Genomic DNA, 181,433 nt, shown 5'->3' on the forward strand with positions numbered 1-181,433 from the left:
GACAGCGTCTGCTTCACCAGGGCAATAATGTTCCGCGTCTCATTAGCCGCATTCCGGAAACGGTTCTCCACCGCCTGGTACTCCTCCGACACACCATCAGCCTGGAAATCCGACATCGCCGCGTTCACGGCCTTCTCACGCTCACCGATCAACGACTCCAACCGGGCAACAATCGACTGGATATCCCCCTGCACGGCAGAAGACGTATCAGTGTCATAGCTCAAACGATCCTGGGACATAACAAATCCTTTCAACACCGGCACCAGCCGGAAACAACAACGGAAAAAGAAAAGGAAGAAAAGAAGAAGCTCAACCCGCGCTAGCGCGAGGAACCGAACCGTGCGGCGTCGAACGCCGCCGAACCCTGCTGCTGGGCCGCGTTATCCGCAGCCTCCTGGTCACCGGTCTGGAAGGACCGGTCCATCTCCGACTGGCCCGTCAGAATCGCCGACAGGGAACTGTTCAACTCATTGGCCACCTCATCAGTGCGGGCCTTGAACTCATCAAACTTCACCCGGCCGGCACCGTTGAACTTGCCCTCCAACGGAGCAGCAGCCTCCATCAGATTCCGCACCAGCTGACCCAAATCCTCATTCGAAGACCCGGTCTGCTGCGTCAGCGTACCCAGCGTAGAAGAACCCATATCGAATTTCATGAAAAAACTCCCTATTGGCACCCCACGGCGCCCTCGTCCAAAACTGTTCCCCCGTCAGCCGGACGAATTCACCCCAACAGGTAAATCCCTTTCCGTTGCCGGTAACCCCTATCAAACCCACCAAAACAAAACCGGTCAAGGAAAACACATGGGCAGAACTACCCATCCCCCACCCATCCTCCATAGCGCAAACCATCCCGTTCAGGTTCAATTGACCGGGTTAGCTTCCTTATCCAGACAGGGGAAAAGGTGGACCCGGACTCGAACCAGGCCGAAGCAACCCGCGTAAGCGTCTGCATGGCGGCCTACAACGGCGCCGAACACATCCGCGAACAGATCGACTCGATCCTGCCCGAACTGGGTCCCGGCGATGAGCTGGTAGTAGTGGACGATGCGTCCACCGACAAAACCCGGGACGTGGTGTCCGGCGTCGGCGACTCCCGGATCCGGCTCATCCCCTCTCCCGTGAACCGGGGGTACGTGAGGACCTTCGCGGCGGCACTGGCCCACAGCCGGGGCGAGTATGTGTTCCTGTCGGACCAGGACGACGTCTGGATCCCTGGCCGGGTCCAGCGAATGGTTGATGCCCTGCAGGATGCGGAGGTGGTCGCGAGCAATTTCAGTTTCTTCGGCCAGCAGCCGCGAGCCATAGAATCCATCCGCCTGCGGTCCGCGGACAGCGGACGGCGGTGGGCAAACCTGTTCGCCCTGTGGGTGGGATACCGCCCCTATTACGGCTGTTCCATGGCCATGCGCCGAAGTGCCCTGTCCTTGGTACTGCCGTTTCCGGGGTTCCTCACCGAAACGCACGACCAGTGGATAGCGATGGTGGCCAACCTCGCCGGCACCATGCACCACGTCGAAGAGGACACGCTGCGGCGCCGTCTGCATGAGGCCAACACCTCACCCAAGCAGTGGCGGTCGCTGCGGCGGATCCTGGCAGCGCGACTGATGCTGCTGCGCGCGTTCCTGGTGGCGGTCCGAAGGATCCGGCGGGGCTCTCCCGCCGGCACTGATCGACCCGCTTAAGCACAAACAAGCGGCGCCGGCAGGTTGCCGGCGCCGCTTGCCAAAGCGTCCTAGCCGATATTGGCGACGGCGGACTTCGCCCGCGCACCCGCACCGGCAGCCGTCTCATCATTTTGTGACAGCGTCTGCTTCACCAGGGCAATAATGTTCCGCGTCTCATTAGCCGCATTCCGGAAACGGTTCTCCACCGCCTGGTACTCCTCCGACACACCATCAGCCTGGAAATCCGACATCGCCGCATTCACGGCCTTCTCACGCTCACCGATCAACGACTCCAACCGGGCAACAATCGACTGGATATCCCCCTGCACGGCAGAAGACGTATCAGTGTCATAGCTCAAACGATCCTGGGACATAACAAATCCTTTCAACACCGGCACCAGCCGGAAACAACAACGGAAAAAGAAAAGGAAGAAAAGAAGAAGCTCAACCCGCGCTAGCGCGAGGAACCGAACCGTGCGGCGTCGAACGCCGCCGAACCCTGCTGCTGCGCCGCGTTATCCGCAGCCTCCTGGTCACCGGTCTGGAACGACCGGTCCATCTCCGACTGGCCCGTCAGAATCGCCGACAGGGAACTGTTCAGCTCATTGGCCACCTCATCAGTGCGGGCCTTGAACTCATCAAACTTCACCCGGCCGGCACCGTTGAACTTGCCCTCCAACGGAGCAGCAGCCTCCATCAGATTCCGCACCAGCTGCCCCAAATCCTCATTCGAAGACCCGGTCTGCTGCGTCAGCGTACCCAGCGTAGAAGAACCCATATCGAATTTCATGAAAAAACTCCCTATTGGCACCCCGCGGCGCCCTCGTCCAAAACTGTTCCCCCGTCAGCCGGACGAATTCACCCCAACAGGTAAATCCCTTTCCGCTTGCCGGTAACCCCTATCAAACCCACCAAAACAAAACCGGTCAAGGAAAACACATGGGCAGAACTACCCATCCCCCACCCATCCCCCGGACGCACGGCGCCGTCGCCCCTGCCACCGGTCCGGCCCCGCCGTGCTTGCAGCGGCGGCCCGCGGCTGCTAGGCCTGTACGTAGGAGAACCCCGTGCCGGAACACTGCCGCCCGGGTGGACCTGCAACGGAGCGATGAAGGGAAGTGCGGCGTGGCCAGGAAAGAACCCCGGATAGAAGACGTCAACGAAAAGGACATCAAGGTCGAAAAGGGGCCCAAGGAATGGGCTGCGGGTATGCCTGCGGTCTACCACTCCATGAAACCCGCCATCGAGCACATGGGACTTGCCCGGGCGCTGGGCACCACGTTCCGGATGAACCAGAAGCACGGTTTCGACTGCCCCAGCTGCGCGTGGCCGGATCCCAAGGACCGCAGCCCCTTTGAGTACTGCGAAGAAGGCGTCAAGGCCGTCACCTGGGAAGCTACCCCTGTAGTGATCTCTTCCGAATTCTGGGCCGAGCACAGCCTCACTGAACTGCGCGGACGCACCGAATACTGGCTCGGCATGCAGGGCCGCCTGACCGAGCCGCTGTACAAGCCGGCAGGCGAGGACCACTACCGGCCGGTCAGCTGGGACGAGGCGCTGACCATTGTTGCGGACCGGCTTAAGGCGTTGGAATCCCCGCATGAGGCGGCGTTCTACACCAGCGGACGCACCTCGAATGAAGCCGCCTTCCTGTACCAGCTGTTCGTGCGCGCCTTCGGCACCAACAATCTGCCCGATTGCTCCAACATGTGCCACGAATCCTCCGGATGGGGCATGGGCCAGACCATCGGCATCGGCAAGGCCACAGTCACCTATGACGACTTCGGCCAAGCGGACCTGATCATCCTGATGGGCCAAAACCCGGGCACCAACCATCCCCGGATGCTCACTGCCCTGGAACTGTGCAAGCGCAACGGCGGCAGCATTGTCGCCGTGAACCCGCTGCCCGAGGCCGGACTGCGCCGCTACAAGAACCCGCAGAAACCGCGCGGCATCGCCGGCAAGGGCACTGAACTGGCGGACCAGTTCCTGCAGATCCAACTCGGCGGGGACATGGCCCTGCTCCAGGCCATTTCCAAGCGCGTCTTCGAGGCCGAGGAGAAAAACCCCGGCTCCGTCCTGGACCACGACTTCTTGGAGAAGCACTGCGAGGGACTCGAAGACCTCAAGGAACACCTGGCCATGCTCGACGACGAGGAAGTCCTCACCGCCACAGGGCTCCGCCCCGAGGAAATTGACGAGCTGGCCGAGCGCTACATCAAGGCCGACAAGGTGATCATCTGCTGGGCGATGGGCATCACCCAGCAGAAAAAGGGCGTCGCCACCATCAAGGAAATCATCAACCTGCTGCTGCTGCGCGGAAACATCGGCAAACCCGGGGCCGGCGCCGCACCCATCCGCGGCCACAGCAACGTCCAGGGTGACCGCACCATGGGCATCTGGGAACAGATGCCGCCGGCCTTCCTCGACTCGCTGGGCAAGGAGTTCAACTTCGACCCGCCTCGCGACCACGGAGCGGACGCCGTCGAGACCTTCCTGCAGATGCAGGACGGGAGGATCAAATTCTTCATGGCGCTGGGCGGTAACCTGGTTTCGGCGATCTCGGACACCCAGTTCGCCGAGGCCGCCATGGAGAAGACGGACATGACCGTCCAGATGTCCATCAAGCTCAACCGGTCGCATCTGGTCACCGGCAAAGAAGCGCTGATCCTTCCGGTGCTGGGGCGAACGGAAATAGACGTCCAGGAGACCGGCCGCCAGTTCGTCTCCGTAGAGGACACCGTCTGCGTGGTCCACGCTTCGCACGGCGGGGTGGAGCCCGTTTCCAAGAACCTACTCTCCGAACCCGCCGTCATCGCACGGCTCGGAGCCATGGTGATCGGCGACCGGATCGACGCCGACTGGGCAGGCTACGAAAAGGACTACGACCTGATCCGCGACCATATCTCCCGGGTGGTGGAAGGCTGCGAGGACTACAACGAGCGCATCCGGCACGAGGGCGGTTTTGTGCTCCCCAACGGTCCCCGGGACTCCCGGACCTTCAACACGCCCACCGGCAAGGCCATCCTGACGGTTAATGACCTGGAAGCGGTGAAGCGCCCGGCCGGGACCCTGCTGCTGCAGAGCATGCGGTCCCACGACCAGTGGAACACCACCATCTACGGCCACAATGACCGCTACCGCGGCATCAAAGGCGGCCGGCACGTGCTGTTCATGAACGCCGAGGACATCACGGAACTGGGCCTGGCGGACGGCCAGTACGTTGATATCCACGGCGTACACCACGACGGCGTCCAGCGGGTGCTGCGCAACTTCCGCGTGGTTTCCTATCCCACCCCCAAGGGCTGCGTGGCGGCGTACTATCCCGAAGCCAATGTGCTGGTGCCGCTGGACCATGTGGCCGAGGGCAGCAACACCCCGGTGTCCAAGACGGTGGTGGTCCGGGTGGAACCCGCGGCCCATGCTGCCGCCGGTCCCGAGGACAAGATGCGGCGCGCGGCAGCACCTGCCTAAGCGTTCCGGAGATACAACGGACGAGGGCTGAACCGCCGTGGCGGTTCAGCCCTCGTGTCTGTGATGCGGCCGCAGGAATTACTGGGCGGAGCCCTTCCACCCGGGGTTGTCCGGCCCTTCGAGGCCTGTCTCGGCCAACTGGAAGGCGGTGTCCGCCGCCTTCTGCACCGCTGCCTCCGCCGACTTCCGTCCACTGGTTTTGGTCAGTCCGGCGGCATAGCCCACCACAAAACCGCTGATGATGTCCGCGCCGCCTCCGACCGTCTCTTCGGATTTCCTCCCCAGCTCCAGCAGCATGGGGGTATCCACCTCCAGGTCCAGGATCTGCAGTGCCTGGGTCAGGCGCCTGCTCCAGTCGTCGAGCCGGCGTTCTTCAGTCTCCGGGTTGGTGCTCATGTTGTGCTCCTTCACTGGGGCGAATTGCGGGTGCTGGTCCCCTCAAGCATTAGCACCCGGGGCATGGCAGGCACAACGTACGGCAACCCCTGCGCTTGTCTTCGGCGACGGCGCCCCGGCGCGTGTGACGCAGACCGCTCCCGGATCGTGTAAGGATATGTCCGGTACTTGTCCATGTGGTGGGGGGACTTATTTTGGCGAGCGACTATGACAATCAGCTGATCGAATCCGTTGCCGTGCGCCGGAACCGGCTGCTGACTGCCCTGCTCTACGGCGAAAACGAGAACGAGCGGCGCTGGGTGGACAGTGTCCGCCTGTTCCTGTTCAGTGTGGCCGCTGCCGCGGTGATCGCGGCGGTCTGTGTGGGGTACTCCTTTGTGAGCAATCTGCTCGAGGAGAACCGGCAGAAACAGGAACAGCAGCGTCAGCAGCAAAGCTCGGCTGCCTTTCATCCCATGGACTACGACGCCGGCCCCGCCGCGGGCAGCTTCCGCCTCCCCTTCCCAGCGCAGACAGGATCCTAGCCGCCATGGCGCATGCTTTCACCCGAGTGACCCTGATCGGTTCCCGGCGACACCTGGACCTGCTGCTGCCCTCCGACCAGCCCGTCGGCGCACTGATGCCGCAGGTGCTGGAAATGCTCAACGATCCCCCGGCCGACGAAGTGGCGGCCAAGGTACTGGTGGGACCGGACGGCACCGAACTCTCCGCGGAAGCAACGCTGAGCAGCGCCGAGGTTGCCGACGGTTCCTCCCTGATGCTCACCAATGCGTCCGAAGCACCGCCGGCTCCGGTGGTGTACGACGTGACCGACTTGGTGGTTCACGAAACCGAAGCCGTCGCGGGCCGCTGGACCGACCGGTTCCGCGACCGGACCGCCGGGGTGTCCGCCGCCGTCGGGCTATGGGCCGGTGCCGAACTGCTGCTGGCTGCCCTGGCGCCCGGCGACGCCTGGTGGCTGCTGCTCTCAGCATCCCTGATCCTTTTGGTTGCCGGGACCGCTGCCGCGCGGCCGCCCCGGACCTCCGCCATCGGACCCACCATGCAGGGCGCCGGCTGGCTGCTCGGCTTCGGCGCCCTGCTGCGCGCAGATCTGCCGTTCAGCGGCACCGCCCTGCTGCTGGCAGCCCTGTCCGTCCTGACCCTGGTCGGCATGGGCCTGAGCGCGGCCAATCCGCGGGCCCTGTTTACCGGAGCCGGCACCCTCGCCCTGGCCGCCGGCGTCTGGGCGGTTGCCGGGCTTGTTTCCCAGGAACCGGCACGCGCGGCCGCGCTGGCCGCAGTGGCCAGCGTCCTGCTGCTGGGGCTGCTGCCGAAGCTGGCACTGGCCACCTCCGGCCTGGCCACCCTGGATGACCAGCGCGCAAAGGGCGGTACCATCGGCCGGACCGACGCCCTCGAAGCCGTAGCCGGCGCCCACCGCGGCCTCACCCTGGGCACCGTCCTCACCGCCTTGTCCATTGCCCTGGGCCTGTGGGTCCTGGGCACCGATACGGCGCACCAGAAATGGACGCTGCCGCTGCTGCTGGCCCTGACACTGGCCGTGTTCCTGCGGGCCCGCTCGTTCCCGCTGGCCGCGGAACGAATCTCCCTCTACGCGGCCTCCGGCGTTGGCGTAGTTGCACTTGCCGCCGCGTCACTGCACTTCTTCGCGGACCGGCCCTGGCTGACCGGCCTGGCCGTGCTGATCCTGGCCGCAGGGATCGCCGTGAGCCTCACCCTGAACCTGCCGGACCACACCGAGGCCAGGCTGCGGCTGCTGGCGAAGCGCCTGGAGACCCTGGCCATCCTGGCCTCGGTGCCCCTGGTCATCGGCCTGTTCGGCATCTTCAGCCAGCTGCTGGGCAGTTTCTGATGCTGCCCGCACCGCAGGCACCCATTACCTTCCGCACCGCTGATCCGGCAGCTGCTGCCGGTGGAGGACACCTGTCATGACCCAACCGCCAAACGCCGCTCCCGCCGCCTACGGAGCCCCGGGCATCGCCACCGCTGACGGCTTCGAGTCCACGCCGCAGCGCCTGCGCCGCACCTTGAAGACCCGGCCTGCCGAAGGGCCGGTCCGCCGCGCCCTGGGCACCGCCGGAAACCTCTTCCGCGGGGACGACTATCCCCGCCGGCTGGCGGAGGCAGCCGCCGGCGCCCAGGTGCCGGTGTCCACGGGCCGCCGGATAGCCGTCATCGGTTCGCGCGGCGGCGCCGGGAAAACCACGGTGGCCGCCCTACTGGGCGCCGTGTACGCCTCCATGCGCACCGACGCCGTCACCGTCCTGGACAACGCTCCAGCCGGCGGAACGCTGGCACTGCGCACCGGGGCGTCCGACGCCCCGTCACTGGATGCCGCAGCGGAGCAGCTGGCCCGCCGCCAGCCCTCCTCGCTGTCCGATCTGGCCGCCCTGCTGACCCAGGCCGGCCCCGGCAACCTCCTGGTGACCGGCCGGCGGGGCACCCTTCCCCGTCCTGCCGCCGACGGCGCCGCCAGCGCACTCCTGCTGGCCGTTTCCCGGTACTGCCCCATCACCGTGCTGGACTGCGGCACCGGGCCGGACCTGCCCGCCACACGCTGGGCCCTTAGCCAGTCCCACCTGGCCGTTTTCGCCACCCCCGCTTCGGTGGCCGGGCTCGAAGACGCTGCCGCCTATGCCGCCGCCTGGCGCCGCGACCCGGCACTGGCCGCCAAGCCGCTGCTGGTGGTGGTGGTCCAGACGCTGCCCGACGGGCCGTTCCGTGCCGACGTCGAAGCCCGCCGGCTCACCCGCGCCGGGATCGACGCGGTCGGCCTGGGCTATGACCGGCACCTGGCGGCAGGAGTGGAAATCAGCCTGGGGCTGCTGGCCCGCCGTACCCGGCTGGAGGCCGCCGGCCTCGCCGCCGGAGTCCTGGCCAGGGCGTCGTCATGAGCACCCGGGTCATCCACCGGCCGGCACGCACCACCGCGCCGGCACGCGGGCTGGAACCGTTCACCATGGACGCCCCGCCGCAGATGGAACAGGGCAAGGGCGGCATGAACATGATGTCGCTGGTGCCGCTGCTCGGCGCCGGCGTTTCTATGACCGTGATGATGCTCTTCCGCGGCTCGCCCTTGGCCGCCGTCGGCGCCCTGATGATGATCGTGACCATCCTGGCGTCCGTGATCATGATGGTCAGCCAGCGGGGCAAGCAGGGCCGCCAGCGCAAGGACCAGCGGGAAAACTACCTCGAATACCTGGAGCGCTGCCGCGCCACCCTGCGGACCGAGGAACACGCCGCCGCGAAGGTGGCCCGGGTGGCCAGCCCGCCTCCGGAAGCCCTGTTCGACATTGTCCGCAACACGAGGCGGCTGTGGGAACGGCGCCGCCACAACGAAGACTTCCTCGATGTACGCATCGGCACCGGACCCCGCCAGAACCGTGAAGTGCAGATCACGAACTCCGGTTCCGCGGTGGCCCAGGGTGACACCTTCATGACCACCGAGGTGGAAATCCTCAGGCGCCGGTATGAATCCAGCCCCGACCTTCCCCTGACCGTGCCGCTGGACTGCGCCGGGAACGTCAGCATTGTGGGCTCGCGGGAGTTCGTGCTGCGCGTAGCCCGGCTGCTGCTGGTGCAGGGTGCGGCGTTCCACTCCCCGGAAGACCTGCACGTGGCGCTGGCCGTGCCCGACGCCGAACGGGACAACTGGGAATGGGCCACCTGGCTGCCGCACCTGGCGGACCAAAAAGCCGCGCACCGCACGGGTCCGGTGCGCCGTCTCGCGCCGTCCATGGACACCCTCTCCGACCTGCTCGCAGCGGACCTGCACGGACGGTCCACGCTGGCCGCCGAATCGCGGAAGAACTTCCTGCGCGGCGGCGTCGGCACCGCCCTGCCCCGCCTGCTGGTGGTGGCCGACTCCTACGGCGAGCTGCCGGTGGAACTGGCCGTCCCGGACAAGCAGGCCGCTCCCGGCGCGCTGGGCATCACCACGCTGTTCCTGGTCCGGGAACGCCGGGAAGAGCCCGGCGAGGTAGCCATCCGCATCAGCGAAGAGGGCGAGGGGTTCCGGGTGGAAAACTTCCGTGCCGATCCCGTGGAGCCCGTGATCGAGGCCGGCACCCTGGACCTGCTTCCGGTCCCGCTGGCCGACGCGCTGGCCCGCACCCTCGCCCCGCTGCGGCTCTCGCCCGACTCCCTGGAACACGATTCCTCCGAAAGCTCCGAAGGCTTCCTGGAAATGCTCGGCCTGTCCCCGCGGCTGGACGAAGCCGACATCCGCCGGCTGTGGAAACCGCGCGGCGAGGTGGACTTCCTGCGGGTGCCGCTCGGTCCCGATGACCGCGGCCGCCCTGCCCTGCTGGACCTGAAGGAATCCGCACAGTTCGGCCACGGCCCGCACGGCCTGTGCGTGGGCGCCACCGGTTCCGGAAAATCGGAAATGCTGCGCAGCCTGGTGGTTGGCCTGCTGGCCACCCACTCCCCCGAAGTGCTGGCCATGGTGCTGGTGGACTACAAGGGCGGCGCCACCTTCGCCCCCTTCGCCAACGCCCCCCAGGTCACCGGTGTCATCACCAACCTCTCGGACGACGTCAGCCTGATCGAGCGGGTCTACGCCAGCCTGTCCGGTGAAATCCAGCGCCGCCAGGAAGTCCTCAAGGACGCCGGCAACCTGGCCAACATCACCGACTACCAGCTGCACCGGCAGGAACTGCTGGCCCAGGGCAAGGACCTCGCCCCGCTGCCCCACCTGGTGGTGATCATCGATGAGTTCGGTGAACTGCTCACCGCCCGCCCTGACTTCATCGAGCTGTTCCTGTCCATCGGCCGGATCGGCCGGTCCATCGGCGTCCACCTGCTGCTCTCCAGCCAGCGGATCGAAGGCGGCAAGCTGCGCGGCCTGGACACCTACCTGTCCTACCGCATCGGCCTGCGCACGCTGTCCGAAGCGGAATCCCGGACGGTCTTGGACACCCCCGACGCGTTCCACCTGCCGCCGGTGCCCGGTTTCGGCTACCTGAAGGTGGACACCACCACTTACACCCGGTTCAAGGCCGGTTACGTTTCCGGGCCCCTGGAAATGGAAGACGAAGAAGACGAGCCGCAGACCAACGACGCCGGGCAGCCAGCCGTTCTGCAGGTGCCGCGCTACGCGGCCACGCTCCAGGACGCGGCCGCCGCCCGGACCGACGCGGGCAAACCGGCGTCCACCTCCGGGTCCAAGCGGACCACCGGCCCCACCGTGCTCTCCACCCTGATGGACACGCTGGCCAAGTTCCCGCGCGCCGTCGCTCCCATCTGGCTTCCCCCGCTGCCCGGCGGCATTGCCCTGGATACAGCCGCCGGCGGCCTGGACGTCACGAGCCAGGGCATCCGGCTGGCCACCGGCGGCGGGCTGAAAATCCCCGTAGGCCTGCTGGATGACCCCGCCAAGCAGTGGCAGGGCATCTGGGAACTGGACCTCACGGCCAACGGCGGGAACGCCGCCATCGTCGGCGGGCCGCAGACCGGTAAAAGCACCGCGCTGCGCACCATCGTGGCGAGCCTGTCCCTGACCCACAGCCCCGCCGAGGTGGGCATCTACGCCGTGGACCTGCTCGGCAGCGGACTCGTTCCGCTGGAAGGCCTGCCCCACGTGGGCGGCGTGGCCGTGCGCACCAACCGGGAGGTGGTCCGCCGCACGGTCGATGAAATCCTGGCCATGCTCTCGCAGCGCGAACGGATTTTCGAGAAGTACCAAATCGATTCGCTGCCCACCCTGCGCCGGCTCTGCGCCCAGGGCAGCATCCCCGAACTGCCCAGCGCCGACATAGTGATGGTGCTGGACGGCTACGGGCAGCTCTCCGACGAGTTCGAGGAAATCGAGAAGTCCGTGCACGCCCTGATCGGCCGCGGCGGCGGATACGGCATCCACGTGGTGGTGACCTGCTCCCGGATGAATGAAATCCGGATTGCCCAGCAGAGCTTCTTCGGCAACCGGGTGGAACTTCGTCTGTCCGATCCCGGGGAATCCGCCCACGGCCGAAAGCTGGCGGAGTCGGTGAGCCCGGGCACCCCCGGGCGGTCCATGACCGACCGCAAGCTGCAGGGCCACTTCGCCCTGCCCCGTATCGATTCCAACCCTGACCAGGACACCGCCGTAGGCGGTATGCGCGATCTGGTGGAAGCGGTCTCCGCGTCCACCGACGAGCGCGCCATGCAGGTACGCGTGCTCCCAGCCGTGGTGGACGCCGACGTCGCGCCCACCCCCGCAGCGCCCGCCACGGTGCCGCTGGGGCAACGCGAAACCGACCTCGGCACCGAGCTGCTGGACCTGCACAGCAAGGAACGTCACCTCGTGGTGATGGGCGACGACGGCGCCGGCAAGACCAACGTGATGCGCTCGGTGATCCGGCGCATGGTGGCCCAGCACGACGCCGACGACATTGTCTTTGCCGTCTTCGACCCGCGCCGCACCCTGGCCGACGAGGTCCCCGACGCCTACCTGGGCGGTTACGCGACCAGCGCCGCCCTGGCCGAGCAGTTGGCCTCTGCCGTGGCCGGCGAACTGCAGAAACGCGTCAACGCCACCCCGGAGGAAGTGGCGGCCCTCCCCCGGGTGGTCCTGGTGATCGATGACTATGACGTGCTCACTGCCGGCGGGTCCTCCCCGCTTGCCAGGCTGACGCCCTTCCTCCCGCTGGCGCCGGAGATCGGCCTGCACGGCATCCTGTCCCGGCGCGTGCGCGGCGCCAGCCGGGGCATGTACGAGTCCTTCTTCACCGCACTGCGGGATTCCGGTGCCGCGGCCCTCATCCTGTCCGGTGACCGTGGTGAAGGGACGTTGATCAACGGTGTCCGTGCCCGGGCACTGCCGCCGGGACGGGCCCAGTTGGTCCAGCCCGGACGGCCGGTGCAAACCCTGCAGCTGTTTTGGAACGAAACCGCCGACGAGGCCCTGGCCGCGGGAGCACCGTCGGCAGGAGTGCCCCGGTGAGCCGGGACTGGACGGTTCTGGGGGTGGAGGAACCCACGCAGCAGCGGGTGGTGGATTCGCTCGTGGCGACCATGCCCCACCTCACCCTCCGGCAGGGGGCGGACAGCAATATGCTTGCGGTACTCGACGACGACGGAACGGTCCTGCTTGCCCTGGAGCTGCCCCGCCTGGTCCGGGTACCTGAGGAAGCCCTGCGGCTGCTGACCGGTGCACCCGTCAGCGCCCCGGCCGGAACGGCAGTGCCTGCCCTCTTCGCACCGGGGGGCAACGGGCACCCGGATGACCCCCTGTGGTGGCAGGAGATCCATGCCATGGGCGGGGAGCCCGCCACGGATGAACTCGCCGACCGGTTCAGCCATGTCCTGGCCGGCCTGTGCTGCGGCGTCGTCATAGCCCCCTTTACGGACGCCGACAATGTCTGAGGCCAGCTTCGACCTGGTGCTTGGTTCCAGCGCCGTCCTGTTCCAGGACAAGCCCGTGGCCGCCCTGACCCCCTGGGTGCTGCGCGCCCACACTGCCGCCGCTGCGGCAGGCCTGGACTTTGTGCTGCTTACCCCCGGCAGTACCCGGATCACCCTGCCGCTCGCCGAGCTGCTGGGCACCGGAGGCGGCCAGTGGCTGGTAACCGGCTCCGGGGGTTCCCTCTACAACGGGATGACCGGACGCGAATATGACTGGTCCGATGTTTCCCTCACTCCGGAGGATTCCCTGGCGGAGGAATTCCTGGCCGTGGAGCCGAACCAGACAGGTTACGTACACGTTCGTGCCGCCACCCTGCATCCGGCGTCCTACCGGACCCGGGCCGGCAGCTTCACCGAGCAGATTTTCGCCGCCGTAACCGGCCTGCCGCCGCGCGGCTGGGGCGTCTGCGAACCGGTCAGCGAGCCGTGGAACGTGGACGCGGCCTCGGCGTTCTGTTATGACCGCTCCCCCAACGCCACCCGGCTCGAGGTGGTGGGCTCCGCCGTGAGGCAGGAGGCCAACGGCCGTGCTTCGGCCGGCTCCATCGGCGTGATGACCGTGGAGCGGACTTCCCGGGGGGTCCTGGAAAGCATTGAGCTCCTGGCCGCCAGCCCGGATCCGCTCAGCCCGGAGCAGGTGCAACGTTTCGCGGACGGCGCCCACCGGGCCCGCGCCCGCACAGCGGTCCTGGGCCAGGGCATCGGCTATCACAACCTGAACCGGCCGGCGCGCTTCACCGGCCTGGTGGTGCCGCGCTGCGCACTTTTCGGCCCGGAGGCGCTGGCCGGCGTCGGGCCCGAGCGGGCACTGGCTGCTGCCGGAGAGGGGTCGCGGCTCACCGGCGGAGCGCCCCTGCAGTCCCTGGTGGTGGAATACCCCGCCGAACCGCTTGCCGGGCGTGTCCATCCCGTGGAGGCCTACGCCGTGCTCGCAGCTGCACTGGGCGCCGGTGAGCCCGGCGCTGTGCCGGGCCGGTAACACCCCACCGCTAAAGCCCGTGCCGGTAACTAGACCGGAGCGACCGTGAAGCTGCGGTCGCCGAAAAAGACCGTGCTGCCGGGCGGAGCCAGGACCGGACGGCCCGGTTCGAGTTCCTCGCGCAGCCCCTGGACGGTTACGACGGCGCTTCCGTTAGTTGAGTTGCGGTCAGTCACCCAGATGCCGTTCGGGTCGGCCTGCAGATGCAGATGCGTCTTGGATACCGAACGGCCCATATCGGCAAAGTCGAGCAGTTGATCAGCCGTCTCCTGCGGCTTGGGGCCCGGATTGCGGCCCAGCAGGGCGGTGCCCGTGATGACCGAGGAGTTGCCGTCATCAAAGCGGATCCTGATGCCGGCGGAACGGCGGCGACGGGCCACCCGGGTCATTTCCAGTTCCTCGTCCGGATGCACTCCCGGCGGGGCGGGTACCGGCGCGGCTACGGGCGCCGGCACGGGCACCGACTGGAACGGCATACTCCGTGCGGCCGGGGGTGCCGGGACGGCCTGGGCCGCGGGCGCCTGGAACTGTTGCGCCTGGTACTGCGGCGCCTGGGACTGCGGTGCCGCGACGGGGGCAGCCTGGAACTGGGGTGTGGCAGCCTGGTGCCGGCCTTGGGCCGGCTGTGCGGCGGCGGTGAAACCGGGAACGGACGTCATCGGGCCCGGCCCCGGGACAGCGGTGGATGCAAGGGGACCAGCCGACGCAAGGGAACCGGCCGGACTGGTCCGCCCCGCCCCGGCGGCTGTATGGAGCCCGCCGGTCAGCAGCGGATCCCGGCCTGCCCGGACGTCCACCACCAGGGTCCGGGCCACTTTGTCGTGCCATCCCTGCCGCTGGCTGTTCCGGTCCCAGAGGTTGGAGAGGAGCAGCACCACGGGGCCGGCCACGGTGATGCCTGACAGGGCCAGGAGCACGTTGCGCAAGAGGACAGGTATCAGGCCCGGCGCCCGTCCGTCTTCACTGGTGGTCCGGATGCCCAAGGCCAGGTTCCCGGGGGTTTTCCCGGTTCCGGCTTCCCAGATCCACAGCCATAGGGCAAAGCCGCCCGCGAGTGCTCCTCCGGCGGCGAAACCGACAGGTAGTGCGTCACGGCCGGGCATGGCCAGTGACAACAGCAGCGGAGCTGCCGCCAGCAAGGCGGCAACCGGCAGTGCGTCGAGGATTTTCGCTCCCAGCCGTTGTGCTGCTGTGGCGTTGACGAGATTCGGGCTTGGGGGCATCTAGCTGTTCCTTGTCATTCCGCGGGCCGCTGTTCGGCTCACCGGGGAAACCATCCCGGGGACTGGAGCTGCTGCGGCGCGCACCGGGGCCTGCCGCCCCGTGGCCGGTTCCGGCCGCTCGGCGAGCTGGTCCAGCAACGGCAGGTCCGCCGAGGTCACCAGCTGTGAGGTCACTGCGTGTTCCACGAGGCGGGCACGGCGGTTCGACGCCGGTTTGCCTTCCTCTCCGCGCAGTCCCGCCACGCCTACGCGGGCCAGTTTGTCGCACACATTGTCCAGTTTCCGGTTGAACCGGGTTTGCGACCAGCCAAGGCGGCGGGCCGCTTCGGCAGAGGTGGGCAGGGCACTGTAGCCGGTGCCGTCGCGCCGCAGCAACGGCTCGGCCAGGGCGACCATCACCGCTTTCTGGGTCTCAGTGAACAGCACCGGGCCAATGGTGGTTTCCCCGCCGTCGCCGACGCTGAGCGGATCCTGCCGGAACGTGGGTGTCTTGAGGTGCACATCGAACTCGTAGGTGGTGGACCCGGCACTGAAAATGACCCGTGTCTGTTCAAAGACCACCGGCATCCTGGCGCCGGGAGCTAGCCAGGCCTGCATGCCTCCGCCGGAATCGGCGATGGTGGCCGAGATCCGGCTTCCGATGTTGGTGAGCCACCAGATGCCGTTGTCCTTGGCAACGCTGAGGAACTTGCGGTGCAGGTAGGGGTTGTCGTCAATGGCGAGGTCACCCTCCCGGCCAATGCTGAACGTTCCGCCTTCTTCCGGCTCGTACCATTCGCCGCAGTACTCTATGCCAAGCTCCCCCATGCTTTTCCCCCTCATCCGGTTGCCCGGCTGTCCGGACGGTTCCCCCATGGTCCCGTTCCGCCCCTCATTGTCCATGCCTGCACACCCCATTCTCACTGCGGCGCGCAGAAGGCCACCGGAGCGGAAGACTTCCCGTTGTTCCGTGCCACCTGCACCTCGATGCAGGTTTGCGGCCCCGCCGCCGGCACCTCGGCCTGCGCCTCGGAGGTGCGCACCAGGTCTCCCTTAGCCGTGGCGCTGACCGTCCGCCAGAGGTAAATGTCGCCGTCCTGCGGTGCCGGGTTCTCCCATCCGAACACGACCGAGTCCCCGGTGGCCGACGCCGTCAGCGATTCCGGCGGCAATACCGTGCCCTCGCTTCCGGCAAGCGCGTCCCGGGCCGACTCCGACGGTGTAGGCAGCGCACTTTTCGGTTCCGCACCCGGCAGGAGCAGGGCAGCAGCCACAATGCCGACGGCTGCAGCCGCTGCTGCCACCGCTGTGATGCGCAGGGCCTTGCTCCTGCGCCGCGGAGGAGCCTCGGGCCATTGCAAAGGAACCGGGTGTGCTGCCTCCCCGTTGGCTCCAGCCAGGTCTGAACGCAGCACGGTTCCCTCAGTGACTGAAGGATGGTGGGCTGCCGGCTGCCGGGGTGCCGGCCCGCCCGAATTTGTCCCCTGGACCGGTACCGGAGGCTGCGGGGCCTGCCGCTCGCGCACGGACGGGCGCTGCAGCGGGGCACGCCGGGGCGGGGCGGTAGTGCCGGGGTCAATCGAGACCACACGGCGGATGCGTGTGCGGTCCTCTTCTTCCCCGCTCTCTTCTGCCTGATCGGGCTCGGCCAGCACTTCGAACGGCGTGTTGGCGAGGTTCAGTTCGCTTTGGATCCGCTGCAGCGCCAACCCGAAGGCATAGGCCGAGGAAAACCGGGACTCCGGAGCCTTGGCCATGGCCGTGGCCAGGGCAAGTTCCAGCGATTCCGGGACGTCGGCCCTGCCGGTGGGGCGCAGCGGCTGGCTGTTGATCCGGTCGATCAACTCCCGTTGGGTATTGCCAAGGCCGGGCACCACAAACGGGGATCGGGCCGCCAGCAGGGTGTAGAGGGTTGCACCCAGTGCCCACACGTCCACCCGGATGCCGTCCGCACGCCCGCCGGCCAGCGCTTCGGGCGGCGACCAGGGAATGGACAGGCCCAGGTCCTCGTCCTCTGCCCCTTCGGTGGTCCCGGAAATACCGAAGTCCGTCAGCGCGGGGCGGTTGTAGTCCGTGGTGAGGATATTGGCCGGTTTAATGTCGCGGTGGGCAATGCCGGCGCGGTGGGCGGTTTCCACGGCGGAAGCCACCTGGATCCCCAGCGTCAGTACCTCCGCCACCGGCAGTCCGCCCTGGCGGTAGCGGATATCCAGGCTCGGCCGGGAGCAGTACTCCATGGCCAGGTAGGAATGGCCGTCGTCGGTGATGTCCGCTTCGTAGATGGTGACGATGTAGGGGTGGGAAGACAGCTGTGCCATGAGGTTCGCTTCGGCTTCGAAGCTGCGTCTGGCACTGTCCGTTCGCAGGTCCGAAAGCAGTACCTTCACGGCAACCCGGCGCCGGGGATGGTCCTGCTCGTAAAGGTATACATCGGCAAAGCCGCCCGAACCGAGATGCCGGAGGTAGCGGTAGCCGGAAATTTCCGGAGGTGGTGCGGGAGCCCGTTTTTTGTTCACGCCAGGCCCTCGAACCGCACCCAGACGCCGTCGCCGAGCTCCGCCACGTCACCGTCGAGCACAATCACGGCCTCGCCCTGGCCTAGCCGGTGCGGCAGCTGGCCCTCACGGACCATGACGGTCCCGTTGGTGGAGTTCAGGTCACGCAGCATAACGTGCCAGCCCTCCAGGCGGATCTCGGCATGGGAGCGTGAAATGTCGCCGCCGCTGCTGGGCACCTGCACCATGCGCGGCATCACCGATCCCGGTGTCCGGGCCACTGAAGGCTGCCGGCCAATCACCATGTTCTTGTCCAGCGGTTCCACCTGCCCGGTGGAAAACACTGCCGTGCCCAGGGACGGACGGGACAGCGGCTGCGGGTCCTCGCCAAGCGGCTGGCCGCAAAGGACGCATACAGACCGGGTGGGAGGGTTGGCGTGCCCGGAGGGGCAGGTGCGGGCCAGCACCGTGGGAGCCGTGTTCGGGCGGCCGTCCGGCGCCGGCGGAGGCAAAACCTTGGCGAGGTCGCTGCTCATGATCGTGTCGCCGTCGTGGTCCAGGTCGGCGTCGTCCAGGTCCAGTACGTCCAGGCCGGTGGCAGCCGCGGGAACCGACGGGGCAGGGGCCGGCGGTGCAGAGACGGGGGCAGGGGCCGGCGGTGCAGGAGCGGGGGCCGGTTTGGGCGCTGCCGGCGCGGCTGCGGCAGCGCCGTTGCGGAGCCAGGGCACGGAATCGATGAGCTGCCCGGCCGGCGACGCCGAGGCGGCCGTCTGCAGGGAGGCGGTCGACTGCAGGGTGTCCCCGGGGTCCACCGTTTCCGCCGGCACCTCGGTCTCCTCGGGCGGGCGGACGGTCAGTCCGAGGTCAGGGTTTTCCGCCTCTGCAGCTTCCGGGGTCCGCGGAGCTTCCCGGTGACGGCCGGGCTCACGAACGTCGGATTCGGGGGCATGTCCGGCCGAAACCGCCGGGTCCGGCGGAACGGGCGCAGCCGCCACAGCTACAGGCTCAGTTGCAGCAGGCGGAGCCGCCACAACGACAGGCGCAGCCTCAACAGGCGCCGTTTCGCCGGGTTCCCCCGCTCCGGGCATACTCCTGCCGGGAGCTTCGGCCCGAGGGTCGGCATCCTGCGTTGAATCGAACTCCAGCACCGAAACCAGCGCTATCCCGCTTTCCAGCGGCAGCAGCATTCCTGCCCCCGGCGCTCCGGCGACGGCAGGAGCGGTGACGCGCATGGTGAATCGACCGGGTCCGGTCAGGACGCGTTCACTCCACGTGGTGACGAATTCACCGGACGCTGCCGGTTCGCTGTGACCGGCCTGCTGCAGTTCCAGCGGACCGCGCAGCAACACGTGCCGGCGCTCTCCCAGGGAAAGGACCCCGAAGGCGGGCATGTCCGCCAGGTTGGTGCCCAGTCCGCCCGAGACTGCGGAAAACACACGGTCCAAAGCGGGCTTCGTGCCGAGCAGGGACCAGATCTCCTGCACACGGTCCTCGCCGGTATCCGGGGGCAGCAGGCACAGGAGGGAGTCCTGCACCAGGCAGATCCAGGTGCCGGATCGGTAGCGGAGCCCCTCCATCAGGTTGCGGCCCTTCCCTGTTCGGCATTGCTTTCAGCTGCGCGGGCCGCGCCGTCGGGGCTGACGGCCGTTGCACCGTGCCGCGGCGACGTGACCTGTTCTTCCAGGGACACTCCCGGCAGCGTGATGGCGGCTGATTCGTGGCCGTCAGGACCGCCTTCGGTATCCACAACCAAAACGCTGATGTTGTCCCGTCCGCCTGAACGCAGGGCTGCCTGTACCAGTGCGGCGCAGGCGTCCTGCGGGTTGCTCACGGATGTCAGGATCTGCAGGATGTGCCCGTCGGCAACCTCGCCGGTCAGGCCATCGGAGCAGACCATGAGCCGGTCTCCCGGTTCCACCGGAATCAACCAGAAATCGGCCTCGGCGTCGTTGCCCGTGCCTAGGGCGCGGGTCACCACATGCCGGCGGGGATGGACCAGTGCCTCGTCGGCGGTGATCTGGCCCAGGTCCACCAGTTCCTGGACTTCGCTGTGGTCCACGGTGATCTGTTCCAGCACGCCGTGGCTGAGCCGGTACGTACGGGAATCCCCCACGTTGAATACCAGCCAGTACGGGTTGCCCGCCTCACGGACTAGGACGGCGCCGGTCAGCGTAGTGCCGGCCCGTCCGCCGGTGGCTTCGCGGATGCGGTGGTCCGCTTCCTGCAACAGTGCCTCGAGCTGCTCGGCGGAAACCTCCGGCAGGTGCCTGCCCACTATCTCGGAGTCCCCCAAGGTGCGGACACAGATGCTGCTCGCCACCTCCCCCGCCTCGTGGCCGCCCATGCCGTCGGCAATGGCGAAGATGGGATCTGCGGCAATCAGCGAGTCCTCATTGAGTTCCCGCCGGAGTCCGCGGTCGGAGGCGTAGCCGAACACAGCATGCAGATCGGTATCCGGGGATGTCGTTTCGTCGGAGTTCATTCACGCCCTATCCGGAAGTATCACTAAAGTGATCTGGCTTACTAGTTCTCCCCCATACCCTAACCGACGGCAGCGCCCATCGGCCCGGGCTCAAGCGGCGGGTCCGCATCCGGGCATCCAGCAGCAGGGACCGCAGGGAATACCTTGCCCGCTGCCGCCGCCAGAAGCCTACCGACCCGGTCATGGCACCCAGCTGTTCCTCCACCTGCTTCCAGTACTCCTCGACCTCTTCCTCGGAAGGCTCTCCGGGGCCGAAAATGCCGGCGTCGGCACGGCGTGCCAACAGGACGGTGGAGTCGGCTGCCGCCGGGAACGAGTCCTGCAGCAGGGCGGCGTGCTCACGCCGGGTGGCACGGCTGGGCGGCTTGGCGCCGAGGTCCGTTGCCATGCTCACCACCTCGTTCCAGCCGCCACCGACCCGCCGCGACGGCGGGCCGGTACGGCGCCGCTTCCGGCGCCGTCGAAGCTTGACCAGCAGGATCAGCAGCAGGGGACCGAAAAGGATGACGAGCGGCAGCGAAGCCAGCCCAACTAAACGCAGCCAGTAGCGGAAGGTGGCCCAGAAGTCTTCCTGCTGCTCCTCGGGTTCCTGCGCGTCCGCGTTGGTGTCCGGCGGCAGCTCGGCCGGTTCCTGCGGCGGAGGCGGCGGCTGCAGCACCTGGGGCTTGGGCGTGGACTTGGGCTGCTGCTGCGGTGGGACGGGCTCGTTGTCCTCGTCGGGGGTCGGGAAGAACGGCACCCAGCCCACGTGCTCAAACTCCACTTCCACCCATGCGTGCACGTCATCGCCGGTAATCTCCAAGGGTGCGGACGGATCGTCCACCTCCTCCCAGTCCGGATAAAAACCCATCACCACACGCGCCGGGATGCCCAGCTTGCGTGCCATCAGGGCCATGGCGACGGCGTACTGCTCGTCGTCACCCACCATCTGGTCCGCGTCCATCAGGGTCTGCAGACGGGCGGCTCCGTGTCCGGGCAGGGACGGTGTTTCCCCTTCCTTGCCGTTGCTGAAGTAACCTTCGGACGCCAGGATCTGCTGGAGCCGGCGCACCCGCTGGACCGGGCGGGCTTCGTCGCCCACATAGTCGGCGGCTTTGGACCCCAGTACGGGCGGGTCGTTGAAGACCCGTGGAAGCTGCGTGCCGGAGAAGCGGTACTGCGCCAGCTGCGCGTCGTCGGGCTCGTCCGGCAGCAGCACGTTGGCTTCGTAGGAATCCCCGGGCTGCAGCTGGGCCACCGTCAACGCCGTGCCGGAGGTTTCGCTGTAGTACAGGCCGGAAGCCAACTCCGCTGCCCGCTCCCCGTTCACCTGGAAACCGGTTGCCAGGCCTGCGGCCGGCACCCAGACCCCGCGGTACTCGCCCACCGTAATCTTGAGGTGCGCTTCCGTGCCTTCGCCGCCGGTCTGGACCAGGTCGGATCGGGCGTCACCGACCCGGGTGAAGTTTCCGTCCGTGCCCGGGTCAACGCTGTACACCACGCCGTCGTAAGCGTCTAGGGCGGCCAAGCGGATCCGCTGGCCTTCGGGAAGGCCTTCCACTGTAAAGAGGGTGGTATCCGGTTCATCCTTGACGTACCGCCGGAAGTCCGTGAGCGGGCTGGGATAGTCAAAGAGGTCAACGGGAGGCTCGACGACGTCGCGCAGCACCTTGCGCCCGTCGCCCTGGTCCAGCAGCGGGGCCACGCCTACGGAGGCGGCAAGGGCCACCGCAAGCACTGCCGCCCCGAAGCCCAGACGCCGGGCGCGGGCGGCCCGGGCCGCTCCCGACACCTGCTCCGGACCCTCGCGCAGGATGCGCCGGGAGGCGTCCGTCGGAGCTGCGGCACCGGTCCGCGCCGGGCTCTGCAGGGTAACGGTCTCCACGCTCCCGCGGCGAAGCTCGCGCCGGTAGGCCAGCCAGGGCATCAGCAGGCCGATCAGCAGAGCGCCGCGGATTCCCGGCAGCGGGGCCTGGTCCGTGCCCAGGGCAATGCCAGCAGTGAAGAGCAGCACCACCGGCAGCAGCACCCAGTACTGCCGCTTGGCACGCCAGGCCAGCACTCCGGAGACCAGGGCGCAGGCAAAGGCCAGCAGGAAGGGAACCACCAGCATCCCGGCGGCTGAACCGACCGGCGGAGCAATGGTCAGCAGGTCCTTCCAGGAGAACACCACGCCCAGCACGATCACCCGGACGGAGGCGAAGGAAGGGAGAATTCCGGCCAGCGCCTCCCGGGGAGCCGCAAAGGCACTCCCCAGCAGTACGTATGCTGCGGCTGCGGCGCCGGTGGTCGCCCAGAATCCCCAGCGGAGCCGGGCAGAAGTTTCCGCGAGTCCAAGCCCGAGCAGGATGCCGCCCAAACCGGCAACCAGGAACCGGGGATCCCATCCGAAGGTGGGGCCGAAGCCGAGCACCCCGAGGGACAGCATGGCGGTGAGCAGCGCCCAGTCCGCCAGCCGCGGCAGCAGGGCGTTCGGCCTGGGGCCGGTGAGTCCGGCACTCATGCCACGGCCTTCCTCAGCACGGCCGGAAGGCCGTCAAGGTTCCCTACGTCCAGTACGGCCAGGTCGCCGATGGCGGCCAGGGCCGGTTCCAGGCCGGCGCCGCACCGCAACGCAATGCAGCGGATGCCTGGGGGAACCTTGGTGGACGCGGACCGCAGCGCCGCACCGTTGGGTTCGGTACCGGTCACCAGGAACACCACGGAAGCGTTGGGAACTGCGTCCGCCGTCGTCCTGGCCAGGTCGACTATCCCGGAGGCCCGGGCCTGCCCCTGCACTTCGGTTAGCCCGTCCAGCATGGTGCCCGGTGCCGTGCACCGGATCGGCCCGTCCTGGGAAAGCACCGATAGCGCCAACTGTTCACGGAAGGCCTGCAGCCCCAGGGAACCAGCCACGGAGACGGCCAGTTCCAAGTCATCTTCGGAGGAGTATTCGGCCGTGTTCAGGGACAGTGCCACGGCGACGTGTGAGCGCCGGGTCTCCTCGAACTGCCGCACCATCAGGGTGCCTGTCCTGGCCGTTGTTTTCCAGTGGATATGCCGGCGGTCGTCTCCGGGGACGTAAGCCCGCAGGGCATGGAACGCGACGTCGGAACTGGACAGGTCCGTGGTCGGCTCCCCCTCCAGGTCGCGGATAAACCCCGTTGTTGATCCGCTGAGCGACACCGTGCGGGGATGCACGTATAGGTCCACGGGGTCCGCCCACGTGACGCGGCGGCCCATCAGCCGCAGCGGGTCCTGGCGGACGGATTCCACCGGGCCCACCACAATGACCGCGCGGCGGCGGGTGGGGATGCTGAACAGTTCTTCATGGGTCTGCCCCGGGCGCATGCGCGGCAGTTCGAAAGCAGCTGTGGCGTTGCCCACCGGCAGCTCGAAGGTCACCGGCAGCAGGGCCCGCGCCGCGGTGCTGGTGATGCTCAGGCTGCCGACCGCAGCGTCGCCCACGGCAACCCGGGTGCGGGCCAGATCCAGGTCCACGTCGTAGGACAGCCGTCCCACCACAAAGGCGGTTCCCAGTACCAGCAGGACAGCAGAGCCGACGGCGGCAACCAGGGCCTCCTGCCAGTTAAAGACCGCGCCCAGCAGCCAGAACATGGCGGTGAACCCCAAAGCCAGCCAGCCGAGCGGGCTGACGGCGGCTGCTCCTGCGCGCAGTCCTGTCGCAGCGGTTGATGCCAGGCCTCCGGTCCGGTCCAGGACCGGGCGGAGGCGGCGGGCTGCCGGGGCGAGCCTTGGTGCTGCGGCCCGCCAGTAAGCCGAGCGCTGCATGGTCCGGCGCAGGCGCAGGAAACGACGGCGCAACTGGACTGCGGCGCGCCGGCCCCGGCGGGAGCCGCGCTTGGTGATGTTGGGCATGGATCAGGCCTGCGCCTCTGCACGCTGCTGGGGTGCGGGCACATCAGCCAGCACGGACAGCAGGACTGCCTCGGGACTGGCCCCGGCAAATTCCGCTTCGGGATCCATGACCAGCCGGTGCGTCCAGACCGCCGGCGCCAGTACCTTCACGTCGTCGGGCAGGACATAGTTCCGCCCTTCGGATGCAGCCCGGATTTTTGCCACCCGGACCATGGCGAGGGCGCCGCGGACGCTGACGCCGAGCCGGGTTTCGGTAGCCGTACGGGTGGCCGAGACCAGGTGGGAAATGTATTCCAGCACTGCAGGTTCCACATGCACGGTGGTGCCCAGCTCCGCCATGTCGCGCACGGCCGTTGTGGTGATGACCGGGGTCAGGGCAAGTGACCGGTCCCGGGTGGAGGAGCCGGAAAGCAGTTCCAGCGTGGCCTCGTGGTCCGGGTAGCCAATGGAGGTCTTGATCAGGAAGCGGTCCAGCTGGGCTTCGGGCAGCCGGTACGTTCCGGCCTGTTCAATCGGGTTCTGGGTGGCGATCACCATGAACGGCCGATCCTGGGTGTAGGTTTCACCGTCCACCGTGACCCGCGATTCCTCCATGACTTCCAGCAGCGCGGACTGGGTCTTGGGCGAGGCGCGGTTGATCTCGTCGGCCAGCACGATGTTGGCGAAGATCGGCCCGCGGTGGAACTCGAACAGCTGGGTTTTCTGGTCGTAGATGGTGATGCCGGTGACATCCGAAGGCAGCAGGTCCGGAGTGAACTGGATGCGGGAGTTCGAGCCCTGCACGGTCGCCGCCAGGGACCGTGCCAGCATGGTTTTGCCGGTACCCGGGGCGTCCTCGAGCAGCACGTGCCCCTCGGCCAGCATGGCAGTGAGCACCAGCCGCACGACGTCGTTCTTGCCCAACACCGCCTGCCCTACGTTCGCAGTGAGGCGTTCAAAGGTCTCGGCAAACCATGCTGCCTGTTCTTGGGTCATTGCCATGGAATGTGTGTTCTCCAATTGTGCGTAGTGCGCGGAAATCAGTGTCTTGGGTGCTAACAGGACGGGAGGTTGTTCACCGTTGTGCCGGAGCCGTGCTGCACGTCCTTGGAATCGAGGTAGGGGGACCACATGTTGCCGACGGGCGTGGTGGGCTTCAGCAGGATCATGCCTTCCTCATCTCTCTTGCCCTTTTTCTCGATTTTGCAGACGGACTTGACTGCGGTCTCCGCCGGCACATTGCCGGCCGTTGGGGAGCAGTCCCCGCCGGAGTCCCGCCAACACGTCTGCGCGGTCGTCGTGCCGACAAAGGATGCACCGGTCTTCACGACTACGGTTACCGGCTGCCCCGGCGTACCCACGGAATTCACGGTTCTCACGTCAACGGTGTGTTCCTTGTCGATTTCATCGCCGAATGTCCATTCATCAGATGGGAACTGGGCCTTCGTCCACGGCCCTCCGTTGACCCGGACTTCCACCCTTACGGCGTCAGCGACGTCGGCACTGGGCAACGACCAGCCGACCACGCCTTCAATATGCTGCAGCGACCCGTCGCGCTTATACGTGTTTGGCAGGCCCGGGGACCCGTAGGGCGTGACCGGCGCGGACGGACCGCTGCCGGCACTCGCGTACTCTGCGCCGTTCACCGTTGTGGCGGCAGTGACCACGGCGGAGACGGGCACGCCGTTGGGGAATCCGGTCACCACCTGGCCGTCTGACACCTGGAGGGTCTTTCCGTTGTCGAAGTGAGCGGTGTAAATGATTTCAGAGGCCCGGGTGCCATTGCGTTGTTCCTTGGTCAGCGGGGCGAAGTTGATTTTGACCGATCCCCCGGCCTTGTCAGTGTTGGCCAGCGAAAGGGTGGGCGGTTGAGGCGGGTCCGGTGTGCCCGTGGCCCGGCGGGGAGCCGAAACCGGGCTTGGTTCACCCCAGCCGGAGCGGTTGTGTGCCCGCACGGCATAGGAGTAGTCCTCTTCGGAGTTGGCCACGGTTACGGTGGCCTGGGTGTCGCCGGTTCCGGCTGACGTGCTTACCTGTTTGCCGGCCTGATAAACCAGCACCTCGTACTGGTCCACCGTTGCACCGTTAGTGGGCGCAGCACTCCACTGAACCTTCAGCTGGGACTGGGTGCCCACAGGCTGGGCCGTGGTGGTGGTGGGCGTGCCGGGTGCCCCCGGAGGACCGCTGGGGGTTTCGGGCACGGAGTAGTCGCTCCAGTCCGAGGGCTGGGGCGCAGAGTTCCGGGCCTGGATCCGGACGCGGTAACTGGTACCGTTCTCCAGCCCGGCCCACACCACGGAACCGCCTGTGGCAGGAACGGCTCTCTGGCTTGTTCCGTTGGGCGGGGCAGGGGAAATCTGCAGGTCATAACCGGTGATCGGCGAACCGTCATTCCCCGGCGGTGTCCAGTTGACCTTCAGCTCCTTGTCGCCGTAGACAAGCACCGGCGGTGCGGGCCGGTCCGGCTGGGTATCCGGCCGGGCAACAGCTGAGGTGGGTGAAGGTGCCGAGGTGCCGTTGGCGTTGGTGGCTGTGACCCGGAAAACGTATTCAACGTTGTTGGTGAGCCCGGTCAGGGTGCATGTGGTGGCGGGGCAGGCCTGGGTGAAGCCGTTGTTGGCGGTCACGGTGTACCCGGTGATCGGAGATCCGTTGGCGGCGGGCGGATTCCAATTCAGCACAACGGTCCTGCTCCGGGTGGACTCGATAACCGGAGTAGCCGGTGCCGCCGGCTTTCCCTGCACCGTGAGGCGGATTTGGCCCACGGCATTACGGCCCGGTTCGCCGGTCCGGTCCCGCACGGTGTACCGCACGGTCATGTTCCCCACGAAGTCGGCTCCGGGTGTCACCACCACGGAGGACCCCTGGCGGACGGCAGTTCCGTTCCCGTCAGCTGCCACGTCCACCAGTTCCAGGGGTTTGCCGCCTTGGAAGGGGTTCACATCGTTGTCCAGTACCGGCACCGTAACTGCCCGGCCCTGCACCGCGTCCGGCACGACGTCGTCGTTGGCCACCGGCAGCGGCCGCGTCGACGCGATTACCGTCACGTCCACCCGGCCGCTGACGGGGTCTCCGCGGCCGTCGCTCACCGTGACTGCCAGCTCACCGGTGGTGCCGACGGCGGCGTCGTCCTTGGCGCTCATGTACAGGACACTGCCGTCGAGTTTTGCGTCGAAGCCCAGCGGAACCGAGCCGGCGAGACGGAACTTAAGCCTGCCGGTGTCCTCCGGATTGGGGTCCGAGGCCAACGCTGCCAGGTCCAGGGCTTTCGGTTCTTCACCCTTGGCTGTTTCCAGGGTCCCCGAACTCAACGCGGGCGGGTAGTTCTGCTCCGGCAGCGGAATCACGTTCACGAGTACCGTAAGGGTCGCTTTGAGTCCCTCCGGGTCATCCGGGCCCGCCCCGTCGGTGACTTCGAAGGTCACCGAACCCAGCCCGGAATAGTCCGGGTGGGGTGCGTAACGGAGGACAGTGGGGCTGATCAGGCGGACGCCGCCGTCTTTCGTGCCCGTGGCCTTGACCTGCTCGGCTGCCGTCACCCGGGGGCTCCTGCCGTCCCGGACCACTACCAGGTTCTTCAGGTTCAGGTCCAAGGTGCTTCCGGCCTGCACTTCCAGCGGCTCTGCCTTCCGCAGCATCGGATACTGGGTGCTCAGGCCGGGAACCCAGATGATGGCACTGGCCGAGGCGCCGTCTTCATCCTCCGCGGCATACGGAATGATCTGGGCTTCCTCGGTCAGGTCCACCCGGACCTGGTTTCCGGAGACCGAAGCGGTGGGATGGTCACCCAGAATGGTCAGGCTCATATCGTCGGCGAGCCCGTCCGGATCTTCGTCGTTTTCCAGGACCGGCACCTCGACAAAACTCTTGTCGCGGGTTTCCGCGGGATCAACAAGGTCGTCGCGGGCACGCGGGGGAAGCAGCGGCGCGTTCTCGTCCGAAACCACCGTGAGGTTACCGGTTGCCGTGCCGCCGCGGTTGTCCTTGATCCCGTAGCTGATGCTGTAGGTGCCCTGCTCCATCGGAGCGTGCAGCAGGACGCGCGACTGATCCGTCCGGGGCTCCAGCTCCGGGTCGCTGCCGCTCAGGGACGCGGTGTTGAGCGAGATGGGATCACCGTCGGGATCGGAATCATTACCGATCACATTCACTGCTGTTCCGCGGCCGGGCCGCAGGGCAACGGTGTCGTTGACAGCCACAGGCTTCTGGTTCGCCTCGGCCGCAGGGGCGATGCCCACCTGGACAGTGCCGGTGTTCTCCAGTCCCAGGCGGTCCCGGACGGTATAGGTGAACGAGTCGGTGCCGGAGGCCTGTGCCAGCGCCGTGTAGTCGATATAGTTCGGACCGGTCTGCGCCGCTCCCAAGGTGGGGGCGGTGCCCACGCCGTTCAGCACCACGGAATCCCCGTCGGAATCCAGTCCGTCCAGCGGGATCGGGATCCGGACCGTGGCTCCTGCCACCACCCGGCCTTCAACGTTCTGCGGGACGGGGGGCGTGTTTTTCTCGTCGTCCCGGGGACGTATGGTGATGCTGACTTGGGCGGAGTTTTTCTGCCCGCTGTCATCCGTCACCTCATAGATGGCGTAGACGGTTTTCGCGTTTGGACCGGCCACGAAACGGACCTTGTTTTCGGAGACGAATATCTGGCCGTCCGCCGGGTCCACCCCCTGGGGAAGCACCGGGCTGACGGCAAGTTCTCCGCCGCTGGGCGACGAGTCATTGTCCAGCACCGGAATGGTGACCACATCGCCCACGCGCACCACCGCGCTGTCAGGGCCGGCCGACGGCGGAAGAACCACTGCGGGTGCCTCCACCGGAATTACGTTGACCTCGCCCGTGGCAGTGGACATACCGTTGGAGACTGCATAACTGATGGTCATCTGCTGCTGCAGGCCGCGCTCGTCATGTATCTGCAGCAGGTGCCGGTCCAATACGGCTACGTTTACCGGTGCATCCACGGAAGCGGTCACGGACTGCACTACCAGCAGCCCGCCCGCAGGGTCGGTGTCGTTGCCCAGCACATCCACCAGCACGCTGCCGCCGCTGGGGACCAGGGCCACGTCACGCACCGCCACCGGCGCCCCCTGGCGGCCTTCAGGCTGTGCATCCACCCGGATCAGTCCGCTGGCGCTCTGCGGACCGTTGGTCACCAGGTATTCGATGTAATACGTCCCTGCTTCGGTGGGCAGGAAACCGATGGAACCGGTCTGGTAATCCGGTGTCAGGGCCAGTCCGTTCTCGCCCTCGGCCTTTGCGAGGGAGAGCTGCCCGCCAGCCGGATCCATGTCGTTTTTCAGCGGGAACAACTGGATGGGCTGGCCCACCGTCGCCGTGAAATGGTCAAAGTTCACCACCGGCGGCAGCACGCCGGAAGGGCGCACGTCAAAGGTGACGATTCCTTTGGCCTCGTCGTACCCGTCCGACACAGTGATGGGCACTTCCTTGATCCCGAGGGTCTTGCCCACGTCGCGGAAGTCGAGGAGGCCGTCGGAATTCGGCCGTACCTGGTCACCGTCTTCCGTGGGTTCGGCACTGGTCAGGACCAGGTCGTCGCCATCTGCGTCCTTCCAGTCGTTGAGGATGTTCTGGCTGACCTCTTTGCCCTGCTCCAACAGGATTTTCGTGGGCCGCCGCGGTTCCGGCGGGGTGTTGGCCTGCGCCGCAGGAACCTCGACCGTCACCGTTGCCGTGTCCCGGCCGCCGCGCCCGTCCGTAATCTCGTAGGCGAAAGTGCCCGTACCTGCCGGCGTGCCGGCAGGAATCACGATTTGCAGGGCAGCCCCGTTATAGATCGGCTGGACCGACCCCACCAGCGGCTGGTCCCCCACGACGGAGGCAGTCAGCAGGTCACCGTCGCTGTCGCTGTCATTCTCGAGCACCTGCAAGATGGTGGTGCGCCCGGCCCGGGCACCGAACCGGTCATCCGAAGCCGACGGCGGCTGGTTTTCCGTGGTCCGGTCCGGCAGGGCATTCACCGGGTTCTCGCTGGCCGCTTCCTCTTCGTCGTCGTCGGTGCTCTGCTCGGGCGGAATGACGTCGCCCCAGTTGTCCACCAACTGCATGTTTTCCAGGACCAGCCATACGCTGCCGCCGTTGACATCGTTGAGGACCACCACGTCGCGGTTCACGCGGAAGACCAGTTCGGAAGACGGGCTGAGGCCGGGGATGTCCTCGCGGGTGTCGTCGGCGTCGTTGCCGCAGTCCCGCACATGGGTTCCCGAGCCCGCCCAGGCCGCGTACACGCAGTCGCCCAACCGGACCGGGGCCGCAGCGCTGCCGCCCGAGTCCACCTTGGCAATGTCCGCATCCCCGCCGTCCAGGGGTTGGAGGACCAGTGCCTGGGATGTCGCTACGGCCACGACGTTGCTGGCGGGTCCGCTTTGCTGCAGCTTGGCGTTCTTCCCGTCCGGAAGGTCGAGGGTTTCGCCGTCAGGCAGCAGAAGGGTTCCGGTTTCCGGATTCAGGACCACGGGCTTGTTACCCACAGCGGCGATGGAGGCGTCCTCAAAGTCCTTCAACGCAGGGGCTTCGCGCCCCTCCGGCTCGCCGTATTTCCCGTCCTTATCCTTCTCAAACGTGTACAGCATGCCGTCCCGGGGCGCGGCAGCCACCACCTGGCCGTCCGAGGACACAGCCGCAATCATTCCCGGTTTGCCTTCGAGAACGGGCTCAGACCCGGACTCGCTGAAGAATCCCAGTTCTGACGCCGGGAGAATCCACAGCCGGCCCTGGGCCGGGTCGGTGATGGCCACGGTTTCGGCACCGAAGGAAAACTCGGCGGCGCCGGGAAGCTGCACTTCGGCGCCGCGGGCCACATTGGCCACGTCCACCGGGCTGGCCTTGGACTGGTCGGTGTTGAGGTTAAAAACCGTGCCGGCGTTCTGCAGCACATCGAAGTTGTCACTGTTGGCCGTGTAACCGCCGTCGAGCAGCCGGGAGGGGTAGCTCAGGTGGCCCACCATGCCCTGGGTGCGGTTGGTGACCCAAACCCCGCCGTCGTTCAGGTCCACATCGGCGCTGGCGAAGCCCGGATACAGCAGTGCCCCGGTCACCAGGCCTGCGGTGACCGCAACGACCGAGCCAACCGACAATGCCCTGCGCCGCTTGCGGCTGAGCAGACGTGCATTTCCCCCATGCGCTGCCACGATGTTTCCCCCTGGTTTTGACCTGCAGCGGAAAAGGGGTCCGGCAGCCCCCGAGAAAGGGAGCGGACACCACAGTTCCACCGCATAGTGTTACACAGATCTCATCCGGAGGTAGCATGCGTCACTGCCCGCCGGGCGGGCGGGCGGAGGGACCCGGAATCAGTCCAGGACCAGTCCCGATCCGGTGCCGCGGGCCAAAGTCACCGGGTGGATTTCACCAAACCCGCGCACGTTGCGCGGCTGATGCGGGATGAGGACAAACTTCGGGTTGTCCTTCAGCGCGGCCGCGGTGGAGGCATCGGTCAGCACAGTGCCGGGCTCGGCCAGGGACGTCAGCCGGGAGGCAAGGTTCACGGTGGGGCCGTAGATGTCTCCCAGCCGGGACAGGACGCGTCCCCAGACCAGGGATACGCGGGCCGAGGGCAGCAGCTCATCTTCGGTGAAGGCCTTCGCCAGTGCCAGTGAAATTTCGGCACCGGCCTCAGGTGTCTCGGCATTGAAGAGCACTTCGTCGCCGATGGTCTTGACCAGCCGCCCGCCGCCCACCGAAATGATCTCGGCACACTTGTGCTCAAAACGCTGCACCATCTGCGCCAGGGTCTTCTCGTTCATCTGCCGGGAAAGGCTGGTGTAGGAGACAAGATCAGCGAAACCCACCGCCCGTGCCAGCGGCAGCGGGGCATCATCCGAGGCGCTGCCGTCGTGGCTGGCCAGGCCCGCTTCGGCGCGCAGGGCCAGCCGCTGGATAGCCGCATTAAGCTGCCGCTTCCAGGCGTAGACCAGCGTCTTTTCCAACGGTTCAATCAAATCGGGCAGCGCCGCCACCAGGTTTTTGCGGGCCTCGGCGTCGGTGATTCCGCGCCTGGCCACCATTTCTTCGACCAGTGCTTCAACCTGCCACACCACCATGCGGTCCGTCATCTGGCCGATGGAACGCATGATGGAAATGGCCGCTTCCTCGGTGAGCTGCTCGTCGCGCACCAGTTCAATCACGGTGCTGAGCGCCTCCCGGTCCTGCTCGGTGAAAAAGACCGCGTCGTCGTCGAGGTTCGGGAAACCCATGGCGCGCCAGAGCTTGCGGGCGGAGAGGAGCGAGACGCCCGCTTCGGCGGCAGCTTCACGGCGCCTCAAGGTCCGCGGACCGCCGATCAGCTGCGCCTCGAGCCTGCGCACGTCCTCCCGGTCAATTTCCGTACCCGTGTCCGCCGCCGAATAGTCCGGGCGGGGCGCCGTTGCGGCCTGCAGCGGGTCCGCCGGCACGGAATCGGCAGGCACTGACAGGGGTTCGGGGTGGCTGGCGGCTCCGGCCTCGCCGTGGCCTGCGTCAGTCATTGTCCCTCCGTTCGTAGTCGTATCCCCCGTCTGAATCAATATCTACACCATCAAACATGGCGGTCAGCGGCAGCTGGCCTATGGCCGAGACCACTAGCGACCGGAAGCGGTGCACTTCGGGCACCGCCGGGTACTGCATCACCCGCCCGTGTCCGAGGTCCAGCACCAGCGTGCCGCTTCCCTGCATCCGGTCCGGCACGGACTGCCGTATTTCCAGCTGGTAGATGGCAGCCAGGGCAATCTCATGCTCACGCCGCAGCAGCACCCCCTGGCGCTGGATCAGCCGGCGGTCGGTGAGGATGATGCGGCCGGCCAACCAGCGCAGCACGGGCGGGACGCAGTAACGCAGCAGGAGCAGCACGGCCACGGCAGCGACGGCGGGCTGCAGATACGGACTCCACTCGCCCAGCTGCCCGGGCAGGCTGTCCCGGCCGAGCCAGCCGTATGCGTATCCGGCGGCGGCACCGGTGACTCCGGCCAGTACCAGCGGTTTCCACAGAGGACGGGCATGCGGGCGCCCGGCGGTAATGAGGTGTTCGCCGGGATACAGTCTCAGGCGCACCACCCACCGCCTGCCGAAAGGCACAGTCCGGTCCTCATATGCTCAGGCCTGCCCGGCGCGCAGGTGCACCACATCGGCGGCGCTGACCGTGTGCGGGTGCCCCTGCTCATCGACAATAACGAGGGCTCCCGTTGGCGCCAGCGCCGCAGCACGGCCCAGGAGGGCTCCGCCCCCGGGCAGCTCGGCACGCACGTCCCGGCCCAGGGTGGTCAACCGTGCGGTAACCCGGCCCCGCAGCGAGTCCTGCCCGCCTGCGGGCACGGCGTCGGCGTCTCCGTCTACGGAGCAGAACAAGCGGTAGCCGTCCGCCAGGGCCAGCAGGTAGTCCTGGAGCAGGATGTTGCGGTCCGTGGTGGAGGCATACTCCATCAGCAGGCTGGTGGCCGTGGGAACCGGCAGGTCCTCATCGGTGAGGCTCACGTTCAGGCCGGCACCCACCACTACGGCCGGCGGTGCGCCGTCGCTGGAGGGAACCAGCTGCGCCAGCACCCCGGCGAGCTTGCGTCCGTCCACCATCACGTCATTCGGCCATTTCAGCCGGGCTTCCACGCCGGTGCGGGCGGCTATGCTCTCTGCCATCGCCAGCGCGGCCAGCAGCGACAGCCAGCCGTAGGAGTCCGTGGGCAGCGGGCGCCCGTCCCGGTTCACCGGCCGCATCAGGACGCTGACAAACAGCGAGGACCGTTCCGGTGCCACCCAGCTGCGGTCCATCCGGCCCCGGCCGGCGTTCTGCAGTTCGGCGGTCAGCACCGTAAGGTCCGGAACCTCCCAGGGGCGCAGGCGGGCGGCGTCGGCCAGGTCCGTGTTGGTGGAACCTGTTTCCTGTACTACTTCCAGATCCGCATACGGGCCGGCGGGGGCCACCAGGGCCGCCCGCAGGCGGTCCGGATCCAGGGCCGGTCTTTCCATGCTGGAGTAGTGCAGTTGCATGCATCCGATCTTACGCGGGCGCCCTGACATTGATGGGCACCCGGTTCCGTGCAGGCCCGGCTAGAGGAAGAAGTCCGGCATCAGCGACTCTGCGGGCACGCCCGGCGCGTACCGGCTGAAATCGGTGATGCCTTCCTCCCGGAGGACGGCTTCATCGGTGTAGAAGTTGCCGGTCGACTGGCTGCTGGGCCGGGTCAGGATGGCATGTGCAGCATCGGCCATGATGTCGGCGCTGCGCGACGCCGCCGCCAGCTTGTCGCCGCCGGGCATGTTGCGGATTGCCGCGGTGTCGATGCCGGTGACCGGCCATAGCGAGTTCACCGCCACGCCGTCGTTCTTCAGTTCCTCCGCCAGGCCGAGCGTAGTGAGCGACATTCCGTATTTGGCCAGGGTGTAGGCGAGGTAGTTGCCGGCCCACTTGGGGTCCATGTTCAGGGGCGGGGAGAGCGTCAGGATGTGGGCGTTATCGGACCGGCGCAGGGCGTCCAGGGAGAACTTGGACAGCATAAAGGTGCCGCGGGTATTGATGTCCGCCATCAGGTCATAGCTCTTCATCGTCACGGCGTCGGTGCCGGACAGATCAATGGCCGAGGCGTTGTTCAGGACAATGTCGATCCCGCCGAACTGTTCCACGGTGGCTTGGACCGCGCGGGCAACGTCTTCGTCGCGGCGCACGTCGCCGATGATCGGGAGGGCCTTGCCGCCGGCAGCCTCCAACTGTTCGGCGGCGGTGTAGACCGTGCCTTCCAGCTTGGGGTGCGGCTGCGCCGTTTTGGCGAGCATTGCAATGTTGGCACCGTCCGCTGCGGCACGCAGGGCAATGGCAAGTCCGATGCCGCGGCTGCCGCCGGACATCAGGATGGTGCGTCCGGCCAGGGACCGCGACGCCGTTTCCGGGGTGCTGTTGGGTGTGCTCATGCCTCGACAGTAATACACACCACAGCTAAGTTACCCGTCAGTAACATCGTGTCCGCATGTCGGCCCCCATCTGCGCCGGACCAAGCACCGGGACGCGAAATTGTAGGATTTCTACACTCAGTCCCGGTGCAGGCGCTCACTAGACTGGGTAAACCACACCCCGTAAACCGCACGCATTTTGTGCGGAACCTACTTAACGCCCAGCACGGCCCTTCCCGCCGGAAGGTTCCCGCGCTACTCGACCGGCACCCGGAGGCCTTCTTGAGCATCGACCAGGACACGAACCTGCACACGACCGCAGGCAAGATCGCCGAGTTCCGGCGGCGCCAGGCCGAGGCAGAGCTGCCCTCCGGACAGGCCGCCGTCGAGAAGCAGCACGCCCGCGGCAAGCACACTGCCCGGGAGCGCATCGATTTGCTGGTCGACGCCGGGTCCTTCGTGGAGTTCGATGCACTGGCTGTCCACCGTTCCACCGCGTTCGGGATGGAAAAGAAGAAGCCCCTGGGCGACGGCCTGGTTTCCGGCTACGCCACTGTGGACGGCCGTCCCGTGGCGGTCTACAGCCAGGACTTCACTGTGTACGGCGGTTCCCTGAGCCAGGTCAACGGCGAGAAGATCGTCAAGGTGCAGGAATTCGCGCTGCGCACCGGCTGTCCCGTGGTGGGCATCCTCGACGGCGGCGGCGCCCGCATCCAGGAAGGCGTCGCGTCGCTGGCCATGTTCGCTGACATCTTCCGCAACAACGTGCATGCGTCCGGGGTGGTACCGCAGATTTCCCTGATCATGGGCCCCTCCGCCGGGGGTGCCGCGTACTCCCCCGCCCTGACCGACTACGTCGTTATGGTGGACAAGACCTCCCACATGTTCATCACCGGACCCGACGTCATCAAGACGGTCACGGGCGAAGACGTGGACATGGAAACCCTGGGCGGTGCCCGTCAGCACAACGCCACCACGGGCACGTCCACGTACCTCGCCTCGGACGAGGAGGACGCCATCGAGTTCGTCCGCGAACTGCTGGACTTCCTGCCGTCCAACAACCTTGCCGAAGCACCGCTGACCGCTTTCGACTCCGATCCGGAACCCACCGAGGCGGACCTGGCCCTGGACACCCTCATCCCGGACTCCGCCAACCAGCCCTATGACATCCGGGCCGTCATCGAGAACGTGCTGGATGACGGCCACTTCCTGGAAATGCAGGCCCTCTACGCACCGAATGTGATCATCGGGTACGGGCGGGTCGAAGGCCACACCGTGGGCATCGTGGCGAACCAGCCCATGCAGTTTGCCGGCACCCTGGACATCGCCGCTTCTGAGAAGGCCGCACGCTTCGTCCGGAACTGCGACGCCTTCAACATTCCCATCCTCACCTTCGTGGACGTGCCGGGCTTCCTGCCGGGCAAGGACCAGGAGTTCAACGGCATCATCCGCCGCGGCGCGAAGCTGCTCTACGCCTACGCCGAGGCCACCGTCCCCAAGCTCACCGTCATCACCCGCAAGGCCTACGGCGGGGCCTACATTGTGATGGGCTCCAAGAAGCTGGGCGCCGACCTCAACCTCGCCTGGCCCACCGCGCAGATCGGCGTGATGGGTGCCCAGGGCGCCGTCAACATCCTCTACCGGGCGCCGCTGAAGGCAGCCGCCGACGCCGGGGGCGATGTCGAAGACGTCCGCCGCCAGTACATCGAGCAGTATGAGGACGAGCTGCTCAACCCGTACCAGGCTGCCCAGCTCGGATACGTGGACGCCGTGATTGCCCCCTCCGAAACCCGGCTGCAGCTGATCCGCGGGCTGCGGGCTCTGCGCGAGAAGCGCGCCGCCCTGCCGGCCAAGAAGCACGGGAACATGCCGCTGTGAGCACCGCGGACCTATTCCCCGAGTCGCCGGCCCCCGGCGCACCCCTGCTCTCCGTGGTGGCCGGCAACCCCACGGACGAGGAGCTCGCGGCGCTGGCCGCCGTCGTCGCCGGGCTGGCGGCTGAAGAAGCAGTGCTGCCGGCACCGCGCCCGGCGCACCGGATTTGGGCCCGGCGCCGGATGCTCCGGCTCGAGCCGACCCCCGGGCCGGGCTCCTGGCGGCGCAGCTTCCGTTAGCCCCCTTGCGGAACGGCGATTAGGCCCGCCGGGCGCCTCTGCGGTTAGGCTACCTTTGTGAGCCAACAGACATCATCTTCCGAGCCCATGTCCACCGCGGCCAGCGCACCGGCGCGCCAGCCCACTGCCATCGACGCCGTGGCCAATGCATACACCGCCACCCTCCTCGACCTGGATCCGTCCCTTGCCACCTCCCTGGGCATCCCGGGGCGGGAAACCGAATACGGCGACTATTCCCCCGCAGGCCTGGAGTCCTTCGCCGAAGCCATCCGGGAAACGCTCAGCCGCCTGGACGGTCTGGAACCCGCGGACGACGTCGACCGCGTCACCCTGGACGCCATGCACGAGCGCCTCGGCCTGGACCTGGAGATCCACGAATCCGGCTGGGACCTGTCGGACCTGAACAACATCGCTTCCCCCGCCCAGGGCATCCGCAGCATCTTCGACCTGATGCCCACCGATACCGAGGAGCAGTGGCACCACATTGCCGGCCGGCTGAACAACGTCGACGACGCCGTCGCGGGCTACATCACCAGCCTCCGCAGCGGACTGGAACAGTCCCTGGTGCCGGCCCGCCGGCAGGTCAAGATCGTCATCGAGCAGGCTTCCGCCTATGCCGAGGACGGCGGGTTCTTCGACGCCCTGTCCGCCAACGCATCCCTGCCCGGCGGCGAAAACCTCCCCGAGTCACTGCTGGCCGAGCTGCGCACCGGCGCCGAGTCCGCCCGCCGCGCGTACCTGTCTCTGGCCACTTTCCTGGAATCCGAGATGCTGCCCGCAGCGCCGGAGAAGGACGCCGTCGGCGCCGAACGCTACGCACTAATGTCCCGCCGGTTCCTGGGCTCCTCCGTCAATCTGGAGGAGACCTACCAGTGGGGCGTGGAAGAGCTGGACCGCATCATCGCCGAACAGGAAGCCGTAGCGGAGCAGATCCGCCCCGGCGCCACTGTGCAGGAGGCAATGGACATCCTGAACGAGGATCCGGCCCGGCAGCTGCACGGCACCGATGAGCTGCAGTCCTGGATGCAGGACCTGGCGGACCGCGCCGTGGAAGACCTGGCCGGCTCGCACTTTGACATCACCGGACCCATGCGCCGGATCGAGTGCATGATCGCCCCCACTCAGGAGGGCGGCATCTACTACACCGGCCCCAGCGATGACTTCTCCCGGCCCGGGCGCATGTGGTGGTCCGTTCCTGCGGGCGAGGACACCTTCACCACATGGCAGGAGACCACCACGGTCTACCACGAGGGCGTACCCGGGCATCACCTCCAGATTGCCACGGCGACGGCGGCGCGCGGGCTGCTCAACGACTGGCGGCGGAACATCTGCTGGGTTTCCGGCCACGGCGAAGGTTGGGCGCTGTACGCCGAGCGGCTGATGGACCAACTGGGCTACCTCAACGATCCGGGCGACAAGATGGGCATGCTTGATGCCCAGCGGATGCGCGCGGCCCGCGTGGTCTTCGACATCGGCGTCCACTTGGAACTGGATATTCCCGAGCGCTGGGGCGAAGGCACCTGGACAGCCGAGAAGGGCTACGACTTCCTTAGGCAAAACCTGACCATCAGCGAAGGCCAGCTGAACTTCGAGTTCACCCGCTACCTCGGCTGGCCGGGCCAGGCGCCGTCCTACAAGCTGGGCCAGCGGCTCTGGGAGCAGATCCGCGACGAGGTCCGCAGCCGCGAAGGGGACGCCTTCGACGAGAAGGCCTTCCACACCCGGGCCCTGCAGCTGGGCTCGGTGGGCCTGGACACCCTGCGGCGGGCCCTGCTGGGGAACTAACCCGGTTCCGGCGCCTTCCTCCAATGCGAGGTTCGTCACAGTGCCCCGGGGAATACCCCGGGGCACTGCCCTTTCTCCGCAGGACGCCGCGGGCCTGCAGCGCGCTACCTGCAAAGCACCCGTCCTGGCCGGCGTAATATTTCGCAACTTCAAGGCAGGTCTGGTAGTGGTCCGCCGTTAGAGTCTTCTCCGTGACCACACAGACCTCCTCCCCCGATTCCCCCGCCCGGCGTTTGCCCAAGTGGGCAACGTCCTTCGGGCCGCAGATCATCGCTGCGCTCATCGCCGGCCTGGCCCTTGGCCTGCTGGCCAAGTCGATGGGCTCCAACGGTGACGAGCCGAACTGGCTGACCACCACCCTGAGCACCATCGGCACCAGCTATGTTTCGTTGCTGAAGACCGCCGTTGTGCCGTTGATCTTCACGGCCGTCGTCAGCTCGATCGCGAATCTGCGTGCCGTCTCCAACGCGGCCCGGCTGGCCTGGCAGACCCTGCTGTGGTTCGCCCTTACCGCACTGATCAGCGTGGTCATCGGCATGGTGCTGGGCACCGTGCTGCAGCCGGGTAACAATGCCGACGTCGCCCAGGAGGACTTCCACGGCAGCCAGGGCAGCTGGCTGGGCTTCCTCACCGGCCTGATCCCGGGCAACTTCCTTGGCCTGGGTGCCAGCTCCAAGGTCGCCGAGAGCGGCGACGTGAGCACCAGCGTCAGCTTCAACGTGCTGCAGATCCTCGTGATCGCCATCGCCGTCGGCATCGCCGCCCTCAAGGTCGGCAAGGCCGCAGAGCCGTTCCTGGCCTTGAACGCGTCGGCGCTGGCCGTGATCCAGAAGGTGCTGTGGTGGATCATCCGCCTGGCCCCGGTGGGCACCGTCGGCCTGATCGGCACCGCCGTGGCCACCTACGGCTGGGACACCATCGGTTCCCTGGGCATGTTCGCACTGACCATCTACATCGGTCTTTTCCTGGTCCTGTTCGGCGTCTACCCGGCACTGATCAAGAGCCACGGCCTGTCCGTACGCCAGTGGTTCTCCGGCGCCTGGCCGGCCATCCAGCTGGCCTTCGTGTCCCGCTCCTCCGTGGGAACACTGCCGCTGACCCAGCGCGTCACCGAACGCAACCTCGGTGTATCCCGGGCATATGCGTCCTTCGCCGTACCCCTGGGCGCCACCACCAAGATGGACGGCTGCGCCTCGATCTACCCGGCCGTATCCGCGATCTTCGTGGCACAGTTCTTCGGCATTGACCTCGGCTTTACGGACTACCTGCTGATTGCCCTGGTCTCCGTGCTGGGTTCAGCCGCCACCGCCGGCACCACCGGCGCCGTCGTGATGCTGACCCTGACGCTGTCCACGCTGGGCCTGCCGCTGGCCGGCGTCGGGCTGCTGCTGGCCATCGATCCGATCCTGGACATGGGCCGCACGGCGGTCAACGTGGCCGGCCAGACCGTGGTTCCCACCCTGGTGGCCAAGCGCAACGGCCTGCTGGATGCCGAGCTGTACAACGCCAAGCGCGAGGGCGACCCGTTTGCGGACGACTCGGAGCAGATCGACCCGGTGCGGACCGCTGCGGAGCAAACCGCCATCCAGGTACCCGGAGCGGGTGTCAGGAGCTAGGTTCACCGCTTTGGCAGGGCCGTCCCCTTGGGGGCGGCCCTGCTGCGTTAACGGCCGGCCGGGCTGGCTAAACCGGCTCCGGCGGCGTTTTCCCGGCGGCTTCCGCCGGCACTAGGCTGGATGCCGTGACCAACCCAAACCTGAGCCTCATCCTGGCCTCCGCCTCCCCCGCCCGCACCAAGCTGCTGACCGACGCCGGCATAGCCCACACGGTCCTTGTATCCGACGTGGATGAAGACGCCGTCACCGCCCGCTACGGGCTGACCGACCCGCACGACACCGCCCTGCTGCTGGCCCGCGCCAAGGCCGAAGCCGTGGCCGCACTGCCGGAGGCGGACGGCGCCCTGGTGATCGGCTGCGACTCGGTGTTCGAGTTCGACGGCGAGGCGCACGGCAAGCCGTGGGAGGCCGACGTCGCCCGTTCCCGGATCCGGCGCATGAGCGGTTCCTCCGGGGTACTGCACACCGGGCACTGGCTGGTGGATTGCCGCGACACCGATGAGGACGGGTCCGGCGCAACCCTCGGCGCGGTCAGCTCCGCCGAGGTGCACTTCGCCAAGCTGTCCGACGAGGAAATCGAGGCGTACATCGCCACGGGCGAGCCGCTGCAGGTGGCCGGATCCTTCACCATCGATTCCCTGGGCGGCGCGTTCATCGAGCGGGTCGTCGGTGACCCGCACGCCGTCGTCGGGCTGTCCGTGTCCACGCTGCGCCAGTTGCTGTCCAGCGCAGGGGTGCGGATCATCGATCTCTGGAAGTAGCCCGGGTGGCCGGGCCAGGGGCTTGGGTCTGGTGAGCACTTCCCGGGCTTTTCCGGCCCTGCTCGCCGTCTACTGAGCACTTCCCGGGCTACCCGGGGCCCGCTCCCCGTCTACTGAGCACATCCCGGGCTTTTCCGGGCTCCGATACCCCGTTATCTGCTCACTCGAGCCCTGCCTGGCGGCACGCCACCGAGCAGGTCCTGGGAGGCCCTACCGAGGAGGCTCCCACCCGGCTAGCGTCAGTCCTCGGCGCACTTTCGCTTGGACCCAGCCTGCCCCTTGCAGCAGATCGGCCCGGCTGATCTTCACCTGGACCCAACCCAATTCGGCCGTCAGAAGGTCCCGGTGATGGTCTTTCGCCTGCTGTTCAGGGGTCAGGTGGTGGGCACCCTCGTACTCCAAGCAGGTCCGGAACTTGCGGCAGCCCAGATCAACCCATACCTGCGGTGTGCCGTCGACATCACAGATGGCCACGTTGGGAAGGAACTCCGGCAGATGCGGATCGTGCGCGAGCATCAGCCGAAGCCGGGTTTCGGGAGGGGAATCAACTCCGGCACGCAGGTGCCCAAGCGCTGTCCGACACTTCGATAGATGCGCAATTCCGGACTTCCCCTCGATGTAACGCTTCAGTTCCGGCAGCGGCACCCGTGCCACTCTGCGGGGGCCGAAACTACGATGATGCTCGCTCACCACTTGGTCGCCCGAGATGATCAACTCCTCCAGCGTGAGCATGCCTCCAAGGTCCAGCCAAGTGCGGGCGATGCTGGTGACCGGCAACCCCAGAATGTTGGTGATCTCACCCGGGTGGAGCACCAGACGATGTCCGACGACGTGGCGTCGCCGGGATTGGCTTTTGCCCGGGGGCCGACTCAAATGGATGACCGGTTCCTCAGCCAAGCGGCGCGGCAGCACCATGCCGTGGAGCCGGGCGGCCGTGGCATGGCTTACGACGGCGTCTGGCAACAAGTCCGCGTACGGCCGGCACCTGTCGGCCAACGTGTAATGGCCGCCTAATGGCACACGAATGGAACGGCTGGGCGTTCTCATGTCCGACGCACGGAGTCGATTCTCGGTGATGCTGAGGGCTTTGGCGGCGGAAAACGTAAAGGGTTTAAGAGCCACTGGCAAGGGGCGCGGATACCTCAGGCAGCCATTCCACTCCACCCTGCACTCCGGGGCGGCAAAAAGCGTCCGCCGGTGCGGAACCAGTCCAGGACTTCCCCCGCGGGAGGAACAGTCCCCATGCTGCAGCGGGTTGGCGGTGGAGCACCCCGCAGACGAATCTCCGGCCCGAGACCCGTCCCCAAAGGATCCCTCCCTCGCCGAAGTCCCTCGCCGGTGCCCCAGCCGGGACCGACCCTCACAAGCACCATGTGCTTTGTAGAAACCCCACAACGAACAGCTGTGTCCCACGCAGAAACAGCACGCATTATGGCCCGAGACCACAAAACCGCGCTAGGCTCCGAACAGATCAAAAGGAGCCAGTGCACCAATGAGCCAGAACATCCCCGAGCCTGCCGCGACCTCCGCCAAGGCACTCACCAAGATCCTCATTGCCAACCGCGGCGAAATTGCCGTCCGGGTAATCCGCGCAGCGCGTGATGAAGGCCTTGCCGCCGTTGCCGTCTATGCCGACCCCGACAGGGACGCACTGCATGTACGCCTCGCGGATGAGGCCTACGCGTTGGGCGGCAGCACCGCCGCGGAGTCCTACCTGGACATGGATAAAATCCTCGACGCTGCGGCGCGCTCCGGCGCAGACGCCATCCATCCCGGCTACGGCTTCCTCTCCGAAAACGCCGAGTTTGCCCAGCGCGTCATTGACGCCGGCCTGACCTGGATCGGCCCCTCCCCCAGCGCCATCTCCTCACTCGGCGATAAGGTCCAGGCCCGGCACATTGCCGCCAAGGTCGGCGCCCCGCTGGTACCCGGCACCCCGGATCCGGTCGAGTCCGCCCAGGACGTGCTGGATTTCGCTGACCGGCACGGCCTGCCCCTGGCCATCAAGGCTGCCTTCGGCGGCGGCGGACGCGGCATCAAGGTAGCCCGCACCCGCGCGGAAATCCCCGAGATGTTCGACTCCGCGGTCCGCGAAGCCACTGCGGCGTTCGGACGCGGCGAGTGCTTCATCGAGCGCTTCCTGGACGCTCCCCGGCACGTGGAAACCCAGTGCCTGGCCGATGCCTACGGCAACGTCGTTGTGGTTTCCACCCGCGACTGCTCCCTGCAGCGCCGCAACCAGAAGCTGGTCGAGGAAGCCCCCGCCCCGTTCCTCACCGAGGAACAGACGGCCAGCCTGTACACGGCGTCCAAGGCCATCCTGAAAGAGGCCGGATACCAGGGTGCAGGCACGTGTGAGTTCCTGGTCGGCACGGACGGCACCATCTCCTTCCTGGAAGTAAATACCCGCCTCCAGGTGGAGCACCCGGTGTCCGAGGAAGTCACCGGACTGGACCTGGTCCGCGAGCAGTTCCGCATTGCCCGCGGCGAAGCCCTGGGCTACGGGGACCCGGAAATCCGCGGGCACGCCTTTGAATTCCGCATCAACGGCGAGGACCCGGGCCGCAACTTCATGCCGGCGCCGGGCACAGTCTCCGCGTTCAAGCTGCCCACCGGCCCCGGCGTCCGGGTCGATTCCGGTATTGAGGCCGGCGAAACGGTGGGCGGAAACTTCGATTCCATGCTCGCCAAGCTCATTGTTACCGGCGCCACCCGCAGCCAGGCGCTCCAGCGTGCCCGCCGCGCCCTGGCGGAGATCGACGTCGTTGGCATGCCGACCGTCCTGCCCTTCCACCGCGCCGTGGTGGCCGACCCGGCCTTCACCTCCGAAACCGGCTTCGGTGTCCACACCCGCTGGATCGAGACCGAGTTCGTGAACTCCCTGCCGGCTTGGAGCGGCGAGGCGGGCGAAGCGAACGACGACGACGAACGCCGCCGTGTGACCGTGGAAGTGGGCGGCAAGCGGCTTGAGGTTGTGCTGCCCGCCGGGCTGGGCGGTGCCGGAAACGGCGCGTCCAACGGTCCCCGCAACGGCGGCAGCGGCAAGGGCCGCAAGCGTTCCCGCGGCGGTGCTTCCGCGGCAGCAGCCGGCAATGACCTGACCTCGCCCATGCAGGGCACCATCGTCAAGGTGGCGGTGGAGGACGGGACGGCCGTCCGGGAGGGCGACCTGGTGGTCGTCCTGGAGGCCATGAAGATGGAACAGCCGCTGACCGCGCACAAGTCCGGCACCGTCACCGGACTCACGGCGGTGCCCGGTGCAACCGTGTCCGCCGGCGCCGTCATCGCCACCATCGCCGACTAGGCCCGGGCCCGCAGGCCCGCAGGCCCGCGCGAGGGCAACACAGGCACCACAGACAACACAGCACAACGGAAAGGCCCGGCTCCCCTGGGGGAACCGGGCCTTTGCCCTGCCGCTGAACAGCTGTCTGCCGGAGCCTGCCTAGCGGACCTTCACGGCCTCAGTGGTGTTGTTCTCGTAGTCGACGTCGCGGGTTTCCTTCGTGACAAACAGCGCCACCAGGGTCAGCACCGCCATGGAACTGAGGTAGATACCCACCAGCCACGGGCTGCCGTCTGCGGCCTGCCACAGGGCGACGGCGATGAACGGTGCCACGGCCGCACCCAGGATCGAGGAGACGTTGTAGGCAATGGCGGAGCCGGTGTACCGGACGTTGGTCGGGAACAGTTCCGGCAGCATGGCGCCCATCGGACCGAAGGTGAGTCCCATCAGGGTGAAGCCGATGATCAGCAGGGTCATGACACCCACGGTGCCGCCGGAGAACAGCGGCGCGAAGGTGAAGCCGAAAAGGAAGATTCCCGCGGTCACGGTCAGCAGGGTCTTGCGGCGGCCGAACTTCTCCGCCAGCGGCCCGGCCACCAGGGTGAAGATCCCGAAGAACACGACGCCCACAATCAGCATGATCAGGAAGTCGTTGCGGGCATAGCCCAGGCCCGCCGAGAAGGTCTCGGGGTCGAAGGCTTTATTGGCTTTCTCGGCGGCGGCGCGTGCCGCCTCTTCCGTCTTCGCCGCAGTGCCGTAGGTGAGGGTGAAGGTAGTCATCAGGTAGAAGAGGACATAGGTGGCCAGCATGATGAAGGTGCCGGCAATCATCTGCCGCCAGCTGAAGCGGAACGCCCGTCCCAGCGGCAGCTTGCTCACTTCACCGGAGTCCACTGCCTTCTGGAACGCCGGGGTTTCCACCAGCTTCAACCGCACGTACAGGCCGATGATGACCATGACGGCGCTGGCCAGGAACGGCACGCGCCAGCCCCACTGGTCGAACTGTTCGGGGGTGAGCTGGAAGCTCAGCAGCAGGAACAACCCGTTGGCGAGAATGAAGCCGATGGGAGCGCCCAGCTGCGGGAAGGTTCCCCAGACGGCGCGCTTGTTGGCCGGGGCGTTCTCGGTCGCCAGCAGGGCAGCGCCGCTCCATTCCCCGCCGAGGGCCAGGCCCTGGGCGAAGCGCATCACAACCAGCAGCGCCGGCGCCAGGATGATCCACCCGTCCTTGGCCTCGGGCAGGCACCCGATCAGGAAGGTGGCAATGCCCATGGTCAGCAGCGAGGCCACCAGGGTCCCCTTGCGGCCGACTTTGTCTCCGAAATGCCCGAAGATGATCGACCCCAGCGGGCGGGCAATAAAGGCCACCCCGAAGACGGCAAACGAGCTCAGCAGGGCTGTGGCGCCTTCCGCGTTCGGGAAGAACAGCCGGGGAAAGACCAGGACGGCAGCCGTGGCGTAAACGTAAAAGTCGTAGAACTCAATGGACGTGCCGATCAGGCTGGCAACGATCACGCGGCTCTTCGAATTGGCCTTGGCCGGCACCGCTTCCGCAGAACGATTCGTAGTAGGCATTGGGAGTCTTTCGCAAGAGGAATTGAAGTATCCACATCGTAGGCAACGGCGTCCGTTATCTGAGATTCGATTCCAAATAGTGGACAATGTTTCGGCGTTTGTCATATTCCGGGCACAAAAAACCCGCGCCCGCGGTTGGAATACTCCGCCGCGGACGCGGGATGGGGAAGCGTAAAACGCTACATATGTACGTGCAGGCGCCGAGCCGCCTCGGAAATGGAGCCGGTGAGCGAGGGGTAAACCGTGAAGGTGTTCGCCAGGTCATCCACGTGGAGCTTCTGCGTCACGGCAAGCGCGATGGGGAAGATCAGCTCGGAAGCACGCGGACCCACCACCACACCGCCGATCACGGTGCCGGAGCCCTTGCGGGAAATGATCTTTACGAAGCCTTCCTTGACGTCCATCATCTTGGCCCGCGCATTGGTGTGCAGCGAGAGCTTGATGACGTCGCCCTGGTAGCGGCCCTCGGCAACGTCCGCTTCGGAAACGCCCACGGACGCGATTTCCGGCGATGTGAAGATATTTGAGGCAACCTGCTTGAGCTTCAGCGGCTTCACGCCGTCGCCCATCAGGTGCGCCACGGCGATGCGGCCCTGCATGGCGGCCACGGACGCCAGGTTGAAGACGCCGGTGCAGTCGCCAGCGGCATACACGTTCGGCGCCGTGGTGCGGGAGACGCCGTCGACCTTGATCTGGCCGCGGTCATCCAGCTGCACCCCGGCCTCTTCCAGGCCGATGCCGGCGGTGTTGGGAATGGCGCCCACGGCCACCAGGCAGTGGCTGCCTTCCACGGTGCGGCCGTCGGAAAGGGTGACCAGCACGCCGTCGCCGGTATTCTTCACCGAATCGGCGCGGGAACGGCTGAGCACCGTCATGCCGCGGGCCTGGAACACGTCTTCGAGTACGACGGCGGCATCCGCGTCCTCGCCCGGCAGCACCCGGTCGCGGCTGGAGATGAGCGTGACCTTGGTGCCCAGGCCGTTGTAGGCGCTGGCGAACTCGGCTCCGGTCACGCCGGAACCAATGACAATCAGGTGTTCGGGCACCTCGGTGAGGTTGTAGATCTGCTTCCAGGTAAAGATGCGCTCACCGTCGGGCAGGGAGGTGTCCAGCTCGCGGGGGTTGGCGCCGGTGGCGATCAGCAGGGCCTCGGCCTCGACGGTGTCGACCGTGCCGTCGTCGGCCGTGACCTCAATGGTGGTGTTGTTCAGCAGCCGGCCGGCACCGATCTTTACCTTCACGCCCACGCGTTCGAGCGTGCGGCGGATGTCATTGGACTGTTCCTTGGCCAGCGCCAGCAGGCGGTGGTTGACTACCTTGAGGTCAGCGAAGACCGGGCTGGCAATATCGCCGAATTCAACGCCCAGGTTCCGGGCGGCGGTCATGCGGGTCATCACATCGGCGGTGGCGATGAGGGTCTTGGAGGGAACGACGTCGGTGAGCACCGCAGAGCCACCCAGTCCCTGCCGCTCGACAATGGTTACGTCCGCCCCGAGGGATGCGGCCACCAGGGCGGCCTCGTAGCCGCCGGGGCCACCTCCGAGGATGGCAATTTTCCGGGCAGTGAAATCTAGTTGGCTCGTCACAAGGCTCTATTGTGTCCCATCCCGTGACGGCGCTCAAACGGCGCCGCCGGCCCCGCACCCGGCCAGCGTGTGAAGACGGTAGGTTGTAGGTGTGACTAACGACCCATTTGAACTTGCCCAGCAGGCCGCCGACTACATTGCCGAGCACACCGGTGTGCCCTCCCATGACATTGCCCTGGTTCTCGGCAGCGGCTGGGGGGAAGCAGCGGAGCTCATCGGCGAGACCACTGCCACCCTCTCCGCCTCCGACATCCCCGGCTTCTCCGCCCCTGCCGTTCAGGGCCACGTCGGCACCATCCGTTCGGTGCTCACTCCCGACGGCAAGCGTGCCCTGGTCCTGGGCGCACGCACCCATTACTACGAGGGCAAGGGAGTACGCGCCGTCGTGCACGGTGTGCGTACCGCAGCCGCCGCCGGCGCCAAGGTCATGGTCCTGACCAACGGCTGCGGCGGCCTGAACCCGGCCTGGCAGCCCGGCACCCCGGTGCTCATCAGCGACCACATCAACCTCACGGCCACCTCCCCGCTGGAGGGGGCAACGTTCGTGGACCTCACCAATCTGTACTCCCCGCGCCTGCGGGAGGTCGCCCGCAGCGTGGATCCCACCCTGGACGAGGGCGTCTACGCACAGTTCACCGGCCCGCACTACGAAACCCCGGCCGAGGTCCGATACGCCAAGACCATCGGCGCCGACCTGGTGGGCATGTCCACCGCGCTGGAAGCCATTGCTGCCCGGCACGCCGGCATGGAGGTCTTCGGCATCTCCCTGGTCACCAACCTCGCCGCGGGCATCAGCCCGGTGGCCCTGAGCCACCAGGAGGTGCTGGAAGCCGGGCAGGCCGCCGGCCCCCGCATCTCCAAGCTGCTCGCCGAAATCATCAACCGGATCTAGCGGCGCTCCGCCGTTGCCCAGCAAGGTACACATCATGACTATGAATTCCGTTGAACTGGATGAACTCGTTGCCGCAGCAAAAGCATGGGCAGCGAGTGACCCCGACACCGATACCGCGGCGGAACTGCGCGCCGTGCTCCGCGCTTTGGAAACCAACGACGCCGAAGCGGCCGACGACCTGGCCGACCGGTTTGCCGGCACGCTGGAATTCGGCACCGCGGGGCTGCGGGCGGAACTGGGCGCCGGTCCCATGCGGATGAACCGGGTGGTGGTACGCCGCACGGCTGCGGGCATCGCGTCCTTCCTGCAGGACACCGCCGGGGACAACTGGACCCCCAGCGCCGTGATTGGCTACGACGCGCGGCACAAGTCCCGGGACTTCGCGCTGGAAACCGCTGCGGTGTTCGGCGCTGCCGGCATCGAGACGTTCCTGCTTCCCTGCACCCTGCCCACGCCGCTGCTGGCCTATGCCGTACGCGCCCTGGACACCGACGCCGGAGTGATGGTTACCGCCAGCCACAATCCGGCCCGGGACAATGGCTACAAGGTGTACCTGGGCGGCCGCACGGTCAAGGGGCCGGGACGCGGCGCCCAGATTGTCACGCCGTACGACGCCGAGATCGCGGCGCGGATCGATTACACGGCGCCGCTGGACTCAATCGAGCTGGCACCGGACGGCTACACCGAGGTCTCCGAATCCCTCGTGGCTGACTACATCGGCGCCGTGGACGGGCTGATGCACCCCGAAGGCTACCCCGAGCGGGACCTGGACATTGTGCTGACACCCATGCACGGCGTCGGCGGCGAAACCATGACGTCGGTGCTGCGCGGAGCCGGGTTCACCTCGGTGGCGCTGGTGGCCGCGCAGGCGCTGCCGGACCCGGATTTCCCCACCGTAGCCTTCCCCAACCCCGAGGAACCCGGCGCGCTGGACCTGGCCCTGGAACTGGCCGTCGAGCGGAATGCGGATCTGGTCCTGGCCAATGACCCCGACGCCGACCGCGCCGCCGTCGCCGCCAAGGACCCGGCCACGGGTGAATGGCGGATGCTGCGCGGCGACGAAGTGGGGGCCCTGCTCGGCCGCCATATCTCCCGCCGGATCGCTGCGGGACGGTGGAAGGTCCGCGGCGAAAAGAGCCGTAAAGGCGTGGTCTTCGCCAACTCCATCGTGTCCTCCCGCCTGCTGGCCCGGGTCGCCGAAGCGGCCGGGTTTGAGCACCAGGAGACCCTCACCGGTTTCAAGTGGATCTCGCGGGTGCCGAAGCTGACCTACGGCTACGAAGAGGCCCTGGGTTACTGCGTGGCTCCCGGACTGGTGCGGGACAAGGACGGCATCTCCGCCGGTGTGCTGATTGCCGAGCTGGCCGCGTCGCTGAAGGCCGCCGGCCGGACCCTCTTCGATGAGCTCGACGACCTTGCCCTGACCCACGGCCTGCACCAGAGCGACCAGCTCTCCGTCCGGGTGGACAACCTGGGCCTGCTGACCGAGATGATGCAGCGCCTGCGCGAACACCCGCCCGTGTCTTTTGCCGGCTCCGAGGTGGAATCCGCCGTCGACCTTTCCCTGGGCGACGCGGGCCTGCCGCCCACCGACGGACTGCGGTACATTACCCGGGACAACACTAGGGTCATCATCCGCCCCAGTGGAACCGAGCCAAAGCTCAAGTGCTACCTCGAGGTAATTGAGCCGGTGGCTTCGGCCGAGGAGCTGCCGGCCGCCCGTGCCAAGGCACGCGCTGCGCTGGACGCCGTGCTGGCGGATGTACGGACGGCCCTGGGACTCTAACCTAAGCGGGAGACCGGCATGGGACGGCTGATCTACACAGGCATCACCTCGTTGGATGGCTACATTGCGGACGAGTCCGGGTCCTTTGACTGGAGCATGCCCGACCAAGAGGTGCACCGCTTCGTCAACGGACTGGACCGCAACATGCGGACGTTTCTGCTGGGGCGTCAACTGTACGAGGTGATGGCGTACTGGGATTCCGTGCCGCCGGACGAGCCCGAAGCCATCCAGGAGTATGCCCGGATCTGGCAGGCGGCGGACAAAGTGGTGTATTCCCGCTCCCTCACGGAACTGGATGCACCGCGCACACGGCTGGAGCACAACTTCGACCCCGACGCCGTACGGACCCTCGTTGAGGCGTCCGACGGCGACGTCTCGGTGGGCGGAGCGGCCCTCGCCGCGCAGGCGCTGCAGGCCGGCTTGGTGGACGAGGTGCAGCAGCTGCTCTCCCCCGTGATCATCGGCGGCGGCAAGCGTTTCCTGCCGGCCGGGCTCCGCCTGGACCTGGAGCTGGTGGAGGAACAGCGCTTCGGCAATGGTGTGGTGTTCCTCCACTACCGGGTGCAGAAGTAAGCCCGGGCGGTGGAGGGCGCTTGGCCGGCGGCGTGCAGTCAGGCGAGCAGTTCGGTGGCCAGGGGCAGACGACTGCCGCTGGCCAGCAGGGTTCCCACCTGCTCAGCCGACAGCGGGCGGCTGAAGAAGTAGCCCTGCGCGCTGGAGCAGCCCATCTGGCGCAGGAGGCGGGCCTGGTCACGGGTTTCAATGCCCTCAAAGACGGCTTCCATCCCGGCCGCCTGAATGAGGCGGTGCACGGCGTCCACGAATTTCAGCTGGCCTTCGTCCCGGCTGATGGTGGCAATCAGGGCCCGGTCCACCTTGACGGTGGCCACGGGCAGTCGCCGCAGGTAGCTGATGGAGGAATACCCGGTTCCGAAGTCGTCGATTTCCAGCCGTACTCCCAGTGCCTTGAGTGACTTCATGGAGTACGTCTCCACGTCTCCGCTGCCTACAAACGCACTCTCGGTGATTTCCAGGACCAGATCCCGCGGAGCTGCTCCCGTTTCCCGCAGCTGGGCGCGGACATAGTCCACCAGGTCCATGCTCTGCAACTCAGACGGGGAGACGTTGACCCGGATGTGGAACCCGTCCTGGTCGTTTCCGGCGGCCCGCCAAGCCGCCAACTGCTCGAGGGAAGACCGCAGCACCCAGCGGCCTATGCCCCCAATGGCGCCGCACTCCTCAGCCAGGGGGATAAAAGCGTCCGGCATGATCAGTCCCTGTGTGGGATGCTGCCAGCGCAGCAGGACCTCAACGCCTTGCATCCGCCCGCTGGCCAGGTCCACCACCGGCTGGTAGTCCAGCCGGAATTCGTTGCGTTCCACGGCGTTGCGCAGTTCGGACACCATGTCCCGGCGCAGCTGCCGGGCATACAGCATGACCGGTTCGAAGGCCCGGACCATCCCGGGGCCCTCATCCTTCGCGATATACATTGCGGTGTCGGCACGCAGGAGGAGATCGGTGGCGGACTGTCCTGCTTCGGCCAGGTGAACCCCGATGCTGGCCCGCGGCCACACATCCAGTTCTTCCACCTCGGTACGGATGCTCAGTGCCTCCTGAAGCCGCTCTGCCGCTGCACGGGCGGACAAACGATTCACGCGCGGCAGCAGGATTGCAAATTCGTCCCCGCCGAGCCGGGCCACGGTGCTCCTCGGCGGCACCGCGCGGAGCAGCCGCACGGCAACCTCCTGAAGGACGCGGTCCCCCGCGTTGTGGCCGAAGCTGTCGTTGATGTCTTTGAACCCATCGAGATCGATCATCAACATTGCAGGCGCAGGCTCCGCACCGTTCCACTCGCTCAACGCATCTTCGGTTACCTGCATCAGCGCCAGCCGGTTTGCGACGCCGGTGAGCGGATCCGAGAGTGCCATGTGCTGCATCTGGGCATGGGCCTCCCGCAATTCCTCGGTGCGGTTTTCCACGCGCTGCTCAAAGTCGCGGTAGATGTCATCCAGCTCTGCGGCCAGCAGGTTAATACCGGTGCTGACCGCGTCCACCTGGTCACGGGCAGCCGATATGGGAATCCGGGCAGACAGATCGCCGGCGGCAATGCTGACAATGCCCTCCACGATCTTGTTCAACCGGGCGTCGTTATATGCCGAGGGTGCTGCCTGATCTTGATCCGCCATCACGAGGCGAACCGTTCCAGCCAGATCAAGGCGTCCGCCTCGGAGGAGAAATAACGGGTGGGGCAGGGCTGGACTTCCCCGCCCAGAAGGAAGTTGGCGATAACGCGGTCAACCGGTGAAACACCGATGACGGCGACGGCGGAGAGGGAACGCGCAGCACTGAATACCTCCCGGGCACCCCGGGTGATGGATTCGACACCGGACAGGGTCAGGAGCAACGGCAACTTACCGCTGCTGGCCATCCTGATGATGTTCTCGGCCGCAATCTCGGCCATGGTGCCCGTCACAACCTCGCCCGGCGGCAGCTCAAGCACCAGGTGACCCTCCTCGGACAGATGAACGTCCATGGATCCGGGCGCGGGCGGGTACTGCACCGTTGTCGGGTGCCCCTCGTATCTAGCCATGTTTCCCCCAAGTCGCCGCGCGGGACCTCTATGCAGCGGTATGCCTCGCCGTATTGGAATAACTGATAGCGCCGCCGCCGGTAGTTCGGAGACCGTGCTTGTATTGTGCGCCTTCAATGCTTAAATATCGAGTTCCTGTGGTTGTGTTGCTCCCTGCTTTCGAAGGGGCCTATTGTTCGCGGGCTGCTTCCATGGTGTCAATGAATGTGCGGACTTGGAACGCACGCTCGGCGCCACCGGTTTCCAGGAAGATCTGCTCGCTTTCCAGCGCGACTTTGAGTGCCTCCCCCTTTCGGCCCGCCTGCAGCAGGCACCCGCTGAGCAGCTGAAGGGATTGGGCTCGAATATACGGGAACAGCTCCTTGGTTTGGGCCGCAACCTCACGGAGCTTATTCTCAGCGACTTCCAAGTTCCCTGACGCATATTCCCAATGGGCGCGTGCCAGGAGAATTTCCACCTTGTCCGCAACGTTGCCGCCCGCAACGGAAATAGCAACCTCTGCCCGTTCAACACATTCAAGTGTCGCGCTGTTTATGAGACCTGCTTCGAGGCGCATATTGGCAGCAGCCTTGTTAAAGAGTGCCCACAGATTCACGTCGCCTACACGGACGAGGTCGATTGCCGCCCGGTCGTGATACTCCTGTCCCTCGGTGATTCGTCCGGACATAAAGCCGGCATTTCCGATGGCCCAATAAGCCATGCCGCGGACTTTAGTGCCGGATTCCGGTCCAACCAAAGTGTCCAAGACCAGCGCCTCCCGCCAGGCATCTTCTGATTCGCCCTTCTCCGCAAGTGTGGAAACGATGGAGTGCTGAAGTGCCAGACGGAGCTGTCCCGGCTCATCCGGAATAACGCTCGCCGCCTCTTCGGCGGCGGTCAGGGCTCGATCGGTCGCCCCGCTGTTTTGCAGCGCGTGGGCCAGTAACGTCCGGGCCTGGGCAACCAACTCAGGGTAATCAGCCATGGCAGCGTGCTCCACCAGTTCCTCAATGGTGCGAATGCAGTCGTCCATTCGTCCCAGTGCGTACTGAAAATGAGCGATATTGAAAGATGACCGGTGAAAGGCCCACTTGTCGCCGTCGCTTAGGGCTGCATCGCGGGCAATTGCGGAGTATTCAATAGCCTTTGCATAGTCATGCTCAGCCTTGGCCTGCTGTGCTCGATACTCGTTGACTATAACGACTGGATTCTGTTCCAACGCTGCAGGCCTCTTTCAGGGGTCAAGATCCAACGGTTACATAAAATATTTGCTCAGCATTCCCCAAAGAAGGCGCGCCGCACATCAATTGGATCCTAAGCATAGCTACACTCCAATTGTCCCACCCCGAATGAACTTTCCCCCAAGGAGCACTCCATGAAAAAACTTGGTGCAGCAGCACTATTGGCCGCTGTCCTCCTCGGAGCGGGCGCGGCAGCGCCCGCTTCGGCTGCCACTGTATCGGCCGCCGCGGGCAGCTCTAATATCCAGCTGATGGGCAACTGGCCCGGCTACCACTAAAAACAAAGCAGTCTAAGCGGCCGGGCGCCTGATTTCGGGGGCCCGGCCGCTTATTTTTCCCGGGCTCCGAGGAGCTCCCGCCGCATTCCCGCGGCTTTCCACCACTGCCCCTGTGGCAAGATAGATCCATGCCTACCCCCATTGCCTCGTACATTGATCACACGCTCCTGAAGCCCGAGGCCAGCCGCGAGGACATCCTGCGGGTCTGCGCCGAAGCCGCCGAATACCAGTTCAAGTCGGTATGCGTGAACCCGCTCTGGGTAGGTACCGTCCGCAACGCCCTGAAGGGCAGCGGCGTGCTGACCTGCTCGGTGATCGGGTTCCCCCTGGGTGCCACCACCACCGAGGTCAAGGTCTTCGAAGCCCAGGGTGCACTGCAGGACGGCGCCGACGAAATCGACATGGTCATCGACATTGCCGCAGCACGCCGCAACGACCGCGCCGCGCTGGTCCGCGACATCGCCGCCGTCGCCGACGCCGTCCACGCCGCCGGCGGCATCCTGAAGGTCATCATCGAAACTTCCCTGCTCACCGACGAGCAGAAGGTCCTGGCCTGCGAAGCATCGGTTGACGCCGGCGCTGATTTCGTCAAGACCTCCACCGGCTTCAACGGCGGCGGAGCAACGGTGGAAGACATTGCGTTGATGCGCCGCACGGTCGGTCCCGACCTGGGCGTAAAGGCCTCCGGCGGCGTCCGTTCCGCCGAAGATGCGCAGGCTTTGATCGACGCCGGGGCCACGCGTATCGGAGCGAGCTCCGGAATCGCTATTGTTAATGGAAGCAAAGCCACGTCGGACTACTGACCCGCAACGCTACTGAACACTTTTTGAAACGGAGAACTCCATGGTTGGAACACGGTCAAAGCAGCCGACACACTCAGGCGAGGGTCACCTGGTCAGCAACATCCTTACCTTCGTAGTGATGTTTGCGGTCTTCCTCGGCGCCATCTTCTCACTGAACTGGCTGAGCCTGGACAACGTCTGGCCCATGGCCATCCTGCTGGTTGCCGCCTGCGGCATGTACTTCGTGGCCTTCACCATCGGGCGTTCGGACACCACCACCGAACTGGCAAAGGGCTACTCCCACAACGAGTAGGTCCGGCACCACAGCACCACACCAGCGATGCACCCGAGGCCACCGGCCCGGGTGCATCGCTCGCTTAACACCGCAGGCTGCCCGCAGCAGCGGGACCGCGGCCGGGGAAACTGAGTAGCGGCCCGGGGCAAGCAGGTAGCCCTTACTCTTAGCGCACGCATGAAGCGCTCCCTAGATTCGCTGCATGACTACCATGATGACCCGCAGGGAATGGCGCCGGGACCGGGCCCGGCAGCAGCGCATCACCTTCATTGGCTACGCGGTCCTGGTCTCCTGCCTGGTGGCCGCCGCCGCACTCTTCCTGGTCGCCGTGACCGGCTGACCGCCCCGGGAGCCCCGGGAGCCCCGGGGAGCCCCTACTCCTTGAAAACGGCGTCCAGCACCTGCTTGGCCCACGCCAGTATTTCGGCATCCATCAGGTCCCGTCCGCCAATCCGCGCTGTCTTCGGCTTCGGCACGAGCACCGCGTTCAGGGCCGGCTTGACCTGCGCCCCCGGGTACATCCGCTGCAGCCGCATCACGCGTGATTCCGGCAGGTCGGCAGGGGCGAACTTAATGAAGTTGCCCTGCAGCGCAACGTCGGTCAGCCCGGCTTCCCGCGCGTCCACCCGGAACCGGGCCACATCGATGAGGTTCTTCACTTCCTGCGGCGGCTCGCCGTAGCGGTCCACCAGTTCGGCCAGGACCTCATCGATCCCCTCGTTGGTCAGTGCGGAAGCCAGCTTGCGGTAGGCCTCCAGCCGCAGCCGCTCCCCCGGCACATACTCGTGGGGCAGATGGGCGTTGACCGGCAGCTCGATCTTCATCTCGGCGGCCTTCTGCTCAGCCTCGCCGCGGTAATCGGCCACAGCTTCGCCCACCAGCCGGATGTACAGATCAAAACCAACACCGGCTATGTGCCCGGACTGTTCCCCGCCCAGCAGGTTGCCGGCGCCGCGGATTTCCAGGTCCTTCATTGCCAGCTGCATGCCGGCGCCCAGTTCGTTGTGAGTGGCCACTGCCTTGAGGCGTTCAAGCGCCACCTCGCCCAGCGGCTTCTCGGACGGGTAGAGGAAGTAGGCGTAGGCCCGCTCCCGGCCGCGGCCCACCCGCCCGCGCAGCTGATGCAGCTGGGACAAGCCGAAGTGGTCTGCCCGGTCCACGATCAGCGTGTTGGCGTTGGAGATGTCCAGGCCGGTCTCGATGATGGTGGTGCACACCAGCACGTCAAAGCGCTTCTCCCAGAAGTCCACAATGATCTGTTCAAGCTTCGACTCGCTCATCTGGCCGTGCGCGACGGCGATCCTCGCCTCCGGCACCAGCTCCTGGAGGTGCGCGGCGGTCCGGTCGATGGAGGACACCCGGTTGTGCACAAAGAAGACCTGCCCTTCACGCATCAGCTCCCGGCGGATGGCGGCGGAAGCCTGCTTGTCCGTGTACGGACCCACGTAGGTCAGCACCGGGTGCCGTTCCTCCGGCGGGGTCGCCAGGGTGGAGGTCTCCCGGATCCCGGTCAGGGACATTTCCAGGGTGCGGGGAATCGGGGTGGCGCTCATGGCCAGCACATCCACGTTGGTGCGCATCTTCTTCAGCGCTTCCTTGTGCTCCACGCCGAAACGCTGCTCCTCATCCACGATCACCAGGCCCAGGTCCTTGAACTGGACCTCCTGGGAAAGCAGGCGGTGGGTGCCGATCACTACGTCCACCGAACCGTTTTTGACGCCCTCATTGGTGGCCTTGGCCTGCTTGGCGGTCTGGAACCGGGAGAGCGAATCCACCCGGACCGGGAAGCCGGAGAAGCGTTCGGCGAACGTTTCCATGTGCTGCTGGGCCAGCAGCGTGGTGGGCACCAGCACCGCCACCTGCTTGCCGTCCTGCACCGCCTTGAACGCCGCCCGAACCGCGATTTCCGTTTTGCCGTAGCCCACGTCGCCGGACACCAGGCGGTCCATGGGCACTTCGCGCTCCATGTCCGCCTTGACCTCGTTGATGGTGGTCAGCTGGTCCGGCGTTTCCACGTAGGGGAAGGCTTCCTCCAGCTCCCGCTGCCAGGGGGTGTCCGGGCCGAAGGCGTGGCCCCTGGAGGCCATCCGGGCCGAGTACAGCCGGATCAGTTCCCCGGCGATCTCCTTGACGGCCTTCCGGGCCCGGCTCTTGGTCTTGGCCCAGTCGGAGCCGCCCATCTTGGACAGCACCGGGGTTTCGCCGCCAACATAGCGGGTGATCTGGTCCAGCTGGTCTGTGGGGACAAACAGCCGGTCCCCCGGAGCGCCGCGCTTGGAGGAGGCGTATTCCAGCACCATGTACTCGCGTACGGTCTTGTTGGCGCCGGCTCCGGTGGCGCGCTGGATCAGTTCAATGAACTTGCCGACGCCGTGCTGTTCGTGGACCACAAAGTCGCCCTCGTGCAACTGCAGCGGGTCCACGGCGTTGCGCCGCTTGGAGGGCATCTTGCGCATGTCGCGCGTGGAATATGCGCTGGCCCGGCCCAGCAGATCGGCTTCCGTGAGGAGCCCGGTCTTGAGCGTGTCGAAGACGTATCCGCGGCCGGCGCTGGCCGTGGTGATGGCGATGACGCCGGGGCGCGGTTCGGTGTCCACGGACTCCACCAGGGCGGCGGGGATGTCATTCTCGCGGAACAGTTCGGCCAGCCGTGCTGCCGGCCCGGGGCCTTCGGTGACGACGACGACGCGCCACATGTCGCGCACGCGGCCGCCGATGAAGTCCATCATCTCGGCCACATCACCCTGGTAGCCGCGCGGTTCGCGGGCGTTGATGGTCAGCGTGTCGATATCCAGCACGGTTTCGTCGTCCGGGTTAAAGGACGTGATGGACCACCAAGCCACACTGTTGGCGTGCGCTGCGGTGCGCGTTTCGGCCAGGGAACGGAAGCTGGCGGCGTTCAGGTCCGCCGCGAGTCCTGCGGACAGGTCCAGCGGCGCCGAGCCGCCGTCGGAGGCCGTGGCCCACGCCGCGGCAAGGAATTCCTCGTTGGTGGCGGCCAGGTCATGGGCGCGGGCACGGACCTTTTCGGGTTCAATCACCACGGCAATCGAGCCGGCGGGCAGCTCTCCCATCAGGGGAACCATCCGGTCCACCAGGACCGGTGCGAGGGATTCCATACCCTCCACGGCAATACCGCCGGCGATCTTCTCCAGCATGTCCGCCGCTGCGGGCATCTGGTCCTTGAGTTTCGCGGCCCGGCTCATCACTGAGGGAGTGATCAGGATTTCGCGGCAGGGAGGAGCGTAAAGCTCGCTGGGGTGGGTGATGTGCTCACCTGACAGGCTGCGCTGGTCTGCGACGGCGAACCAGCGCATCGAATCCACTTCGTCGCCGAAGAAATCAATGCGGATGGGGTGGTCCTCGGTAGGCGGGAAAACATCCAGGATGCCGCCGCGCACCGCGAACTCACCGCGGTGGGAGACCATGTCAACCCGGGCGTAGGCCGCCTCGGACAGTGCGGTGACCACGGAGTCGAAGGGCTGCTCCTGCCCCACCTTCAGGGCGACCGGCTTCAGCTCCCCCAAGCCTGCCACCAGCGGCTGGACAACGGCACGCACCGGCGCCACCACAACCTGCACGGGAGCGGTTTCCGGATGGGCCAGCCTGCGGAGGACGGACAGCCTGCGTCCCACCGTGTCCGAGCGGGGCGAAAGCCGTTCGTGCGGGAGCGTCTCCCAGCTCGGGAACTCCTCGATGCCCGCCAGCGGAAGGTAGCTGCGCAGCGCAGCGGCCAGGTCCTCAGCCTCACGCCCCGTGGCGGTCACGGCCAGCACCACCGGGGGCACGCCGTCGCCGGCCCCCGAGGCGGCCAGGCCGTCCACAACTTCGGCCAGCAGCGCCGCGCGCATGCCCTGCGGCGCACCGATCTGCAGGTCCTCACTGCGGTTTGCGGGCGGCCGGGAGGAAAGGGTGCGCACCCGGGCGTAGGACGGGTCCTCGGCGAGGGCGGCACGCAGTCCGTTCAGGCTCATGGGGGTGTTTTCTCCTTCACGACGCAACGCAAATACCCGAAGTTCACAGACGGAACCCCGGGGTTTTCTTCCACCCTACCCGCTGCCTGGGGGCTCCGGCGCACCTGTCGCTGAGAGCGGAAAGACGGTTTTCCGGCCCTGCGCTCCCCATCGAATCCGTTGCTGGATTTTCCTTGTGCGCCCTGCGACGCTTGAAAGGCACTGGCGTCACTGCAGTTCCCCACAGCTTCCTTTCCGGCAGCTGGCCTTGCGGCTGCCTTCACCAACGGAGGATTGCCCCATGACACGCAAAGCACCGGCACGCAAAGCGCCCTTCCGGGCTATCGGGTTGGCGGTACTCACCCTCGCACTTGGCGCCTGCGCCGGCACCAACGGCGACGGCGGGGGCACCGCCACCGGCAGCTCGACCTCCTCGGCATCGGATGCGTCGTCCTGCTCCACCATCTCCCCCAACAGCCCCGGCGAAGAGAACTGCCAGGCGGCAGGGATCCCGGGAAGCACAGCTGCCAATGAACGCTGCACCGGAACCCCGGCCGCATCCCCGACCGACGGACTGAACGAAGGAACCTTCGGCCCGTACTGCGAAAACGCGGTCGCCATCAGCTACAACGCGGGCCTGATTCCGGACGACGCCGAGGGCATCGTGACCGTCACCGAGACCAATGCGGACACCACCGTGGAACTGACCGCCCAGGGCTTCTCCCCGGACATGACCTTCACCGCGCAACTGCACGAGCGCGCCTGCGGAGCGGACCCTGCCGATGCCGGCGGGTTGGTCCAGAATCCGCAGGACAGTACCGGCGGCAACGGACTGGCCGTGGACTTCACCACGGACTCCTCCGGCAATGCCACGGCCACCGGTACGGTGCCGTGGGTCCTGCCGGGCAGCGGCGGCGGCCACTCCCTGCTGATCTTCGAGGCGGGCGGCAGCGAAAACGGCGAAGCAGCCGGCTGCCTGACCCTCGCTCAGTAGGGGGGGGCCGTTTACAGGCCGGCTGCGGGTCCGGTTTAGGATGAGGGTTGGCCGGTAGGCGGGCGTGCCCGCAGTTATTCAGCCGGCGTTCGCACCCACCTCTGGAGGACCCATGGCCCTGAACGCAACAACCATCCTGCCCTACGACGTCGCCACCGTGACGGACGCCTTCGCCAACGAGGACTTCCTGCGCACCATCAGCGAACACGTGGGCGGCGCCCTGGTCTCGGCCACCGTGGAGGGCGACACGGCAGGTGCATTTGTCCTGACAGCAGTGCGCACCATGCCGACCGACCGCCTCCCGGATATCGCCAAGAAGTTCGTTGGCGCTACCCTGACCGTCACCCAGAAGGAACAGTGGGCCGCACCGGGCGCGGACGGCACCCGCGAAGCCGCTGTTGAACTGTCCGTGGGCGGCGTTCCGCTTAAGGTGACGGCCGTACAGCGCCTGGTCACAGTGGCCGAAGGCACCCGGGTGGACGTCGATGGCAACGTCCGTTCCTCCATTCCGTTCCTCGGCGACAAAATCGCCAAGGCCGCCGAACCCATGATCGGCAAGGCGCTGACCATCCAGGCAGGCCAGGCCGGCAAGTGGATCGAAAGCCGGAAGGGCTAAGCATCTCCATGAGCCTTCCCACGCCCCTGGCCCTCGTCCTGATCGTCGCTGGCCTGTGGTCCATCCTGGTCTGGCCCTCCTTCCTCAAGGACGTACTGAAATCCCCGCAGGCCCGAGATGAAAACGGAGCCGCCACCCGGTACATGACGGTGAACCTCATGAAGATCAGCTCCGCCATGGTCTTCGGCCTGGCCACCATAGTGATCGGCATCCGGGCACTGGCCGGTTGATCTTCCGGCTGCTTCTCCGCAACGCCCCGGCAGGGATTCCTTCCGGGGCGTTGCGCTGTTCCCGGACCGTTGAAGACCCCCGGAGTCCGCTGCAGGGGCTTCCGGGACACCCGCCAACGTAGAACCGGGTAGACTGGTTCACGGTGCGCCGGGAAGTCTGGTCGGCAATTGTTTGCCGTACCCGAATCCGTTAGGAACCTTTTGATGGCCTCTGAGTCACCCAAGCCCCGCAGCCCCCGTACCGTCCTGAGCCGGGGCAGCTACGGCGAAGCACAGCGCATCGGCGAAATCCTTAGAAAAGAAACCGTAGGCGGCATCCTGCTGCTCGTCGCCACGGTTGCCGCCCTGATCTGGGCAAACTCCCCCGTTGCCGACAGCTATTTTGCCGTCCGAGACTTTGAAATCGGATATGAGCCCTGGCACCTCAAGCTCAGCATCGGCGCCTGGGCCGCGGACGGACTGCTGGCTATCTTCTTCTTCCTCGTGGGACTTGAACTCAAGAAAGAATTCGTCGCCGGCGACCTGCGGGACATCCGGCAGGCCATTGTGCCTATTGCCGCGGCGGTGGGCGGCGTGGTGGTCCCCGCCTTGATCTACGTTGCGGTAAACGTGCTCGCCGGCTCGGACGGGCTGCGCGGCTGGGCCATTCCGACGGCCACGGACATTGCCTTTGCGCTAGCCGTGCTTGCCGTGATCAGCTCCCACCTGCCCAGTGCCCTACGCATTTTCCTCCTCACACTGGCCGTGGTGGATGACCTGATTGCCATCACCATCATTGCCTTCTTCTACTCCGATGACGTGCATCTGGGCTACCTGCTCTGGATGTTCCTGCCGCTGGCGGCCTTCACGCTGCTGGTCCAGCGCCTCCCCAGGTTCTTCGGCACGCGGACCTGGCCCGCTTGGGTGATCCTGCTGCCGCTGGCCGTGGTTACGTGGGCTCTGATGCATGCCTCCGGCGTACACGCCACCGTTGCCGGTGTCCTGCTCGGTTTCGCCGTCCCGGTGCTGCGCCGCGGACCGGACCGCAGGAAGCTGCCGGCCAACCCCGAGCTGCCGGGGCTTTCAGAGATCTTCGAACACCGCTTCCGCCCCATTTCCACCGGTTTCGCCGTGCCGTTGTTCGCTTTCTTCTCCGCCGGCGTCGCGCTGGGTGGATTCGACGGCCTGGGCCGGGCACTGACAGACCCAGTGGCCATCGGCATTATCGTGGCGCTCGTCCTGGGTAAACCGCTGGGCATCCTGGCCACCACCTGGGGCATCACCGCCGGCACCAAAGCGAAACTGGACCCGGACCTGCGCTGGGTCGACCTGCTGGGCATCGGAGTTCTCGGCGGGATCGGCTTCACTGTGTCACTGCTGGTCAACGACCTCAGTTTCGCGGTGGGCAGTTCACACAACGACGACGCGAAGGTGGGTATCCTTGCCGCATCCCTGCTCGCCGCGCTGCTGGCATCAATCCTTCTGACCGCACGCAACCGGCGCTACCGCGCGATCGAGGAACAAGAGCGGCTGGACGCGGACAATGACGGTGTCCCGGATGTGTACGAAGGACGCGAGGATTAGCGGCAGCCGAACTCCGCGTACGGACCCAGCCAGCTGTTCTTGGTGGTGTAAGACATCGTTGTGGGCCACATCTGTACCCGCTCGGACGGAAAGGAAATGTCCGGCTCCTGAACCTGGATGACGCCCGAGACCGGACTCTTAGGAAGGGCCGTTCGAAGGCTCACCGCCATCGGCTGAGTCCTGCCGTTGGTCGTGCCGAGCGCCGAACGCAGCCCTTGTAGCTCTGAGGGGTTCAAGGTCAGCTGCTGCCGCGGCACAGCGTAGGACTTACTGGCTGCACCCACCGTGAAGGTCAGGACGTATGCGGCATCCGTTTCCAGACCGGCCGCCGGTGACCATGAGATTTTGCCCGATTCGGTGCACCATGGCGCCGGCGGTTTTACGACATTGGGCATCGGTGTCACGGTAATGGTGGCCGCAGTGGATGCACTCCAGTAGGCATATGCTGCGGTTCCGCCGAGTCCAAGCACCACCGTCAGGAGAAACGCGACGGCGGCGGTACGGAACCCCGGCAGCCGCCGCAGCCGGCCGAACCGGCCGGTGTCGACACGGGGGGCCATCACCTGGTCCCGCTCCCGGCTCTCCGCAGCCCCCTGCTGCGCCTTGGTACTCATTGGCTCCTGCTTCGTAGACGGACACCTGCCGCGGCGAAGAATGCCACCGACAGTACTATCAGGAGCGTACCCGAGAGTGACCGGATGATGGGTTCAACGGTGCTCTGGAAACCCGCCGGCGCCGCGTCCGTAAGCCTGCCCGCTTCTGCCGGCGCCACGTTGGCGTTGAAATTCAGTGTGCTGCCCCGTACCTGTCCCGGCTCACCTGCGGCCGCGGGAAAGCCGGCCATTGCAGCAGCGCCCGGGGTGTTCTGTCCGGCCTGGAACAGGGCAGCGATCCGCCCGGTGCGGTTTGGTGTCGGTGCGACCCCATCGGTGCCGGTGACGCCGTCGCCGTCGGTTCCCGTTCCGGGTGTTCCGTTGTCCGTCCCGCCGCCGCTGGCGGGGATTTCCGGGTTCCCCGCCGAACCGTCCAAGGCCTCGCAGGCATCCGGGCCGGTCCCCGGGATGTCCGTGGACTGCAGATAGAACACCAGGTCGAACGCTGCGCTGCGGTTACGGGCGGCATTGGGCGCCTCGATGGAAAGGTCCGCCGTGAGCTGCACGCGTACGTCCTCTCCGGGGGCAAGTTCCCACCCCTGATAAAGGGAGGTGCACGCTCCGGCATCGCCAAGCAGCACCGGATTACCGCCAATACCGTCTGCTGATGCGCTGACCGAAAGCAGGCCCGCCAATTCAGTGTCCAGGATCGGCCTGACGGCGCCCGCCGAGAGATGGGCCGGTCCGTCCCCATTGTTGCGGATCCAAATGGACCCCGCGGTTGAGCTGCCCGGAACCAGCCGGATGCCCTGGCCAAAAACAGGGGTGGCCAGTGTCGGTGCAAAGGAGGTGCCGTCTGTACTGAAGGCCAGGTAATCACCGGCCGCAGTCGCAGCCGGCATGCCCGTAAGGGCGACGGCTGCGGCGGCGCTGGCGACCACACCCATAGTGAGCCAGCGCTTCGCCGGCCAGGAAACAGGCATTAGACGGCTACGGGCTTCCGGTGGCTGCGCAGGTGCTGGCGTGAGCTGCCGTGGGTGCAGTGCTCGCACTCTTCCAGTACCGGATCGTCCTCCATGTCGTCCCTGTCCAGGGACAGCGTGCCAAAAATCGGATTCGATTCCGAAGCCGGCCCGGCTCCGTCGGAGTCATTGCCCGGCTCGCCGCTGCCGGCGTCACCCGTCTCCCCGTCCTCACGCCTCTTGGCCAGCGCACCGCGGACCATGGTAACCACGCCGTAGCCGAGTAGTGCGACGGCGCCCCACTGCAGGGCGGCCCCGCGGTCCGAGTTGCCGAGGGCGTTGGCAGCGAAGCCAACGAACGGGACCGCGTAAAAGAGCTTGCCGCGCACCTGGATTTCGCGCACCGGGTTCTCGTCCGCAACGTCATTGTTGTCGCCCTGGGTGATCAGGGTCCGCGCGCCGTCCTGGGCCGTGCCCACGGAAACGATGCGGTGTGTGATGACGGCCGGATCGTTGGATTCGATCTGGTAGGTGATCACGTCGCCCACGCGCAGTTCCTCGAACGGAACGGGCTTGACCACCAGAAAGGTGCCGGGTGCGTAATGCGGGGCCATGGAACTGGTCAGGACGCTGTAAGTCTGCGATCCGGTCACCAGCGGGACAACTACCAGGACCAACGCGATCAGCGCGGTGGCGCACAGGGCAAGGTAGCTCAGGCCGGTTCCGATGAAACTCAACGGACTGGCAGGCTTTTCTGCTGTTCTGCGGCCACTTGACATGGTTTTCCTATCCATCACTTAGCTGTTGGCGCAAGCTGCGCCACGCTGAGGTTTACGGGGATGCTGACCGGAGTGCCCAAAAGACGTGCCGGTGTGCTGGTGCTAAGGGTGATCTTGAAACAAAGAGTCTGGGTCGCTCCGGTACCTAGTGTCTGGAGCTGCGGGGTGCCGGGCGGAACATCCAGAGGTGCGGAACATGTCTGACCTGCCTTCAGGACGCGGGCGGTCACCGTGAGGTTGCCCTCGAGCAGGGTGCCCGGGGCGGGCAGCCCAACGGCCGGCTGAAGCACCAGCGGCGACCCCGGCTGCACGTTGACCGCGTTGGTTACCCGCACGGACTGGTAAGCGGATGTTCCGCGCTTCAACTCCCCGGGATTCAGCGTCAACGCGGGTGTGTCGGCCATGTTGGCGTCGTTGATCAGGACGTTGAAATCTGCGGCCTGAATAGTTCCGGCGTTCACATCCACCGATGCATTCCACAGGGCGTAGCTGCCCTGGACCGTCATAAGACCGAGCACCACAGCGGCCAGGACCAAGCCGGCAGCTTTCAATGCTCGAAGACTCTTCACGGTTTATTTCCTCCAGGGATTGGGCTGTGTGCGGCACTCCGCGCACAGCCCGGACTTGAACAAGGGGTGGAGAAGGGGTGTTAGCTGACGACCTGGGTCAGGGTGAAGCCGACCTTGTTCAGGGCGAGCGTCATGTTTGCGTCGGCGCGTCCCTCGGTCTTCGGGTTGAAGATGAAGGTGCCCTTGGCGGTAATAACGCCTGAGTTGTCCTTGGTGAGCAGCGCCGGGTCTACGGCCTTGCCGTTCTGCGTGTAGGTCACGGTGGGCATCGCGCTGCCGGTGAACTTGTTGACTGCTGCGACGTTGCTCATTTCAAGCTTGGCCTTGAGCTGGTCACCGGTGAGCGTGACGTTGATGTCCTGCGTGAAGACCAGAACATCGCCGGGCACTGCGCGGTAGGTGGCGATGTCGATGGGCGCACCGGCCGCGGTGCTCCAGGTGCCCGTCTTCGTGGTACCGAGGTTCAGGTCGCCGGCAGTGATGGTTCCGGGAGCAACGTCCGCTGCCGCGTTCCAGGTAGCCAGCGTTCCGCCGCCGCCGAGCAGCATGGCCGCTCCGATGCCGATTGCCAGTGCACCCTTGGTCATGCTCTTCATCGTTATCCCTTTGTTCGAAAGTCTTTGGCCCCGGAATGTTTTCCTGCCGCTGGGATAAGTCTGCTGCCCGGCCCTCAAGAATCGACGGGCGCTTGGCGCAGGGTTGCGGCAACATTGGGGCAATGCTCAAGCGCCGCACAAGGTAGTCTCAACATCGACTCAAACCGGTGCCGCGACCACCGGAAACCGTAGCGTTCTTCCGGCCGGAGGACCCATGCCCCGTCACGACAAACCCATGAGCCGCCCGCCGGGCGCTTCCATACGCGCACGCGGGGCCGCCGCCGTCGTGCTGGTGGTCTACTTGGTGTTGCTGGGTGCGGCAGTGTTCTGGCCTTCGCCTATCGACCGGCCAGCCGCCGCCTTCCTGCAGGACACCGCACTGCGCCTGTATGAGCTCGGACTTCCGCCATGGTTCGACTACGCCCGTCTTGAATGGTCCGCCAACGTGGCCCTGTTCATCCCGTTCGGCCTGCTTGCCGGGCTTATCCTTCCGCGCAGATATGTGTGGCTGGCAGGAGTGTGCGGTATTGCGGCGTCCATTGGCATCGAGACAGCTCAGTCGGTGTTTCTTCCCCTGCGCTATGCGACGGTCAATGACGTGGCGGCGAATTCGATAGGCGCCGTATTCGGCGCGGGCCTGGCCTATTTGCTGCATGCCCGGCCCCGGGCGCGGCGGCGGGCACCGTTTTCCTAAGGGCAATTAAAGATGCCCTTACCGGCGAAATTCAGCGGGAACAATTGCAACTGAAATATTGCCACGATCTTGAGCGTTGCGGGCACCCGTTCCTGAGCTTGGAATGCCACTGTTGGTGTTGGCCCGGGAAGTGTCCGAGCCGGCACCGATCCAGGATCCATAACCTCGACGAGCCCCCACTCGAAGGATATTTTTTGTACTTCACTGCCCCGCAGCGGAGCCAGCCCGCAGAAGCGGGTATGCCTCCGACCGCACCAGCATTCCCGGCCATGAGCCGGCATCCCGGCCTGCCGGCCGCAGCGCGGTCGGTGATGCCTGAACTCCCCCACCGGATGATCGCGCTGGCCACCCTGCTGGATTTGAGCGAGCAAATGGGAGCACGCACCTGCCGGCAGTACATCGGCAACTACATTTCCATGTGGGACGGACGTTTTGCCCGTCTGGTGGGGGCCGCAGAAACGAAGGATCTCGAGGCCGCCATGGATGTGGTCCTGAGCATCAAGATCTCCAGCCACATGGCCGGCGCGGAACGGCTCTCAGCCTTGGCCGCGGAGGCCCAAGCGGCCGTGGCGGCCTACGATTTTCCGGCGCTGGACAGCATGGTCGAAGCCATCGGCCGGTGCGGCGCAGACACCATGGCGTTCCTCACCGATTCCCTGGGCCCGGCACGGCAGGACCGGTTCCAGGGCTGAAGAAGTGAAAACCCCCGGCACGCCATGCGTGCCGGGGGTTTCGTAATTCCTGGGGGACGGGTTAGGAAGCCGGGGTAAGCCGGTAACCTACACCGCGCACCGTCTCGAGCCACCGCGGTGACTTGGAGTCGTCGCCAAGCTTGCGGCGCAGGTTCCCCACGTGGACCTCGATGGTGCGCTCGTCGGCGTCGCTGATGAACGACCCGGTGTCATATTCCTCGCCGCGCAGGCGCCGGACCAGATCAGTCTTCGTCCGCACGAGGCGGCCGCCTTCCAGCAGTGCATGCAGCAGGTCGAATTCGGTCCGGGTCAGTTCCACGGCCTGCCCGTTGATCTCCGTGGTGCGCGTGCCCGGGTCGAGTGTGAGGCCGTTGTGCCCGAATGCGCCCGGGGCAGCAGCCGCCTGCGGGGCCTGGACCGCTGCAGAAGCCGCGGCCGGCATTGGATGCGCGGCGCCGTCGTCGCCGGCCGGCACGCCGGACCCGGCGCCCTCGCCTTCCGAAGCGGATTCGCCGCGGGGACGGCGGAGCATTGCCGAGATGCGCGCGCGCAGCTCACGGGGGCGGAACGGCTTGGTGATGTAGTCATCGGCACCGGCTTCAAGGCCCATCAGGGTGTCGAGCTCTTCGGCGCGGGCCGTGAGCATCACAATGTAGGCGTCGCTGAACAGGCGCAGTTGGCGGATCACTTCGAATCCGTCGATATCCGGCAGGCCCAGGTCCAGGGTCACCACAGTGGGATTGTGAAGGCGGACCATCTCCACGCCCTCGGAGCCGTTAGGGGCCGTGTAGACCTTAAACCCCGACTGCTGCAGAACTGCGTTGAGAAGATCGCGGATATCTGCGTCATCTTCGACGATGACCGCTACGCGCTGTATTTCCATGCCTGTTTATTTTCCTGTCCAGCGAGACTTCGGATTGTCCGCTCCCCTTGCTCGGTATCTTACAGGAGCACCCCTATAATCTGAGCTACCACTATCGGAATCCGGGGGTTCCACTTTTATATGTCCAGTCTCGAAGGCCGCATAGCAGCCCTTTTGGGTTTCAAAACGCAGTTGTACGAACTCAATCTCCGGAGGCGGCTGCTAATCAGCCAACTGCCCCTGGTTATTTCGGTTGCCGTGGCGCTTCCCATCGCGGCACTGGTGGACCCGGGTCTTTTTGGCAATACGGCCTTTCAATTCGGTCTGGTTCTGCTGGTTTTCCTTACGGCCGCGTGTGTGGCGATACCGTGGGAACGCCACCGGCCCCTGGCTTATTGGATCATTCCCGTGCTCGATTTCGCAGTAGTGGGCGGCCTGTACTACGACGGCCGCACCTCGGTCATCGGACTGAGTTTCCTGTCGATTTTCCCGGTTTTCTGGATGGCATGGTCCGGTTTGGCTCCACGCACGGCGGGGTTGCTGAGCTACGCCTGCACCACTTTGGTGCTGTGGGCGCCGCTGGTGACCACAGGAGCCTCGTCGCCCCGGGAACTGGCGGCACCCATGCTCATTCCGATCATCATGATGGGCACTTCAATGGTGGTTTCCACCGTTGAGCGCGATGGAAAAGTCCATCGCGCACGCCTGATGGAGGCGGAAGCACAGCTGCAGGGAAGCCTGCAGGAGACCCGTGTCCGTTCACAACTCCTGGACGGAGTGCTGGAGACCGTGGACGTGGGCGTGATGGCACTCGACGCCAAGGGCCGCACCATCCTGATGAACAGCCGGCAGCGAAGCAACCATGCCCTGGCCAACTTGGATGCCGGCTCGCCCGACGGCGAGAACGACCTCATCTTCGACCTGGACCAGGTAACCCGACTGCCCCATGCGCAGCGCCCCACGCAGCGGGCACTGCGCGAAGAATCCTTCTCCGACGTTATTGTGTGGGTGGGCGCCGGTGAACGCCAACGCGCCTTGGCGGTATGTTCACGGTCCCTGCGCGACAACGGTGAATTCTCCGGATCGGTCCTGGCCTACAGCGATGTCACCGACATGGTCAACGCCCTCAATGCCAAGGAAGACTTCGTGTCCAGCGTGTCGCACGAACTGCGCACGCCCCTGACATCGATCATCGGCTACCTCGACCTGGTCCTCGAGGACCTGGAGCCCGCGGCGGTCCCGGACCATATCCAAAGTGCACTGCAGGTGGCCCAGCGCAACGCCGAACGCCTGCTGCTTTTGGTGGCCGACCTGCTGACCACCGCTTCCGGAACCATGCACCTGCACCGCAGGGACACCGACGTCGCCGAACTGGTCCGGGCGAGCCTGGACAGCGCCAGACGCCGGGCCGAGGCAGTAGATGTGGCCCTGAAGTGTGATTGCGAGCCGGGCCTGGAAGCCACGGTGGACCCGGACCGGATTTCCCAGGTGCTGGACAACCTCCTCTCCAACGCCATCAAGTACTCCCCCGACGGCGGCACAGTCACGGTCCGCTCCCGCCGGGCGGAGGGGAACCTTCTCCTGGAGGTCCAGGACAACGGCATTGGCATGAGCGAGTCGGACCAGCGGGACGTGTTCACGAAGTTCTTCCGGACCGGGCAGGTCAAAAAGGCCGCGATCCCCGGGGTGGGCCTCGGACTGGTCATTACCAAATCCATTGTGGAAGCCCACGGGGGACGGATTTCCTTCGTTTCAGAACTGGGCAGGGGCACTACGTTTCGGGTCGAGATTCCCGTGCACACGGCCGCGGATATCCCATTGCCTGTTTACTAACCGGGCCACACCCTCACCGGCGCCAGACAGGGCCGGTACTCAGCTTCCGCACGCCCGCTACTTGGATTCTGCCGTGTGGATAGGGCCTGAACCCAGACGATAGGCTGGTGGGGACTTCATCCGCCGGATCCATAGGGGAAATGTGCGTCTTTCAGTCATCGGCTGCGGCTACCTCGGCGCCGTTCATGCCGCATCAATGGCCAAACTGGGGCACGAGGTCATCGGGATCGACGTCGACCAGTCCAGGGTGGACGAGTTGTCCGCCGCGAGGGCACCCTTCTTCGAGCCGGGGCTTCCCGAACTGCTGGCCGAAGCCGAGGCCACCGGCCGGCTGAAGTTCAGCACGGACATGGCGGACGCCGCCGGGGCGGATGTCCACTTCATTTGTGTGGGTACCCCGCAGCGGAAAGGCGAATACGCCGCGGACCTGCGCTACGTTGATGCCGCCGTTGCCGGCCTCGCGCCATACCTCAAGCCCGGCAACGCGGTGGTCGGCAAGTCCACCGTTCCCGTTGGCACGGCGGCGAGGCTGGCCGAGCAGCTGGAGGAAGACGCGCCCGGGGCCGTACTGGTGTGGAACCCCGAGTTCCTGCGGGAAGGCCATGCCGTCCAGGACACCCTCTCCCCCGACCGGTTTGTGTACGGCGTGCCCGCCGGCCCCGCCGGTGAAGCCGCAGCCGCTGCCCTGGACGAGGTCTATGCCGTTCCCCTGGCCACGGGCACGGCCCGCTTGGTGGTGGACTATGCCACCGCTGAACTGGTGAAGACGGCCGCCAACTCTTTCCTGGCCACCAAGATCAGCTTCATCAACGCGATGGCCGAGGTATGCGAGGCTTCCGGAGCGGACGTAACTGCGCTTGCTGACGCGATCGGCATGGACGAGCGGATCGGGCGGAAGTTCCTCAATGCCGGAGTCGGGTTCGGGGGCGGCTGCCTGCCCAAGGACATCCGTGCGTTTATGGCACGTGCCGGTGAGCTGGGTGCCGATCAGGCCCTGACTTTCCTCCGCGAGGTGGATGCCATCAACATGCGCCGCAGGTCCAAGGTCGTGGAAATGACGCGGGATATCTGCGGCGGTTCGCTGCTCGGCAAACGCGTCACCATTCTCGGTGCCGCCTTCAAACCGGACAGCGACGATGTCCGGGACTCGCCTGCCCTCAGCGCAGCCGCGCAGCTGCAGCTGCAGGGGGCAACCGTCACGGTCACCGATCCCCAGGCCCTGCAGAACGCCAAGGGACGCTTCCCGGAACTCAACTATGAACCGGTTACGGAAAACGCCATGCAGAACGCCCACGCCCTGGTCCTCCTGACCGAGTGGAAGGAGTACCGGAGCCTGGATCCGGTAGCCACCGCAGCCATGGTGGCGGAGAAGAACATCATTGACGGGCGCAACGTCCTGGACTCCGGCCGTTGGCGGGCGGCCGGCTGGAATTACCGGGGCATGGGCCGTCCCTAGTCCTCCTCCAGCACCTGTTTCCACCAGGCACGGAGGTTCTCCCGGAAGATAGCGGCGGTGTACTGCTCCTCGTAGGCGCGCCGCGCCAGCCGGCCCATCGCCAGGGCCCGGGGACGGTCCACCTGCCGCAGGACGGTAGCCAGGCCGGCCGTGTCGCCGGGCTCGTACAGCCAGCCGGTAACGCCGTGGGTCACCACATCGGCCAGCCCGCCGGCGTTGCTTCCCAGGACGGGTTTGCCCCGGGCGAACGCTTCAATGGCCACCAAACCAAACGGCTCCGGGCTGGTGGACGGGACCACCATCACATCTGCCGCGTCCACGTAGGGAGTAATGTCCGGAACTTCTCCCACCACCCGCACTGATTCGGGTTGCCGCAGCCCGGCAGCCATGGCCGCGACGTCCACGGCGTTCCCGGTGGCCGGCGGGCCGCCCAGGATGCTGAGCGTTCCCGGCGGATCCCCCGCGTCCCACGCGGACAGCAGGCACTCATGGCCTTTCCACGTATTCCACCGCCCTGCCATCACAAAACGAAGCGGTGTCCCGGCAGGGCCGTCCGGCTGTGCCTCCGGCCCAGTTTCCTCCGGCCCGCCGTGTCTTTGCGGGGCGGGCAGGTCCTCCACCCCGTTGGCAATAACGTGCACTTTATGCCGCAGGGCCGGCGGCACGGAATCCGCACAGGCGCGGGAAATAGCTATCCAGTCCGTGGCAAACCGGGACAGGATCCGCAGTACCACTGCTTCGGGTCCGGACCATATTTCCTGGATATGCAGTACCACCCGGGGAATGCGCAGCATCCGGGCAATGGGAGCCAGCAACAGGAGCGCACTGGTGGAGCAGTAGAGTACCTGCGGGCGCAGCCGAATCAATGCCGGCAGCACTGAAGCCAGCTGACCGGCAAGCAGGAGCAGGCCGCGTACCGAAATCAACCGCCGTCGAAGCACCGGCATATTCCGCCGGACGTGGCGGAATCCGAGGCGTCCCAATTCGTCACTGAGCTGTGCACCCTGTGCCGGGCCGGCGTCGGCCCCCGGGGTGCGCGGCAGCCACACCACGAGGTCCTCCCTGCGATTGGGCGGCACCGACTGCACCACTTGGAGCAGCACCCGGTCTGCGCCGTACATCTCGTTGGAAGAGTGCACACACAGAATGCCCGAGCGGGCTCGTAACGGTCTGCCCAGGCGCATGCGTGTCTCCCCGTGTCGTGTGCGTACAAACAGGCTAGGAAGCTGCCCGCCGCCCGCGGAACACTCGTTTGCTACCTACGGGAGTACTTTCAGCCGTTTACCCGTACCTACCTAGTCAGGCCCTGGTCCGAGGACCGGTTGCTGCGGTGCCCCAGCCGCCGGCGGCCTGTTAGCATCCTGCGTTCGGCGGTCCGCTTCGCCTGCCCGCGCTTCGGCCCGACCTCTGCCCCCCGACCGCTTGCCTAGCCCGAGGTGCACGTATGTCCGACACCACCGCACAGGCCTCCTCCAACCCGCGTCCGGCCCGGTTGACGCCGTCGGGCACCCTGCGTCCCACCCACCGAACCGCGGTAGGTGCCGCGCCGGTCCTAGTGGGTCTCATCGCGGTGGCGGTGTCCCTGTTCCTGGCCTGGCAGCCCGCATTGTGGACGGATGAAGCGGTGACCATTTCCGCTGCGTCCCGAAGCTGGTCCTCGCTGTGGTCCATGCTCGGCGAGGTGGACGCGGTGCACGGCGCCTATTACGCGCTGATGCACCTGTGGGGCTCGGTCTTCGGCTATTCCGAAGCGGCACTGCGCCTGCCCAGCGCCATCGCCGTCGGCTTCGCAACCGCAGGACTGTACCTGGCGGCCCGGGCGCTGGACGGGCCCCGCACCGCGTTTGCCGCAGCAGCCGTTTTTGCGGTCCTGCCCAGGACCACCTGGATGGGGATGGAGGGACGGTCCTTCGCTCTCAGCACCGCCGTCACGGTTGCCCTGAGCTGTGCTCTGCTGGCCGGTGTCAGCAGGCGGCGCCGGCGCTGGTTTGTGCTCTATGGCCTGCTCGCGGCAATAGGTGTCATCCTCAACATCTACGTCCTTTTGGCCGTGGTTTCCCACGGCCTGTACATATTGCTGCTTCCACGGGCCCGCCGGGCATTGCTGGCATGGTCTGCCGCTGCGGCGGGCGGCGTGCTGGCAGGGGCTCCGGTGGTGGTTGCAGCGGTCCGCCAAGCGGGGCAGCTGGGAACCCCTGACCTCACCCTGCAGCAGTTGGCACGAAAGGTACTGGTGGACCAGTGGTTCCTGGGTGAAACACCAACAAACGCTGCAGTCTCCGGGTCCGGGAACGGGCTGTGGCAGCCCGCCGCGGTGATCCTGGCCGGTGCCGCATGGCTGCTGGCCGCACGTGCCCTGCGGGCGCCGTCCCGGCCGCTGCTGGCCTTCGCGCTGCCGCTGCTCTTAGTGCCTACCGCAGCTCTTGTGCTTTACTCGCTGGCCGCCTCACCCATCTACAATCCCCGCTACCTGTCCCTGACGGTCCCGGCCATGGCCCTGCTCATCGGAGCGGGCCTTGCGCGCCTGCGGAGCCCCCGGGCAGTGGCCGCCCTTGGCCTGCTGTGCGCGCTGATCCTGCCGGTCTACCTCTCACAACGGAGCGAGGGAGCGAAGGACTCGTCCGACTGGGCCCGGGCGGCCGGCTATGTGCAGGCCCACGCCAACCCGGGGAACGGCATCTACTTTGGACCGCGGCGGCCCCCGGAAGGGCCGCTGGTGGATCAGACCCAGCGCCGCATCAGCACCGCGTATCCGGAGGCCTTCGAGGGCCTGCGGGACGTGACGGTCCTGGCAACGGGCGAAGCGGACGGCAGCTTGGACGGGACGTCGCTGCGGCTTCAGGACAGTACCTCCCGGATCAAAGACATTAACCGGATCCTTGCCGTCCGCCGCGCCGACTACCCGCCGGAGCTGACAGCTGCGGAAGACCGCTGGTTAGTCGAGCAGGGGTTCACGGCCGTGGACGCCTGGTCCGGAACCACCAACCGCATCACCGTGTTTGAGCGGAAGAGCGGCGGCAGCAGTTAGGCGGCACAACGACGGCGCGGCTCAGGCCGCGCTGAGCACCGCATCTTCCAGGGCCACCCAGGCCAGCATGGCGCACTTGACCCGGGCCGGGTAGCGGGAAACACCGGCGAAAGCTGCCGCGTCCCCCAGTACTTCTTCGTCCGGTTCGATGGTTCCACGGGACCGCATCAGCTCACGGAAGTCCTGCACCAGTGCGAGGACTTCCTGCCGGTCCAACCCTGCGGCCATGTCCGTCAGCACTGATGCCGAAGCCATCGAGATAGAACAGCCCTGTCCTTCCCAGCTCACCGCATCCAGCCGGGATCCGTCCATCACCGCGCGGAGGGTGATTTCATCACCGCAGGTCGGGTTCAGCTGGTGGGACTCTCCGGACCCGGCACCGGCAGGAACGTCCAGCAGCCCGTCGCCGTGCCGGTCCTTGGCATGCTGCAGGATGATCTGCTGGTAGAGCTGCTGCAGGTCGGAACTCATTTACTTCACCCCAAAAAATGGCCGGACGCCGGCTACCGCGGCAAGGAAGGCATCGACGTCGTCCGTTGTGTTGTACAGGTAGGTGCTGGCCCGGGTGGTGGATACCAGTCCCAGCCGGCGGTGCAGGGGCTGGGCGCAGTGGTGGCCCACCCTGACGGCAATGCCCTGGTCATCCAGGAACTGCCCGACGTCATGGGAATGGACGCCCTCGACGTCGAAGGCCGCCAGCCCGATCCGTTCGACGCCCGCCTTCGGACCCAGTACGCGGATGCCCTCGATCTGCTCCAGTCCGCTGACCAGGCGTCGTCCGAGTTCAGTTTCCCAGGCATGGATGCGCTCCATACCGGTTTCCTGCAGGTAGTTCACCGCCGCGGCCAGGGCCATGGCCTGGGAAATGCGCTGGGTGCCCGCTTCGAACCGCTGGGGTGCAGGAAGGTACTCCGCCTTGTCCATGGTCACGGTAGTGATCATGGAACCGCCCGTGAGGAACGTGGGCATGGCGTTCAACAGGTCCGCCTTGCCGTACAGCACGCCGATCCCGGTGGGGCCGAGCATCTTGTGGCCGGAGAACGCGGCGAAGTCCACGTCGAGCGCTTTGACGTCCACCGGCAGGTGCGGCACGGACTGGCAGGCATCCAGCACCACCAGGGCTCCGTGCCCGTGCGCCATCTTTACCAGGGTTTGCACCGGGTTGATGGTGCCCAGGACGTTGGAGGCGTGAGAGAACGCCAGGATGGCGGTGCGGGGACCAATAATGTTCTCCGCTTCCTCCAACAGGAGTGCCCCAGTGTCATCCACCGGAATGTACCGGAGGGCGGCACCCGTGCGGAAAGCCAGTTCCTGCCAGGGAATCAGGTTGGCGTGGTGCTCCATTTCCGTCACCACAATCTCGTCCCCCGGGCCCAGGGCGAAGCGCCTGGCGGCGGCACCTCCGCGGCCCAGCGAGGCGTTGGAGAACGCGTAGGTCAGCAAGTTCAGCGCCTCTGTGGCGTTGGAGGTCCACACAATTTCGTCCGGCCGCGCGTTAATGAAACCGGCTACGGTTTGCCGGGCGTCTTCGTAAACGTCGGTGGCGGCAACTGCCAGCGTGTGGGCGCCGCGGTGGACGGCGGAGTTGCGCTGCTCGTAGAACTCCTGCTCCGCTTCAATCACGCTCAGCGGGTTCTGGGACGTGGCCCCGGAGTCCAGGTACACCAGCGGATGGCCGTTGACCTCTTGGTGCAGGATGGGGAAGTCGTTGCGGATGCGTTCAACTTCGGCGTTGTCCATCGGGCCTTCGGCATGGCGGAGGCTGACTGGAGTGGAAACCACGGGCACGGAAGACTCCTAGAAGGGAAAGGTGTGCACCATTACGCAACACGACTATGCCCTAATCATTCCACGCTGCACCCCGGTGTGCACCTGAGCACTGCCTTAGTTCGCCGCCGGCTTGCTCCGAATGGACCGGAACTCCACGGCCGGCGGCCCGTCGTAGTTCCGGCATAGGAAAAAGTAACCGCCCCGATACGTGTTGTTGCGGGCGGACACCGTCCGTTCTCCGTCCCCGTCCAGCCGTGCCACGGATACTTCGTCCGGGGTTACGCGCACCTCGTAACGCATCCAGTCCCCCGGCACCGGCCGCGTTGCCGCGCTACTGCCCAGCACGTAGCCGGAAATCTCGCCGGCCTGGCGTCCGAAGAGTTCCATGGTGCCGTCCGTCCGCTGCACGAAGTGGTACCCGCCGGAGGACGCAGCCTCCCGGATGCGGTAGGGCGCGTCATTTGCCTGGCCGAAGGCGAGCCCGGCGTGCCCGGCCTCGTCGGGAAGCTTGTCCGGCCAGCGCATTTCAAAGGAGATCCTGTACCCCGCTTCGCCGTTGAGCGGACACATGGATCCCATGCAGTAACTCGCCTTGACCGGATGGTCCAGCCGGATCGAGGCTGTGGCCGGTTGGATTACCGGCTGATGGGTCCAAGCCAGTGCATAGGGCAGGTCGCCGGCTGCACGCACTCCGCCGGCAAAAGAGTCGGCGTCCGCCCGGGGCGCATCGGTGGTGACATAAGGGAGGTTCGCGCAAATGATGCCGCGGGCACCGAGGCGCACCATGCGGTCCCGTTCGAATCTGGTGTGGATGTCCCAGGTCAGCACGGGCTTGCCATATTCCACGGCCCGTTCCACCTCGCCGTCCGGGGCGCTCCAATGCAGTCCCACCAGGTCGAACCGCTCGGCCAGCTGCGCCGTGAGCTTGACGGATTCGTCTTCTGCGAAGTAGCCCCATGTCAGGTAGCCGCGTTCTTTCACTGCTGGGGTTTGCCGGGCGGTACCGGACTGCTTCCACACAAAGTGCCGTGTGGGTTCCGGATACTTGTCCATGATGTCGAGCAGGTCTGCGGGGTCGCCGGATGCCTTGTCCTCCAGAAAGATCACGCACGACGCCGCGTACTGGTCCAGCACATCCGTCAGCTTGGGCAGCGGCACCCCGGGACTGTTCGGGCCCAGCCAGGCTTTAGCGTTGTTGGACAGTTCCAGCAGTTCCTCGTAGGTGCTCCGGGCGATTTCCTTGTCGACGCCGGTCATGCGGAGTGTATTGGGGTCGTGGTGGCAGACGAACACATTGTCCGATGTCCGGTGCACGGAAATTTCCAGTGCCTCGGCCCCTGCCTCGACCGACCGCCGATAGGCTTCCGCCGTGTGTTCGGGCCAGTTGTCCTGTGACCCCCGGTGGGCAGCGTAAAAGGGCTCGCGGGTCAGCAGGTCCTCCACCGTTGCGATGCTGTTCGCAGCGGGCGGGGCCACCCGCGCCCCTGCATGGCACCCTGTGGCCGCCATACCCAGGCCTGCCCCGGCCAGCAGGAGCACTCTGCGGCGCGAAATCCCAGCACCAGTGGCACCGCCGGAGCCGGCAGGAACCAGCTGCACGTGCCCGTGCCCGTGCCCGTTCATTCCGTTCCGGCTGCCCGGGCCGGAACGGCTGCCAGCGGCGCCGGTCTTGCGTGAGGATGGACCCCGACGGAGGACTCCCCCGTCCCGAGGTGCCGTCCGGCGCCGCTCGGCCTGTCGGTTTCCACTCGGCGGTCACCTTCGGCTACCACCAGGGCAATGACGGTCCACAGCAGGATGGCTGCGGCTGAACGCGTGGCCAGTCCGCTGTAGGTCTGCGGAATGGCAATCGCCAGCAGGCCGGCGACGGCCAGCCCGCTGCGCAGCGTGCGGCGGAAGGTGATCAGCACGAGCACAGCAAGCAGGCCGAAGTACAGCATGCTGAAGAACAGTCCAAGGTCCACCCCGTACATCAGGAAGGAGTTTTCCAGGCTGGTGCCCAGCCCTCCTTGTTCTGCCACCCGGTAGCTGCCGCTGATGCCCTGTCCTTCAAAGAGAAACTCGGGCCACCTCTTCAACACGGTAAGGACTGCAGAGGTTCGGGCGGCAGCCGAACCGTTGTCATCCTCCAACCGGTGAAGCAGTCCTTCGGCGAGGGGCCCGGAGAGGGCCCAGACCACCAGCGCACCCAGGACACCCACCAGGCCGACGCGGGCCGCAACGGGTTTCCGCGTGGCTGCCGCCACGTAAAGGACCACTGCTGCAATAACAACCAGTCCAACCCTGGACTGGCTGACCAGGATGCCCGCTCCGAACAGGGCAAGCAAGGCAACCTGCTGCCATACACGCCGCAGGGTAACGGTCAGCGGTGCCGCCACGCAGGCCGCCAGGGATAGGGTGAGCGGCTGGTCCAGCAGACCCATCCATCTAGGGCCCTCGGGGTTGAACCAGTATCTGGTCTGGAAGCCCTCCTCATAAAACAGGACGTTCCCGGTTACGCGCTGGGCCAGTGCGACCAGGCAAACGAACGCGGCAAGCGCCAGCAGCCCGTTGCGCAGCCACGGCACCACCCGCGCGTCGCGGGCGGCGTTGCCCACCACGAACAGGAAGAACAGCACCGGGGCCACGATCTGGTCTACAAGCAGGATGCCGCCCTCGCCCTCCCCGTTGACGGCAGTACTGAGAATGGCAGCCCCCAGCACGGTGGCCAGCACCACTACTGCGTAGATGTGGCGCGCTGCAGCGTCGGCCAGCACATGCGGTTCAAAGGCCAGCTGGACAACCAGGATTGCGAAGATCAGCCAGGTGGCGGCATGGATTGAAAGCCAGCCGTCCGCCTGGCCCGTCAATAGATAGCTGCCGGCAGCCGGAACCGTGAACCAGAGGCCCACGACGGCGAGCGCCGCTGCCGCAGGATGCCTGCGCAGCACCACGGCTGCCACAACGCAGATGAGGATCCAGGGAAGAAGCTGCATCTAGGCCGCCTTCCGCCACAGCATGCCCAGCGTGAAACAGCTAGTGTGCAACATCTGCCGGTTGTTCCCGCGTCGTCTGCCGCGCCGCGGGCATGTGCTCCCTGCCGCGTGAGCGGGCCACCACCAGGAGTACGCCTGCCGAAAGTCCCAAAAGCCCGCCGATGGCCAGATTCACCAGCGGCCGCGGCCGGACCGGTTCCTCGGAGGTGGAAGGGCCGGACACCACGTTCAGGACCGTTTCGGCGGATGTTCCGCTTTCCAGGTCACTGACCATGTTGCCGAACGTGCCGGCAATCTGGGTGGCGATCTCGTCTGTTGTCTCCCGCTCCGGGTCCCGGACGTTCACAGTCAACGTCAGTGTGTCCGGGTCTCCGATCCCCGTGATGCTTTTCGTGACGACCTCAGCGTCCAGGTCAACGCTGCTCGCACTGACTATCCGGTCAATGAACTGCTCACTGGTCAGCAACGCGGCGTAGGCGGTGATCCTGCCGCGGACCAGTTCATCCGATTGGAGTGCACTCTGCCTTTCGGTGCTGGGTGCCACCACATAAAAAGTGACGGTGCTCTGATACAACGGCTGCACCAGAGCCGTGACGATCATTCCCCCGCCCAATCCAAGGGCCAGGCACAGCAGTACCACCCACCAGCCCCGAACCAACGCACGTGCATAATCCACAAGTTTCATAGCGAGACCCAATCCCTCGACGAGTGAAATCCCGCAATTTGTACCACGCCGTCCGTACGTGTTTGGGGGTCCTGAATACTGCTCTTTTCCGAACAATTACTTACCGTTTCCGGCAGCGCAAAACACTCTGGACGGCACCCGCTCCAGCACATACTGTTCCGTTCCGATGCAGGTCTCCCCCCGCCCGGATCCTCTTCCCGGCAGGGGATTCACCGCCGGTGTGCCTCCGGGCTCCGGCCAAGGGGGTAACGCAGTGACGGACTCAAACGCCGTACGTGACGGCAGCGCAGGTCCCGGCGGGGAAAGCCGCATGGGGGCGCGCTCAGCCAGCGGTGTTCGCTGGAGCCTGCTGGCGGTCATGTCCAAGCAGGGCTTCCAGATGCTCTCCGCAGTGGTCCTCGCACGCCTGCTGGGACCTGAAAGCTACGGGGTTATCAGCGTCGCCAGCCTCTACATCGTATTCACCACGCTCCTGATGGACCAGGGGTTGTCCTCCGCCCTGATCCAACGCCCCCGCCTCAGCCGCCGCGCGGCCGGCGCCACCTTCACGCTGAACATCGCTCTCGCCGTCGCCGTCGCCGCGCTGACCTGGTTCTGTGCCCCTGCCATTGCCGGATTCTTCCACGTGGACGGACTGGCCGGGCTGTTGCGGCTTATCGCCCTTGCCCTCCCGCTCAAGGCCCTGAGCATCACTCCCCGGGCACTGCTCTCCCGCGACCTGCGCTTCCGGGGCATCGCTGCCGCCGACGTCGGTGCCGCGGTCATGGGCTGCGCCGCCGGTATTGCCGCAGCTGTTGCCGGTGCCGGCTACTTCGCCGTGCTTTACCAAACGGTGCTCACCGACCTGGTCACGGCCGGAGTGCTCCTTGCCTGCACCCGCGGCCCGGCACCCAACCTGCACCTCGGCGAGGTCCGGCCCCTGCTGGGTTTCAGCATCGGCGTGTTCGCCACCAACGGGCTGGCCTACTTCTCCCGCAACGCAGACAACATCCTCGTGGGACGGGTGCTGGGCGTCGCTTCCCTGTCGCTGTATGCCATGGCTTACCGTGTGCTGGTGGTGCCGGTCCAGTTGATCGGACAAACCGTCAACAGGGTGATGTTTCCGGCCTTTTCCCGGCTTGCCGCGGACCGTGCGCAGGTTGCCGCGCAGCTGCAGGCTGCCATGTCGCTGCTGGCGGCCTGCGTTATACCGCTGATGGCCTTCGTGGCCTGTGCCGCTCCCGCCCTGGTGCACCTGCTGCTTGGGGATGAATGGCTCGCCGCCGCACCGCTGATGAGCGTCCTGGCCATTGGGGGCGCCCGGGAAACGGTGTTCTACATTGCCCCGTCGCTGATGAAAGGGCTGGGCAAGGCCGGGCTGAACCTCCGCTACGAGCTGCTGGCCACGGCTGCGCAGCTTGGCGGTATTGCTGCCGGGCTCCAGTTCGGCCTCATGGGAGTGGCCGCGGGTTACACAGCAGCCGGTTTTGCCCTGACGCCGGTACTGATGTTCCTGCAGTCCCGGCTCTCAGGTGTGGGTATCGGGGCGCAGGTGCGGATCCTCTGGCCCCCGGTGCACGCCAGCCTCTGGGGCAGCGCCGCGTACCTGACGCTGGGCCGGGTGCTGCCCGGACCCGGCATCGAGTTGTCGATGGGATTGGCGGTCTTTGTGTGCACCGCCGCCGGAGTGCTGTTCCTGGCCCACCGCCGCACCGTGCGTTTCCTTTTGCCGCTGTTCCGCCGGCTGTTGCGGCCACGCAATCCAGTACCTGTCCGAGGAGGCCAAGCATGACCACACCTGCTCCCGGTGCCGAACCCCGGGTTCCTGCTCCCCCGGCGGCGGCAGGCCCGGTTCCCGCTCCGCTGGGTACGCTGCAGGCGCAGCTCATCATCGCGGTCCTTACCTACAAGCGGCCGGAGGACCTCGCCGTCGCCCTGCCGCGGCTTCTTGCCCAGGCCCGCAGCGCGCCGGTTCCAGCCCAGGTACTGGTGGTGGACAACGATCCCGACGGCGGTGCCCGCGCCACCGTAGCTGCCGCCGGCGACTCACACCTGGTCTACGTCCACGAACCCCGGCCGGGCATCGCCGCTGCCCGCAACCGTGCGCTCCGGGAGGCCTACGCCGTCGCGGATCTGCTGGCCTTTATCGATGATGATGAAGTGCCCTCGGAACAATGGCTGGACCGGCTGTCCGCCCTGCAAAAAGAGTCCGGGGCAACCGCCGTGGTCGGTCCGGTCCTCTCCGAGTACGAGGTGCAACCCGATGAATGGATCACGGCCGGAGACTTCTTCCGGCGGCGCCGGCTGGCTACCGGTTCCGTCCTCAGCGTGGCCGCAACCAACAACCTGCTCCTGGACCTGAACCGGATCCGGTCCCTTGGCCTGGAATTCGACGAACGCTTCGGACTCAGCGGCGGATCGGACACCCTGTTCTCCCGGCAGCTGGTCCGCGCGGGCGGAAAAATGCTGTGGTGCGACGAGGCTGCGGTTGTGGACCGTGTGCCCGCATCCCGGCTGACGCGCCGGTGGGTGTTGCTTCGGGCGTTCCGAAGCGGCAATTGCCATTCGCGGGTAGCGCTGGCCACCAGCCCTACCGCAGGTGCCCGGGCCGCTGCCCGGATCCGGCTCCTGGGTCCGGGGACGGTGCGTTGCGCGGGAGGAGGAGCCCGGTGGCTGCTCGGAGCGCTTCTGCGGTCCCCGGCGCACAATGCCAAGGGTTTGCGGACTGCGGCGCGGGGAGCGGGTATGGTCACGGGTGCCTTCGGCTATGTCTTCAGCGAGTACAAACGCAAGTGAGTCCCGTGCCAATTGAGTCCCGTGCCAATTGAGTCCCGTGCAGGGGACCAGAGGCGCAGCCATAAGCGCACAGCCATAAGCGGACAGCGAAAAGCGGGACCGGCTCCAGGGCCGGTCCCGCTTCCGGTTTCACTTATCCATCCGCGTTTTGATCCGCGGCTGGACCCCTACTGGGCCGTGACCCGCAGGTTGTCAAAGGCTGCCGTCACAGGGACGTTGGTGGTGCTCCCTGAGATGTAGCCCGTCAGGGCAACTGTTCCGGGCTGCTGCAGCCCGGCAGTGGTGTCCGTTGCCGTGACTGTCCATGCTGACGGCTCGGAGCCGCCGGCCGGCCAGACCTTAATACCGAGCGCGGTGGACCCCGACCCTACTGCCGAGAAACGAACAGCCAACTGGCTTCCCGCCGCGTACGTCAGCCCGGGTACGGTCTTGGTGGCCACCTTCGTGGAGGTTCCGCCGGCCACCCGGACCAGGTCCACGGTTACGGCCCCTGCCGCCGAAACCTTGACCACACCCTGGTATTCACCGGCGGCAGCCTTGCGGGCCGCAATGGTCAGAAACGCTCCGCCGCCGTTGGGTACCTTGTCCAGCGCAGTGTCCACCCTGACCGCGGAATCCTGCTGCGCCAGGTTGAGCCGAGCGGTCAGGCCGAGTCCGGCCTTGTTCAGGGACATCTTTCCTGCCCCGTCGACCGACCACAGGCCGGCGGAGCCGGTATGCGTCCAGGCCCCGCCGGTGGCGGCTGTGCCCCACCCGCCGCTGCCGGTCCGTCCGAAGTCATCCGAGGCCCCTGCGCCAGGCTGCGGCTGGGGCTCCGGTTCGGGCACTGGCCCGCCGGGCGCCCCTACGGGCACGTTGACCCGAAGGATGTCGCTCTTGACGGTGTTGCCCAACGGATCCGTGGCCACAATGCGGTAGCTGTGCTCCCCCGCTGCAAGCCCGGTGTTGGTGAAACTCAGGTTGGGCCGGTTGTAGAACCGCGAGGTTTGCGTAGTGGTGTACACGGGTGTGGGGTTGCTGTCCCGGATCACCTGATAGGTCAGGGACTCATTGTCCCGGTCCCAGTTGGACTTCCAGTCCACCTGGACTGTTCCTGCGGATTTATACGTCAGCGTGGGGTTGAACTTGGCTCCGCTGACCCGCGGGCCGTCGGCATTGGGGGCAACTTGCCGGACGGCGAACCGCACCAGCCCCTGCTGCGGTTTGTTGTTGACGTTGCGGAACTCGCCCGCCATGGTCACATACTGCTCGTTTCCGGCCACTGCCCACGGTCCCTGGCTCTGGCCGCTGGCTGTGCCGGTATCCAGGTCGGGGAACCAGTTGAGCATGCTCGGAGAGGCAATCCCGGTGAAGGACGGCCAGCCCTGCGTGTCCTTCGCCATAACCCCCGTGGCGGCTTTGCTGAACGCCACGGCCCGGTGCTCAACCCGCGGGTTTACTTCCGGGAATCCGCCGAAGTTCCGGCAGTCATGATTATGTCCGGCAACGTAGACAGCGGTGGAGGAGGCCCATACGCCGTAAGTGTCGCCGTGGCAGTCCTCCACCCACTGCAGGTTGCCGTCCCCCCACTTGCCGGAGAAGGATCCCTCGAGGTTACCGGTCCCGTTGGATGCCCGGTAGATGTAACCGGTGCCGTAGAAGTTCGTTCCGTCGGAGGAAAGCGAGAGGATGGCCGCATTGGTTCCGGAGTTGCGGACGGTGTTGTTCACGCCCAGAGACATGCTGGCGCCCGAAACCGCGTCCACCCGTCCCAAGCCGAAACCGGGGCGGGAGCTGCCGTTGAGCGTACCGAAGGCACCGCCGATGACCACTTGGCGGCCGTCGGGAGACACCACCAGCGCGTTAACCCGGTTGTCCGTCTTGGGATTCCAAGGCAGGAGTGCGCCGTCACCGGCGCGGAAGGCTGCCAGCCTGGAGCGGGAAACGGAGCCGACGTTACTGAAGATTCCACCCGCGTAAACCGTATCCCCGGCAGTGGCAATGGCACGGACCGTGCCTCCGACCTTCGGATTGAAGCTGGAGATCACGGAACCGTCGGCCGCGTTCAGCGCGACGATCCGTGAGCGGGCCGTGCCGTTCACCTGGGTGAATTCGCCGCCCACGTAGATCCGTGATCCGTCCGGGGACGCAGCAATGCTCAGCGCCTGCCCGTTCAGGTTCGCGGTAAACGGCAGGAGTTCTCCCGTCGAGAGCCGGTACGCCAGGACATTGTTCCGGCTGACGGTCTGGCTTCCGGCGGCGGCACCTGCCGGGCGTGCCTTGCTGAACTTGCCGGCCACATACACGGTGTCGCCCACCACTACCTGTTGCCAGGCGACGCCGTCGAGCTGCGCGGTGGGCAGCGGATCTGAGGATACCGTTACCGGTGTTTTCGGGTCGGCGGGGTTGACCGGTGCAGTGTCCGCGCTGGCACCGCCGGCCAGTGCAGTGAGCACCGTAACCGTCAGGGCGCAGGTTGCTGCGAGCGCCGCAAGCTGGCGCAGGCCGCGGCCGGCCTGCCTGGTTCGGGAGCCCGGAACGGTGCGTTCCGGGCCTGTGGTTTCCGTGCTTCTATGCACGGCTGCTTTCTTTCTGTTCATTACGGTGTCCATCCGTTGATGGGTGCCATGCACCCGGGAGCAGTTGAAGCTGGACCGGTCTCCGGCCCAAGACAGCGGCCGGCCCCGGCCGCGCAACGTCTTCTTCTCGCGTTCGTGGAACCACGGTCATGGTTGATAGGCGCCCTCGATCATCCGTATGTCTTCCTCCGTGTACAGACCCCGGATCCATTCGTCATTGCGCCCCTGGGACACGTTGACGGACAGTAAACGGGTGTCCTGGCTGCCCGGGATAACCGGGAAGTGTCGCGGCACCGGGGAAACCTGCCGCACGGGAACGCCGCCGCGCAGGGCCACCCAGTGCAGCCATATGTCGTCCGCGGTAGGGCTCAGATCGCGGAAGGACGCTCCGGCCGAAGCCAACCGGTCCAGCATGTGCGGCGGGTAGAGGACACCGGACACCCCAAGTGCCAGGCTGTCGCGCCGTTTGTCAGCCGTGCGGCTGGGCACCCAGGAACGGTACTGCCCGATTGCCCCGCCGGTGACCGTCATTCGGTTGGCCCAATGGCAGCTGACGACGTCGGGCGACGCCGCGTAGGAGCGGAGCAGGGCATGCAGCCAGTGCCTCGGATAAATGATGTCGTCATCGGCGGTGACCAGAGGCAGCGTGTGCTTGGGGGTGGAGGCAACGTATGGGTAGTACTTGGTGTGTGGTCCGTAGCCTTCGCTCAGCCGAAGTTCCAGTCCCCGTGCCTGCAGCCGGGCAAGTTCCGCCGGCGGTGATGCAGCAACCCGCGGGTCCTCGACCCAGAGCAGCAACCGGCGGGGGCGGACCGATCCCCGCCCGATGGACTCGATGGCCAGGTGCACGGTCTCCAGGCGGCGGCCGTAAGAGGTCAGCGATACGACTACGGGGGCGGTTCCGGTCACCGGGGCGCCGGAGCGTGCATTCCGCATAGCCAGCAGCGGAGTTTCGGTCCGGGCCCGAAGATGGCGTCCGGCGCGGCGGGTGCTGCGGACGATCCGGCGCAGGGCCGCGGCACGGGGTTCCCGTCCCGGGAACGGCTTCGAGGTCTGGTTCATGGCGCAGGGACCGCTCCGTGGAAGGCCGCCACCGAGGCATCCACCGAGTAGTTCAGGTAGACCGTGACGTCGTTCCGGCTCTCCTCCGGAATCAGGAAGACAAAAATCCCGGTAACCGTCTCACCCGGTTTGGCTTGGACCGGGAAGGCGGCCGTCGCGGGGCCGCTGAGCTCGGTGCAGGGCAGCCGGTCCGGTCCGGCTTCGACAGTAAGCACGGCGTTGCTGAGGTCAACCGGTTCGTTGCTGCCGTTGGCAACGCTGACAGTGAACCGGACCGACGGGCCGCCGATCTCGCCGATCCCGATGGCTTCGCCCTCCACTGCTTCCATTGACGCCACCCGTATGTCCAGGCCCCCGGCCTCGCTGGATCCGCCGTCAATGGCCACGGGTTCGGCCACGGGCAGGTCTTGGGCAGCCAGCGATGGGTCTTCCGGTGCAACCGGTTCGGCACCGGGTGCCGGCTGGGCTGCTGCGGTGCCCGGGTCTGCCGTTCCTGCCGGGGCGGGCTCGGCGGCCGGCCCCGACTCGGCAGCCGTCGCGCGCGGTGTCTGGGTGGTTGCCTCGCGGGATGCGGCCACGGCGGGAACGCCGCCGTCATTGCGCACGGCGTTAGCCGCGAAGAAGACGCCCAGGACCACTGCGGCGGCAACTGCCACCGCGAGCACCACACGCCGTCGTCGGTGCCCGGACCCCTCCGGCCGGGAGGAACCGTGCGGGCCGCTGCCCGAATCCGAGCCGTTCATGAGCGTGCCTCCAGCCGGATCATGTCCAGGAACCATTTCGGTGCGGCGAGCGCCAGGTGCAGGAAGTTGAGGATAAAGACAGCGGTGTAGATGGGCACAAAAACCTCCGGCAGTGCGGTGAGCAGGAACAACAGGCAAAGGAAGCCGTAATCGGTGGGGATCAGTACAAGCGAACGGCGCAGGTTTCCCGTGCGCACAGCGGCGGCTTGCCCGGCCCTAAGCGCGTGCCCGGTTTTCAACTGGTCGTTCAGGATCATGGCGAAAAAGGACACATTGGCCACCACCGTGAATCCCAGGGGAACCAGCAGCCAGGCCTGCTCCGGGCCGCCGTCGAGCCGGAACGCCCAGAGTGCCACGGCCAGGTGAAGGCAGGAGAGCTTGATGCTGTCCAGGAAGTGGTCCAGCCACTCCCCTGCCAGTGAGCTTCCGCCGCGCAGCCGTGCCACCTGCCCGTCAGCTGAATCGAAGGCGTAGCCCAGGACCAGGCAGAAGCAAATGCCGGCCGCGCTGAGCCAGGACGGTGCAGCCAGGGCCAGGATCAAGATGCCGCTGAAGGTGAACGCCGCGCTGACCGCACTCACGGCATTGGGCGTCATCCCCAGCAGGTGGCACGCCGCGGCCAGGTACCGTCCGGCCCGGCGGTTGACAAAGAGCGAATATGCCGGGGCTCCCGGCGCGGCCCGTTTCTGGGCAGCCGCCAGGGCGTGCACTGTGGCTGCATATCCCGGGGTCCGGCGTGACGCCCGGTGCGCGGGAGCGGCGGGCGCATGCGTTCTCTGCGTCACGATGCCGCCACCTCCCTCCGGCGGTGCCGGGCGGGCCGCGGGGGCCCTCCTTCCCCGGCAGCAAGTTCCTGCACCAGGCGTTCATATCCGCGGGATACTTCCGTCCAGTCGTAGCGTGCTGCTTCACGGGTGGACGCCCGGCCGCGTTCGGCTACGGCTGCGGGCGATTCCTCGGCGTCAAGAGCCAGTTTGGCTACGTCTTCGGCCGTCCGGAAGAACCGTCCGGCACCGCCCAGGACCTCGCGGTTGAAGCCGACGTCGAATGCATTGACCGCTGTGCCGGCACCCATGGCCCGCAGCAGGGACGGGTTGGTTCCGCCTACCGAATGCCCGTGCCAATAGACCCGGGCATTGGCGTACAGCTGGTCCAGCAGTTCCTGGTCCCATACACCGCCCAGGAAACGCACCCGGGAGTCGGCAGCGCGCCGGATGGCGGCGGTGTAGCGCTCGGAATAGGGTGCGCTGCCCACTACAACGAGCGGCAGCTCGGACCCGCTGTGCACATACCCCTCCACAATCAGGTGGACATGGTTTTCCGGTTCCATCCGGGCCACCACCAGCTGGTATTGGCCCGGCACAAGGTCCACCTCCGCCAGGCGCCGGCTGCCGGCGCCGCTGATCGCCGGAGCCCCGTACGTCAGCAGGGTGCTGTCAGCGCCGAACTTGTCCCTGTAGTAGTCCTGGATGCCTTGGGCGTCGGCGATCAGGGCATCGGAAAAGCGCACCGCCAGTGCCTCTGCGGCCCGGTAGTACCGCTGGCCCGCCGGCCCCCATTTGGCGCGCTTCCACTCCAACCCGTCCACATGCGTGGCCACCGGGATGCGTGCCGTGCGCAGCAGCGGCAGCCACGGTGAGTTGGCCGCGTTGAAGACTATGGCAGCATCGGGCCGGTGCCGCAGCAGGTGCAGCACGCTGAGGCCGGTGTGGGTCAGGGTCTCCAAGGTGCGCCGGTGGAGTGCCGGGAGATATACCAGCTCCATCCCGAGGTACTCGGTCTCGGACGTGTCGGTCTGGCTGTCGGTACGGCAGTAGACCGTAACCTCGTGCCCGCGTGCCGCAAGGCGTTGTCCCACCTGCTCCACGCAGGTCTCGAATCCGCCGTAGCGGGCCGGCACCCCGCGGGTCCCCACCATTGCGATGCGCAGGCCGGGCTGCACCTGCCGGGCCGGCCCCCTCACAGCCGCCCCCCGGCTGCGGCATCCAGGATTTCCAGGCTCCGGCGCAGCCGGGTACTGGACGTTTGGACTGTGTAGGGGAAGTACACGACTTCCACGCCGACGGCGGCAAAGGACTCCTCCAGTGCCGTTCCGGCCGGGGTACCCCGCCAGTCATCGCCCTTGAAAAAAACATTGAAGCGCAGTTGCTGCCAGGTATCCATTTTGTCCGGCAGGACCTCCGCGACAGCCCGGTCCACACACTGCAGTCCCCGGACAATCTCGAGGCGCTCCGTCAGCGGAATGACCGGAGGCCGGCCCTTGCGGGCCTCGCAGAGTTCATCGGAAACCACTCCGGCTATGAGGTAGTCGCACTGGCTCCTGGCATGGCGGAGGATGTTGAGGTGGCCTATGTGGAACAGGTCGAAAGCGCCTGCGGCGTAGCCTATGCGGATGGCCATGGTTGCCGCCTTCCCAGAGTGGATGAAGTGGATGGAGGGGACTGAGCTCCCGGGGGCCATCAGTAGGACCCCAGAGGTTTGAACATCTGGACAACCGTGCGCCAGAGGATGATCAGGTCGCCGGTGAGTGACCAGTTCTCCACGTAGTACAGGTCCAGCCGGACACTGTCCCGCCAGCTGAGGTTGGACCGGCCGTTGGTTTGCCACATGCCCGTGATCCCCGGCTTGATGTAGAGGCGGCGGTGGACACGGTTGCGGTAGCCGTCCACTTCCCGCTGCAGCGGCGGACGCGGTCCCACCAGGGACATATCCCCGATCAGGACGTTCCAGAACTGCGGCAGTTCATCGAGGGAGTAGCGGCGCATCCACGCCCCCACCCGGGTGATCCGCGGATCGTTGCGGATCTTGAACATCAGCCCAGCGCCCTCGTTGCGGTCCAGCAGGCCGACCAAGTCGTCTTCAGCCGTTTCAACCATGGAACGGAACTTCAGCATGAGGAATTTTTTGCCGCCCCGTCCTACCCGTTCCTGGCGGAACAGCGCCGGTCCGGGGCTGTCCCGCTTGACGAGCAGCCCGAGCACGACCATCAACGGAAGCAGGATGATCAGTGCCGCCGCGGAGAGGACAATGTCGAAAACCCGTTTGAGTGCGTGCCTGGCACCGGAGTACTGGGGCAGTTCCACATGCATCAGCGGCAGGCCCTCCACCGGCCGGGAATGGATCCGGGGCCCGGCAACGCTGGTCAGCCCGGTTGTCAGGATCAGCTCCGTTGCCGATTCCTCCAGTTCCCAGCCCAATTCCTGGACATACTGTCCGCCGCCCTTGGTTGGTCCGGCAACTATGACGGCGTCTGCCCCCACCCTTGCCACCGCCCCAACTACGGAGTCCTCGTCCGAAACCACGGGCAGCACCGCACCGTCCACCTGGAAAAAGCTGCGGGGTTTCCCGCTCAGGGCCACGCCCACCACCTTGTAGGCGGACTTCCCGCTGATCTGGTGCACTACGTACCGCACGTCCCGCGGCCGTCCCAGCACCACGACCTTCGACAGATAGTATCCCTGGCGCCTCCTGCGGCTGAGCCACCTTCTCAGGAGCCACCGGGTGCAGATCAGTCCCACGGCACCGACCGGGAAGATCAGGCCGAAGTATCCCCGGGCCACGTCCACCTGGAACACCACAGCGGCGAAGGCAAGGCTGCCGACCAGCATGACGGTGGCGTTCACTACTCGTTTGTACTCGTCCGTGCCGATACCCGTGATTCGGGCATCGCGGCTGCGGTACACGTGCAGGGCCAGCATCCAGGCCAAGCCGATAAGGAGCGAGACCATGAGGTCCCCGGCATAAAAGGGTCCGATCCGGACCGCCGGGGTTTGCCCGCCGAATTGCCAGAGGTGTCCTGCCAGGACCGAGGCCGCCACCACGAGGGCGTCGGAGGCTGCAAGGATACGGCAGTACCGCCGGCTCCAGGCCACTGCTGCGCTTCGCCTGTGGCCGTCCCGGCCGAACACACCCTGGGTGGTAAAGCTGGGGAAAGTGAAGGTGGGTGCGTGGAGAACTTCAGTCCCGGATTCCTGTACTGCCGTCATCTTCCGTCCCCCAAGAACAACCCGCAATTAAGACCTTTGAAATACTGGATTGGCCTCAGCCTAGGAGCGCCAAATGCGGCAGACACGAGTACCTCATACCCGGCCCGGCACGTCTGACGCCGTTGTTTTGGGTCTCACTACTCAGCTTGGGGAGACGAAACTCTTAGACGATGGAAGTATGTATTAACAGGCGAAACAGCAGCCCCACCGGGCACGGTTCCGTCAGGACGGAAAAGGCTGGTGGCGGAGGCACTTCCTACAGCAGCGAACTGCTGCGGTGCCCGGGCTCAAGCGCCCGGTAGGCGGACTCCAGATCCGCCCGGCGGCTAATCCCGAGCTTCACGTAGATGCGGTAGACGTGCCCCTCCACGGTGCGCTGGGAGAGGGTGAAGTGGGCGGCAATGTCCTTGCTGGTCGCCCCGGAGAGCAGCAGTTCCACAATCTCGTGTTCCCGCCGTGTCAGGCGGACCAGGTGCAGGGACGGGCTCAGATATGAGACGGTGACGCCCGCCAGTTCTTCCCTGCGCCGGCGCAGCTGCTGGATTAGGGCACGCTGGCGCCGGAGATTGCCGTGGTTTCCGTAGAAACGGATGGCATGGCCAATGCTCTCCACTGCCACGAGGTATTTCTGCGCGCGGATGGCATCTTCGGCCGCAGCCACCATGCGGTCCGGGTTGCCCGAGGCGACGGCTACGGCGTACGCATGCAGGGCTTCCGCCTCGCCGCCTTCAAAGTCGGCGGTCAGCTCGGCAAGGCGTCCCGCCTGGGCAAGATCGCCCACCGCCAGGCACAGCTCCAGGATGTCCTTTTCGGTGCTGCGCAAGCCTGCTTCCCGTGCCTGCGCAGCGAGCACCGCAAGGTGCCCGGAAGTAGGACCCTCCGTGGATTGGGACGCTTCGGCTGCCGCCGCGTAAGCCTGCGCGGTCAGCCAAAGGTGCACCGGCCCCCGGTAGCGGGACCCTTCGACCTGGGCGGCGAAGCCCGCTGCCGGAGTGCCGTCGGCAACTACGGTGGATGCGTAGCCGGCCAGGCCCAGGGCATAGGGAAGCAGCAGCTCCGGGTCCCTGTCCCGCAGCGCTTCCACGGCAGGCCGCAACCGGCGCAGCCCTTCGTGCAGCCGACCCCGGTGGATTTCAAGGGCCGCTTCAAAAACTCCCAGGGTCCCGCCCAAGCTGATCAGCAGGTGCTGCGGACCAGCGTGCATCCTGGCCAGGAGCTGGTCCAACTGGGCATAACGCCCGGAGTGAAGCAGGGACTGTGCCTGCCGCACAAAAACGAAACCGGAATAGCTCTGCAGTTTACCGTCGGCGGAGTTGAGCAGATTCGCTGCGGACAGGGCGTGTTTCAGGGCGGCACCCACTTCGCCGCACGCGGCCAGAACTTCAGCGTAAAGACCGTGGGCTACCAGCAGCCGTTCTCCGTCCGCGTGGCTGCGGGCTGGAGACTCCTCCTTGACCAGTTCCGCAAGCTGCGTCCGGGCCCGGCTGAAGTCTCCTTCCATCACCAGCGCCGCGACACGCAGGACTTCCGTAGCCGCACGCACCTGTGCGGGCACTGAGCCACCTGCGCTTTGCCGCGAAGCTACTTCCGCGGCAGCTGCCAACCACCGGTCGGCCACCAGGGGAAGTTCCGTGCTCCGGCCGCTGGTCTGGCGCAGCAGCAGCGCACCGGTGAAGGAAGCCCGGTGCAGGCTGTCCTGGTCCCATCCCGTGCCGCTGCCTTCCCGGATTCCTTCTGCCAGGTCTTCCAGCCTGGCACGTGCCCAGGAGTAGCTGCCTTGCTGGGCACAGGCGACAGCACGTTCCACCTCGGCTGCGGTTCGGAACGGCAAAGCGTGAACCGCTGCGGCGAAGCGCTGCCCGCGGACGGGGTCGCCGGCACCGTTGGCCATCCGCGCGGCTGACAGCAGTTCTTCCGCCCCCAGGCGTTCACCGCAGTCCAACGCCCACTCGGTGCGGCGGAGGACGGCGCCGGTCTCGTGGTCCGGTTCGGGTCCTGACACCGGGGTGTAGCGGGCGAGCACCCGTGCACGGATCTCCGCGCTGCGTGCCACCGGCACCAAGCTGCGGATGATCTCCGCGTGCAGGGGCTGCACAAGATGCGCCGACTCGTCACGGTCGGGAAGAATCTCCAGGAGTCCGTCGATCACCAGCGAGCGCACCGCCTCGTCGTCGGCCACCGCCGAGACCACCGCACGCGGCAACCGGCCTGCCAGAGCCACCGTCTCAAGCACATTCCGTTCTGCCGGGGTCCGTGCCGCAAGCATTCCTTTGACCAGGTCCACCAGCGAGGTGTCGACGCAGTCCGGTTCCTGGGTGAGGAACCAGGCCCCGTTGGCCTCCACCAGCCGGCGCTGCCGCTGTGCGCGGCCAAGCAGTTCCTTGACATAGAGCGGGTTGCCCCCGGACATGCGGCTGAGCAGCGTGGAGGAGGCTTGCAGGAGGGGGCCGCCGAGGACGCTGACGCAGAACTCATGGACCGCCTGCCGGGACAACGGTCCCAGGTCGATCCGGGCCAGCAGGCCGTCACGGGCGAGCGACAGCAGCTCATGGATGCGGGGAGCCCGCGCCCGGGAAATCACCATCAAACGCAGTTCACCGGACATGGCCAGCTGGGTCAGCAGGTGGGCACTGGCCTCGTCAATATACTGGGCGTTGTCCACGACCAGCAGGCTCTGCATGCCGCTGGTCTCAGTCAGCCGCTGGAAATGCGCCCGTACGGTCCTCAGCACTGACAGCGGGGATTCCATCTCCGCCGCCGTGGCCGATCCCAGATAGGTGGACAGGATGCCGTACTGCATGGTGGACAGCACGGGGCTGCCGCAGACGTAGTAGGGAGCCATGATTGAGGCGAGCCGGTCCGCTGCCTGTTCGGCCAGGGAAGACTTTCCGATGCCCTCGGCACCGAGAATGAGAACCCCGCGCAGGCCCGGGTCCAGCAGCCGGCTGGTTACTTCGGCTAGTTCGCGTTCGCGGCCAAACAGCTGCCGGTCGTGCCCCCATAGTGTCATTTCTTTGCCCCTGACTGTTCCGCGATGGTCCGTGCCAGTTCCCGCCTGCTGCCCACATGGAGTTTCGAGTACACCTGATACAGGTGCCCTTCCACCGTCCGGACGGATATGCCCAGTTCCTCGGCGATTTTCTTGTTGCTGGTGCCGGCCGCGGCCTTCCGCGCAATCGAGCGTTCCCGGGCGGTGAGCGCGCCGAGGAATTCGTCGGCCGCCTCGGCGGCCGGATCCGGGGCTGCCACCCGGCGGCTGCGGTGGATGAAACGGACGGTCGCCCGGTCCCCGGCGCCGGAGGCGATACCCAGCGCATGTTCGGAAATTTCCCGGGCCAGCATCACGTGCCCGGAACCGGAGGCTATTTCCGAGGCCCGCAGGAGCAGTTGCGCGTCGGCGTTGCCCAAACCCTTGGCGTAGCTTTCACAAAGGGAAGCAAAGTCCCCTTGCTGGTTGGCGGCAACGGCCAGAACGTCGTCCAGGCTTTCAGCATCCCCCAGCCGCATGGCGGTGATTCGGGCCAGCAGCTCGTAGGCGTAGGCACCACGGCGGTGGTCCTGGGCCGCGAGGGAGGAAAACCGGGTGCTGCCCGTTTCCGCTCCCAGCGCAGCCTCGGCCAGGGCGGCGAAGTGGCGGGCTCCCCGGCGTACGGCCCAGGGGCCGCCGTCGGCTGCAGCACGCTGCATCTGCAGGTACTGGCGCGCGGTTTCCGTATGGCCTTCCACCGCGTGGCAATACGCTGCGGCTGCTGCGGCGAGCGGCAGGAATGCTGCCGGTCCGGTGACGGCAAGCTGGTTGACCGTGGCCGTTAGCGCCGGGAGCGCGGCGTCCGGCCGTCCGGCGAAGGCATGCAGCAAACCTTCTGCCAATTCCGTGTAGCTGCCTTCCATACCGGCTGCGGCCGATCTGGCCAGCAGCCGCCCGCATGCCGGGAGGGCGCCCGTCAGCAGATACGTGTGCAGCAGCCGGCCCACCACCCTGGCCCGCGTCCCCGGGCTGATCTGCGCGTTTTCCAGCAGCTTTTCCACCTTCCCGGCCAGTTCGACGGCGTCGTCCTGCCGGTTGGTCATCCCCCACGCTTCGCAGCGGAATGCTGCCCGTTGGATACCGAATTCCGGATCCGCGCCCGTGTCCTGCCGGTCGAGCTCGGCCAGGTAGGCGATGTTTTCCTGGAACCGTCCGTGGGCGGAGTGGCATTCCGCCCGGGCTGCGGCGAGTTCACGCCTCAACTCGGCAGTACCGGCAAGGTGCTGGTCGAGTCCCGCCGCTTCCTGCTCTGCCTGGGCGAACAGGTCGGTGTGGCGCATCCTGGCGGGTTCGGCGGGGGCATCCGTTGAGCGCGGGTCCCGCAGGCCGGTGGCCTCAATGCACAGCACCCTGCTTTCGGCCAGCAGGAGGCGGACGCGTTCTTCCCGGGAGGGCACCTGCTCACCGCCCCTGAACCGGGCGAGGACCCCCAAAGCTGCACCGTATTCGCCCTGCGCCGTCCTCGCACGGGCCAATTCGACGACGGCGCCGGCGCTGTCACCGGATCCGGCCGCCACGGTGAGCAGCCGGATTGCCGTTGCGGGGTCCTGTGCCGCAGTGGCCCTGCGTGCTGCGCGTACCGCCAGCTCCGTTGCGGGGATTTCGCCGATGTCCTCAAGCCAGCGTGCAAGCACTACGGGATCAAGGACAAAACCTTCCAGGGAGTTCAGCGAGGGGCCGAGCTCCTCAAAAAGCAACCGCTTCCGCGAAGTGCTCAGCCCGGCCCGGATGGAGCGCTCCAGCACAGGGTTGCTCACCAGCACATCGGGAACAGGGCGGGCATCAAGGCTGACCAGCCGGCGTTCCTGGAGCTCGTCAAGTTCAGTACTGTCCAGCTGTCCCAGCGCCACCGGCAGCGGCAGCGACCCCGCCATGGCCAGCAGCTGCAGCAGCTGTGTCTGTGCAGCGCTCAGTCCGGTGAGGACACCCAGGACCGCGGCGGCAACCCGGCCGCCCCGGATTTCCTCCCCATCGGCGAGTATCCAGGTGCCGTTGTGATGCCTAAGTGCTCCGGCGTCCTCGAAATCGTGCCGGGCCAGTGCCAGCAGGTGGGGATTGCCGCCGGCGTAACCGCACAGCGCTGCCGCGGCCGCCCGGGAAACGGCCCCGCCCAGTAATGAGGCGAGGTAGGCGGCGGCTTCCTGCACGTCCAGAGGTTCCAGGTCAACGCGGGCCAGAATGCCGTCGCGCCACAGCCCCGTGAACTCGCCCGGAGCGGAACTGAAGTCGCGGAAGGCCACAAGCATTCCGGCGCTGCGGTTCAGCACCATCTGGGTCAGGACCATGGCGGAGAATTCATCCAAATCCTCGGCGTTGTCCACGGCGAGCAGCACGGGCCGGCCACCGGAACGTTCCCGGACCAGCTGGGTCAGGCCGCGCAGGATCATGACAGGGTGGGTGGACAGTTCCGGTTCCAGGTCCGAGAGCAGGAACGTCAGGGCACCGAACGGGGTCCGGCCGGCGAATTCGGAACCGCGGACCTGGACAACGTACATTTCATCCTGCAGGTGCCGGAGCACGTGCTGCATCACGGCTGTCTTCCCGATGCCGGTGTCTCCCACCAGAACGCAGCCCGTGCCCTGGGCGGTCCCGGAGAGTGCTTTCAGGATTTCCTCCAGCACCGCGGTCCTGCCGACGACGACGGGCGGGGGCTGGAGGCCGGAACCCGGGTCGGGAGGCGGGCCCTGGACAGGTCCGGTGTGAAGGCGGGTGGAGGTCGGCTGATCATCATGAGGCTGCACTTTGAGACCCGTTCCTGTCGATTCAGGTTCTGCTGTCCAGTAGTTGAAGCCCGGCGTCCGCCGTAGGGGCCGAACACCTGCGCCACTGTTGCGCACCAGAGTAGGAACACGCCTGCAGCGGTACACGAGTAGCGTCCCCTAGTTGCCTTACGTGGTTACTTGGAAATGCGGCCGCATAAAGGTGTCGGCCTACGTGTTCGCGCTCTTCGCACCACCTGTATGGGCAGAAACGGGAGGATAGCGGCCCGGCGTTAGGCTTCCGCGCGTTCCGTCTCCAGGCATTCACGCAGTTCAGCCCGTCCCGAAACGCGGAGTTTCGAGAAGATGCGGCCCAAGTGCCAGTCCACGGTGCGGGGTGAGAGATGCAGCCGTGCGGCCAGGTCCGAACTGCTCTCCCCCGCTGCGGCTCCCACCGCGAGGGCGCGCTCAAAATCCGACAGCTCCGGCAGCCGATCTGAAACGGAGTTGGCTGCCAGCAGCATCCTGAAGCTCGCGTTTTCGATCCGCCGCGCAGTGCGAAGCACCGTGCGGTCGGAGTGCGCCCGGGCCAGGCGCACCGCCCGGCCCGCCGCTTCATGGGCCAGGAGGTAGTGGCCAAGGCTGTAGGCAGTCCGGGCCGCACGGAGCACACCGAGGCGGTCTGAATCGGCGAGCCCGGCGGCCAGGTCCGAATACATGGCAGCAGCAGCGCCGTTGCACGCGGATGCCGCTGCCCTCAACTCCTCAACCGCGCCGGCGGTTCCTTGAAACGCTGAAACGGCCAGTACCAGCAACTGCAACGCGGATTGGCCGGCAGCCGCCGTGCTGCCGGTATTCACCGTTTCACCGCTGCCGTCTTGAACGCTGCCTTCTTCAACACTGCCTTCTTCAACACTGCCTTCTTCAACACTGCCTTCTTCAACACTGCCGGTATCAACGCTCTCCGGCCCGAAGAACCCGTCCGGAACGCCTCGTACGGTGCACAGCCGGCCCAAGGCACCGGCGAGGCCCTCGGCTGAGTCCCTTTGCCAGGTGTCCCGGAGGTCGGGTTCCCGTGCACCTGCTGCCTGTTGTTCCGCCGGTGGCTGGGACGCCGCCAGGTAGGCCCGTGCAGCTTCGGCGTCGTCAAGCAGGACACAGGCGTAGGCCGCGGCCGCGCTCGCCAGCGGGATTATGTCCTGCGTCCTGTTTTCCTCGAGCTGGGCAAGGGAACGCTGCAGATAATCGAGGGCCTTGTCCGCCCTTCCCCCGAGCACCTGCACGATCCCCGCACACAAATCATTGCCGCCGGGCAGCTCAACGCCCTCCGTACCCGCCTCGGTCCGGGCCAGCACGTCCGCTGCCAGCCGCAGCTCGCCGCACCGCAGGAACACGCAAAACAATTTCGAAAGCAGGTCCCTGCGCCGGACGCTGTCCTCAAGGAGCAGGTCCAGGCCTGCCCGGGCCGCTTCGGTAGCCTCAGCCCAGCGGCCGCTGCGGGACAGTTCCACGGCTTCCCGGACCGCGTTCCGGGCCGCTGCCTCTTCGGGAAAAGCGTTTGGACCGCCGCGAATCCGGCAGGTTGCCTCGGCTGCGGCCACCCGGGACCGGATCTCTTTGGCCCGCCCGTGCGGCACCAGCGCTGCTGCAGCTCCAGCGAGCAGCGGGTCCTTCAGACGCAGCGTCCGGACCGGGCCCGAGTCCGCAGCAGCCAGAAGCATGTCTTCCAACCGCTCCACGGCAGCCGGATCGGCAACCTCCAGGATCACGGGCGCGGGCAGCCCGCCGGAAACCGCCAGTACATCCACGGCATACCTTTCGGCCGGGGAAAGGCCGCGGATTTCCGTTTCCACCCGTTCGGCCAGGGCACCCGCGTAGGACACGGCTCCGGTCCAGACCCAGGTACCCCTGCGGCGGCGCACCGTCGCGGCCTGCACTTGTTCCTGGAAGAACAACGTGGCCAGCAGCGGATTCCCCCGGGTCCGTTGCTGGACTTCCGCCACCAAGCGGCTGGATACCGGGCCGGCGGACAAGTCTTCCAGCAAGGTCCGCGTCCCGGCCGTTGGCAGCGGGCACAGGTCTTCCTTGTGGACGGAGCCGTCTGCCGACCAGCGTACAAACTCCTCCGGGCACGCGGAGAAGTCCCTGACTGTTGCCAGCATGAGGGTGTATCCGGCACGGCAGAGCTGGAGGAGGACGGCAGTGGTGGACACGTCCAGGTCCTCTGCGTTCTCGATTGCCAGTACCAGGCGCCGTCCCCCGGCTTTTTCCGCCAACACTCCGCGGACGAACTGCAGGACAAACACCGGATTGGACAACGCTTCGGGCGGAAGCTCGCTGAGCAGCCAGAACAGACCGCCGAACGGTTTCCCTGACCAGGCAGCGGCCCCCCGCAGGCGCAGCACGGAAAATTCCCCGCCCAGTGCGCCAAGGATGTGGGCCATCACAGTGGATTTACCGGTTCCGTCAGCGCCGGAAATGACCACGCTCATGCCTTGATTGAGCGCATCCAGTGCGGAGGCTGCACTGCTTTGCACCTGTGCAAGGGGCGGCGGCTGGAGGTGATGTGCCGGTGCGGACAGGGGGTTTTGGTCGCTCGGGCGGGCCAGGCCTGGGCCGGCAACATCCATCGAATGGCTCCATCTGTCCACCGGGTTGCATGCACCAGTGCGCTCAGAATATCGGGTGCTGTCTACCAGCTAGGGGGAAGGAGCCGGCGGCGGCTGGGGGGACGCCCCGGTCTCAGAGGGCATCGACGCCGCCGGCTCCGTTTGTGGGACCCGAAGTCCGGGTACAGCTGCACGGGGCCCTGCGGTTATCCTCCACAACCCCCGTCGGAGAAAACCTTCAGAGCCTCGAATTGCACCGCTGCACCCTCGAACCTCAAGTAACGCTCATAACGCTACGAACCCCGGAAACGCTTTGCCCGAGTAAAACCTACTGGTGTTTGGTGGGCAAACTACTCGCCGCGCGGCGGCGGCTTCCAGCCCGCGGCGGGGTTGCGCAAGGACGGGAACCTGGCTTTGAGCTCATCGCGCCGGCTGATCCCCAGTTTTTCGTACGTACGGTATATGTGCCCTTCCACGGTCCGCACGGAGAGATCCAGCTGGCCGGCTATCTCTGCGTTGCGGTAGCCAGCGGCAACCAGTTCGGCAACATCGTGTTCCCTGCGGGTCAACCCGGGCAGGGAGGAATGTCCGTTCCCACCCTGTTTTCCGACCAGCCGCTGGATGCGGTTCAGAACCGCACGGTCAGAACCTTTCCGTGCCAGCCGCAGCGCTTCGAGCGTGCACTGCCGGGCCAGCAGCAGGTCCATTTCAGGTTCCTGGCTGGTCGCCAGCGCCGCCAGTGCGTCAACGTCCTGGTCCAGAACGGCACGGGCGACTCGGTTAACCACCGGCGCCTGCGGTCCCTCGAAACCTTCGGTAATCTTCAACAGCCGGCCGGCGTCGGAAAAGTCGCCCAGCCGCATGGCGAGGTGGCGCAGGGTGAATTCAATGGCGGTGAAGGAGGACTCCCGAGCGGCGGCGGCCTGCGCCCGCAGGCTCCGGGCAGCAGCGTCGTCCGAGTCCTTGGCCAGTTTTGCTGCGCTGAGGATGCCGGCGGCGAGTACCTGGTACTGCCGGGGACCGTGCGACTGCACCTGTTCAGCCGCTTGCTGCAACCTGCCCGCCTGTTCGCGCTGGCCCAGGCTGGCTGCGGCAAAGGAGCCAAGTCCAAGCGCGAGGGCAAGCACGCCTTCGGGATCGTTAGCTGCCTCTGCTTCCTCGACCGCCGCCGCAAAATGCCGTGCGGCGTCTTCCATGGCGCTGGAGCGCAGGCTGCACAGTCCCAGCGCGAAATCAGCCATCCCGCCGGAATGCAGCAGCGACCGCTGCGCCGCGGAGCCGGCGGTCCCCACGCACCGATGCACCTCTTCCCACTGCCCAAGCCAGACCAGGATGGTGAGGTGCCGGTGCAGAACAAACGGGTAATAAGGAAGCAAGCCGGAGCCTTCCCGCTGCAGCAGCGCCATGGCCGCACTGCTGTGGGTCAAGGCTGTTGCAGCGCGGCCAGTAGCCACCAGCACCTCCGCCAGGAGGGCTTCGACGAAGAGTACGGCCTCGGCATCCTCCGCGGCCCGAGCCCGCAAGTCCACGAGTTCGGACTCGGCCCGGACATATTCCCCCTCCCGGACCGCTTCCAACACCAGAAGCATTTCCGGACCGCCGCGGGCCCGCGCCACAGCCCCTGGCGGCTCCACCGCCGATAAACGTTCGATCGCCTGGCGCCACGCAACGGAAAGCGGCCGCACCCATGCGTTATCCCCGCCTGCCCGCATGGCCAGCTGGGCATGCACCACTACCGCTTGCTTGGCTGTGCGCAGGTCCGGCGCTTCCTCGAGGGTGCCCTTAGCTATGGCTGCGGCAGCTTCATATTCACCCAGCTGCAGAAGTGCCCGCGCTTCCTGCAACCGGGCCGGGACCAGGGTGCCGCCGTCGGGCACGGCAGATGCTGCCCGAAGGGCGAGCCGCGGGTCGGACCGGTTATTCGCTGCTTCGGCCGCACGCAGCAACCCGGCCGCAGGGACTTCGGTTCCCAGGGACAGGGACCAAGCCACCCAGCGCAGCAGGCTTTCCTCCCCGGTTCCCGGCACCGGGCCGTCGAGCTTCCCCAGCAGGCGCGCACTGCGTGCTGCCGGGACCAGTTTCCGTATTGCTTCCCCGTAGATCGGGTGCAGGGGACGCAGCGACTGCGCGTTCCCCGCATCCCCGCATACCTGGATCAACAGAGCTGCGGCCAACCGGTCTATGGAGCGGTGCATGCCCAACCGGAAGGCTGCCGCCAGGTCGAACGGTTCCGCAAGGCAGATCGTTTCCAGCGCCGAGCGGTCCTCCGGGTCCAGTGCCCTCAGCCGGCCCTTGACCAAGTCCGCCACACGGCCACCCACCGGCACTTCGGCCTCGGACACCACCCAGATACCGTGCCGCTGGACCAGGAAACCACTCCGGATCGCCTCCTCGATCAAGGCGAGGAGGTACACGGGGTTACCGCCGGTGAGCCGGGACAGCTCAACGGATGCAGTGGTGGCAACCTGCCCCGGAAGTTCCTGCTCGCACAGCGTGTGGACCTCATCCTCGGTGAGGGGAAGCAACCGGTGGCGGGTGAGCTGGCCGTCCCACATGTGCGGCAGGGTCCCGGCAACGTCTGCGAAAGTGCGGGTAAGGACCAGCAGCCTGATCTGTGCGGCGTCGAGCAGTTGGGACAGCAGGTCAAGGGTCGGCTGGTCCATCTCGTGGGCGTCGTCCACTATGAGCAGGGGGGCGGCCGGGCTGCCGGCCGGTTCTGCGGCGTGCTCGCCAATGCCCAGTTTGCCCATGATTGCGCGCATCACGGCCAGCGCCGATCCTGTTTGCTCCGGAGTAATGTCGGGTAAAAGCGCCGCCAGGGCTCCGTAGGGCACCGCGGTCAACGCGGGGCTGGCGTACACCCAGTGCACGGGCATAGCGGTTTCCAGTTCTTGGGCGGCGGCCGCCGCCACAGCGGTCTTGCCCAGGCCCGCTTCGGCTGCAATGACCGCCCCGTGGCCGCCGGGGCGGCGAAGGCTTTCAAGCACGCCGGAAAGGACATCGTCCCTGCCCGCCAGTGCCCGCGGGTTCGACCCGATCATGCGATATCCCCCGTTCCTAGGCCAGTACCTCGGCCAGCTCCGCGCGTCCGGAGACGTGGAGCTTCGCAAAAATCTTTCCCAGGTGCCACTCGATGGTGCGAGGCGACAGGTTCAGTTCCCGGGCTATTTGCGAGGTGGTGGCCATCGTAACGGCACGATGCGCAAGATCTGCTTCAAATTCACTTAATTCGGCCAGCGTTTCTGCCCGCCCGCCGATGTGCTTCATCCGCCGCAGGCTCAGGTTCACCAAGCCCCGGGCCATCCTGGCCAGTCCGCGTTCATCTCCTCCCGGGGCGGCAGCCAGCAGCTCCGAGGCGGCGCTGGCCGCGTCCCGGCACAGCAGGTGCTGGCCCAGGGCGGTAAAGCCCCTTGCCGCGCCAACCAGCAATGCCGGGTCATCCTTGAGCAGGCCGGCTGCGTACAGCGACAACGATTCCGCGAACCTGCCCTGCGAGCTGTCGGCCGTTTCCAGCATTTGCCCGGCTGCGGCCTTGTCTTTTGCCCGGACTGCTGCTGACAGGAACAGCAGCGCGGGCGCGGCGCACCCTGTGTCCAGGGCCGAAACCGCCGCTTCGCGCAGCAACCGGCAGCGGCTATCCGGGTCCGGTTCTTCCGCCAGGATCGCGAAGTACTTCCTCTGGAACCCCCGGAAATACGGTTCCCGGAACCGGGTTGTCCCGGCATTGAGCGGTGTGCCTGCCGCCGCCCGGCCCTGCTGGACACGGACGTAGCCCGCGAGGATGCGGGCCAGTGGGAGCATCTCCTGCGGATCGTGGACTTCCAATTGTCCGATACCGCCGGTGAGCGCCTCCCGCGCAGTGCCGTCCTGCCCCTGCCATACCGCGAGCACCGATACAGCCAGCTCGCCTGCGCTGCCCTGATAGGACGGCCGGACGCCGGTGTCGTCGAAGAGCTTTACGAACTCCGCGCCGCGCTCGAGTTCTCCGGCGAGGATGTACGTGTCGAATACCCTGGTACATATTTCCTCCGCATTTCCGGCGCCCCCGCTGCCTGCACCCGGCGCGTAGTCAGCAGGCCTGCCCATAGCGGCCAGGGCGGCCATCGCGTCGCTGCCCCGGCCTGCCAGGGCAAGCGCGTTGGCGTGCAGGGCACGGGCATGGGTGCGGATGCCGTGGCTCAACCGCAGGTCACGGGTCAGCGATGCCAAGCCGTCCGGCACGGCCGATACGTTTCCGCTGTCAAGTACCAGTGCGCTGCGGGCAATAACCAGCGCCGCAGCAGCTTCAGGCCCGTCGCCCTGAGGCGGTCCGGAGATTTGAACGCCGGCCAGTACGGCATCCGGGTCTGGCGCGTTAAACCGCGCCAGTGCATAGGCGTACTCCGTCATCAGCGGCACGTAGCTGTCCCTGTCCACGGGGTCCGGCCGGTGCTCCCCGACTGCACGGACCACCCCCTCAAAGTCCCCCGTGGCCCGGAGCGCTCGGACTTCTTCGAGGACCAACCCCTGTGTCCGTTCACCGGCCGCCGTTCGGGACAGCAGCAGTGCCGTGGCCGGGTCGCTCCGCCCGTTTGCTGCTGCAGCCGCCGCCTGCAGGACGGCGGCCGGGCCGGGAGTTCCCCCACAGGAGATGGCCCAACCCACAAAGGCAACCAGTTCCGGCGGAGCCAAGCTGCCCTGGTCCACCAAAACGGACACGTCATCCCACAGCTCCCGCCGCCGCCCGGGAAGCATGGTCGCTGCGATGACTGTGCCCACACTTCCGCCGGCAAAGCGCACAGCGGCCCCGGCGTCTTCGACCCGGATCAGCTGGCGCTCCTCGAGGGAATCGACAACGCCGGCGGGCACCAGTTCGAGGACGGTGGGCAGGGGAAGGCTGCGTGTAAGGGCCAGGACCTCCACGAGCCGGCGTTCCTGCGGGGCCAGCCGGTCCAGCATCGCGTCCACCACTTCTCCCACGTCCCCGGTGCGGACAAAGGAACCCGTCCTGACCCATACGGGACCCCGGCGCACCAAGGTGCCGGAGCGGACCTGTGCTTCGGTCATGAGCCGGATGAAACGGGGGCTGCCCTCTGTTTCGTGCCACATGGTACCGGCGGCAAGGGAGGAGACGGCGCCACCGAGGATCTGCTGCATCAGCTGACGGGTCTGCCGCTCGGACAATGGCTCCAGGGCTATCCTTGCCAACAGTCCTTCGCTCCACAGGTCCATCAATTCGAACCCTGACTCCCAATGTGCGGATGCCGCTGCGACCACCGCTACGCTGCCGCGGCGGAGCAGTTGCGCAAGCACCATGCTTGAGAAGCGGTCCAGCCGGTCTGCATTGTCCACGGCAAGGAGTATCCGCCGGCCGCCCGAGCCCGCTGCCAGGGATGAGTCCAGCTCGCGGAGCAGCTGCAACGGGCTGCTGACCGCTGCTTCGGGAAGCCCGCCGATCAGAAACGCCAATGCGCCGTAGGGGGTCTGCGAGGAAATCGGAGTTCCCCTGACGTACAGGGTGTGGAAGTCTTCCCTCAGCCGCTCAGAAACCGCTTTGAGGACAGCAGTCTTACCGAAACCCGCCCCGCCCAGGACCAGTGCTCCGCGGCCTTCGACCACCGCCGTGCATATTGCGTCGAGGGCGTCGGCACGGCCAACCAGATCGTCAACAGCCGACGCATTCTTCATCGCTCAAGCCACGCCCCCCAAAAACGCACGCAGTACCCGGACCATGGTCCCCAATACTGCAGCTGTCGGTAGCTACTGGTCAGTAGAGGCGAGCATACGCGCGGCCCTCCACCCCGTCCAGTACATACAAAGACATGAACCAGGGAAGGTCCGCGAGGCGCTTATTCCATGGCGGCAGGGCGGCGCGAGGTGTACCCTGCCCAGGCCCATACCGGCAGGGCCGTGGCCGTGAGGAAAAGCCACATGTAAAAGGGACCGACGCCGGGATGGGGGTGGCCCAGTCTCGGAGGCCTCCCGACGTCGGCCCCGTATTGGGAGCCCTTAAGGCTGCTTCCATTTTAGGCCCGGCACCGGAAGCGAAACAATGGTTCGGGCCGGTCCGGGGCGCTGGAAAACTACCCCAATCCCAGGACGCTGCTACCTAGGGCCGCCATGGGAAGGAACCCTTAGGAAACAGCGCCGTGGAACTTCTGCTGGGCTGCGAGAAGCCCGTCAGCCAGGAGCATTTCCACCGCATCAGCGGCGTCTCCCACCAGGAACGGCAGTTCCTTGGCTTCGGCGCCGGAGAAGTCCTTCAGCACGTAGTCCGCGGTATCCATCCGGCCCGGCGGTCGCCCGACGCCTACGCGTACCCGCAGGTAGTCCTTGGTGCCCAGGGCCCGGCTAATGTCCCGCAGGCCGTTGTGTCCGCCCTCGCCTCCGCCGAGCTTGAGCTTGACGGTATTGAAGGGGATGTCGATTTCGTCATGGACGGCGACTACATGTCCGGGATCAATGTCGTAGAACCGGGCCAGGGCGGACACCGGTCCGCCGGACAGATTCATATAGGTCAGTGGCTTGGCCAGGACCACCCGGGGGCCGCCCAGGCTGATCCTGCCCTCCAGGACGGCGGCTCGGGTTTTATGGGACTTGAACTTCCCGCCCATGCGCGACGCGAGTTCATCCACGACCATGTTGCCGATATTGTGCCGGTTACGGCTGTAGCCGGGCCCGGGGTTCCCGAGCCCGGCTACAAGCCAGGTGTTGCTGTTCACTGCGGGTACTGCTCCTTCACTGAGAACCGGACGGCTCCGTTACGGGGAGCAGGCCCCGGAAGTGGGTTACGCTTCGGCGCCGACTTCAGCGGCTGCAATGGCAACCTCTTCGTCAGACGGGGTGCCCAGGTCCTGGACGGTGGACTCGGAAACGTTGATGACCATGGTTTCGGGATCCAGCAGCAGCTCGACGCCGGCCGGCAGCTCCAGGTCCTTGGCGTAGATGTGCTCGCCGGCGGTGCGGCCTTCAATGTTGACCACGATGGTCTCCGGCAGCGAGGTGGCATCTGCGGCAACCAGGACCGTGTTGGCTTCCTGGTTGTATACAGCGGTGCCGGGAGCCAGTTCGCCTTCAACGTGGACGTTGACCTCTACCTCGACCTTTTCGCCCTTGCGGACGGTCAGCAGGTCGATGTGCTCGATGATCTGCTTGATCGGGTCGCGCTGGATATCCTTGGCCAGGGCCAGGTGGGACTCGCCGTCGACGTCGATCTCCAGCAGGGCGTTGGAGGTGCGGACAGCCAGCGTGGTGGCCTTGGCCGGCAGCAGGATGTGCATGACATCGGCACCGTGTCCGTAAATGACTGCGGGGATCTGGCCGGCGGCGCGGGCCTTGCGGGCTGCACCCTTGCCGAAATCGGTGCGGGTGGTTCCTGCGAGCTTCTGCTCAGACATTGCTAACTCCTGTAAGTGGTGTTCCGTGGGTGCCGTGTCGGCTTTCCATGGGCGTAGGCGCCGGTTTCGGAACAGTGCACCGTACGGACCGGATCGGTCCCGTGTACGGCCAGAAGTTGCCAGCCACCGTCGATAACGGAGTCCGCCCGGATCATTCCGGGCCGCTCCCTCGCCTAGGCATCGGGGTTAATGCTACCAGCACCAGGACGCCCGCCCGAACCGAAGTCCGGGCGGGCGCCCTTGTGCGCGGAAAGGGATCCGCTTAGACCTTGCCGTCGAACAGGCTGGTGACCGAGCCGTCTTCGAAGACTTCCCGGATGGCCCGGGCGATCATCGGGGCAATCGAGAGTACCGTCAGCTGCTCGAACCGCTTGGCTGCCGGAATGGGCAGCGTGTTGGTGACCACCACTTCGCGGGCACCGGATTCGGCCAGGGTCCGGGAAGCGGGATCGGACAGCACCGCGTGCGTGGCTGCGATGATGACGTCCTTGGCGCCGGCTTCCTTCAGGACGCGCACGGCGCCGGCGATGGTTCCGCCGGTGTCGATCATGTCATCGATCAGCACGCAGGTGCGGCCTTCAATCTGGCCCACAACCTGCTTGGACACAGCCTGGTTGGGCACCGTGAGGTCGCGGCTCTTATGCACGAAGGCCAGCGGCGCGCCGCCAAGGCGTTCGGCCCACTGCTCTGCCACGCGGACGCGGCCGGTATCCGGGGATACGACCGTGACGTTGGAGGCATCCACCCGGGTGCGGATGTAATCGGCCAGCAGCGGGATGGCCATCAGGTGGTCCACCGGGCCGTCGAAGAAGCCCTGGATCTGCGCGGTGTGCAGGTCAACGCTCATGATCCGGTCCGCGCCGGCGGTCTTGTACAGATCGGCAATCAGGCGTGCGGAGATGGGCTCGCGGCCGCGGCCCTTCTTGTCCTGCCGGGCGTACGGGTAGAACGGGGAAACCACGGTGATGCGCTGGGCGGAAGCCCGCTTGAGCGCATCGATCATGATCAGCTGTTCCATCAGCCAGTTGTTCAGCGGGGCCGGATGCGCCTGGATTACGAAGGCATCGGTGCCGCGGACGCTTTCATTGGGACGGACGTAGATCTCTCCGTTCGCGAAGTCGTATGCGGCCAGCGGCAGCAGCTCCGTATCCAGGCAGCGTGCTATTTCCTCTGCCAGCTCTGGATGGGCACGTCCTGTGGCAAGGACGAGCTTCTTTTCACCCTTGGAGGTGATTTCGCTGCTCATTCGTGGTCGCTTTCTCGCGTGGGGTTACCTGTGGGGGAAGAAGCTGAAAGGGCCGCTGCGGCGGCGGCGTCGGCGGCGGCGGTGCCGGCCCGGTGTTCCGCGACCCAGCCGTCCAAGTTGCGCTGCGGGGCGACGTTGATGGCCAGGGCACCTGCCGGGACGTCCTTGCGGACCACCGTTCCGGCTCCACTGTACGCCCCGTCGCCCACCGTGACGGGAGCCACATACATGTTGTCGCTGCCCATCCGGACGTGCGAACCGATGGTCGTGTGGTGCTTGTTTACGCCGTCGTAGTTGACGAAAACGGAAGCTGCGCCGATGTTGGACTGCTCGCCGATAGTGGCATCACCCACATAGGAAAGGTGCGGAACCTTCGAACCTGCACCGATATTGGCGTTCTTGGTTTCCACGAACGTCCCGATTTTGCCCTTGGCGCCCAGCACCGTTCCCGGACGCAGATAAGCGAAGGGCCCGACGGCGGCTCCGGCACCGAGGACGGCATCACTGCCGTGCGTGCGGACCACCGAGGCACCCTCCCCCACCTGGACGTTCGTCAGGGTGGAGTCCGGACCGACGACGGCGTCCCGGGCAACGCTGGTGGTTCCGTGCAGCTGCGTGCCGGGCAGGATGGTGACGTCTTCGGCCAGGGTGACGGTGGAATCTATCCACGTGGTGGCCGGGTCGGCAATGCTGACCCCGGCCCGCATCCACCGCTCCAGGACGCGCCGGTTATGTTCGGCATTGAGGGCGGCGAGCTGGACCCGGTCGTTGGCGCCTTCGACCTGCCACTGGTCCTCCGTCACCATGGCCGCGATCCGGCCGCCGGCGTCCCGGGCAATGGCCAGCACATCGGTCAGGTACATCTCACCCTGGGAGTTCTGCGTGGTGACCGATTCCAGCGCGCGGCGCAGCGCGGCGGCGTCGAAAGCGTAGATGCCGGAGTTGATCTCATTCACTGCACGCTGTGCGTCGGTGGCATCCTTGTGTTCCACGATGCCGGTGACTGTGCCGTCTTCGGCGCGCAGCACCCGTCCGTAGCCGGAGGGGTCGGCCAGCTTGGCGGTCAGCACGGTCACGGCGTTGCCGTCCGTCTCGTGCACGGCTACGAGGCGGCGGAGGGTGTCCGCTTCCAGCAGGGGTGCGTCACCGTAGGTGACCACCACCGTGCCGTCCAGCTCACTGACCGCGTCCAGCGCGGAGACGGCCACCTGGACTGCACGGCCGGTGCCGGGAACATCGTCCTGGTCCACAATCACGGCGTCCGGTACATGCTCGGCGGCATGGGCCGAAACCAGGTCGCGTTCGTGGCGCACAACCACGGCCAGGAACCGCGGGTGCAGCGCTTCGGCGGCTGACAGTGCGTGGCCGAGCATCGAGATTCCGCCGACGGTGTGGAGGATCTTCGGGGTCCGGGACTTCATCCGCGTCCCGGAACCGGCAGCAAGGACAATAACCGCAGCCAAACCCTCCGCAGAATTCCCGTTGGTCCGGACATCGTTGGTGGTCACGAGATGGCGCTCCTTGGTGGTACGGCCGGTATGTATCAACAGCGCGGCAACCCCGGGAACATCCCGGAGGTCCGCCGCACAGTGTTCCGCCCATAGGATTCGAACCTATACTCCACGGCTCCAAAGGCCGGGGTGCTGCCATTACACCAGGGCGGATCTTGTGCCTGGCTAGCCACGCACACAAGAGTTTAGTCTGCCACGGGAGCCGATGCGTTCGCGAGTTGGCCGCAGGACGCCGCCGGCGGATGGGTAGACTGGAGCGGTGGTAAAGACTTCCGCCGGCGTTACACGCCTGCGTATGACCGGTGTCCAGCGCCGTGCCCAGCTGATCGAAGTGGCACGCAGCCTCTTTGCGCTGCGCGGACTCGACGGCGCAACCATCGAGGAGATCGCGGCCGCGGCCGGTGTGTCCAAACCGGTGGTTTATGAACATTTTGGGTCAAAGGAGGGTCTCTACACCGAAGTGGTGGAGGCCGAGTTCAACCGCCTGCTCGTTGCCGTTACCGAGTCCTTGAATGCGTCCGCGGGCCCCCGTGTCCTGCTGGAGCGGGCCGCCTACGCACTGCTGGACTACATCGAGAACCACACCGACGGCTTCCGGATCCTCACCCGGGACGCCCCGCCGTCGCAGCCGGACGGCACCTTCTCCACCCTGCTCTCCCGTATTGCCCGGGACGTGGAGCACATTTTGTCCAAGGAGTTCGGCAGCCGCGGCCTCAGCGCCGAAGTGGGCGGCATGTATGCGCAGATGCTGGTGGGAATGGTCGCCATGACCGGCCAGTGGTGGCTGGATTCCCGCACCCCCGACAAAGCCACGGTGGCGGCACACCTGGTCAATCTGGCCTGGAACGGGCTGACAGGCCTGCAGAAGGAACCGCAGCTCACGGGCATGGCGGGCGGGGCACCGTCCGTCGCTCCCACCGGCAGCGCAGACAGCTCCCCCGCCGTCCTCCGCCTTTCCGCCGTACTGGTCTCCGACGACGACGGCCGCATCCTCCTGGTCCGCAAGCGCGGCACCTCGCGCTTTATGCAGCCCGGCGGCAAGCTGGAGCCCGGGGAGTCTTTCGTGCAGGCCGCTGCCCGCGAAATGGGCGAGGAACTCGGGGTGCAGGCCGCCCCGGCAGACCTGACGGACCTTGGCCGCTGGTACGGCCCGGCCGCCAACGAGGAAAACACCTTCATTGACGCCGGGCTGTTCGCGTGGACCGTCCCGGCCGGCGTCGAACCGGCCGCCGCGGCGGAGATCGAGGAAATCCTCTGGCTGGCCCCGGCCGCCGCGGCGCAGCGCACTGACCTGTCTCCGCTGCTGGCCGAACACATCCTGCCCCGCATGCTGGGCTGAGCGCCCTCGTGAGCCGCCTGCGCTGAGCCGCTTGCGCCTGAGTTGCCCGGGTTCCCTACTCGAGGAGCTCCGAGGCCTCCAGCCACTGCATTTCCAGTTCTTCCTGCTCGGCGGCAACGGCCTGCAGCTTGGCATTGAGCCCGCCGATCAGCTCAAAGTCCGCGCCGCCGGACTTCTGCGTGGCCTCATTCATCTGCGCGTTGATCTTTTCCGCCTGCGCGGTCAGCTTGCTGAGCTGGCGCTCGATCCGGGCCAGGTCCTTCTTCGCCGCCCGCTTCTCGGCTTCGCTGGCGCCCGAGCCGGCCAGCGCCGTCGTCGTTCCGCTTCCGCCCGTTGATCCTCCGGGGCGGGATGCTCCGGCGGCAGCGGCACGGGCCGCCTGCGAGGACCCGCGGGCAGCCGTGGACGCCGAGGAGTTCGCGGCCAGTGTTTCGTTGCGCAGTTCCAGGTACTGGTCGACGCCGCCGGGCAGGCCGCGCAGCTTCCCGTCGCCCAGCAGTGCCATCTGGTGGTCGGTGACCCGTTCCAGGAGGTACCGGTCGTGGGAGACCACCACGAGGGTACCGGGCCAGCCGTCCAGTACGTCCTCGACAGCGGCCAAGGTGTCGGTGTCCAGGTCATTGGTGGGCTCATCCAGCATCAGGACGTTCGGTTCACCCACCAGCAGGCGCAGCAGCTGCAGCCGCCGCCGTTCACCGCCGGAAAGTTCCCGGACAGGTGTCCACTGCCGTTGGGCACTGAAGCCCAGCTGCTCTACAAGCTGGCCGGCGGACAGTTCGCGGCCGCCCACGTTGAAGACCCGCTTCTCGTTTTCGATGACCTCGATGACCCGCTGGTCCGCCACCTCGTCCAGTTCCTTCACTTCCTGGGTCAGGACGGCGGTCTGCACGGTCTTTCCGCGCTTGAGCCGCCCGGCTGTGGGTTCGATCTCCCCGTTGAGCAGGCGCAGCAGGGTGGTCTTCCCGGCGCCGTTCACACCCACCAGGCCCAGCCGCTCACCCGGCGCCAGGCGCAGTGTGATGTTCCGGAACAGGTCAGTGTTTCCCAGCGTCAGGGACACGTTTTCCAGGTCCAGGACATCCTTGCCCAGCCGGGCGGTGGCCATCTTGTTCAGGGACAGCGTGTCGCGGGGTTCGGGCACGTCCTCGATCAGGTTGTTTGCGGCCTCGATGCGGAACTTCGGTTTGGCCGTGCGGGCGGGCGCGCCGCGCCGCAGCCAGGCCAGTTCCTTCTTGACCAGCTGCTGGCGCTTGTTCTCCACCACGGACGCCATCCGGTCGCGCTCGGCGCGGGCCAGCACGTACGCTGCGTAGCCGCCGTCGAACGGATCCACCACGGCGTCGTGGACCTCCCAGGTGCGTGTACAGATTTCGTCCAGGAACCAGCGGTCGTGGGTGACGACCAGCAGGCCGCCGTCGGTGGGACGCCAGCGCTGCTTCAGGTGCCTGGCCAGCCAGGCCACGCCCTCGACGTCGAGGTGGTTGGTGGGCTCGTCGAGCATAATCACGTCGTCGTCGCCGGTCAGCAGCTTCGCCAGCGCCACCCGGCGCTTCTGCCCGCCGGAAAGCGAGGAGACCTGCGCGTTCCAGTCCACTTCCTGCACCAGGCCGCTCATCACGTCGCGGATCCGCGCGTTGGATGCCCATTCGTAGTCTGCGGCATCGCCGACAATGGCCTGCCCTACCGTGAGGTCCCCGTCCAGCACGTCGGTCTGGTCCAGGTAGCCCACGGTGACGTCGCGGCGGCGGGTGACGCGGCCGTCGTCGGGGGTCTGCCGTTCGGCCAGCAGGCTCATCAGGGTGGACTTGCCGTCGCCGTTGCGGCCGACCATCCCGATCCGGTCGCCTTCCTCGAGGCCGAGCGATACCCCGTCGAGGATGGTGCGCGTGCCAAAGGAGATGCTGAGGTTTTCAGCGCCAAGCAGGTGTGCCAATCGGTACTACTTTCTGTGCGTGGGTGTTGCGGCGGAATCCGGGTCCGGTTCCGGCAGGACAACGGCGCCCGGTGCCGGTCCGTAGACGGCTATGGCTGCGTGGCCCCCGCCGCGCAGCGCCTCGGCCAGTGCGGCCGCATGGGCCTCTGAGGATGCGAGGAAGGCAAGGGTGGGGCCGGAACCGGAGACCATGCCGGCCAGGGCGCCGTTGCCGGCACCGGCCGCAAGGACGGATTCCAGCCCGGGTGCCAGTTCCAGTGCGGCGGGTTGCAGGTCATTGACTAGAACGCCGGCCAGGCCGGCAGTGTTCCCGGCAGCCAGGGCGCCCAGGATCCGCGGGTCCACCTCCGCGGGTTCGGCAACCTTGGCATCGGCCCGGAGCGCATCCAGGGCCGCAAAGACCTGCGGGGTGGAAAGACCGTAGGCAGCCGGCACCAGGACCCAGTGCAGCGGCTGCGGTGCGGGCACCGGGGTCAGCCGGTCCCCCACGCCCAGGCCGGCAGCGGCACCGCCCATCAAGGCGAACGGCACATCCGCGCCGAGGCCCGCGGCCAGCTCCGTAAGCTCACCGGTTCCCAGCCCGGCCTGCCACAGTTCGTTGCAGGCCACCAGGGCCGCAGCGGCATCGGCCGACCCTCCGCCCATGCCGCCGGCCACGGGGACCCGCTTGGCAATGTGCAGGTGTACCCCGGCCGAGGCCCGGCCGGCCCGGGCTGCTACTGCGCGGGCGGCCCGGGCGGCGAGGTTGCTGCCGTCCAGCGGAATGCCGGCCACGGGCACGCGGTTGTCGGGATCACTGACGGTCAGCCGGATTTCATCGCCTGCCAGCTCCGTAGCGGTGACTTCCTCGAAGAGGGACACGGCCAGGTACAAGCTGGCTACGCCGTGGTAGCCGTCCGCCCGCTGCGGGCCGACCTTCAGGGAGACGTTGATCTTGCCGGGGGTCCGGACACGGACGGAAGCCGGTGCGCTCATGTTTTCTGCGTCTCTTCCCTCAGGCAACCAGCGGTTTCGCGGCCTCGGCAATACGCGCGAACGCCGCGATGTCCAGGACTTCGCCCCGGGCACTCGGATCCACGCCCGCGGCGCGCAACGCCTTCTCTGCTTCGGCCGGGCTGCCTGCCCAGCCGGCAAGTGCGGCACGCAGCGTCTTGCGGCGCTGCGCGAAGGCTGCGTCGATCACGGCAAAGACCTCTTCGCGGCTCGCGCGGGTCTGCGGCGGTTCGTGCCGGGTGAACCCCACCAGGCCCGAGGCGATCTTCGGCGCCGGCCAGAAGACATTCATGCCGATGACGCCGGCCTTGCGCATGGTGGCGTACCACGCGGCCTTGACCGAGGGCACACCGTAGGTCTTGGAGCCGGGGGCGGCCGCCATCCGGTCTGCCACTTCGTCCTGGACCATCACCAGCCCGTGCTGGAGGGAGGGGAAGTGTTCGAGCAGGTGCAGCACAACGGGCACGGCAACGTTGTAGGGCAGGTTCGCCACGAGTGCCGTGGGTTCAGCCGGCAGCTCGGTGATCCGCATGCCGTCTCCCAGCACCACGTGCAGGTTCGAGGCGGATTCAGGCCTCCGCCGTGCCACGGTATCGGGCAGCTTGCCGGCAAGGACCGGATCAATCTCCACGGCCACCACCGTCCCGGCGGCGTCGAGCAGTCCCAAGGTCAGCGACCCCAGTCCCGGTCCGACCTCCAGCACCGTTTCACCGGGCCGGATATCCGCGGCAGCCACGATCCGGCGGATGGTGTTCCCGTCAATGACAAAGTTCTGGCCCAGCGTTTTGGTGGGGCGGACACCCAGTTCCTCCGCCAGCGCCCGGATATCCGTGGCGCCAAGCAGCGCAGGGACCGATGAACGGGGGGCGGGTTCGGATTCACTCACCCAGTAATACTAGCCGAGCGGGGCGTACGCGCCGGAGCCGGCATCCGGGTGCCGCAGGGGGCTCTTTCCGGTGAACGACGGCCCGGTTTCCGCACCCGGGGCACCCCGGAAGGCACTTGGCCGCTTTGCCTGCGAGAAGCGACGGATGCTCTGCCGCGGCCCGGCTCCGGGGGCTAGCATCGATCGCACTGGCGGGGCCCTACAGGCTGTCGCACCCGGTGATTGGCGGAACAACGATGGGCAAATCATTCGGCGAAAAGCTGCGCACGGCGCGGTTGGAACGGCATCTGACGCAGGCACAGCTCGGCAACGGCACTTTCAGGGCACGGGACATTTCCCTGCTTGAAACCGGGCGCCGCGAACCGGCACCCGGCGCGCCGGCCCTGTTGAGCCGGCGGTTGGAAAGCGGCCGCGGCGGAGCCGCTTCCGGTACGTGCGAAGACGGAGCTTTGTTCCTGGAACTCTCGGCGTGGCAGGCCCTGGATGAACGCGACTACGGCGGGGCATGTGTGCTGGCCGGCCGGGCCGCCGACGCCGCAGCAGCCGCCGGGGACCAGCAGTCCTGGTGGGCGATGACCCATTTGGCTGCCCGGTGCCTGCAGGCCATGTGCCGGGTCCGGGAGGCAGCCGGGAAAGCGTCCGGACTGCTCCGCCATCCGTTGGCTGCCGAGCATCCCGGCCTGCGTGCCCAGGCGGAAATCCTCCTCGCCCGCGCGTATCAGGGCATGGGTGAACTCGGCGAAGCGGTGGCCCATGCCCGTGCCGCCCTCCGGTCGGTACAGGGCTCCGCGCCCGGAGCCTTGCTGTTCCTTGAGGCCTGCGAAGCACTTTCGTCCGCACTGGCCGAATTCGGGCAGATCGACGAGGCATGGGAATACTGCCGCACGCTGGTGCTGCCTCTTTTGGAAACGGGACTTCCACGGGAGGCCAGGGGCCGGGCGTTGTGGGCCGTGGGCAATGTCGCCTTCCGCCGGGGGGATTACGGCACCGCACTCCGTTACCACCGGAACGCCGCCGTCCTGCTGCTGCCGGGATCCGACGTCGAGCTGTGGGCACGCTTCAGCAGTTCCACTGCCGCCATGCGGCTGGCGGCAGGCATTCACGATGCCGAGACACTGGCCTGCATAGAGCACGCCGAGGTGGGGATGGCAGTGGTGGGGCTGCCGGCGGCGGAGCAGTTGGAGCTGATCCACAGCCGCGGGCTATGGCTGGATCTCAACGGGGAACACATACAGGCGGTGGACATCCTCTCCGAGGTGTACGCGCACCGGGAGGAGCTTCCGCCCCAGGCTGCAGGGGAAGTTGCCCTCCACCTGGGCCTGGCACTGGCCCGGACCGGGGCGACCGACGCCGGGTCCCTTTACCTGGCCGACAGCGAGCAGTCTTTCCGTGCGGTGGGGGCCGGCGACCGTGCCGCACACGCGGCCGCCCTGGCCCACGAAATCACCACACGCTAAGCCCCCGGAACCTAGAGCAGGCCCAGCTTTGAGGCGCAGGACGGCCAGTGACCCCATCCGCCGCTGGCGCGGAGCTTCTCCGCCACCGCAATCTGCTGTTCAGGCGTGGCCTCGCCGGCCGTCGGAGCGTAGGCGCCTCCGCCGGCGCCCAACCAACTGGCGGAGCTGAACTGAAGGCCGCCGGAATAGCCGTTGCCGGTGTTGATGTGCCAGTTGCCGCCGGATTCGCACTGTGCCAAGGCAGCCCAGGTGCCCGAAGACGGTGCCTCCCCGGATCCGGCGGCCGCCCCTGCGGCAGGCGCGCCGGTTTCCGCCGCAGCGCGCTTCTTGGTACCCACTGCCACCGCTTCCGCCACCGGCTCACGCGTGACGTTTTCGCTGACCAGCGTCCGGCTGACTTCCCGGCCGTCCACGACCGTTACGGAAAAGACCTTGGTGCGTTCGCCGTCGACGCCGGGCGTGGTGACCTTTTTCTCGCCCTCGACTATGTCCGCGTTCGGCACCTCGCTGCTGGTAAAGGGCACCGGCTCGGTTACGGTTTCCTGTTTCCCGGCAGCGACACGGGTCACTTTCAGGCCCATGCCGTCCACAAGCGCTGCACTGCGGGGCGCCGACACCCGGTCGGCCGTCCCCAGGCTGACGCCGGTTTCCTTCAGCACATCGCGCACCGTCCCGGCAGTTGTGCTGACCGGGTGGGTGGCGCCGTCCACGATCAAGAAGACGGTCTTGGGGGTCGAGATGGAAATACGCCCGTCCAGGCCCTCCAGGGAAGTGTCCAAGGAAGCGGAAACCGCCGAATTCGTGGAGACCCGCAGCTCTGATACAAGGTCGGCGACGGTTTCCCCCGTGGTGTGCACAGTGGTTCCGTTGCCGTCCACCGTGACCTCCACTGCGCGTGCGCGGGTGATCTCAATGGCAGTGTCCTCTGTAAGGGCACTGGCAGGTGCCGGAGTGATCCGGTCTGCGGGATTCACCTCCACGTGGGCGGCGGCCAGCGCGTCAGCCACGGTGCCGCCGAAGGTCTGTACCTCCTGGCGGTCGCCGTCGACGGTGAGCACCACCGTCTTGGTGGCACCCACAAAGGCAACCAGCCCCAGGACCAGGCACACCATCACGGCCGCTTGGCCAACGATCTTTACCCCACGCTTTGCGAGTGAATTTGCCACGAATTCCCAAACTGTCACAGCATCCGGGCACGGGGACTTGAAGCACCGGGCGTGCGTTCCCGCCCACCGGCTGACGGCGGAGCAGGAGCGCGCGCGGCGCAGGCATGGCGGGCAGGGCCCACTGGAGCTGCGGAAGCAGCACTAGCACGGCCTTGCGAATTTATACAGATCTAGTCCGGATGCCTTCCCCGACCCCGGCTAATAGCTCCCTACCGTAACCGAACCGTGATCTGAGGGCAACCGAAGGTTCCGGCGCATTGCCGCGCCTGGAGTCCCCGCGGACCTCCCCCGGCAGCTAACGGACGTCCCACGAACCGTAGGCACGCTCGGTGTTGGCGGCCAGCCGCGCCCCCAGTTCGGCCAGATCAGCATCCAGCCGTTCGGCCATAAACCGCACGGTGTACGGCACCATATAGCTGGCGTTGGGCCGGCCCCGGTGCGGGTGCGGGGTGAGGTAGGGGGCATCCGTCTCCACGAGCAGCAGGTCCCGGTCCGCGACGGCGAGCGCTTCATGCAGGTTGGCGGAATTGCGGAAGGTCAGTGTGCCGGAAAAGGACATATACCAGCCGTTCTCACTGCAGGTCCGTGCCAGCTCCGCGTCTCCGGAGAAGCAATGGAACACCACCGTTTCCGGAGCTCCTTCTTCGGCCAGCACCCGCAGCACGTCGGCGTGGGCATCGCGGTCGTGAATCTGCAGGGCCAGTCCGAGGCGCTTGGCGATGTCGATGTGCCGGCGGAAGGAGTACTGCTGGCGTTCCAGGCCCTCCTCCCTCGTGCGAAAGTAGTCCAGCCCGGTTTCGCCTATGGCCCGGATGCGGGGGTGCGCGGCGAGCAATTCAATCTCCTCGAGCGCCGGTTCCAGTGCACCTTCGGCGGCCAGCAGCGGGGCATCGTTCGGGTGGATTGCCACCGCGCCCAGCAGCCGCGGATCGACGTCGACGGCGGCTGCGGTAAAACGGGAGGAGGCCAGGTCCGTGCCCACCTGGATGGCGCCTTTGACCCCTGCCCCCTCCGCCGCGTCCAGGGCCGCGGCAAGCGCAGCGGCAAGGCCGGCGTCCGGCCCGCCTGCAAAGTCGAAATGCGTATGGTTGTCCATCACCGGCACGGGCAGGGGCTCGGGTGCCGGCGGATAGCCCTTGCCGCTACGTCCCGGCGCCCCTGCCCCGGCACCGCCGGGCAGGTAGGCCTCCGGTGTGGTGCCGGGAAGATATCCGCTTCGATTACTCATGTTCTTAAGCCTAAGTGAGCTAGTACGCTGTACAGACAAGTGCCGCTGGTCGGGTCACTGGTCTGTCATGGGTCTGTCATTGGCGCAGGTTCCAGCTGAGGGAGCTTTCGCAGTTCCGCCGCTGCAGCGCCAGGGTGCCACCCGACGGGTTTGCTGATCGGACTCCCGGCGGTTCGCCGCCGGGCGGACCAATCGGGCTGCAGCTGCAACCGCCGACTATGGAAGGTGTCCATGGACGCTCCAATCCCGTCCGCCGCTGCGTCCCTTAACGCCTTCCCCTCCGGCCCGCCGGCATCCGGGCAGGGAACGGCTACGGCCCTTCATTCCGAGCCCTACACCCCCGATTCCTTCCGCTCAGCGGCGGACGGGATCCTGGCTGCCATCGGAACGGTGATCGACGGCAAGGAGGAAGCGGCCCGGCTTGTCCTGACCGTCATGCTGGCCCAAGGGCATGTGTTGCTGGAAGACGTTCCCGGCGTCGGGAAGACAATGCTCGCCAAGACGCTCGCCCGCACCATCGACTGCACCGTCAGCCGCATCCAGTTCACACCGGACCTGCTGCCCTCGGACGTTACCGGGGTGTCTATCTACAACCAGGACAGCCACCGGTTCGAGTTCCGGCAGGGACCGGTGTTCGCCAATGTCGTGATTGCGGATGAGATCAACCGGGCTTCCGCCAAAACCCAGTCCGCCCTCCTCGAATGCATGGAGGAGCGTCAGGTCAGCGTGGACGGCGGCACGCACCGGCTCTCGGCTCCCTTTATGGTGGTGGCCACCCAGAACCCCATTGAGATGGAGGGGACCTATCCCCTGCCCGAAGCGCAGCGGGACCGGTTCATGGCACGGATTTCACTGGGTTATCCGGATGCCCGGTCCGAAGCGGACATGCTGGAGAACCACCAGTCCGGCTCACCGCTGGAGAGCATTACCCCAGTGGTCGGCATGCGGGAAGCCTCTGCCATGATCGCCCGGGTGCAGGACATCTATGTTTCAACGGCGGTCAAGGACTACACGGTGGCGCTGGGCCGGGCCACCCGCGGACATCCGGACCTCCGGCTGGGTGCCAGCCCGAGGTCGCTGCTCCAGCTCCTGCGCGCAGCCAAGGCCTTCGCCGCATTGGAGGGCAGGGATTTTGTGCTCCCGGACGACGTCGCCTCGCTGGCCGATCCCGTCCTGGCCCACCGGCTCCTGCTCAACCGCAAGGCCTCCGGCGCCGGGGAGAGTGCTTCCAGCGTCATAGCTTCGGTAGTTGCCTCGGTCCCGGTGCCCCGCACGGCCGCCGGCGCGGAGCGTTCCCGCCGCTGATCTTCCGTACCGGCACCCGCCGGACCCCGAGCGAAAGGCCGCCATGGCACCCTCCTCCCTGACGGGGTTTTTCACGCCCCGCGGCTGGGGCCTGCTCGCGGCCGGAGCCGTGGCGCTGTTGGGGGCTGCTGCCCTGGGGCGCGAGGACTTGCTGGCCCTCGCTGTTCTCCTGATCTGCCTGCCTCTCCTCGCTGCTGCCACGCTCCGCCTGGTCAAACCGGGCTTCCAGGTTGACCGGTCCTTTGCCCCGCCGCTGGTGGAAACCGGTACGGCAGCCACCGTGACCCTGTCCATTCGGGGCCGGCCGGCATCGGTGTCACTGATACGGGAGGGACTCCCGCTGCGTTTCGGTGCCAGTCCGGTGTTCCGCTTTCCCCCCGAGGGCGGGGCCGAAACCGGAACCGGAAGTTACCGGTACCGTCTGCGCTCGGGCCGGCGGGGCTTGTACTCGATCGGCCCGGTGACCGCTGAATTCCTCGACCCCTTCGGCCTGGCCAAGACGGTCCACACCCTGGGCGGAACGAATCAGCTCGCGGTTGCCCCCGCACCCCGGGACCTTCCCCCTGCGCCGATCGTAGGGCCCGCGGGAACGGACGGGTCTTCCCCCAGCAGGCGCCGCGGCACCCCCAGCGAGGATGACGTGACCACCCGGGAATACCGGTACGGAGACCCTATGCGCCGCGTGCATTGGGCGGCAACGGCACGGCACGGCGAACTGATGGTCCGTCAGGAAGAACCCGTCACTGCACCCACTGCTTCCATCCTCCTTGACCAGCGCCGTCCCGCCTACGGGTCCCCTGGTGCCTTTGGCGCGGACGACGGCGGGCTGCTGACCTCCGAAACCTTTGAGTGGGCCGTCTCTGCCGTGATCTCCAGCGCCGTATTTTTCGCCGAGTCCGGATACGCCGTGCGCTTCACCGACGAGCTGTTCCGGCCCGGGCTGTCCCGCTCGCCGTCGGCCGTTGACGCCGACGAGCGCCTGTTCCACGGCGCCGATGGTCTGCAGGACCTCGCCGAAGGCCTGGCCGCGCTGGGCCTGGCCGATCCGGCCCAGGTTACCGGCGGCCCCGCACCGGCCGCCCCGTTCGGGGACCTGCTGCTCGACGGCCTGTCTGCTGGCCGTTCTCCGGGCCCGCTGCTGGTGGTGGCCGGGAGGATCAGCGCCGCCGAGGCAGCAGCCCTCGCGCCTGCAGCCCGGTATTCGGCGCAGCCCATGGTGCTGATGGTCAGTGACCGGCCGGCAGAACAGCGTCAGGCGCAACGGATCCTGCACGAGGCCGGCTGGAGCACGGTTGCCGTGGGCCCGGGTACCCCGGTCCCGGCCGCCTGGTCGCTCCTGCACGCCGGCAACACTCCGGAGCCTTCTCCGGCTGCGGCTCGGAGCGCTGCCCGTCCCGTTCGTTCCGCCCCGTCCACCGGTGCCGGAAGGGGTTCCGAATGACCACGCTCCTCTCCCGCCCGCAGCAGGCCCGCCCGGCCCCGTCCGCCCATGGAGGCCGCCCGGAACGCCGCGGGTCCGCCAACCTGCCCGTGGGCGCGGCAACGGCGGCGGCAGTGCTGCTGTCCTCGCTCAGCATCCACGGGGTCATCGAAGGCTGGTCCTGGCTCCCTCCCCTGATCCTGGCTGTAGTCCTTCCGCTCGCCGCTACTGCCGGCATCAGGCGGCTGGGATGGCCGTTGCCCCTGGTACCCCTGGCCGGTATTGCCGCACTGGTTTTGACGCTGACCTGGCTGTTCGCCGCCTCCTCCGCAGTGCTGGGATTCCTTCCGGGCCCGGCCGCTTTCGCCCGGGCGGACGCCCTGCTGGTGGAAGCGCGCACGGTAATCATCACCGAGGTCACCCCCGTACAGCCCCTGGCGGGCATCATATTTCTATGCTGCGCCGGCGTCGGGCTGGTGGCAGTCCTGGCGGATACACTGGCGGCCACCCTGCGGATGCCGGCCACCGCCGGCCTGGGCTTGTTTGCCGTGGTGATGATCCCGGCAGTGCTGAAACCGGAGAGCATCGGGCCCTGGTACTTCCTGTTGGCGGCCGCCGGATACCTTCTGCTGCTCGCCGCCGGATCGCGCCGGGAACAGCAGGCACCGGGAGTTCCGATGCCGCGCGCCTGGGCGGGCCGGAGCGCCGCCGTCTCGGCATCGGCGCTTCTCCTGTCACTGCTGCTTCCGGCAGTGCTGCCCGGCTTCACGGGCGGCGCGTTTCCGGAAGGCTCAAAATTCAACTTCTGGTCCAACACCACCGGCCTGAACCCGATAGTTACACTCGGCAACGACCTGCGCCAGCCGCAGTCCGCAGGACGGATCACGTACGCCACGTCCTCGCAGGAACCGGTATACCTGCGCTCAACCACCTTGGAGGACTTCTCCGGCCGCCGCTGGTCACCGGATCTGCGGACCGATGAGCGGCGCCAGGGAATAGCCGCGATGGCCGCTGGAACCACCGGGAACAGCACCCCGGAGGGAACACCGGGTACACCCGTGGTGACGCGGATCAGCAGCAAGACCTATGCCAGCCCCTGGCTCCTGGCCCCCTATTACCCGCTGGGCATCTCCGGCGCGGACGGGTCCTGGAGCTGGGACCCGAAGACCATGACGGTGCTCGACGACGGCTCGGACAGTTCCGGCGCGCAGGACTACCAGGTCCTCAGCGTTTCCGCGCAGCTCACTCCGGAGCAGCTGGCCGCGGTTCCGGCGGCGGACACCTCAGAGGTAGACCCGGTGTTCACCGACCTCCCGGAAGACCTGCCCGCCCGGATCGGCGAGGCAGCCCGGGACGCGGTGGGAGATGCGTCCTCGCCGTACACCAAGGCAATGGCCATCCAGAGCTATCTGCGCGGCCCCCAGTTCTCCTACTCCCTGGATGCTCCCGTGGAGGGCGGCTACGACGGGAACGGGATGGATGTCCTGTCCGAGTTCCTGGACCGCAAGGCCGGGTACTGCATCCACTTCGCGGCGGCCATGACCGTTATGGCCAGGTATGAGGGAATTCCGAGCCGGATGGCCCTGGGCTACGCTCCCGGCCAGTCCACCGGGGAGACTCCGGACGGGACCGGACCCAACGGCGAAGCGCTGACCGAATTTGAAGTGGACTCCACGGATGCCCATGCCTGGCCGGAACTGTACTTCGAAGGTGCGGGCTGGGTCCGGTTCGAGCCCACCCCGTCCCGCGGGTCGGTTCCGGACTATGCCCAGCAGGCACGGCCCGCCACCGGAGCGTCCGTGCGCGAGGATGAAGATCCCCGCGTTCCCGGAGCCCAGCCCGCGGTTCCGTCCGTACCGCGTGAGGATCCGCTGGAACCGGAAACGGTGCTGGAACCGGACGCTTCCCAGGGCACGGCGTGGACCGGCGGTGTACTGGCAGCTTTGGCGGCCGCCGCGGCCGCGCTGGCGCCCTGGGCACTGCGCCGGCGCCGAACAGCAAAACGCAAAACTTCCGGATCCCGTTCCGGGCCGGCGTGGGATGAAATAGCCGATCTGGGCCTGGACTACGGGTATCCGGGCCGCCCCTCGGATACGCCGCGGGCCTACGCACGGCGGCTGTCCGATGAGGCCGGCTTTGCCCCGCCTGCCGACGCCGCCCTGACCCGGATCTGCCGGGCCTATGAAGAGGAAGCCTACGCACGTGCGGACTCCGGGGTCCGGCCGGGAGGCGGAACCGTATCGGCCCGGCCGGCGGCGGATTGGGCTGATGTGGACTCGGTGCGGGCCGCGTTGCACGCCAACGCCCGCCTGTTGACCCGGCTCCGCGCCCGGTTCCTGCCGCCGTCGCTAACCACCCGCTTCCGGCACGGTTAGCTTCCAGCGTGGCCCAGGGCCCTCCCCGCCGGCGGCGGAGAAGCCCCTGGACCGTGCTGAGCCGGCGTTACCGCTGCGCGGGATCGGCTATGCCGATGTACTGCGTGTAGAGGTATTCCTCGATGCCCTCGGCACCGCCTTCGCGGCCCAGACCCGACTGCTTGACCCCGCCGAACGGTGCTGCCGCGTTGGATACCACGCCGGCGTTAAGGCCAAGCATCCCCGATTCGAGTTCTTCCCCGATCCGGAGCCCGCGGTTCAGGTCACTGGTAAAGACATAGGACACCAATCCGTACTCGGTGTTGTTGGCCAGGGCTACTGCCTCATCTTCGGTGGAGAAAGTCACAATAGGCGCAACCGGCCCGAAGATTTCCTCCTGAAGGATCCGTGCGTCCGGCGCAACGTCCTTCAGGACCGTCGGCTGGTAGAAGTAGCCCGGACCGTCCACGGGCTCGCCTCCCACCAGCACCACGGCGCCGCCGTCCACCGCGTCCGTGACCAGGCCGTGCACCTTGTCACGGGACTTGGCGTCGATCAGCGGCCCGATCTTGGTGGCATCTTCGGTGCCGCGGCCGGTGGCCATGGCACCCACCCGGGCGGCGAACTTCCCTGCGAACTCCTCGGCCACGGTGTCCTGGACAATAAAGCGGTTGGCTGCAGTGCAGGCCTCGCCCATGTTCCGCAGCTTGGCGGCCAGGGCACCGTCCACCGCCTTGTCCAGGTCTGCGTCTTCGAACACGATGAACGGAGCGTTGCCGCCCAGCTCCATGGACGTGCGCAGGACGTTCTGCGCTGCATCCCGGATCAGGCCCTGCCCCACCGGAGTGGAGCCGGTGAAGGACACCTTGCGCAGCCGCGAATCCTTGAGGATCGGTCCCGTCACGTCGCCTGCTGCGGTGGTCGGCACAACGTTAAGCACACCTGCAGGCAGGCCCGCTTCCATCATGACGGCGGCGAATAGGGCGGAAGTCAGCGGAGTAAGCTTGGCGGGCTTGAGCACCATGGTGCAGCCGGCAGCCACGGCCGGGGCGATCTTGCGGGTGGCCATGGCCAGCGGGAAGTTCCACGGCGTGATCAGCAGGCACGGTCCCACCGGTTTCTTGTTCACCAGCAGGCGGGACTTCCCGTCCGGCGACATGCTGTACCGTCCGGAGACCCGGACCGCTTCCTCGGAGAACCAGCGGAGGAATTCGGCGCCGTAGGCCACCTCACCGCGGGACTCGGCCAGCGGCTTGCCCATTTCCAAAGTCATCAGCAGGGCAAAGTCTTCGGTGCGTTCGGTGACCAGCTCAAAGGCACGGCGCAGGATCTCGCCGCGTTCCCTCGGGGCGGTTCGTGCCCAAGCGTCCTGCGCAGCGGCGGCGGCGTCCATGGCCAGTGCGCCGTCTTCGGCTGAGGCGTCGGCGATGCTCAGCAGGGTCTTGCCGGTGGCGGGGTCTTCGACGTCGAACGTGCTGCCTGTCGACGCGTCCCGCCACTGCCCGTTGATCAACAGGCCGGTGGGGACCTGCGCCAGGAGTTCGGCTTCACGGTCTGCGGGAATACCCATGGGAATTGCCTCCAAAGTTCATCGGATACTGCGGACGCTGCGCCCGCAGTTCCCTTCACCGTAGGCTTCCCGGCCCGGCCGTGTAAATGCGGAGGCGCACTGGCCACCGGCCGAACCACTGTGCATCTGCCCAGCCGCGTGGTTGGTCAGTTCCGTGCTGCCAGCACCGCAGAGTACAGTTCCCGCTTGCTGATGCGGGCGTCCTCGGCGACGGCGGCAACCGCGTCCTTCAGCCGGATGCCCTGCTCTACGAGTCCGTTCACCGCGCCCACGTGGTCCGCGGCCTGCTCGGGGGCGGCATCCGGTGCGCCTTCCACCACGACGGCGATTTCCCCGCGGACGTCTCCGGCCTCGGCCCATTCCAGCAGCTCACGCAGGGGTCCGCGCAGCACCTGCTCATGGAGCTTGGTCAGTTCACGGGCTATGGCGGCCCGGCGGTCCGAGCCGAAGGCCGCATCAAGTGCCCGCAGCATGGGTTCCAGGCGGTGCGGTGCTTCGAAAAAGACCATCGTCCGCTGCTCGCCGGCGAGCTGGGCCAGCCGCGTGCTGCGCTCCCCCGGCTTACGCGGCAGGAAGCCCTCAAAGCAGAAGCGGTCCGTGGGCAGTCCCGATAGGGCAAGCGCCGTCAGTACCGCTGACGGGCCCGGAGCAGCCGTCACCGTCAGCCCTTCCGCCGCCGCAGCCTCCACGAGCCGGAACCCGGGGTCGGACACGGCCGGCATTCCGGCGTCGGTGACCATCAGCAGCGTGCTGCCGCTGCGGACCATTTCCAGCAGATCTGCGGTGCGGGTCGCCTCGTTGTGTTCGTGGTAACTGATAATCCGCCCGCGCGTCGTGATGCCCAGTGCGCTCACCAGCCGGTGCAGGCGCCGGGTGTCCTCCGCGGCGATGATGTCGGCGCTTTCCAGCAGGCCGATCAACCGGTTGGTTGCGTCTCCCATGTTCCCGATGGGAGTTGCGGCCAGGACAATTTGCCCGGACCCTGCCCCGCCTTTGTCCGCGTTGCCTGTATCTGTGTCCGCCGTACTGCCGGATATCTTGCTTGAGTCCACCCTCTAACCCTACGCGACAGGCTATAGAGTGGGGCGCGTGAGTCTCACCGCTGCCCCGAGAACCCGCCGCGACGCACTGTCCCGGCTTGAATCCCCGCAACGGGCAGTGACCTACGAGGCACTGCGGGAACGCTTGCTGGGTACCCTGGCCGTGCCGCTGGGCCGAGCCGGCTGGGTCCTGCCGCTGCTGATGGCCCTCCTGGGCGGCGTACTGCGCTTCGTCCGCCTCGGGGAACCCGGTTCGCTGGTGTTCGATGAGACGTATTACGTCAAGGACGCCTACTCGCTGCTGCAGTTCGGTTATGAACGGGAGTGGCCCGAGGACGCCAACGACGCGTTTAACGCCGGCACCCCGCAGGCACCGCTGGACGGGCCGGAATATGTGGTGCATCCGCCTGTTGGAAAGTGGATGATCGCCCTGGGCATGGCGCTGTTCGGTGCGGACAACGGATTCGGCTGGCGGTTCGGCGCGGCCCTGACCGGGACCCTGACGGTCCTGCTCCTGGGGCTGATTGCGGCCCGGCTGTTCAGTTCGGCGACCCTGGGCGGGCTCGCCGGAATGTTGCTGGCCGTGGACGGCCACCATCTGGTCCATTCACGAACCTCGCTGCTGGATGTTTTCCTGACCTTCTGGCTAGTGGCTGCCTTCGGTGCCCTGCTGCTGGACCGACGGGACGGGCGGCTGCGCCTGGCGCGCGCCTTGTCCCGGGCCGCCGCGCCCCCGGGCGCCGCGGGCAGTCAACTGATGGGCGGGCCGTGGCTGAACGGGCCATGGCTGCTGTGGCGGCCCTGGCGGCTTGTTGCCGGTGTATGCCTGGGCCTGGCGGTGGGCACCAAATGGTCAGCCCTGGCCTTTGTTGCCGTGTTCGGGCTGATGACCGTGCTCTGGGACGTGAACGCCCGGCGGCTGGCCGGGATTACGCGGTGGAAGGGCGCGCTGCTGCGCGACGGCGTCCCGGCCTTCCTGACCGTTATTCCAGCTGCCCTGCTCACCTACCTGGCCGCCTGGACCGGATGGTTCCAATCCGATGACGCCTACAACCGGCAGTGGGCGGCGGAGAACCCGGGCGACGGCCTCAGCTGGCTGCCGCAGTCGCTGCGGTCCCTGGCCGAGTACCACCGCAGCGCGTACGCCTTCCATAACGGGTTGTCCTCCGAACACAGCTACTCGGCATCCGCCTGGACGTGGCTGTTTATGGGCCGGCCAACCTCCTTCTATTACGAATCCTCCGCCAACGGCGAGGGCGGCTGCACGGTGGACAGCTGCTCGTCCGCAGTCACGTCCGTGGGGAATCCGCTCATCTGGTGGGCGGCGGCACTGTCGCTGCTGGTGGTGCTGTTCTACTGGGCAGGCCGGCGCGACTGGCGGGCCGGCGCGGTGCTGTCCGGAGTGGCTGCTGGATACCTGCCTTGGTTCGCCTATCCTGAACGGACCACATTTTTCTTCTACGCTGTGTCCTTTGAACCGTTCCTGGTGCTGGCCCTGGTCTATGTCCTCGGTCTGGTCCTGGGCCGGCGCACCGACAGCACGCGGCGGCGGCGCACGGGTCTGCTGGTGGTCGGCTGCTTCGCAGCCGCGGTCCTCCTCCTCTCGGCGTTCTTCATGCCGGTTTGGACGGCCGAAACCGTCCCGTATTCTGTCTGGCGGCTGCGCATGTGGATGCCCAGCTGGATTTAAGTCTCGTTATCCATGTGCTCCGGCACAGAAAGAGAGGGCTAAGTGCGCGAATCCGCCACTGACCTCCTGGTTAGTCTTCCCGCAGAATCCAATGTCACGGATCTGTTGCTCCAGATGCATGCGAAGGACCCCGCCCGCGTGCTGTACGCGGTCAAGAACGGCAGTGAGTGGGAAGACATCACCGCCGCACAGTTCCTGGCGGCAGTGACCCGCCTGGCAAAGGGGCTCATTGGTTCCGGAGTCCGCCCCGGCGACAGCGTGGCCGTTATGTCACGGACTTCCTACGAGTGGACCGTTGCCGACATGGCCAACTGGTTTGCCGGTGCAGTGACCATTCCGATTTATGAAACGTCCTCCCCGTCCCAGGTGGAGTGGATCCTGGCCGACTCCGGCGCCCGCCACGTCTTCGTCGAAGATGAGCGGAAGGCCGCCGTCGTGCAGTCAGCCCTTTCAGGGTTGGAAGGCGAGTTCGCCGTGTGGATGATGAACGACGGCGACGGCGCCGATTCGCTCACCGCCCTGGCCGCAGCCGGACACGGTGTCAGCGACGACACCCTGGAAACGGCGCGCAGCACCGCGAACCTCGAGGACACCGCGTCCATGGTCTACACGTCCGGGACCACCGGACGGCCCAAGGGCTGCGAAATCACGCACGGCAACTTCGCCCTCTTCGGCGTCAACGTGATTGAAGTGCTGCCGGAGATGCTCAAGGTCCCCAACCCGACCACTTTGATGTTCCTGCCCCTGGCCCACGTCCTGGCCCGCGCGGTTCAGGTGGGCTGCCTGCACGCGGGCGTGAAGGTTGGCCACTCCCGCAGCGCGTCTGATCTGATGAGCGACCTCAAGACCTTCTCCCCGACGTTCCTGCTGGCCGTGCCGCGGATCTTCGAAAAGATCTACACCGGCGCCCAGGCTTCGGCCGAAGCGGCCGGCAAGGGCAAGGCTTTTGCCGCTGCCTCGGCCACTGCCATTGCCTACTCGGAGGCGGTGGATTCCGCTGCCCGCGGCGGCCGCGGCCCCTCCGTCGCGCTCGCCCTCAAGCACAAGCTGTTTGAACGGCTGTTCTACCCGAAGGTCCGTGCGGTCCTGGGCGGCAACGCCAAGTTCGCCATTTCCGGCGCAAGCGCGCTGAGCCCCATGCTGGCCCATTTCTTCCGCGGCAGCGGCGTGACCGTCCTGGAGGGCTACGGCCTCACCGAAACCACGGCCCCGGCCAGCGTCAACCAGGCCACCCGCGCCCGGGTGGGCTCGGTGGGGCTGCCCATGCCGGGCACCACCATCCGGATTGCCGACGACGGCGAAGTCCTGGTCCGCGGCGCCGTCGTGTTCAAGGGCTATCACCGCAACCCGGAGGCAACCGCCGACGCGTTCGAGGGCGAGTGGTTCAAGACCGGCGATGTGGGTGTCCTGGACGACGACGGGTTCCTGCGCATCACTGGCCGGAAGAAGGACCTGCTGGTCACTGCCGGCGGGAAGAATGTGGCTCCGGGTCCGCTGGAGGAAAAGATCCGCGAGAACCGGCTGGTCTCCCAGGCCATTGTGGTGGGCGAGGGCAGGCCGTTCGTTTCGGCGCTGATTACCCTCGACGACGAAGCCCTGGCGGCCTGGAGCCGGGAGAACGGGGCGCCGACCGGGAATGCCGGAGACGACCCCCGGGTCCAGCAGATGCTGCAGGAGGCCGTGGACGCCGCCAACGCGACGGTTTCCCGGGCTGAGCAGATCCGCAAGTTCACCGTGCTGCCCAAGGACTTCACCTTGGAATCCGGGCACCTGACGGCCACCTTGAAGCTGCGCCGCAACGCCGTGATTGCCGACTACTCCGACGAGGTTGAGAAGCTGTACGCGAAGTAGTCTCCGCCAATAGGAAATCCCCCGTACCGTCCAGCGGTCCGGGGGATTTTCTGTGTGCCGTGCGGCGTCAGCTGCCGGGGCCTAGAGCGCGTTCAGCGACTCTGCGTAGCGGCGGCGGGCGTCCTCGCGTGCCTGGCGGACGCGTTCCCGGCGGGCTTTGGTCGGCCAGCAGCAGGCGAGAACTGCAGCGCATGTCAGCAGCACCAAGGCGGCGATCACAATTCCTGCGTCCATCCAGAACTGGGCCGGGAACAGCCGGATCAGTGTGTCGTCCAGGCGGAAGGTCCAGTTGCCGTTCGCAAAGAAGATGCTGTGCACCTGCGTGAAGAACTGTTCCCAGCCCAAGACGGCGAGGACCACCAGCACGGCCATCAGCGCCAGGGTCACCAGGGCGCCGGCGAACAGCGAGCGCCGGATACCGCCGGGGCTGCGGCGGCGGAGGTACAGGGCTGCGGCCAGGCTGAGCAGCAGCATCACTGCCGCGGCCGTGAAGGCGGCCGTCAGCACGGTTTTGACGTCCGCCATGTGGCTGACCTCGCTGGCGAGGTACAGCGGTTCCCCGCCGCCCCCCACCAGGTCGCCCAGATACCGCGCCCCGCTCAGGTTTGAAAGATAGTCCACGGCATATGAGCCATATGTCATGCGGTCATCCCGTGAGAAGCCGTAGGCGTCCTCGGGGAAGCCCGGACGGTGGTATTCGGCCCACAGGAACAAGGGTGTGGCAACGGCTCGGATGGCCGCAGCGAGCACCATGACCGGGAAGAACACGGCGATCATCACCTGCAGTACACGGGCAAGCACCGGCTTGCCGGCAGCTGCCTTTTCGCGTTCCTTGGCCCGCCGCTCGACTTGCTCCGGCGACACCGCGGCACCGTCCTGATCGGCCGGGTCCCGGTCAGTGTCCTCCGGATCCGTGTCCTCCGGATCCGTGTCCTCCGGATCGCTGTCGTCGGGGTGATTGTTCTCCGTATCAGCGAGGTTCCGGTCCGTGTTCTCCGGATCTTCGTTGTTCGGGAGGGCGTCGTCGGCGTGGCCGTTGGTATCGGCACTGCTGCGGTCCGTCTGATGGTGATCGGCAGACACGGCTGCGGCCGTCACGGCAGCTCCGGGCACGGGCGAACCGCTTTCGGCCGGCTCGCCAGCGTCTGCGGTGCCTTCCTTCCGGTCCCCGGCCCGGGCAACGCCGCTGAGGTCCGGAAGAGTGCTGGCCCGGCGCATGGGGAGCTCGCTGCGCTGCGCCAAGCTCGGATGGCCGCCCGGGACGGTTTCCGTCCCGTGCGGCGACGGCGACGCCTCCGGGTCGGGGCGCTGCTCGGTGGCGGGGCGCTGCACGGTGGCGGGAAGCGCGGTGGTGGGAACGACGGCTGCGGGCGAGTCCGTGTCTGCCGATACCGCGTCCGGCGTGCCGGCCTCAGCATGCTCTGCGTCCGGTTGGCCCGTCTCGGCCGGCTCTGTGTCGGGTCCGGCCGGAGACGAAGTGTCTTCCCGTTTCCCGGCAGCCCTGCCATTCCCGGCATCCCTGCCATCCCCGGCGCTTCCGGTGGATTCCGCAGATCCGGCAAGGCTGTTGAATTCGGCATCCCAGTCCGCGTGTTCGTCCGGGCCCGGCAGGGAGGCCGGTCCGGCCGCGCCGGCCGCCCGGGCCGAATGGGATCCGGACCGGGAGCCGATGCGGTTATCCGGCCCGGCAGGCGCGGATTCGGCGGCACCGTTCTGAGGCTCTCCCGGTGTCGTTGGCCGATCCGTGGGGGTTTCGTCCTGGCTTGCCACTGCTTCCTCTTTCACTACCCGGATTTCACTACCCGAAACTGTTCTCGCTGGTCTTACCTCGACCCTACCGGGACAGTGCGGGTCGTGTGCGCACGCCACCCCGCCCGCAGCTTAGGCAGTCAGCGCCTCGGCGCCGGCGTCGCGCGCGGCAAGGTCCCCCCGGTGTCCGGCACGGTAGGCCCTGCCGCCCAGGATCAGGGTGTAAGCCCAGTAAGCACAGAACACCAGGAACCCAATTGAAAGGCGCAGCCATGCAGGCAGCGGGCTTGGGGTCACGAACCCTTCCACCAACCCGGATACAAACAGCACCAGGATGAGGCCAAGGCCCACGGTTATCAGGGAGCGTCCTTCCCTGGCCAGCGCTGCCATGCGCGGCGTCCGGCCCGGCGCAACCAGGGCCCAGAAGATCCGCAGTCCTGCGGCCCCGGCTATGAAGATGGCGGTCAGTTCCATAAAACCGTGCGGAAGGATATACGTGAAAAAGACATCCAGGCGCCCGTGGGCGGCCAGCAACGCGCCGGACATCCCCACATTCACGGCGTTTTGCAGGAGGATCCACGGCACCCACACCCCGGTGACGCCGAAGGCCACCGACTGGAGGGCGATCCAGGCGTTGTTGGTCCAGACCATTCCGGCGAAGCCGGCGGACGGGTTGTAGTAGTCCACGAAATCTTCTTCGGCGTATTGGCGCATTTCAGCCTCTGTGCCCATGGCTGCCAACACTCCGGGGGTGTTCAGCGCCCACCACCCGCTCAGCCAGGCCACCAGGACAAACACTGCCCCGATGGCGGCGGTGATCCAGCGCACCCGGTAGAACGCGGCAGGGAGGGAGTACAGGAAGAAGCGTGAGAGGTCCGTGAGCGCGGCGGAGCGGTTGCCGGTGAACTTCGTACGCGCCCTCGCCAGGCGCATCGAAAGCCCAGCGGACAAAGGCCCTTCCGGGGCCACGGAGCGCACTATGGACAGGTGTGTCGAAGCGCGCTGGTACAGCCGAAGGAGCTCATCCGCTTCGGGGCCGCTGAGGCGGCGTCGGGCAGTGAGCTCGTCGAGGCGCATCCAATCGGCACCGTGCACGGCGGTGAAGGCATCCAGGTCCACGGGTACACCCTAGCGGGTCGGTACAGTGGAGCTCACCAACGGCTTTGGAGGAGGCACACGCGTGAGCAGCATTGTTACCGGCGAGGCAGTGGTCCTGGAGCTCCGCCCTGCCGGTTTCGCGCCCCGGATGCTTAGTGCCCTCATCGACGTTGCCGCCTCCGTCGTGGTATTTGTGCTCCTTATGCTGGCGCTCGGCGGGATTGCCGCCAACGCGGATGAATCCCTCTTCCAGGCACTTCTGGTGGGGTCCGTGGTGCTCGTGTTCGTTGTGGCTCCAGCCGTCGTCGAAGCGGCCAGCCGCGGCAAATCGCTGGGGCGGCTGGCCCTGGGGCTGCGCATAGTGCGCGACGACGGCGGTGCGGTCCGGTTCCGGCACGCCATCATCCGGTCGGTCACGGCCGTTCTGGAAATCTATACGCTCTCCGGTGCCCTGGCGGTTTTCGTGGCCGTCTTCAATGACAAGTCCAAACGGCTCGGCGACGTGCTGGCCGGAACCTATGCCCTGCAGGAGCGGCTCCCGGCCGCCGCACCGCCTCCGGTGCTGACCCCGCCCGAACTTGCCGGTTGGGCGCGTTTGGCCGACCTTGGCCGGCTCCCCGATCCCCTGTCCTTCCGGATCTCCCGGTTCCTGGCGCAGACCGGCGGGATGTCCGGGCCCGCCAGGACCGCGCTTGCCGCCGAACTGGCAGCGGAAACGGTGCCTTACGTGTCGCCGCAGCCACCCATGGGCACCCACCCCGAGGCGTACCTGCGGGCCGTGACCGGAGAGCGGCGGGATCGGGACTTTGCACGTCTGCACCGGGCCCGCGGATCCGCTGCAGTGCTGGCCGCACGGCTGCACCGGACGCCGTTCAGCCGTTAGGCCCCGGCCGTCACCGGCTCCGGTTCAGTACCGGTAATGGTCCGGTTTGAAGGGACCTGCGACATCCACGCCCAGGTAGTCGGCCTGGCTTTTGGTGAGCTCAGTCAGCTCGACGCCGAGGGCGGACAGGTGCAGGCGGGCCACTTTCTCGTCCAGGACTTTGGGCAGCACGTACACCTGGTTGGCATAGGTCCCGTCGCCGTGGCGGGTGAAGAGCTCAACCTGGGCAATGGTCTGGTTGGCGAAGGAATTGCTCATCACAAACGAGGGGTGGCCGGTGGCGTTGCCCAGGTTCAGCAGCCGGCCTTCGGAGAGCACGATGATGCTGCGCTGTTCGTCCGTGCCTTCATCGAAGACCCATTCATGTACCTGCGGTTTGATTTCGACCTTGCGGATACCCGGGACCCGGCCCAGCCCGGCCATGTCGATCTCGTTGTCGAAGTGGCCCACGTTGCCCACAATGGCCTGGTGCTTCATGGCAGCCATGTGCCGGGCCATGATGATGTCCTTGTTGCCCGTGGTGGTGATGAAGATGTCTCCTTGGTCCAGCACGGATTCCAGCCGGGCCACCTGGTAGCCGTCCATGGCCGCCTGCAGGGCGCAGATGGGGTCGATTTCCGTCACGATGACGCGCGCGCCCTGGCCGCGCAGTGCTTCCGCGGCGCCTTTCCCGACGTCGCCGTAGCCGCAGACGACGGCGACCTTGCCGCCGATCAGCGTGTCCGTGGCCCGGTTCAGCCCGTCCGGCAGGGAGTGCCGGATGCCGTACTTGTTGTCGAACTTGGATTTGGTGACGGAGTCGTTGACGTTGATGGCCGGGAACAGCAGTTTGCCTTCGGCTGCAAGCTGGTACAGCCGCAGGACACCGGTGGTGGTTTCTTCGGTGACGCCGCGGATACCCTCGGCGATTGCGGTCCATTTGCCGGGGTGCTCGGCGAGGCTGCGGCGCAGCCGGTCCAAAATGACCGTGAACTCGTAGGAGTAGCCGTCATCGTCCGCCTGCGGATTCTCCGGCACGAACCCGGCTGTTTCGAACTCCACTCCCTTGTGCAGCAGCAGCGTCGCGTCACCGCCGTCGTCCAGGATCATGTTCGGTCCGCCGGAGCCCTCTGGCCAGGTGAGGATCTGTTCCGCTGTCCACCAGTAGTCCTCAAGCGATTCGTTCTTCCAGGCGAATACCGGCACCCCTGCCGGGTTGTCCGGGGTACCCTCCCCCACCACTACTGCGGCGGCGGCTTCGTCCTGGGTGGAGAAGATGTTGCAGGACGCCCAGCGCACTTCGGCCCCCAGGGCCGTGAGGGTCTCGATCAGCACAGCGGTCTGCACCGTCATGTGCAGGGATCCTGCAATGCGTGCTCCGGCCAGCGGCTGGCCGGGACCGTATTCGCGGCGCAGCGCCATCAGCCCGGGCATCTCGTGTTCGGCCAGGCGGATCTGGTGGCGTCCAGCTTCTGCCAGGGACAGGTCGGCGACTTTGAAATCCATGCTTCCGCCCACTCCCCTAATCCGTTGCTGCAGGAACGGGACCGGTGCCGCCGGTGGCGGACGGCTTCAACATCACGGGAATGCCCTCCTCCAGCCGGTAGCGTACCCGGGCCCCGGAGGTGTCAGGGGCAGTGGAGAGCAGTTCGTCGCCCTCCTGCACAAGGCGGGAACCGGTAACGGGGCAACGCAGGACCGTTAGCAGTCCGGCAGATAGTGTGGCCATGGGACGGCACTTCCTCACAAGTCAGAACACGTCAGGTGCCGCGGCTGGCGGCGCATCACAGCCAAGCCTAACCCCTGGCCCCGGCGCAGGAGCTAGTTCTGTTCGCGCAGGACCCGCAGGTGCGCGCGGCGCGACCCGGGGATGTCAGCGGGCGGCTCCAACGCATGCTTGCCGCTGCGCTTGGGCTCATCGTCGTCCTCCGCCGGGGTCTCGGCGAACCGCTCCCGTACGGCGTCCACAAGGGCCGACAGTTCGTCGCTGGTCGGTGTCCGGGACTGTCCGTCCAGGTTCAGCCGGACCAGCTCCCATCCCATGGGGGCGGTGAGGCGGGCGGAATGGCCGGCACACAAATCGTAACAATGGGGCTCGGCGTACGTTGCGAGCGGCCCCAGCACTGCAGTGGAATCGGCGTAGACGTATGTCAGGGTTGCAACCGCCGGCTGGCGGCATGCTGATCTGGAGCACTGACGTAAGGATTCCACGGAGGACCACTTTACCCGCTCCCCGGCGACGACGGTGCAGGCGCGCCGGGCCACCACGGTGCCGGGGATTGGCCGGCGGCCGGATGCCCGCTGTTATTGCCCCCGGCGACGGGGTCCCGGCACCCGGGGGCAGCGGTTAGAGTTCTTACATGTCCATGGGATCTTCGCTGCGGGTGAGCCTCGATGATGAGTCGGGTTCGGCTGCTGTGTCCTCGTCCGGCTACTGGGTCCGCTCCTTCCGGCAGCGCCGCCGCAACCGGCACGGCCGCGGGCTGCGCGGGGACCTGATTCCGCCGCATCTGGCCGGAGCACGTACCCGCTCCGAGCGGTTCGACGAGTGGGTCCTGGAATCCGCACAGCGCCTGGAACGGCTGTGGGGCGAGCGGATCCAGAGCTACCAGTTCGTGGTTACGGAAATCCCTCCCCGGCTGGAGGATCTGGCCCGCGAGGGCGGACCCATCCCGCTGGGCGCGGCCACCGCGTCCGCGCCCGGCCGCCCGGCGGTCATCACCATTTACCGGCACGCCGTGGAAACCTCGGCCCGGGGACTGGTTCCGGTCAGCGAACTGGTCCATGACGTGATCGTGGAACAGCTTGCCGGGCTGATGGGCATGGACCCGGAAACCGTGGATCCGGCCTACGGCAGGTTCCGTCCGCTGTAGCCCGGCCGGATTAGTTCCCCACGCCCACCTGGACCCTGTTTGCGCCTGCATTGCCCTTGGGCAGGACCAGCACGCTGAGGCCCCTGTCCCCTTCGGTCACCACCTGCGCTCCGTATACCGGTGCGCCGGTGGCGCGGACCAGGACCGCGACGGGCGAGGTGCCCAGATCGGCCGGAAGGACCGCCGTGGTGGACCCTGCGGACAACGGCAGGATCTTTTCCGCCTGCAGCGACCCGTCCGCCGACACGGCGGCGAGGCTGAGCTCCGCGGCTCCCGCGGGGGCAGCGAAGGACAGAACCGTGTTGGCCGAGGCCAGCACGGCCAGGTGCTCGCTGCCGACCCGCTCCCCTGCACTGGCCACGGCCAGGTCGGTGCCTGCACCGGCTTCGGTGCCGCGGGTGACGACGGCGGCCGCCGCCACGGAAACGTCGGAGGAAATGTCCAGCGTGTAGGTTCCCTCGGGCAGCGAATCCAACGGCAGCTTGGTCACCGTCCCGGCTGCGGCGTTGTAACTGCCCCCGCCTTCAAGGTTCACTTCGCCGGCCGCTGAGAAAACGCGCACGTTGACCACGGCGTCTGTTGCCCCTGGCACGGCCACCTGCAGGGAGGGAGTCACGGACGCGTACCCGTCGACGGCTGCGAGCTTTCGGGTTGCCTCCGGGTTTTGGATGAAGACGCCGCCGACCACCTGGTTGGGCCGCGGCGTCGTTGTCGGCTGGATCAGTTCCACCCCGCCAGGGGTCAGGCCGCGCAGCAGGCTCTGCGAGATCACTGCCGAGACAGGCCCGCCGGAGCTGCGGACCCGGACCGCCAGCGCCTCCTGGTTCGCGGCCAGCCCGGCCAGGACCACCGAACGGGTCTGCCCGGGAGCAACGGAAATGCCGCGCGTCCCGGGCCCGTCCAGCGGACCCGCCGGACCGTAAAGTTCCAGGTCCACCGCCGCGGCCGTCTGCGAGGCGTTGGTCAGCTGCAGCACGGCGGTTGCCCCCACAGTTGTCCGGGCACCCACCAGCCACTGGTCGTTGGCCGGTGTCTGGCAGTTGGCGGCGGCCAGGCCGGACAGGTCGCCGTCGGTGGCGGCATAAGTCATGGCTGCCCCGGCGGTCGGCTGCAGGGCTCCCTTGGGATCGGCGCTGAGTACGGTTGCCGCCGAGACCTGCTGGTCCCGGGCGACGCCGGCAGTCCGGGTGCCGGCCAGCGGCACCTGAGTTCCTCCGCCCATGCGCAGCAGTACGGAGCCGTCCTTGACGGACGCCAAAGACGCGGCGGGCAGCGGGTTGCCTGCTGCCGGAAGGACGACGGCGTTGACCACGCTGCGTGCGGACGAGGACTCGGCACTGAATTCGGCATCGGTGCCGGCCACGTTGCCCGAGAGCAGCCGCAGGGGTTCCGGGCATACCCCGGTCAGCGGCCCGGCCGGCACCTCCGCGTACGGTACGTCCACGGCGCGGCCGGCTGTACCGGTACCGGCCAGGCTGGAACCGGCCACCAACGCTCCGGCACAGGCCAGCAGCAGGACTCCGCCGGACCAGCGGCCCGCTGCCCGTGCCCGGGAAGGCCGCGCGGGAGCGGTCTTCCGCCCCCGTTCCTTCACGGTCTGCTCGCGTGCGGTGGGCTGGCCTTCAGGGCTGGACTTCGTTTCGCTCATGGCTGGTTCCCCTCCCGGGTCCGGTTTTCGGGCCCGCTGCCGGCACCGGTGCGGACAGGGGAAGGCGAAGCGCCGTCCTGCGCCGGAACTTCAGCGGGGGCGGCAGCGGCCGGCCCGTCCGGTCCGGCGGCATCCGTTTCGCTGCCGCCCGCGGCGGTGCTGTCCGCAGCATCGGCACCCGCGTGGCGTTTGCCCGGCAGCCGGATTGTCCTGCCGGCACCCGGAGTAGGCAGTGCAAGCAGCACGGTCAGGCCAATGACCAGCACCTGCAAGGCCTCGACCCAGGGCTCCCAGGGCGAGCGGTAGGCAATAACCAGTTCCCCGCCGTCGGCCGGAAGTTCAAAAGCCTGTTCCCAGCCCCCCTCCGTTGCCGCAAGCGGACGGCCGTCCAGGGTGGCCTGCCAGCCGTCATCGGCGCGTTCGGCCAGGACAAGTGTGCGCCCCTGCACACCGGCCTCGAGGGTGGTGCGCACCTCTTCAGTATGTGAGGGCACAGCTGCTGCCGTGCTGCCGTCGGCGTTCAGGATCCGCACCCGCGCACCCAGCCCCGACTGTGTTTCGGTCCCGGCATCGTTGAGCGGCTCGGTCACGCGCCACAGCCAGCCCGCGCCGGTCTGGCCGACGGCGGCCAGGCCGGGCACGGAATCCATCCGGCCGGCCAGCAGCTCAGCAGCGGTATCGGACTCCTGCAGGACCACGAATGCCACGCCGAGCCGGGCAAGTTCAGCCCGCGGATCAACTCCCGTGCCGGCGGTGATTACCGCAACGGCCCGGCGCAGGTCCGCGGTGGCCGGATCGTCGGCGCCCGGCGTGCCGGGAACGCCTTCCAGTCCGCGGGCGGCAGAAACGGTGGAGAGCTGTTCCAGTGTGGTGCCTCCGCCGCGCATAAGGACGGCGGTGACATTCCCGTCGGCGTCGGCGTGCAGGACCAGGCTGCGGGACTGGGCGTCTCCGTAGCCGGCATCGGCTGCCGTGGCTGGGAGGGTTCGTGCGGGGGCGCCCTGCACGGCGGTTTCCAGTCCCGGCAGGATGCCGGCGTCGTTTGGACCGCCGTTGGCGGCGGTGCCGGGGAATCCATTGCCGGTGAACTGCGGGACCGCCCACAGGGCAAGGCTGGCGGCGGGTCCGGCGGCCAGGACTAGCCCGAGGACCACGGCAAGGGAACGCCTGCTGCGCGGCGGCCGGCGCGCGTGCACCGGCGCGGGGCTACCGGGCAGCACATCCGCGGCGCAGGCCAGCGCGGCGCCCAGGAGCAGCAGCACGGTCGCTGAAACCAGGGGGCCGGCGAACGCGGTGACCACGGAATCAGCAGTGGCGGCCGTACCCAAGTAGGACGCCGCGGCGTTAACAGCCAGTGAGGTGACAGCCAGGATCCAGGCCAGCCGGGCAAGCCGGGCCGTCCTCGTCCGGAACAGTCCGAGAGCGGCCAGCACCACCACGGGCGCGCCGATCAGCAGTGCCAGGACCAGGTTCCACGGACCCTGCGGGAGCAGGCCGGAAAGGGTGCCGTCAACGGTAAACGCCACGGGGTAACCCAGCAGCTGCTGCCACGGTTCGGAACGGTCAAAGGCCAGCGGGACTCCGGGGTCCGCCAGGACAGCGCGCAGATGGTCCGGTGCGGCGGACAGTACCTGCGGCAGCAGGAGCGCGGCAGGCGGGAGCAGGGACCACCAGAGGGTCCGGGCACGGCGGCGCAGGGCAAGCGTCAGGATCAGGACCGCGGCCACCGCAAGGACAAAGAGAATCGGCGCAGCTGCGGTAAGGACAGCCAGGAGCAGCCCCGCGGCGGCAGCTGCCGTCCAGGACGCTGCCCGCCCGGCGCCGGCGGCAGGCGCCGGCTTGCCGGCACCCACCGCACGCGCAACGGCGAGGACCGTGAGTGGAAGCAGGATGTGGGCGATCATGCTGCCCAGCCGTCCGCTGCCCAGGGCCGTTTGGAACGCGGGTACGGCGGCCCAGAAGACAGCTGCCCAGAACCGCAGGCCGCGATGTTGAGTAAAGACCCCTGCCGCGAACCAGGCGCTCAACCCGGCCAGGGGCAGAGCGAGCATCAGCAGGACGAGCACGGCGGTGTTCCCGTTGCCGAGTCCGGCCATGGCCAGCAGGGACAGCACAAACCCGAAAGGATCTCCGTGGGCGGGGTAACCGGAGCCCGCCTGTGCCCACCATCCGGTGGCCGCATCCCATATTCCAGCCACCCCCGGGCCCAAGGGCAGGAGGGCGCCGCCGGAAGCAGCTGGTACGCCAATCAGGCGGTGCAGGCCCGTGAGGGAAGCTGCGGCCAGCAGCAGGGCCCCGGCCAGAGCGCCGAGGCCGACCCAGCTGCGGCCGGATCCTTCAAGGGCGGCAAAGTCATCACTGGCGTCACCGGAGGGGACGTATTCTTCCCCGCCTGGACCGTTTGGACCGGTATGTGCCTCGGTCAGGGTCCGGCGGTGTTCGCGCACTTCCCTGCCGGTGCTGCGCAGGGCGTTCACGGCGTTGCGGGGGCGTGTCCTCGTTGAGGCTGCACGCCGGCGGGAACGGTAAAGATCCAAGGGGCGGCAGACGGCGGCAACGCTTGTGACCAGCGACGCCGCGGCGTATCCGGGATCCTTGGCCAGCATGCCCAGGAAGAACCGGCCAATGCCGCCAAGGACAGCCCCCACGGCGAGGAAGGGCACCTGCCACAGCGGCGCGTGCTTGAGCCGGAGGAAGATCTCGGCCCTGCGCGCGGCAGCTTCCGATGCCGCCGGGTTGGGGCGGTCGCCGGCATGGCGGACTCCGGCGGCGGGAACCACCACCACGCGGTTTCCGGCCAGCCTGTTCCGCCAGCAAAGGTCAATGTCATCGCCGCTGCCGGGCAGGGCAGGGTCGAATCCGCCCAGTTGGTCCCAGGCGTCCCGTCGGATGAGCATACCGGCCGAGTTAACGGCAAAGATATCGCTGCGCGAATCGTATTGGCCCTGGTCCAGTTCGTCGGCGTCGATCAAGGTGAGCCGTTCGGCCCAGCGGTTGACGCTGATCCCCACGTCCATGAGGCGGCGTTCGTTATCCCAATGCACCTGCTTGGCGCCCGCAATTGTGACCGACGGCGCCCGCTCCACGGCCAGGAGCAGTTCCTCCAGCGCCCCGGGGGCGGGTGCTGAATCATCGTGGAGCAGCCAGATCCATTCACTGGCCGGATCACGGTCGGCCCCGCCCCGCTTGGGGAGCTCGGCCAGCCCTGCTTTCACCGCGGCGCCGAACCCGCCGCGCGCGGGAGCGGCGATGACTGGGCTGCCCACGGGGAGGCCCAGCTGCAGCAGGGAAGCGCTTGCATCGGTGGAGCCGGCGTCAACGCCGATGCAGAAATCTGCCGGCCTGCTCTGTGCCGTCAGTGCGGATAGTGTCTCGGGAAGGAACCGGGCGCCGTTGTGCGAAACCACAACAGCACAAACATGGACGTGCGAAAGAATTAGACTGCCTGCTTCCGAAGCCGGCGGCGTTCACGCTCGGACAGACCGCCCCAGATGCCGAACCGCTCATCGTTGGCCAGTGCGTATTCCAGGCACTGTGACCGGACATTGCATGCGGCGCAGACCTTCTTCGCGTCGCGGGTGGACCCGCCCTTTTCGGGGAAGAACGCCTCTGGATCGGTCTGGGCGCACAGTGCGTCCGCCTGCCAGCCAAGCTCGCCCTCGTCCGCGTAGTCTTGGCCGAGGCCGGGAAGCCCGATCCAGACGGGCCGGGTTTCAGGTGCCGCGGGGAACAATGAGACCGGCGGGTCGAGGACGGTTTCCTCTTCCTCCGGGGCTTCAGCCAGCGCCTGGTGGGCAGCGAGGAAGGCAGTGGCCTGGTCCTCAATCGAACCGGCAGTATCCCGCCGGTACCGCTCGGCAGCAGCCGGATCAGCGGGATCCACGTACCAGTCAACGGGGACGCCCCGTGAACCGTAGCTGGCGGTGGCCTGCTCAGCAATGACGGTACTGTCCTGCGATTCTTCTGCTTGCCCCATGGAGTCCTCCCGGTGTTACTGCCCCAGCGGCGGCTGTGTGGTGGAGCCGCAGGCACTGGGCCTGCGGGTCCTCCATGTGGCTGGAACAAATCCGATACCTAATTACACGCGTGTAATACGACTCCGTCAAGCTGTTCAGGCATCTTATAGAGTTCATTGAGCGGATGCGAGGAACGCCACGCCCGGGATCTGCTCCATTTTCCGGGCGCGTCGCACTTTACAGAAGCGCTGCGGCAGTGGGAATGAATTTCCCGCGCCACCCGCCGGTACCGCACCGGAGCCGATCCGCACCGCACGGATCGGCAGGACCTACGAAAGAGAGCACTTGATAATGAGCACGCCGGCATCCGCCCTGCTTTCGGGCCTGCGCACGCAGCAGGCCACTTCCCCCGCCCTGATTTGGTACGGCAGCGGAGGGGAACGGATCGAGCTGTCGGGGAAGGTGCTGGACAACTGGGTTGCCAAGACCGCCAACTTCCTCGTGGACGAACTCGACGCCGAACCCGGGCTGAGGCTGCGGCTCGATTTGCCCGTTCATTGGAAGACCCTGGTCTGGGTCCTGGCCGGCTGGCAGACCGGCTGCACGGTGGTGTGGGATCCCGAGGGCAGCTCCGCGGCAGCTGATGTCACGGTTACCGCCTCGGCGCAGTCCACGGGCCCGGGGACCGTGGTGGCGGTGGCGCTGGGCGCCCTTGACCTGGCCTACCCGGCAGACCTGGCCCCCGGCGTCGTCGACTATGCCGCGGAGGTACGTTCGTATGCTGATACCTACCTCGAGGGGCCGGCGCCGGACGCCTCCGTGTCTGCACTGGAGGTCCACGGCGGCACGTCGGCAGCCCTGCTGCAGGGAACGGTCCCCTACAGTGCACTGCCTGCCGGCGGCGAACCCGCCGGAACACCCGGCGTCCTTCTGGCAGCCTCCGCGGATCTCCCGCTGGTGCTTGAGGCCGCCCTGCAGACCTGGGCTTCCGGCGGCGCGCTGGTCCTCACCGGCGAAGGCGTAGATCCGGGCGAGAAGGTCCTGGCCTCGGAGCGGGTTACGAAGCGGTTGGAGGCCTGATAGCCCCGGTCCGGGGCGCCGGATCTTCGCGCGGGGCTGCGGGATCATCCAGCAGCTCGTAGTCCTGCTCGAAACCGGGCTCATCATCCAATTCGGCGTTAAAGACCCAGAAGCGGTAGGCAAAGAACCGCAGGACGGTGGCCACTCCAATGCCGATCACACCAGCCAGGAACAACAGGTTCTTGTCCTCTATCCCCATGGGATAGCGGGCAACCCAGGTGAAGCCGGTGGAGATCAGGATGCCCACGCCGTTGATCAGGATGAACAGCCCGAGTTCACGCGCCACATTGTCTTGGCTGCGGCGCCGGCGGAACGTCCAGTAGCGGTTGGCCACCCAGGAGAACATGGTCGCCACAACGGCGCCGACAAAGCGTGCCTTGACCTCACTGCCGGACATGGGTCCATGCATCAGATACAGGGTCAGCCCGTTGTCGATGAGGAAGGCCAGGGCACCCACGGTTCCGAACTTGGCAACTTCCCGCCAGAACAGGGAAACAAGGCCCCGAAGCCGAGATGACAGCGATGTAAACATGACCCTCCGAGGCCGATCCGCGACAGGGGCCCGCAAAAACGGCGGACTGCTGCCTACACCCGACGCGCGGACGCGCGGCGGTCAAGTAAGCAATATTACCGCCGGTTTATGGGAGTTTGCTCGGGACTGTGGCATATCCGGGGGTGGCGGCGCAGGATGCACAGGGCTTTTCGGTACCCTTAAGGCGTGGATTTTCCAATTATCGGTGTGATAGGTGGCGGCCAGCTCGCCCGGATGATGGCCCCGGCGGCCACGGCACTCGGATTTGAGCTGCGCGTGCTCGCCGAGGGACCCGATGTGTCGGCGGTGCCGGCAGTGGCCAACGCCACGGTCGGTGATTACCGGGACCTGCAGGTCCTCGCGGACTTTGCCGCCGGCGTCGACGTGCTGACCTTCGACCACGAACACGTACCCGGCGGGCACCTGTCAGCACTGGTGGAGAAGGGATTCAACGTCCAGCCGGGCCCCGACGCCCTGATCCATGCCCAGGACAAGCTGGTCATGCGCGCCGCCGTGGAACGGCTGGGCCTGCCCAACCCCCGCTGGGCCGAGGTTGCCGACGTGGAGGAGCTGGCAGCCTTCGGCGAGTCGATCGGCTGGCCGGTGGTCCTGAAAACCCCGCGCGGCGGATATGACGGCAAGGGCGTGCGGATAGTGGCCGACGGCGCCGCAGCGCGGGAATGCGCCGACTGGTTCGGTGCCGGCCCGCTGCTGGCTGAAGAGAAAGTCCCTTTCACCCGTGAGTTGTCCGCCCTGGTAGCCCGGACTCCCGGCGGGCAGAGCACGGCCTGGCCCGTGGTCCACTCCATCCAGGTGGACGGCGTGTGCGACGAAGTGATCGCTCCGGCACAGGACCTTGATCCCGCGGTAGCCGAAGCTGCCGCAGCTGCGGCGCTGCGCCTGGCCGAGGAACTCGGTGTGACTGGCGTAATGGCCGCGGAACTCTTCGAAACCCCCGGCCGCGGCCCCGGATTCCTGGTCAACGAGCTGGCCATGCGTCCGCACAACTCCGGGCACTGGACCATGGACGGTTCCCTGACCGGGCAGTTCGAGCAGCACCTGCGGGCCGTTCTGGACCTGCCGCTGGGCGCCACCGGCCTGCTGTCCGGGGCAACGGTCATGAAGAACTTCCTGGGCGGACCAAATCCCGATCTGTTTGCCGCCTATCCCCTGGCCATGGCCGCCGAACCCGCCGTCAAGATCCATACCTACGGCAAATCGGTGCGCCCGGGACGTAAGATCGGGCACGTTAATGCCGTCGGCGCCGCTGACGACCTTCCCGCACTCCGCCGCAGCGCCGGCCGGGCAGCGGCCATCATCCGTGACGGCCGCGACCCCCTGAAGGAGAACTGAAGTATGCCCAACCGTGCTACCCCGCCGCTGGTCGGCCTCGTTATGGGCTCGGACTCCGACTGGCCGGTCATGGATGCCGCTGCGGCGGCGCTGGCCGAGTTCGGGATTCCCTATGAGGCCGACGTCGTCTCGGCCCACCGTATGCCCGAGGACATGCTGGACTACGGCAGGGAAGCACACCGGCGCGGACTACGCATCATTATTGCCGGTGCAGGCGGCGCCGCCCACCTGCCCGGGATGCTCGCCTCAGTGACACCGCTGCCGGTCATCGGGGTACCCGTACCCCTGAAGTACCTGGACGGAATGGACTCGCTGCTCTCGATTGTCCAGATGCCCGCCGGCGTGCCGGTGGCGACGGTCTCCATCGGCGGAGCCCGGAACGCGGGCCTGCTGGCCGTGCGGATGCTGGCTGCCGGCACCGACCCCTTTGCTGCCCGGCTGCAGCAGCAGTTGATCGAATTCGCTGCTGGCCTGCGCCAGAGTGCCATGGCCAAGGGCGCCGCCCTGCGCACGTCCCAGACCGGCACGGACTAAGGGCAGATCATGGACCAGCGCCACGCAGCCGATCCAGGCACGCCCTACACAGACCCCGTCCGCTATCCCCAAAGCGCCGCATACGGGGTCCGGACCAAGCGGGCCTTCATCCTGCTGCTGCTGACCCTGGTGCTGCCCGGCGCAGCCCAGGTGGTTGCCGGCGACCGGAAGCTGGGCCGGCGTGCCCTGCGGGTCAGCCTCACGGCATGGGCGCTGGTAGCGGCCGCCGTCGTCATTGCCCTGACCAATCGGGCCCTGCTCATCAATATTTTGACCAACCGCTGGGCGTCGCTGCTGATCATGCTGGCCCTGGTGGTGCTGGCCGTGGGCTGGGCACTGCTGTTCCTGAACACGCTGCGCATCATCCGCCCTCCGCTCCTGCAGCGCGGCGTCCGCCCGGTGGTGGCCAGCGTCCTGGCCCTGCTGATGGTCGCCACCAGCGGCAGCCTTGCCTACGGCGCGTACCTGATGAACGTCTCCCGCCATGCCTTCGACTCCATCTTCGCCTCCGGTCCGTCGCTGGACCCGGTGGACGGCCGGTACAACTTCCTGCTGATGGGCGGCGACGCAGGCGAGGACCGCACCGGACTGCGGCCGGACAGCATTTCCATGTTCAGCGTGGACGCCAAGAGCGGCCACACCGTGGTGTTCAGCATTCCGCGCAACTTCCAAAACGCCCAGTTCCCGGCGGATTCCCCGCTGTCCGATGTGTACCCGACCGGCTATGACTGCGGCGACGAGTGCATTATCAACAGCCTGTACCAAACAGTGACCGAGAACTACGCGGACCTGTATCCCGGCTCCCAGGATCCCGGGGCCGAGGCCATGATGGACGCAGTCAGCGGCACCCTGGGGCTGGAGGTCCAGGGCTACGTGATCGTGGACATGGACGGCTTCTCCACCTTGGTCGACGCCATGGGCGGGATCAAGGTCAACGTAGGCGGCTGGGTGCCGATCACCGCCGGGGAAATTCCCGGAACGAACCGACACTATCCCCCGGACGGCTGGATTCCCCCGGGCACGCAGACCCTGGACGGCTACCACGCGCTCTGGTACGCCCGCTCCCGGGAGTTCGTTACCGACTACCACCGGATTTCCCGGCAGCAGTGCGTGCAGCAGGCCATGGTGGCGCAGATGGATCCCGCGACTTTGCTGACCCGTTTCCAGGCCATTGCCTCTGCGGGCGAGCAGATCGTGGAGACGGACCTGCCGCAAGATCAGCTGGGCAGTTTCGTGGACCTGGCACTGAAGGCCAAGGGACAAACGATGGAGCGGATGACCATCGGCCCGCCGGACTTCGGTCCGGCAGCGGACAACTTCGTGACCTACCCGGATTTCAACCTGATCCATGCCCGGGTCCAGGACATGCTGGACGGCACCTCCGAACCGGCCGCCCCTGCTGAGGAGGCACCTGCTGAGGAGGCCGCACCTGAAGAGGGCACAGGCCTGGATGCCGGCACAGAAGCCGGCGGAACAGACGGCGAGGCAGCGGACGGAACGCCTATCACCGAGGTTCCCCAAGAGGAGACGGAAGAAATCACCGTGGAGTACCTGCAGTACCTGGCGGAGATCCAGGACGATGCGACGCTCGGTATGCTCCTGAACAACAACGGTGAGTGCAGCCCGGGCTAGTCCTGCACTGCTTCGCATCCGACTCACCTATCAGCCGAAAGAGACCCATGTACCTGCTCCGGAATACGCTCCGACCCTATGCATGGGGATCAACCACGGCCATGGCCGAACTGTTCGGCCGGGAGCCCTCCGGGGAGCCGGAGGCAGAACTGTGGATCGGAGCCCATCCGGGCGCACCGTCGACCCTGGTGCCGCCGGTGGACGGGGCACAGACCCTCGACGAGCTTATTGCCTTGGATCCGGAGGCCGCCCTCGGCGCGGATACAGCAGCCCGGTTCGGCGGTGAGCTGCCCTTCCTGGCCAAGATCCTCGCAGCCGGGTCTCCCCTGTCGCTGCAGGTCCATCCCACGCCCGCGCAGGCCCGCGCCGGTTATGCAGCCGAAGAGGAAGCGGGTGTGGACCGCGGGGCGCGGGAACGCAATTACAAGGACGGGAACCACAAGCCGGAGATGATCTTCGCGCTGACGCCCTTCGAGGCGTTGTGCGGTTTCCGGAACCCGGAGGAGGCAGCGCAGGTTTTCCGGGCCGTCAACGGGGCTATTGCCGCCGCGGGACGCCCGGTCCCGGAACTGCTGGAATGGATTGTTGCGGAGCTTTCTTCCGGCCACCCGGCGGCCGACCGCCTGCAGTCCGTCTTCCAGACCATCCTCAGCGACGGCGAATCCGTCCGGCCCGCGGTGGAGGAGGCGGCCGCTGCCTCGGCATTGTTGTCCGCTGCCGGAACCGAATTTGCCCGTGAGCTGACAACTGTGGCCGAGCTGCAGGGCTTCTACCCGGGTGATCCCGGGGTCTTGATCTCCCTGCTGCTCAACCGGGCCTCCCTGAAGCCCGGCGAAGCGATCTACCTCCCCGCCGGCAACGTCCACGCCTACCTGAGCGGCCTGGGCGTGGAAGTCATGGCGGCATCGGACAATGTCCTGCGCGGCGGCCTGACCCCCAAGCATGTTGATGTCCCGGAACTGCTTCGGACCGTGGATTTCCGGCCGCTGGGCATTCCCTCGCTTCCGGCCGGACACACCGCGGACGGGCAGGAAGTCTTCCGCCCGCCCTTTGAGGAATTCCAGCTGCAGCGGATCGAGCTGGCCCAGGGGCCGGACACCGAACGGGACCTTCCCGCCGAAGTCCCGGTGCTGCAGAACGGTCCCGCGGTGGTGATCTCCGTCCGCGGCAACGTTGCGCTGTCCTCCCCCGCCGGCAGCCTGGTCCTTGAACCCGGGCAGAGCGCTTTCCTGCCGGCCGGCGATGCGCCGGCCTTCCTGCGGCTCGCCTCCGATTCGGCGCAGCACGACGACGCCGCGCTGGCCTTCGCCGTTACGGTCGGGTCCGCCCCGGCCAACGGCGGGGATGAGCCCCGGCTGGACCTGCCGGCCTGATCCCGCTGCCGGCCTGATCCCGCTGCCCGCCTGATCCCCGGTTAGCGGCGCAGGCGGCCCTTGAGGCCTGCAACGACGGCGCGGGCCTTCCGCATGCCTGTTTTGGCCAGCGGCAGTGCGGTGGCGAAGAGCGGGTAGAGCGGGGAAAGCGGTTTGTCCCAGGTGCCCGTCAGCAGGTCCTCGTGCTTAGCCCAGCCCATCTTGAACTTGGACACGCCGTCGTTGAGCAGCCCGTTGAAGTCGTAGCGGGTAATGCCGCGTTCCTTCATGTCGGAGATGGCGTGCCATTTCAGCGCGTAGTTGGCCCGCAGCCGCTCGCCTTCCTCGGTCATCCCGCCGTAAAGCTCGAAGGCCGTGTAATCGCTGGCCGAGAGCCACAGGAACGCCACGACGTCCTCGCCGCTGAAGGCGGCATACACCGGTGAATCCTCGCCGAGGTTGTCGAAGATGTCCAGGTAGTAGGCGTCTTCATGGATTCCGAAGTTCGCCCGCTGGGCCGTGAGCTTGTACACAGCCAGGCACTTGGCAATTTCCGCACGCTCCACCCGGCGGTAGACCAGGTCCTCCCGCCCGGATTTGCGGATGTACTGGCGGTGCTTTTTGCTCATGTCCCCGGAAAGGTCGTCCAGGCTGCGCTGCAGGTCCAGGATCAGTGTCCGGCCAATCAGGATGGTGTTCTCGCTCCGGCGGAAACCGAGTCCGGGCAGGCCTGCGGAGAGTTTGCCGTCCTCATCCCAGTCCGGCTCGATGGACAGCGCCACGGCGGAGTGCGCCGTCTTTACATAGTCACTGACGGCATCCAACACCTCCAGCTCCCGGCCCGGCTCCCCCTGTGGTCCGCGCGGGATGTACGCCAGGGCGCGGAACGGGAAAGGCAGCGCGCGCAGCAGCACCTGGGCACAGCCCACCACGGTGCCGGCGTCGTCGCTGACCAGGACGCGGTCCACGCTCCATCCGTGCTCCGCCTTGGTTTTGCCCCAGCCCCACAACTGCTGGGGGTGGCCGCGGAAGCGGTTGACGGTTTCGTTCCAGGAAGCGGTTTCGGAGCAGGGAGTAACGCGCAGTGTCATGCCTTCAAGACTACTTGGCTCCCCTGCCGGGGGCCGAAACGGACGGCACCGGCGGCGGCTAACCGTCCGCGGCAGGCAACGGTCAGGCCACCGGGCGGGTCATGGGTGGGGATGGCTTGCTAGGCTCGACTATGGCTGCTTCCTCTTCCATTCCCTCATCCGGATCCCCCTCCACCGCCAGTCACCGCGGGGCGGGCCTTGCACGCCGGATCACCGTCACCAGCTGTTTTGCCGTCTGCATTGTCGGCTCGATGATCGGCGTGGGCGTTTTTGGCGGCACGCCCGTGGCGGAAGCCGCCGGCGGTGCGCTGAGTGCCGATGCGACATATCTGGCTCCGGCCGGCACGGCCTTCTCCATCTGGTCCGTGATTTACACCGGACTTGGCCTTTTCACGGTCTATCAGTGGTTTCCGTCCCAGCGAGCCTCAGGCCGGCAACGTTCCCTGGGCTGGCTGGTTGCCGCGTCGCTGCTCTTGAACGCCGCCTGGATCCTCTCGGTGCAGGCCGGGTCGGTGCTGCTCAGCGTGGTGGTGATCGTGGCCCTGCTGGCCGTCCTGGCCGAGTGTTTTCGGCGCTACGCGGTCCTGCGGACTGCACGCACCGGCGGCTGGCCGGAATGGATTGCAGTGGATGGCGCGCTGGGCCTCTATCTTGGCTGGGTATGCGTAGCCACAGCTGCCAATACCGCCTCTGCGCTCACCTCCGCAGGCTTCCGGGGTTTCGGGTTGCCTCCGGCCCTCTGGTCCGCTGCCGTGCTTGCCGTTACGGCCGCCGTCGGCATCGGGCTGGCTGCGGCCGGACGCGGCCGCCTCGCTCCGGCGGTTTCACTCGTGTGGGGACTGTCCTGGATAGCGGTCTCCCGGGTCAACGGCGGACTGGAATCTGTTCCCACCGCGGTGGCCGCCGCCGCAGCGGCAGTTGTGGTGGCTGCCGCCACCCTGGCTATCCGCTTCCGTGCCGGCCGTCCGGGAACCAGCGCCGCGCCCCGCTCCGGCCGGCCGGCCTGAGACGCCTCCTCCGCAACAAAGCGTCCCCGCCGGAAGTTTCCGGCGGGGACGCTTTTGGTACTGGGGCGCGAGGCCTGCGGACTAGTTGGCGCGGGCGTAGGACTCCCACTTGTGCGCCTGGTGTTCGCCGTCCACCACGCGGATAGTGCCGGACTTGGAGCGCATCACGATGGACTGGGTCAGGACGCGGTCCTTCTTGTAACGGACCCCGCGCAGCAGATCGCCGTCGGTGATGCCCGTCGCAGCGAAGTAGCAGTTATCGCTGGTGACCAGGTCATTGGTGGACATCACCCGGTCCAGATCATGTCCGGCGTCGATTGCCTTCTGCTTCTCGTCATCGGAGGTGGGCCACAGCCGGCCCTGGATAACGCCGCCGAGCGTCTTGATGGCGCAGGCGGTAATGATGCCTTCGGGAGTGCCGCCGATTCCCATCAGGGCATCGACGTCGGTGCCTTCGCGTGCAGCGGCAATGCCGCCGGCGACGTCGCCGTCCATCAGCATCCGGGTCCGGGCACCGGCGTCGCGGATTTCCTGCACCAGCGGCTTGTGCCGGTCACGCTCGAGGATCATGACGTTGAGCTGGTTGATCTTTTTGCCCTTGGCCTTGGCAATCAAGTGGAGGTTCTGCTTGACCGGCAGGCGCAGGTCCACCATGTCGGCGGCTTCCGGGCCGGTCACGAGCTTTTCCATGTAGAACACGGCGGAGGGATCAAACATGGTGCCGCGCTCAGCGACAGCCAGGACGGCGAGGGCGTTGTTGATGCCCAGTGCCGTAAGGCGGGTGCCGTCAATGGGGTCGACGGCAACGTCGCACAGGGCGCCGGTGCCGTCGCCAACGTGCTCGCCGTTGTAAAGCATGGGCGCTTCGTCCTTCTCGCCCTCACCGATGACCACAACGCCGTTGAAGTGGACCGTGGAAATGAGCGAACGCATGGCGTCCACTGCTGCGCCGTCGGCGGCGTTCTTGTCGCCGAAGCCCACCCAGTGGCCGCCGGCAATGGCGGCTGCCTCCGTGACACGGACCAGTTCGAGAGCCAGGTTGCGGTCCGGCTCCGAATCTCCGACTGCTAGTGCGGGGGAAAGTGTTGAGTACTGGGCACCTTTGGACACGTCAAACCTCATCTTTGAAATTTCGATGTAAACCGTCTGCGGACACCCGTTGGAGCAGATGACCTTTCTCCGATCATAGTCTGAGTGGCTTTTGCCACCACCCGGCGACCGGATATCTGCGGCCCGGTTTGACCCGGCCGGTTTGTCGGAGCGGGTTTTGCGGAGTAGGAGTTCAGCGCCGCATAAGAGAATATGGAGGGGTGAGTGAAACGCAGCCTGATCCCCAGCAGCCCCAGCAGGCCGAAGACGCGGTGACGCCGGTCCTGACCACCAAGCAGGCCAAGCGGGCCAATGCCACCGTGATGGGCATGCTAATCGCCACCGGCCTGACGCTGGCGCTGTGCCTGGTGCCGGTGCTGCTGAATCCGTCCCCCAAGATGCAGGCACGCAATGTCGATGTCACAGCTGCGGCCAACCAGGCTGCCGGGGATGCCGGCTACAGCCCGCTGGACCCTGAGCTTCCCGATGGCTGGACGGCCAATTACGCGCGTTGGAACACCGGAGAGAACAACGGCGTGCCCACGTGGGAGGTGGGATATGTCACGCCTGGAAGTGAATTTATTGCCCTCACCGAGACCAATGCGGCCAATCCCACCTGGGTGTACGAGTCGACCGGCGACTCCGCCGTCGCCGGGGAACGGCAGGCCGGCGGAGTGACGTGGGAACTGCGGGATTCCTCCAGCGGGAAGGCATCCATGGTGGCCGAGGTCGAGGGCCTGACCGTGGTGCTCACGGGCTCCGGAGAGCTGAGCGAATTCGATGTCCTGGCCGAGCACGTGGTGGAGGACCTGCGCGGCAACTGATGCCGGGCGCCAAGGAAGGCACTACGGCGTCCGGCCGCTGAAGGAGTAATCTCGGAACCGTGGAGACAGAAAAGATGATCACCCCCGCCCAGGCCTGGCAGAAACTGCGTGAAGGCAACGAACGCTTTGTTGCCGGGAGCGCCAACCATCCGAACCAGGACGCCCCGCGCCGCAGTTCACTGGTGGAGGGCCAGAATCCTTTTGCCGTCATCTTCGGCTGCTCGGATTCGCGCCTCGCTGCGGAAATCATCTTCGACCTCGGTCTTGGGGACGCCTTTGTAGTCCGCACCGCGGGCCAGGTAATCGACGACGCCGTCCTCGGTTCCCTTGAATACAGCGTAGGAACGCTCAACGTGCCCCTGATTGTGGTTCTCGGCCATGACAGTTGCGGCGCGGTGACCGCGGCGAAGGAAGCCGTGGACACAGGGGAAACCCCCACCGGGTATGTTCGCTCCCTGGTGGAGCGGATTACTCCGTCGGTGTTGGCTTCGCACCGCAAGAACCTGTTTGAGGTCAACGACATGGTGGTGGAGCACACCAAGCAGACCGCCGAGCGCCTGGTGGAGAGCTCGCGGGTCATCTCCGACGCCGTGGAGGACGGACGCGTGGCCGTCATCGGTTTGTCCTACCGCTTGGCCGAGGGCAACGCAGAGCTGGTCTCCGGGTTCGGCGCACTGGAACACCCCGCCGTCCTGCGTTCGGCACTGCCCAAGTAGTGGTTTGCGCTGCGGCGCAGCGGTTTCTACTGCGGCGGGTCGGGACACTAGGCTTGGGGACATGACTTCTGACACCTCCGAATATCGCATCGAACACGACACCATGGGCGAGGTCCGGGTTCCGGCCGCCGCCCTTTACCGTGCACAGACGCAGCGCGCGGTCGAGAACTTTCCCATTTCCGGCACCATGCTGGAAACCTCGCACATCGAAGCGCTCGCCCGGATCAAGAAGGCCGCTGCGACTGCCAACGCCGAACTGGGGGTGCTCGACGAAGAGCGCGCCCGGGCCATTGAAAAGGCAGCCGACGCCGTCGCCACTGGAATGCATGACGGCCACTTCCCCATCGACGTCTTCCAGACCGGTTCGGGTACATCCTCGAACATGAACACCAACGAGGTCCTCGCCGAGCTGGCTACCCGTGCTTTGCGGGACGCTGGCAGCGAAACCACCGTCCACCCGAACGACCACGTTAACGCGTCGCAGTCTTCCAACGACGTTTTCCCCACCTCCGTGCACGTGGCAGCTACGTCGGCACTGCTCAACAACCTGATCCCGGCCCTTGACCACCTTGCCGCGTCACTGGAGCGCAAGGCCGAAGAGTTCAAGGACGTGGTTAAGTCCGGACGGACCCACCTGATGGACGCCACGCCGGTAACGCTGGGCCAGGAATTCGGCGGGTACGCCGCCCAGGTCCGCTACGGCATCGAGCGGGTGCAGGCCTCCCTCCCCCGCGTGGCGGAGGTCCCGCTTGGCGGCACCGCCGTCGGCACCGGCATCAACACTCCGGCCGGATTCCCGCAGCGGGTCATCGAACTGCTGGCCGCCGACACCGGACTGCCGCTGACCGAAGCGCGCGACCACTTCGAGGCACAGGCCAACCGTGACGCCCTGGTTGAGGTTTCCGGCATGCTGCGCACCATCGCCGTATCCTTCACCAAGATCGCCAACGACCTGCGCTGGATGGGCTCCGGCCCCAACACCGGACTGGGCGAAATCGCCATTCCCGACCTCCAGCCGGGCTCCTCGATCATGCCGGGCAAGGTCAACCCCGTCATTTCCGAGGCCGTTATGCAGGTGGCCGCACAGGTAGTAGGCAACGACGCCGCCGTCGCCTGGGCCGGCACGTTCGGTTACTTTGAACTCAACGTCGGCATCCCGGTGATCGCCGCGAACCTGCTGGAGTCCATCCGGCTGCTGGCCAATTCTTCCCGCGTAATGGCGGACAAGATGATTGACGGCATCGAAGCCAACGTTGAGCGTGCCCGCTATCTCGCCGAAGCATCCCCGTCCATCGTCACCCCGCTGAACAAGTTCATCGGCTACGAGAACGCGGCCAAGATCGCCAAGTACTCCGTCAAGGAAGGCAAGACCATCCGTCAGGCCGTCGAAGACCTGGGTTACCTGGAACGCGGCGAACTGACCGAGGAACAGTTGGACAAGGCCCTGGACGTCCTCTCGATGACGAAGCCGCCCCAGGCATAGCAGGCAGCACAAACGCCGCCTGCAGCACGCCACGCGCAGCTCCGGCGAAAGGGCATCCGGTTTTTCCGGGTGCCCTTTCCCGTCCCTCTCCTGATGGAATTTGCACATGCCAGTCCATAGTGCAAAACTTTACCGCGTGAGTAATAGTGCAACACATGAGGACTGCGGGGGCCTGCGGGAACGCAAGCGCACCGCCACCCGGGCTGCCATAACGGCTGCTGCGCGCACCCTCACTGCAGCCAAGGGCGTGAACGGCTTCACCGTGGAACAGCTCTGTGAACGGGTCGGCATTTCCCGCCGGACGTTCTTCAACTACTTCCCCGCCAAGGAAGACGCCATCCTCGGCTCGCCGGCCGACGACCTCCCGGAGGACCTGGTCCGGCGCTTCATTGAGGGCGGCGCATCATCGGCACCCGGGACACTGTCCTCCACCCTCGTGCCGGACTTTGTGGAACTCGCGGTCGGCATGACCGAGCGCATGGCTATGTCGCGCACGGAAATGGCCCAGCTCAAGGAGGCCATCAGCGCCGAACCGCGGCTGATTTCCAAAGCCATGCACGGTTCCCGCGAAGCCGAGGAGGAATTCCGCCGGATGGTTGCGGCCCGGGAATCCCTTCCTGCGGACGATCCGCGCATTGCCGTCCTGGTGGCACTCTTCGGAGCACTCGTCCAGCGGGCCGGCATGGTCTTCTTTGACCCGGCCAACACGGCGTCCTACCGCAGCACGCTCGTCACCGCGGTGAATGCCGCCGTCGAAGTGTTTTCGGCAGCGGAACCGCTGCCCCTGCCCGCCGAACCGCCTCCCTTACCCGCCCCCACCGGTTCCCCCGAACCCGTTGATTCCCCTGACCCCGCCGACCCCGCCAAGGACACCGAATGACAACCACCGCGAAAAGCGCCCCCGGGCCGCTTTTGCTGACCCAGAAACGCATCTGGATCATTTTCTCCGCACTGATCGCGGGCATGCTCCTGTCCAGCCTCGACCAGACCATTGTTTCCACGGCCATGCCCACCATCGTCGGGGAACTCGGCGGCGTCGAGCACCAGACGTGGATCACCACCGCCTACCTGCTGGCGACCACCATCGTGATGCCGATCTACGGCAAGTTCGGTGACGTACTGGGCCGGCGCAACCTGTTCCTGTTCGCCATCGCGCTGTTCACCGCCGCGTCCGTTGGCTGCGCCTTCGCCACCGATTTTTGGGGCTTCGTGATTTTCCGGGCCATCCAGGGCCTGGGCGGCGGCGGCTTGATGATCCTCTCCCAGGCGATCATTGCCGACATCGTGCCTGCGAACCAGCGGGGCAAGTACCTCGGACCGCTGGGCGGCATCTTCGGACTGTCCGCCGTGGCGGGGCCGCTGATGGGCGGCTTCTTCGTTGACCACATGACCTGGCAGTGGGCCTTCTACATCAACATTCCCATCGGCATCATTGCCTTCCTCGTTGCGTTCTTCGCACTCACGCTTCCCACCAAAAAGGCGGAAAAGCGGATCGACGTCGGAGGCGTGGTGTTCCTCTCCATTGCAACCACCTGCCTGATCTTCTTCACCGATTTCGGCGGCCGGGACGACTACGGCTGGACGGACCCGGCAACCCTGCTCTTCGGCGCGGGGATGCTCCTGGCGGCCCTGATCTTCGTGATGATCGAGCGCCGCGCAGCCGATCCCATCATTCCGCTCAGCCTCTTCCGGAACCCGATCTTCGTCAACAGCACGGCCATCGGTTTCACCTTGGGCATGGGCATGTTCGCGGCCCTGGCCTTCGTCCCCACGTTCCTGCAGATGTCCACCGGCACCTCCGCAGCCGTCTCCGGCCTGCTGATGCTGCCGATGATGGTGGGCATGATGGGCACCTCGATCTATTCCGGCCTCGCCATCACCAAGACCGGCAAGTACAAGAAGTACCCGATCATGGGCGCCGTCCTGGTTATTGCTGCCATGCTGTGGATGACCACGCTGTCCGCCGACACTCCCGTCTGGGTGATCTGCGCGCAGCTGTTCGTATTCGGCGCGGGCCTCGGCTACATCATGCAGGTTGTGGTGCTGGTGGTGCAGAACTCCGTTCCGGTGGACCAGATCGGCACCGCGACTTCCAGCAACAACTACTTCCGGGAAGTCGGCGCATCACTGGGTGTCGCGATCTTCGGTGCGATGTTCACGTCCCGGCTCGCGGACAAACTGGAAGCAACCTTCGCCGGTGCGGGGCTCGATTCCTCTGCCGCAGGGGAAGCAACGGCCACCCTGCAGCCTTCCGTGCTGGAAACCCTTCCGGAACCGCTCCGGGACGGCATTGTCACCGCCTACGCCGATTCCCTTGCCCCGGTGTTCTGGTACCTGATCCCATTCCTGGTGATCGCCCTGGTCCTGGCCTTCTTCCTGAAGCAGATTCCGCTTTCCGACGTCGCCGGAATGGTCGCGCGCGGGGAAGCAGTGGGCGGGGAAGAAGCGGACCGGCTGGAGGCCGAACGCCTGGCCGCACTCAACGGCACCGCTCCGAAGTCCGGACCCGCAGATCCGTCGGCCGAAGCCGTGCCCCCGGCGACAGAGACTACGGGAACGCGGGTAGCCCCGGAGCAGGCTCCGGAGAATCCCTACCGCGAGCGGTAACCGCCCCCGGGATGCTCTTCGTCCGGAACTGGGTTCGAACAGCCGAAAGGGGCCGTCCCGCTGCTGCGGGGCGGCCCCTTTCGGCTGTTCAGTTGTTCGGCTGTTCGGTTGTTCGGCTGTTCGGTTGTTCGACTGCTTGGGAAGCCCTGCTCAGCGCTGGAAGACGGGCACGCCGTCGGCGGTCAGCGCCAGGTCGATGAGCATCTTGTGCCGGTCACTCAGCGGCGGCAGGTTCTCCAGTGCGTACCAGCCCACCTCGGTGGACTCGTCGTCGTTCACGCGTGCCGTGCCGGAAACGTACCGGCACTTGAACGCCAGGTTCAGGAAGGAACATACATCCCCGTTGGGAAAGGTGACCGGGCCGTGCGCGCCAACATGGATCAGGTGCTCGATTTCAGCCCTTACCCCCGTCTCCTCCTCGACCTCGCGCAAGGCGCCGGGACCTGCTTCCTCCCCCGGATCCAGCATGCCGGTGACCAGCGCCCAGCGGCCGTTGTCGGAGCGGCGGCCCAACAGCACCTGCCCCTCGGAGTTGAACACGACGGCGGTCACGCCGGGAAGCCACAGCGGATCGTGTCCGATCCTCTCGCGCAGGGACAGGACAAAATCAGGAGTAGGCATGCCTCTACTGTAGGCCGGGCGCCAGCATAGCCGCGGCGGCACCCAGGAGCATGAACGGCCCGAAGGGCAACGTGGAGGATGCCGTCCCGCGCCGGGAAAGGATCAGCCCCAGCCCCCATATCCCGCCGAACACAAACGCAGCCACGGTTCCCGCCAGCACGTGGCCCGGCCCAAGGAAACCGAGGTAGAGCCCCAGGAGCCCGGCCAGTTTGACGTCGCCAAGGCCCAGCCCGGAAGGATTCAGCAACCGCAGGACGAAAAACCCGGCCCCCAGACCAGCAGCACCCAGCAGCATGCCGGCAATCCGTCCGGACTCCCCGACGGCCAGCGCAGCGGCGGCCAGCAGGGCTCCAGCCACGGGATACGAGGGAAGCACCAGCGCATCCGGCAGGCGCCGGGTGCGGATATCGGCAGCGCTCAAGCGGACGGCCAGCACCGCAAACCATGCCAGCGCCAGGCCCAGCAGCCAGCCGGCATGCATGCCGCCGGGAGCAGTCCAGTAGTCCGCCAGTGTGCCAGCCATGGCTACACGCTATGCCCCGGGCCCGGGCTGTGCAGGCGACGTCCTCCAGATGTGGACAAGCTAGCCGATCTGCCCCTCTTCCAGCAGTTCCGTCACCAGGGCCGCAATGGGGGAACGCTCGGACCGGGTGAGCGTAATGTGCCCGAACAGCGGGTGTCCCTTCAGCGTTTCCACCACCGCAGCCACGCCGTCGTGACGGCCCACGCGCAGGTTGTCCCGCTGCGCGACGTCGTGCGTCAGGACGACCTTGGAATTCTGGCCGATGCGGGAGAGCACGGTGAGCAGCACGTTTTTCTCCAGCGACTGCGCCTCATCCACGATCACGAAGGAGTCGTGCAGGGACCGGCCCCGGATATGGGTCAGGGGCAGCACCTCGAGCATGCCGCGGTCCAGGACCTCCTCCACCACTTCCGGCGAGACCAGTGCCTCCAGCGTGTCGAACACAGCCTGGCCCCAGGGTCCCATCTTTTCCGACTCGGAGCCGGGCAGATATCCCAGCTCCTGCCCGCCGACCGCGTACAGGGGGCGGAATACCACCACCTTCCGGTGTTCCCGGCGCTCCAGGACCGCCTCCAGTCCGGCACACAGGGCCAGGGCGGATTTGCCGGTCCCTGCCCTGCCGCCCAGGGATACTATGCCCACTTCCCGGTCCATCAGCAGGTCAATGGCCAGCCGCTGCTCCGCGGACCGGCCGTGCAGGCCGAAGACGTCCCGGTCCCCGCGCACCAGCCGCAGCCGCTTATCCGTACCTACGCGGCCCAGGGCCGAGCCGCGCCCGGCCATCAGCACCATTCCGGTGTTGACCGGAAGATCCGCTGCCTCAGGGTGGAACAGCGGCTGGTGGTCATACAGAAGCGCCATGTCGGCGTCAGAGATTTCCAGTTCCGCCACTCCGGTCCAGCCGGTATCGCGCACCAGGCCGTTGCGGTACTCGTCCGCGTCCAGTCCCACGGCCGAGGCCTTGACCCGCATGGGCAGGTCCTTGGACACCACCGTGACGCTGCGGCCCTCATCGGCCAGGCTTTTGGCCACCGCCAGGATCCTGCTGTCATTGTCGCTGCCCCGGATCCCGGCCGGCAGTACGTCGGTGGAGACGTGGTTCAGTTCCACTCTAAGGACTCCGCCGCTCTCCCCCAGCGGTATGGGTGCGCCAAGTCCGCCGTGCTGCACCCGCAGCTCATCGAGCAGCCGCAGGGCGTTCCGGGCAAAGTACCCGAGCTCGGGGTCCTGGCGTTTGCGCTCCAACTCGGTGATGACCACCAGCGGGAGGATTACTTCGTGTTCGGCGAACCGCAGGATCGCCCGGGGATCGGACAGCAGTACCGATGTGTCCAATACAAAGGTGGTGCGTTCCAAGGCCTGCACAAACTGGTCAGCTGCCACTGCGGACTCCCATCAGGGGCCGCCCCCGGGCCCCGGTTGCTGGACTGTGCTGCGTTCCGGCCGGCTCCGTGCTGACCGCTAGCACCAAAGTACGCCCGCCCGGTACCGGGCGGCAGCAGGACACGGCCCTCCCCCCGGGGAAGACCCCAGGCTCTTCGCGGGGAAAGGCTGTCAGGAACCGAAGCGCCGCTGCCTGCTGGCGTAGTCACGCAGGGCACGCAGGAAGTCCACGCGCCGGAAATCCGGCCACAGGGCTTCGCAGAAGTAGAACTCGCTGTACGCGCTTTGCCACATCAGGAATCCGGAGAGCCGCTGCTCGCCGGAGGTGCGGATGACCAGTTCCGGATCCGGCTGCCCGCGGGTGTAGAGGTACTCGGAAATCCGGGTGACCGAAATCTCGCCTGCGACGTCCGTAATTGTCTTGCCCTCGCTGTCGGCGTCCTGCAGCAGTTCCTTGACGGCGTCAACGATCTCCCGCCGTCCGCCGTAGCCGATGGCCACGTTCACGTGCATTCCGTCGGCGTCGCCGGTGCTGTTCCCGAGTTCGGTGAGCTGCTTCGCCAGCCTTTCGGGAAGGATCTCGAGGGCCCCCACAGGCTGGACCCGCAGGTTGCCCTCTTCACCCAGCCGGTCCAAGGTGTTCCCGATGATGTCCAGCAACGGTTCAAGCTCGCCAGCGTCACGGTTAAGGTTGTCGGTGGAGAGCATGTACAGGGTGACCATACGGACGCCGAGTTCCTGGCACCAGCCGAGGAATTCGAGGATTTTATCCGCTCCGGCCTGGTGCCCGTCGCTGGTGGGAGCACCGGCGAGTTTCGCCCACCGCCTGTTTCCATCGACCATCACGCCGATGTGTTCGGGCAGCCGCGCCCCGCTGAGGGACCGACGGAGCTTACGCTCGTAGAGGGCGTAGACAACACCGGGGAATTTCATAGCTTGCCTCACCTGCCAGGTCCGGGCGGAGCAGACGGGCTGCTGCAGCCCGGGTCTGCCTAAAGAAGAAAAAATCTTCTCCTAGGCTACCGCTAGCTCGCCCCGGCAGCGCGCAACCCGGCCCTGCCGCCCGCTTACCCAACCGTAAGTTACCCGATCGTAGGTTAGAATTTCCGTTATGGATTCGTCATCATCTTCCGCACGGCCACACGGCGTCCCCGCTCAGCATGATCCCGACTCCCGGGTAGCCCCGGGCCCGTTGGAAAGTGTGGTTGAATCCCTCGCCGAAGAACTCGAAGTCAAGCCGCGCCTGCGCGGCTGGTTCCATGCAGGTGCTGCGCCGCTTGCGCTGGCAGCAGGCATTGTCCTGGTAATCCTCTCCCCCACAACCGGCACCAGGATCGCCTCCGCTGTGTACGCTTTTACCGGTGTACTGCTGTTCGGCGTGAGCGCCGTCTATCACCGCGGCAACTGGTCGCCCAAGGTCAAGAAGGTACTCAAGCGCCTGGACCACACCAACATCATGCTGGTGATTGCAGGTTCCTATACCCCCCTGGCCTGGGCACTGCTGCCCCGGGGAAGCGCGACAACCCTGCTGTGGCTGATCTGGGCCGGCGCCCTGGTGGGCGTCGCCTTCCGGCTGCTGTGGCTGAACGCGCCGCGCTGGCTGTACACCCCGGTCTACATTGCGCTGGGCTGTGCCGCGCTCTTCTACATTCCCGACTTCTACCGTGCGAGCCCGGCGGCTGCATGGCTCATCTGCGTGGGAGGAGCCATGTACATTGCCGGAGCGGTCATCTACGCCATGAAGCGCCCCAACCCGTCAGTGGAATGGTTCGGCTTCCATGAAATCTTCCATGCCTTCACGCTGGCAGGGTTCGCGTGCCACTACGTGGCAATCATGTCCGCCGTGCTCGGCGCGGGCCACTAGGGCTGCCGGTTCCCGAACTGTTCGGCCAACGCTTCCGGATCAGACACCGGCCGGCTGCAGACCATGCCGCGGCACAGGTAGGCCAGGGCTGAGCCCTCCGGCGCTCCTCGGTCCCTTAGCAACGGGACGGAGGAGTCTCCACCGGTGCCCGCACCCTCCCTGAAGGCCGTCACCACAGCCGGTCCGCCGGCGGCCCTCCCTGTCCGGAGCAGGTGCTGCACCAGCTCCGAGTCGGTGCCGGTTACGGCCAGTTCCCGGGGCCCCTCCAGCGCAGAGGCCAGCACCGAGAGCGCCCACCCGCCGGCGCGTGGCGCACGGGCTCCCACCACCTGCACATGGGCCAGGAGTGCCTCGGCCAGGGCGCGGTGCCGGGAGGAGCCGGAATAGGCGGCGTAGGTCACCAGCACACCGGCGAACAGTGCGGTACCGCTCGGAGCAGGCCCGTCCAGCGGGTCCGCGGAGGCCACCGCTCCCTGCGCCGCAGAGAGCTGTCCGGTACGCACCGCGGTGTCCTGCAGGACGCCGTCGGTGATGAACCGCTGTTCGGCGGCCAGGACCAGTTCCTCGGCTGCACGGTACCAGCGCTCTTCCCCGGTGGCTGCGAAGAGGGCGAACAGGCCCTCGGCCACCCCGGCGTAGTCCTCGAGCAGCCCTTCGATCCCCCGGGCCGTGCCGTTGTGCGACACCCGGATGAGGACCCCGTCCCGATAATGGACCCGCAGCAGGTACTCCGCCGCGTTCCGGGCCAGGTTCAGGGCCCCGGCATGGGGCAGGGACTCGGGGCCCGCGCCGGCGTCGTCAGCGTCCGCCAAGGCCAGGGCTGCGTCGGCCAGGCCAGCGATAGCCAGTCCGTTCCAGCCCGCCACCACCTTGTCGTCGCGTTCGGGTTGCGGCCGCGAGTCGCGCGCCGCCAGCAGGGCCGGGCTCCAGCGCAGCCACAGCTGCTCCTCTTCCGGGTCGAGGCTTCGCCCGAAATGCAGGGTGGATCCGCCCTCCTCCATCCGCCCGGTCTCCAAGTCCAGAAGATCCAGCACTGCGTCTGCCTCGGTGCCGGCACCCGCCCGGGCCAGTACGGCTCGCAGTTCCTCGCCGGTCCAGACGTAGGTGGCTCCTTCCCGACGCCGGCCGTCCACCACGGTGTCGGCGTCCAGGGACGAAGCGAATCCCCCGCCGTCCACCAGGAGGCGTTTGGCCAACCAGCCGGCAGTATCGGTACTGACCCGCAGGGCGAGACGCCGCTGGGCCGGGGCGGGCGCCAAGCGGCTCCAGTGCGCGTAGAGCCGCAGGAGCTGGGCGTTGTCGTAGAGCATCTTCTCGAAGTGAGGCACGGACCAGGCGCGGTCCACCGTGTATCTGGCGAAGCCGCCTTCCAGCTGGTCATACAGTGCGCTGCGGGCCATGGTTTCAAGCGTGCGGTCCGCCAGGGCGGCAGCGGCGACGGACCCGGCCCCGCCGCCGGCTCCGTAGGTGAGCAGGAAACGCAGCAACGGCGACGGCGGGAACTTTGGGGCACCGCCCAGCCCGCCGAAGCGGGTGTCTTCCTGCTCCCCAACGGCTGCGACGGCGGCCGGCAGCACCTCCGGCGACAAGGCGCCGGAGGAGCCGGGAGCGAGGTCCAGAGCTCCTACCAGGCGCCGGTTCCCGTCCTGGGCCGAGGCCAGGTGGGCGGCAATCTGCGCCGCGCTGGTTTCCACTTCCTCCGGCCGGTCCCGCCACGCCGAAGAAACGGCTTCAAGTACCTGCCGGAACGCGGGCACCCCCTGCAGCTGCTGCGGCGGGAAGTAGGTGCCGGCGTAGAAGGTTCGGCCGTCCGGCAGGGTGAAGACGCTCATTGGCCATCCGCCTTGCCCGGTCAGGGCCTGCGTGGCGGCCATGTACACGGCGTCGACGTCGGGCCGTTCTTCCCGGTCCACCTTCACCGAGACGAAGTGCTCGTTCAGGTAAGCCGCCGTTGCGGCGTCCTCAAAGGACTCATGGGCCATGACATGGCACCAGTGGCATGCGGCGTACCCCACCGAGATAAATACCGGGACATTGCGGCGGCGTGCTTCGGCGAAGGCTTCCTCGCCGAAGGGCCACCAGTCCACCGGGTTATCAGCGTGCTGGCGCAGATACGCCGATGCCTGGTCCCGCAGTCTCCCGGCCATGGTTGGTACTCCTAATGCAGGTGCTTCCCGGAGCTGTCCGGGTCTGAGGGGTGCGAACCTTCCGCCGGGGTCTGCCCGGAGGAAGCAGGGGCGGCGGTGCGCCCGCCGCGTCCGGCTGCCGCTTCGCGTTCGAGCAGTTCCGTTGCAAGCTGCTCGCGGTAGCGGACGCGGCGGATGCGCTTGGTCATGTCGCGGATCAGGAAGATGATCGCAATCACCATAAACAGGGTGAAAATGAAGCCCAGCAAGCCCGGCGTGACGTCCTTCGGGTCCACCCCCGGCGCAAGCGTTTCATCGGGTGCCGGGGTGACGGCAAGAGGCAGGCTGTACAGGAAGTTCACGGTATATCTCTCTCTAAGCTCACTCTGTGCCGAGACGGCAGCGGATCAGACGTCCCCAGCCCCTATCGTATGCCAGCAAACAGGTCGGTCTCGGGGAGTTCGGTTTCCACCCTGGACTCGATCAGGGAGTAGTCCTCCCACGGCCAGACCTTGCGCTGCATGTCCGCGCTGACCGCGAAGAAGAAGCCGTCGGGGTCCACCTGGGTGCGGTGGCTGCGCAGCGCCTGGTCCCGGACCTCGAAAAAGTCCCCGCATTCAATCTGCGTGGTGGTGGGATGGGTTGGTACCGGCGGCTGGTGGCCCTCCGTGTCGGTCTCCTGCGAGGCGGCGATCCGCTCGGCATACGGGGACTGCAGTCCTGCTTCTTCCAGGGCGAAGTGCAGGGCGCGGAAACGTTCGGGGTTGAAGGCGCGGTCGTAGTACAGCTTCAGCGGCTCCCAGGCCGGCCCGGTGCCCGGGTAGCGTTCCGGGTCGCCGGCAGCTTCGAAGGCCTCCACCGCCACCTTGTGCGCCATGATGTGGTCGGGGTGCGGGTAGCCGCCGTTTTCGTCGTAGCTGACAATCACATGCGGCCTGAACTCCCGGACGAGCTTCACCAGCGGCGCGGCAGCCCGTTCCAGCGGCTGCAGTGCAAAGCACCCGAAGGGCAGGTCAGGAAGCGGATCACCCTCGGGCAGACCGGAGTCGGCAAAGCCCAGCCAGCGGTGGTGAATACCCAGGGCGGCCTGGGAGGCGGCCATTTCCCGGCGCCGCAGCCCGGCGAGGTCGCGTTTGCCCGCAGGATCGTTCTCCGCTCCGGGGTTAAGGATCGAGCCCTGTTCACCGCCCGTGCAGGTAGCCACCATGACTTCGACGCCGGCGGCTGCGTAAGCGGCCATCATGGCTGCGCCCTTGCTCGCCTCGTCGTCGGGATGGGCGTGCACTGCGAGCAGGCGCAGCGGCTCGGCGGGCCGTGATGTGGTGCTATCGGGGGCAGACAAGGCAACTCCTGTGGTCAGCGGAATGTGGCGGTGGAATCGGCGGCTAAAATGGGCATGTGAGCACACCGTTTGGTCAGCCCGAGAAGTCGGCACCCCAGCAGCCGGACGTTTCCACGTCCGAGTCCAGATTAGCCAATCGCTACGGCGCTCCAAAGCGGCGCCTGTCCCGGCGGGCCGGCATCATCATTTCCTCGGTCGCCGTGGCCGCCGCCGTCGTAGTGGCGGCCCTGATGAACATCCCCTCTTCCGCAGGTACGGTGACGTCCAAAGACGTCGGGTTTTCCTTCCCGGAAGAAGGCCGCGCTGTGGTGGATTTCCGGGTGGATAAAACCCCCGGCTCAACAGCGGCCTGCGCGGTGCAGGTGCTCAACGAAAGCTACGCCGTCGTGGGTTGGAAAACAGTGATCCTGGGTCCGGATGTGCCCGCGAGCAGCGCCCAGAAGCAGGAGCTGCGCATCGATTCCCCCGGCGTTACCGGCGGTGTCGGCTCATGCTGGCTCGTGGAGGGATCCGGCGAGTAGCCGCCGGACCGTCTTAGCCCGGCATCTTGGGTTAAGCCCGGAGGCAAACTAGTATGGGAACCACGAATAGCCCCGCCCAGGTGTCCGGGTCCTGTGAACTGCAGAGAATATCTGTGAATTGCAGACCAGCCCGGTCCCGCCCGGCGGGGTCTTTGCTTGTCAGGCCAATCCGGCCGGCGGGCAACAAACAGCCATGCCGGACCAATCGGTGGTCCGGATGTACTTAAGGAGATACCCGTGTCAACCAACAGCGCATCTGTCGCCTGGCTCACGCAGGAGTCTTACGACCGCCTGAAGGCGGAACTGGAACACCTGTCCGGCCCCGGACGGACGGAGATTGTTGCCCGCATCGAGCAGGCACGCTCCGAGGGCGACCTCAAGGAGAACGGCGGCTACCACGCGGCGAAGGAAGAGCAGGGCAAGACTGAGGCCCGGATCCGCCAGCTGACCCAGCTCCTTGAAACTGCGCACGTTGGCGAAGCACCGGCCGATGACGGCATTGTTGAGCCGGGCATGCTGGTTGAAGCCCGCGTGGCCGGCGACGTCGAGACCTTCCTGCTGGGCAGCCGGGAGATCGCCGGGGACAGCAGCATCGACGTCTACAGCGAAAAGTCTCCCCTTGGCGCGTCCATCTCGGGCCTGAAGGTGGGCGATTCCACCACGTACTTGGCCCCGAACGGCAAGAGCATCCCGGTGGAGATCATCTCCGCCAAGCCCTACGCCGGCTAACTTCCCCTCAAAGCGGGCCTTCCTACGGGAGGGCCCGCTTTTGCGTTGCGCCGGGGCTGTTCCGCAGGAGAACGGCGGCAAGCACACCGCCGGCGGCGCCGAACAGATGCGCCTGCCAGGAGATACCCAGCGCCGTGGGGAACACGCCCCAGAGGATGGACCCGTAGATCAGGAACAGCACGGCGCTGAGCAGGATCTGGACAATGCTGCGGTTGTAGAAGCCGCGCACCATCAGGTAGGCGAACAGTCCGAACACCACGCCGGACACACCCACCGTCAGGCCGCTCCCGAAAAGCCACACGCCTATCCCGGAAGCCAGCCAGGAGATGGCCAGGACCCAGGCGAACCGGCGCATCCCTTCCAACAGGGTGAGGAAGGAAAACACAATCAAGGGCAGCGTGTTCCCCACCAGGTGCCCAAAGCCGGCATGCAGCAGCGGAGCGAACACGACGCCGTCGAGCCCCTCCACGTGGCGGGGCAGGATGCCCAGCAGCGGCAGAACCACAGGCGAAAACACCATGGTGAGCAGGAAAACCGCCCACAGCAGGGCGGCGAAACCGAGCGAACCGATCAGGGCGGTCCGGGCCCGTTGGGCGAGCACGGGTCAGCCTTCCAGCACCATGGGCTGGAAGCCTTCCGCGCGCAGGTTCTTCAGGACCAGGTCGCAGTGCTCGTGGCCCTTGGTTTCCATGTTGATGGTGATTGCCACGTCTCCCATACTGATGGATCCTCCTACCCTGGTGTGGTCCACTCCGGTGACGTTTGCATCCGCATCGGCAATGATCCGCGAGATGGTGGCCAGCGAGCCTGGACGGTCGTCAAGCAGGATCCGGACCACGAGATAGCGTCCCGCGGCGGCCAGGCCCCGCTGGATGACCTTCAGCATCAGCATGGGGTCAATGTTGCCGCCGGACAGGATCACGGCCGTGGTGCCGGGATTCTCGATCTTCCCGTCCATCAGGGCAGCCACCCCCACCGCACCGGCGGGTTCAACCACCATCTTGGCACGCTCCAACAGGAAAATCAGGGCCCGGGCCAGGGAATCCTCGCTGACGGTCACTACATCGTCCACCAGCTCCCGGATGATCGAGAACGGCAGCTGGCCCGGCCTGCCCACGGCAATTCCGTCCGCAATGGTGGACACCCGGGTCAGGGGCACCAGGGCGTCCGCCGCCAGCGACGGCGGGTACGACGCCGCATTTTCGGCCTGCACTCCGATGATCCGGATGTCCCGGCCCAGTTCCCGTGCCCGGGACTTAACGGCGACGGCGACGCCAGCGAGCAGCCCTCCGCCGCCCACCCCCATGATGACGGTGTCCAGGTCCGGAATCTGTTCCAGGAGTTCCAGTCCGATGGTTCCCTGGCCGGCCACCACGTCCACGTTGTCGAACGGATGGACAAACACGGCACCGGTTTCATCGGCGTACCGCTGGGCCTCGGCGAGCGCTTCGTCTACGTTGTGGCCGTGCAGGACAACTTCTGCGCCGTGTCCCTGCGTAGCCGCCAGTTTCGGCAGGGCCACCCCGTGAGGCATGTACACCCGTGCGGCAATGCCGAGCCTGGCCGCGGCAACCGCCACCCCCTGGGCATGGTTTCCCGCTGAAGCGGCCACCACGCCGCGGGCCTTGTCCGACGGGGAGAGCTTGGCCATGCGCACATAGGCGCCCCGGACCTTGAAAGACCCGGCCCGCTGCAGGTTTTCACACTTGAAGTACACGTCCGAGCCGGTTTCCCGTCCCAGCGCACGCGACACCTCAATGGGGGTCTGCGCGATCACGCCGTCAAGCAGTTTGGCAGCGGCTTGGATGTCATCCAGGGTTACGGGCAGGTTGGGCAGATCTGTCAAAGTCAGTGCTCTTCCTTCGGAACAAACGCGCGTTCGGGGTTATGTTCATGGTCGCTCTCGTCACTGCCGGCTCCGGGGGTCTTACCGCCGGTCCCGGAGTTCCCGTCTCCGGCTGCCCCGTCCCCCGGATCGTTGCCGTGGAGATCCGGCCCGGAGTGCGGACCGGCGCCGAACTGCTCTTCCACGGCCGGGTCATTTTCCCAGTGCCGGGCGGCAATGTACCGGACCACGGCGTTGAGGATGGCCAGCAACGGGACTGAGAACAGGGCCCCCGGAATGCCTGCGGCCAGGGTCCCTCCGGTGACGGCAAGGATGACGGCGAGCGGATGGAGCGAGACGGCACGGCCCATCACCAGGGGCTGCAGGATGTGCGATTCCACCTGCTGGACTAACAGCACAATGCCGAGCATCACCAGCGCATTGACCCAGCCGTTGGCCACCAGGGCCAGCAGCACCGCCACGAAGCCGGTCACGAAGGCTCCAACCAACGGAACGAAAGACCCCAGGAACACCAGTACGGTCAGGGGCAGGGCCAGAGGCACGCCGATAAGCGCGGCCAGGCCGCCGATGCCAACCGCATCGATCAGGGCAACAACCACCTGGACACGCACGTAATTGACCATGGAGTCCCAGCCCTGGATTCCGGCACCGTAGGCCGCGGGCCGTGCCCGCCTCGGCAGGAGTCCAGCAGTGAAGCGCCAGATTCGGGGCCCGTCCAGCAGGAAGAAGATCAGGGCGAAGATGGTCAGCAGCACGCCTGCGGCAAAGTGTCCGGCACTGCTGCCCACGCTGAGGGCGCCGGAAACGATGCTCCCGGAGTTCTCCTGCAGGGTGTCACTGGCTTCGCTGAACAGTGAGTCGATTTGGTCCGTGCTGATGTGAAGCGGCCCGGATGACAGCCAGTCCTGGATCTGCCGGACTCCTGCCATGGTTTCGCCCCACAGGTCCTGGAAGCCCAGGGCCAGCTGACGGCCTACCAGGGTCAGCGCGGCGGTAATGAGCCCCAGGAACGCCAGGAGGGTCACTGCCACCGAAAGTCCGCCCGGCAGTCTGTTCCGGCGCAGCCAGTTGCTCACCGGCGAAAGCAGTCCGGCGAGCAGTGCGGCGATCATCAGCGGAATGATGAGCAGCGAAAAATGGCTCAGGACCCAGATGAGCCCCGCCCCCACTATGAGCACTATGCCCAGCCGCCAAGCCCAAGCTGCGCTTACCCGCAGGGCGAAGGGGACATCTTCCCCTGACCGGACTGGATTCGCTGCTGCGGCCTGCAGCGCCCGGGGCGCAGCCGCGCGGCGTGCATGGGATTTCATGGGGCCATCCTTCCACACCCTGCTGGTGGTGAAGCTGACTTTACGCGGCTATTCCGTGCTGTTACCGCCGCGGTCCGCTGATCCGGCCCGGATACCCCACTGCGCATCGAAACTCCCGCCGGGCGAAAGCCAGGCCAGCCCTTCCCCGGAGTTCAGCGCGTTGGCCGGAGCGGTCATCGGTTCCAGCGCCACGGCGCAGTCTTGTCCGGGGAACTTGTCCGTGACGAAAACATGGACATAGCCGCATTCGGGTCCGGTCCAGAGGCTGACGGTACGCCCGTCCGGCGCAGTGAGTGTGTGCCGGTACCCGGGTTCCCCGCCTCCTCCGGTCTCCGTTCCGGCCGGCTGGAGGTCCGTGTAGGCGCTGTCCAGATCCAGTCCGCCCACGCGTTTTCCGGTGCGCAGGTCGGTTTCCCCGGCGGGTTCCTCCCTGCCGTTGGGGATCAGGCGTTCATCGGTGGTGAGCCTTGCGTCAGCTGCAACGGTCAGCACCAGGTCTTCCGTGGGCACATCTCCCAAGCGCAGGAATGGATGCGCGCCCAGGGCGACAGGTGCGCGCGACGTTCCCAGGTTGGTGAGGCTCTGGCGCACCGCCAGCCCGCCGTCGTCGTCCAAGCCGTAGCGAACGGTGTGCAGGAGATGGAACGGATACCCGTGCTGCGGGAAGATTTCGGCGGACAGGACCACGGATGCCTGGTCCTGCTCGCGGAGCGTGTACCCGGTGTTGCGCAGCAGCCCGTGGCTGGCGTGGCCGCGCGACGGCTCGGTGATGTCCAGCTGCTGCTCCGCACCGTCCAGGGTCCACAGCCCGTCCGCCACCCGGTTGGGCCACGGCGCAAGCAGGACACCGTTGGCCGAGGGCGGTATGGCGGTATCCGGGTAGGACTGAAACAACTCCACCCCGTCCACGGAGTAGTGCCGCAGCGCTCCGGCGAGGGAACCGATCACCGCCCGGGCGCTGCCACGGCTGATCTCGTACTGGGTGCCGGTAGCCGGGAGGGCCGCTGCATGTTCAGTGCCGGTTCCATTCATGGGTTCAACGTTACCTAAGGGCTCCGGCTCCGGTCCCCTCCAGGGAAGCTACTCATCGAAATGGGTATCAACCCGGTCACTGACCGCTGCCACGACGCCGGCGGCCACATTGCGAATCTTGATGTTGCGGCTGTTGGAGACGCTGCGCAGGATGTCGATGGCTGCCTGCTGGCTGCAGCCGTTCTGTCCCATGATGATGCCCGCAGCCAGGTCCACCACCGTGCGTGATTCCAGTGCTGCCTGGAGATTCGCTGCCTTTGCGGTCTGCATATCAAGGAGCAGGGCAAGGCGCAGGGGTTTGGCGGCCGCCGCCGCGAAACCGCGGACAGTGCCCGTTTCGAGCGGTCCGAAGGAATTCGGCCGGCCCGAATAGCACGCCAGCACACCGCGTTCCCCCGCCAGCGGCAGCGCAACGGCGGCAACCGAACGTACGCCTGCGGCACCTGCACCGGCCACTGCGGACCACCGCTGCTCCGCGCACACATCCGGAACGACGGCGTCCGGGCCACCGCCCAGCACCGTCCCTGCCGGGCTGCCCGGTCCGAAGCCGGCCGCCTCCGCCGCCAGTCCGGCGGACCGGGCGGACAGCAGGGGCCGGCGGCTGCGGTTCACTGCCAACGCGCATCCGCCCGGGGCCGCGAGCCCCAGCCGGCTTGCGGCTGCTTCCGCAGCACCGGCCAGGAACACCTCCGGATCCCAGTCGGCCAGCAGGACGTCGAGTAGTTCTTCCAGCACGGATTGCCGGTCATGTTCGGCCACCGAAGACTCCTTTTCCAGCAGGTGCCCGGGCCTTGGCCGTGTGACCTGTTCCGGTTCCCGCTGCTCCCCATGCAGGGACCGCTCCCCACGCCGGCCATAGTAGGTACGGCCGGCGGCGGGTGCCCAGAGTAAGCGCCCAAATTGGTTTCTAACGGCCGGGCGGCAGCGGCCCGTTAAACGGCGGAAGGCCCGCCGGCGTAATGCCGGCGGGCCTTCCAATACGGTCCGTGTGTTGCTGCGGGACTGTACGCAGCTGGTTCTGGGTGGTTAGTCGCTGCCGCGGAGAATGGCCAGCAGACGGATGATCTCCACGTACAGCCATACCAAGGTGACGGTGAGGCCGAAGGCCGCCGTCCAGGAGTAGCGCTCCGGGGCACCGGCCTTGACGCCCTGTTCAATGGAGGCGAAGTCCATGACCAGGGAGAAGGCAGCCAGGCCGATGGCCAGCAGGCCGATGAAGACGCCCATCGGGATGCCGAAGATTTCCACTCCGCGCAGGCCCCACGGATCATTTACGCCGCCGAAGATCATCAGGCCGACGTTGATCAGGGAGAATACCGCATAACCGATGATGGCGATCATGAAGAACCGGACAGCCTTGGGGGTCGCCCGCACCTTGCCGCTGCGGAACAGCACCAGGGTGACGGCGAAGACCGCGAGGGTGCCCAGTACCGCCTGCAGCCCAACGCCCGGGTAGGCGTTGTCGAGGACGGCTGTCAGCCCGCCGAGGAACATTCCCTCCAGGAACGCGTAGGCAAGGATCAGGCCCGGTACGGGTTCGCGCTTGAAGGAGTTGACCAGGCCAAGGACGAATCCGCCCAGTGCGCCCAGCATCATCAGGCCCATGCCCATGGACGGGAGGACGAAGGTGGGGACTGCTGCGCCCACCAGGACTGCCGCGAGGCAGAACACCGTCTTCATGATCACGTCGTCATAAGTCATCCGACCCATGTCCGAGGGCTTTGCCGACGGCGCCGTGTACAGATCCTGCAGCTGCTGCGGGGTCATGTAGGTGTTATCCGTTGCCAGCGACCCCTGGGCTGCTCCGCCACGGGTCTGGGAACGGAAGTTCTTTCCGTTGAAAACCGGATTTCCGCCAAGTGCCATGAAAAGTGTCCTCCATCTGGGGGCTGTTTAGGGTCAGCCTACCAAAGTCCAACGAACGGCCGGGGCCGCGGATTCCCGCAAATACGCCTCTTTAGGTAACGGTTCGGTCGAGGCGGGTCCCCTCTGCTCCTGCGGTCTTGCGTTGCCGGCAACAAAGTCGTTACGGGATCGCGACATACGGGCAGGGACAAACGTCACTGCCTGAAACATTCTGTGGGTAGCATGTTCCCCAATCGGTGACCTGAGTCACATCTACCCGCCTGCGGACCGCTTTTGCGGTGCCGCAGCCCTGCGCGGAGGTTTCGGAACTTGGCAAGAACATCGGCGCTGACCCGGTATTTGGGGATGCTGGCAGCGGTGGCGGCGATGTTCGCTGCCCTGCTCTTCGCAGCCCCTGCCGCTCACGCAACTACAACCAGCCCGTCGGACGGTGCCTCGGCGCCGGCCACCAGCCCGGGACCCACGGACGGCGCTGAATTCCGTGACCGGATCAGCGGCGTCATCAAGAATGAGGGCACCCCGCTGGAAGGGGTGAAGGTCACGGCCACCGGCAACGGATACGAGGGTGAAGCCGTTACCGGAGCGAACGGTTCCTGGTCCATCGGGGTGCCCGAACAGGGCGCCTATGAAGTGGAACTCGATGAATCCAGCCTCCCAGAGGGCGTAGCCCTCGCCGAAGGCCAGAAGAACCCGCGGACGGTGACATTCGCGGGTACCAGCAACATCACCACCCTGTTCCTGCTCGGCGAGGGAATTGTCCTGCAGCAGGAAAGCTTCGGCTCGCTTCTGGCCGAGCGCGCCGTTGCCGGGCTGAGCTTCGGCCTCTTGCTGGCCCTGAGCGCCGTCGGCCTCTCACTGATTTTCGGCACCACCGGCCTGACCAACTTTGCCCACGGTGAAATGGTGACCCTGGGCGCGGTGTTGGCTTTCGCTTTCGCCGCCATCGGACTTCCGGTTTGGGTGGCCCTGCCTCTGGCGGTGCTTGGCGGTGCCGCCTTCGGATACGTGCAGGACGCCGGCATCTGGAAGCCGCTGCGCCGGCGGGGTACGGGACTGGTTCCGATGATGATCGTCAGCATCGGCCTTGCCGTCGCCGTCCGTTACACCGTCCTGTTCTTCTTCGGCGGCGGAACCCAGCAGCTGCCCGGTTCCCAGAGCCCCGTCCTGGAGCTGGGTCCGGTGTCCATTCCCCGGAACACCTTGGTGTCCCTGATTGTCAGCCTGGCCGCGATCTTGGTGGTAGCGCTGCTGCTGCTCCGGACCAGGATCGGCAAGGCCACCCGGGCGGTTTCGGATAATCCCGCACTCGCGGCTGCTTCAGGCATCGATGTGGACCGCGTGATCCGGCTGGTCTGGGTCATTGGCGGTGCGCTGGCTGCCATGGGCGGCATTCTCTGGGCGTACTACCGTCCGGGAGTTTCCTTCAATATGGGCCAGCAGATTCTGCTGCTGATCTTTGCCGGGGTTACCCTCGGCGGTCTCGGCACCGTGTTCGGAGCGCTGGTCGGTTCCGTCCTTATGGGGCTTTTCGTGGAAATCTCCACTCTTTGGCTGCCGGCTGACCTGAAATACGTCGGCGCGCTGGTCATCATGATTCTTGTCCTGCTGGTCCGGCCGCAGGGCCTTCTGGGCCGCCGCGAGCGCATAGGTTAAGGGGCTTAGTTACACATGGATTTCTCCAATATTCTTCTCGGTGCCTTCAACGAGATCATCAGCCCCACTACGGCCGCCTATGCGCTGGCCGCTCTCGGCCTTGCCGTGCACTTCGGCTACACCGGCCTCCTGAACTTTGGCCAGGCCGGGTTTATGGCGGTGGGAGCCTACGGCTTCGCCATTCCGATCCTCTCTTTCAACGCCCCGCTGCCGTTGGCCCTGCTGATTGCCCTTCTGGGTTCTGTGGTGTTCGCGGTCATCCTGGGCATTCCCACGCTGCGGCTGCGTGCGGATTATCTTGCCATCGTCACCATTGCCGCCGCGGAAATCATTCGGTACGTCGTCACCACCAACTCGATGACCTCCGTCACCGGTTCCGCCAACGGGCTCGCCGCCTTCACCGGCAGCTTCTACGACCTCAACCCGGTACCGGAGGGCAGCTACAACATCGGCCCGTTCTCCATGAACGAGCGCGACGTCTGGATCCGCATCGTGGCCTGGGCGCTGGTCATAGTTGCCTGCCTGCTGGTGTGGATGCTCATCCGCAGCCCCTGGGGCCGCGTGGTCAAGGGCATCCGTGAGGATGAGAACGCCGTGCGCGCCCTGGGCAAGAACGTCTACGCCTACAAAATGCAGGCACTGATCATCGGCGGGCTTCTCGGCACCTTGGCCGGAATCATCTTCACCCTCCCCCGGGACGCCGTGCAGCCGGCCAACTACGGCACCGAGCTCACCTTCTATCTGTACACGGCCCTGCTGCTGGGCGGCATGTCCACGGTGCTGGGACCGGTGCTGGGGTCAATGATCTTCTGGGCCATCCTCTCCATCACGCAGGGCGTCCTGTACGGCGCCATCGAATCGGGATACATCACCTTCATCAGCACTTCCCAAGCAGGCCAGATCCGCTACATCCTTGTGGGCGTGGCGCTGATGCTGCTGATGATCTTCAGGCCCCAGGGGATCCTGGGCAACAAGAAGGAGCTGTCGTTCGCATGAGCCACCAGGCAGACCAGTCCAGTCCCGGGGATTCAGTCCGGGCCGGCGGGGCGCATGCCGCCGAGCCGGCAGCCGCGCCCGTCGACGCCGTCGCAGATGACGCCGCCGCGAACCCGTATATGAGCGATACCCAACCCATCGCCGCAGGAGAAACGGGTCCGGGCTGCGCCAAGCGGGATCCCATCCTTGTGGCTCAAAACGTCACCCGGACCTACGGCGGCATTAATGCCGTGGACGTTGAGCACGTGGAGATTCCCCGGCATAAGATCACCGCCCTGATCGGTCCCAACGGTGCCGGTAAAACCACGCTGTTCAACCTCCTCACCGGTTTCGACACCCCCCAGTCCGGCACCTGGCAGTTCGAAGGCAAGGATCTCGCGGGGGTGTCCGCCTACAAGGTGGCCCGGCTGGGCATGGTGCGCACGTTCCAGCTGACCAAGGTCATGGGCAAGCTCACCGTGTTGGAAAACATGCGGTTGGGTGCCGCATCCCAACCGGGTGAGTCACTGTGGCGGGCCCTCCTGCCGCCGCTGTGGCGCAGCCGTGAGAACGAGATCACCGAGCAGGCCGACGTCCTGCTCGCCAAGTTCAAGCTCGACACCAAGCGTACGGATTACGCGGCGTCGCTTTCCGGCGGCCAGCGGAAGCTGCTGGAAATGGCGCGGGCCCTGATGGTCCGGCCGAAACTTGTGATGCTGGACGAACCCATGGCCGGCGTGAACCCTGCCCTGACCCAGTCACTGCTGGACCACATCAAGAACCTCAAGGCCGAAGGCATGACGGTCTTGTTCGTGGAACACGACATGCACATGGTCCGCCACATTGCCGACTGGGTCGTGGTCATGGCTGAAGGCAAAGTAGTCGCCGAGGGCCCTCCGTCCGAGGTGATGAAAGACCAGGCCGTGATCGATGCCTATCTGGGCGCCCATCACGACGTGGACCTTGCCGATTCCGAGGGCTTCGAAAAGCTTGAGGCCGAATTGGAGCACGACGCCGAGTCTTCGGTGGGCACTGAACCTGCCGGCACTGCCGGCGGGCGAGTCGAGGAACGGAAGGACAAGGCATGAGCGCCGATGCATTCGAGGACGATTCCGTCGTCAAGGTGACCGACCTTGTGGCCGGTTACATTCCCGGGGTCAATATCCTCAACGGCTGCAGTATTGAAGCCCGGCGAGGAGAACTCATCGGCATTATCGGGCCCAACGGTGCCGGCAAATCGACCCTGCTCAAGGCCATGTTCGGCCTGGTGAAGGTTCATTCCGGGACAGTTGTTGTCCGCGGCCAGGACTTGACCGGACTCAAGGCCAACAAGCTCGTCAGCCGCGGGGTGGGGTTCGTGCCGCAGAACAACAACGTGTTCCCGTCGCTGACCATCGAGGAGAACCTGCAGATGGGCGTGTATCAGGCGCCTCGGACGTTCAAGGAACGCTTCGACTTCGTAGCGGGGGTCTTCCCTGAGCTTGCTAAACGCCGTGCCCAGCGTGCCGGATCTCTGTCCGGCGGTGAACGGCAGATGGTTGCCATGGGCCGGGCGCTGATGATGGATCCAGCAGTACTGCTGCTGGACGAGCCTTCGGCCGGCCTCTCCCCCGTGAAACAGGACGAAGCTTTCCTGCGGGTCCATGAAATCAACCGTGCCGGAGTTTCAGTGATCATGGTGGAGCAGAATGCCCGCCGCTGCCTGCAGATCTGCGACCGAGCCTATGTGTTGGACCAGGGCAAGGACGCGTACACGGGTACCGGACGTGAGCTCATGAAAGACCCGAAGGTCATCCAGCTGTACCTGGGAACGTTGGCAGAGTCCGCCTAGTTGCCACGGCTGTCTGGCTGTCAGGGCCCGTCCCCGGGAAAGTATGCCGGGGACGGGCCCTAACCCGTCTAGAGGCAGGCTTGGGTTCGCGGGCGCGGACTGCAGGCCCGTTCGCTATGTCTGCCTTCGCTCCCCCTGCGGACGGCACGCGTGATCGGCGGGTGGGGCGGTCCTTCCGCCTGGCCCGTGATCCCTACAGCGGTGCCAGGCCCAGGAAGGGTTCCGTGCGATAAACCCGTCCCGTGGGCGAGGTCCACTGGATCACACCTGGTGTTGGTTGGGAGGCCTTCCAGAACCCCCGGGTCTTGAAGCGGTGATGCCGGCGGCACAGGTGTTCAAGGTTGCCGTGCTCGGTAGGACCACCTGCCGCCCAGTCGATGGTGTGGTCTATTTCTGTGACGGCGGTGCTGACCCTGCAACCCGGGAACCGGCAGGTCCCGTCGCGGGCGCGTAGCCAGCGGGCCAGTCCGGCGGGGACTTTCCGGCGCCTGCCCACCGCGAGGATTTCACCGGTCTTCGGATCCTGGGCCAGACCCGTCCACCCCACCGCGTTGCGGGCCAGTCGGCGGGCTTCTTCGGCGCTGATCGGACCGTAGCCGTGGAGCTCAGCCGGCTCCTCGTTGGCGCCAAAGAGGGTTTCGGCGTTGATCAGGACCATGATTTCCGCCCGCGGCAGGACCGTTGAGCCGTCGGGATCGGCCTCGGCAGGTCCACTGCCTGCTCCACTTCGTGCACCTGACGGGGCTGAGCCGAGGCCGCCCATCAGCAGCTGGGCCAGGACATCGGCGCGCAGCTGGTCCGCAGTCCGGGAGTCACCGGCGGCCTGTTCACCGCGGGCAGCAGTGCTCAAGGCCGTGTAGATCTGCTGGGCTTCCGCGGCCCGCAAATGCGCCGACAGCCACGACGTGCCGTCCTCGTCCCGGTCCAGGACGACGCGCCGTTTATCAAAGGCCGTCAAATGCCGTTCGGGAATGGTTTGGGGATATTTCCTCTCCCTTAGCCGCCTGGCCTTGGCACAGAACTGGCTCCTCGTTACGCCTTCTGCCTTGCCCAGCAGTTCGGACTCGAACCCGGGAAGCTCCGACGCCGGAATGTTCTCACACTGGTCCAGCACCACTTGAGCGTGCCCGTAGCTGAAGCGTCCTGCTTCCAGTCCGGCCAGGGTGGCGGTATGGGTGCCGCAGAGCCTGTCCGCTTCGAACATCATGCCCTGCGCGGTGGTCTGCGGAACGTTCAAAATAGCTGCGCATTCAGAGGCTGCGAGGCTGAATGCCAGCCCGGCTTCTTCCCGGCCCAAATCCTTGCAGAGGCCGGACCGGAAGAGTTCCTCCAGATGGTGGATCAGGCGGGCCTCCTGTGCCTGCGTCCAACGCACCAGATGGACCACGCGGGCCAAAACATCACAGGTGGCCTGTTCGTCAAAGGATTCAAGGTTCTGCAGAGCCAGTAGTCCGCTGAACCCGTCCGGAAAATCCCCGGCAGCGCCGGGATCTGCCGCAGAATCGCCGGACCGGGAGCCGCCGTCGGCCGCTTCAGCACGGATATCTGCCCGGAAAACCGCGAGTGTGCGCTCCGAGTCGGAGGCATCCGCTTTACCAGCGTGGCCTTCAGCCGACTGGTGTTCTGACCCTGATTCTTCGGTTATCCGTTCGGTGTTCCCGAGCTGATCCATGCCTCAAGGATTTCACCCGGCACTGACGTTTCCGGGCCCAAAAGAGGGTCAAAACGGCCTTTCGGGAAACTCCAAATACTCGTCTTTCGGACGCCGCTACCTACCTTTATCTCCATGATCCCCCGCCCCCGTCACACCCGGAAAACCACCAACGCCACATCGAAAAACAGATCAGCCCCGCCGGTTTCCCGGCGAGGCTGATCTGTTTGCTTTTTCTACTGCAGTTATCCCCGCTGCAGTTAGAGCTTGCCCTCTTCGGAGCGGCTCGGCACCGGCTTGTTGTCGGCGTCGTACTGGTAGATACCGATAAACGCTTCCGTCGGGTCGCCGTTCTCATCGAACGTGACCGGGCCGGAGTAGCCGTCGTAGTCAATGTCGCCGCCGCCCCGCAGGATGGTCACGCAACCGGCAAAGTCGTAGCACTTTTCGCCTTCGCCCGAGACACCCTGGAGTTCGGCTGCAATGGCCTTGCCGTCGGTACTGCCGGCCGCTTCGGAGGCCAGTGCCAGCAGGGTAACGGCGTCATAGCTTTCACCCGCGTAGGACCAGTCCTTCAGGGCCGGATCGATCGCCAGCAGGTTGTCCTTGAAGGTATCCGAGGCGAACGGACCGGGAATGGTGCCCTGCGCCCCTTCAAGCGTTCCGGCGTCCAGGCTGTCGCTGTAGTCCGAGGTGTTGCCGTCCACAAAGAACATCTGGCTGGCGTCGACACCCTTTGACTTCAGGAGCGGAACAATGCTCTTGGCCTGGTCGAAGCTGATGATCACCACGGCATCCGGCTTCGCAGCGGCAATGGAATCCACCTGGCTGCTGAACTGGGAATCGCCTTCGTTGAACATTTCAGAGGCCACAACCTGGCCGCCTGCGTCTTCCACCGACTTCTGGACGTTGCTCTGCAGTCCGGTTCCGTAGGCATCATTGAGGACAATCATGCCCACTGTCTGCGCACCGCAGCTCATGATGTAGTTGCCAAGGGTGCGGCCCTGCATGACGTCGGACGGAGCGGTGCGGAAGTACAGGCCGTTGTCATCCCAGGTGGTGAAGTCCGGCGAGGTGTTCGCGGGAGAGAACTGGATGACACCGGCGCCGGTGATGTTGCCGATAACAGTCTTGGACACGCCCGAGGATGCGGCGCCCACAATGGCGCTGACATCCTGGCTGAGCAGGTCGTTGACCGACTGGGTCGCGATTTCCGTGGTGGTGTCGCCGGAGTCGCGGTGGACCACCTCAACAGGCTTGCCCAGGACACCGCCTGCGTCGTTGATCTCCTTGACAGCCAGGTTGACGCCGGCAATTTCCGGCGGGCCCAGGTAGGCAAGGGAGCCCGTTGTCGGGAGCAGGGACCCGATCTTCAGCGGAACGTCCGTGGTGCCGGTGGACGCGGGAACGGCCGAGGCATCCCCCTTGGCTCCCGGATCGCTCCCCGTGCCGCCTTCGCTCTCGGGGCAGGAGAGGACCGACGCCGCTGCGGCGTCGCTCGAACCGGTGGACTCTTCCGAAGTGGATTCGGAGTTGTTGCCGCCGCAACCGCTGGCGAACAGGGCAAAGCCCAAACCGAGGGCGGCAATCTTAGCGGTGCGGGCGTATCCGACGCCCAAGCCCAGACCGCCGGAATGGCGTAGTGCAGTCATAAAAGTTATCTCCCCGATCGAAAGGCGGGTGCCTTTGACGCAACACCAGGTGTTCCTGATTAGAAGAAAAGCTAATGGAACATTGTGTCGAATATAAGAGCCTGCGGTTACAGCCTTGTAACGCTCGTCACATTTAGGCCTCCGCGCCCTTGCGAGTAGGGGCCGTCCAGCCCTATACGATGGCTTTATTACGCTCATTTGGGGGAAAATTGCACATCCGGTCTATAACCGCCGCCGCTTCCACACTTACTGCCGCCAGCCTGCTCCTTCTCGGCGCTGCAGCGCCGGCGCAGGCACTGTCCTGCGCACCGGGTCTGGTGCCCGCCGTCGTGGACGGTGTGGAGACCTGCGCAGCAACCGGCGATCCCGCCCCCTACAACCCCGGAGAAAGCAGCTACGACCCGGCAACGGGCAACTACTCCGAGGCGGTTCCGGCTCCCCCCGGGCTCGAGCTGCAGCCGTCTTCACCGGCCCCTGATCCCGTCCCGACGCCGGCTGACTCCAGCGCTGCCGCCACTGCTCCTGCCACAGCTCCGGCTGGAGGCGGCGCAGTTCCGGCTCCGGTGCGTGCGCCTGCTCCGACGACGGCGCCCCCTACGTCGCGGACGCCTGTCCCGTCGCCGTCGGCCACCCCTGTGTCCGGCTCTGAACGCTCATCCGCGGTCCTGCCGGCCGCAGCCGCCGTCGTGATTCTGGGCGGGCTGGCCGGAGCCCTCCTGCTGCGACACCGCAACCGCTCCGCACGGGGCCGCAACGAGGGCTAGGGCGCTTCCCTGCCGGTGAACTGCCTGCCGGTGGAACCGCATGCCGGCTTCGCTGTACCCCAGGTCGGACTCGAACCGACAACACACCGATTTTAAGTCGGTTGCCTCTGCCAATTGGGCTACTGGGGCCTGGACAATTGCCTTCCAAGCGTACTGGAAAGCCGCGGAGGGCGGGAAACACGGCAGCGGGGGGGGGGGGGGCGCGGGGGGGGGGGGCGGCGGGCGGGAGGGGGGGTGGGAAAGAGCGAGGCGCGACAA

145 protein-coding genes, 2 tRNA genes and 2 pseudogenes are annotated in these 181,433 nt (G+C 66.6%); 61 read left to right on the plus strand and 88 right to left on the minus strand.

What is annotated here, in order from left to right:
* Both QNN98_RS12225 and QNN98_RS12230 read right to left on the minus strand, forming a co-directional pair.
* The coding region (locus QNN98_RS12225) for a pore-forming ESAT-6 family protein (RefSeq protein ID WP_283997481.1) at positions 1–239 on the minus strand (239 nt) is incomplete at its 3' end.
* A gap of 80 nt (positions 240–319) precedes the next feature.
* Positions 320–655: a hypothetical protein gene (locus QNN98_RS12230; RefSeq protein WP_227913887.1), complete on the minus strand. Its 336-nt coding sequence runs from the start codon at positions 653–655 to the stop codon at positions 320–322.
* Between the two features lie 249 nt (positions 656–904).
* Here QNN98_RS12230 and QNN98_RS12235 point away from each other — a divergent pair, with 249 nt between their 5' ends.
* Complete coding sequence (locus QNN98_RS12235) at positions 905–1,684, plus strand: glycosyltransferase (RefSeq protein WP_283997484.1); 780 nt, start codon at positions 905–907, stop codon at positions 1,682–1,684.
* 50 nt (positions 1,685–1,734) lie between these two features.
* Here the strand turns inward: QNN98_RS12235 and QNN98_RS12240 are convergent, their stop codons facing one another.
* Complete coding sequence (locus QNN98_RS12240) at positions 1,735–2,040, minus strand: pore-forming ESAT-6 family protein (protein WP_227913888.1); 306 nt, start codon at positions 2,038–2,040, stop codon at positions 1,735–1,737.
* 80 nt (positions 2,041–2,120) lie between these two features.
* Positions 2,121–2,456, minus strand: a complete 336-nt coding sequence (locus QNN98_RS12245) for a hypothetical protein (RefSeq protein ID WP_227913887.1) — start codon at positions 2,454–2,456, stop codon at positions 2,121–2,123.
* A gap of 335 nt (positions 2,457–2,791) precedes the next feature.
* Here QNN98_RS12245 and QNN98_RS12250 point away from each other — a divergent pair, with 335 nt between their 5' ends.
* Entirely contained in the window at positions 2,792–5,140 is a 2,349-nt protein-coding gene (locus QNN98_RS12250) for an FdhF/YdeP family oxidoreductase (RefSeq protein WP_227927029.1), read from the plus strand.
* Between the two features lie 78 nt (positions 5,141–5,218).
* Here the strand turns inward: QNN98_RS12250 and QNN98_RS12255 are convergent, their stop codons facing one another.
* Positions 5,219–5,536, minus strand: coding sequence for a DUF6457 domain-containing protein (locus QNN98_RS12255; RefSeq protein ID WP_227914207.1), 318 nt, complete (start codon positions 5,534–5,536; stop codon positions 5,219–5,221).
* Positions 5,537–5,730: 194 nt separating this feature from the next.
* Between QNN98_RS12255 and QNN98_RS12260 the strand changes: the two genes are divergently transcribed.
* From QNN98_RS12260 to QNN98_RS12285, 6 genes are all read left to right on the plus strand, one after another.
* On the plus strand, positions 5,731–6,060 hold the full coding sequence (locus QNN98_RS12260) for a hypothetical protein (protein WP_227927028.1): 330 nt from the start codon (positions 5,731–5,733) through the stop codon (positions 6,058–6,060).
* A 5-nt stretch (positions 6,061–6,065) separates the two neighbouring features.
* The gene (gene eccD, locus QNN98_RS12265) at positions 6,066–7,391 is read left to right on the plus strand and encodes a type VII secretion integral membrane protein EccD (RefSeq protein WP_227927027.1); all 1,326 of its coding nucleotides are present in this window, start codon (positions 6,066–6,068) and stop codon (positions 7,389–7,391) included.
* A 76-nt stretch (positions 7,392–7,467) separates the two neighbouring features.
* Positions 7,468–8,433 (plus strand): CpaE/TadZ family protein, encoded by a 966-nt coding sequence (locus tag QNN98_RS12270; protein ID WP_283997489.1) that lies wholly within the window; start codon positions 7,468–7,470, stop codon positions 8,431–8,433.
* Entirely contained in the window at positions 8,430–12,461 is a 4,032-nt protein-coding gene (eccCa, locus tag QNN98_RS12275) for a type VII secretion protein EccCa (RefSeq protein ID WP_283997491.1), read from the plus strand. Before QNN98_RS12270 ends, eccCa begins: the two co-directional genes overlap by 4 nt.
* Positions 12,458–12,883, plus strand: coding sequence for a hypothetical protein (locus QNN98_RS12280; RefSeq protein ID WP_283997493.1), 426 nt, complete (start codon positions 12,458–12,460; stop codon positions 12,881–12,883). Before eccCa ends, QNN98_RS12280 begins: the two co-directional genes overlap by 4 nt.
* Positions 12,876–13,901: a DUF6177 family protein gene (locus QNN98_RS12285; RefSeq protein WP_283997494.1), complete on the plus strand. Its 1,026-nt coding sequence runs from the start codon at positions 12,876–12,878 to the stop codon at positions 13,899–13,901. Before QNN98_RS12280 ends, QNN98_RS12285 begins: the two co-directional genes overlap by 8 nt.
* Positions 13,902–13,930: 29 nt before the next feature.
* Here QNN98_RS12285 and QNN98_RS12290 read toward each other — a convergent pair whose 3' ends face one another.
* The 13 genes from QNN98_RS12290 to QNN98_RS12350 all read right to left on the minus strand — a co-directional run bounded on the left by QNN98_RS12290 (position 13,931) and on the right by QNN98_RS12350 (position 34,783).
* Complete coding sequence (locus QNN98_RS12290; RefSeq protein WP_283997496.1) at positions 13,931–15,124, minus strand: RDD family protein; 1,194 nt, start codon at positions 15,122–15,124, stop codon at positions 13,931–13,933.
* The gene (locus QNN98_RS12295) at positions 15,125–15,931 is read right to left on the minus strand and encodes an FHA domain-containing protein (protein ID WP_283997670.1); all 807 of its coding nucleotides are present in this window, start codon (positions 15,929–15,931) and stop codon (positions 15,125–15,127) included.
* Between the two features lie 92 nt (positions 15,932–16,023).
* Positions 16,024–17,619 (minus strand): serine/threonine-protein kinase, encoded by a 1,596-nt coding sequence (locus tag QNN98_RS12300; protein ID WP_283997498.1) that lies wholly within the window; start codon positions 17,617–17,619, stop codon positions 16,024–16,026.
* Positions 17,616–19,175, minus strand: a complete 1,560-nt coding sequence (locus QNN98_RS12305; RefSeq protein ID WP_283997500.1) for an FHA domain-containing protein — start codon at positions 19,173–19,175, stop codon at positions 17,616–17,618. The genes QNN98_RS12300 and QNN98_RS12305 overlap by 4 nt, the downstream gene beginning before the upstream one ends.
* Entirely contained in the window at positions 19,175–20,080 is a 906-nt protein-coding gene (locus QNN98_RS12310; RefSeq protein ID WP_283997502.1) for a PP2C family protein-serine/threonine phosphatase, read from the minus strand. Before QNN98_RS12310 ends, QNN98_RS12305 begins: the two co-directional genes overlap by 1 nt.
* A gap of 7 nt (positions 20,081–20,087) precedes the next feature.
* Entirely contained in the window at positions 20,088–22,562 is a 2,475-nt protein-coding gene (locus QNN98_RS12315) for a transglutaminase-like domain-containing protein (RefSeq protein ID WP_283997504.1), read from the minus strand.
* Entirely contained in the window at positions 22,559–23,917 is a 1,359-nt protein-coding gene (locus QNN98_RS12320; protein WP_283997506.1) for a DUF58 domain-containing protein, read from the minus strand. Before QNN98_RS12320 ends, QNN98_RS12315 begins: the two co-directional genes overlap by 4 nt.
* Before the next feature lie 3 nt (positions 23,918–23,920).
* A complete protein-coding gene (locus tag QNN98_RS12325; protein ID WP_283997508.1) occupies positions 23,921–24,898 on the minus strand; it encodes an AAA family ATPase in 978 nt (325 codons plus the stop codon).
* 53 nt (positions 24,899–24,951) lie between these two features.
* Positions 24,952–31,041, minus strand: a complete 6,090-nt coding sequence (locus tag QNN98_RS12330; RefSeq protein WP_283997510.1) for an Ig-like domain-containing protein — start codon at positions 31,039–31,041, stop codon at positions 24,952–24,954.
* 159 nt (positions 31,042–31,200) lie between these two features.
* Complete coding sequence (locus QNN98_RS12335; RefSeq protein WP_227914191.1) at positions 31,201–32,373, minus strand: adenylate/guanylate cyclase domain-containing protein; 1,173 nt, start codon at positions 32,371–32,373, stop codon at positions 31,201–31,203.
* Entirely contained in the window at positions 32,366–32,959 is a 594-nt protein-coding gene (locus tag QNN98_RS12340) for a PH domain-containing protein (RefSeq protein ID WP_283997513.1), read from the minus strand. The genes QNN98_RS12335 and QNN98_RS12340 overlap by 8 nt, the downstream gene beginning before the upstream one ends.
* Positions 32,960–32,977: 18 nt before the next feature.
* Positions 32,978–33,865: a biotin--[acetyl-CoA-carboxylase] ligase gene (locus tag QNN98_RS12345; protein WP_229960729.1), complete on the minus strand. Its 888-nt coding sequence runs from the start codon at positions 33,863–33,865 to the stop codon at positions 32,978–32,980.
* A gap of 60 nt (positions 33,866–33,925) precedes the next feature.
* The gene (locus QNN98_RS12350; RefSeq protein WP_283997516.1) at positions 33,926–34,783 is read right to left on the minus strand and encodes an SDR family oxidoreductase; all 858 of its coding nucleotides are present in this window, start codon (positions 34,781–34,783) and stop codon (positions 33,926–33,928) included.
* 261 nt (positions 34,784–35,044) lie between these two features.
* On the opposite strand from QNN98_RS12350, the gene QNN98_RS12355 reads away from it, so the two are divergent.
* The 5 genes from QNN98_RS12355 to QNN98_RS12375 all read left to right on the plus strand — a co-directional run bounded on the left by QNN98_RS12355 (position 35,045) and on the right by QNN98_RS12375 (position 41,038).
* Positions 35,045–36,640, plus strand: a complete 1,596-nt coding sequence (locus QNN98_RS12355) for an acyl-CoA carboxylase subunit beta (protein WP_227927011.1) — start codon at positions 35,045–35,047, stop codon at positions 36,638–36,640.
* Positions 36,637–36,876: an acyl-CoA carboxylase epsilon subunit gene (locus QNN98_RS12360; RefSeq protein ID WP_283997519.1), complete on the plus strand. Its 240-nt coding sequence runs from the start codon at positions 36,637–36,639 to the stop codon at positions 36,874–36,876. Before QNN98_RS12355 ends, QNN98_RS12360 begins: the two co-directional genes overlap by 4 nt.
* A gap of 87 nt (positions 36,877–36,963) precedes the next feature.
* Positions 36,964–38,661: a DUF885 domain-containing protein gene (locus QNN98_RS12365; RefSeq protein ID WP_283997672.1), complete on the plus strand. Its 1,698-nt coding sequence runs from the start codon at positions 36,964–36,966 to the stop codon at positions 38,659–38,661.
* 191 nt (positions 38,662–38,852) lie between these two features.
* The gene (locus QNN98_RS12370) at positions 38,853–40,277 is read left to right on the plus strand and encodes a dicarboxylate/amino acid:cation symporter (RefSeq protein WP_227914185.1); all 1,425 of its coding nucleotides are present in this window, start codon (positions 38,853–38,855) and stop codon (positions 40,275–40,277) included.
* A 125-nt stretch (positions 40,278–40,402) separates the two neighbouring features.
* Complete coding sequence (locus QNN98_RS12375) at positions 40,403–41,038, plus strand: Maf family protein (protein ID WP_227927009.1); 636 nt, start codon at positions 40,403–40,405, stop codon at positions 41,036–41,038.
* A gap of 210 nt (positions 41,039–41,248) precedes the next feature.
* Here the strand turns inward: QNN98_RS12375 and QNN98_RS12380 are convergent, their stop codons facing one another.
* Positions 41,249–42,085 carry a putative endonuclease domain-containing protein gene (locus tag QNN98_RS12380; protein ID WP_283997522.1) on the minus strand — a complete coding sequence of 279 codons (837 nt, stop codon included), beginning with the start codon at positions 42,083–42,085 and terminating at the stop codon, positions 41,249–41,251.
* Between the two features lie 445 nt (positions 42,086–42,530).
* Between QNN98_RS12380 and QNN98_RS12385 the strand changes: the two genes are divergently transcribed.
* Positions 42,531–44,342: an acetyl/propionyl/methylcrotonyl-CoA carboxylase subunit alpha gene (locus tag QNN98_RS12385; RefSeq protein ID WP_283997524.1), complete on the plus strand. Its 1,812-nt coding sequence runs from the start codon at positions 42,531–42,533 to the stop codon at positions 44,340–44,342.
* 138 nt (positions 44,343–44,480) lie between these two features.
* On the opposite strand, the gene QNN98_RS12390 is transcribed toward QNN98_RS12385, so the two are convergent.
* Together QNN98_RS12390 and QNN98_RS12395 are read right to left on the minus strand one after the other, a co-directional pair.
* Complete coding sequence (locus QNN98_RS12390; protein WP_283997526.1) at positions 44,481–45,896, minus strand: MFS transporter; 1,416 nt, start codon at positions 45,894–45,896, stop codon at positions 44,481–44,483.
* Between the two features lie 179 nt (positions 45,897–46,075).
* Complete coding sequence (locus QNN98_RS12395) at positions 46,076–47,482, minus strand: NAD(P)H-quinone dehydrogenase (protein ID WP_283997528.1); 1,407 nt, start codon at positions 47,480–47,482, stop codon at positions 46,076–46,078.
* A gap of 91 nt (positions 47,483–47,573) precedes the next feature.
* On the opposite strand from QNN98_RS12395, the gene QNN98_RS12400 reads away from it, so the two are divergent.
* The 3 genes from QNN98_RS12400 to QNN98_RS12410 are packed head-to-tail and all read left to right on the plus strand — an operon-like array spanning position 47,574 to position 50,733.
* The gene (locus QNN98_RS12400; RefSeq protein ID WP_227914179.1) at positions 47,574–48,374 is read left to right on the plus strand and encodes a purine-nucleoside phosphorylase; all 801 of its coding nucleotides are present in this window, start codon (positions 47,574–47,576) and stop codon (positions 48,372–48,374) included.
* A gap of 34 nt (positions 48,375–48,408) precedes the next feature.
* Positions 48,409–50,160 carry a phospho-sugar mutase gene (locus QNN98_RS12405; RefSeq protein WP_283997530.1) on the plus strand — a complete coding sequence of 584 codons (1,752 nt, stop codon included), beginning with the start codon at positions 48,409–48,411 and terminating at the stop codon, positions 50,158–50,160.
* Between the two features lie 18 nt (positions 50,161–50,178).
* Complete coding sequence (locus tag QNN98_RS12410) at positions 50,179–50,733, plus strand: dihydrofolate reductase family protein (protein WP_283997532.1); 555 nt, start codon at positions 50,179–50,181, stop codon at positions 50,731–50,733.
* 38 nt (positions 50,734–50,771) lie between these two features.
* Here QNN98_RS12410 and QNN98_RS12415 read toward each other — a convergent pair whose 3' ends face one another.
* From QNN98_RS12415 to QNN98_RS12425, 3 genes are all read right to left on the minus strand, one after another.
* The gene (locus QNN98_RS12415; protein ID WP_227927003.1) at positions 50,772–52,346 is read right to left on the minus strand and encodes a putative bifunctional diguanylate cyclase/phosphodiesterase; all 1,575 of its coding nucleotides are present in this window, start codon (positions 52,344–52,346) and stop codon (positions 50,772–50,774) included.
* Positions 52,346–52,750: a DUF7793 family protein gene (locus QNN98_RS12420; RefSeq protein ID WP_227927002.1), complete on the minus strand. Its 405-nt coding sequence runs from the start codon at positions 52,748–52,750 to the stop codon at positions 52,346–52,348. The genes QNN98_RS12415 and QNN98_RS12420 overlap by 1 nt, the downstream gene beginning before the upstream one ends.
* A gap of 169 nt (positions 52,751–52,919) precedes the next feature.
* Positions 52,920–53,948 (minus strand): hypothetical protein, encoded by a 1,029-nt coding sequence (locus QNN98_RS12425; RefSeq protein WP_229960748.1) that lies wholly within the window; start codon positions 53,946–53,948, stop codon positions 52,920–52,922.
* A 156-nt stretch (positions 53,949–54,104) separates the two neighbouring features.
* On the opposite strand from QNN98_RS12425, the gene QNN98_RS12430 reads away from it, so the two are divergent.
* The 4 genes from QNN98_RS12430 to QNN98_RS12445 all read left to right on the plus strand — a co-directional run bounded on the left by QNN98_RS12430 (position 54,105) and on the right by QNN98_RS12445 (position 55,665).
* Positions 54,105–54,248 carry a hypothetical protein gene (locus tag QNN98_RS12430; RefSeq protein ID WP_229960749.1) on the plus strand — a complete coding sequence of 48 codons (144 nt, stop codon included), beginning with the start codon at positions 54,105–54,107 and terminating at the stop codon, positions 54,246–54,248.
* 128 nt (positions 54,249–54,376) lie between these two features.
* Positions 54,377–55,051 carry a deoxyribose-phosphate aldolase gene (deoC, locus tag QNN98_RS12435; RefSeq protein WP_283997539.1) on the plus strand — a complete coding sequence of 225 codons (675 nt, stop codon included), beginning with the start codon at positions 54,377–54,379 and terminating at the stop codon, positions 55,049–55,051.
* A 40-nt stretch (positions 55,052–55,091) separates the two neighbouring features.
* Complete coding sequence (locus QNN98_RS12440; RefSeq protein ID WP_227914171.1) at positions 55,092–55,343, plus strand: hypothetical protein; 252 nt, start codon at positions 55,092–55,094, stop codon at positions 55,341–55,343.
* A 184-nt stretch (positions 55,344–55,527) separates the two neighbouring features.
* Positions 55,528–55,665, plus strand: coding sequence for a hypothetical protein (locus tag QNN98_RS12445; protein ID WP_227914170.1), 138 nt, complete (start codon positions 55,528–55,530; stop codon positions 55,663–55,665).
* Positions 55,666–55,699: 34 nt separating this feature from the next.
* Here QNN98_RS12445 and mfd read toward each other — a convergent pair whose 3' ends face one another.
* A complete protein-coding gene (gene mfd, locus QNN98_RS12450; protein ID WP_283997542.1) occupies positions 55,700–59,299 on the minus strand; it encodes a transcription-repair coupling factor in 3,600 nt (1,199 codons plus the stop codon).
* Between the two features lie 280 nt (positions 59,300–59,579).
* Here mfd and QNN98_RS12455 point away from each other — a divergent pair, with 280 nt between their 5' ends.
* The 4 genes from QNN98_RS12455 (at position 59,580) to nhaA (ending at position 62,681) form a co-directional block, all read left to right on the plus strand.
* Positions 59,580–60,272, plus strand: coding sequence for a hypothetical protein (locus QNN98_RS12455; RefSeq protein WP_227926998.1), 693 nt, complete (start codon positions 59,580–59,582; stop codon positions 60,270–60,272).
* Positions 60,273–60,384: 112 nt separating this feature from the next.
* A complete protein-coding gene (locus tag QNN98_RS12460; protein WP_283997545.1) occupies positions 60,385–60,888 on the plus strand; it encodes a DUF2505 domain-containing protein in 504 nt (167 codons plus the stop codon).
* An 8-nt stretch (positions 60,889–60,896) separates the two neighbouring features.
* Positions 60,897–61,118 carry an SCO4848 family membrane protein gene (locus QNN98_RS12465; protein ID WP_227914166.1) on the plus strand — a complete coding sequence of 74 codons (222 nt, stop codon included), beginning with the start codon at positions 60,897–60,899 and terminating at the stop codon, positions 61,116–61,118.
* A 204-nt stretch (positions 61,119–61,322) separates the two neighbouring features.
* Positions 61,323–62,681 carry a Na+/H+ antiporter NhaA gene (nhaA, locus tag QNN98_RS12470; protein ID WP_227914165.1) on the plus strand — a complete coding sequence of 453 codons (1,359 nt, stop codon included), beginning with the start codon at positions 61,323–61,325 and terminating at the stop codon, positions 62,679–62,681.
* Here the strand turns inward: nhaA and QNN98_RS12475 are convergent.
* The 5 genes from QNN98_RS12475 to QNN98_RS12495 all read right to left on the minus strand — a co-directional run bounded on the left by QNN98_RS12475 (position 62,678) and on the right by QNN98_RS12495 (position 66,180).
* Entirely contained in the window at positions 62,678–63,295 is a 618-nt protein-coding gene (locus QNN98_RS12475) for a hypothetical protein (protein ID WP_283997548.1), read from the minus strand. The two genes, nhaA and QNN98_RS12475, sit on opposite strands and share 4 nt — an antisense overlap.
* Positions 63,292–64,257, minus strand: coding sequence for a hypothetical protein (locus QNN98_RS12480; RefSeq protein WP_283997550.1), 966 nt, complete (start codon positions 64,255–64,257; stop codon positions 63,292–63,294). The genes QNN98_RS12475 and QNN98_RS12480 overlap by 4 nt, the downstream gene beginning before the upstream one ends.
* A complete protein-coding gene (locus QNN98_RS12485) occupies positions 64,257–64,973 on the minus strand; it encodes a signal peptidase I (RefSeq protein ID WP_227914162.1) in 717 nt (238 codons plus the stop codon). Before QNN98_RS12485 ends, QNN98_RS12480 begins: the two co-directional genes overlap by 1 nt.
* A 56-nt stretch (positions 64,974–65,029) precedes the next feature.
* Positions 65,030–65,584 carry a SipW-dependent-type signal peptide-containing protein gene (locus tag QNN98_RS12490; RefSeq protein ID WP_283997552.1) on the minus strand — a complete coding sequence of 185 codons (555 nt, stop codon included), beginning with the start codon at positions 65,582–65,584 and terminating at the stop codon, positions 65,030–65,032.
* A gap of 80 nt (positions 65,585–65,664) precedes the next feature.
* Positions 65,665–66,180, minus strand: a complete 516-nt coding sequence (locus QNN98_RS12495; protein ID WP_283997554.1) for an alternate-type signal peptide domain-containing protein — start codon at positions 66,178–66,180, stop codon at positions 65,665–65,667.
* 214 nt (positions 66,181–66,394) lie between these two features.
* Here QNN98_RS12495 and QNN98_RS12500 point away from each other — a divergent pair, with 214 nt between their 5' ends.
* Together QNN98_RS12500 and QNN98_RS12505 are read left to right on the plus strand one after the other, a co-directional pair.
* A complete protein-coding gene (locus QNN98_RS12500) occupies positions 66,395–66,874 on the plus strand; it encodes a VanZ family protein (RefSeq protein ID WP_227914159.1) in 480 nt (159 codons plus the stop codon).
* A 269-nt stretch (positions 66,875–67,143) separates the two neighbouring features.
* On the plus strand, positions 67,144–67,566 hold the full coding sequence (locus tag QNN98_RS12505) for a hypothetical protein (protein WP_227926993.1): 423 nt from the start codon (positions 67,144–67,146) through the stop codon (positions 67,564–67,566).
* A 61-nt stretch (positions 67,567–67,627) separates the two neighbouring features.
* Here QNN98_RS12505 and QNN98_RS12510 read toward each other — a convergent pair whose 3' ends face one another.
* A complete protein-coding gene (locus QNN98_RS12510; protein ID WP_227914157.1) occupies positions 67,628–68,449 on the minus strand; it encodes a response regulator transcription factor in 822 nt (273 codons plus the stop codon).
* A 237-nt stretch (positions 68,450–68,686) separates the two neighbouring features.
* Between QNN98_RS12510 and QNN98_RS12515 the strand changes: the two genes are divergently transcribed.
* Positions 68,687–70,261, plus strand: coding sequence for a sensor histidine kinase (locus QNN98_RS12515; protein WP_283997557.1), 1,575 nt, complete (start codon positions 68,687–68,689; stop codon positions 70,259–70,261).
* Between the two features lie 142 nt (positions 70,262–70,403).
* Positions 70,404–71,717: a UDP-glucose dehydrogenase family protein gene (locus QNN98_RS12520; protein ID WP_227914155.1), complete on the plus strand. Its 1,314-nt coding sequence runs from the start codon at positions 70,404–70,406 to the stop codon at positions 71,715–71,717.
* Here QNN98_RS12520 and QNN98_RS12525 read toward each other — a convergent pair.
* Positions 71,714–72,856, minus strand: coding sequence for a glycosyltransferase family 4 protein (locus QNN98_RS12525; protein WP_227926991.1), 1,143 nt, complete (start codon positions 72,854–72,856; stop codon positions 71,714–71,716). The genes QNN98_RS12520 and QNN98_RS12525 overlap by 4 nt on opposite strands.
* A gap of 305 nt (positions 72,857–73,161) precedes the next feature.
* On the opposite strand from QNN98_RS12525, the gene QNN98_RS12530 reads away from it, so the two are divergent.
* On the plus strand, positions 73,162–74,745 hold the full coding sequence (locus tag QNN98_RS12530) for a glycosyltransferase family 39 protein (protein WP_283997561.1): 1,584 nt from the start codon (positions 73,162–73,164) through the stop codon (positions 74,743–74,745).
* A 21-nt stretch (positions 74,746–74,766) separates the two neighbouring features.
* Here the strand turns inward: QNN98_RS12530 and sufU are convergent, their stop codons facing one another.
* From sufU to QNN98_RS12555, 5 genes are all read right to left on the minus strand, one after another.
* A complete protein-coding gene (gene sufU / locus QNN98_RS12535; protein WP_227914152.1) occupies positions 74,767–75,216 on the minus strand; it encodes a Fe-S cluster assembly sulfur transfer protein SufU in 450 nt (149 codons plus the stop codon).
* Positions 75,217–76,533 carry an aminotransferase class V-fold PLP-dependent enzyme gene (locus tag QNN98_RS12540; protein WP_283997563.1) on the minus strand — a complete coding sequence of 439 codons (1,317 nt, stop codon included), beginning with the start codon at positions 76,531–76,533 and terminating at the stop codon, positions 75,217–75,219. It abuts the gene before it with no gap.
* Positions 76,534–76,629: 96 nt separating this feature from the next.
* Positions 76,630–78,024 (minus strand): glycerophosphodiester phosphodiesterase, encoded by a 1,395-nt coding sequence (locus tag QNN98_RS12545; RefSeq protein WP_283997565.1) that lies wholly within the window; start codon positions 78,022–78,024, stop codon positions 76,630–76,632.
* Between the two features lie 110 nt (positions 78,025–78,134).
* Positions 78,135–79,490, minus strand: coding sequence for a hypothetical protein (locus QNN98_RS12550; protein ID WP_283997567.1), 1,356 nt, complete (start codon positions 79,488–79,490; stop codon positions 78,135–78,137).
* Between the two features lie 40 nt (positions 79,491–79,530).
* Complete coding sequence (locus tag QNN98_RS12555) at positions 79,531–80,175, minus strand: YveK family protein (protein WP_283997569.1); 645 nt, start codon at positions 80,173–80,175, stop codon at positions 79,531–79,533.
* A gap of 253 nt (positions 80,176–80,428) precedes the next feature.
* On the opposite strand from QNN98_RS12555, the gene QNN98_RS12560 reads away from it, so the two are divergent.
* Together QNN98_RS12560 and QNN98_RS12565 are read left to right on the plus strand one after the other, a co-directional pair.
* Entirely contained in the window at positions 80,429–81,946 is a 1,518-nt protein-coding gene (locus QNN98_RS12560; protein ID WP_283997571.1) for a lipopolysaccharide biosynthesis protein, read from the plus strand.
* Positions 81,943–82,950 carry a glycosyltransferase family 2 protein gene (locus QNN98_RS12565; protein WP_283997572.1) on the plus strand — a complete coding sequence of 336 codons (1,008 nt, stop codon included), beginning with the start codon at positions 81,943–81,945 and terminating at the stop codon, positions 82,948–82,950. The genes QNN98_RS12560 and QNN98_RS12565 overlap by 4 nt, the downstream gene beginning before the upstream one ends.
* Positions 82,951–83,117: 167 nt before the next feature.
* Here the strand turns inward: QNN98_RS12565 and QNN98_RS12570 are convergent, their stop codons facing one another.
* The 17 genes from QNN98_RS12570 to QNN98_RS12650 form a co-directional block, all read right to left on the minus strand.
* A complete protein-coding gene (locus tag QNN98_RS12570; RefSeq protein WP_283997574.1) occupies positions 83,118–85,529 on the minus strand; it encodes a WD40 repeat domain-containing protein in 2,412 nt (803 codons plus the stop codon).
* A gap of 126 nt (positions 85,530–85,655) precedes the next feature.
* The gene (locus QNN98_RS12575) at positions 85,656–86,570 is read right to left on the minus strand and encodes a hypothetical protein (protein WP_227914137.1); all 915 of its coding nucleotides are present in this window, start codon (positions 86,568–86,570) and stop codon (positions 85,656–85,658) included.
* Positions 86,567–87,313 (minus strand): hypothetical protein, encoded by a 747-nt coding sequence (locus QNN98_RS12580; protein ID WP_283997577.1) that lies wholly within the window; start codon positions 87,311–87,313, stop codon positions 86,567–86,569. Before QNN98_RS12580 ends, QNN98_RS12575 begins: the two co-directional genes overlap by 4 nt.
* On the minus strand, positions 87,310–88,098 hold the full coding sequence (locus QNN98_RS12585; protein ID WP_283997579.1) for a CDP-alcohol phosphatidyltransferase family protein: 789 nt from the start codon (positions 88,096–88,098) through the stop codon (positions 87,310–87,312). Before QNN98_RS12585 ends, QNN98_RS12580 begins: the two co-directional genes overlap by 4 nt.
* A complete protein-coding gene (locus QNN98_RS12590) occupies positions 88,095–89,276 on the minus strand; it encodes a DUF1972 domain-containing protein (protein WP_502864733.1) in 1,182 nt (393 codons plus the stop codon). The genes QNN98_RS12585 and QNN98_RS12590 overlap by 4 nt, the downstream gene beginning before the upstream one ends.
* Entirely contained in the window at positions 89,273–89,713 is a 441-nt protein-coding gene (locus QNN98_RS12595; RefSeq protein ID WP_227914134.1) for an FAD synthase family protein, read from the minus strand. Before QNN98_RS12595 ends, QNN98_RS12590 begins: the two co-directional genes overlap by 4 nt.
* A gap of 59 nt (positions 89,714–89,772) precedes the next feature.
* A complete protein-coding gene (locus QNN98_RS12600) occupies positions 89,773–91,299 on the minus strand; it encodes a sugar transferase (RefSeq protein WP_283997581.1) in 1,527 nt (508 codons plus the stop codon).
* Between the two features lie 256 nt (positions 91,300–91,555).
* Positions 91,556–94,309 carry a helix-turn-helix transcriptional regulator gene (locus QNN98_RS12605; protein WP_283997583.1) on the minus strand — a complete coding sequence of 918 codons (2,754 nt, stop codon included), beginning with the start codon at positions 94,307–94,309 and terminating at the stop codon, positions 91,556–91,558.
* Positions 94,306–97,194, minus strand: coding sequence for a LuxR C-terminal-related transcriptional regulator (locus QNN98_RS12610; protein ID WP_349643223.1), 2,889 nt, complete (start codon positions 97,192–97,194; stop codon positions 94,306–94,308). Before QNN98_RS12610 ends, QNN98_RS12605 begins: the two co-directional genes overlap by 4 nt.
* Positions 97,195–97,319: 125 nt before the next feature.
* Complete coding sequence (locus QNN98_RS12615; RefSeq protein ID WP_283997587.1) at positions 97,320–99,518, minus strand: helix-turn-helix transcriptional regulator; 2,199 nt, start codon at positions 99,516–99,518, stop codon at positions 97,320–97,322.
* A gap of 467 nt (positions 99,519–99,985) precedes the next feature.
* Positions 99,986–102,676, minus strand: a complete 2,691-nt coding sequence (locus QNN98_RS12620) for a LuxR C-terminal-related transcriptional regulator (RefSeq protein ID WP_283997589.1) — start codon at positions 102,674–102,676, stop codon at positions 99,986–99,988.
* A gap of 16 nt (positions 102,677–102,692) precedes the next feature.
* Entirely contained in the window at positions 102,693–105,302 is a 2,610-nt protein-coding gene (locus QNN98_RS12625; protein WP_283997591.1) for a helix-turn-helix transcriptional regulator, read from the minus strand.
* A gap of 446 nt (positions 105,303–105,748) precedes the next feature.
* The gene (gene pth / locus QNN98_RS12630; protein ID WP_227914127.1) at positions 105,749–106,336 is read right to left on the minus strand and encodes an aminoacyl-tRNA hydrolase; all 588 of its coding nucleotides are present in this window, start codon (positions 106,334–106,336) and stop codon (positions 105,749–105,751) included.
* Positions 106,337–106,402: 66 nt separating this feature from the next.
* Entirely contained in the window at positions 106,403–107,011 is a 609-nt protein-coding gene (locus QNN98_RS12635) for a 50S ribosomal protein L25/general stress protein Ctc (protein ID WP_227914126.1), read from the minus strand.
* Between the two features lie 262 nt (positions 107,012–107,273).
* The gene (locus QNN98_RS12640; RefSeq protein WP_227914125.1) at positions 107,274–108,257 is read right to left on the minus strand and encodes a ribose-phosphate diphosphokinase; all 984 of its coding nucleotides are present in this window, start codon (positions 108,255–108,257) and stop codon (positions 107,274–107,276) included.
* The gene (gene glmU / locus QNN98_RS12645; RefSeq protein WP_283997595.1) at positions 108,254–109,765 is read right to left on the minus strand and encodes a bifunctional UDP-N-acetylglucosamine diphosphorylase/glucosamine-1-phosphate N-acetyltransferase GlmU; all 1,512 of its coding nucleotides are present in this window, start codon (positions 109,763–109,765) and stop codon (positions 108,254–108,256) included. The genes QNN98_RS12640 and glmU overlap by 4 nt, the downstream gene beginning before the upstream one ends.
* 84 nt (positions 109,766–109,849) lie before the next feature.
* Positions 109,850–109,921, minus strand: a tRNA-Gln gene (locus tag QNN98_RS12650).
* A gap of 142 nt (positions 109,922–110,063) precedes the next feature.
* On the opposite strand from QNN98_RS12650, the pseudogene QNN98_RS12655 reads away from it, so the two are divergent.
* A pseudogene (locus tag QNN98_RS12655) lies at positions 110,064–110,648 on the plus strand (TetR/AcrR family transcriptional regulator); the annotation flags it as partial.
* Positions 110,649–110,738: 90 nt separating this feature from the next.
* Positions 110,739–111,107 (plus strand): annotated as a pseudogene (locus tag QNN98_RS12660) (NUDIX hydrolase); the annotation flags it as partial.
* A gap of 55 nt (positions 111,108–111,162) precedes the next feature.
* On the opposite strand, the gene QNN98_RS12665 reads toward QNN98_RS12660, so the two are convergent.
* From QNN98_RS12665 to rsmA, 3 genes are read right to left on the minus strand one after another with little or no spacing between them, the layout of a single operon-like run.
* On the minus strand, positions 111,163–113,040 hold the full coding sequence (locus QNN98_RS12665; RefSeq protein WP_283997597.1) for an ABC-F family ATP-binding cassette domain-containing protein: 1,878 nt from the start codon (positions 113,038–113,040) through the stop codon (positions 111,163–111,165).
* A 6-nt stretch (positions 113,041–113,046) separates the two neighbouring features.
* A complete protein-coding gene (locus QNN98_RS12670) occupies positions 113,047–114,015 on the minus strand; it encodes a 4-(cytidine 5'-diphospho)-2-C-methyl-D-erythritol kinase (protein WP_283997599.1) in 969 nt (322 codons plus the stop codon).
* A 19-nt stretch (positions 114,016–114,034) separates the two neighbouring features.
* The gene (gene rsmA, locus QNN98_RS12675) at positions 114,035–114,919 is read right to left on the minus strand and encodes a 16S rRNA (adenine(1518)-N(6)/adenine(1519)-N(6))-dimethyltransferase RsmA (protein ID WP_227914121.1); all 885 of its coding nucleotides are present in this window, start codon (positions 114,917–114,919) and stop codon (positions 114,035–114,037) included.
* A 236-nt stretch (positions 114,920–115,155) separates the two neighbouring features.
* Here rsmA and QNN98_RS12680 point away from each other — a divergent pair, with 236 nt between their 5' ends.
* The gene (locus QNN98_RS12680) at positions 115,156–116,376 is read left to right on the plus strand and encodes an XRE family transcriptional regulator (RefSeq protein ID WP_227926973.1); all 1,221 of its coding nucleotides are present in this window, start codon (positions 115,156–115,158) and stop codon (positions 116,374–116,376) included.
* An 11-nt stretch (positions 116,377–116,387) separates the two neighbouring features.
* Here the strand turns inward: QNN98_RS12680 and QNN98_RS12685 are convergent, their stop codons facing one another.
* The gene (locus tag QNN98_RS12685) at positions 116,388–117,542 is read right to left on the minus strand and encodes a resuscitation-promoting factor (RefSeq protein WP_283997602.1); all 1,155 of its coding nucleotides are present in this window, start codon (positions 117,540–117,542) and stop codon (positions 116,388–116,390) included.
* Between the two features lie 295 nt (positions 117,543–117,837).
* On the minus strand, positions 117,838–118,770 hold the full coding sequence (locus QNN98_RS12690) for a TatD family hydrolase (protein ID WP_283997604.1): 933 nt from the start codon (positions 118,768–118,770) through the stop codon (positions 117,838–117,840).
* 231 nt (positions 118,771–119,001) lie between these two features.
* Here QNN98_RS12690 and QNN98_RS12695 point away from each other — a divergent pair, with 231 nt between their 5' ends.
* Genes QNN98_RS12695 through QNN98_RS12705 form a run of 3 tightly spaced genes read left to right on the plus strand, consistent with a single transcriptional unit; the run spans position 119,002 to position 123,870 of the window.
* On the plus strand, positions 119,002–120,075 hold the full coding sequence (locus tag QNN98_RS12695) for an AAA family ATPase (RefSeq protein WP_227914118.1): 1,074 nt from the start codon (positions 119,002–119,004) through the stop codon (positions 120,073–120,075).
* A gap of 43 nt (positions 120,076–120,118) precedes the next feature.
* Positions 120,119–121,516, plus strand: a complete 1,398-nt coding sequence (locus QNN98_RS12700; protein ID WP_283997606.1) for a DUF58 domain-containing protein — start codon at positions 120,119–120,121, stop codon at positions 121,514–121,516.
* Complete coding sequence (locus tag QNN98_RS12705) at positions 121,513–123,870, plus strand: transglutaminase TgpA family protein (RefSeq protein WP_283997608.1); 2,358 nt, start codon at positions 121,513–121,515, stop codon at positions 123,868–123,870. The genes QNN98_RS12700 and QNN98_RS12705 overlap by 4 nt, the downstream gene beginning before the upstream one ends.
* 67 nt (positions 123,871–123,937) lie before the next feature.
* On the opposite strand, the gene QNN98_RS12710 is transcribed toward QNN98_RS12705, so the two are convergent.
* Positions 123,938–125,419, minus strand: coding sequence for an NAD-dependent succinate-semialdehyde dehydrogenase (locus QNN98_RS12710; RefSeq protein WP_227926969.1), 1,482 nt, complete (start codon positions 125,417–125,419; stop codon positions 123,938–123,940).
* A 146-nt stretch (positions 125,420–125,565) separates the two neighbouring features.
* Positions 125,566–126,456: a 16S rRNA (cytidine(1402)-2'-O)-methyltransferase gene (rsmI, locus tag QNN98_RS12715; protein ID WP_283997677.1), complete on the minus strand. Its 891-nt coding sequence runs from the start codon at positions 126,454–126,456 to the stop codon at positions 125,566–125,568.
* A gap of 43 nt (positions 126,457–126,499) precedes the next feature.
* Here rsmI and QNN98_RS12720 point away from each other — a divergent pair, with 43 nt between their 5' ends.
* Positions 126,500–128,149 (plus strand): dolichyl-phosphate-mannose--protein mannosyltransferase, encoded by a 1,650-nt coding sequence (locus QNN98_RS12720; protein WP_502864735.1) that lies wholly within the window; start codon positions 126,500–126,502, stop codon positions 128,147–128,149.
* A 42-nt stretch (positions 128,150–128,191) separates the two neighbouring features.
* On the plus strand, positions 128,192–130,000 hold the full coding sequence (locus tag QNN98_RS12725) for an AMP-dependent synthetase/ligase (RefSeq protein ID WP_227926968.1): 1,809 nt from the start codon (positions 128,192–128,194) through the stop codon (positions 129,998–130,000).
* 81 nt (positions 130,001–130,081) lie between these two features.
* Here the strand turns inward: QNN98_RS12725 and QNN98_RS12730 are convergent, their stop codons facing one another.
* Together QNN98_RS12730 and QNN98_RS12735 are read right to left on the minus strand one after the other, a co-directional pair.
* On the minus strand, positions 130,082–131,785 hold the full coding sequence (locus QNN98_RS12730) for a TIGR01906 family membrane protein (RefSeq protein WP_283997611.1): 1,704 nt from the start codon (positions 131,783–131,785) through the stop codon (positions 130,082–130,084).
* A gap of 96 nt (positions 131,786–131,881) precedes the next feature.
* Complete coding sequence (locus QNN98_RS12735) at positions 131,882–132,868, minus strand: stage II sporulation protein M (RefSeq protein WP_283997613.1); 987 nt, start codon at positions 132,866–132,868, stop codon at positions 131,882–131,884.
* A 61-nt stretch (positions 132,869–132,929) separates the two neighbouring features.
* On the opposite strand from QNN98_RS12735, the gene QNN98_RS12740 reads away from it, so the two are divergent.
* Positions 132,930–133,730, plus strand: coding sequence for an RDD family protein (locus tag QNN98_RS12740; RefSeq protein ID WP_283997615.1), 801 nt, complete (start codon positions 132,930–132,932; stop codon positions 133,728–133,730).
* Between the two features lie 24 nt (positions 133,731–133,754).
* On the opposite strand, the gene ahcY is transcribed toward QNN98_RS12740, so the two are convergent.
* The 3 genes from ahcY to QNN98_RS12755 all read right to left on the minus strand — a co-directional run bounded on the left by ahcY (position 133,755) and on the right by QNN98_RS12755 (position 135,977).
* The gene (ahcY, locus tag QNN98_RS12745; protein WP_283997617.1) at positions 133,755–135,215 is read right to left on the minus strand and encodes an adenosylhomocysteinase; all 1,461 of its coding nucleotides are present in this window, start codon (positions 135,213–135,215) and stop codon (positions 133,755–133,757) included.
* Positions 135,216–135,231: 16 nt separating this feature from the next.
* A complete protein-coding gene (locus QNN98_RS12750) occupies positions 135,232–135,438 on the minus strand; it encodes a Trm112 family protein (RefSeq protein ID WP_227914108.1) in 207 nt (68 codons plus the stop codon).
* A gap of 92 nt (positions 135,439–135,530) precedes the next feature.
* Entirely contained in the window at positions 135,531–135,977 is a 447-nt protein-coding gene (locus QNN98_RS12755) for a DUF3499 domain-containing protein (protein ID WP_349643224.1), read from the minus strand.
* A 92-nt stretch (positions 135,978–136,069) separates the two neighbouring features.
* On the opposite strand from QNN98_RS12755, the gene QNN98_RS12760 reads away from it, so the two are divergent.
* The gene (locus QNN98_RS12760; protein WP_227914106.1) at positions 136,070–136,582 is read left to right on the plus strand and encodes a metallopeptidase family protein; all 513 of its coding nucleotides are present in this window, start codon (positions 136,070–136,072) and stop codon (positions 136,580–136,582) included.
* A gap of 10 nt (positions 136,583–136,592) precedes the next feature.
* Here the strand turns inward: QNN98_RS12760 and QNN98_RS12765 are convergent, their stop codons facing one another.
* Genes QNN98_RS12765 through QNN98_RS12775 form a run of 3 tightly spaced genes read right to left on the minus strand, consistent with a single transcriptional unit; the run spans position 136,593 to position 142,206 of the window.
* Complete coding sequence (locus QNN98_RS12765) at positions 136,593–138,230, minus strand: DUF5719 family protein (RefSeq protein ID WP_283997621.1); 1,638 nt, start codon at positions 138,228–138,230, stop codon at positions 136,593–136,595.
* Entirely contained in the window at positions 138,227–141,637 is a 3,411-nt protein-coding gene (locus QNN98_RS12770) for a glycosyltransferase (protein WP_349643225.1), read from the minus strand. The genes QNN98_RS12765 and QNN98_RS12770 overlap by 4 nt, the downstream gene beginning before the upstream one ends.
* 29 nt (positions 141,638–141,666) lie before the next feature.
* Positions 141,667–142,206, minus strand: a complete 540-nt coding sequence (locus QNN98_RS12775) for a WhiB family transcriptional regulator (protein ID WP_229960803.1) — start codon at positions 142,204–142,206, stop codon at positions 141,667–141,669.
* A 331-nt stretch (positions 142,207–142,537) separates the two neighbouring features.
* Here QNN98_RS12775 and QNN98_RS12780 point away from each other — a divergent pair, with 331 nt between their 5' ends.
* Positions 142,538–143,266 carry a TIGR03089 family protein gene (locus QNN98_RS12780; protein WP_283997624.1) on the plus strand — a complete coding sequence of 243 codons (729 nt, stop codon included), beginning with the start codon at positions 142,538–142,540 and terminating at the stop codon, positions 143,264–143,266.
* Here QNN98_RS12780 and QNN98_RS12785 read toward each other — a convergent pair.
* Positions 143,244–143,798: a GtrA family protein gene (locus QNN98_RS12785; RefSeq protein WP_227914102.1), complete on the minus strand. Its 555-nt coding sequence runs from the start codon at positions 143,796–143,798 to the stop codon at positions 143,244–143,246. The two genes, QNN98_RS12780 and QNN98_RS12785, sit on opposite strands and share 23 nt — an antisense overlap.
* A gap of 186 nt (positions 143,799–143,984) precedes the next feature.
* Here QNN98_RS12785 and QNN98_RS12790 point away from each other — a divergent pair, with 186 nt between their 5' ends.
* Genes QNN98_RS12790 through manA form a run of 4 tightly spaced genes read left to right on the plus strand, consistent with a single transcriptional unit; the run spans position 143,985 to position 148,690 of the window.
* Positions 143,985–145,151 (plus strand): 5-(carboxyamino)imidazole ribonucleotide synthase, encoded by a 1,167-nt coding sequence (locus QNN98_RS12790; protein ID WP_283997626.1) that lies wholly within the window; start codon positions 143,985–143,987, stop codon positions 145,149–145,151.
* A 3-nt stretch (positions 145,152–145,154) separates the two neighbouring features.
* Entirely contained in the window at positions 145,155–145,685 is a 531-nt protein-coding gene (gene purE, locus QNN98_RS12795) for a 5-(carboxyamino)imidazole ribonucleotide mutase (RefSeq protein ID WP_227914100.1), read from the plus strand.
* A 9-nt stretch (positions 145,686–145,694) separates the two neighbouring features.
* Positions 145,695–147,317 carry an LCP family protein gene (locus tag QNN98_RS12800; RefSeq protein ID WP_283997628.1) on the plus strand — a complete coding sequence of 541 codons (1,623 nt, stop codon included), beginning with the start codon at positions 145,695–145,697 and terminating at the stop codon, positions 147,315–147,317.
* Between the two features lie 47 nt (positions 147,318–147,364).
* A complete protein-coding gene (manA, locus tag QNN98_RS12805; RefSeq protein WP_283997630.1) occupies positions 147,365–148,690 on the plus strand; it encodes a mannose-6-phosphate isomerase, class I in 1,326 nt (441 codons plus the stop codon).
* Between the two features lie 41 nt (positions 148,691–148,731).
* Here the strand turns inward: manA and QNN98_RS12810 are convergent, their stop codons facing one another.
* On the minus strand, positions 148,732–149,760 hold the full coding sequence (locus tag QNN98_RS12810; protein WP_283997633.1) for a lipid II:glycine glycyltransferase FemX: 1,029 nt from the start codon (positions 149,758–149,760) through the stop codon (positions 148,732–148,734).
* Between the two features lie 131 nt (positions 149,761–149,891).
* Between QNN98_RS12810 and QNN98_RS12815 the strand changes: the two genes are divergently transcribed.
* The gene (locus QNN98_RS12815) at positions 149,892–150,767 is read left to right on the plus strand and encodes a TspO-related membrane protein (RefSeq protein WP_283997635.1); all 876 of its coding nucleotides are present in this window, start codon (positions 149,892–149,894) and stop codon (positions 150,765–150,767) included.
* 81 nt (positions 150,768–150,848) lie between these two features.
* Here the strand turns inward: QNN98_RS12815 and glpX are convergent, their stop codons facing one another.
* Complete coding sequence (gene glpX, locus QNN98_RS12820; protein WP_227914095.1) at positions 150,849–151,889, minus strand: class II fructose-bisphosphatase; 1,041 nt, start codon at positions 151,887–151,889, stop codon at positions 150,849–150,851.
* A 188-nt stretch (positions 151,890–152,077) separates the two neighbouring features.
* Between glpX and QNN98_RS12825 the strand changes: the two genes are divergently transcribed.
* The 5 genes from QNN98_RS12825 to QNN98_RS12845 all read left to right on the plus strand — a co-directional run bounded on the left by QNN98_RS12825 (position 152,078) and on the right by QNN98_RS12845 (position 157,486).
* Positions 152,078–152,680: a DUF4245 domain-containing protein gene (locus QNN98_RS12825; protein ID WP_283997637.1), complete on the plus strand. Its 603-nt coding sequence runs from the start codon at positions 152,078–152,080 to the stop codon at positions 152,678–152,680.
* 74 nt (positions 152,681–152,754) lie between these two features.
* Complete coding sequence (locus QNN98_RS12830) at positions 152,755–153,396, plus strand: carbonic anhydrase (RefSeq protein WP_227914141.1); 642 nt, start codon at positions 152,755–152,757, stop codon at positions 153,394–153,396.
* A 61-nt stretch (positions 153,397–153,457) separates the two neighbouring features.
* On the plus strand, positions 153,458–154,879 hold the full coding sequence (locus QNN98_RS12835) for a class II fumarate hydratase (RefSeq protein ID WP_227914093.1): 1,422 nt from the start codon (positions 153,458–153,460) through the stop codon (positions 154,877–154,879).
* 136 nt (positions 154,880–155,015) lie between these two features.
* Complete coding sequence (locus tag QNN98_RS12840; RefSeq protein ID WP_283997639.1) at positions 155,016–155,759, plus strand: TetR/AcrR family transcriptional regulator; 744 nt, start codon at positions 155,016–155,018, stop codon at positions 155,757–155,759.
* Positions 155,756–157,486 (plus strand): MDR family MFS transporter, encoded by a 1,731-nt coding sequence (locus QNN98_RS12845; protein ID WP_283997641.1) that lies wholly within the window; start codon positions 155,756–155,758, stop codon positions 157,484–157,486. Before QNN98_RS12840 ends, QNN98_RS12845 begins: the two co-directional genes overlap by 4 nt.
* Positions 157,487–157,636: 150 nt before the next feature.
* On the opposite strand, the gene QNN98_RS12850 is transcribed toward QNN98_RS12845, so the two are convergent.
* The 4 genes from QNN98_RS12850 to QNN98_RS12865 all read right to left on the minus strand — a co-directional run bounded on the left by QNN98_RS12850 (position 157,637) and on the right by QNN98_RS12865 (position 160,946).
* Positions 157,637–158,107: an NUDIX hydrolase gene (locus QNN98_RS12850; protein WP_227914090.1), complete on the minus strand. Its 471-nt coding sequence runs from the start codon at positions 158,105–158,107 to the stop codon at positions 157,637–157,639.
* Between the two features lie 4 nt (positions 158,108–158,111).
* Positions 158,112–158,630, minus strand: a complete 519-nt coding sequence (locus QNN98_RS12855; RefSeq protein ID WP_227926950.1) for a prepilin peptidase — start codon at positions 158,628–158,630, stop codon at positions 158,112–158,114.
* Positions 158,631–158,690: 60 nt separating this feature from the next.
* Entirely contained in the window at positions 158,691–160,013 is a 1,323-nt protein-coding gene (gene phoH2, locus QNN98_RS12860; RefSeq protein WP_227914088.1) for an RNA 5'-3' helicase PhoH2, read from the minus strand.
* Between the two features lie 171 nt (positions 160,014–160,184).
* Positions 160,185–160,946 carry an isoprenyl transferase gene (locus QNN98_RS12865; RefSeq protein WP_227914087.1) on the minus strand — a complete coding sequence of 254 codons (762 nt, stop codon included), beginning with the start codon at positions 160,944–160,946 and terminating at the stop codon, positions 160,185–160,187.
* Positions 160,947–161,124: 178 nt separating this feature from the next.
* Between QNN98_RS12865 and trhA the strand changes: the two genes are divergently transcribed.
* Positions 161,125–161,877, plus strand: coding sequence for a PAQR family membrane homeostasis protein TrhA (gene trhA / locus QNN98_RS12870; RefSeq protein WP_227914086.1), 753 nt, complete (start codon positions 161,125–161,127; stop codon positions 161,875–161,877).
* Here trhA and QNN98_RS12875 read toward each other — a convergent pair.
* The 3 genes from QNN98_RS12875 to mca all read right to left on the minus strand — a co-directional run bounded on the left by QNN98_RS12875 (position 161,874) and on the right by mca (position 165,345).
* Positions 161,874–164,024 (minus strand): thioredoxin domain-containing protein, encoded by a 2,151-nt coding sequence (locus tag QNN98_RS12875; RefSeq protein ID WP_283997647.1) that lies wholly within the window; start codon positions 164,022–164,024, stop codon positions 161,874–161,876. The two genes, trhA and QNN98_RS12875, sit on opposite strands and share 4 nt — an antisense overlap.
* Before the next feature lie 11 nt (positions 164,025–164,035).
* Complete coding sequence (locus tag QNN98_RS12880; protein WP_227914084.1) at positions 164,036–164,365, minus strand: hypothetical protein; 330 nt, start codon at positions 164,363–164,365, stop codon at positions 164,036–164,038.
* A gap of 62 nt (positions 164,366–164,427) precedes the next feature.
* Positions 164,428–165,345 carry a mycothiol conjugate amidase Mca gene (gene mca / locus QNN98_RS12885; RefSeq protein ID WP_227914083.1) on the minus strand — a complete coding sequence of 306 codons (918 nt, stop codon included), beginning with the start codon at positions 165,343–165,345 and terminating at the stop codon, positions 164,428–164,430.
* Positions 165,346–165,401: 56 nt separating this feature from the next.
* Between mca and QNN98_RS12890 the strand changes: the two genes are divergently transcribed.
* Both QNN98_RS12890 and greA read left to right on the plus strand, forming a co-directional pair.
* Positions 165,402–165,866 carry a DUF4307 domain-containing protein gene (locus QNN98_RS12890; RefSeq protein WP_227914082.1) on the plus strand — a complete coding sequence of 155 codons (465 nt, stop codon included), beginning with the start codon at positions 165,402–165,404 and terminating at the stop codon, positions 165,864–165,866.
* 237 nt (positions 165,867–166,103) lie between these two features.
* Positions 166,104–166,595: a transcription elongation factor GreA gene (gene greA / locus QNN98_RS12895; protein WP_227914081.1), complete on the plus strand. Its 492-nt coding sequence runs from the start codon at positions 166,104–166,106 to the stop codon at positions 166,593–166,595.
* Positions 166,596–166,617: 22 nt separating this feature from the next.
* Here greA and QNN98_RS12900 read toward each other — a convergent pair whose 3' ends face one another.
* The 6 genes from QNN98_RS12900 to QNN98_RS12925 all read right to left on the minus strand — a co-directional run bounded on the left by QNN98_RS12900 (position 166,618) and on the right by QNN98_RS12925 (position 172,649).
* Complete coding sequence (locus QNN98_RS12900) at positions 166,618–167,196, minus strand: rhomboid family intramembrane serine protease (RefSeq protein WP_283997650.1); 579 nt, start codon at positions 167,194–167,196, stop codon at positions 166,618–166,620.
* A gap of 3 nt (positions 167,197–167,199) precedes the next feature.
* Positions 167,200–168,441, minus strand: a complete 1,242-nt coding sequence (gene ilvA, locus QNN98_RS12905; protein ID WP_283997652.1) for a threonine ammonia-lyase — start codon at positions 168,439–168,441, stop codon at positions 167,200–167,202.
* A gap of 2 nt (positions 168,442–168,443) precedes the next feature.
* On the minus strand, positions 168,444–169,751 hold the full coding sequence (locus QNN98_RS12910) for an AI-2E family transporter (RefSeq protein ID WP_227914078.1): 1,308 nt from the start codon (positions 169,749–169,751) through the stop codon (positions 168,444–168,446).
* A 48-nt stretch (positions 169,752–169,799) separates the two neighbouring features.
* Complete coding sequence (locus QNN98_RS12915) at positions 169,800–170,783, minus strand: aldose 1-epimerase family protein (protein WP_283997655.1); 984 nt, start codon at positions 170,781–170,783, stop codon at positions 169,800–169,802.
* Between the two features lie 48 nt (positions 170,784–170,831).
* Positions 170,832–171,542, minus strand: coding sequence for an ANTAR domain-containing protein (locus tag QNN98_RS12920; protein WP_229960832.1), 711 nt, complete (start codon positions 171,540–171,542; stop codon positions 170,832–170,834).
* A 267-nt stretch (positions 171,543–171,809) separates the two neighbouring features.
* The gene (locus QNN98_RS12925) at positions 171,810–172,649 is read right to left on the minus strand and encodes a Bax inhibitor-1/YccA family protein (protein ID WP_283997657.1); all 840 of its coding nucleotides are present in this window, start codon (positions 172,647–172,649) and stop codon (positions 171,810–171,812) included.
* Positions 172,650–172,994: 345 nt separating this feature from the next.
* On the opposite strand from QNN98_RS12925, the gene QNN98_RS12930 reads away from it, so the two are divergent.
* The 4 genes from QNN98_RS12930 (at position 172,995) to QNN98_RS12945 (ending at position 177,108) form a co-directional block, all read left to right on the plus strand.
* The gene (locus QNN98_RS12930; protein ID WP_283997684.1) at positions 172,995–174,302 is read left to right on the plus strand and encodes a branched-chain amino acid ABC transporter permease; all 1,308 of its coding nucleotides are present in this window, start codon (positions 172,995–172,997) and stop codon (positions 174,300–174,302) included.
* A gap of 15 nt (positions 174,303–174,317) precedes the next feature.
* The gene (locus QNN98_RS12935) at positions 174,318–175,298 is read left to right on the plus strand and encodes a branched-chain amino acid ABC transporter permease (RefSeq protein ID WP_283997659.1); all 981 of its coding nucleotides are present in this window, start codon (positions 174,318–174,320) and stop codon (positions 175,296–175,298) included.
* Positions 175,299–175,417: 119 nt separating this feature from the next.
* The gene (locus tag QNN98_RS12940) at positions 175,418–176,365 is read left to right on the plus strand and encodes an ABC transporter ATP-binding protein (protein WP_283997686.1); all 948 of its coding nucleotides are present in this window, start codon (positions 175,418–175,420) and stop codon (positions 176,363–176,365) included.
* Positions 176,362–177,108, plus strand: a complete 747-nt coding sequence (locus tag QNN98_RS12945) for an ABC transporter ATP-binding protein (protein WP_283997661.1) — start codon at positions 176,362–176,364, stop codon at positions 177,106–177,108. Before QNN98_RS12940 ends, QNN98_RS12945 begins: the two co-directional genes overlap by 4 nt.
* 193 nt (positions 177,109–177,301) lie before the next feature.
* Here QNN98_RS12945 and QNN98_RS12950 read toward each other — a convergent pair whose 3' ends face one another.
* Entirely contained in the window at positions 177,302–178,780 is a 1,479-nt protein-coding gene (locus QNN98_RS12950) for an HNH endonuclease signature motif containing protein (protein WP_283997664.1), read from the minus strand.
* Positions 178,781–179,019: 239 nt separating this feature from the next.
* Positions 179,020–180,411, minus strand: a complete 1,392-nt coding sequence (locus QNN98_RS12955) for an ABC transporter substrate-binding protein (RefSeq protein WP_283997666.1) — start codon at positions 180,409–180,411, stop codon at positions 179,020–179,022.
* A gap of 209 nt (positions 180,412–180,620) precedes the next feature.
* On the opposite strand from QNN98_RS12955, the gene QNN98_RS12960 reads away from it, so the two are divergent.
* A complete protein-coding gene (locus QNN98_RS12960) occupies positions 180,621–181,175 on the plus strand; it encodes a hypothetical protein (RefSeq protein ID WP_283997668.1) in 555 nt (184 codons plus the stop codon).
* Between the two features lie 55 nt (positions 181,176–181,230).
* On the opposite strand, the gene QNN98_RS12965 is transcribed toward QNN98_RS12960, so the two are convergent.
* Positions 181,231–181,304, minus strand: a tRNA-Leu gene (locus QNN98_RS12965).
* Positions 181,305–181,433 lie beyond the last annotated feature (129 nt).

It is taken from the genome of Arthrobacter sp. zg-Y1143 (genome assembly GCF_030125565.1).
Lineage (GTDB): Bacteria > Actinomycetota > Actinomycetes > Actinomycetales > Micrococcaceae > Arthrobacter_B.

Coding starts and splice junctions, on each gene's coding strand:
- glpX (WP_227914095.1), bottom strand. CDS start 151,889: ATGAGGTTTGACGTGTCCAAAGGTGCCCAGTACTCAACACTTTCCCCC.
- QNN98_RS12865 (WP_227914087.1), bottom strand. CDS start 160,946: ATGAAATTCCCCGGTGTTGTCTACGCCCTCTACGAGCGTAAGCTCCGT.
- QNN98_RS12465 (WP_227914166.1), top strand. CDS start 60,897: ATGAGCCTTCCCACGCCCCTGGCCCTCGTCCTGATCGTCGCTGGCCTG.
- QNN98_RS12405 (WP_283997530.1), top strand. CDS start 48,409: ATGACTATGAATTCCGTTGAACTGGATGAACTCGTTGCCGCAGCAAAA.
- QNN98_RS12460 (WP_283997545.1), top strand. CDS start 60,385: ATGGCCCTGAACGCAACAACCATCCTGCCCTACGACGTCGCCACCGTG.
- QNN98_RS12320 (WP_283997506.1), bottom strand. CDS start 23,917: ATGCCCAACATCACCAAGCGCGGCTCCCGCCGGGGCCGGCGCGCCGCA.
- eccCa (WP_283997491.1), top strand. CDS start 8,430: ATGAGCACCCGGGTCATCCACCGGCCGGCACGCACCACCGCGCCGGCA.
- deoC (WP_283997539.1), top strand. CDS start 54,377: ATGCCTACCCCCATTGCCTCGTACATTGATCACACGCTCCTGAAGCCC.
- QNN98_RS12415 (WP_227927003.1), bottom strand. CDS start 52,346: ATGGCGGATCAAGATCAGGCAGCACCCTCGGCATATAACGACGCCCGG.
- mfd (WP_283997542.1), bottom strand. CDS start 59,299: ATGAGCCTGAACGGACTGCGTGCCGCCCTCGCCGAGGACCCGTCCTAC.
- QNN98_RS12765 (WP_283997621.1), bottom strand. CDS start 138,230: ATGAGCGAAACGAAGTCCAGCCCTGAAGGCCAGCCCACCGCACGCGAG.
- QNN98_RS12270 (WP_283997489.1), top strand. CDS start 7,468: ATGACCCAACCGCCAAACGCCGCTCCCGCCGCCTACGGAGCCCCGGGC.
- QNN98_RS12580 (WP_283997577.1), bottom strand. CDS start 87,313: ATGAACGGCTCGGATTCGGGCAGCGGCCCGCACGGTTCCTCCCGGCCG.
- QNN98_RS12940 (WP_283997686.1), top strand. CDS start 175,418: ATGAGCGATACCCAACCCATCGCCGCAGGAGAAACGGGTCCGGGCTGC.
- QNN98_RS12670 (WP_283997599.1), bottom strand. CDS start 114,015: ATGAGCGCACCGGCTTCCGTCCGTGTCCGGACCCCCGGCAAGATCAAC.
- QNN98_RS12875 (WP_283997647.1), bottom strand. CDS start 164,024: ATGGCCGGGAGACTGCGGGACCAGGCATCGGCGTATCTGCGCCAGCAC.
- QNN98_RS12600 (WP_283997581.1), bottom strand. CDS start 91,299: ATGACGGCAGTACAGGAATCCGGGACTGAAGTTCTCCACGCACCCACC.
- QNN98_RS12475 (WP_283997548.1), bottom strand. CDS start 63,295: ATGAGTACCAAGGCGCAGCAGGGGGCTGCGGAGAGCCGGGAGCGGGAC.
- QNN98_RS12570 (WP_283997574.1), bottom strand. CDS start 85,529: ATGAACAGAAAGAAAGCAGCCGTGCATAGAAGCACGGAAACCACAGGC.
- QNN98_RS12550 (WP_283997567.1), bottom strand. CDS start 79,490: ATGCAGCTTCTTCCCTGGATCCTCATCTGCGTTGTGGCAGCCGTGGTG.
- QNN98_RS12710 (WP_227926969.1), bottom strand. CDS start 125,419: ATGGGTATTCCCGCAGACCGTGAAGCCGAACTCCTGGCGCAGGTCCCC.
- purE (WP_227914100.1), top strand. CDS start 145,155: ATGCCCAACCGTGCTACCCCGCCGCTGGTCGGCCTCGTTATGGGCTCG.
- nhaA (WP_227914165.1), top strand. CDS start 61,323: ATGGCCTCTGAGTCACCCAAGCCCCGCAGCCCCCGTACCGTCCTGAGC.
- QNN98_RS12750 (WP_227914108.1), bottom strand. CDS start 135,438: ATGGCCACACTATCTGCCGGACTGCTAACGGTCCTGCGTTGCCCCGTT.
- QNN98_RS12365 (WP_283997672.1), top strand. CDS start 36,964: ATGTCCACCGCGGCCAGCGCACCGGCGCGCCAGCCCACTGCCATCGAC.
- QNN98_RS12955 (WP_283997666.1), bottom strand. CDS start 180,411: ATGACTGCACTACGCCATTCCGGCGGTCTGGGCTTGGGCGTCGGATAC.
- QNN98_RS12285 (WP_283997494.1), top strand. CDS start 12,876: ATGTCTGAGGCCAGCTTCGACCTGGTGCTTGGTTCCAGCGCCGTCCTG.
- sufU (WP_227914152.1), bottom strand. CDS start 75,216: ATGAGTTCCGACCTGCAGCAGCTCTACCAGCAGATCATCCTGCAGCAT.
- QNN98_RS12295 (WP_283997670.1), bottom strand. CDS start 15,931: ATGGGGGAGCTTGGCATAGAGTACTGCGGCGAATGGTACGAGCCGGAA.
- QNN98_RS12310 (WP_283997502.1), bottom strand. CDS start 20,080: ATGAACTCCGACGAAACGACATCCCCGGATACCGATCTGCATGCTGTG.
- QNN98_RS12845 (WP_283997641.1), top strand. CDS start 155,756: ATGACAACCACCGCGAAAAGCGCCCCCGGGCCGCTTTTGCTGACCCAG.
- QNN98_RS12455 (WP_227926998.1), top strand. CDS start 59,580: ATGACACGCAAAGCACCGGCACGCAAAGCGCCCTTCCGGGCTATCGGG.
- QNN98_RS12950 (WP_283997664.1), bottom strand. CDS start 178,780: ATGGATCAGCTCGGGAACACCGAACGGATAACCGAAGAATCAGGGTCA.
- QNN98_RS12445 (WP_227914170.1), top strand. CDS start 55,528: ATGACTACCATGATGACCCGCAGGGAATGGCGCCGGGACCGGGCCCGG.
- QNN98_RS12810 (WP_283997633.1), bottom strand. CDS start 149,760: ATGACACTGCGCGTTACTCCCTGCTCCGAAACCGCTTCCTGGAACGAA.
- QNN98_RS12575 (WP_227914137.1), bottom strand. CDS start 86,570: ATGAACCAGACCTCGAAGCCGTTCCCGGGACGGGAACCCCGTGCCGCG.
- QNN98_RS12545 (WP_283997565.1), bottom strand. CDS start 78,024: ATGGCGGCCACAGGGTGCCATGCAGGGGCGCGGGTGGCCCCGCCCGCT.
- QNN98_RS12315 (WP_283997504.1), bottom strand. CDS start 22,562: ATGAGTGCCGGACTCACCGGCCCCAGGCCGAACGCCCTGCTGCCGCGG.
- QNN98_RS12780 (WP_283997624.1), top strand. CDS start 142,538: ATGAGCACGCCGGCATCCGCCCTGCTTTCGGGCCTGCGCACGCAGCAG.
- QNN98_RS12945 (WP_283997661.1), top strand. CDS start 176,362: ATGAGCGCCGATGCATTCGAGGACGATTCCGTCGTCAAGGTGACCGAC.
- QNN98_RS12350 (WP_283997516.1), bottom strand. CDS start 34,783: ATGAGCACACCCAACAGCACCCCGGAAACGGCGTCGCGGTCCCTGGCC.
- QNN98_RS12615 (WP_283997587.1), bottom strand. CDS start 99,518: ATGAGCGTGGTCATTTCCGGCGCTGACGGAACCGGTAAATCCACTGTG.
- QNN98_RS12640 (WP_227914125.1), bottom strand. CDS start 108,257: ATGAGCAGCGAAATCACCTCCAAGGGTGAAAAGAAGCTCGTCCTTGCC.
- QNN98_RS12325 (WP_283997508.1), bottom strand. CDS start 24,898: ATGGCAATGACCCAAGAACAGGCAGCATGGTTTGCCGAGACCTTTGAA.
- QNN98_RS12775 (WP_229960803.1), bottom strand. CDS start 142,206: ATGGGGCAAGCAGAAGAATCGCAGGACAGTACCGTCATTGCTGAGCAG.
- ahcY (WP_283997617.1), bottom strand. CDS start 135,215: ATGGATTTCAAAGTCGCCGACCTGTCCCTGGCAGAAGCTGGACGCCAC.
- trhA (WP_227914086.1), top strand. CDS start 161,125: ATGGATTCGTCATCATCTTCCGCACGGCCACACGGCGTCCCCGCTCAG.
- QNN98_RS12855 (WP_227926950.1), bottom strand. CDS start 158,630: ATGGCTGGCACACTGGCGGACTACTGGACTGCTCCCGGCGGCATGCAT.
- QNN98_RS12680 (WP_227926973.1), top strand. CDS start 115,156: ATGGGCAAATCATTCGGCGAAAAGCTGCGCACGGCGCGGTTGGAACGG.
- QNN98_RS12700 (WP_283997606.1), top strand. CDS start 120,119: ATGGCACCCTCCTCCCTGACGGGGTTTTTCACGCCCCGCGGCTGGGGC.
- QNN98_RS12830 (WP_227914141.1), top strand. CDS start 152,755: ATGATCACCCCCGCCCAGGCCTGGCAGAAACTGCGTGAAGGCAACGAA.
- QNN98_RS12500 (WP_227914159.1), top strand. CDS start 66,395: ATGCCCCGTCACGACAAACCCATGAGCCGCCCGCCGGGCGCTTCCATA.
- QNN98_RS12565 (WP_283997572.1), top strand. CDS start 81,943: ATGACCACACCTGCTCCCGGTGCCGAACCCCGGGTTCCTGCTCCCCCG.
- QNN98_RS12420 (WP_227927002.1), bottom strand. CDS start 52,750: ATGGCTAGATACGAGGGGCACCCGACAACGGTGCAGTACCCGCCCGCG.
- QNN98_RS12240 (WP_227913888.1), bottom strand. CDS start 2,040: ATGTCCCAGGATCGTTTGAGCTATGACACTGATACGTCTTCTGCCGTG.
- QNN98_RS12380 (WP_283997522.1), bottom strand. CDS start 42,085: ATGAGAACGCCCAGCCGTTCCATTCGTGTGCCATTAGGCGGCCATTAC.
- QNN98_RS12595 (WP_227914134.1), bottom strand. CDS start 89,713: ATGGCCATCCGCATAGGCTACGCCGCAGGCGCTTTCGACCTGTTCCAC.
- QNN98_RS12690 (WP_283997604.1), bottom strand. CDS start 118,770: ATGAGTAATCGAAGCGGATATCTTCCCGGCACCACACCGGAGGCCTAC.
- QNN98_RS12245 (WP_227913887.1), bottom strand. CDS start 2,456: ATGAAATTCGATATGGGTTCTTCTACGCTGGGTACGCTGACGCAGCAG.
- QNN98_RS12625 (WP_283997591.1), bottom strand. CDS start 105,302: ATGAAGAATGCGTCGGCTGTTGACGATCTGGTTGGCCGTGCCGACGCC.
- QNN98_RS12935 (WP_283997659.1), top strand. CDS start 174,318: ATGGATTTCTCCAATATTCTTCTCGGTGCCTTCAACGAGATCATCAGC.
- QNN98_RS12915 (WP_283997655.1), bottom strand. CDS start 170,783: ATGAATGGAACCGGCACTGAACATGCAGCGGCCCTCCCGGCTACCGGC.
- QNN98_RS12705 (WP_283997608.1), top strand. CDS start 121,513: ATGACCACGCTCCTCTCCCGCCCGCAGCAGGCCCGCCCGGCCCCGTCC.
- QNN98_RS12390 (WP_283997526.1), bottom strand. CDS start 45,896: ATGCCTACTACGAATCGTTCTGCGGAAGCGGTGCCGGCCAAGGCCAAT.
- QNN98_RS12230 (WP_227913887.1), bottom strand. CDS start 655: ATGAAATTCGATATGGGTTCTTCTACGCTGGGTACGCTGACGCAGCAG.
- QNN98_RS12605 (WP_283997583.1), bottom strand. CDS start 94,309: ATGACACTATGGGGGCACGACCGGCAGCTGTTTGGCCGCGAACGCGAA.
- QNN98_RS12910 (WP_227914078.1), bottom strand. CDS start 169,751: ATGAAATCCCATGCACGCCGCGCGGCTGCGCCCCGGGCGCTGCAGGCC.
- QNN98_RS12495 (WP_283997554.1), bottom strand. CDS start 66,180: ATGAAGAGCATGACCAAGGGTGCACTGGCAATCGGCATCGGAGCGGCC.
- QNN98_RS12510 (WP_227914157.1), bottom strand. CDS start 68,449: ATGGAAATACAGCGCGTAGCGGTCATCGTCGAAGATGACGCAGATATC.
- QNN98_RS12290 (WP_283997496.1), bottom strand. CDS start 15,124: ATGCCCCCAAGCCCGAATCTCGTCAACGCCACAGCAGCACAACGGCTG.
- QNN98_RS12930 (WP_283997684.1), top strand. CDS start 172,995: ATGCTGGCAGCGGTGGCGGCGATGTTCGCTGCCCTGCTCTTCGCAGCC.
- QNN98_RS12620 (WP_283997589.1), bottom strand. CDS start 102,676: ATGATCGGGTCGAACCCGCGGGCACTGGCGGGCAGGGACGATGTCCTT.
- QNN98_RS12850 (WP_227914090.1), bottom strand. CDS start 158,107: ATGCCTACTCCTGATTTTGTCCTGTCCCTGCGCGAGAGGATCGGACAC.
- eccD (WP_227927027.1), top strand. CDS start 6,066: ATGGCGCATGCTTTCACCCGAGTGACCCTGATCGGTTCCCGGCGACAC.
- QNN98_RS12440 (WP_227914171.1), top strand. CDS start 55,092: ATGGTTGGAACACGGTCAAAGCAGCCGACACACTCAGGCGAGGGTCAC.
- QNN98_RS12410 (WP_283997532.1), top strand. CDS start 50,179: ATGGGACGGCTGATCTACACAGGCATCACCTCGTTGGATGGCTACATT.
- QNN98_RS12345 (WP_229960729.1), bottom strand. CDS start 33,865: ATGCAACTGCACTACTCCAGCATGGAAAGACCGGCCCTGGATCCGGAC.
- QNN98_RS12530 (WP_283997561.1), top strand. CDS start 73,162: ATGTCCGACACCACCGCACAGGCCTCCTCCAACCCGCGTCCGGCCCGG.
- QNN98_RS12800 (WP_283997628.1), top strand. CDS start 145,695: ATGGACCAGCGCCACGCAGCCGATCCAGGCACGCCCTACACAGACCCC.
- QNN98_RS12635 (WP_227914126.1), bottom strand. CDS start 107,011: ATGTCTGAGCAGAAGCTCGCAGGAACCACCCGCACCGATTTCGGCAAG.
- QNN98_RS12785 (WP_227914102.1), bottom strand. CDS start 143,798: ATGTTTACATCGCTGTCATCTCGGCTTCGGGGCCTTGTTTCCCTGTTC.
- QNN98_RS12695 (WP_227914118.1), top strand. CDS start 119,002: ATGGACGCTCCAATCCCGTCCGCCGCTGCGTCCCTTAACGCCTTCCCC.
- QNN98_RS12835 (WP_227914093.1), top strand. CDS start 153,458: ATGACTTCTGACACCTCCGAATATCGCATCGAACACGACACCATGGGC.
- QNN98_RS12430 (WP_229960749.1), top strand. CDS start 54,105: ATGAAAAAACTTGGTGCAGCAGCACTATTGGCCGCTGTCCTCCTCGGA.
- QNN98_RS12925 (WP_283997657.1), bottom strand. CDS start 172,649: ATGGCACTTGGCGGAAATCCGGTTTTCAACGGAAAGAACTTCCGTTCC.
- QNN98_RS12505 (WP_227926993.1), top strand. CDS start 67,144: ATGAGCCGGCATCCCGGCCTGCCGGCCGCAGCGCGGTCGGTGATGCCT.
- QNN98_RS12480 (WP_283997550.1), bottom strand. CDS start 64,257: ATGCCTGTTTCCTGGCCGGCGAAGCGCTGGCTCACTATGGGTGTGGTC.
- QNN98_RS12335 (WP_227914191.1), bottom strand. CDS start 32,373: ATGACTGACGCAGGCCACGGCGAGGCCGGAGCCGCCAGCCACCCCGAA.
- QNN98_RS12305 (WP_283997500.1), bottom strand. CDS start 19,175: ATGGAGGGGCTCCGCTACCGATCCGGCACCTGGATCTGCCTGGTGCAG.
- manA (WP_283997630.1), top strand. CDS start 147,365: ATGTACCTGCTCCGGAATACGCTCCGACCCTATGCATGGGGATCAACC.
- QNN98_RS12815 (WP_283997635.1), top strand. CDS start 149,892: ATGGCTGCTTCCTCTTCCATTCCCTCATCCGGATCCCCCTCCACCGCC.
- QNN98_RS12760 (WP_227914106.1), top strand. CDS start 136,070: ATGTCCATGGGATCTTCGCTGCGGGTGAGCCTCGATGATGAGTCGGGT.
- QNN98_RS12385 (WP_283997524.1), top strand. CDS start 42,531: ATGAGCCAGAACATCCCCGAGCCTGCCGCGACCTCCGCCAAGGCACTC.
- QNN98_RS12555 (WP_283997569.1), bottom strand. CDS start 80,175: ATGAAACTTGTGGATTATGCACGTGCGTTGGTTCGGGGCTGGTGGGTG.
- QNN98_RS12255 (WP_227914207.1), bottom strand. CDS start 5,536: ATGAGCACCAACCCGGAGACTGAAGAACGCCGGCTCGACGACTGGAGC.